Annotated in this window: 210 protein-coding genes, 5 tRNA genes, 4 pseudogenes and 2 riboswitches (2 of these 221 only partly in view); of the genes and pseudogenes, 96 read left to right on the top strand and 123 right to left on the bottom strand. The window is 58.0% G+C overall.

What is annotated here, in order from left to right; all coding sequences use genetic code 11:
* The 6 genes from H7850_RS12900 to H7850_RS12875 all read right to left on the bottom strand — a co-directional run.
* Window positions 1-554, bottom strand: partial view of a glycosyltransferase family 2 protein gene (locus tag H7850_RS12900; protein WP_227369940.1) — the 5' portion only. Its footprint begins 211 nt before the window's first position; the window shows 554 of its 765 coding nt (coding positions 1-554); it begins with the start codon at window positions 552-554; the stop codon falls past the left edge of the window.
* Window positions 554-2,341, bottom strand: a complete 1,788-nt coding sequence (locus H7850_RS12895) for an AMP-binding protein (RefSeq protein WP_227369939.1) — start codon at window positions 2,339-2,341, stop codon at window positions 554-556. Before H7850_RS12895 ends, H7850_RS12900 begins: the two co-directional genes overlap by 1 nt.
* The gene (locus tag H7850_RS12890) at window positions 2,334-2,912 is read right to left on the bottom strand and encodes a hypothetical protein (RefSeq protein WP_227369938.1); all 579 of its coding nucleotides are present in this window, start codon (window positions 2,910-2,912) and stop codon (window positions 2,334-2,336) included. Before H7850_RS12890 ends, H7850_RS12895 begins: the two co-directional genes overlap by 8 nt.
* A 20-nt stretch (window positions 2,913-2,932) precedes the next feature.
* Window positions 2,933-3,196, bottom strand: a complete 264-nt coding sequence (locus tag H7850_RS12885; protein WP_227369937.1) for a phosphopantetheine-binding protein — start codon at window positions 3,194-3,196, stop codon at window positions 2,933-2,935.
* A gap of 169 nt (window positions 3,197-3,365) precedes the next feature.
* Window positions 3,366-4,067, bottom strand: a complete 702-nt coding sequence (locus H7850_RS12880; protein ID WP_227369936.1) for a beta-ketoacyl synthase chain length factor — start codon at window positions 4,065-4,067, stop codon at window positions 3,366-3,368.
* 133 nt (window positions 4,068-4,200) lie between these two features.
* A complete protein-coding gene (locus tag H7850_RS12875) occupies window positions 4,201-5,058 on the bottom strand; it encodes a MurR/RpiR family transcriptional regulator (protein ID WP_227369935.1) in 858 nt (285 codons plus the stop codon).
* A gap of 213 nt (window positions 5,059-5,271) precedes the next feature.
* Between H7850_RS12875 and zwf the strand changes: the two genes are divergently transcribed.
* From zwf to H7850_RS12845, 6 genes are all read left to right on the top strand, one after another.
* Window positions 5,272-6,762, top strand: a complete 1,491-nt coding sequence (gene zwf, locus H7850_RS12870) for a glucose-6-phosphate dehydrogenase (RefSeq protein WP_227369934.1) — start codon at window positions 5,272-5,274, stop codon at window positions 6,760-6,762.
* Window positions 6,762-7,451 carry a 6-phosphogluconolactonase gene (gene pgl, locus H7850_RS12865; RefSeq protein ID WP_227369933.1) on the top strand — a complete coding sequence of 230 codons (690 nt, stop codon included), beginning with the start codon at window positions 6,762-6,764 and terminating at the stop codon, window positions 7,449-7,451. The genes zwf and pgl overlap by 1 nt, the downstream gene beginning before the upstream one ends.
* A 24-nt stretch (window positions 7,452-7,475) precedes the next feature.
* Window positions 7,476-8,138 (top strand): bifunctional 4-hydroxy-2-oxoglutarate aldolase/2-dehydro-3-deoxy-phosphogluconate aldolase, encoded by a 663-nt coding sequence (locus H7850_RS12860; protein WP_227369932.1) that lies wholly within the window; start codon window positions 7,476-7,478, stop codon window positions 8,136-8,138.
* 26 nt (window positions 8,139-8,164) lie between these two features.
* A complete protein-coding gene (locus H7850_RS12855) occupies window positions 8,165-8,776 on the top strand; it encodes a DUF938 domain-containing protein (RefSeq protein WP_227369931.1) in 612 nt (203 codons plus the stop codon).
* 107 nt (window positions 8,777-8,883) lie between these two features.
* Window positions 8,884-9,165: a hypothetical protein gene (locus tag H7850_RS12850; protein WP_227369930.1), complete on the top strand. Its 282-nt coding sequence runs from the start codon at window positions 8,884-8,886 to the stop codon at window positions 9,163-9,165.
* 230 nt (window positions 9,166-9,395) lie between these two features.
* Complete coding sequence (locus H7850_RS12845; protein ID WP_227369929.1) at window positions 9,396-10,451, top strand: patatin-like phospholipase family protein; 1,056 nt, start codon at window positions 9,396-9,398, stop codon at window positions 10,449-10,451.
* 26 nt (window positions 10,452-10,477) lie between these two features.
* Here the strand turns inward: H7850_RS12845 and H7850_RS12840 are convergent, their stop codons facing one another.
* Window positions 10,478-11,890 (bottom strand): PhoH family protein, encoded by a 1,413-nt coding sequence (locus tag H7850_RS12840; RefSeq protein WP_227369928.1) that lies wholly within the window; start codon window positions 11,888-11,890, stop codon window positions 10,478-10,480.
* 186 nt (window positions 11,891-12,076) lie between these two features.
* Window positions 12,077-13,093, bottom strand: a complete 1,017-nt coding sequence (locus H7850_RS12835; RefSeq protein ID WP_227369927.1) for a patatin-like phospholipase family protein — start codon at window positions 13,091-13,093, stop codon at window positions 12,077-12,079.
* A 281-nt stretch (window positions 13,094-13,374) separates the two neighbouring features.
* Between H7850_RS12835 and H7850_RS12830 the strand changes: the two genes are divergently transcribed.
* Entirely contained in the window at window positions 13,375-15,342 is a 1,968-nt protein-coding gene (locus H7850_RS12830; protein ID WP_227369926.1) for a hypothetical protein, read from the top strand.
* Window positions 15,343-15,453: 111 nt separating this feature from the next.
* On the opposite strand, the gene H7850_RS12825 is transcribed toward H7850_RS12830, so the two are convergent.
* The 5 genes from H7850_RS12825 to H7850_RS12805 all read right to left on the bottom strand — a co-directional run bounded on the left by H7850_RS12825 (window position 15,454) and on the right by H7850_RS12805 (window position 21,278).
* Window positions 15,454-15,762 (bottom strand): hypothetical protein, encoded by a 309-nt coding sequence (locus tag H7850_RS12825; protein WP_227369925.1) that lies wholly within the window; start codon window positions 15,760-15,762, stop codon window positions 15,454-15,456.
* Window positions 15,763-15,877: 115 nt separating this feature from the next.
* Window positions 15,878-16,939 (bottom strand): histone deacetylase family protein, encoded by a 1,062-nt coding sequence (locus H7850_RS12820; RefSeq protein ID WP_227369924.1) that lies wholly within the window; start codon window positions 16,937-16,939, stop codon window positions 15,878-15,880.
* Window positions 16,940-16,983: 44 nt separating this feature from the next.
* The gene (locus H7850_RS12815) at window positions 16,984-18,393 is read right to left on the bottom strand and encodes an NAD(P)/FAD-dependent oxidoreductase (RefSeq protein WP_227369923.1); all 1,410 of its coding nucleotides are present in this window, start codon (window positions 18,391-18,393) and stop codon (window positions 16,984-16,986) included.
* A gap of 24 nt (window positions 18,394-18,417) precedes the next feature.
* Entirely contained in the window at window positions 18,418-19,785 is a 1,368-nt protein-coding gene (locus H7850_RS12810; protein ID WP_227369922.1) for a Na+/H+ antiporter NhaC family protein, read from the bottom strand.
* 203 nt (window positions 19,786-19,988) lie between these two features.
* Entirely contained in the window at window positions 19,989-21,278 is a 1,290-nt protein-coding gene (locus tag H7850_RS12805) for an NAD(P)/FAD-dependent oxidoreductase (RefSeq protein ID WP_227369921.1), read from the bottom strand.
* Window positions 21,279-21,446: 168 nt separating this feature from the next.
* On the opposite strand from H7850_RS12805, the gene H7850_RS12800 reads away from it, so the two are divergent.
* Entirely contained in the window at window positions 21,447-22,106 is a 660-nt protein-coding gene (locus H7850_RS12800; RefSeq protein ID WP_227369920.1) for a GntR family transcriptional regulator, read from the top strand.
* Here the strand turns inward: H7850_RS12800 and H7850_RS12795 are convergent, their stop codons facing one another.
* Window positions 22,107-22,454 carry a hypothetical protein gene (locus H7850_RS12795; RefSeq protein ID WP_227369919.1) on the bottom strand — a complete coding sequence of 116 codons (348 nt, stop codon included), beginning with the start codon at window positions 22,452-22,454 and terminating at the stop codon, window positions 22,107-22,109.
* A 164-nt stretch (window positions 22,455-22,618) separates the two neighbouring features.
* Here H7850_RS12795 and H7850_RS12790 point away from each other — a divergent pair, with 164 nt between their 5' ends.
* Both H7850_RS12790 and H7850_RS12785 read left to right on the top strand, forming a co-directional pair.
* Window positions 22,619-23,521 carry a LysR substrate-binding domain-containing protein gene (locus H7850_RS12790; protein WP_227369918.1) on the top strand — a complete coding sequence of 301 codons (903 nt, stop codon included), beginning with the start codon at window positions 22,619-22,621 and terminating at the stop codon, window positions 23,519-23,521.
* Window positions 23,522-23,563: 42 nt separating this feature from the next.
* Window positions 23,564-24,460, top strand: coding sequence for a dihydrodipicolinate synthase family protein (locus H7850_RS12785; RefSeq protein ID WP_227369917.1), 897 nt, complete (start codon window positions 23,564-23,566; stop codon window positions 24,458-24,460).
* Window positions 24,461-24,510: 50 nt separating this feature from the next.
* Here the strand turns inward: H7850_RS12785 and H7850_RS12780 are convergent, their stop codons facing one another.
* The gene (locus tag H7850_RS12780; protein WP_227369916.1) at window positions 24,511-24,804 is read right to left on the bottom strand and encodes a cupin domain-containing protein; all 294 of its coding nucleotides are present in this window, start codon (window positions 24,802-24,804) and stop codon (window positions 24,511-24,513) included.
* Window positions 24,805-24,958: 154 nt separating this feature from the next.
* Here H7850_RS12780 and H7850_RS12775 point away from each other — a divergent pair, with 154 nt between their 5' ends.
* The 6 genes and pseudogenes from H7850_RS12775 (at window position 24,959) to H7850_RS12750 (ending at window position 31,193) form a co-directional block, all read left to right on the top strand.
* Complete coding sequence (locus H7850_RS12775) at window positions 24,959-26,341, top strand: bifunctional enoyl-CoA hydratase/phosphate acetyltransferase (protein ID WP_227369915.1); 1,383 nt, start codon at window positions 24,959-24,961, stop codon at window positions 26,339-26,341.
* Between the two features lie 311 nt (window positions 26,342-26,652).
* Complete coding sequence (locus H7850_RS12770) at window positions 26,653-27,495, top strand: alpha/beta fold hydrolase (protein WP_227369914.1); 843 nt, start codon at window positions 26,653-26,655, stop codon at window positions 27,493-27,495.
* 548 nt (window positions 27,496-28,043) lie between these two features.
* Window positions 28,044-29,186 carry a patatin-like phospholipase family protein gene (locus H7850_RS12765; protein ID WP_227369913.1) on the top strand — a complete coding sequence of 381 codons (1,143 nt, stop codon included), beginning with the start codon at window positions 28,044-28,046 and terminating at the stop codon, window positions 29,184-29,186.
* A gap of 125 nt (window positions 29,187-29,311) precedes the next feature.
* Window positions 29,312-30,014 (top strand): annotated as a pseudogene (locus H7850_RS12760) (VIT family protein).
* 125 nt (window positions 30,015-30,139) lie between these two features.
* A complete protein-coding gene (locus H7850_RS12755) occupies window positions 30,140-30,817 on the top strand; it encodes a DUF899 domain-containing protein (RefSeq protein ID WP_227369912.1) in 678 nt (225 codons plus the stop codon).
* Between the two features lie 31 nt (window positions 30,818-30,848).
* Window positions 30,849-31,193 (top strand): YciI family protein, encoded by a 345-nt coding sequence (locus H7850_RS12750; protein ID WP_227369911.1) that lies wholly within the window; start codon window positions 30,849-30,851, stop codon window positions 31,191-31,193.
* A gap of 24 nt (window positions 31,194-31,217) precedes the next feature.
* On the opposite strand, the gene H7850_RS12745 is transcribed toward H7850_RS12750, so the two are convergent.
* Complete coding sequence (locus H7850_RS12745) at window positions 31,218-31,658, bottom strand: VOC family protein (RefSeq protein ID WP_227369910.1); 441 nt, start codon at window positions 31,656-31,658, stop codon at window positions 31,218-31,220.
* A gap of 237 nt (window positions 31,659-31,895) precedes the next feature.
* Here H7850_RS12745 and H7850_RS12740 point away from each other — a divergent pair, with 237 nt between their 5' ends.
* The 5 genes from H7850_RS12740 to H7850_RS12720 all read left to right on the top strand — a co-directional run bounded on the left by H7850_RS12740 (window position 31,896) and on the right by H7850_RS12720 (window position 35,482).
* Complete coding sequence (locus H7850_RS12740; RefSeq protein WP_227369909.1) at window positions 31,896-32,258, top strand: DUF1428 domain-containing protein; 363 nt, start codon at window positions 31,896-31,898, stop codon at window positions 32,256-32,258.
* Window positions 32,259-32,335: 77 nt separating this feature from the next.
* Window positions 32,336-33,634 (top strand): RNA polymerase sigma factor, encoded by a 1,299-nt coding sequence (locus tag H7850_RS12735; protein WP_227369908.1) that lies wholly within the window; start codon window positions 32,336-32,338, stop codon window positions 33,632-33,634.
* A 34-nt stretch (window positions 33,635-33,668) separates the two neighbouring features.
* Window positions 33,669-34,076 carry a DoxX family membrane protein gene (locus tag H7850_RS12730; protein WP_227369907.1) on the top strand — a complete coding sequence of 136 codons (408 nt, stop codon included), beginning with the start codon at window positions 33,669-33,671 and terminating at the stop codon, window positions 34,074-34,076.
* A gap of 628 nt (window positions 34,077-34,704) precedes the next feature.
* Window positions 34,705-35,070: a hypothetical protein gene (locus tag H7850_RS12725; protein WP_227369906.1), complete on the top strand. Its 366-nt coding sequence runs from the start codon at window positions 34,705-34,707 to the stop codon at window positions 35,068-35,070.
* A gap of 46 nt (window positions 35,071-35,116) precedes the next feature.
* Window positions 35,117-35,482, top strand: coding sequence for a VOC family protein (locus tag H7850_RS12720; RefSeq protein WP_227369905.1), 366 nt, complete (start codon window positions 35,117-35,119; stop codon window positions 35,480-35,482).
* A gap of 42 nt (window positions 35,483-35,524) precedes the next feature.
* On the opposite strand, the gene H7850_RS12715 is transcribed toward H7850_RS12720, so the two are convergent.
* The 4 genes from H7850_RS12715 to H7850_RS12700 form a co-directional block, all read right to left on the bottom strand.
* Window positions 35,525-36,370, bottom strand: coding sequence for a DMT family transporter (locus tag H7850_RS12715; RefSeq protein ID WP_227369904.1), 846 nt, complete (start codon window positions 36,368-36,370; stop codon window positions 35,525-35,527).
* 68 nt (window positions 36,371-36,438) lie between these two features.
* Window positions 36,439-36,915 (bottom strand): peroxiredoxin, encoded by a 477-nt coding sequence (locus tag H7850_RS12710; RefSeq protein ID WP_227369903.1) that lies wholly within the window; start codon window positions 36,913-36,915, stop codon window positions 36,439-36,441.
* A 111-nt stretch (window positions 36,916-37,026) separates the two neighbouring features.
* A complete protein-coding gene (locus tag H7850_RS12705) occupies window positions 37,027-37,455 on the bottom strand; it encodes a GFA family protein (RefSeq protein WP_227369902.1) in 429 nt (142 codons plus the stop codon).
* Between the two features lie 96 nt (window positions 37,456-37,551).
* Complete coding sequence (locus tag H7850_RS12700) at window positions 37,552-39,414, bottom strand: ABC transporter ATP-binding protein (RefSeq protein ID WP_227369901.1); 1,863 nt, start codon at window positions 39,412-39,414, stop codon at window positions 37,552-37,554.
* 244 nt (window positions 39,415-39,658) lie between these two features.
* Here H7850_RS12700 and H7850_RS12695 point away from each other — a divergent pair, with 244 nt between their 5' ends.
* The gene (locus tag H7850_RS12695) at window positions 39,659-39,919 is read left to right on the top strand and encodes a helix-turn-helix transcriptional regulator (RefSeq protein ID WP_227369900.1); all 261 of its coding nucleotides are present in this window, start codon (window positions 39,659-39,661) and stop codon (window positions 39,917-39,919) included.
* 69 nt (window positions 39,920-39,988) lie between these two features.
* Here the strand turns inward: H7850_RS12695 and H7850_RS12690 are convergent, their stop codons facing one another.
* On the bottom strand, window positions 39,989-41,638 hold the full coding sequence (locus H7850_RS12690; RefSeq protein ID WP_227369899.1) for a peptidoglycan DD-metalloendopeptidase family protein: 1,650 nt from the start codon (window positions 41,636-41,638) through the stop codon (window positions 39,989-39,991).
* Between the two features lie 839 nt (window positions 41,639-42,477).
* Between H7850_RS12690 and H7850_RS12685 the strand changes: the two genes are divergently transcribed.
* On the top strand, window positions 42,478-44,184 hold the full coding sequence (locus tag H7850_RS12685) for a DEAD/DEAH box helicase (protein ID WP_227369898.1): 1,707 nt from the start codon (window positions 42,478-42,480) through the stop codon (window positions 44,182-44,184).
* A 110-nt stretch (window positions 44,185-44,294) separates the two neighbouring features.
* Window positions 44,295-45,329: a DMT family transporter gene (locus tag H7850_RS12680; protein ID WP_227369897.1), complete on the top strand. Its 1,035-nt coding sequence runs from the start codon at window positions 44,295-44,297 to the stop codon at window positions 45,327-45,329.
* On the opposite strand, the gene argE is transcribed toward H7850_RS12680, so the two are convergent.
* Window positions 45,292-46,449 carry an acetylornithine deacetylase gene (gene argE / locus H7850_RS12675; RefSeq protein WP_227369896.1) on the bottom strand — a complete coding sequence of 386 codons (1,158 nt, stop codon included), beginning with the start codon at window positions 46,447-46,449 and terminating at the stop codon, window positions 45,292-45,294. The two genes, H7850_RS12680 and argE, sit on opposite strands and share 38 nt — an antisense overlap.
* 109 nt (window positions 46,450-46,558) lie before the next feature.
* On the opposite strand from argE, the gene H7850_RS12670 reads away from it, so the two are divergent.
* Window positions 46,559-46,837, top strand: coding sequence for a type II toxin-antitoxin system RelE/ParE family toxin (locus H7850_RS12670; protein ID WP_048307205.1), 279 nt, complete (start codon window positions 46,559-46,561; stop codon window positions 46,835-46,837).
* The gene (locus H7850_RS12665) at window positions 46,837-47,130 is read left to right on the top strand and encodes a HigA family addiction module antitoxin (protein WP_227369895.1); all 294 of its coding nucleotides are present in this window, start codon (window positions 46,837-46,839) and stop codon (window positions 47,128-47,130) included. The genes H7850_RS12670 and H7850_RS12665 overlap by 1 nt, the downstream gene beginning before the upstream one ends.
* Before the next feature lie 202 nt (window positions 47,131-47,332).
* Here the strand turns inward: H7850_RS12665 and H7850_RS12660 are convergent, their stop codons facing one another.
* Window positions 47,333-47,569: an addiction module protein gene (locus H7850_RS12660; RefSeq protein WP_227369894.1), complete on the bottom strand. Its 237-nt coding sequence runs from the start codon at window positions 47,567-47,569 to the stop codon at window positions 47,333-47,335.
* A 217-nt stretch (window positions 47,570-47,786) separates the two neighbouring features.
* Here H7850_RS12660 and rhuM point away from each other — a divergent pair, with 217 nt between their 5' ends.
* The 3 genes from rhuM (at window position 47,787) to H7850_RS12645 (ending at window position 53,472) form a co-directional block, all read left to right on the top strand.
* Window positions 47,787-48,797 carry a RhuM family protein gene (gene rhuM / locus H7850_RS12655; RefSeq protein ID WP_227369893.1) on the top strand — a complete coding sequence of 337 codons (1,011 nt, stop codon included), beginning with the start codon at window positions 47,787-47,789 and terminating at the stop codon, window positions 48,795-48,797.
* A 751-nt stretch (window positions 48,798-49,548) separates the two neighbouring features.
* The gene (locus H7850_RS12650; protein ID WP_227369892.1) at window positions 49,549-52,815 is read left to right on the top strand and encodes a hypothetical protein; all 3,267 of its coding nucleotides are present in this window, start codon (window positions 49,549-49,551) and stop codon (window positions 52,813-52,815) included.
* A 117-nt stretch (window positions 52,816-52,932) separates the two neighbouring features.
* Complete coding sequence (locus H7850_RS12645; protein WP_227369891.1) at window positions 52,933-53,472, top strand: hypothetical protein; 540 nt, start codon at window positions 52,933-52,935, stop codon at window positions 53,470-53,472.
* Between the two features lie 199 nt (window positions 53,473-53,671).
* Here H7850_RS12645 and H7850_RS12640 read toward each other — a convergent pair whose 3' ends face one another.
* Complete coding sequence (locus H7850_RS12640; RefSeq protein WP_227369890.1) at window positions 53,672-56,962, bottom strand: AAA family ATPase; 3,291 nt, start codon at window positions 56,960-56,962, stop codon at window positions 53,672-53,674.
* Window positions 56,959-58,182 (bottom strand): exonuclease SbcCD subunit D C-terminal domain-containing protein, encoded by a 1,224-nt coding sequence (locus tag H7850_RS12635; RefSeq protein ID WP_227369889.1) that lies wholly within the window; start codon window positions 58,180-58,182, stop codon window positions 56,959-56,961. The genes H7850_RS12640 and H7850_RS12635 overlap by 4 nt, the downstream gene beginning before the upstream one ends.
* A gap of 88 nt (window positions 58,183-58,270) precedes the next feature.
* Here H7850_RS12635 and H7850_RS12630 point away from each other — a divergent pair, with 88 nt between their 5' ends.
* Together H7850_RS12630 and nfi are read left to right on the top strand one after the other, a co-directional pair.
* Window positions 58,271-58,678 (top strand): DUF1499 domain-containing protein, encoded by a 408-nt coding sequence (locus tag H7850_RS12630; protein WP_227369888.1) that lies wholly within the window; start codon window positions 58,271-58,273, stop codon window positions 58,676-58,678.
* Window positions 58,679-58,706: 28 nt separating this feature from the next.
* Complete coding sequence (gene nfi, locus H7850_RS12625; RefSeq protein ID WP_227369887.1) at window positions 58,707-59,468, top strand: deoxyribonuclease V; 762 nt, start codon at window positions 58,707-58,709, stop codon at window positions 59,466-59,468.
* Between the two features lie 162 nt (window positions 59,469-59,630).
* Here nfi and H7850_RS12620 read toward each other — a convergent pair whose 3' ends face one another.
* Window positions 59,631-60,101: a phasin family protein gene (locus tag H7850_RS12620; RefSeq protein WP_227369886.1), complete on the bottom strand. Its 471-nt coding sequence runs from the start codon at window positions 60,099-60,101 to the stop codon at window positions 59,631-59,633.
* Between the two features lie 313 nt (window positions 60,102-60,414).
* Window positions 60,415-61,305 (bottom strand): aldo/keto reductase, encoded by an 891-nt coding sequence (locus H7850_RS12615; RefSeq protein WP_227369885.1) that lies wholly within the window; start codon window positions 61,303-61,305, stop codon window positions 60,415-60,417.
* Between the two features lie 169 nt (window positions 61,306-61,474).
* Between H7850_RS12615 and H7850_RS12610 the strand changes: the two genes are divergently transcribed.
* Both H7850_RS12610 and H7850_RS12605 read left to right on the top strand, forming a co-directional pair.
* Window positions 61,475-62,044 (top strand): DUF1415 domain-containing protein, encoded by a 570-nt coding sequence (locus H7850_RS12610; protein ID WP_227369884.1) that lies wholly within the window; start codon window positions 61,475-61,477, stop codon window positions 62,042-62,044.
* Between the two features lie 129 nt (window positions 62,045-62,173).
* A complete protein-coding gene (locus tag H7850_RS12605; protein WP_227369883.1) occupies window positions 62,174-62,605 on the top strand; it encodes an OsmC family protein in 432 nt (143 codons plus the stop codon).
* 58 nt (window positions 62,606-62,663) lie between these two features.
* Here H7850_RS12605 and H7850_RS12600 read toward each other — a convergent pair whose 3' ends face one another.
* From H7850_RS12600 to H7850_RS12590, 3 genes are all read right to left on the bottom strand, one after another.
* Window positions 62,664-63,362, bottom strand: a complete 699-nt coding sequence (locus H7850_RS12600; protein ID WP_227369882.1) for a gamma-glutamyl-gamma-aminobutyrate hydrolase family protein — start codon at window positions 63,360-63,362, stop codon at window positions 62,664-62,666.
* A gap of 2 nt (window positions 63,363-63,364) precedes the next feature.
* Window positions 63,365-64,357: an amidoligase family protein gene (locus tag H7850_RS12595; RefSeq protein WP_227369881.1), complete on the bottom strand. Its 993-nt coding sequence runs from the start codon at window positions 64,355-64,357 to the stop codon at window positions 63,365-63,367.
* 76 nt (window positions 64,358-64,433) lie between these two features.
* Window positions 64,434-65,993: a cation:proton antiporter family protein gene (locus H7850_RS12590; protein ID WP_227369880.1), complete on the bottom strand. Its 1,560-nt coding sequence runs from the start codon at window positions 65,991-65,993 to the stop codon at window positions 64,434-64,436.
* A gap of 218 nt (window positions 65,994-66,211) precedes the next feature.
* Here H7850_RS12590 and H7850_RS12585 point away from each other — a divergent pair, with 218 nt between their 5' ends.
* A complete protein-coding gene (locus H7850_RS12585; RefSeq protein WP_227369879.1) occupies window positions 66,212-67,060 on the top strand; it encodes a creatininase family protein in 849 nt (282 codons plus the stop codon).
* Here the strand turns inward: H7850_RS12585 and ribA are convergent.
* A complete protein-coding gene (gene ribA, locus H7850_RS12580; protein WP_227369878.1) occupies window positions 67,036-68,151 on the bottom strand; it encodes a GTP cyclohydrolase II RibA in 1,116 nt (371 codons plus the stop codon). The genes H7850_RS12585 and ribA overlap by 25 nt on opposite strands.
* Before the next feature lie 71 nt (window positions 68,152-68,222).
* On the opposite strand from ribA, the gene H7850_RS12575 reads away from it, so the two are divergent.
* Complete coding sequence (locus tag H7850_RS12575) at window positions 68,223-69,110, top strand: RibD family protein (RefSeq protein WP_319799282.1); 888 nt, start codon at window positions 68,223-68,225, stop codon at window positions 69,108-69,110.
* A 33-nt stretch (window positions 69,111-69,143) separates the two neighbouring features.
* Here H7850_RS12575 and H7850_RS12570 read toward each other — a convergent pair.
* The 5 genes and pseudogenes from H7850_RS12570 to H7850_RS12550 all read right to left on the bottom strand — a co-directional run.
* Window positions 69,144-70,031: pseudogene (locus H7850_RS12570) on the bottom strand (lysylphosphatidylglycerol synthase transmembrane domain-containing protein); the annotation flags it as partial.
* Window positions 70,028-70,927, bottom strand: coding sequence for a class I SAM-dependent methyltransferase (locus H7850_RS12565; RefSeq protein WP_227369877.1), 900 nt, complete (start codon window positions 70,925-70,927; stop codon window positions 70,028-70,030). The pseudogene H7850_RS12570 and the gene H7850_RS12565, both read right to left, overlap by 4 nt.
* Window positions 70,924-71,988 (bottom strand): glycosyltransferase family 4 protein, encoded by a 1,065-nt coding sequence (locus H7850_RS12560; RefSeq protein ID WP_227369876.1) that lies wholly within the window; start codon window positions 71,986-71,988, stop codon window positions 70,924-70,926. Before H7850_RS12560 ends, H7850_RS12565 begins: the two co-directional genes overlap by 4 nt.
* On the bottom strand, window positions 71,985-72,383 hold the full coding sequence (locus tag H7850_RS12555) for a 6-pyruvoyl trahydropterin synthase family protein (protein ID WP_227369875.1): 399 nt from the start codon (window positions 72,381-72,383) through the stop codon (window positions 71,985-71,987). The genes H7850_RS12560 and H7850_RS12555 overlap by 4 nt, the downstream gene beginning before the upstream one ends.
* 4 nt (window positions 72,384-72,387) lie before the next feature.
* Window positions 72,388-73,392: a zinc-dependent alcohol dehydrogenase gene (locus H7850_RS12550; protein ID WP_227369874.1), complete on the bottom strand. Its 1,005-nt coding sequence runs from the start codon at window positions 73,390-73,392 to the stop codon at window positions 72,388-72,390.
* 167 nt (window positions 73,393-73,559) lie between these two features.
* Here H7850_RS12550 and H7850_RS12545 point away from each other — a divergent pair, with 167 nt between their 5' ends.
* From H7850_RS12545 to H7850_RS12535, 3 genes are all read left to right on the top strand, one after another.
* Entirely contained in the window at window positions 73,560-74,327 is a 768-nt protein-coding gene (locus H7850_RS12545; RefSeq protein WP_227369873.1) for a CDP-alcohol phosphatidyltransferase family protein, read from the top strand.
* 21 nt (window positions 74,328-74,348) lie between these two features.
* Window positions 74,349-74,951 (top strand): YceI family protein, encoded by a 603-nt coding sequence (locus H7850_RS12540; protein WP_227369872.1) that lies wholly within the window; start codon window positions 74,349-74,351, stop codon window positions 74,949-74,951.
* A 106-nt stretch (window positions 74,952-75,057) separates the two neighbouring features.
* Window positions 75,058-76,086, top strand: a complete 1,029-nt coding sequence (locus tag H7850_RS12535; protein WP_227369871.1) for a succinylglutamate desuccinylase/aspartoacylase family protein — start codon at window positions 75,058-75,060, stop codon at window positions 76,084-76,086.
* A 35-nt stretch (window positions 76,087-76,121) separates the two neighbouring features.
* Here H7850_RS12535 and dusA read toward each other — a convergent pair whose 3' ends face one another.
* Window positions 76,122-77,162, bottom strand: a complete 1,041-nt coding sequence (gene dusA / locus H7850_RS12530) for a tRNA dihydrouridine(20/20a) synthase DusA (protein ID WP_227369870.1) — start codon at window positions 77,160-77,162, stop codon at window positions 76,122-76,124.
* Between the two features lie 131 nt (window positions 77,163-77,293).
* Here dusA and H7850_RS12525 point away from each other — a divergent pair, with 131 nt between their 5' ends.
* Window positions 77,294-78,364 carry a site-specific integrase gene (locus tag H7850_RS12525; RefSeq protein WP_227369869.1) on the top strand — a complete coding sequence of 357 codons (1,071 nt, stop codon included), beginning with the start codon at window positions 77,294-77,296 and terminating at the stop codon, window positions 78,362-78,364.
* Between the two features lie 17 nt (window positions 78,365-78,381).
* On the opposite strand, the gene H7850_RS12520 is transcribed toward H7850_RS12525, so the two are convergent.
* From H7850_RS12520 to H7850_RS12450, 15 genes are all read right to left on the bottom strand, one after another.
* Window positions 78,382-79,971: a DNA cytosine methyltransferase gene (locus H7850_RS12520; RefSeq protein ID WP_227369868.1), complete on the bottom strand. Its 1,590-nt coding sequence runs from the start codon at window positions 79,969-79,971 to the stop codon at window positions 78,382-78,384.
* 31 nt (window positions 79,972-80,002) lie between these two features.
* On the bottom strand, window positions 80,003-80,260 hold the full coding sequence (locus H7850_RS12515) for a pyocin activator PrtN family protein (protein WP_227369867.1): 258 nt from the start codon (window positions 80,258-80,260) through the stop codon (window positions 80,003-80,005).
* Window positions 80,257-80,544, bottom strand: a complete 288-nt coding sequence (locus H7850_RS12510; RefSeq protein WP_227369866.1) for a hypothetical protein — start codon at window positions 80,542-80,544, stop codon at window positions 80,257-80,259. Before H7850_RS12510 ends, H7850_RS12515 begins: the two co-directional genes overlap by 4 nt.
* The gene (locus H7850_RS12505) at window positions 80,541-81,221 is read right to left on the bottom strand and encodes a hypothetical protein (protein WP_227369865.1); all 681 of its coding nucleotides are present in this window, start codon (window positions 81,219-81,221) and stop codon (window positions 80,541-80,543) included. Before H7850_RS12505 ends, H7850_RS12510 begins: the two co-directional genes overlap by 4 nt.
* Window positions 81,221-81,541, bottom strand: a complete 321-nt coding sequence (locus H7850_RS12500) for a hypothetical protein (RefSeq protein WP_227369864.1) — start codon at window positions 81,539-81,541, stop codon at window positions 81,221-81,223. Before H7850_RS12500 ends, H7850_RS12505 begins: the two co-directional genes overlap by 1 nt.
* Window positions 81,538-81,831 carry a hypothetical protein gene (locus tag H7850_RS12495; RefSeq protein ID WP_227369863.1) on the bottom strand — a complete coding sequence of 98 codons (294 nt, stop codon included), beginning with the start codon at window positions 81,829-81,831 and terminating at the stop codon, window positions 81,538-81,540. Before H7850_RS12495 ends, H7850_RS12500 begins: the two co-directional genes overlap by 4 nt.
* A 49-nt stretch (window positions 81,832-81,880) precedes the next feature.
* Complete coding sequence (locus H7850_RS12490; RefSeq protein ID WP_227369862.1) at window positions 81,881-82,774, bottom strand: YadA C-terminal domain-containing protein; 894 nt, start codon at window positions 82,772-82,774, stop codon at window positions 81,881-81,883.
* 105 nt (window positions 82,775-82,879) lie between these two features.
* Window positions 82,880-83,095 carry a TraR/DksA C4-type zinc finger protein gene (locus tag H7850_RS12485; RefSeq protein ID WP_227369861.1) on the bottom strand — a complete coding sequence of 72 codons (216 nt, stop codon included), beginning with the start codon at window positions 83,093-83,095 and terminating at the stop codon, window positions 82,880-82,882.
* Window positions 83,088-83,324 (bottom strand): hypothetical protein, encoded by a 237-nt coding sequence (locus H7850_RS12480; protein ID WP_227369860.1) that lies wholly within the window; start codon window positions 83,322-83,324, stop codon window positions 83,088-83,090. The genes H7850_RS12485 and H7850_RS12480 overlap by 8 nt, the downstream gene beginning before the upstream one ends.
* Entirely contained in the window at window positions 83,317-83,550 is a 234-nt protein-coding gene (locus tag H7850_RS12475) for a hypothetical protein (RefSeq protein WP_227369859.1), read from the bottom strand. The genes H7850_RS12480 and H7850_RS12475 overlap by 8 nt, the downstream gene beginning before the upstream one ends.
* A gap of 135 nt (window positions 83,551-83,685) precedes the next feature.
* Window positions 83,686-84,060 carry a phage antirepressor KilAC domain-containing protein gene (locus tag H7850_RS12470; protein WP_227369858.1) on the bottom strand — a complete coding sequence of 125 codons (375 nt, stop codon included), beginning with the start codon at window positions 84,058-84,060 and terminating at the stop codon, window positions 83,686-83,688.
* Between the two features lie 11 nt (window positions 84,061-84,071).
* Window positions 84,072-86,753 (bottom strand): toprim domain-containing protein, encoded by a 2,682-nt coding sequence (locus tag H7850_RS12465; protein WP_227369857.1) that lies wholly within the window; start codon window positions 86,751-86,753, stop codon window positions 84,072-84,074.
* 33 nt (window positions 86,754-86,786) lie between these two features.
* A complete protein-coding gene (locus H7850_RS12460; protein WP_227369856.1) occupies window positions 86,787-87,161 on the bottom strand; it encodes a hypothetical protein in 375 nt (124 codons plus the stop codon).
* 59 nt (window positions 87,162-87,220) lie between these two features.
* Window positions 87,221-87,466 carry an ogr/Delta-like zinc finger family protein gene (locus H7850_RS12455; protein WP_227369855.1) on the bottom strand — a complete coding sequence of 82 codons (246 nt, stop codon included), beginning with the start codon at window positions 87,464-87,466 and terminating at the stop codon, window positions 87,221-87,223.
* Between the two features lie 10 nt (window positions 87,467-87,476).
* Window positions 87,477-87,734 (bottom strand): hypothetical protein, encoded by a 258-nt coding sequence (locus H7850_RS12450; protein ID WP_227369854.1) that lies wholly within the window; start codon window positions 87,732-87,734, stop codon window positions 87,477-87,479.
* Window positions 87,735-87,835: 101 nt separating this feature from the next.
* Between H7850_RS12450 and H7850_RS12445 the strand changes: the two genes are divergently transcribed.
* From H7850_RS12445 to H7850_RS12435, 3 genes are all read left to right on the top strand, one after another.
* Window positions 87,836-88,537, top strand: coding sequence for a S24 family peptidase (locus H7850_RS12445; protein WP_227369853.1), 702 nt, complete (start codon window positions 87,836-87,838; stop codon window positions 88,535-88,537).
* A 37-nt stretch (window positions 88,538-88,574) separates the two neighbouring features.
* Window positions 88,575-89,168, top strand: a complete 594-nt coding sequence (locus H7850_RS12440) for a BRCT domain-containing protein (RefSeq protein ID WP_227369852.1) — start codon at window positions 88,575-88,577, stop codon at window positions 89,166-89,168.
* 70 nt (window positions 89,169-89,238) lie between these two features.
* Entirely contained in the window at window positions 89,239-89,592 is a 354-nt protein-coding gene (locus tag H7850_RS12435; protein WP_227369851.1) for a LexA family protein, read from the top strand.
* 85 nt (window positions 89,593-89,677) lie between these two features.
* On the opposite strand, the gene H7850_RS12430 is transcribed toward H7850_RS12435, so the two are convergent.
* The 26 genes and pseudogenes from H7850_RS12430 to H7850_RS12305 form a co-directional block, all read right to left on the bottom strand.
* The gene (locus tag H7850_RS12430) at window positions 89,678-90,091 is read right to left on the bottom strand and encodes a type II toxin-antitoxin system HicB family antitoxin (RefSeq protein WP_227369850.1); all 414 of its coding nucleotides are present in this window, start codon (window positions 90,089-90,091) and stop codon (window positions 89,678-89,680) included.
* Window positions 90,092-90,134: 43 nt separating this feature from the next.
* Window positions 90,135-90,317 carry a type II toxin-antitoxin system HicA family toxin gene (locus tag H7850_RS12425; protein WP_227369849.1) on the bottom strand — a complete coding sequence of 61 codons (183 nt, stop codon included), beginning with the start codon at window positions 90,315-90,317 and terminating at the stop codon, window positions 90,135-90,137.
* Between the two features lie 145 nt (window positions 90,318-90,462).
* On the bottom strand, window positions 90,463-91,494 hold the full coding sequence (locus H7850_RS12420) for a phage late control D family protein (protein ID WP_227369848.1): 1,032 nt from the start codon (window positions 91,492-91,494) through the stop codon (window positions 90,463-90,465).
* Window positions 91,491-91,934 (bottom strand): phage tail protein, encoded by a 444-nt coding sequence (locus H7850_RS12415; RefSeq protein WP_227369847.1) that lies wholly within the window; start codon window positions 91,932-91,934, stop codon window positions 91,491-91,493. Before H7850_RS12415 ends, H7850_RS12420 begins: the two co-directional genes overlap by 4 nt.
* Window positions 91,935-91,938: 4 nt before the next feature.
* Window positions 91,939-92,124, bottom strand: coding sequence for a hypothetical protein (locus tag H7850_RS12410; protein WP_227369846.1), 186 nt, complete (start codon window positions 92,122-92,124; stop codon window positions 91,939-91,941).
* 11 nt (window positions 92,125-92,135) lie between these two features.
* Window positions 92,136-94,424: a phage tail tape measure protein gene (locus H7850_RS12405; RefSeq protein ID WP_227369845.1), complete on the bottom strand. Its 2,289-nt coding sequence runs from the start codon at window positions 94,422-94,424 to the stop codon at window positions 92,136-92,138.
* Between the two features lie 8 nt (window positions 94,425-94,432).
* On the bottom strand, window positions 94,433-94,558 hold the full coding sequence (locus H7850_RS12400) for a GpE family phage tail protein (protein ID WP_227369844.1): 126 nt from the start codon (window positions 94,556-94,558) through the stop codon (window positions 94,433-94,435).
* 8 nt (window positions 94,559-94,566) lie between these two features.
* Window positions 94,567-94,908 carry a phage tail assembly protein gene (locus H7850_RS12395; protein ID WP_227369843.1) on the bottom strand — a complete coding sequence of 114 codons (342 nt, stop codon included), beginning with the start codon at window positions 94,906-94,908 and terminating at the stop codon, window positions 94,567-94,569.
* Between the two features lie 78 nt (window positions 94,909-94,986).
* Complete coding sequence (locus tag H7850_RS12390; RefSeq protein ID WP_227369842.1) at window positions 94,987-95,496, bottom strand: phage major tail tube protein; 510 nt, start codon at window positions 95,494-95,496, stop codon at window positions 94,987-94,989.
* Window positions 95,497-95,510: 14 nt separating this feature from the next.
* Window positions 95,511-96,569: pseudogene (locus H7850_RS12385) on the bottom strand (phage tail sheath protein); the annotation flags it as partial.
* Window positions 96,570-97,186: 617 nt separating this feature from the next.
* Window positions 97,187-97,720: a hypothetical protein gene (locus H7850_RS12380; RefSeq protein WP_227369841.1), complete on the bottom strand. Its 534-nt coding sequence runs from the start codon at window positions 97,718-97,720 to the stop codon at window positions 97,187-97,189.
* 1 nt (window position 97,721) lies between these two features.
* The gene (locus tag H7850_RS12375) at window positions 97,722-98,915 is read right to left on the bottom strand and encodes a phage tail protein (RefSeq protein WP_227369840.1); all 1,194 of its coding nucleotides are present in this window, start codon (window positions 98,913-98,915) and stop codon (window positions 97,722-97,724) included.
* Window positions 98,916-98,923: 8 nt separating this feature from the next.
* A complete protein-coding gene (locus H7850_RS12370) occupies window positions 98,924-99,544 on the bottom strand; it encodes a phage tail protein I (RefSeq protein WP_227369839.1) in 621 nt (206 codons plus the stop codon).
* Window positions 99,537-100,448, bottom strand: coding sequence for a baseplate J/gp47 family protein (locus H7850_RS12365; protein WP_227369838.1), 912 nt, complete (start codon window positions 100,446-100,448; stop codon window positions 99,537-99,539). Before H7850_RS12365 ends, H7850_RS12370 begins: the two co-directional genes overlap by 8 nt.
* Entirely contained in the window at window positions 100,445-100,795 is a 351-nt protein-coding gene (locus H7850_RS12360) for a GPW/gp25 family protein (RefSeq protein ID WP_227369837.1), read from the bottom strand. The genes H7850_RS12365 and H7850_RS12360 overlap by 4 nt, the downstream gene beginning before the upstream one ends.
* Window positions 100,795-101,451 (bottom strand): phage baseplate assembly protein V, encoded by a 657-nt coding sequence (locus H7850_RS12355; protein WP_227369836.1) that lies wholly within the window; start codon window positions 101,449-101,451, stop codon window positions 100,795-100,797. The genes H7850_RS12360 and H7850_RS12355 overlap by 1 nt, the downstream gene beginning before the upstream one ends.
* 60 nt (window positions 101,452-101,511) lie before the next feature.
* The gene (locus H7850_RS12350) at window positions 101,512-101,964 is read right to left on the bottom strand and encodes a phage virion morphogenesis protein (protein WP_227369835.1); all 453 of its coding nucleotides are present in this window, start codon (window positions 101,962-101,964) and stop codon (window positions 101,512-101,514) included.
* Window positions 101,964-102,446 (bottom strand): phage tail protein, encoded by a 483-nt coding sequence (locus H7850_RS12345; protein WP_227369834.1) that lies wholly within the window; start codon window positions 102,444-102,446, stop codon window positions 101,964-101,966. Before H7850_RS12345 ends, H7850_RS12350 begins: the two co-directional genes overlap by 1 nt.
* Window positions 102,443-102,952, bottom strand: coding sequence for a hypothetical protein (locus H7850_RS12340; RefSeq protein ID WP_227369833.1), 510 nt, complete (start codon window positions 102,950-102,952; stop codon window positions 102,443-102,445). Before H7850_RS12340 ends, H7850_RS12345 begins: the two co-directional genes overlap by 4 nt.
* Before the next feature lie 12 nt (window positions 102,953-102,964).
* Complete coding sequence (locus H7850_RS12335) at window positions 102,965-103,762, bottom strand: N-acetylmuramidase domain-containing protein (protein WP_227369832.1); 798 nt, start codon at window positions 103,760-103,762, stop codon at window positions 102,965-102,967.
* Window positions 103,752-104,090: a hypothetical protein gene (locus H7850_RS12330; protein ID WP_227369831.1), complete on the bottom strand. Its 339-nt coding sequence runs from the start codon at window positions 104,088-104,090 to the stop codon at window positions 103,752-103,754. The genes H7850_RS12335 and H7850_RS12330 overlap by 11 nt, the downstream gene beginning before the upstream one ends.
* A 78-nt stretch (window positions 104,091-104,168) precedes the next feature.
* The gene (locus H7850_RS12325; RefSeq protein WP_227369830.1) at window positions 104,169-104,384 is read right to left on the bottom strand and encodes a tail protein X; all 216 of its coding nucleotides are present in this window, start codon (window positions 104,382-104,384) and stop codon (window positions 104,169-104,171) included.
* On the bottom strand, window positions 104,384-104,851 hold the full coding sequence (locus tag H7850_RS12320) for a head completion/stabilization protein (RefSeq protein ID WP_227369829.1): 468 nt from the start codon (window positions 104,849-104,851) through the stop codon (window positions 104,384-104,386). Before H7850_RS12320 ends, H7850_RS12325 begins: the two co-directional genes overlap by 1 nt.
* Before the next feature lie 120 nt (window positions 104,852-104,971).
* Window positions 104,972-105,652 (bottom strand): phage terminase small subunit, encoded by a 681-nt coding sequence (gene gpM, locus H7850_RS12315; protein WP_227369828.1) that lies wholly within the window; start codon window positions 105,650-105,652, stop codon window positions 104,972-104,974.
* Window positions 105,653-105,661: 9 nt separating this feature from the next.
* Complete coding sequence (locus tag H7850_RS12310) at window positions 105,662-106,672, bottom strand: phage major capsid protein, P2 family (RefSeq protein ID WP_227369827.1); 1,011 nt, start codon at window positions 106,670-106,672, stop codon at window positions 105,662-105,664.
* A gap of 12 nt (window positions 106,673-106,684) precedes the next feature.
* On the bottom strand, window positions 106,685-107,506 hold the full coding sequence (locus tag H7850_RS12305; RefSeq protein ID WP_227369826.1) for a GPO family capsid scaffolding protein: 822 nt from the start codon (window positions 107,504-107,506) through the stop codon (window positions 106,685-106,687).
* Window positions 107,507-107,659: 153 nt separating this feature from the next.
* Here H7850_RS12305 and H7850_RS12300 point away from each other — a divergent pair, with 153 nt between their 5' ends.
* Together H7850_RS12300 and H7850_RS12295 are read left to right on the top strand one after the other, a co-directional pair.
* Complete coding sequence (locus H7850_RS12300; protein ID WP_227369825.1) at window positions 107,660-109,438, top strand: terminase large subunit domain-containing protein; 1,779 nt, start codon at window positions 107,660-107,662, stop codon at window positions 109,436-109,438.
* Window positions 109,435-110,523 carry a phage portal protein gene (locus H7850_RS12295; protein ID WP_227369824.1) on the top strand — a complete coding sequence of 363 codons (1,089 nt, stop codon included), beginning with the start codon at window positions 109,435-109,437 and terminating at the stop codon, window positions 110,521-110,523. The genes H7850_RS12300 and H7850_RS12295 overlap by 4 nt, the downstream gene beginning before the upstream one ends.
* A 1,642-nt stretch (window positions 110,524-112,165) precedes the next feature.
* Here the strand turns inward: H7850_RS12295 and H7850_RS12290 are convergent.
* Both H7850_RS12290 and H7850_RS12285 read right to left on the bottom strand, forming a co-directional pair.
* Window positions 112,166-112,801 carry a helix-turn-helix domain-containing protein gene (locus tag H7850_RS12290; RefSeq protein ID WP_227370025.1) on the bottom strand — a complete coding sequence of 212 codons (636 nt, stop codon included), beginning with the start codon at window positions 112,799-112,801 and terminating at the stop codon, window positions 112,166-112,168.
* Between the two features lie 175 nt (window positions 112,802-112,976).
* The gene (locus H7850_RS12285) at window positions 112,977-113,717 is read right to left on the bottom strand and encodes an SDR family NAD(P)-dependent oxidoreductase (RefSeq protein WP_227369823.1); all 741 of its coding nucleotides are present in this window, start codon (window positions 113,715-113,717) and stop codon (window positions 112,977-112,979) included.
* 166 nt (window positions 113,718-113,883) lie between these two features.
* Here H7850_RS12285 and gltX point away from each other — a divergent pair, with 166 nt between their 5' ends.
* From gltX to H7850_RS12270, 3 genes are all read left to right on the top strand, one after another.
* On the top strand, window positions 113,884-115,368 hold the full coding sequence (gene gltX, locus H7850_RS12280) for a glutamate--tRNA ligase (RefSeq protein WP_227369822.1): 1,485 nt from the start codon (window positions 113,884-113,886) through the stop codon (window positions 115,366-115,368).
* Window positions 115,369-115,446: 78 nt separating this feature from the next.
* Window positions 115,447-115,522, top strand: a tRNA-Ala gene (locus H7850_RS12275).
* A 12-nt stretch (window positions 115,523-115,534) separates the two neighbouring features.
* Window positions 115,535-115,610: transfer RNA gene (locus H7850_RS12270), tRNA-Glu, on the top strand.
* Between the two features lie 568 nt (window positions 115,611-116,178).
* Here the strand turns inward: H7850_RS12270 and gltA are convergent.
* Complete coding sequence (gene gltA, locus H7850_RS12265) at window positions 116,179-117,465, bottom strand: citrate synthase (protein WP_227369821.1); 1,287 nt, start codon at window positions 117,463-117,465, stop codon at window positions 116,179-116,181.
* A gap of 555 nt (window positions 117,466-118,020) precedes the next feature.
* Between gltA and sdhC the strand changes: the two genes are divergently transcribed.
* The 9 genes from sdhC to sucD all read left to right on the top strand — a co-directional run bounded on the left by sdhC (window position 118,021) and on the right by sucD (window position 129,673).
* Complete coding sequence (sdhC, locus tag H7850_RS12260; RefSeq protein ID WP_227369820.1) at window positions 118,021-118,398, top strand: succinate dehydrogenase, cytochrome b556 subunit; 378 nt, start codon at window positions 118,021-118,023, stop codon at window positions 118,396-118,398.
* Window positions 118,392-118,739, top strand: coding sequence for a succinate dehydrogenase, hydrophobic membrane anchor protein (sdhD, locus tag H7850_RS12255; RefSeq protein ID WP_227369819.1), 348 nt, complete (start codon window positions 118,392-118,394; stop codon window positions 118,737-118,739). The genes sdhC and sdhD overlap by 7 nt, the downstream gene beginning before the upstream one ends.
* A gap of 3 nt (window positions 118,740-118,742) precedes the next feature.
* Window positions 118,743-120,515 carry a succinate dehydrogenase flavoprotein subunit gene (gene sdhA, locus H7850_RS12250; RefSeq protein ID WP_227369818.1) on the top strand — a complete coding sequence of 591 codons (1,773 nt, stop codon included), beginning with the start codon at window positions 118,743-118,745 and terminating at the stop codon, window positions 120,513-120,515.
* 11 nt (window positions 120,516-120,526) lie between these two features.
* Complete coding sequence (locus tag H7850_RS12245) at window positions 120,527-121,231, top strand: succinate dehydrogenase iron-sulfur subunit (RefSeq protein WP_227369817.1); 705 nt, start codon at window positions 120,527-120,529, stop codon at window positions 121,229-121,231.
* 225 nt (window positions 121,232-121,456) lie between these two features.
* Window positions 121,457-124,291, top strand: coding sequence for a 2-oxoglutarate dehydrogenase E1 component (locus H7850_RS12240; RefSeq protein WP_227369816.1), 2,835 nt, complete (start codon window positions 121,457-121,459; stop codon window positions 124,289-124,291).
* A gap of 41 nt (window positions 124,292-124,332) precedes the next feature.
* Window positions 124,333-126,000, top strand: coding sequence for a 2-oxoglutarate dehydrogenase complex dihydrolipoyllysine-residue succinyltransferase (odhB, locus tag H7850_RS12235; RefSeq protein WP_227369815.1), 1,668 nt, complete (start codon window positions 124,333-124,335; stop codon window positions 125,998-126,000).
* A gap of 39 nt (window positions 126,001-126,039) precedes the next feature.
* Window positions 126,040-127,482 (top strand): dihydrolipoyl dehydrogenase, encoded by a 1,443-nt coding sequence (gene lpdA, locus H7850_RS12230; protein WP_227369814.1) that lies wholly within the window; start codon window positions 126,040-126,042, stop codon window positions 127,480-127,482.
* Between the two features lie 152 nt (window positions 127,483-127,634).
* Window positions 127,635-128,801 (top strand): ADP-forming succinate--CoA ligase subunit beta, encoded by a 1,167-nt coding sequence (sucC, locus tag H7850_RS12225; RefSeq protein ID WP_227369813.1) that lies wholly within the window; start codon window positions 127,635-127,637, stop codon window positions 128,799-128,801.
* A complete protein-coding gene (gene sucD, locus H7850_RS12220; protein WP_227369812.1) occupies window positions 128,801-129,673 on the top strand; it encodes a succinate--CoA ligase subunit alpha in 873 nt (290 codons plus the stop codon). The genes sucC and sucD overlap by 1 nt, the downstream gene beginning before the upstream one ends.
* Before the next feature lie 97 nt (window positions 129,674-129,770).
* Here sucD and H7850_RS12215 read toward each other — a convergent pair whose 3' ends face one another.
* From H7850_RS12215 to H7850_RS12205, 3 genes are all read right to left on the bottom strand, one after another.
* On the bottom strand, window positions 129,771-131,933 hold the full coding sequence (locus tag H7850_RS12215; RefSeq protein ID WP_227369811.1) for a cellulose binding domain-containing protein: 2,163 nt from the start codon (window positions 131,931-131,933) through the stop codon (window positions 129,771-129,773).
* Between the two features lie 500 nt (window positions 131,934-132,433).
* Entirely contained in the window at window positions 132,434-134,374 is a 1,941-nt protein-coding gene (locus H7850_RS12210) for an exoribonuclease II (protein WP_227369810.1), read from the bottom strand.
* A gap of 147 nt (window positions 134,375-134,521) precedes the next feature.
* The gene (locus H7850_RS12205) at window positions 134,522-135,151 is read right to left on the bottom strand and encodes an NAD(P)H-binding protein (RefSeq protein ID WP_227369809.1); all 630 of its coding nucleotides are present in this window, start codon (window positions 135,149-135,151) and stop codon (window positions 134,522-134,524) included.
* 274 nt (window positions 135,152-135,425) lie between these two features.
* Here H7850_RS12205 and H7850_RS12200 point away from each other — a divergent pair, with 274 nt between their 5' ends.
* Window positions 135,426-136,526, top strand: a complete 1,101-nt coding sequence (locus H7850_RS12200; RefSeq protein ID WP_227369808.1) for an AI-2E family transporter — start codon at window positions 135,426-135,428, stop codon at window positions 136,524-136,526.
* Between the two features lie 58 nt (window positions 136,527-136,584).
* On the opposite strand, the gene H7850_RS12195 is transcribed toward H7850_RS12200, so the two are convergent.
* The 6 genes from H7850_RS12195 to H7850_RS12170 form a co-directional block, all read right to left on the bottom strand.
* On the bottom strand, window positions 136,585-137,025 hold the full coding sequence (locus H7850_RS12195; RefSeq protein WP_227369807.1) for a universal stress protein: 441 nt from the start codon (window positions 137,023-137,025) through the stop codon (window positions 136,585-136,587).
* A gap of 90 nt (window positions 137,026-137,115) precedes the next feature.
* Window positions 137,116-138,165: a YcjF family protein gene (locus tag H7850_RS12190; RefSeq protein WP_227369806.1), complete on the bottom strand. Its 1,050-nt coding sequence runs from the start codon at window positions 138,163-138,165 to the stop codon at window positions 137,116-137,118.
* Window positions 138,162-139,568, bottom strand: a complete 1,407-nt coding sequence (locus H7850_RS12185) for a YcjX family protein (protein ID WP_227369805.1) — start codon at window positions 139,566-139,568, stop codon at window positions 138,162-138,164. Before H7850_RS12185 ends, H7850_RS12190 begins: the two co-directional genes overlap by 4 nt.
* A 25-nt stretch (window positions 139,569-139,593) precedes the next feature.
* Complete coding sequence (locus H7850_RS12180; protein ID WP_227369804.1) at window positions 139,594-140,772, bottom strand: MFS transporter; 1,179 nt, start codon at window positions 140,770-140,772, stop codon at window positions 139,594-139,596.
* Between the two features lie 16 nt (window positions 140,773-140,788).
* Window positions 140,789-142,384 carry a solute:sodium symporter family transporter gene (locus H7850_RS12175; protein WP_227369803.1) on the bottom strand — a complete coding sequence of 532 codons (1,596 nt, stop codon included), beginning with the start codon at window positions 142,382-142,384 and terminating at the stop codon, window positions 140,789-140,791.
* A 91-nt stretch (window positions 142,385-142,475) separates the two neighbouring features.
* Window positions 142,476-142,697 (bottom strand): hypothetical protein, encoded by a 222-nt coding sequence (locus H7850_RS12170; protein WP_227369802.1) that lies wholly within the window; start codon window positions 142,695-142,697, stop codon window positions 142,476-142,478.
* A 107-nt stretch (window positions 142,698-142,804) separates the two neighbouring features.
* Here H7850_RS12170 and H7850_RS12165 point away from each other — a divergent pair, with 107 nt between their 5' ends.
* From H7850_RS12165 to katE, 3 genes are all read left to right on the top strand, one after another.
* Entirely contained in the window at window positions 142,805-143,353 is a 549-nt protein-coding gene (locus tag H7850_RS12165) for a DUF924 family protein (protein WP_227369801.1), read from the top strand.
* 94 nt (window positions 143,354-143,447) lie between these two features.
* Entirely contained in the window at window positions 143,448-143,690 is a 243-nt protein-coding gene (locus H7850_RS12160; protein WP_227370023.1) for a GlsB/YeaQ/YmgE family stress response membrane protein, read from the top strand.
* A 204-nt stretch (window positions 143,691-143,894) separates the two neighbouring features.
* Entirely contained in the window at window positions 143,895-146,051 is a 2,157-nt protein-coding gene (katE, locus tag H7850_RS12155; RefSeq protein ID WP_227369800.1) for a catalase HPII, read from the top strand.
* Window positions 146,052-146,164: 113 nt separating this feature from the next.
* Here katE and gabT read toward each other — a convergent pair whose 3' ends face one another.
* A complete protein-coding gene (gene gabT / locus H7850_RS12150) occupies window positions 146,165-147,463 on the bottom strand; it encodes a 4-aminobutyrate--2-oxoglutarate transaminase (RefSeq protein ID WP_227369799.1) in 1,299 nt (432 codons plus the stop codon).
* A gap of 248 nt (window positions 147,464-147,711) precedes the next feature.
* Between gabT and H7850_RS12145 the strand changes: the two genes are divergently transcribed.
* Both H7850_RS12145 and H7850_RS12140 read left to right on the top strand, forming a co-directional pair.
* Window positions 147,712-150,183, top strand: coding sequence for a DUF1266 domain-containing protein (locus tag H7850_RS12145; RefSeq protein ID WP_227369798.1), 2,472 nt, complete (start codon window positions 147,712-147,714; stop codon window positions 150,181-150,183).
* A gap of 5 nt (window positions 150,184-150,188) precedes the next feature.
* Window positions 150,189-151,367, top strand: a complete 1,179-nt coding sequence (locus H7850_RS12140; protein ID WP_227369797.1) for an MFS transporter — start codon at window positions 150,189-150,191, stop codon at window positions 151,365-151,367.
* 32 nt (window positions 151,368-151,399) lie between these two features.
* On the opposite strand, the gene msrA is transcribed toward H7850_RS12140, so the two are convergent.
* Window positions 151,400-152,008 (bottom strand): peptide-methionine (S)-S-oxide reductase MsrA, encoded by a 609-nt coding sequence (gene msrA, locus H7850_RS12135; RefSeq protein WP_413614159.1) that lies wholly within the window; start codon window positions 152,006-152,008, stop codon window positions 151,400-151,402.
* A gap of 226 nt (window positions 152,009-152,234) precedes the next feature.
* On the opposite strand from msrA, the gene H7850_RS12130 reads away from it, so the two are divergent.
* The 3 genes from H7850_RS12130 to H7850_RS12120 are packed head-to-tail and all read left to right on the top strand — an operon-like array spanning window position 152,235 to window position 155,755.
* Window positions 152,235-154,403: an FAD-dependent oxidoreductase gene (locus H7850_RS12130; RefSeq protein ID WP_227369796.1), complete on the top strand. Its 2,169-nt coding sequence runs from the start codon at window positions 152,235-152,237 to the stop codon at window positions 154,401-154,403.
* Window positions 154,404-154,451: 48 nt separating this feature from the next.
* Window positions 154,452-155,087: a CDP-alcohol phosphatidyltransferase family protein gene (locus H7850_RS12125; protein ID WP_227369795.1), complete on the top strand. Its 636-nt coding sequence runs from the start codon at window positions 154,452-154,454 to the stop codon at window positions 155,085-155,087.
* Window positions 155,084-155,755, top strand: a complete 672-nt coding sequence (locus H7850_RS12120; protein ID WP_227369794.1) for a DUF3047 domain-containing protein — start codon at window positions 155,084-155,086, stop codon at window positions 155,753-155,755. Before H7850_RS12125 ends, H7850_RS12120 begins: the two co-directional genes overlap by 4 nt.
* 122 nt (window positions 155,756-155,877) lie before the next feature.
* On the opposite strand, the gene H7850_RS12115 is transcribed toward H7850_RS12120, so the two are convergent.
* Window positions 155,878-156,360: an FKBP-type peptidyl-prolyl cis-trans isomerase gene (locus H7850_RS12115; protein ID WP_227369793.1), complete on the bottom strand. Its 483-nt coding sequence runs from the start codon at window positions 156,358-156,360 to the stop codon at window positions 155,878-155,880.
* 239 nt (window positions 156,361-156,599) lie between these two features.
* Between H7850_RS12115 and H7850_RS12110 the strand changes: the two genes are divergently transcribed.
* Window positions 156,600-156,878, top strand: coding sequence for a hypothetical protein (locus tag H7850_RS12110; RefSeq protein ID WP_227369792.1), 279 nt, complete (start codon window positions 156,600-156,602; stop codon window positions 156,876-156,878).
* A 133-nt stretch (window positions 156,879-157,011) separates the two neighbouring features.
* Here H7850_RS12110 and H7850_RS12105 read toward each other — a convergent pair whose 3' ends face one another.
* The 9 genes from H7850_RS12105 to H7850_RS12065 all read right to left on the bottom strand — a co-directional run bounded on the left by H7850_RS12105 (window position 157,012) and on the right by H7850_RS12065 (window position 165,737).
* Window positions 157,012-157,485 (bottom strand): glycine zipper 2TM domain-containing protein, encoded by a 474-nt coding sequence (locus H7850_RS12105; protein WP_227369791.1) that lies wholly within the window; start codon window positions 157,483-157,485, stop codon window positions 157,012-157,014.
* Window positions 157,486-157,728: 243 nt separating this feature from the next.
* Window positions 157,729-159,327 (bottom strand): isocitrate lyase, encoded by a 1,599-nt coding sequence (locus H7850_RS12100; RefSeq protein WP_227369790.1) that lies wholly within the window; start codon window positions 159,325-159,327, stop codon window positions 157,729-157,731.
* A gap of 412 nt (window positions 159,328-159,739) precedes the next feature.
* Window positions 159,740-160,177 carry a GNAT family N-acetyltransferase gene (locus H7850_RS12095; RefSeq protein ID WP_227369789.1) on the bottom strand — a complete coding sequence of 146 codons (438 nt, stop codon included), beginning with the start codon at window positions 160,175-160,177 and terminating at the stop codon, window positions 159,740-159,742.
* Window positions 160,174-161,385, bottom strand: coding sequence for a cupin domain-containing protein (locus H7850_RS12090; RefSeq protein WP_227369788.1), 1,212 nt, complete (start codon window positions 161,383-161,385; stop codon window positions 160,174-160,176). The genes H7850_RS12095 and H7850_RS12090 overlap by 4 nt, the downstream gene beginning before the upstream one ends.
* On the bottom strand, window positions 161,382-162,746 hold the full coding sequence (gene purB / locus H7850_RS12085) for an adenylosuccinate lyase (protein WP_227369787.1): 1,365 nt from the start codon (window positions 162,744-162,746) through the stop codon (window positions 161,382-161,384). Before purB ends, H7850_RS12090 begins: the two co-directional genes overlap by 4 nt.
* A gap of 66 nt (window positions 162,747-162,812) precedes the next feature.
* Window positions 162,813-163,454 carry a high frequency lysogenization protein HflD gene (gene hflD, locus H7850_RS12080; protein ID WP_227369786.1) on the bottom strand — a complete coding sequence of 214 codons (642 nt, stop codon included), beginning with the start codon at window positions 163,452-163,454 and terminating at the stop codon, window positions 162,813-162,815.
* Complete coding sequence (gene mnmA / locus H7850_RS12075; RefSeq protein ID WP_227369785.1) at window positions 163,451-164,599, bottom strand: tRNA 2-thiouridine(34) synthase MnmA; 1,149 nt, start codon at window positions 164,597-164,599, stop codon at window positions 163,451-163,453. The genes hflD and mnmA overlap by 4 nt, the downstream gene beginning before the upstream one ends.
* Window positions 164,600-164,697: 98 nt before the next feature.
* Window positions 164,698-165,147, bottom strand: a complete 450-nt coding sequence (locus H7850_RS12070) for an NUDIX domain-containing protein (RefSeq protein ID WP_227369784.1) — start codon at window positions 165,145-165,147, stop codon at window positions 164,698-164,700.
* Entirely contained in the window at window positions 165,144-165,737 is a 594-nt protein-coding gene (locus tag H7850_RS12065; RefSeq protein WP_227369783.1) for a pseudouridine synthase, read from the bottom strand. The genes H7850_RS12070 and H7850_RS12065 overlap by 4 nt, the downstream gene beginning before the upstream one ends.
* Before the next feature lie 117 nt (window positions 165,738-165,854).
* Between H7850_RS12065 and icd the strand changes: the two genes are divergently transcribed.
* The 3 genes from icd (at window position 165,855) to clpA (ending at window position 170,036) form a co-directional block, all read left to right on the top strand.
* Window positions 165,855-167,111 carry an NADP-dependent isocitrate dehydrogenase gene (icd, locus tag H7850_RS12060; protein WP_227369782.1) on the top strand — a complete coding sequence of 419 codons (1,257 nt, stop codon included), beginning with the start codon at window positions 165,855-165,857 and terminating at the stop codon, window positions 167,109-167,111.
* A 199-nt stretch (window positions 167,112-167,310) separates the two neighbouring features.
* On the top strand, window positions 167,311-167,673 hold the full coding sequence (gene clpS, locus H7850_RS12055) for an ATP-dependent Clp protease adapter ClpS (RefSeq protein WP_413614158.1): 363 nt from the start codon (window positions 167,311-167,313) through the stop codon (window positions 167,671-167,673).
* Window positions 167,674-167,771: 98 nt separating this feature from the next.
* Window positions 167,772-170,036 carry an ATP-dependent Clp protease ATP-binding subunit ClpA gene (clpA, locus tag H7850_RS12050; protein ID WP_227369781.1) on the top strand — a complete coding sequence of 755 codons (2,265 nt, stop codon included), beginning with the start codon at window positions 167,772-167,774 and terminating at the stop codon, window positions 170,034-170,036.
* Between the two features lie 387 nt (window positions 170,037-170,423).
* Here the strand turns inward: clpA and infA are convergent, their stop codons facing one another.
* The 3 genes from infA to aat all read right to left on the bottom strand — a co-directional run bounded on the left by infA (window position 170,424) and on the right by aat (window position 172,230).
* On the bottom strand, window positions 170,424-170,642 hold the full coding sequence (infA, locus tag H7850_RS12045) for a translation initiation factor IF-1 (RefSeq protein ID WP_013332816.1): 219 nt from the start codon (window positions 170,640-170,642) through the stop codon (window positions 170,424-170,426).
* A gap of 141 nt (window positions 170,643-170,783) precedes the next feature.
* Window positions 170,784-171,521, bottom strand: coding sequence for an arginyltransferase (locus H7850_RS12040; RefSeq protein WP_227369780.1), 738 nt, complete (start codon window positions 171,519-171,521; stop codon window positions 170,784-170,786).
* Entirely contained in the window at window positions 171,511-172,230 is a 720-nt protein-coding gene (gene aat, locus H7850_RS12035; RefSeq protein ID WP_227369779.1) for a leucyl/phenylalanyl-tRNA--protein transferase, read from the bottom strand. The genes H7850_RS12040 and aat overlap by 11 nt, the downstream gene beginning before the upstream one ends.
* 255 nt (window positions 172,231-172,485) lie before the next feature.
* Here aat and H7850_RS12030 point away from each other — a divergent pair, with 255 nt between their 5' ends.
* Together H7850_RS12030 and lolA are read left to right on the top strand one after the other, a co-directional pair.
* Entirely contained in the window at window positions 172,486-175,662 is a 3,177-nt protein-coding gene (locus H7850_RS12030) for a DNA translocase FtsK (protein WP_227369778.1), read from the top strand.
* A gap of 261 nt (window positions 175,663-175,923) precedes the next feature.
* A complete protein-coding gene (gene lolA, locus H7850_RS12025; RefSeq protein ID WP_227369777.1) occupies window positions 175,924-176,556 on the top strand; it encodes an outer membrane lipoprotein chaperone LolA in 633 nt (210 codons plus the stop codon).
* Window positions 176,557-176,574: 18 nt separating this feature from the next.
* Here the strand turns inward: lolA and H7850_RS12020 are convergent, their stop codons facing one another.
* Window positions 176,575-178,134, bottom strand: coding sequence for a phospholipase D family protein (locus H7850_RS12020; RefSeq protein WP_227369776.1), 1,560 nt, complete (start codon window positions 178,132-178,134; stop codon window positions 176,575-176,577).
* Between the two features lie 64 nt (window positions 178,135-178,198).
* The gene (locus H7850_RS12015) at window positions 178,199-179,536 is read right to left on the bottom strand and encodes a replication-associated recombination protein A (RefSeq protein ID WP_227369775.1); all 1,338 of its coding nucleotides are present in this window, start codon (window positions 179,534-179,536) and stop codon (window positions 178,199-178,201) included.
* 197 nt (window positions 179,537-179,733) lie between these two features.
* On the opposite strand from H7850_RS12015, the gene H7850_RS12010 reads away from it, so the two are divergent.
* Complete coding sequence (locus H7850_RS12010; protein WP_227370020.1) at window positions 179,734-180,285, top strand: hemerythrin domain-containing protein; 552 nt, start codon at window positions 179,734-179,736, stop codon at window positions 180,283-180,285.
* 29 nt (window positions 180,286-180,314) lie between these two features.
* Here H7850_RS12010 and H7850_RS12005 read toward each other — a convergent pair whose 3' ends face one another.
* The 4 genes from H7850_RS12005 to H7850_RS18255 all read right to left on the bottom strand — a co-directional run bounded on the left by H7850_RS12005 (window position 180,315) and on the right by H7850_RS18255 (window position 184,883).
* Window positions 180,315-181,577, bottom strand: a complete 1,263-nt coding sequence (locus H7850_RS12005; protein ID WP_227369774.1) for a Y-family DNA polymerase — start codon at window positions 181,575-181,577, stop codon at window positions 180,315-180,317.
* A gap of 2 nt (window positions 181,578-181,579) precedes the next feature.
* Entirely contained in the window at window positions 181,580-182,017 is a 438-nt protein-coding gene (locus H7850_RS12000; RefSeq protein WP_227369773.1) for a LexA family protein, read from the bottom strand.
* Window positions 182,018-182,126: 109 nt separating this feature from the next.
* Complete coding sequence (locus H7850_RS18260; RefSeq protein WP_227369772.1) at window positions 182,127-183,224, bottom strand: 2Fe-2S iron-sulfur cluster-binding protein; 1,098 nt, start codon at window positions 183,222-183,224, stop codon at window positions 182,127-182,129.
* 21 nt (window positions 183,225-183,245) lie between these two features.
* A complete protein-coding gene (locus tag H7850_RS18255) occupies window positions 183,246-184,883 on the bottom strand; it encodes an ethylbenzene dehydrogenase-related protein (protein ID WP_227369771.1) in 1,638 nt (545 codons plus the stop codon).
* A gap of 492 nt (window positions 184,884-185,375) precedes the next feature.
* On the opposite strand from H7850_RS18255, the gene murI reads away from it, so the two are divergent.
* From murI to H7850_RS11965, 5 genes are all read left to right on the top strand, one after another.
* Window positions 185,376-186,173 carry a glutamate racemase gene (gene murI, locus H7850_RS11985; protein ID WP_227369770.1) on the top strand — a complete coding sequence of 266 codons (798 nt, stop codon included), beginning with the start codon at window positions 185,376-185,378 and terminating at the stop codon, window positions 186,171-186,173.
* Window positions 186,174-186,222: 49 nt separating this feature from the next.
* On the top strand, window positions 186,223-187,368 hold the full coding sequence (gene trmA / locus H7850_RS11980; protein ID WP_227369769.1) for a tRNA (uridine(54)-C5)-methyltransferase TrmA: 1,146 nt from the start codon (window positions 186,223-186,225) through the stop codon (window positions 187,366-187,368).
* Window positions 187,369-187,570: 202 nt separating this feature from the next.
* Entirely contained in the window at window positions 187,571-192,418 is a 4,848-nt protein-coding gene (locus H7850_RS11975; RefSeq protein ID WP_227369768.1) for an NAD-glutamate dehydrogenase, read from the top strand.
* Between the two features lie 245 nt (window positions 192,419-192,663).
* Entirely contained in the window at window positions 192,664-193,827 is a 1,164-nt protein-coding gene (locus H7850_RS11970) for a hypothetical protein (protein ID WP_227369767.1), read from the top strand.
* Window positions 193,828-193,862: 35 nt separating this feature from the next.
* Window positions 193,863-194,885 carry a quinone-dependent dihydroorotate dehydrogenase gene (locus H7850_RS11965; protein ID WP_227369766.1) on the top strand — a complete coding sequence of 341 codons (1,023 nt, stop codon included), beginning with the start codon at window positions 193,863-193,865 and terminating at the stop codon, window positions 194,883-194,885.
* A gap of 143 nt (window positions 194,886-195,028) precedes the next feature.
* Here H7850_RS11965 and rmf read toward each other — a convergent pair whose 3' ends face one another.
* Window positions 195,029-195,235, bottom strand: a complete 207-nt coding sequence (gene rmf, locus H7850_RS11960; RefSeq protein ID WP_082140338.1) for a ribosome modulation factor — start codon at window positions 195,233-195,235, stop codon at window positions 195,029-195,031.
* Between the two features lie 238 nt (window positions 195,236-195,473).
* Here rmf and rlmKL point away from each other — a divergent pair, with 238 nt between their 5' ends.
* Window positions 195,474-197,714 (top strand): bifunctional 23S rRNA (guanine(2069)-N(7))-methyltransferase RlmK/23S rRNA (guanine(2445)-N(2))-methyltransferase RlmL, encoded by a 2,241-nt coding sequence (rlmKL, locus tag H7850_RS11955; protein ID WP_227369765.1) that lies wholly within the window; start codon window positions 195,474-195,476, stop codon window positions 197,712-197,714.
* Window positions 197,711-198,037, top strand: a complete 327-nt coding sequence (locus H7850_RS11950) for a glutaredoxin family protein (protein ID WP_227369764.1) — start codon at window positions 197,711-197,713, stop codon at window positions 198,035-198,037. The genes rlmKL and H7850_RS11950 overlap by 4 nt, the downstream gene beginning before the upstream one ends.
* A gap of 13 nt (window positions 198,038-198,050) precedes the next feature.
* Here H7850_RS11950 and H7850_RS11945 read toward each other — a convergent pair whose 3' ends face one another.
* A complete protein-coding gene (locus H7850_RS11945; protein WP_227369763.1) occupies window positions 198,051-198,329 on the bottom strand; it encodes a hypothetical protein in 279 nt (92 codons plus the stop codon).
* A 341-nt stretch (window positions 198,330-198,670) separates the two neighbouring features.
* On the opposite strand from H7850_RS11945, the gene pdxB reads away from it, so the two are divergent.
* Window positions 198,671-199,822 (top strand): 4-phosphoerythronate dehydrogenase PdxB, encoded by a 1,152-nt coding sequence (pdxB, locus tag H7850_RS11940; RefSeq protein ID WP_227369762.1) that lies wholly within the window; start codon window positions 198,671-198,673, stop codon window positions 199,820-199,822.
* Between the two features lie 49 nt (window positions 199,823-199,871).
* Complete coding sequence (locus H7850_RS11935) at window positions 199,872-200,675, top strand: MOSC domain-containing protein (protein WP_227369761.1); 804 nt, start codon at window positions 199,872-199,874, stop codon at window positions 200,673-200,675.
* Window positions 200,676-200,748: 73 nt separating this feature from the next.
* Here the strand turns inward: H7850_RS11935 and H7850_RS11930 are convergent, their stop codons facing one another.
* Entirely contained in the window at window positions 200,749-202,467 is a 1,719-nt protein-coding gene (locus tag H7850_RS11930; RefSeq protein WP_227369760.1) for a tetratricopeptide repeat protein, read from the bottom strand.
* Between the two features lie 52 nt (window positions 202,468-202,519).
* The gene (locus tag H7850_RS11925; RefSeq protein ID WP_227369759.1) at window positions 202,520-203,464 is read right to left on the bottom strand and encodes a homocysteine S-methyltransferase family protein; all 945 of its coding nucleotides are present in this window, start codon (window positions 203,462-203,464) and stop codon (window positions 202,520-202,522) included.
* A gap of 166 nt (window positions 203,465-203,630) precedes the next feature.
* Between H7850_RS11925 and H7850_RS11920 the strand changes: the two genes are divergently transcribed.
* A complete protein-coding gene (locus H7850_RS11920; RefSeq protein ID WP_227369758.1) occupies window positions 203,631-205,214 on the top strand; it encodes an alpha/beta hydrolase in 1,584 nt (527 codons plus the stop codon).
* A gap of 229 nt (window positions 205,215-205,443) precedes the next feature.
* On the opposite strand, the gene H7850_RS11915 is transcribed toward H7850_RS11920, so the two are convergent.
* Window positions 205,444-207,810, bottom strand: coding sequence for a hypothetical protein (locus H7850_RS11915; protein WP_227369757.1), 2,367 nt, complete (start codon window positions 207,808-207,810; stop codon window positions 205,444-205,446).
* 875 nt (window positions 207,811-208,685) lie between these two features.
* On the opposite strand from H7850_RS11915, the gene H7850_RS11910 reads away from it, so the two are divergent.
* From H7850_RS11910 to H7850_RS11895, 5 genes and pseudogenes are all read left to right on the top strand, one after another.
* Window positions 208,686-209,630 (top strand): LysR substrate-binding domain-containing protein, encoded by a 945-nt coding sequence (locus H7850_RS11910; RefSeq protein WP_227369756.1) that lies wholly within the window; start codon window positions 208,686-208,688, stop codon window positions 209,628-209,630.
* 145 nt (window positions 209,631-209,775) lie between these two features.
* Entirely contained in the window at window positions 209,776-210,063 is a 288-nt protein-coding gene (locus H7850_RS11905) for a hypothetical protein (RefSeq protein ID WP_227369755.1), read from the top strand.
* 254 nt (window positions 210,064-210,317) lie between these two features.
* Window positions 210,318-210,419, top strand: a pseudogene (locus tag H7850_RS18330) (hypothetical protein); the annotation flags it as partial.
* A 69-nt stretch (window positions 210,420-210,488) separates the two neighbouring features.
* Window positions 210,489-210,617 carry a hypothetical protein gene (locus H7850_RS18120; RefSeq protein ID WP_264477373.1) on the top strand — a complete coding sequence of 43 codons (129 nt, stop codon included), beginning with the start codon at window positions 210,489-210,491 and terminating at the stop codon, window positions 210,615-210,617.
* 30 nt (window positions 210,618-210,647) lie between these two features.
* Window positions 210,648-210,968, top strand: a complete 321-nt coding sequence (locus tag H7850_RS11895; protein ID WP_227369754.1) for a hypothetical protein — start codon at window positions 210,648-210,650, stop codon at window positions 210,966-210,968.
* 196 nt (window positions 210,969-211,164) lie between these two features.
* Here H7850_RS11895 and H7850_RS11890 read toward each other — a convergent pair whose 3' ends face one another.
* Window positions 211,165-212,232, bottom strand: a complete 1,068-nt coding sequence (locus tag H7850_RS11890) for a class I SAM-dependent methyltransferase (RefSeq protein WP_227369753.1) — start codon at window positions 212,230-212,232, stop codon at window positions 211,165-211,167.
* 153 nt (window positions 212,233-212,385) lie between these two features.
* Between H7850_RS11890 and H7850_RS11885 the strand changes: the two genes are divergently transcribed.
* The 4 genes from H7850_RS11885 to H7850_RS11870 all read left to right on the top strand — a co-directional run bounded on the left by H7850_RS11885 (window position 212,386) and on the right by H7850_RS11870 (window position 218,281).
* Window positions 212,386-213,411, top strand: coding sequence for a GlxA family transcriptional regulator (locus H7850_RS11885; protein WP_227369752.1), 1,026 nt, complete (start codon window positions 212,386-212,388; stop codon window positions 213,409-213,411).
* Between the two features lie 47 nt (window positions 213,412-213,458).
* Window positions 213,459-213,800, top strand: a complete 342-nt coding sequence (locus H7850_RS18325) for a DUF1428 family protein (RefSeq protein WP_413614157.1) — start codon at window positions 213,459-213,461, stop codon at window positions 213,798-213,800.
* Window positions 213,801-214,001: 201 nt separating this feature from the next.
* The gene (locus H7850_RS11875; RefSeq protein WP_227369750.1) at window positions 214,002-215,156 is read left to right on the top strand and encodes an efflux RND transporter periplasmic adaptor subunit; all 1,155 of its coding nucleotides are present in this window, start codon (window positions 214,002-214,004) and stop codon (window positions 215,154-215,156) included.
* A gap of 11 nt (window positions 215,157-215,167) precedes the next feature.
* Window positions 215,168-218,281: an efflux RND transporter permease subunit gene (locus H7850_RS11870; protein WP_227369749.1), complete on the top strand. Its 3,114-nt coding sequence runs from the start codon at window positions 215,168-215,170 to the stop codon at window positions 218,279-218,281.
* Between the two features lie 92 nt (window positions 218,282-218,373).
* Here H7850_RS11870 and H7850_RS11865 read toward each other — a convergent pair whose 3' ends face one another.
* The 5 genes from H7850_RS11865 to msrB all read right to left on the bottom strand — a co-directional run bounded on the left by H7850_RS11865 (window position 218,374) and on the right by msrB (window position 224,002).
* Window positions 218,374-219,984 (bottom strand): BCCT family transporter, encoded by a 1,611-nt coding sequence (locus H7850_RS11865; protein WP_227369748.1) that lies wholly within the window; start codon window positions 219,982-219,984, stop codon window positions 218,374-218,376.
* Window positions 219,985-220,177: 193 nt separating this feature from the next.
* The gene (gene htpX / locus H7850_RS11860; protein WP_227369747.1) at window positions 220,178-221,080 is read right to left on the bottom strand and encodes a protease HtpX; all 903 of its coding nucleotides are present in this window, start codon (window positions 221,078-221,080) and stop codon (window positions 220,178-220,180) included.
* Window positions 221,081-221,195: 115 nt separating this feature from the next.
* The gene (locus tag H7850_RS11855) at window positions 221,196-222,458 is read right to left on the bottom strand and encodes a pyridoxal phosphate-dependent aminotransferase (RefSeq protein ID WP_227369746.1); all 1,263 of its coding nucleotides are present in this window, start codon (window positions 222,456-222,458) and stop codon (window positions 221,196-221,198) included.
* A 97-nt stretch (window positions 222,459-222,555) separates the two neighbouring features.
* A complete protein-coding gene (gene ylqF / locus H7850_RS11850; protein ID WP_227369745.1) occupies window positions 222,556-223,494 on the bottom strand; it encodes a ribosome biogenesis GTPase YlqF in 939 nt (312 codons plus the stop codon).
* Between the two features lie 106 nt (window positions 223,495-223,600).
* Window positions 223,601-224,002: a peptide-methionine (R)-S-oxide reductase MsrB gene (gene msrB / locus H7850_RS11845; RefSeq protein ID WP_227369744.1), complete on the bottom strand. Its 402-nt coding sequence runs from the start codon at window positions 224,000-224,002 to the stop codon at window positions 223,601-223,603.
* Between the two features lie 147 nt (window positions 224,003-224,149).
* Here msrB and H7850_RS11840 point away from each other — a divergent pair.
* The 5 genes from H7850_RS11840 (at window position 224,150) to H7850_RS11820 (ending at window position 226,794) form a co-directional block, all read left to right on the top strand.
* Window positions 224,150-224,225 (top strand) — tRNA-Glu (locus H7850_RS11840).
* Between the two features lie 37 nt (window positions 224,226-224,262).
* Window positions 224,263-224,337, top strand: a tRNA-Gly gene (locus H7850_RS11835).
* A 24-nt stretch (window positions 224,338-224,361) separates the two neighbouring features.
* Window positions 224,362-224,437 (top strand) — tRNA-Glu (locus H7850_RS11830).
* Between the two features lie 147 nt (window positions 224,438-224,584).
* Window positions 224,585-224,678: riboswitch (TPP riboswitch) on the top strand.
* 35 nt (window positions 224,679-224,713) lie between these two features.
* Window positions 224,714-225,490, top strand: a complete 777-nt coding sequence (locus tag H7850_RS11825) for a 3-oxoacyl-ACP reductase (RefSeq protein ID WP_227369743.1) — start codon at window positions 224,714-224,716, stop codon at window positions 225,488-225,490.
* A complete protein-coding gene (locus H7850_RS11820) occupies window positions 225,490-226,794 on the top strand; it encodes an LLM class flavin-dependent oxidoreductase (protein WP_227369742.1) in 1,305 nt (434 codons plus the stop codon). Before H7850_RS11825 ends, H7850_RS11820 begins: the two co-directional genes overlap by 1 nt.
* Here the strand turns inward: H7850_RS11820 and H7850_RS11815 are convergent.
* Entirely contained in the window at window positions 226,791-228,233 is a 1,443-nt protein-coding gene (locus H7850_RS11815; protein ID WP_227369741.1) for a sodium:solute symporter family protein, read from the bottom strand. The two genes, H7850_RS11820 and H7850_RS11815, sit on opposite strands and share 4 nt — an antisense overlap.
* A gap of 81 nt (window positions 228,234-228,314) precedes the next feature.
* A riboswitch (TPP riboswitch) is annotated at window positions 228,315-228,396 on the bottom strand (it continues 40 nt past the right edge of the window).

The raw sequence follows: 228,396 nt of genomic DNA, 5'->3' as shown, positions 1-228,396 counted from the left end.
GTGTCGAACTGCATGCGCTCGCCACAGCCGTGGCGCGCCACCAGACGATTGACCGCGGCAACCGGGTACAGCTTGACCCCGCACATGGTGTCACGCAGGGTGAAGGAAAGCGTATTGAGCCATACCAGGGCATGGGTGGCGTAGCGGGCGTAGAAGCGATGCCGGGGCACACTTCGATCGAAGCGTGGATAGGCGATCCGTAGCTCCTGCAGATCGCCGGTCAATCCCTCCAGGAATACCGGGAAATCTCTGGCATCGTGCTGACTGTCCGCATCGATCTGAAGGGCATGGGTGAAGCCCTGGCGTTCCGCCTCGCGAAGCCCGGCTTTGATTGCCGCGCCCTTGCCGCGGTTTTTCGGCAGGCGCACAAGGTGAACGTCTTGTGCCTGGGCGAGGGTGTCGAGTACGTCGGCGCAGATCATGTCACTGCCATCATCCACCAGCAACAATGGAACTCCCAAATGGCGTGCCCCGTCGCAGGTTGCGGTAATCGCTGCGGCGTGATTGTAAACGGGAATTAGCACGCAGGGGCGAGCCGGCGGGACGCTCGACATCATCTATCTCCAATGCTTGAAAAGAGGGCCTTGCCGCTGGCATGGGTGGCTTGCCGACCCTTCAAGGTGAATACCAGCTTGACGTTCCGTTCGCCCCCGGGCGGAACCGGGGATAAAAAAAGAAGAAGTTCGACGCGGTCGCCAGGGCACAGCAATCGAGGAAACTTTATCCGCTCGAGACGGTGAAATTCGCCTTGCAAGCCCAGATGCTCCCGGGCAAGTTCGATGGCCCACTGCACAATGACGATGCCTGGCACCACCGGCTTTGCATCGAAGTGCCCCTGCACATAGATCAGCCGTTCGGGAACTTCCAGAGTCACACGGCAGCGCTCATCGCCTTCGAACTCCACCCCGAGCCAGCGCGGCAAGCGGCGACTCTGCAGGTCGCGGAAAAGATGCGCTACAACGGTGCCGGAGAGCTTGCCCTGGGAGTTGGAGGGCCAGGCCTCGACGAAGCGCCAGTAGCGCGGTATTACCGTCGACTCGAACGTTTCGAGCAGATGGTGACGCAGAGCTTCTGTCAGCGCGCGCCGGGCGGTGTGATCCTGGGGTATCGACTGCGGCTCCAGTTGGACGATGGCGCCCAGGCGGGTGTCACGCTCTGGCAGGGCGATCGTGCGTGCTTGAAGTACATCGGGGTAAGTACCAAGGGTGCGATCCATGCTCGTCAAGGACAGGCGCTTGCCCCCCACCTTGAGAATACGATCGACGCGGCCCAGCAGGCGAAAACCCGACGTCTCGAGAGAAATACGATCAGCCTGACGCTGCCAGTCCGCAGTATCCAGAAAAGGTGAGCGCAGCCATAGCGTGCCCTGGTCATCGTCACGAATCTCGATGCCGGAAAAAGGCGTCCAGCATGCATTGTGCTGTTGAATACGCCAGGCGATGCCGCCGGTCTCGGAGCTGCCATAGATCTCGCTGACCGGTACTCCCAGGATCCTCAAGGCGTGTTCACTGGCGGCTTGGGACAGCGGCGCGCCGGAGGAGTGTATGCGCGACAGCATCTGGGGCGCGGCTCGCCAGTCCAGCTCTTCGGGTAAACGTTCGAGCGGGGGCGGCGCGGTGATGAGTACCACGCCGGAAGGCACGTTCGGTGTATCAGACGATAAGCCTGTAGAGGTTGAATGACGCAGCTTGCTTAGACGCGCCAACCAGTCGCTCAGGGTTTCCGGGTAGCGGCACAGGCTCATGGCCATGAGAGCCCGTTCGCAAAGCGGCCGCAAGATGGCAAACAGCAGGCCGTAGATATGCTGATGACTCACCTGGCTGATCACCAGTCGTCCTTTCAAGGGCCAGAGGCGTGCCTGCACGGAAAGTTCCGCGTCCAGCTGGGCAAAGCATTTATCGAGACGCTGAGGGTCACCGCTGGAGCCGGAGGTGTATAAAGAGAGCGCGAGCGCATCCGTGTCGAGTGTTCCCCAACGCGGCGTTCCGGCATCAGGGCCGGCACGGTGCCCCCTCGGCGCATCCCCAAGGCGCCCCTCAGTCACACGATCCACGCCGGCCAGGGTTTCCGGCCGGTCATCCGCGGGCAGCATGACGCTATCGCCGCGCTCCCAGCAGGCGATCAGGGCAGCGGCAAATTCCAGGGGCGCGCGCAAGTGCAGGAGCCAACGCTGACCTGGCGGCGCTAGAGAATCCAGCAGTGCCTGCCAGGCACCAATACGGCCATGCAGAATCGACCAGGGCACCGCGGCCTGGGATGGCGGCGCTGCACAGTACCAGCCAATCGGTCGATCCGATGGTGCATTGCGCCAGGGGGCGCTGAGAAGAGAGACGTCAGTCATGGGCTACCTTGCTGCGCACACGCTGGCGAATGCACCACTCACCGGCAAACAGGGCGCCGCTCAACCCATAAGCAATGCCGCCGTTGTACAGGGTCCAAAGCCCTATATCCGCATCGAGCGCGGTCCATAGAGCAATGCTGCCGTTGACCAGGAAGAAGCCGCACCACAGCACGGTCACGTTACGAGTATAGCGCACGCCGCTGGGTGGAAGGTCGGGTTCCTGCCGCCGGGCCAGCTGCTCGATCAGACTCGGTGGATGGCGCAGGCTCCAGGCGAATAGAATGAAGAGCGAAGCATTGATCAGCACTGGCCAGGCGCGTACTCCGATATCCACGTGGCCCGCCAGCGCCAGGGCTACTACGACGAACGCCAACAAAAGGCCCCAGCGTTTGTATCCTTGAGGGAGTCGCCAGCTGATCAGGGCCACTGCCAATGCCAGCAGCAGCAAACCGCCATTTCTTGGCAGCAGGAAGAACACCAGCAGCGGCCAGGCCAGCAGCATCAGCCCGAGCAACAACGAGGCAGGGACAGGGCGGTGGGCACGATGTGGGGCGTTCATCGGAGTGGTCATGCGCTACGTCTTCTTTCGCATTAGTCGACGCGTCTCTCCTCCACCAGAGCGGCGAGGCTTTTCAGATTGGCAAAGTGCCGACGGGACTCTTCGCTATCCGCTTCGAGCTTGATGCCGTAGGTCTTTTGCAGCGCCAGTCCCAGCTCCAGAGCGTCGATGGAATCCAGGCCCAGCCCTTCGACGAACAAGGGTTCATCACGGCCGATATCTTCCGGAGTGACGTCCTCGAGTTCCAGGGTGTCGATGATCAAGTGTTTGAGTTCAAGTTCCAGAGCGTTCGCCATGGGCGATGTCCTTGTCCATCAAGGTTGAAATAGAGGCCGAATGAGCGTTCATTTTCCGGGCCTTTGCGGGCATGTGCAATTATTGGGGCATGAAGATGACCAAAGCCGCGAGCAACATCGCGACCGAGAGTGCTCCAACAAAGCGAAGTATGACCTAGTTGGTCAGAGATTATGATGCCATTTTCCATACTCTGCGGCGAATCGGGCAAACTAACGGTGTTTCACCGAGTAGCCAAGCGATCACGTCATCGGGTTGGAGCGGTCGGTACCCATGACACGTCGCTTCATCGGCACTGTGAGCGGTAAGGGACTGCCCTCCGGAAACCGCTGCGCTCATTCCGAGACGCATGGCGACCGCCGTCGCGTTCGAGGGTCCTTGAGTATGGTCGGCAAACCGAGGCGGCACGGGGGCATCGCTGAACACCGCGACCACCTGTTTCTCTCCCTCCATGAGATAGCCCAGCGCCTCGCTGAATAGCGCCGAGACTTCGGCGCCCGAGGCGGCGATGGCCTGGAGGGAGCGACGATTGCCGCTGGCGATGGAGTGAACGCCGATCATCGCATTGTGCACCGCCATGCCAAAGCGAGCCGGTGAAAGCGGTATATCCTCGTTGAGGGCATAGAGCATCTCCAGGGTGCGCTCCGAGTCGCCGTGGCGTGAGGCATGAAGAAGCACACACTCCGCCGCTGGGTCGAGCTCCGCCAGCATGTCACAGACGGCACGTCCTGAATTGTTGAGTCGGCGGCGCAGCATGGGCGCCACTCGGGAAGCGGCGGGGCGCTCTTCAACGGATAGACGTGGATCACGGGCCGGGGTGCGCCCCGGGTACCAAGCGCGCCAGTCCTCGAGGATAAGCGGGGCGTCATTCATCGAGCATCTTGTTCCCTGGTTTCAGGCGCCGTCAGCGCAACGCGCATACCCTACGCGACTCTACCGGGATAGGCTACCGGGAGGGCGGCATGGCGAACAGGGGTGTCGGTAAAGCCGGGCGCTAGTTGCCGGCTCACGTTTCATGGGGGTAACGGGTCGCTCGCAGGCTTTCCTTGATCTTCTTGAGATGCGGCAGGAATCCCTCGCCCCGGCGCAAGGTCACGCCGGTAGCCAGCACGTCGATCAGGGCCAGATGAATCATGCGGGAGGTCATGGGCATGTAGACATCGGTATCTTCCGGGGTGACGACTTCCAGGGTTTCAGTGCATTGAGCGGCTAGAGGCGATGCCGGCGCGGTGATGCCAAGCACTACCGCACCGTTGTTACGCCCTAGCTCGGCGATGTCCACCAGTTCCCGGGTGCGTCCGGTATAGGAAATGATCACGATGACATCGCCGGTATGGCTGGCCGCGGCCACCATGCGCTGCATCAGTACGTCTTCGTAGGCCATCACAGGCAAGTTGAAGCGAAAGAACTTGTGCTGGGCATCCTGGGCCACGGGGCCAGAGGCACCCAGCCCGAAGAAGCTGATCTGCTTGGCTTGGATGAGATAATCCACGGCCTGTTCGATGCTGCGGGGATCGAGAGCACGTCGGGCGTCATCCAAGGCCACGATACTGGCACCGAATATCTTGTCCGCATAGCTGGCCGCATTGTCTTCGGGCTCCACGTTGCGGCTGATATAGGGGGTGCCACCCGCCAGGCTCTGGGCCAGTTTTATCTTGAAATCGGGATAGCCCTTGGTTTCGAAGCTGCGGCAAAAACGATTCACGGTGGGTTCGCTGACTAACGCGCGCTGAGCAAGAGTAGCGATGCTCAACCCTGTGGCGGTCAGTGGATCCGCAAGAATGACTTCCGCCACCTTGCGCTCGGAACGATTCAGCGTCTCCAGGCGCTGGCGAATGCGATCCAGAAGATCATGGCTGGACATCAGGCGGCGTTCTTTACCATGGAATGATTCCTACCATACTGTGATGTAGTGGTTTGACGAGGAACTCGTTACTCTAACTTGACACTATCCTGATAAAAAGATCAAAACGTTAATTATCGGCATATTTTTGTCAAAGTTACCAAACTATTTGCGATATGAAGCATCCGTGACGTACTTTATTGGTAATTTAACCAGAATTTTGAGGGGTGATTCATGGTTCAAGACTCCACATCCGATGTCGATCTTGCCTTGTTCGGTGGCTTGGGCGATCTATCGCTGCGTAAGCTGTATCCGGCACTTTATCACTTGGATCGAGACAATCTGCTGGCCAGCGGTACGCGCATTCTGGGACTTGCACGCCAGGAAATGGATACGGACGCCTTCCGCAAACAGGTACACAAGACGCTGAAGACCTACGTCAAGCCAGAATCACTGGAGCAGGAGTGTATTCAGCGCTTTCTCGAACGTCTCGATTATCTACAGCTCGACTTCAAGGATGTAGAAGGCTTTAAGGCTATTCGACAGTGGCGAGAGAGTGCTTCGAAAGAAAAAGATAGTCGTCCCATGACGGTGTATATGGCGGTACCGGCAAGCATCTTCGGCGATATCTGTCGTAACCTGCACAAAAGCGGCAGCCTTGACGACGAGACTCGAGTGGTAGTGGAAAAACCCATTGGCTACGATCTCGAGTCCTCTCAGGAAATCAACGATGCCATCGGCGCAGTATTTCCCGAATCGCGCATCTATCGCATCGATCACTACCTGGGTAAGGAAACCGTTCAGAATCTGATCGCGATGCGTTTCGCCAATCCGCTGTTCGGCACCCAGTGGAATCAGAATCATATTTCCCACGTCGAGATCACCGTTGCCGAACAAGTCGGCATCGAAGGGCGCTGGGGCTATTTCGACAAGGCCGGCCAGCTGCGGGACATGGTGCAGAACCATCTGCTGCAGCTCTTGTGTCTGATTGCCATGGATCCGCCGTCCAATCTCGATGCGGATGCCATTCGCGACGAAAAGGTCAAGGTGCTCAAGGCGCTCAAACCGTTCAGTCGCGAATCGATCCCGCGGGATGTGGTGCGCGGTCAGTACATTGCCGGCTCGATCGAGGGTACCAGCGTGCCGGGCTATCTGGAGGAAGAGGGGGCCAACGCGGATAGCCATACCGAAACCTTCGTCGCCATGCGCACCGAAGTGGCCAACTGGCGCTGGGCGGGCGTACCGTTCTATCTACGCACCGGCAAGCGCATGCCAGAGAAGCTCTCCCAGATCGTCATTCATTTTCGTCAGCAGGCGCACTACATCTTCGACCCGGATCAGCGCAGCCTGGCTTCCAACAAGCTGATCATTCGTCTACAGCCGGAAGAGGGCATCGCTCTACAGGTGCTGACCAAGGATGGCGGGCTCGATAAGGGCATGCGCCTGCGTCCGGGGCCCCTGCATCTCGATTTCAATAGTGCTTTTCCCAAATCGCGTATTCCCGATGCCTACGAACGCCTCCTGCTGGAGGTCATGAAAGGCCAGCAGTACCTGTTCGTGCGCCGGGACGAGGTCGAATACGCCTGGCGTTGGGCGGATCGTCTGGTAGCCGCCTGGGATGAAATCGAGTTGCCGCCGCGCCGGTATCCCGCGGGTTCCTGGGGGCCGGTAGCATCGATTGCCATGATCACTCAGGATGGCCGTTCCTGGTACGAGGATTACTGATGAGTGCATCCGCCTCTGAAAAAGTCTCACCGCCGCGTGAACACCTGGCGATGCAACTGGCGGAGTCCGTTGCCAGTGCGCTGGCGATCGATCTGTCCAACCAGGAGCGGGTGTTGCTGCTGGTCTCCGGTGGTTCGACGCCGGTACCGTTCTTTACCCGGCTTGCCGCGGTGGATTTGCCCTGGGAGCGGGTCGATGTGGCCCTTGTCGACGAGCGTTGGGTCGGTGAGGCGCATCAGGACAGCAATGCCCGGTTGGTACGGGAGCATCTGCTTCAAGGGCCTGCCGCCAAGGCGCATTTTCATCCCCTGACCACGGCCCACGGTACCCCGGAAGAAGGCGCGATAGAAGTTGCCGAGCGTCTTGCCGGGCTTTCCTGGCCGGCGAGTGCTGTCGTGTTGGGCATGGGTGGGGATGGCCATACTGCCTCGCTGTTTCCCGACAGCGGCGAACTGGGCCTGGCGCTGAGTACCGATGAAGCAACGGTCGCGGTGCGCGCTCCCAGTGTGCCGCAGCCGCGCATTACCGTGAGCGCGGGCTGGCTGCATCGGGCAAGACGCCATATGCTGCACATCGTCGGCGACGACAAGCGGGCGGTATTGGCCCGGGCCATGGGAGGCGATGACGTGCGGGAATTGCCCATCCGTGTTTTCTTGAGTTGTCCGATTGCTATTTACTGGGCGCCCTGAGCCGAATTTCTAGTGGAGTAAACCATGAGTACCGAAAAGCAACTACCTTCGACCCGCACCACGGAGCTCGATAGCATCTGCCTTAGAGCCGAAGTCATCCCGGTGGTGACGATTGAGCGACTGGAAGATGCGATACCCCTGGGCCGTGCCCTGGTAGAAGGTGGTCTAGCGGTGATCGAATTGACCCTGCGTACCGACTGCGCCCTGGAGGCGCTCAAACGCATGAACGAGGCACTGCCTCGCGCCTGTGTCGGTGCAGGCACCGTGCTGACCCCGGCGCAATATCGTCAGGCTGAACAGGCAGGGGCTGACTTCGTGGTTACCCCCGGGGCGACGGATACCCTCTATCGGTATGGCGTGAGCAGCCCTGTGCCGATGTTACCGGGAGTCGCCACCGTTTCCGAGCTGATGGCCGGCTGGCAGTATGGCTATCGGCGCTTCAAGTTCTTCCCGGCGGAGGCCAGCGGCGGGGTAGCGGCGCTTAAATCCTTCGCTGCACCGATTCCCGAGGCACGTTTTTGTCCTACCGGTGGCATCACCATGGATAACGCCGAGAGTTATCTCGCACTGCCCAACGTCATGTGTGTAGGTGGCTCCTGGATCACTCCCAAGAAATTGATCGATGCAGAAGATTGGGATGGGATCAGAGAGTTGGCAAGGCAGGTAGCGGATCGCTTCCATCATTGAGAACATGTTCTAAAGGTGCTGTATTCGTGTCTCAAAACGTGCCCGATCAACGTCTTTCCAGCCCCGCCGTGGCGCGCAATCGCGATGCGATCCTGGCGGTGCTGCGCGATGTGCTGCCACAGCGGGGCAAAGTGCTGGAGATCGCCAGCGGCAGCGGCGAACATGCGCTGCACCTTGCCCGCCAACTGCCTGCTATTTCGTGGCAGCCCAGCGATCCGAACCCTCAGGCGCTGGCTTCCATTGCCGCCTGGCGCAGGACAGAGGCTCTCGACAACCTGCTTGAGCCGGTGCAGCTGGACGTTACCCTTCGCCCTTGGCCACTTGAGGATTTTGACGCCTTGGTATGTATCAACATGATTCATATCGCCCCCTGGGAAGCGGCGCAGGCGTTGCTCAAAGAGGCTGGGAAAAATCTGGAAGAGGGCGGCGTGCTGTATTTGTACGGACCGTTCAAGCGCGATGGGCAGCATACCGCCGAGAGCAATGCGGCCTTCGATGAGGATTTGCGCCGCCGCGACCCGCGCTGGGGGATTCGGGATCTGAACGATATAGAAGTCTTGGCTCATGAGAACCGCTTACGTATCGAGCGTATTGTCGAGATGCCTGCCAACAACCTTAGTTTGGTATTGCGAAAGTAGTGTTGTAGAAAAGCAGGTAAGCGGTATTTACTTGATTAATTTGGCGTTGATCCGAACACTAGATAAGCTGATAACCGATTCCGACCGGCCAAGAAAGGAGGCTATCCATGTCCGTGTCCGATTTTGCAGAAGAGTTTCGTATGGACAAACCTTGTCCCAGTTGCGACAGCCATCTCATGCGCGTCTCTCAGGAGAAGAACCCGGATGACAAGGTGTTCTGCGCTTCCTGCAATACCTACGTGTGTCTTTATCGAGAAGCCGAAGAGCGTCTCGAGAACGATTCCAAGAGTGAAAAGGAAAACCTGCTCGAGCGGGTAACCAACAAGGATTTCGATAAGGGCTTAGGTAAGGGCTCTGACAAAGATTCCGACAAGAAATCGGAAAGCTGATCCATCGCGTCTAGAAACGCGTCTTGCGCCACGGCCTGCATCTACGGCCGTGGCGCACTCGTTATGTTATCGCGTATTCCTCGTTTCTCAGCCGTAGTGCTGTCTCTTTCTTTTCATAATTCGACTTTGGTCGTATGCACTTGATGCCTGTATTGTGCGTTGCAGCAGATTGTTCGGTGTGACAGTGCTTACCCTGAGCAAATACGTTGCAATCGACGCGGAGTCTCGCAATGTGGCAGAAACTCGCAGGTTTGGTGAGCGGTTCGTCCGTTCCCGAGGTCAATCTTGCCTTGCAGGGCGGCGGTGCTCACGGCGCTTACACCTGGGGTGTGCTGGATCGCTTGCTCGAGGAAGGTTGGCGCATCGAGGGCGTCAGTGGTACCAGTGCAGGGGCGATGAATGCTGTCGCTCTGGCTCAAGGATGGATGGACGGCGGTGCGGAATGTGCCCGGCAATCCTTGGCAGATTTCTGGCAAGCAGTTGCTAATAGCGCCCCGTTTCATATGAATTTTCTACAGCGAATCGATCCCAATGGCGACGCTGCCATGCCCGCATCGATGCACATGATGCAGGCATTCACGAAGATGCTCTCGCCGTATCAGTTCAATCCGCTAGATATCAATCCTCTACGGGACATCCTGCAGGAGCAGTTTGATTTTGAGCGCCTGCAACAGGAGTGTCCGCTCAAGCTTTTCATCGCCGCTACTCATGTTGGTACGGGCAAGGTAAAGCTGTTCCGCAACCAGGAAATCAGCGAGAAGGCACTGCTGGCCTCCGCTTGTCTCCCAAGTGTGCATCAGGCGGTAGAGATCGAGGGTGAGTACTACTGGGATGGGGGATACACCGCCAATCCTGCGATTTATCCGTTGATTTACAATTGCAAGACGCAGGATATCCTATTGATCTTGCTGAATTCTCTCGAGCCCGAGGCGCTTCCCCGCAGTGCCAAGGGAATTGCCAGTCGTAGCATGGATCTAGGGTTTTCTTCCAGCTTTCTGCGGGAGATGCGCACTATCTGTCAGGCTCGCCACTACATCGGTGCCTCGTCGGCCCGTGCCTGGCTGCCTCGAGGGCGCCTCGAACGTCTGCTGGAGCGGCTGCGATTTCATCTCGTCGAGGCCGACGATCTTGCCGATATGAATGGCATCAGCAAGCTCAATGCGTCCGATGGTTTCATCAATCATTTGCATGATCTCGGCCGAAATAGGGCTGAACGCTGGCTTGCCGACAAGGGTCCTTCGGTCGGGCGCCAGGCCTCGGTGCAAATAGAGCGGCTCTTTACGTGAATAGCTTCACTTGAGCCGCTCATAGGCTACAACAACTCTTCTGCTGTCAGCGCTAGGCGGGAGCGCTCCACGCTCTTCAAGGTGACATGACCGGCATGGGGCCAGTCGCGAAAACGTTCGACGACCGCGGCCATGCCACAGGTGTTGGTAGTGAGATAGGGCGTGTCGATCTGGCCGACATTCCCCAGGCAGACGATCTTGGTATTGCGCCCGGCCCGAGTGATCAATGACTTGAGCTGTTTCGGAGTGAAGTTCTGGGCCTCGTCGATGATCAAAAAGGTATCGTTGAGGGTGCGTCCTCGCATGAAGGTGGGGGAGCGTATCTGTACCCGAGCGCCAATCAATTGACGCGTGGCGCCTTCGCTCCAGCTGGAGGTGCCGTCCTTTTCGTCCCGCAGCAGATTGTCCATGTTGTCGTGGAACGCCCCCATCCAGGGCGACATCTTCTCCTCTTCGGTGCCCGGCAGAAAGCCGATATCTTCTCCCATGGGGATCGGCGCCCGAGTGAACACGATACGTTCGAACAGTTTGGTATCCAGACTCTGCTGGAAAGCGGCGGCCAGGGTCATGAAGGTCTTGCCTGTGCCGGCGCTGCCCGCAATGGTGACCAGATCGATCTCCGGGTCCATCAGCAGGTTGAGGGTGAAATTCTGGCGGCTGTCGTGAGCATGCACTCCCCATACACCCCCATGATGGCGGTAGTTGGTCAACAGCTGCAGCCTGGCACTCGTCGGTGTGAGATCCCGCACGATGGCTTCGAAATCTGCACCGTTGTCGCTATCCGAAACCAGCATGCCGATGTGCCAATCAGGGGGCATCTCGCCACTGAGATGGTAGAAGAGGTGGTGATCGACGCGCTCGACATTGACCTCGACATTGAGGGATTCCCATAGGCCCGCACCGTCCTTGCCGGCCACGGTGTAGACCTTGACCCCCCCGATCATTACATCGCTGTCACTGAATACCCGATCGTTACGATAATCCTCCACTGGTACGTTCAAGGCCGCTGCCTTGACCCGTAGATTGATATCCTTGGTGATCAGAATGACGGAAGCGTCCGGACGTTCATCTCGCAGGCGACAGGTCTCCGCCAGAATGCGATTGTCAGGGTTGTCTTCCAGGTGATCGAGAGGTTGCAGATCGCTATAGCACAGAAAGCGCAGGCGCCCCCCTTGGCTAACCGCGTTGACCAGGGGAATGCCTTGCTGGATTTCATCGAAGCAGACGGCATTGGTGAGTTCCGACAGGGTGCGACTGACCTGGCGGGCGGTACGCGCGATGTCGCGCACGCCATTCTTGAGTTTGTCGAGCTCCTCCAGCACGGTCATGGGGATGACCACATCGTGTTCTTCGAAATGATAAAGCGCAGCGGGGTCGTGGATTAGAACGTTGGTATCGAGTACGTAAAGGCGGGTGACTTTCTTGTCGATTCGAACCATCGGCGTAGGCACTCCTGAAAGTAACGGCGATGAACGACGCCAACCACAATGACTATCACATTGATGTCGCTTGCTTTTCGGCGTCGTTTTCCTGACTACAAGATCGATGGGCTCCTTGAGTGGCTTTTTACATAGATTTCAACATGGACGTTTGACAACGGGAATGCCAATAGTGTCATTCCACGTTTACATATATACCGAATCGGTATCCAGCGTCGAGCGCTCGCCAAGGGCTGAAAAATTCTCCTCGAGCCAACGGGCAGCGGTACGTCGGCCCTGATTTCGCAAATGAGTCAGAAATGCCCACTCCGCATTGAGCTTGCTCGAGACGGACAGTCGTTGCAGGGAGTCGTCAGCATCGATGCGATGAAAATGCGTGTCGCGATAGCAGGTCATATCGACGCCGCTGGCCTCGATCTGACGCTTGAGCATGGCGATGGTACGCACTTCCTTGATCAAGGAGGCGTTGAAGGTGATCTCGTTCATGCGATTGAGGATTGCCGCTGCGCTGCGCGGTATCTTGTCACGATAGATCGGGTTGATCTGCACGATGGCGATATCCCTTGAATCGCACTCCTCCATCAACGGGAACAGCGCCGGATTGCCCATGTAGCCTCCGTCCCAGTAAGCTTCGCCATCGATTTCCACCGCCTTGTACAAAAAAGGCAGGCAGGCGGAGGCCATCACCATATCTGGCGTCATTTCCTCTCGGCGAAAGACCTGCTGCTTGCCGGAACGGACGTTGGTGGCGCAGACGAAGAGCTTGAGATACTGACACGCCCGTACTCGCTCGAAATTTACCCGCTCGGCAATGATGTCCCGCAGCGGATTGATACCCAGAGGATTGAACTGATAGGGCGAAATCACGCGACTGAAAAGGTCGAAGGCAAGATAGCCTGGGGAGTAGTTCAGGCTCCAGTTGCCCATCCACATATCCAACGGCGTACGTCGAATGGGGCTGAGTACGGCAGCCTTGCTTACCGCGGACCAGAAGTTTTCGAGCTCCTGGCGAGCATGATCCTCATCGCCTTCCAGCAATCCATCGGCAGCGATGACGGCATTCATGGCCCCGGCGCTGGTGCCGCTGATACCCTCGATTCTTACCCGAGGGCTCTCCAATAGATAATCGAGTACCCCCCAGGTAAAGGCGCCATGAGCGCCGCCACCCTGCAGGGCCAAATTGATCGCCTTGACCTGACTCATCGTTCTCCTATAGGCGGTAACTCGCCCGATAATTGTGCGTTGCAATAAGTCGCAGCATAACGCCGATTGCTGGTGATCGCGACAAGGGGCGTCGTTGGTCGAGGCAAGAAAAGCAATAAAATATTTGCCCTGGTAAATCTATCCCCGAGGCCATTTTCAAGTGTGGAGCAATAATAACGTGCATGAATGTCATCGAGCATGCCACGCTTCACGGTCATGCTTTCGCGCGCTAGTGAACCCAGCGAAAGCATATTTTCGCTATAGCAGATAGGGAGTTCGCTATGAGTCTCGACGCTACCAATGAAACGCTGGATTCATCGATTCATGTTTTTGACGCCACACTGGAGCGTTTGGCGCAGCGCCGGCAAACCGATTCAAAGGCGCCCACTGATGAAGTGCTGTCCTCGGCCAGAACCGTGATAGCTTTTCCGGGTGGGCTCGATGCGCTGTATGCGCGGGTGATGACGATAGAGGCGGCGGGTGTGTTCAGCGGCAGGGATTGGGCGCGTCCTGCTATTTTGCAACCTGCTTTGGCGGTACGTTCCCTACGGGAAGGAAAGCCGGATATCACCACTATCGAAGCGCTCAGCGAGATTCGTCTGCTGGCCGTGACTGCGGGCGACTATTTTCATTCGGGCATTTCTGCGGAGCAGGCGCGCAATTTTCTGACTCAGGTCATGGCGCTGAATCTTGATCTTCTTGCAGGGCCCATGAGCGAGGCCGATCGGGAGCGCCCTGAGAATCTGGGTCAGATCGTGCAGACCCTGTATCAATATCTGCTTGCACACCTGGGCTACGAGAGCATTCTCGAAAGTCTCGTTGATGAGATTCAGCGTCTGCTGGCTCAGCGTCCACTACAGACAGATAGCATCAAGCAGATGATCAGTCAGATCGCCAAGTGTCTTTATGATCCTGCAATCGAGACTACGGGAACGGTTGGCGCGGCGCGTCTGGTACGTGCGCTGTTCGGCCCGACGCCGGGTTGTCGCGAAGATCCAGGGCTGGATATCTATAAACAGCGCCTGACGACAATGGATGAGAATACACTCGTGGAAGAAGCCACCGGGTTCGCCCGAGCAATGCATGATACAGGGCTAGTATCGCCTTATCATCCCGTGCTTCTGCGTCATCTACAGGATTGTCGAGACGATCTGATACCACAGGCGCTGGGACTGAGCATGACCGGTAACGATGCGCTGCAATGCTATCGACAGCTGGTGCATACGTTGATCAATGAAGCTGTCTTCCCGGAAACCAGTCAAGCAGTCTATGGACTCGCTATGTTGCTCGAGCGCGGTGCGCTTTTCTCAGCACCCATCGCTTCCGGTCTTTGGCGTCAGATCCGCCTTACGCTATCAAACGACACCGCTGAGACGCTGCGGCGTATCTTTGGTGAAACGCAGGAGCCAAGGGTATTCCTGCTCGCCGGTGTGCTGAGTCTGTTGGGACAGCCTTTGGGTGTCGGGCAGGGCAATAACCCGACCTGTCAGTCGGTGATCGGTCTTTCCATGTGGGCGGACAACGTCGGAGATTATCTTCTGCAGCTGGTGGCCTGGGCGGCTCGGGATGACGAGGTGCTGAGCCGTTTCGAGGGGGAGCGCATCTCGTCAAGGGATCTAGAGCCTGGCCTTGCCAAGGAACCGCCTCTGGACGTGGATCCGGTTTCCGTGGTGTTGATACCGCACCTCGACCGTCTCTACATGGAAATGGGACGGTTGTGCGGTGAGCGCGACGATGACCTGCATCGCTGGATCAATCCTGAGTTCTACGGCTGGTGGGTGGGCCAGGGCTTTCGTGTGATAGCGGACATACACACCGGGGAGATCGAGGACTACGATGGGTTCATTCGTCATTTCTACGCCTGCTATCACCCTTTCTACAACGGCAACATGCCGCTGATTCATCCGCAGCCCGCCGGCATCGTTGTTACAGACAGCGCGGCGCGCCTGGTAGGCCGGCACGCCATTACCCTGCTGCGGGTAGCGCTGGATGCCAACAACGAAATGCGGGTCTACTTCTTCAATCCCAACAATGATAGCGGTCAGGACTGGGGCCAAGGCATTGTCTGTGCCACTCAGGGTAACGCTGAGCGCCACGGCGAAGCTTCACTCCCTTTTGCCGAGTTCGCTTCACGACTTTTCGTGTTCCATTACGATCCGCTGGAATTCGATGATTCAGCCGCAGTGCCGGATGACGATGTGGCGCGTGTCGTTGAACTGGGGCGGGGGAGCTGGGCAGCAGATTATTGAGAAGTTAACCACTGGTTGCATGAATGCAAGAAAATGAATCTTAAAAAGTAGAAAACGGCCTCATCGAGGCCGTTTGTCGTAGCTGTGGGTTCAGCTCTTGGGTTGACCGGTTTATGCGGTCTTTTCGTGAGTCACATTGCCTTGCTTGTCTACCTGACAGGTCACATTGTAAAAACTGTTGCCATGACCCACGAAGTTGATCTTCAGCTGGAACTCTTCGCCTGATTCGTAATCGGAGGCGTTGGTTTCACTCATCGGATTGTTGCGTAGTTCCTCGCCCTCACGTGCTTTCAATGCTTTCTGATGGCACTGCTCGACCAGCTTCTGGCCCTGATCCTGTGAGTCCTGAGCTAGAGCCGCAGACGCAGCGAACAGCGCAACACCCAACGTACCGATAAAAAGAGTACTACGTAATTGCATAATGCCCATCCTCCATGTCGGGTCTTTACCGCGACTTCCATGTAACACCTTGAGACCAATGGCACAGCCAAAGATGTTCAGTAAAAAGCGGAACCCGTTGGCAGCTATTGGCCAATTAAATTGAGGTCGCTGCATCGCCGCTAGTTTGGGCATTTTCGAAGCCGGTCAATACGTTCACGACATTGATACCGATCTCTTCCACCGCATAGCCTCCTTCGAGCAGAAAGAGGGTAGGAAGCCCCAACGCTTTCAAACGCCGCCCGCAGTCGAGATAGTCGCCGCTCTTCAGCTTGAATGAGCTGATCGGATCGTTCTCGAACGTATCGACGCCAAGCGAAACGATCAGCAGTTCCGGCTGGTAGTCTTTCATGCGGGCAATGGCGTCATCCAGTGCGCTTGCCCAAGTGGCGTAGTCGGTGCCGCTGGGTAGAGGATAGTTGACGTTGAAGCCTTCTCCTTTACCGCGCCCGATCTCGTCGTCGAAACCAAGAAAATAAGGAAATTCCTGGCGCGGATCGCCGTGCAGCGAAAGGAATAGCACATCGTCGCGTTCGTAGAAGATGTCCTGGGTGCCATTGCCGTGATGGAAATCCACATCCAGGATCGCGACCTTGCGCATGCCACCGTTCAAGGCGTGTTGCGCGGTGATAGCCGCGTTGTTGAAGAAACAGTAACCGCCGTATTGGTCGATAGCGGCATGATGCCCCGGCGGGCGGCACAGACCAAAGGCGGGCTCGCTGGTAGTGATGACGTAATCCAACGCCGAGAGGGCAATGTCCTTGCTGGTCTGGGCGGCGGCAAAGGTGTTGGGGCAGAGAGATGTATCCGTGGTCAGCGCGTAGTAGCCGATCTTGCCTTCGATATTGTCCGGAATCCTGCCGCTATCCATGCGCCGGGTAGGCCAAGCCAAGGGAAGGGGTTCGCCGGTATGACCCGCCGCGACCCATTCTTCCCAGGCACGTTCGAGGAACGCGATATAGCCGCGATCATGAACCGCAAGTACCGGGTCGAGCCCGTAAGCCTCGGGCGCGCGGATCTCGCCCAGACCAACCTTTCGCACACGATCGATGACGATATCGACTCGCTCCGGGCATTCGTAAGGCGTCACGAGCCTGCCGCCATCGAGTTCGGTCTTGGCACGGCGCTTCTTGGTATCTTCCGAGTGAAATGTCAGCACGATCTTTCCTTTTTATTCAGAGATTTATCAATTAAGCCAGCTATTCACTCAATAATCGACGCGAAAAAGTCGTTCATTCTCGTCAGCACTGGCTTGATCAGTGGTGCCGGTTTGTTGCGCTTCATCAGCACTTCCTCTCCGGCATAGCTATAGGTGATCGCCTGAGCAGCGAGCCAGCGCAGCGGTTCCGGTTCCCAGCGTTTGATCAAATGGCGGTGGTTAGCGTTGGCAAAGGCCCAAGGCATACTTGCCAGCTGAGAGTCACGCTCGAGAATCAGGTCGGCCAGGGTTCTGCCGAACAGGTGTGCCGCAGCGACACCTTCACCGGCATAGCCGCCGGCGGTGGCGATACCACTTTCGCGATCGAGAATCCCATGGGGGCGAAAATTACGCGATAACCCCAGGGAGCCGCCCCAGCCATGGCTTATTGCTACGCCCTCTAGAACGGGAAATAGGTCTACCAAAAGGTCGCGGCGCAGATGAATATCTTCCTGGGACATGGCCATGCCGTGCTTGGATTTGCCACCGAAGGCATAGCTGCCCCGGGCGCCGAAGATGAGTCGCCCATCGGCGCTGCGATGACCGTAGTTGATCAGCCGGCTGGCATCGGCGAAGGCGGGGCGCTCGGCCATGCCGATCTCCTGCCACAAGTCGTCCGTCAGCGGTTCCGTGGCGATCACCAGGCTCTGCACCGGGATCACATGTTTCCTGAAGTCGTGAAAATCTTCGGCATAGCCTTCGGTAGCGCAGACGATGGTCGTTGCTTCGATGGTACCTTGATCTGTGGCCGCTTCATGCTGACCCAGGCGAGTAACACGGCTATTTTCGTGAATCGTCACGCCTAGGCGCTCAACTCTCTCGGCCAAACCATCAACTAGTTTGGCGGGGTTCACCGTGGCGACCTGGCGATGATAGATGCCGCCATAGCCATTGCGAAAACGCGCCTTCTCGGCGAGTTGGTCCGCGTCCAACCAGGAGCAATTCGTCTCGGCGTGGCCAAGTTCATGCAAATGCGCCAGGTAGTCCTTCTGGATGGCGATCTGGTCCGGGTAGCGGGCCGCCGCATAGAGTGCACCGCCTTTATTGAAATCGGCGGCGATACCCTCGCGTTCCAGTACCTTGCCGATCTCGTCGACGTTGTCCGCTACCACCTGGCAGCACTCACGCCTTCGCACCATCGGCAGTTCGTTAACGTAGCGCTCCAGACCGGCCAGATTGCCCACCACCCAGCCGCCATTGCGCCCAGAGGCACCATGGCCGACGCGTCCAGCCTCCAACACGACGATAGATAAATGTGGTGCCTGCGTCTTCAAATAGTAGGCGGTCCACAGTCCGGTGAAACCAGCGCCGACGATGGCCACATCGGCCTGAATGTTCGCCTCCAAACGCGGACGCGGCTCGGGCCGTTCGGGGATAGTAGAGGTCCAGAGGTTGCTATTCGTATCCAGTTGCATAAAGCGTCTACCGCGAATAGATGATTACATATATCCCAGCACTAGATACCCTGCCGCCGCAAGACAACCCGCTACTGCAGCGTAGGGTAATTGGGTGAAAGCGTGCTGGAAAGGCGTGCAACCACTGGCCTGGGCGGTCAGTACCGTGGCATCCGAGTAGAAACAGGCATGACTGCCGAAGGTGCTGGCGGAGAGAGTGGCGCCGATCACCAGAATCATGTCGGCCCCAAGGTTCTGACCCAGCACGCTGACAATTGGCAGGATGATCACGAACACGCCCCAGTTGGAACCGGTGGCAAAGGAGACGAAGCCCATGATGGTGAAGATGATGAAGGGCAGCATCTCGGCGTTGATCAGCGGCTGAACGGTGTTGATGACGTAGTCGGCGAGCCCCAGTTCGGTGTTGACCTCATTGAACAGGAACGCCGCCACCAGCACCGCCAGGGCATCGATCATCGACTTGAAACCTTCCAGGATGTTGTCGAAGGTTTGACGGGGAGAAAGCTTTTTCAGGGCGATAAAGGCCACGATCATGCCCGCCAGGGTGACGAAGATGCCCATCAGGAAGTCCAGATCGAACCACCAGGTGAAGAAGGCCAGGGACGCCATGGGCAGCAGAAACGTCCAGATGGTGCCTTTTGTCTGATCGCTATCCGCCTCGAGATGGCCGATTTCGGCGTCGATGTGCTCTGCACCCGGGGGAACGCACTGCCCGGTGTCCTCGGCGCGTTGCTCCGCCTTCTTCATGGGGCCGAAGGCGGGAATCCAGCGGTAGATGAAAAGCGGCACCAGAATGACGGCAATCCAGGGGTAGAACATGTAGGGAATGGCCTGGATGTAAGTCCAGATGCCCTGACCATCTTCTGCGATGCCGTTTTTTTCGATCAGTGCACCGAAGAATACCGCCCAGGTCGAGATCGGGATCAATACGCTGATCGGCGCCGCCGTGGAATCGATTACGTAGGCCAGCATCTCGCGGGAGGTCTTGAAGCGATCGGTCACCTTACGCATCGAAGTGCCGACGGCCAGGGAGTTCAGGTAGTCGTCCACGAACAATATGATGCCCATGAACCAGCATCCCATCAGTGCGCGAGGCTTGTTGACGGTGTAGCGCATCAGTGATGTGGCGAAGGCCTTGGAGGAGCCGGACTTGAGTAGAAGGGCGATGATGCTGCCCATCAGCCCACAGACGATGATGACCCAGGCGACGTCTTCATCGGTCATTACATCCAGCAAATTCCCGGAGAGGCTGCTCAAGGCGTTGCCGGGGTCGATCATCAGGGTGCCGACGAAAGCACCGAAGACGAGTGGTTCAAGTGCGCGCCGTGTCCATAGGGCGAGTACCAGAACGATTGCGGTGGGGAGTAGCACCAGGGGGCCGTTGATGTCCATCGTGTATCACCTCGAGCATCTTGTTGTTGTGCATTCGGGTTGAGATTGATCAGTAATTCCTTCGAGGGTGTTTACAAAAGTCACGAGCGACGATCAGGCAAGGCGGAAGCAGTCGAAAAAGCGGAGTTTACGTGTTGTAAGTGAGCATTTTGAGACTGATTTCAACGCAGCATGGTCGAGCGCAGTAATTTGTAGACGCCCTCTTAACGCAGTTTTTCGAGCAACTGGTAGTACCACATGCCGGCGGCCAGCAAGGTATTGCCAAGCCGGTCGTTGAACGGGATGCGCATATGCTTCACCTTGGCGAAGGTGTCGAACTCCTCGAGGCTACCGCTGACCGCATTGGCCATGATCTCACCGACGATATGCGAGGTGGCGAAGCCGTGACCGGAGTAGCCCTGGGCGTAGTAGACGTTGTCGGAGAGCTTGCCCAACTGCGGAATGCGATTGATGACGATGCCCGCCATGCCTTGCCATTGGAAATCGATATCGACGTCCTTGAGCTGAGGAAAGGTATGCTCCAGGCGTGGACGCAACTCCCCGGCAATGTTCTGGGAATCGCGGCCGGAGTAGTTGGCCCCGCCACCGAACAGCAGGCGTTTATCGGCGGTGAGGCGATAATAGTCGAGCACGAAGCGGGTATCGTAGACGGCTAGATCATCCGGATTGATCGCCATTGCGGTGTCTTGATCCAGTGGCGCTGTAGCAACGATGCCCAAGGCTGCCGGGAACAGCTTGCCGCTGAGCTTTTTGCGTTCGAGCCGATGATAGGCGTTACCCGCGAGAATTACGCTATTCGCCGTGACACGGCCCTGCTTGCCGACCACGACCGGGGTGTCGCCGTGCTGAATATCGATTACCGGCGAGTCCTCGAAGATCAGTGCGCCCAGGCCCGCTGCGGCGCGAGCCTCGCCCAGGCACAGATTGAGCGGGTGCAGGTGCATGTTGTAGTCGTTGCGAATGGCGCCGTGATAAAGCTCGGTGCCGACGACCTGGCGTACCTCGTTGGTTTCCAGCCAGTGAACGTATTCACCGATCGCGTGACGCTGCGACTCCTCGAAATCCTGCTTCAGCTCTTTCACGTGGCTTGGCTTGTAGGCTGCCTGCAAATGGCCCTGCTTGAGATCGCAGGCAATGGCGTACTTCTCGACGCGCTGCTTGATGATTTGGTGACCACGCCAACGCAGGTTCCAGACGAAATCGACGGCCTCGTTGCCCAGGGTATTGCGCATCTGCTTGGTCATGGCGTCCTGCCCGGACAGGCTGCCGGTGACCTGGCCGCCATTGCGTCCGCTGGCGCCCCAGCCGATCTTGTGCGCCTCGGTGATGGCCACCCGATAACCTCGTTCGGCAAGTTCCACCGCCGTGGCCACTCCGGTGAAACCGCCACCGACGATGGCGACGTCCACGCGATGATCGCCTTCCAATCGAGGATAATTGGATTCCTCGGTGATCGAGGCGGTGTAGTAAGAAGCGCTGCGGGGCTGGGACATGACGTCTCCCGGCGTGGTTTCAGATAGTATGATTGGGTGCTGTGATCACATATGTGTGATCACACTAGCAGAGGCTTACAACAGCGACAAGTTAGGATTGTCGTCCATGAGCCGCGCAGAGATATGCTTTAACTCAAATAGGAATAACAGAGAGGCCGACAGCGCAACATGGTCACGCAACCGACTGGCAGACGAGACGCTTTCTCGCCGGATACCGCCTCGACGCGCTTGCATCAAGCACTACGCACGCGGATGTGCGAAGGAGACTTCACCCCGGGAGAGGTGATTTCGATTCGGCGTATCGCTGCGGAATACGGCACCAGTGCCATGCCGGCACGAGAAGCGTTGCGCTGGCTAGTCACTGAAGGTGCGCTGGTGTTTTCCGATAGCCGCAAGATCATTGTGCCCGAGTTGAGTCGCGAACGCTTTGCAGAGGTGTTGTACGCCCGCAAGAACCTGGAAACCGAGGTTTCGCGCCAGGCCTTTGCCTATATCACCGCTGCTGATATCGACGAGCTGAAACGCATCGACGAACAGATCAATGGCGCCATTGCGCAGAGCGATATTGTTCGTTACATGCGCGGCAACTACCAGTTTCATTTCCTTATCTACCGGCTCAGTCAATCCCAGGTGCTTCTGCCGCTGATCGAGATTCTGTGGCTGCAATACGGGCCGAGCATGCGCTATATCTGCACCCGCTGGGGAGCCTCCAGTATTGCCGACGATCATCACCGCGAGGTTACCCAAGCATTGTCCCGCGGTGATTGTGAAGCGTTCTGTCAAGCGATTGGCGCGGACGTCGAGCAGGGCATGTTGCTACTGAGTTGATTAGCGTACGCAGCGCGGGGGTGTGCTATTTCGCTGTGCTCGGCGGCGTTGCAGCGCCTTGAAGGCATTCTTTCGCAAGGGTAGACGCGATGCCCATTCGATATCTTCTCGGTTATGGCCCATGTCATCGAGGATGGAATCGTCGTAAGCGAGCAGGTGCAAGAAACGCTGGCGAAAGCGGCGGCGGCAAAGCACGGCGCGAACCCAGTTCTCCAAGGCATTGATCAAGACCATCGGCGGCATGCCGGGCATATAGAAATCCGGCATCGGTGGCCTGGGGGTCGATGGCTCGTGAAGTGGTGTTTTCACTTCGCTTTGCACGGAATGGAGTTGCTTTAGGTTGGACATGGCGACACCTTCGGTTAGCGGCCATTCAACGGCGCTGGCCACCTGTTTGGGGTTGTGGAATCGATGAGGGTCGCGACCTCGGGTATCAGCATGGTCCAGTCTTATTGTTCAAACAAACGAAAAGAACTACATTTACCTTTAAGAAAAACTGAAAGGTGAGTGGTATGACACTTCCTACTGCAGCACCGACTCGTAACAGTGCCTTGCCGTTATTGGATACGGAGGTGTTGAGAACATTCGTCGTGATTGCCGAGAGCGGCAGCTTTACTCGCGCTGCCGAACAAGTCTTCCGCACGCCCTCCGCCTTGAGCATGCAGATCAAGCGACTGGAAGAAACGCTAGGGCAGCGCCTGTTTCTACGCGAGGCGCGGCGAGTGAGGCTTACGCCGGAAGGGGAGGTGCTGCTGAGTTACGGGCGGCGCCTGCTCAAGCTCAATGAAGAAGCAGTCACCCAATTCCTCGCCCCCTCCCTGGAAGGCGCCGTGCGTTTCGGCACACCCGACGATGTGGGATCGCGCATCTTGCCCGGGGTGTTGGCGAAATTCGCCCGCTCCCATCCGGCGGTGCAGGTGGATGTAGTGGTTGGGCGCAGTATCGATATGCTGAGACGGCTGAATGAAGGAGAGCTCGATCTGGTGCTGGCGACCTCCGGTAATCAAGGCGTGGACGCCGAGCGCGGCGAGATCGTGCATACCGAGCCGCTGGTCTGGGCCTGCCTCGAGGGCGGTGTCGCGGCGCAGCGTTCACCGTTGCCCTTGGCACTGGCCAACCAAGGCTGTGCCTGGCGCACCATGGCGCTCACCGCGCTAGATCGTAGCGGCTTGGCATACCGTATTGCCTATACCAGTGAAAACTGCGCTGGTCAGGAGGCAGCACTGCTGGCGGATCTGGCGATAGCCCCTCTGCCTCAGAGTATGGTTCGTGGGCCGTTGCGAGAACTGAAAAATGAGGCTGGGTTACCTTCGCTTGGCGAGTATCAGGTGCTGTTGATTCATGACGCCAATACCGGCTCGGCCAGTGAAGTGCTGGCCGGTCATGTAATGGATGCATTTCGTGGCTTGCGCTAGTGATGGCCGACGCTAACCTTAAAAACATAGACGAGGCCAAAGATGGCACTTTTCGAGGGGCTTTCCGCTTTTCCAATCACGCCCGCTGATAAGAATGGACATGTCGACACGGACGGACTCTGCCGCTTGTTGATGAGACTCGAGCGTGCAGAAGTTCACTCTGTTGGTCTCTTGGGAAGCACGGGAACATATGCCTACCTGACAAGAGTGGAACGGCAGCGGGCTACCGAAGCGGCAGCGGCGTGTCTCGGTGGCAAGATCCCGTTGATCGTTGGCGTAGGCGCATTGCGGACGGACGACGCAGAAGTGCTGGCGAGGGACGCTGCAAGGTCAGGTGCCGATGCACTATTGCTGGCACCCGTTTCCTATACGCCGCTGACTGAGGAAGAGGTCTATCAGCATTACCTTGCCGTTGCCGGAGCAACCGACCTCCCGCTATGCATTTACAACAACCCAGGCACGACACATTTTACCTTTAGCGTCTCCCTTCTGGCACGACTTGCCAGGATACCTAACATCTCGGCAGTAAAGATGCCGTTGCCGACGGCGTCAGGCTTCTCTGCCGATCTTCGGCATCTTCGAGATGCGCTACCGGACGACTTTCTGATCGGGTATAGCGGAGATTGGGGGTGTGCTCAGGCGCTGCTTTCTGGCGCTGATGCGTGGTATAGCGTTGTAGGTGGCCTGCTTCCGGTGCCTGCATTGAAGCTCGTACGAGCCGTGCAGGTGGGCGACACAAACGAAACGCAAAAAATCGATAGCCATTTCCAACCGCTTTGGCACCTCTTCAAGGAGCTTGGAAGTCTGCGGGTCGTTTATGCCGCTGCCCATATACTTTCATTGATAGATACTGCGCCGCCTCGTCCAATTCTCCCGCTGTCTGCCCGGGATCAACAGCGTGTCGAAGTGGCGCTCGATAAATTGAGTCCGCTGTCTTAAGTGCCTTCAGTATAAGGTCTTAAGGTATCTAAGAAACTATGGGTGATTCACTACGCTTTCAGTTCGATCTCCACAAACGCAAATGCCTCTTCTCCTCCATTGATGACGTTGTGCTCGGTGCCCGCCGAGCGGGTGTAGGACACGCCTGCTGACAGGATCGCTTCCTTGAGCCCCTCCGGAGTTTCGAGGTTCAGGACGCCATCCGACATAGGTACCACGACATAGTCGTATTCATGGCGATGCCAGCCGGTTTCCCCGCCAGGTGGAAAGTCCCAGCGCGTCACGATCACGCGGTCGTTGTCCAGTTGCACCGTGGGGGTGGCGTTCGGTCGTTGTGTCGTCATGTCGTACTCCTTGTATTCCTGGCTTGTGAAGCGCTTCAGTGGCACATAAGACGTTATCTCTTTTTGTTACGCTGGTCTAAAGCGGTAACCTTGAGGATACGGCCATTCACCGGGCTGACCGACAGGGGCACGGTGGAAACGACAGGGAGCCAGCATGCACTATATCGAGAACACGACCTTCGATGAGCTCCAGATCGGTCAGTCGGCGCAGCTAGTACGCACCCTCAGACGCGAAGACATCGAACTCTTTGCGATCATGTCCGGGGATGTGAATCCTGCTCACCTGGATGAAGAGTTCGCGCAATCCGGTCGTTTTCACCGGGTGATTGGGCAAGGCATGTGGGGTGGCGCGCTGATCTCTGCCGTGCTCGGCACCGAGTTGCCGGGCCCTGGTACTATCTATCTCAATCAGTCACTGAGTTTTCGTCATCCGGTGGGGGTTGGCGACACATTGACAGTGCGCGTTACCGTGCGCGAAAAGGAACCCGAGAAGAAACGTGTGATTCTAGAGTGTGCCTGCATCAATCAGGCCGGCGAAACGGTGATTCAAGGCGAGGCGGAGGTAATCGCGCCTACCAAAAAGATACGCCGGCCGAAAATGTCCTTGCCACAGGTCTATCTGCACGAGCCAGGTGCCAGCTACAAGGCGCTCATCGATGCCACCCGGGATCTTGAGCCGGTGCGTACCGCCATCGTGCATCCCTGTGATGCGCTGTCGCTATCCGGCGCAATCGAGGCGGCAAGCCAAGGGCTGATCATTCCGGTGCTCGTTGGGCCGCGTGCCAAGATCGAAGCCACCGCGGTCGAGGCAGGCTTCGATCTTGGCGAGATCGAGATCGTCGATACACCCCATAGTCACGCTGCTGCGGAGATGGCGGTCAGCCTGGTCCGTCAGGCCAAGGTCGACGCCTTGATGAAGGGCAAGCTGCATACCGATGAATTGATGGCCGCCGTCGTTGATGGCACTCATGGTATTCGTACCGAGCGGCGCTTGAGTCATATCTATGCGTTCGACGTTCCTCATTACCCCAAGCCGCTATTTATCACCGATGCGGCGATCAACATCTATCCGACCCTCGATGACAAGCGCGATATCGTGCAGAACGCCATCGATCTTGCCCATGCGCTCGGCATCGACCTGCCCAAGGTGGCGGTGCTTTCCGCAGTGGAGACGGTAACGCCCAGGATCAACTCGACGGTCGAGGCGGCGGCACTGTGCAAGATGGCGGACCGGGGCCAGATCAGCGGCGGCATTATCGATGGGCCACTCGCCTTCGACAATGCGGTCTCCCCAGAGGCAGTCAAGACCAAGGGCCTCAGCTCTCCGGTGGCGGGGGACGCGGACATCCTCGTCGCGCCGGATCTCGAAGCGGGCAACATGATTGCCAAGCAGCTCATCTATCTTGCGGGTGCAGATGCGGCAGGGGTAGTGCTGGGTGCGCGGGTGCCCATCATGCTGACCAGTCGCGCCGACAATACGCTTAGCCGTCTGGCTTCTGCAGCTCTCGTTCAGCTCTTCGTGCGTTGTTCCTCGTAGAGGCCAACTAATCGGCTCACCCTCATCGGCCGGTGTCCGTCGAATATGACGTGTGCCGTAGATTCCCCGGCTCTTTGCATGGTAATCCCATATCCTTCAGTTGTGCCTGACCAGGATTCAGGTTGATGGTCAGGTAAAGCAGGTCGAGTAAATTTTGGTTGATGACGAGAGTATTAAACCCAGCTTTGAGCAGTTGCTCAAAATTGTTGTTGAGTGATCGATCAAGAATAGATAGGGTGAAGACTCTTTAAGACCACAATCTGCAGAGTGGCTTGCTGGAAACCAATTTTCATGTAAAGGACAAGGACGATATGAGCAACGTAGCAACCAGGATGGAAACCGTCGAAACACGTTATGTGATGGTTGAAGGCCATCGTATTGCGTACCAGGAAATGGGCGAAGGGAGTCCGCTTCTCCTGATCCACGGTATCCCGACCAACAAGCTGATGTGGCGTAAGATCATGCCCAAGCTTGCTGAAAATTATCGTGTCATTGCTCCGGACATGCTCAACTATGGCGAGTCCGACATGCCAAAGGATGCCGATGTATCCATCAATGCTCAGGCACGCATTTTCGTCAAGCTGATGGACGCGCTAGGTATATCGAGCGCCGACATGGTGTCACACGATATCGGCGGTGGTATCGGTCAGCTGATCAGCGTCAACGATCCCGAGCGAGTGCGCCGCCAGGTGCTAATCGACAGCGTATGCTTCGATTCCTGGCCAATTCCGGAATTCGAGAGCCTGCTGGAGCCGGGGGTTGAAGAAGCTACCAGTGTCGAGGAATTCATCGGCATCATGCATGACTTCATGCCCAAAGGCGTGCACAACCCTGAGGTGATAACCGAAGAGTTGAAAGAGATCTACATCAAGCCGTGGAACAGCGCCGAAGGCAAGGCAGCATTCTTTCGCAACATGCGTCGTCTCAACAAGGAATATACTCAGGCTATCGCGGATGATCTCAAGAATATTGAGATCGATACTCTGGTGCTTTGGGGCGATAAGGATAACTTCCAGAAGCCGGTCTACGCTCCAATGTTGGCGGATGCCATTCCGGGCGCTGAGCTGGTCTGGGTGAAGGATGCTGGACACTGGGTGATCGATGAACAACCTGAAGAGATCACGCGTCATATCCTGGAATTCCTTGCCCGATAAAAGCATATCTTCCGAGGTGGGTGGCAAGATAGTAGCCGTAACTCATGGCTGGCATATGGCGTATCTCTAGCGTGTGATACATAACAGATCCGCTTATCCGCCCATTATTTGAAAACACAGCAAACGGACTGATCAATGGCCGCTCTCGGCGAGAGCCAGACGGATGTTCGAGTCTCTTGGACGTGCACTGGAAGCCCCTGCCTAGCACTATTCAATGCACTGGCTGCCTGGGGGGTGGAGCATTGCGACGGCCAATCTGTTGGCCAGCACCTGATGCCTTATCGACAAGAACGACCTAGATCCAGCGCTAGCAGCGACCTATCGGCAGAAACGGGGAAGGCGCTCGATAAAGGCGTAGAGTCGTGTAATTCACTCAGGTAGAGCGAGTCGAGACATCGGCGACTTGAAGGTTGCCTTGTCATGGATCACTTCATTGCAGTGTACTGCGTTAAGGCGTATCCATTGGTACCAGGAAGATCACTCGTCGGCTGGGGCGGGGTAGCGCTCATCTTAGCCGGTGCCCTGGTGGTGGCTGAGTGGGGTCTGAAATGGGCGTTGTCGCAGCGGTGGCTGGCACAAAGGGTCTGGTTCTGACGGGGGGTGGGGCGAGAGGCGCGTACCAGGCTGGCGCGCTCAAAGCGCTGGCAGAAATATGCGGCTCGGGCCCTGTCCCTTTTCCCGTGATCACCGGTATTTCGGTTGGTGCGCTGAATGCGGTGGGCCTTGCATCGCATTTTGGAGATTTCGCTGGGTCAGCCTCGCTTGTGGAGGCATTCTGGAAACGCTTGCGCACCGATAGAGTCTTCAAAACCGGCCCGATTCGGGACATAGCAACTCTATCTGGGTTAGTGGCAAGTTCAGTATTCCCGCGTATGGAGCACTGGCTGCCGAACGCATTACTGGATAGCGATCCACTACGACAATCGCTCGCTCGTGCCTTTGATTTTCAATCCATCCAACGATCTATAGAACGCCAAGGGCTCAGGGCCATCGGATTGACAGCCTCCTGCTACGCGACGGGGAGCGCCGTGACGTTCTTCGATGGCGACTCAGAGAGGTGCGAGTGGTCTAGGGTACGGCGGAAAGGCCGTAAAACGTCGCTTACTCTCAACCATGCACTTGCGTCGTCGGCGCTTCCATTCTTGTTTGAAGCTATCGAAATCGATGGGCAGTATTACGGTGACGGGATGCTCCGGATGACATCGCCGCTGGCGCCCGCCATCCATCTCGGTGCTTCGCGGCTCATGGTAATCGCGACCCACGAGCGCCCGTCCAAACAGGATCAATGCACATTGCTTCCGGGCCATTATCCAACGTTTGGCGATCTTGGCGGATACGCTCTGGAGACAGTGTTTCGCGACAGCATCGATGCCGATGTCGAGCGATTGAGCAGGATCAACACGACATTGAATGAATTGTCTGAAACCGCAAGGCGCCACTCCAGCCTGAAACACATAGACGTCATGATACTGGCGCCTTCGTGCCCCTTGAACGACTCTGCAACAGCAGCACGCTCGCATCACATGTCTAGGACCTTGAAATGGTTGTTGTTCAAGCGTCAATCGAAGCCAAGCGCTGGCCGGCTCGAAAGCTACCTTTCGTTCGAGCCGGATTATGTTTCGGCTATTTTCGAGCTTGGTTATAAAGATACGATGTCGAGAAGGTCGGAAGTGGAAGCGTTTCTCCAATAGGCAGGCTCAGAACATTCTTACCCGAATTAGTGTTGCTAGGCCATGCTGATGAAAGGAAAAGACAGCATGGCGAAACGCGAAACGAGAGGGTTCGATGCTTCTCGATAACCGGTTAGCGAGGAGTCATGGGGGTGGCGAGATCTCATAGCGAAAAACACTTTTCGAAGAGAAGCGGCTGGCTACGAGCAGCGGTGCTGGGAGCCAACGATGGCATCGTCTCCACGGCGAGTCTGGTCATGGGGGTCGCCGCTTCGGGAGCCACGCAGGGAAACGTGCTGATAGCGGGGGTGGCGGGGCTGGTGGCCGGCGCCATGTCGATGGCAGCCGGTGAGTATGTCTCGGTCAGCTCGCAAGCCGACACGGAGAAGGCGGACTTGCACCGTGAGCGACTCGAGATCGAAGCTCACCCCGAGTTCGAACGTCGGGAACTGGCGGAAATATACGTCGAGCGAGGGTTGGACGCCCCCCTTGCCGACCAGGTCGCCGAGCAGTTGATGAGGGATGACCCGCTGGCGGCGCACGCTCGCGACGAGTTGGGTCTATCGGAGGTGCATACTGCACGCCCACTTCAAGCGGCATTGGCATCGGCCGCTGCCTTCGCGGTGGGGGCTGCCTTGCCGCTATTGACGACACTGTTGGCGCCATCGGCATTCATCATGATCTCCATCGCGGGATGCTCGCTGGTGTTTCTAGCCTTATTGGGAAGCTTGGCGGCACGGGCGGGGGGGCGCTAGCATCCTGGTCGGCGCCACTCGCGTGACCTTTTGGGGAGCGCTCGCTATGGCTCTCACCGCTGGAGTGGGAAAGCTGTTCGGGGCCATAGTATGAAAGCCAGTGTACTTGCACACCTGTCTGGGCAAAAAGCTAGGAAGTTTGTTGCTCCCTAGTGTCGATTTCGTCTTTTGCCAAGCGACTAGTCAGTACAAAGTCAGACAATGAGGGGAGGTGTGATCATGGACAACATCGAGAAAAACCTACCGCGCGTGGTGTCGCGAGAAGAGTGGCTAGAGGAACGCAGGGCCTTACTGGTAAAAGAAAAAGAGCTCACCCGCCAATATGATCGAGTGAGTGCTGAGCGGCGTGAACTGCCGTGGGTCAAGGTCGAGAAAAACTATGTGTTCGACACGCCGGATGGCAAACGGACGCTGGTCGAACTGTTCGATGGACGTAGCCAGTTGATCGTTTATCACTTCATGTTCGGCCCTGGATGGAAAGAGGGCTGCAGCGGCTGTTCGTTCGTGGCCGATCATATTGATGGTGCTAACCTGCATTTGGCGCATCATGACGTGACGGTGCTGGCGGTGTCGCGCGCGCCTTTGGCAGAGTTCCTACCGTTCAAGCAGCGCATGGGCTGGTATTTCACTTGGGTGTCGTCCCACGGCAGCGACTTCAACTACGACTACCAGGTCTCGACCGCCTCGGGCGAAGAGACCCACGGTCTGAGTGTGTTCTTCAAGAACGTGAGTGGCGAGGTATTTCATACCTATTCCACCTACGCGAGAGGCGTGGACATCTTGCTCGGGGCGCATCATTACCTCGACCTGACGCCCAAGGGCCGTAACGAGCAAGGCACCATGAGCTGGATGCGTCACCACGATCGCTATGACGAGGATCTGCGTGACGTCTCTTGACGACACATCTAGCAATGAACAGGGGTCAGCCATGAAATATCTATGCCTGGTGTATAGCGACGAAGACACGCTGCATAGCCTGTCCGACAGTCCGCGTGACGAGGAGTGCCTGGCCTATGCCGAAAGCGTTCAGAGGAGTGGTCGTATGATCGCCGCGGAGGCACTGCATCCGGTGCGGACTGCTACCACTGTACGGGTCCGTGGCGGTAAGACCAACATTACCGACGGCCCTTTCGCCGAGACCAAGGAGCAATTGGCGGGGTTTTATCTGGTCGATGCGCGGGATCTGAACGAGGCTCTACAGATCGCTGAAAACATACCTGCAGCCCGAGTGGGTAGCGTCGAGGTGCGTCCGGTCAGAGAGTTGGGGCTGTGATTGCCTACCGCTTTACGACGAGAGTCAGGCCTTCATCATCTCCACGACGATCATCCACGAGACACCGAACTTGTCGGCGACCATGCCAAAGCGTGGCGAAAAGAATGTCTCCGCCAGAGGCATCTGCACCTGTCCACCTTCGCCCAGGGCAGTGAACAGCCGCTCGGCCTCGTCCTTTTCGGACACCGTAATTGCCAGCGAGAAACCCTGAAAGTTCGGCTGCCCCCGGCACTGCCCATCCGCGACCATTACGGTGGTATCGCCGAGGTGAAAACTCGCGTGCATCACTTTGTCGTCGGAATACTGCGGGCCCATGCAGCCTTCGGTAGGCGCTGAGCCGTCCTTGAAATCCGGGTTGTCCTTGAAATGCATAAGTGCCGTTATCTCGGCGCCCAGCGTGTTGCGATAGAACTCGAGGGCCTCTTCACAGCGACCGTCGAAGAATAGATAAGGTTGAACGTGCATCGCGATACCTCCTTCCGTTTTTGTTAGGTCTGAGCGTCCAGGCGTCGTTGTATGGAGCGACCTCTGTACTCTTGATTAATCGAATGGCGGTCCGCGAATTCGACACCACGGCCATAGTTTTTCTTGAGGCTGTCGAATTCACTCTTCGCCAAACGACCATCCTGTGTCAGCGATCAAGCGCTCCGCTTGGAGCCGCGCAATTATGGCGTTTTCGGTCGATACTGCAGGAGAGCGAACATGAGCAAATATGTGGATGGTTTCGTAGTCCCCGTTCCCAAGCATAACCTTGAGGCCTATCGGCAGATGGCGGAGGAGGCGGGCAAGGTGTGGCGAGAGTACGGCGCTTTGGAATTCATCGAGTGCCTCGCTGATGACGTGAAGCCTGGCGAGATCACCTCGTTTCCCCAGAGCGTCAAGCTCGAATCCGACGAGATAGTGGTGCTTTCCTGGATACTGTATGAGTCGCGTGAGCAGCGTGATCACGTCAACGAGCAGGTCATGAAAGATTCACGAATAACCGACATGATGAAGCCTGGGGCGATGCCCTTCGACGGCAAGCGCATGATCTGGGGTGGATTCGAGATCATGGTCAAATTATGAGCATACGGCACTAATTATGGCGTTGCGTCGAAGTCGGAGCGAGACTGTTTCGGAACATCTCTTGAGGTGGGTATGAGATGAACGAACATGAGGCCAGGCAGATTCGTCAGACGGTGGACATGGTCTATCGTGGAGAGTCGCGTCGCGTCCTCGCTACCCTGATTCGCTTGCTCGGCGATTTCCAACTCGCCGAGGAGGCAATGCACGACGCCTTCGCCGCCGCGGTGGAGCAATGGCAGCGCGTGGGTGTGCCTGCCAACCCTCGTGCCTGGCTGGTCTCGGCCGGTCGCTTCAAGGCCATCGACAGCTTGCGCCGTCGTGCGTGTTTCGACGCCTCCCAGGCGGAAATCGCCCGGCAACTCGAAGACGAGAACGATGCATTCATGCCCGACGAAGACACGGCCGTGGAAGATGATTGCCTACGGTTGATCTTTACCTGCTGCCATCCGGCGCTGCCACCCCCTGCACAGGTGGCATTGACCCTGCGCGAGGTCTGCGGCCTAGCTACCGAGGAGGTCGCGCGAGCCTTTCTTACCACACCATCCACGGTGGCTCAGCGCATTGTGCGCGCCAAGGCGAAGATCCGAGATGCGCGGATACCCTATCAGGTGCCGTCGCGGGATGAGCTGCCAATGCGGATGGATAGCGTACTACGAGTGATCTATCTGGTGTTCAACGAGGGCTATTCGACTCCTTCGAGTGATATATCGATACGCAATGACCTAAGCGAAGAAGCGATCCGTCTGGGACGGCTGTTGATGACGCTGCTTCCCGAGCCTGAAGCGATGGGACTGCTGGCGTTGATGCTGTTGCACGAATCGCGGCGCGCAGCGCGTGCGACCACGACAGGCGAGTTAATCCTGCTCAATGACCAGGATCGCGCGCTATGGAATCAAGAGCGCATCATCGAGGGCGGGGCGCTGGTCGAGCGCGCCCTGGCGACGCATCGTTTCGGCCCCTATACGCTTCAGGCCGCCATTGCCGCAGTGCATGCCGAGGCGCCCAGCGCTGCCGAGACGGATTGGGCGCAGATCGTGGGGCTTTATGATGTGTTGTTCCGGATGGAGCCGTCGCCGGTGGTAGAGCTTAATCGCGCCGTTGCCGTGGCCATGCGCGACGGCCTCGAGGCCGGCCTGAGGCTCATCGACATTATTCTCGAGCGCGGTGATCTACAGGACTACCATCTGGCGCATGCCGCCCGGGCCGATCTCTGCCGTCAGCTAGGGAGACAGGAGGAGGCGCGGGTCGCCTATCAGAGGGCGTTGTGCCTGGCGCCGCAACAACAAGAGCAGTGGTTCCTTGAGCGGCGGCTAGCCGAGCTGGATGAAGAACCGACGCTCGAGCTGAAAGGTCGTGGTGTGTTGAGCGACCAATAGCCATTGATATCCAATTGTCATGGGGGAGGTGTTCATGAGAGACGAGCAAACGTTATCGCGAGCGTTGTTGGTGCTGCGCATCACCCTCGGTGTATTTCTGCTGCAATGGGGGGTCGAGAAATTCGTCGTTCCCCAGAATACGGTGGCCATCTGGGGATATTTCTACGGCCTGAACGTATCGGAGTCGCTTGGCTATCTATTTGGTGCGGTCGAGATCGCGCTGGCGATCTGCCTGTTCATCGGTCGCTTCAAGACGATTGCCTACGGCGCGGCGCTAGGGTTGCACGCTATTAGCGTGATCGTCTCCTGGCGGCTGTTGCTCGATCCCTGGGGCAACTCGGCGAACCATCTATTCATCGCCGGTGTGCCGGTGCTGGGTGCCTTCATCGCCTTGTTCCTGTTGCGTCATTGGGATCGAGGGTTGGCGAGAAAGGGAGTGTGATGGTGTATGGCCAGTCAAATAGGCAGAAATGTCGTTGGGGCACCGTTATATCGAGTGTGGTCAGCTACAGTTCTTGGATAGCTGGCTAGTCACCAGCACTCGACGGCTTTCAAGAAGTGATCGGTCGCATGAGTTTGGCAAGGCTCATGATCATCGTCAGAGACCCCGACGCCGGGGACAGAAGCAACTCGGTTAACTCGATAGCCGCACCTACAATGTGTTGCCTGTCAGGGGGAAGTAGCCATGAGCTGGAGTCCGTGTCCCGATCCAATCCCCGGCGACGAGGGAGAGTTCATCCCGCTGTCGGAGAATCAAGGGAGACCAAAGCGTGCCGAAGGTGGTGTTCACTATCCATGAGTACCTCCCGTTGCAGAGCTGGTTATGGGGCAGTCGCATCCACTTCTTCGATCTACAAGCGCCAGACGATCCAGGGCGACGGCTCCGCAAGAGGAAGAGAGTCGATAGGCGTGACGAGCTTGGCAAGATTCAACTGGGTCAGTTAGTGATGACATGGATTTTTCTGTTTATAAGCTTTGTGGGCTGCAAAGTGCTTTTCACCATAGCTGATAGGGTAACGACATAAGGATCGATATAGAATGTAACGAAATCGATCTGACTGGTACCACATATGTATAAGCGCTATCTTCATGGACTGATACTGCCCGCACTTTCTCTTACCCTAAGTAATTCAGTGCTAGCGCAGGACGAATGCACCCCCGTTGATTTCGAGCCGGAAACAGACTCCACCGTTATTGCCGATAGGATCCTGCCAGAGCAAACGCTTTGTTATAGATTGATTACCGCCGCTGAACAAGAGGTCTCTCTTGAGGTGATCGAGGATAACAACATCAGTGCTTTGCTCCAGAACCCGATGGATCCTCAGAAATTCCCACGTGTCCCTTCCGATCAGCATGTCTACGAGATACTGGTGAAACAAATAAAACGTACGGTAACGCCTCAGTATTTCCGGATCGCAGTTAAAGCGAAGCCCTAAATCGATTTAAGGGCTGCCTTGTCCTGACCTTGGATAGAGAACTCTTATGTTCGAAATAAAAACAACTCAGCACGTTCTGGCGGTCAATGACCTGAAGAAGATTGAGGCTTATTTCATCGACAGGCTCGGCTTTTCCATCCGGTTTCGCGTAGACGGGTGGTCGTTCGCCAGTCTCGGGAGTTTTCATGTGATGCTGGGCCATTGCCCCGATGAAATGCCCGCGCGGGATACCAACGACCACTCTTACTTCGCCTATGTCAATTGCGAAGGAATAGATGATCTCTACCGCACCTACCAAGCGCGTGGCGTTGACATATTTCAATTACTGTCGGATAAACCCTGGGGAATGCGTGAATTTGGAGTGGCAACACCCGAAGGACATCGAATCATGTTTGGGGAAGAAATCGAGTAAATAAAAGCATGTGAGCCAATGCTTTCCCGCTTGCATGGTCGGCTATTTGAAATAGCGCAGCAATATCACACCCGTAAGCGTTGTCATGGTTGAGAAGACCTTGCCCAGGTCAAGCCGCTCCTTCAAGAAGAACACACCAATCAACAGTGCAAACACGATACTCGTCTCGCGCAACGCCGTGACCAGCGCGATAGGGGCCTGAGTAAACGCCCAGGTCACCAACGCATAGGCGACAAATGCTGCACTACCGCCGATCACAAAGGTTTTTCGGCCTTTTCCCGTGATGTCCCGCAGCGCACCAGGCGCGGTGATCATCAGATAGAGTGCCATGACGATGCCGTTGCCAACCGCCAGCCAGCAGTAATAACCCAGCGAGGTGCCGGCGTGTCGCGCCCCCATGCCATCCACTATCGAATAGGATGCAATGAATCCACCCGTGATCAAGGCCAGCAGGGCCGCGTGGCCATTGCGCATTCCGTCTGCACGACGAACCAGCGAGAGACTCAAGATTCCCGCACCGATCACGACGATCGCCATGAGCTCAATCGGGGTCAGATAAACTCCTAGAACCACTACGGAAAACAGCGCAACGATCAGGGGCGCGGAACCTCGGGCGATAGGGTAGACCTGGGTGAGATCGCCTAACCGGTAGGAGTGCAGCAGAAACAGCTGATAACCCATATGCAGAACGAGCCCTGCGACTAGGAAAGGAATGCTTTCCGGCGCGGGCAGCGGCACGAAAGGCATGATCACCAAAGCAAGAGGGACGTTGCCAAGAATGACAGCGCCCATGCTCACCCGCACATCGGCGCCGCCTTTGACCAATGCATTCCATACCGCATGCAATAGTGCTGCACCAATAACAGCGAAAAAGACAGTGGTAGTCATGGCGATTTAATTGATTTAGGAACCCAGCCGGCTAGGCCGGCCGGCTGGGTTCTCGTTGATGGGCGTCCTCAGAGCTTTTCCAGCACCGTCTCGGCACTGCTTTCCTGCACGCCTTTGCTGTCTACGCCGAGATATTCCACCACACCGTCGTTGGCGATCAGTGCGAAGCGTTTGCTGCGAATTCCCATGCCGCCGCCGGTGGCGTCCAGTTCCAGGCCCAGCGCCTGGGTGAATTCGGCATTGCCATCGGCGAGCATGGTGATCTGCTGGGCGTTCTGATCCTTCTGCCAAGCGTCCAGTACGAAGGCGTCATTGACCGCCATGCAGGCGATGGTGTCGATGCCCTTGGCGAGGATGTCGTCCGCCTTGATCACGAAGCCCGGCATGTGGGTGTTCGAGCAGCCCGGTGTGAAGGCACCGGGGACCGCGAACAGCACTACCCGCTTGCCGGCAAAGAGCTCACCGGTGGAAATATCTTCCGGACCATTGGCACCGTTGGTCTTGATGGTGACGTCAGGAATCTTGTCGCCTACGGAAATCGTCATGAGTGCGTCCTTTCAGTAAGAGTGCAAAAGTGCCTGTCGATGATGGGCGTGCAAACTGCGCGGGGCAAGGGGCTGGCGGAAGAATCTAAGGAGTGAAATATTCGTCTGGCGTTATTCCGGCGGGGTTCCGAAAACCTCAAATACTTCCTGACCGGTCATGTTCTGGGTCGAATTGGCGAAGTCATAGAAATCGGGTTTTTCGTCGATGAATATCTGCTGCTCGAAGACCCAGAGCTGGCCGTTGTCGATCAGTCCTGCCGGGATGGCGTAGTGGTCACCTTGCTTTAGGCGGAAGAAGAGGTGGGTGCCGCACTGGCGGCAGAAACCGCGTTCCGCCCAGTCGGAAGATGAGTAAATGGTGACACTCTCCTCGCCATCGATGCGTACTTGCTCGTTTGCCTGAGCAGAAAGAAACGGGCCGCCGCCCCATTTACGGCACATATTGCAATGACAGGCATCTACCTTATGGTCGGCGAGCGTAACGGTCAGATTAACCGCGCCACATAGACAACTGCCTCGGCATTCTTGAGTCGTGGACATTTCTTTTCCTCAAAGTGTATTTCGAGGGCTTAAGTGTAGTGGCTTTCAGGTAGCCTGATATGCGCGGGCTAGCTGTTTTAATCAACGATGCCATTGTCACCGATATCCCGCTGCCTGCATCCTGAACAGTTGCGCATAGCGCCCCTTTTGAGCAAGCAGCGTTTCATGAGAGCCGTGCTCGATGATGCGGCCATCGTCGATGACCACGATCTGATCTGCGGCGCGCACCGTGGAAAAACGATGCGAGATCAAAAGCGTCATGCGCTCCCGGGCGTGGCGGCGGAACTGTTCGAATACCTGGGCCTCGGCGGCGGCGTCCATGGCGGCGGTGGGTTCATCCAGCACCAGAATGTCCGCCTCTTCGCGCATGTAGGCCCTGGCCAGGGCGATCTTCTGCCACTGGCCGCCAGAAAGCTCCTGCCCGTCCTTGAACCAGCGCCCAAGCTGGGTGTGGTAGCCGCGATCCATACGTTCGATGAAATCGTTCGCCATGCCTTGGCGGGCGGCGCGCTCCCAGCGCTGGGTATCGCTGAAGGCGGCAACATCGCCCACGCCGAGGTTTTCGCCAACCTGTAGTTGATAGCGTTCGAAATCCTGAAAGATCACGCCAATTCGTTGACGCAGGGTAGTCGCGTCCCACGCTTTCAGATCGCTGCCATCAAGCAGGATTCGCCCCTCGCTGGGATCGTAGAGCCGCGTCAGCAGTTTGATCAGCGTGGTCTTGCCGGAGCCGTTTTGCCCCACCAGCGCCAGGCTCTCGCCGGGGCGCAGATGCAGATCGATATTTTGCAGCACTGGTGTCTGAGTGCCCGGATAGGTAAAGCTGACGCGCTCGAAACGAATGCCGTCGCCAGGATTCGCACCCTCGATAAGACTGCCCGTGGAGGGCGCCACCGGCTGCTCCAGATATTCATACAGATTGGACAGGTACAGATTGTCCTCGTACATTCCGCTGATCGCGGTAAGGCTGGCTGAAAGCGCGGATTGACCCTGCTTGAATACCATCAGGTACATAGTCATATCCCCCAGGGTCAGGCGCCCGCCGACGGTCTCGATCACCACCCAGCCATAGGCGCCATAGAAGGCCAGCGTACCCAGCAGGCCGAGCAGAAACCCCCAGCTGTCGCGCCGAATCGTCAGGCGGCGATCCTCGGCATAGAGGCCCTCGAAAATGTCCCGATAGCGCTTCAGGAACAGCGGCTCCAGGCCGAACAGCTTGACCTCCTTGATGCTGTCTTCCCGGGCGAGTACGGTCTCCAGGTACATCTGCATGCGGGTTTGTGGCGAGCGCCAGCGGAACAGGCGAAAGGCATCGCCGGAGAACTTGGCCTCGGAGACGAACACCGGCAGGGCGCCGATCAGCAGGATCAGCAGCGCCCAAGGCGAAAACTGCACCAGCAATACCGCGAAGCTGACCAGCGAGATGGCATTCTGCAGCAGGCCGAAGGTCTTGGTGACCAGTGCCAGCGGTCGGGTCGAGGCCTCGCGCCGAGCGCGAGTCAGCTTGTCATAGAACTCCGAATCCTCGAACTGGGCAAGAGACAGGGTGCCGGCCTTCTCGAGGATCATTACATTGACTTTCTGCCCGAGCAGCGCCCGCAACAGGGATTGCTGTGCCGAGAGGCCGCGTTGGGCGAGGGCGATTAGCGCAATGACCAGGGCTTCCAGAGCCACGTAGCGCAGCACCGGCCAGAGCGTGGCAAATTCTAGTGGGCCATCCACCTGACTGTGCAGCGCCATGGCCGCCACCACCGCATCGACGATCAGCTTGCCGATCCAGGCCGCCACCGCCGGTAGTACACCCGCGACGAGCGTACAGATCGCCAGCCCCAGGGTCAGGCCGCGGGAAGTATCCCACACCAGCCCGAGGGCGCGGCGGCTGTAGCGAAAGACGCTGAAAAAACCGGTCAGGGAGCCAGTGCCGGTAGAGGCATAGGATTGAGCGTGGGGCGAGGACAAGAGGCGTTCCCGAAGCAGGTTAAGCTCATTAGTATAAGCACCTTCCAATCTAGGATTTCAATACTGACTCGTCAGGGCTTCCTCAAAAAATAGATCGTGAAATCGAGCAGTCTGAAAGATCAAACGGGCGCCAGTGAGGTCTTGCATGAATCTCTTATAAGAAATTCTTTCTGGTAATGTTTTTCACGTTTTGTGTGCAGCATTGGAGAATGAGATGGAGATGAGCGGGGGAAGTGGCTGGACAATGTTCAGTAATCACGCACATGTACTGATATGTCTGGTTGAGGACCCCACTCGCACGCTACGAGAGGTCGCCATTCAGGTGGGCATTACCGAGCGTGCAGTGCAGCGTATCGTGAGTGATCTCGAGAATGCCGAAATCATCGCGCGGGAGCGGGTGGGACGGCGCAATGTGTATCAGTTGTTCCTGGATAAACCGCTACGCCACCCACTCGAATGCCACAAGACGATATCGGAAGTGGTGTCGTTGATTACCAAGCGCTGACGTATCCAGCCCCTCAAAACAAAAACACCCCGCAGGAGCGGGGTGTTGGAACGGCTTGTCATCTGACGATCAGCTTCCGTCGTCGAGACGTGTGCGCTGGGTTGAGCGACTGGCGACCACAGCCGCATTGCTATCGCTTTCGAGCTTGGCCAGCAGTTGCTTGGAATCCTGCTTGAAAGCAGCCAGTGCTTGTCCGGCAAGGTTCTGACTTTCCGGTAGCTTGACGCGCATGGCATCCACTTGCCGATTGTTGACCATGACTTCGTAGTGAAGGTGTGGGCCGGTACTGCCTCCAGTGTTACCTGAAAGGGCAATTTTCTGACCCATTTTCACCCGCTCACCCTCACGCACCAGCCGCTTGGAGAGGTGCATGTAGCGTGTCTTGTAGCCGTTGTCGTGACGAATCACGAGATAATTGCCTGCGCCACCTTTTTGATAGGCGGCTTTTACGACACGGCCGTTTGCCGGAGATGTTACGGAACTGCCGGTACGCATGGCGAAATCCGTACCGCGGTGCGGGCTGATGCGACCGGAGATCGGATGTTTGCGACGCAGGTTGAAAGATGAGCTGATCCGATAATCGCCGCTAAACGGATGGCGATCAAAGGCCGGATCAAGGCTATTACCTTCCGGCGTATAAAAGCGATCGTCCGCGGTATTACGTACCACGGTCAGGTTCATTTTCTTGCCTTCGTACTGGGCGGCCAGAATACGCGAACCTGCAGACTGCCCTTCAATCATGTCACTTTCGACCAGCACCTGGAACTTATCCCCATGCCGCGCTTTCCTGCGGAAATCCAGCTTTTTCGATAGCAACGCTGACAGCTCTGCAATCTCGGCATTGGACAAACCAGTCGCACTGGCGGATTTCGCAAAGCTACCGCTCAGCGTACCGCTGAATAGACGTTCAGTCGCTTGTGAGGTCTTGTCGAAGGGGGCGACTTCGAAGCTATTGGCATTGATATCGTGTTCGATCAGATAGCCGCTGCGTGTATTTTTCATTACACGCAACGCCATTAGCTCACCAGTTTCATCGAGCTTGAAATCGAAACTATTGCCGACACGCCAACGGGTAAGTACATTCTTGTCCGGCATTTTATCAAGCAGCGCCATAACTTCACTGAATCCCATACCCAGAGTGCGCTCTGCCATTACCGCAAAGGTATCACCCTTCTGCACGGTATAGGTTTCCCAGGTAGGAACGAAGTTTTCCTTGGCAGCCAGCTCATTTTCGAGTTGTACACCTTCCTCATCGAGGGAGATGGAATCGGTAGAGAGATCCGCATAGGATGTGCCACCAGGTTCTAGCTCGACGAGAGGCAATTGCAGGGCAGCATGGATTGCCGTAGCACTCAATGTGAGTTTGACCGGCATGCCTTGAATGCTGGGATCGATATCGAGCGAGCTTGCCTTGGCAGTTTGAATACCTAGCAAGTTGCTGATGTCGACCACATCAAGAGATGTAAGGTTAGCCAGTGGGATTGCGCCACGCGTAGGATCTTGATCCGTAGTGCCGTTGGAAGTGCCAAAAGAGAACACACTTCTTATTTGAGCTTTGAAGTCTGTAGATGGCGCAACCTGAACGAGCGACACGTCGCCTTTATCGGCGCTGTCGACAGTGGCGATAATTTTATGAACGCCTAGCACGGTAACCATTGTGGCAACGGGAAGAAGAATCAATTTGTGCGTGCGAGGCAGTGAATGAAGAATTCGCAGCATATAGGCCCGGTAACATATCAAGTGAATAGAAAATGGCAAGGGAACCTTAACCCAAGCGCCTTAGTGTTCCTACCCTGTACGCGAGTACAGTGATCAAACTTACAAACAATGTAACGTTTTGTTACACGGTACGATCCTATAACTGATCCATCATGTCAAGTGGCCGAGACTCGTTAATGATGCTCTAAGCTACTAATACTGAGAATATTTACTGGCAAATTGATCGTTGGTTCCAGAAGAATACCATTCGTCATCAGCCTGCTCAGTCATCGGATTGCTGTTATCCTCTCATTCATAAAACTGTTTTTTAACCGAGAATAAGCGCTTTTTTACTACACAATTCATCCTTGTTACATCCTGAACGACCACATCATCCTTGAAGAATTCATTTTTGATCTTGCAGGCGTTCATCGACGCAAGCGGCTGCTAGGATGGGTTCACCAACTCGATTCAGCGCTAGCCAAAGCACTACAACGATGGTAGTATGCGTCCTCCTCGCATGTGTTGACCCCACCATCCCTTGATTCGGCCCTTAATGACATTGCCTGACGGCATAGGGACGACTCTCTCGCAAGGCGCGCAGCCAAGCTCACTGTGAGCAGCTGATCAAACGCCAGGTGCGTAGATGGAACGCCAGATTCGCCAAATTGGCGCGGCGTAGACGGTCGCCACGCTGTTCGTCTTCCATTGCGTTGCGCGATGGCAGTCATGAAACGAACAGGATGCAGGCGCGACCCGGTGCCATGTCACGTTGCCAGCGTTTAGACGGTGTGCAATTGAAAGCGACAAGGCGCCACGACAATTTTCGCCGGCGATTGCCGGCCATCCAAGGTGTGATAATGACCTCGACTTCTGTCGCCTCGCCGAGCTTCGGCGAACTGGCACTGCTGCCTGCCGTGCTTTCTGCTCTTGAAACCCTGGGTTATGAAACCCCGTCGCCGATTCAGGCACAAACCATTCCAGCGCTACTGGAAGGCCGTGACATGCTAGGCCAGGCCCAGACCGGCACCGGTAAGACCGCCGCCTTCGCGCTGCCGATCTTGTCAAAAATTGAACTGACTCGTCGCGAGCCTCAAGTGCTGGTGCTTGCGCCCACCCGCGAGCTGGCGCAGCAGGTGGCGGTATCCTTTACCAAGTACGGCCAGAATCTCAAAGGGTTGGAAGTCGCCAGCCTGTGCGGTGGCCAGGAATATCGCGAGCAGCTCAGCGCATTGCGCCGTGGCGCTCAGGTCATCGTGGGTACGCCAGGTCGCGTGATCGATCACCTCGATCGCGGCAGCTTGAAGCTCGACGGCCTTTCATCGCTGGTGCTCGACGAAGCCGATGAAATGCTGCGCATGGGCTTCATCGACGACGTTAAGCGTGTGGTCTCCGATACACCGACCGATGCCCAACGCGTGTTCTTCTCCGCGACGCTGCCGGCGGAAATCGAACGCATCGTCAATCGTTACCTGGTCGATCCGGTCAAGGTAGCCATCGAGTCCAAGGCAGATACCGCTGCCAGCATCGAACAGCGTATGGTGCGCGTCGATGGGGGCGCCAAGATCGAAGCGCTGTCGCGCATTCTCGAAGTCGAGCCGGTAGATGCGGCGATCGTATTCGTACGCACCCGCGCTGCCTGCACCACCCTGGTCGAGCAGCTCACGGCCCGGGGTATCAACGCTGCGGCCTTGTCCGGTGATCTGGATCAGAGCCTGCGGGAGCGCACCGTGGCACGCCTGAAGCGTGGCAAGATCGACGTATTGATTGCCACCGACGTTGCCGCTCGCGGTCTCGATGTGCCGCGTATCACTCACGTGATCAATTATGACCTGCCCCAGGACAGCGAGGCTTATACCCACCGTATTGGTCGTACTGGTCGCGCGGGTCGCTCCGGCATCGCCATTACCTTTGCCGGCGCGCGCGAAACCCGCAAAGTGCGTTGGCTGGAGCAGGCCACGGGTCAGACACTGACTGACACCGAGCTGCCCAACGAAGCCGCGATACGCGCCCACCGCGACGAGCGCTTCCGTGAAAGAGTCGTAGGTACGTTGACGGCAGGTGCCGAAGAGCAGCGTGCTGTGATCGAGCGTCTGGTTGCCGAAGGCCATGATCCTGTCGAGCTGGCCTGCGCCTTTGCCGCGATGGCTCGCGCCGATGAAGCACCGATCGGGCGTCTACCCAAGCCGGGTGCACGTAACGATCGTGAGCGTGCCCCCCGGGATGGCAAGCCGCCCCGTCGTCGCGACAGCGGCCCATCCGAGGGCATGATTCGCTATCGAGTGGGCGTCGGTCACAAGGACGGCATCAAGCCGGGTCAGCTGGTTGGCGCACTGGCCAACGAAGGCGGCATCGAAGGGTCGCGTATCGGCCGCATCGATATTCGCAATGCCTTCTCGGTCGTCGAACTGCCCAACAGTCTGCCGACCAGCATTCTGGCCAAGATGGCCCGCGCCCGCGTAGCCGGTCGTCCGCTGGATATCGCTGAGGATCGGGGAGCGCCGGAACGCGCACCGCGGCGTCGCAGCGACGGGGATGCGCCGATTCGGCGTCGCTCCCAGGCTTAAGCCTCACCCGCAATAAAAGCAACAGCAAAAATCACAGGCCGGGGCGTTTCGCTCCGGCCTGTGTCGTTTCATAACCCTCATCAGGGTTCTCATCAGGAGTAATAGAAGCTATGTGGCGGTCTTTGCCGTGGCGTTTGCGCGGCTATTTGATTACCGGAGCAGGGGTGTTGCTGCTTTCACCGGATGCTTTGTTCGTCAAGGCCACCCAGGTGGATGTGGAAACCTTCATGTTCTGGCGAGCGCTATTGCTGGGCATGGTGTTGTCGCTGGTGGCCTATTTACGTTATGGCCGCCGTTTACCGGAAGTCGTGCGCTCCTGCGGGCAAGCGGCCCTGTGGTGTCCGCTGGCGTTTGCCACCAGCGCTTGGGCCTTCGTCGCTGCCGCGCGTTTGACCGCCGCTGGCAACGTGCTGGTCATGCAGAATCTGGCGCCCTTGATGGCTGGGCTCATCGGAATGATTTTTTTCAGCCAGCGCCTGCGGGTTCAGACCTGGGTAGTCATCTGCCTTTGTGTCGCTGGCGCCAGTCTGATGGCCGCCGGTGAAATCGGCAAGGGGAGTGTGCTTGGGCTGGTCGTGGCCCTAGCGATCCCCTTGGCGATTGCCGTCAACACCACTGTAGCCAGCGCCCAGCGAGGGCAGTCCCGGCGCGGTGCGGATACCACGGTCATTTTGCCGCTAGGCTGCATCGTGATGATTATTCCCGCCATCCTGATGGGGGGTATGCAGCTGCCACCGACAGAGGATCTGGTAACTCTGCTATTGATGGGGGTGGTATTCCTGCCCGGCGCCTACTTCCTTATTCAGACGGGCGCGCGCTATCTACCCGGTGCCGAGGTCAGTCTGGTCATGCTGCTCGAGACTCTGGTCGGTACACTGCTGGTGTGGTGGTGGGTTAGTGAGGTGCCGGCGCCCCTGGCGTTTGTTGGCGGCGGTGTCATTCTTGCTGCCATGCTCGGCAGTACCGCTCGGGATCTACATCGCCAGCGGCGTAAAGTGGCTGCCGGTGCACCGGACCCTCGAGCTGCAATCGATAAAGCGTTGGAAAAGGAGCAGGCGAGGGCGGACGTTCGGACTAGAAGAACCCGAGACATTACACGGGTGAGATTCATCCGGCCGTCAGGTAATCGCCGAGGCGGCGCATGAAGTCGCTCCCGGCTTCAAGCTGATCGACCTCGATGTATTCGTCCGGTTGGTGAGCCTGACTGATGCTGCCGGGGCCGCAAATCACCGTGGATAGCCCGGCGCGCTGGAACTGTCCGCCTTCGGTGGCGTAGGCCACGGCTTCATTGCCACGCTCGCCGAGTAACGCATGGCATAGGCTCAGCGCCTCGCGGTTGTCGCGATCCGCCAGCGCCGGCACGGTCTCGATCAGCTTCTCGGTACGTATGCTGACCTGGGGCGCACGCTGCTTGAGTTCGTGCTCCAGGCGACTGGCGTATTCGTCGAAGCTCACCATCACTTCGTCGAAGCCGTCCTGAGGTAAATGACGGATCTCCCAATCGAACTGACACTCCCGGGCCATGATGTTGATCGCTGTGCCGCCTTGAATCTTGCCCACGTGCAGGCTGGAGTGGGCGACGTTGAAGGCATCGTCGACGCGGCCGGCCTCGCATAGCTCCCCCATGATGTCCTCGATCTTCGTCACCAGGCGGGCGGCGACATGGATCGCCGAGACGCCCTGATTGACCTGGCTGGAGTGCGACTCGCGGCCGGTAACCGTAGTGCGCAGGGTAGTGATGCCCTTTTGCGCGACTACAGGCGCCATCAGCGTGGGTTCGCCGATGATCACCGCCCCTGGGCGCGGATAGTCCGCCATCAGGCGTTCGATCAGACGCGGCGCCCCCAGGCAGCCGACTTCCTCGTCGTAGGAGAAGGCCAGGATGATTGGCCGCTCAAGACTTTGCTCGATCCAGCGCGGCACCTGGGCGAGAGCACAGGCGATGAAGCCCTTCATGTCGCAGGTACCGCGACCATAAAGCCGACCATCATCCCTGTCCGTCAATGTGAAGGGATCGCTCGTCCAGGGTTGGCCATCCACTGGCACCACGTCCGTATGCCCCGATAGCACTACGCCACCGGCCACATCTGGGCCGATACGCGCCAGCAGATTGGCCTTGCTGCCATCGTCATTCTCGACGCGGGTATGGGGCACGCCGTAGTCGTCGAGATACGCTTCGATGAACTGAATCAGCTTGAGGTTGGAATCCCGCGAGACGGTGGCATGACTGACTAGTGTTTCGAGCAATTGCTGTGCAGATGGCATGGAGGCTCCCTATCCAGATGCGGTATTGCCCAAGCCTAACATGTTGGCGTTCGGTGGGCGTGCCAAAGTAGCTATTGATGCGTGATGCGCAACACGCTAAAATCTCCCAATGATTAAATCATTCCGGCACAAGGGATTGAAACGGTTCTACTCGACTGGCAGTACGGCAGGGATACGGGCTGACCATGCCAAGAAATTGCGCATGCAACTCGCGGCTCTCGATACTGCTACGTCAGTAGATGACATGGATATTCCGGGTTTTCGCCTCCATTCCCTGAAAGGAAAAGACAGTGGACGTTGGTCAATTTGGGTTAACGGCAACTGGCGCATGACGTTCGAGTTTCGGGAAGGAAACGCCTATGTGCTTGATTACGAGGATTACCACTGATGACTATGCATAATCCACCTCATCCTGGCGAGTTCATTCGGGACGTTTATCTGGAGCCTTTCGGCATTAGTTCTCGTCAACTTGCTTCAAGTCTAGGGGTTTCGCCCTCCACCTTGTCTCGATTGCTCAAAGGGGATAGTGGCATGAGCCCTGAAATGTCCTTGCGGCTGGCAAAGGTTCTTGGGCGCTCTCCGGAAAGCTGGCTGACGATGCAGGACATGTACGATCTTTGGATGGCTCGTAAAACGGTCAACCTGGATGATATTCATCCATTGGACTTCGAAGTGGCTTAGGTGGGTTGAGCGTCGGTTCATGGTCGTCCAGAGCCAGCGCCAAGGATTGCGGGCCGAGGCTGCCAAAGCCTTCGCCGATCAACAATAAGGTTTAACGCGGCCTCGAACGCTTCGAAAAAGTCCTCTCCGAGTCCTGGGCGTTCTTGCTCGTACCATGCTGCCTTTTCCGCAGCGCTTTCGAGTATCCGTAGCGATTGCACTATTAGGTTCCAATCCTGCTCCGCATTTTCTGGCGAAATTCATCGCGTGTCAGGAAGTTAGCTTGGCCGGCCTCAACTTGGACAATACGACGCATGATCTCGTCATCCCACGCTTGTTCGATGGCATCATCTTGTAAGCCATCGAGGCTCATGATCAGTTCTTGGGCAAGTGCGGCGCGCTCTGATTTGGAAAGCGTCGGAATCTGGGAGCGTAGCTGATCTAGGGCCTCTATGGTCATACCGCCTCCGCGGCTTATGCTATCCGGATATATTATCCCGTGCAGGTAACCCCAACAAGGCGATAGCTATACTGCTCAATCCCACATGTTGGCGGCCGTGTCGTGATACCCATGGGGGAGAGTGCAGCCTAGCTGAACGTTTGGTGCCTTCGAGAGCCTTGGCGTAGATTAAGCCCATGATTTTATACGCCGAGATGGCGGTGGAGGAGATAATGGCATGAGCACCGAGGGCCAGGCGCCTATCGTCATCTATCAGGATGCAGATCAAGCGGTGGAAGTGTGGCTGGACGCCGAGCGGGATACGGTCTGGTTAAACCTACAGCAGCTATCGGAGGTGTTCGGTCGCGACAAGTCCGTGATCTCTCGCCACTTGCGCAACATCTACAAGGAGGGAGAGTTAGAGCGGGAGGCAACGGTTGCAAAAAATGCAACAGTTCAATCTGAGGGTTCCCGGCAGGTACGCCGACAAATCGAGCTCTACAACCTCGATGCCATCATCTCGGTGGGTTATCGCGTCAACTCACGACGTGCGGTGCAGTTCCGCCAGTGGGCCACCCGAGTGCTGCGCGAGCATCTCACGCAGGGCTGGACACTGAATCGCCAGCGCTTCGAGGACAATGCCCGGGAGCTCGAAGCGGCCATGGCCCTGATACGTCAGACGGCCCAGAGCCCGGCACTGGATGCCACCAGCGGCCGTGGCCTCATCGATATCGTTACCCGCTACGCCCAAACCTTTTTGCTGCTGCAGCGTTATGACGAGGGACTGCTGGCCGAGCCCAATGCCCGGCCGGGCGGTCGGCTACCCAGCCTGGATGAGGCCCGTGTGGCCCTTGCCACGCTCAAGGCCGAGTTGATCACACGAGGAGAGGCCTCCGAGTTATTCGCCCGGGAACGCGGCGAGGGCTTGGAAGCGCTACTGGGCAACCTGGACCAGACAATCTTCGGCGAGCCCGCCTACCCCTCGGTGGAAGCCAAGGCGGCGCATTTGCTCTACTTCGTGATCAAGAACCATCCCTTCGCCGACGGCAACAAGCGCAGCGCGGCCTACCTCTTCGTCGACTTTCTCTATCGCAACGATCGCCTGCTTAACGCTGACGGCGAAGCGGTGGTGAACGACGTAGGGCTGGCGGCTCTGACGCTGCTGGTCGCCGAGTCCGACCCGGCCAACAAGGACATCATGATCCGGCTGATCATGAACATGCTGGCCAGCCCGGAGGAGGATTCCTGAGTTTTCCTGTAGTCCTCAGGCGTGATGAAGGTAGTAGGCACCGCTCGGATGAGGGCGCAGACGTTTGAAGCCCTTCAGGAATTTATGAAATACCTGTTTTTCGACATTCAGTCAGGCATATCTAAAAAGAGGGCTTTTTCGACCCGTTTTCGTGATATGCCGATGGCGTCACTTTCTCGATCATAAAGGCATGCGTCGTTAAAAGCATTTCATGCATCCCTAGCTGGACAAACTGATGACCGAGGGCGGCTATGAGACTACTCACTAGCGGGCTGACTGATGTCCTTGGACATGGAATAGATGATGAATGATCATCGCAAAAAGGGATGTTTTGCTCGGGGCTGCTGAAGTGACCACTGCAGTAGCAGGGCTGAAGAGCTGGGATAGAGAACCCCGTAGAAAATGAGGTTCGAGACCGCGCGGAATCTGATGCGCGTAACCGAAACGGCTCCCGGGCATGAGCCAGGCTTCTATGAATCTATATTTTTGTACAGTATTATTTTTTGCACAGATCACAGAAGTCAAATGATTACATGGCAGTCAGTAAGTGACCAGCTAAGCTGTTGTTTATAAATCTTTAAGTAAGCGCTTTTGGAAATTGGAAACCGTAATTATGAAGCGGTCAGATTTCCGCAATATCGAAGCGGTCTGTCTAATTGCTGTTATAGGGCTTTTTGATGGTTTAAAGGCCTACTAAACGTTAAACCTTTAAAAGAATGGCTTTAAATATTCACAGTAAAAAGGGTGAAAAATGGAAGCAGAGATAGCAAGTACCTCAAGTATTTCACCAAAATCATTTCTAAAAGCTAGAAGACCAGAGCGTTTTTCTGATTCAATAACAAAGGATGTAGGTAAACTAGATCGTTCTGTTTTGGAATTTCAGTTGTCTACGCTTAATAGAAGAAATATGGAGTTGGCATTCGAAGATTTCGCTAAAAAACTCTGTGAAAAAGTCATTTGCCCAAATCTGCTAGAGCAAACAGGTCCGGTAGCTGGTGGTGATGGAAAGGTAGATACACAAACCTTTCCCGTATCAGAGCAGTCTAAAGTTCTTTGGTATATTGGAGTTGATGAAAATTCCAACAACGAACGATGGGCTTTTGCAGTAAGCACACAAGAGGATTGGAAAGCTAAGTGCAGGAAAGATGTTCGAAAAATAAAGGCCACTGACCGAGATTACAAAAAAGCATTTTGTGTAACAAATATGTATGCAAAAGCTAATCAGCGAAGTGAGTTGGAAGACTCGTTAAGGAAAGAAACTGGAATTGATGTAAGAATTTTAGATATCTCTTGGATACTAGATCAAATATTTTCCAATGGCTACGAACAATTAGCGATTGATTGCTTGTCGATTGATATAGACTGGCGCCGAGAAATAGAAATCGGAGTTAATGACTACGCTAGAAATGTAAGGCTAAATGAGCTCGAAAAATTAATAAAAAATGAAATAGACACTAGTAAAGTACTCCCTCACCAATTGGATTGGTTATTAGAGGTCGCGGTATTGTCAAAGGAGCTCGAAAAGCCCTCAATTGAAACACAGGGGCTTTTTCTAAGAGCTATTAAAGCGGCTGAAAAATTTGGCACTAATTTCCATCGATTTAATGCTCATTATCAGTATGCTTGGGCTGCCTATTGGTGGTTTGAAGACATTGCTATATTTGGCGAGCAGCTATTGTTATGTTTGCAGATAGCGAAAGGAATTGAGCAATCGGGTCAATGGGGAGATACAGTATCGCTTCTTGGTCTCTATTCGAGCTACTATCGAGGTAGTGAAGGTGAAAGTGATTTGGATATCGAATCGCTTCTGTTAGAGGCAAAAGGCGAACTGAATAAGCTTGCAAAAAAGGATGAACGACCCAGTAATTCTCTGATGTCTCGGATCTATATTGAATTGCTAAATTTGCATTCCATCAAGAATATAGACCAAGCTTCAGCCATATTTTCATCAATGCACGAAATTATGAAAGAAGGTGAGAAGTTAGTAGGTTTCTCATTTAATGAAGTATCCGATTTGGTTACCGAGTTGGATAGTTTTTTTGGTGAATTAGAAAGTTATGAAAATTTACTTGACTATATCACAGAGTACACTTCACGTCGTGAGGGCGAGGTTAGGGGAGCTGTTCTCTGGCTAAAAAGGGGCGCAAGGCGCCTAGAATCTAACGAACCATATCAATCAATAAAGTTAATTGGTAAATCTCTTGCGGCGCTATACAAAAAGGAGTCCAAGAAAGACCTTTATGCTGCATTAAATATTCTTTCAGCGGCTTACAGGAAAGTTGGTTTGCTTTGGGCATCGCGTGCGAATTTATTGCTCGCTGCATCAATAGTTACAGATGAATTTTGGCGTAGCGGTGACATTCTATCTGCCCAAGTATATGCATATATACGGCTTGCTAAAGTTGAACTTCAGTTAGGCCGCGTAAATTACGCTCTCGCATGGTGGGAGCTGGCATCTGTTGTCTCGTCTCAAGTTGAAGAAGAAACCATATCAGAAACGGAATACCTTTCTTTCGATGCATATTTGTCTCAATGCATACTCAATACCCCTATCGATGGGCTAAGTTCTATTCAACGATTACCCGATCTTTTGGATAAGGCGCAACTATTCACTAGTAGATCTATGTTGTTATATTCACTGGGTCATGAAGATCTTGTAAAAAAAGAGTATGAATTGAATATAGACAACGAGTATATAGATTATCTAAAAATGGTTAGAGATACAGATTTAGGTGCGCCTGTTCCAGAAATAATTGATTGTGAAGAAAGATATGGTCACTTGAAAAGTTATGTTATGGGTTGTGAAATTGGAGTTTCTTTTCCGTTTAGAAGTCCTTTGGTGGAACTAGCGGAAACACTACTTTCTGTCATAGAAGGTTTTTTATCAACAGGAATGGTTGATCAAGTATTTGTATATGAGTCTCGCCTTGAAATTGAAATTACAGCCGATGACGATGACGAAATTGAGATATCACATGAAGTAGATGATGCAAGTGGAGCTCTGAAAATGAATATTCTGTGTTCATCATTCACCTCTGATATGTTGAATGTTTCTGGGCAAAGAATTATTCAAGAATGGCTTCATGATTTTGTAATTGACGTATTCTCACGCATGGTTAGGCCCAAAAATCCAGAGAGGACTCTGGAATCTATGCTTGGCGAAGACAGGGCTCTAGAGCGTTCTGTATCATTTGGGTCATGCTTTGTTGGTTTACAAAACATAATGGGTAATGATGCCGTTAGTCGTATTAAGTCGCTTCTGCGTGATTCTGAACACAAACAATACGACATGCTCCGTTCGTTGCCATGGGATTCTAGCTTTCCAAAGTCTAAACCGGCGAGCAAACCATTGAGCAATTTGAAGCCTGGCAAGGGAAAGCCACCCAAAGGGTTGATTGATGGTGAAAGCTTGTCCCATAAAGATATGAAGGTACAGGATCTTATCAAAATAAGGTTGTGGGATAGAACTGTATGGTGTGGGACTGGATATGCAATTTATCCCAATGGAGATATTGAATTAACTTTACTTTTTGAAGATGAACAAGCAGCAGAAGTTATTTTTGCAGATTTAGAAAATGAAATAGGTAGTGAAGACAGAGAAGATCGGTTAAAAATATCAATTATTAGAAATATTGACCGAAAAAATCCTGCACATTACAGAGTTTGTATTAGTGAAAACTTCACTTTTGACTCGAATAAAACTGTTCAGATGATTGCCAGAAAAAACACAATGACCCCTTCGACATCCGAAAACCTTAATGGATTTCTATCCGCATTTGATGAGCGAAAAAGCTATATTTTGAGCTATGCAGTAGTTAGGAATGAACGGATTATTGAGAGCTCATTAGCGAAGAAAAAATCAATCCGAAAATTTGACATTAATGTTTTAGAAGCATGGAAGATAGGGCCAAATGATATAGAAGTGATGGCCATTCATTCAGACGATGACCCTCTAATTCCAGAAGGGGTAAGTAATGCCCCCATAATTGAGTCTCTAAAAAGGAAGTTTAATCAGTGAAGCCCTATAACAAGTCAAAGCACACGGACTTGGCAAAGTTGTTACCTTTTTTGTTCCAAAAAAGCCGCCATCTCCACCAAGCCGGTGTTTGAGGCGTTAGCGCTCTGGAGGCGACTATTGATTGAGTTCGAAGAAGCAGTCTCAACACCCGAGAATTGGCTCCGGCAAGCTTGGCAGCTGCTCGAGGCAGCCAAAGCTCTCTATCAGAGCATGGATGGTATGCGCTTGCCAAAGACTGAAACAGAGACATACAGGGAAGTAGGCTCGATGAAGGGAATTATGTTGCTATTGGGCCTTGCGATCGAGAATGCTCTTAAAGGGGCGCTGGTTTATAAATTTCCTCCTGATACCTCAGGAGGGCGCTTGAAAAGTTCACACTTTCAGGATAACGGCCGCCAGCATGACCTAGTAGCAATTGCACAGAGGATGAAGTTCCCGATTTCTGACGAGTATAGGCCGCTCCTCGAGCGTTTAACTATATTTGTTCAGTGGGCTTCTAAATATCAAGCTCCGCTTCGAAAATCTGAACAGGAAAAGGCTTCGGGCAACTTGTACCTGCGCCCACCGACGGACATTGAACTTGTCGAAGCTCTTATCACGGACCTACAATCTTATGCTGGTTACGATAACGACGCTGGTTGGCCGATACCACGCTAACAATGCAAAGCAGTTCGGCCTGGACTTTCCTTCCGGATATAGGCTTCGCCTGCGCTACAAAGCAGCGTGTTAGGTCGGCACCTGCTAACTGTCCGCTTTTGGCCGAAAGCGGCACTCTCAAGCTATTACTGAGTTTATCCCCACGTTGAAACCAGCCAACTTGGTCAATTCCAACGTGGAGATTTATCTATTCAGGCCATCAATTACTCACCAACCTCGCCCGGCTGGCGCCATTACCTAGCGGTTCGATACGCACCTGCACCGGAATCCGTTCGTGCATTTCCTGCACGTGGGAGATCACGCCGACGCGCCGCCCTTGGGCCTGCAGGCCGTCGAGAGCGTCCATGGCCAGGGCCAGGGATTGCGGGTCGAGGCTGCCGAAGCCTTCGTCGATGAATAGCGATTCGATGCGTAGCTGTCCCGAGGCCATCGAGGCAAGGCCCAAGGCCAGTGCCAGTGACACTAAAAAGGTCTCGCCCCCGGAGAGCGAATGCACGGAGCGGCGTTCGTCGCCCATGTCGCCGTCGATCACCAGAATGCCGAGTTCGCTGCCGCCGCGGGTCAGGCGGTAGCGCCGTGACAGCGAGGCAAGGTGGGCATTGGCGTGATCGAGTAGCTGTTCCAGATTATAGGCCTGGGCGATGCGCCGGAATGCCTTGCCATCTGCGGAGCCGATGAGTTCGCTGATGCTGCCCCAGCGATGCTGCTCGCGGCGTGCATGCTCCAATTCATCGAGCACTTCGCGCTGGCGTTCGCGGCGACGGTCGTCGTCGCGCAGGGCGTGCTGAGCCGCGTCACGGCGCTGCTGGGTGGCCGTTTGACGCTCGGCGAGGCTGGCTTCCTCTGCAGCGAGGCGTTCGCCCATTGCCGCGATTCGGCCCTCGGTATCCTCTCCAAGCAGCGACTCGGGGGAGACATCGGCAAAACGCTCGCAGCGATGATTCGCCAGCATCTGGCGGCGCTCGGTCAGGCTGATCTCGGCGGCATGATGCTCGCGCTCGGCTTTTTGCAGGCGCTCGCGCAGGGCCTGGCGGTCCGCGTCGTCGATGGCGAGCAGAGTTGCCAGGGTGGCGTCATCGAACTGCGGGTGCTGTTCGCGCCAGACATTCAGTTCCTGGTCGAGTTGCGTATGCTCTTCCTTGAGGGCATCCAGTCGTTGTTGCTGATGTTCAAGCGCCTGGCGCTGGCGCTGCACCTCGCTGGCGGCGTGCTGTTCGCGCTCCCGGGCCTGTTCGGCGTGCTTGCGGGCATCCTCCAGGGCGCTGTCGACACTCGTTTGCCATTCGTTGGGGGCGGCGTGATCGCCCAGGGCTTCGCGCAGTTCCCGCGCCAACCGCTGACACTGCTCGGCGAGCGGGGCCAGTTCGTTGTCGAGGGTGGCGAGGCTCTGTTCCTGCTGTTCGCAGCGACTGGCCAGCTTGCCGAGTTCGATTTCCTGGCGTTGCAGGGCGTCGCGCAGCGGGGTGAGGCGTTGCTGGGTCGTGTCGAGGGCTTCGAGAGCCTGGCGGGAGTCGCGCCAGTGCCGTTCGGCGTGCTCCTGGTTGTTGCCTAGCCAGCTAGCGGCATCCGTCTGTTCGAGCAATGCCTGGCTGTCGGGTTGATCGAGCAGGGTGGTGCGGTGGGCGGCGGTTTCCTCGGCCAGTTTGGCGATGTGGGTGGCGCTCTGGGTCAGTTGCGCCTGCAATGCGCGGTATTGTCCCTGTAACCCATGGTGTCTTTCTCGAGCGGCCTCGACGGCTTTCGCCGCTTCGTCGAGTTGGCGCCGCTCTTCGCGTTCGGTAGCCTCGAGCTGTGCCTGGCCGGGTTCGCGTGGCGGCGCATCGCGGTAGGGATGGGCCTGGCTGCCGCATACCGGGCAGGGTTGGTCGTCGCTCAGTTGCTGGCGCAGCAAGACCACACTCTCGCTACGAGCGGCACGCAGTCCGTCGATGCTGGCCTGTAGTTGGCGCTGCTGGTTTTCCGCTCCTTCTAGTTGGGTCTTGGCCGCCTGGCCCTGTTCCAGCACCTGTGCCTGTCCTTGGGTGTCGCTATCCTGTTGCCGGCGCAGCGCATCGAGGCGTTGTTGGCTGTCATGCCACTGGCGCCAGTGCCGCTCGAGGGTCTGCAGGGTCTGACGGCGTTGATTGGCCTGTTCCTGATCGGTGAGCAGGGCGCGTCGGGCGGTCAAGGCATCGGCGTGTTCGCCCAACTGCAGGCGTTGCGTGGCCTGCAGGTCGTCGAACTCCTGGTGTTGTTCGCGGTAACCCCTTTGCAGGGTGTCGTGTCGCTGACGATCCCCCGTCAGCGCGTCGGCGATTCGCTGACGGCTGGCCTGTTTGTCGCGGCGCTGATGCTCGAAGCGGTCGCGTTCGGCGGCCAGTTCCCGGGCCGCCTCGATCAAGGGCAGCGTCGCCTGGCGGGCCTGGGTGGCCTCGGCCAAAGCGCTATCGGCCTGGCGCTTGTCCCCGGCGGCATGGCTATGGTGTTGTTCGGCCTCGCTCAGTGCCTGGCGGGTGGAGGCGCACTGCTGTTCCTGCTCACGGGATTGTCTCGTCAGCGTCTCGCGGCGCTGGAAACGGTGGCGCTGCGGGGCGAGCCGTTCGAGCTTGCGCTCCTGTTCACGCTGCTCCGATAAGGCCTCGTCGTCGCGGCGTGCCAGCTCCATGTGTTGACGAGCATCCTGCATGCCCTGGACTAGATGCCTATCCTGCTGCAGCCACCGGCGTTCCCCTTGCAAATGCGTGGCCTGAAGCTGAGTCGCATTCAGCACGCGTTCGCTCTCGGCGGCCTCGCTTTCGAGTCGAACGCGGGCCTCGGCCTCGGCAGGGGGCTCGCCGGCTAGACGTTGTTCGAGTTCCCCCACCACCTGCTGGGCCTGTCGGGCGCGACGATAGGCGGCAATCGAGATTCTTGAGTACTCGCCGGTATCGGTGAGTTTTTCAAGCAACTCGCTGCGGGCGTTGTCGTCCGCCTTGAGGAAGGCGGAAAACTCGCTCTGAGCCAGCAGTACCGCGCGGGTGAACTGCTCGAAGGAGAGGCCCAGGCGTTCCGGGAGCAGAGCATCGAATTCGCGCTTCTGAGCGGTCAGCAGGCGGTTGTCGTCGATATCGAAAAGCGACTGTTCGACCGCCTGCAGGCGGCCATCCTGACGTTCCCGAGCGCGGCGAACGGCCCAGCGTGCCCGGTAGCGGCGTTGGTCGCGGCCCAGGAAATCGACCTCGGCGAAGCCACTGGCGCAACCACGGCGCAGCAGGGTGCGCGGATCGAAGCTGGTGACATCCGTGGCGCCGGGGTCGGGGATGCGCGCCTGGTCCTGGCGGGCACCGCGCAGGCGTGGGGTACTGCCATAGAGCGCCAGGCAAAGGGCGTCGAGCAGGGTACTCTTGCCCGCCCCGGTGGGGCCGATAATAGCGAACAGGCCCTGCTCGGCCAGTGGAGCGCAAGTGAAGTCGAGTTCGTGTTTACCTGCCAGGGAGGCGAGGTTCTCCAGGCGAATGGCGAGGATCTTCATGCGTTCTCCTCGTCGTCGTGAACCGTCTGCAGTAGATGATCGAAATCCTCGAGTATCTGGGGTGTCGGTTCGCTGGCGTAGCGCTTGTGCCAGGTGCGCTCGAAGAGTTCACGCGGGCCGAGGCTGTCGAGGGTCACTCGGGATTCCCGAGCATCGCCCAAGCTATCAGGAAAGCGCGTATGGATGCGCAGCAGTCGCAGCGGCTTGCCGTCCAGGGCGGCTTCCACCCGGGCGCGCAGGTCCGGACAGGGCGCGGCGAGCTCCACGCGCACCTCCAGCCAGGGCCAGCGCTCCCGAGGCAGATTGTCGTCGCCGGTCAAGGCGTCGAGTTCGCTCAAGGTCTGTTCCAGCGGCAAGGGGCCCACCCGACGCAGTTCCACGGAACGCGGGATCGGCAGTGCTTCGATGCCACTCAGTGTTTCGCCCTCGAGGGTGATCTCGACGATCTGATGCGGGTAGTGGGCTTCGGAGAAGTCCATGGGTAGCGGCGTGCCACTGTAGCGAATGCGTGCCTCGACAACCTGCTGAGGACGATGCAAGTGGCCCAGGGCCACGTAGGCGATGTCCTCGGGAAACAGGCTCGCCGGCAGGGCTTCTTCGCCGCCAATGACGATGGGGCGCTCGCTGTGTTCGGAGACGCTGGCGCCCTGCAGGTGGGCATGGCTCATGGCCACCAACGCCTGGCCGGGTTGACGGCGTTCGCGAGCGTCGTCGATCAGCTCACGATGCACCCGAGCGATGCCCGCTGCATAGTCGCCGATATCGCCGCCGGTCACTTCCGCCGGGCGCAGAAAGGGCAGGGCCAGGCACCAGGCACGAATTTCTCCGCTAGTGTCGTGCAGCGGAATCAGCAGGCGTTCGCTATCCAGCTCGCCGTCGTCGCGCCATTGCACCCGGCCGCGGGCATGGGCATTCAGCCGCTGCATCAAGGGGGCCGGCAGTTCGATGCGGTTGCCGCTATCGTGGTTGCCGGCAATCATTACGATCTCGAGCTGTGGCAGGCGTTCGTGAGCACCAACGATGAAGTCGTAAAGCAGCTCTTGGGCGCGTAGGGAAGGGTTGACCACATCGAAGACATCCCCGGCGATCAGCAGTGCATCCGGTTGTCGAGTGGCTAGCGTCTCGAGCATCCAGTCAAGAAAAGCGCGGTGTTCCTCATGGCGTTCCTGGCCATGAAAGGTCTGGCCGAGATGCCAGTCGGCGGTATGGAAAAACTTCACATGATGCTCCTGCAGCGAGGCGCTAGTGTAAAACGTGGAGGCTCAGTGCGCTAACCTAGAGCCGACTGAAAACAGCGAGGAGAAACCGATGTCAGGAGGTTTTTTTGCGGGCAGGCGCCCGACGGACCTTGGGGTGCATCAAGGGCGCTTGAAAGCATGCCCAAAAACACCCAACTGCGTATGCAGTCAGTCAGGTGATGACAAGCATCATATTGCGCCTCTGAAGTCGTCGCGCTTAAAGGGCGCGGCCTTGATCGAACGGATAGCCGAGGTGTTAGCCTCTTGGGAGCGTACCGAAATCGTGACTCGGCGTGAGGATTACCTGCATGCGGAATGTCGCTCCAGGATGATGGGGTTCACCGATGACCTGGAGTGTTTCTGGAGTGAAGATGAGCAGGTATGTCATGTGCGCAGTGCCTCGCGGTTGGGCAAGAGTGATTTTGACAAGAATCGTAATCGGGTGGAGCAATTGCGCAGCGCCTTGAAGACTGGCTGAATTTACGATCCACATTGCAAGGAATGACATGGCTGAACTACACGAATGGAATCTGGAGCCGCAAGCGGCTATCGAGTTGCAGAAATCCCTGGCGCCCCGGGTCGAGCGGCATGACCGGCTGGGGCCAGCGGATGAAATCAAGCGCATCGCCGGTGTGGATATCGGTTTCGAGGATGATGGTGAAACGACCCGGGCCGCGGTAGTGCTGCTCGACTGGCCGAGCCTTGAGCCCATCGAAGAGATCGTGCATCGCGAGCCTACCCGCATGCCCTATATTCCTGGCCTGCTGTCGTTTCGCGAGATTCCCGCCGCGCTGAATGCCTTCAAGCGTTTGAGCCAGCGCCCGGATCTGGTCATGGTCGATGGTCAGGGCATTGCCCATCCGCGCCGTTTGGGTGTGGCTTCCCATTTGGGCCTATGGCTCGATCTTCCAACCCTGGGTGTGGCAAAGAAGCGTCTTTGTGGCAAGCATGGCGAGGTGCCTGCCGGTCGAGGTGACTGGACGCCCTTGACCGATCGGCGCCGAAAAGAGGACCCGGAAGATGCGCTGGTGGACGACGCTGGCCGGGTGATCATCGGTGCCATGTTGCGCAGCCGTGAGGGTGTCAAGCCCGTAATCGTGTCTACGGGCCATCGGGTGAGTCAAGCCACGGCGCTGGAGTGGGCCATTGCCTGTCTGGGGCGTACCAAACTGCCAGAACCGACCCGATTGGCGGACCGTCTGGCTTCGCGCCGTGGCAAGGCGTTTGAGAGCGAAAGACGCCAGGGTGAGCTGGGCATCGACGGCTGAGCACGTGTTTTATTGCGCTTGAACAAACCCTTATATACAGTTTTCTTATCGCCGATTTTTTAATTTAACGTTTAACGCTCATACAAAAAGCCGCCACTCGGAATGAGTCGCGGCTCTTGAATTACCCCAATATGTTGGCTGCGTTAGCCGACGAGGGGCGTTTTACTTCTTGGAAGTAGACTTGGCATCTTGAGCTGCTTTATCGACTTCCTTTTCACCTTCTTTTGCTACTTCTTGCAATTTCTGCTGACCACGCTCCATATTCTGCTGAGCAGCTTCCTGGCCGCGCTGCATGGCATCTTGGGTAACTTCCTGACTCTGCTGCATGAATTCCTGGTTGATGGAGCTGACTTTTTCCATGTCAGACTTCATCTGCTCACCGACTTTCTTGGCGGCATCCTGCTGCTCTTCCATGTAGCTGCGCAGGTCTTCGGAATTCCTTATATCAAGCGCCGAGCGCATCTGACGGAATCCAATCTCGGAATAGGTGTCAAATGCTTCACGCTGAACATTGGTCAATTTCTGCGTGTAATCGAGCATTTTACCGGCGATAGAGCGAGCCGGACCAGCGAAGACAGAGGCAAACTGCTGCTGGGCTTGTTCAACATTCTGATTTACGTTCGTGTTAGCCATGTAACGCTCCTTAAAAGATTGTCAAGCAACCGTATTGATTAAGAATTGCTCTTTTGATGCAGTGCATCATAAGCACAGCATAGTCACGTTCGGGACGGTATGTCTACTAAATAGACACAAGTTTGCCTCCACTTTTAAAAACTCATTCTTGTTGGATGAGACGTGTAATCCATACTGGTTGAATAGTACTTTTTACATGGCCCTTTGTTGCGGTCATCCATAGCAAAAACGTCGCTTGTTCAAGCAGCGGCTACATAAGGTAAGTGAACTGCAGTTGTGCGTCTTGGGAGCGTAGGTACTTTTCGGACAACGTCTAGACAATATCAAGGGATGTCTTGTGCTTGGGCGCAGGGAAGGCCGCGTCGAGGCGTGCAAGCGCATTGTCGCTCAGCGTGAGTGACAGCGCGGCGGCGTTCTGTTCCACGTGCTCCGGCTGTACCGCCTTGGGAATAGCGATGACATCGCGCTTGCCATCGATCGGGCGAATCGCCCAGGCTAGCAGCACTTGCGCGGTGCTGGCGTTCAACTCCTCGGCAACGGCCTCGACGGTCGCATTGCCAAGCAGTTCGCGGCGCAGGCTTCCGCCCTGAGCGATGGGGCAGTAGGCCATGGTGGGAATGCCGTGCTCGCGCTGCCAGGGCAGCAGACTGTGCTCGATGCCGCGAGAGCCGAGATGATAGAGCACCTGATTGACGGCGCAGCGCTGACCGTTGGGCAGCTCGTTCAAGGCCTGCATGTCGGCGATATCGAAGTTTGAGACGCCAAAGCGCTTGATCTTGCCTTGTTCACTTAAACGCTCAAAGGCTTCCAGAGTTTCTTCCAGCGGAATGCTGCCGGGCCAGTGCAGCAGATACAGATCGAGATGATCGGTCTTGAGACGCTTGAGGCTTTTCTCGCAGGCGGCGATGGCGCTGTCGCGTCCCGCATTCCAGGGGTAGACCTTGGAGACCAGAAACGCCTGATCGCGCCGGTCCTTGAGCGCCTGGCCCACGACCTTCTCGGCGCCGCCATCGCCATACATCTCGGCGGTGTCGATCAGCGTCAGGCCGAGTTCGAGGCCCTGTTGCAGGGCGCGAACCTCTTCCTCAGAGGTTGCCAGCCCTTCACCCATGTACCAGGTGCCTTGTCCGATGGCAGGGAGTTCGACGGTTGCCTGGCCGCCGTCGGCTGCGAGAGTGACAACAGGAACATTGTGGTGAGACATGAACGGCTCCAGTCAAAAGAGAAGGCTTCAACGAACATGATTGCTCAAGAGTGAATGTTCAATGCCGTCCTCCGCTATACTCTTTTTTACTTGCTTTCTCGTTCTTTCACTTGGCTCTTATCGCCTCTTCGTACCTGCACCTATTTATTTACACCTTACGGGACATCCCATGACCGATGACGCTGTTTGCCTGGATCAGACCCAAGCCTGGGTCGAGAGCTTTGTGGTAGCTCACGACATCTGCCCTTTTGCCCGGCGCGAGATGGAGCGTGGCAGCATCCGCTATGAGGCAACGAGCGCTCGGTCCTTTGAAGCCGCTTTGCTGGCGCTGATCGAGGAGTGTCGGCGCCTCGACGAGGATTCGGGTATCCAGACTACCGTGCTGGTGCTGACTGATGGGGCCGAGGATTTCGATGACTACCTGGATTTGCTGGGGTTGGCGGAAGCGCTACTCGAGGATCAGGGCTATGAAGGCGTTTATCAGCTGGCAAGCTTTCATCCGAATTACTGCTTTCATGGCGTAGAGGAGAGCGACCCTGCCAATTACACCAACCGTTCGCCTTGGCCCATGCTGCATCTGCTGCGGGAAGAAAGCATCGAGCGCGCTCTGGCGGGCTTTGCCCATCCAGAGCGAATCCCTGAGCGTAATGTCACGCTGTTGCGGGAAATGGGCAATGAGCGCCTTGCCGCTCAGATTGCTGATGCCCAGCCCTTGAAGTCTGGAAATCGAGAGCCATAAAGAGTAATAGGCAGATAGCAAATACGCGCTGCCCAAGGTTGCAAGGATGAAAGATCCATTATCGTCTACAGTGTTTAATCAGTGGGATGACTGTTTGATCATCCACTTTATTTCGCGAAAGGAGACGTCATGAGCATCAAGAAGCAAGGATCCGCCGAGTGGCAGGGTAGCTTGAAACAGGGTAAAGGCACGGTATCCACCGAAAGCGGTGCCTTGAAACAGAACCCTTACGGTTTCAACACGCGTTTTGAGGGAGAGGCTGGCACCAATCCTGAAGAGCTGATCGGGGCAGCGCATGCTAGCTGCTACTCCATGGCGTTGTCGATGATTCTGGGCGAGGACAATCTCGAACCGGAAAGCATCAAGACCAGCGCCACCGTGACCCTGGAGCAGGACGACAGTGGCTTTACCATCTCTGCGATCCATCTCGAGACCAAGGCGAAAATTCCCGGCGCGGACCAGTCCAAATTCGACGAAGCGGCCAACAAGGCAAAAGAGGGCTGCCCAGTCTCCAAGCTGTTCAATGCCAAAATTACCCTGGATGCCAGCCTGGAAAATTGATCCTTTCGATCAAGCAATAGTCGACGCCGACCTTGGGTCGGCGTCGTCGTTTTTGGCGTCAACTTTCTTCGCCAAGGGGCCTGCGGCTTTCGGCATGATCGCTGGCCGCGTCGACTAGCCCACGAATCAAGCGCTGCTGGGGGCGATTGAAGATCAGGAATTCCGGGTGCCATTGCACGCCAATCAAGAAGCGATGATTGCGGCTTTCGATTCCCTGAACCAGCCCATCTCGATCCTTGGCCACGATGTCGATGCCACGGCCTGCACGATTGATGGCTTGATGATGCAGGCTATTCACCTGACACCAGCTGACCTCGAGCAGGTCGTGCAGACGGCTACCAATGGTGATGTCGACAGTCTTGCGCGGCAGTACCGTGCGCTGCTTCTTGATGTGGGTGTAGGACGTGTAGATGTCGCTGACCAGTGAGCCGCCCAGATGTACATTGATGATCTGAGCGCCCCGGCAGATTCCCAATACCGGGCAGTCATCGGGCAGCAGTCGTTTCAACAGCGATAGCTCCAGGGTATCTCGCTGCGGATCGACCCGCACATCGAGCTGTACTTCGCCGCCATAAAGATGGGCGCCGATATCATCACCGCCACCAATCACCAGCCCATCGAGATCGTCAGGGATGGGGCGCGAGGGAGATAGACGTACCGGCTTGCCGCCGGCGCGCCAGACTGCCAGCCAGTCGCACCACCAGGCTAGCAGGCTTTTATGATCCGAGGTGGTAATGCCGATCCTTGGGCGTACCATGACTACTCCTTCATCCACTCCTTGAGACGGTCCAGCCACTGAGGCATGTGGGAGCGCCGGTAGTGGTCGACATAGGTTGCGCTGCGTTCGGCCAGGAGCTCGGTATCCGCCGCCAGGCGTTCCACCTCGACCCAGCGATTCCATTCGCACACCGCGCTCCAGTCCGGTTGGGATAGCTGCGCATTGGGCAGACGATAATGAAAGGTGGGGCGGGGGCTGACCAACTCACCTGCAAGCAGCGGGTTGGGGTGGTCGGGGCGCAGATAGGCAAACAATGGCAGCAGGTCGAGCTCACGGTTGCGTGACGGGTTGGCGGTAAGATAGTCCTCGATCAACGTGTCGAGATCCGGGGCGTAGGCGGCATCCAGCACTTTCAGCGCATACTCCTTGGTGAAGGGATTGGCATGGGGCAGTATCTGACGGGTGATGTCGATATCGATCTCTTCGCGCAGCCAGGCCGCCAGAATCATGTAGGCGCGCAGGTGCGCCAGTAGACTATCGGCCTCGAGGGAAGGTACCTCGGGATTGAGATGCAGGCCGAAGCCGTACAGCAGGCTGTCTCGGGTATCCCGAGCGCCTTCCAGACGCAGCGCATCGAACAAGCTGTCGAGTTCGTTGAGCGCAAGCCAAGGAATGGGCGGACACACGATTTCCGTAGGCACGATGCCTGCCACCGCGTCACCCAGCAGCCGGCGCGAACGCTGATGAATCTCCCGGCGCAGATGATGCCACTCGCTATCATCGGGAGTATTCTCTTCGAGCACCTGGTGATCCGGATGGACGTACTTCGAATCGAGCTCGATGGTGAAATTGCCCCAGCGACTGTCGAGGATCTTGAAGCGATGCGGATCGAATTGCTCAAGACTGCCGCCAAAATGCTCCTGCACCAGTTGTGCCGCTCTCAATGGCGCAATGGCGGCAAACTCGATCTCGACTCCGACACGACGTAGATGCTCTTCGTCGCAGCGTGGAACTGGCGGTGCTTCGGGATTCAATCTGCGCTCCTCAATCCATTCTCCTGGCAACGGGCCTTCACCTTCACGGCGAGGGTGGATAGACCCTGAAATATCATCAGGAGATGTGCCGTTTAATGTTCTCATCCTGTCTCACATGTTCTGCAAGGCCCAGGCCTGCCTCGTGCATGGTCAGATAGGTCTGATCGGCCCCAGCAAGACGGATCGATTGCGCCTCGTCCTGATAGAGGCTATGCGCAACGATGGCCCCCGTAAAGCCATGGCTGCGCAATTGTTGCGTTGCAAAGATCTTGGATTGCGCATCCGGCAGGGTCAGAACCACCGCCTTGATGCCGTCGAGATTGAGCGCGTTCCAGAAACTGATGTCCTCTCCATCCGCATAGACGATATGCCGCCCTTCGGCAGTATGGCTCTCGACGCGGCTGGGATCCGCGTCGAGACCGATCACGGCGATGGCGTCTGTGCGCAGGCGATCGTAAGTCGCGGTACCGGTGCGCCCCATACCGATGACCAATACCTGGGCGTCCCCCAGTGAGGCGGGCTGTTCGTCCGGATGCCAGTTGTGGGTCTCGAAGCGGGTAAGCCAGGGTTCGATTTGACCGAACAGGGTGTGCGCCTTGCGCTGCAGGGGTGACACCACAAGAAATGACAGGGCCACCGCCATGGCAAGCCCTACCAGCGCATCCGGCACCAGCGCAGCAGCAACGATTAGGCCGAATTCGCTGTAACTGCTGAGATTGACCGAGGCCTCGAAGGCATTACGTGCCCGCAGGCGGAACAGCAAGAGTAGAAAAAAGAATAGCACTGCTTTCAGCGGCAGCAAGACGACGAAGGCAAGAGCAAAACCGAAGGATTGCCAATCCGGCAAGCCGGACATGCCGATCTCGAGAAAGAAGCCGACCAGGAACAGCTCCTTGAGCGCCCACAGGGATTTGCCGATTTCCTGAGCGCGGGGGTGCTGTGAGATCAGCGTTCCCAGCACCAGAGCGCCTACTTCGCTGGATAGCCCCAGGGTCGTGAAGCCGGCGCCACCAATGACAAGTGCCAGCACCAGACCCATCATCATCAGCAGTTCGTCGTGACCGCAGGCATCGATCAGGCGATGGAGTACCGGACGCAGCAAGGGCAATCCGAGCAGTAGAAGGGCCCAGGGTGAGGGGGCCTGGCCAATGGAAAACACCAGCACGCCCAGGGCGATCAGGTCTTGAATGACCAGAATGCCTATCGCCACCCGCCCATGGAAGGAGCGCAGCTCCCGGCGCTCCTCAAGGCTTTTGGCGGCGAGCACTGTACTGGAAAAGGCCAGAGCGATGGCCAGAATCAGCGCGTTGGTCCAGTCGATATCCGCAATCCAGTGAAGCCCCATCGCGAACACGCTCACTGTCACCACGAAGTGCGCCAGCCCCCCGCCGATGACCTCGGGCTGAACGAGGCTCTTGAGCTTGAGCTTGAGGCCGACGCTGAACAGCAACAGCAGCACACCCAGATGGGCCATGTAGTGGAGTACCTCTGGCGTCGAGGGAGGCAGAGCCACAAGGTCGCCGAGAGAATTGATTGCAAAGCCCGCGCCGAGAAAGCCGATCAAAGGCGGTAGGCCGAAACCGCGGGCAATCAAGCCCAATACCAGGGCAAAGGTAAGACAAATGACTTCCAGCATCCGATCGAACTCCAGGAATTTCGCAGCAATTCTGCCAAGGCATGGGACTGGAAAAGAACAGGTAAAAAAACATTCTACAAAGGCGTTGTTTTTACTTTATTACAAAGTAGGTTGCCAGCCTTGAGATGGGTCAATCTCATATAAACAAGACTGATGGTGGGCATGTTGTCTAATATTCAGGTAAGTCTGCCGACAAGTACCCATCAACTGGAGTTATCATGCCAGACCCCACGAAGCTTTCCCGCGATTGGTCTCGCGAATGGCAAGCGCTGAGTTCGCCGGAACTCGAACGAACCCTCCGCCAGGATAGCGTTGCGGTATTGCCCCTGGCGGCCATCGAGCAGCACGGCGCGCACTTGCCGCTCTCTACGGATTTGGATATCGGCCTGGGGCTTCTACAGGCGGCCATGAGCAAGCTGCCCGGTACTTTTCCTCTACTTGCATTGCCGGCCCTGGCGGTGGGCGCAAGCCAGGAACACGCAAGCTACCCCGGCACGTTGAGCTTGCCTCCGGAAACCGCCATTGCGGTGATCGAAGCCTACGGCGATTCCATTGCTCGTGCCGGCGTTCGCCGTCTGGTGCTGCTCAACAGCCACGGCGGCAACAAGGCGATGGCGGACATTGCCGCTCTCAACCTGCGTAAGCGCTGGGGCATGCTAGTGGTCAAGGCGCATTACATGCGCTTTTCGATACCGTCCGAAGCGCTCCCCTTAGAGGAGCTACGTCATGGGTTGCATGGGGGCGCGCTTGAAACCGCGATGATGCTTCATCTGGCGCCGCACAAGGTGCGTCGGGAACATGTCGATCACCCGCCTTCCCGGGGTGAAGCAATGGCGGCTCGGGGAGATCGGCTGGGGCCGGAGGGAGAGGCAGCCTTTGCCTGGTTGGCGGAGGATCTGCATCCGGGTGGGGTAGTAGGCAATGCCCGACTCGCCGACGCCGAACTCGGCGCCCGGCTGGTCGAGCATTATGCCACGCATTTGGCCGCGCTTTTCGAGGAGGCCCGTGTTATGGACATCGCGGATTTTCACATGGCTCGCTCTCATTCACCCCCAAGCCGCTCGTAGTTTTCCAGCACCCCATCGAGCATATGGCCGGCACGTTTGGCCTTGGCATTCAGATAGCGGTAGTTCTGCTCCGTCAGGCTTCCGTAAAGTGCCTGGCGCTCGGTAACTTCGATGCCGCCCGCAGTCAACGCCGCGATCTTGATGGGGTTGTTGGTCAGAAGTTGTACCTGGCGAATATCCAGGGCCGCCAGCATATCTACTGCCACGCTGTAACGACGTTCGTCCTCACCAAAGCCCAGGTGCTGATCCGCGTCCAGGGTATCGAGCCCCACATCTTGCATGGCATAGGCGCGCAGCTTGTTGGCAAGGCCGATGCCGCGTCCTTCCTGGGCCAGGTAGAGCAATACGCCGCCACCCATGTCATCGATATCCGCTACTGCGTTCCGTAGCTGTTCACCGCAGTCGCAGCGCAGGCTGGCAAACAGATCGCCAGTCAGGCAGGCAGAGTGCATACGTAGAGGTACCGCGTTCTGCCAGGCGGCGGTGTCGCCGATGACGATAGCGACGTGCTCCCGCAGGCCATCTGGTTCGCGGAACAGGATGAAACGACTTTCGATGGCTTCTGCCAGCGGAACCTGTGCTTCACTGACGCGCTTGAGCAGTCCATTGGCCGCTTCGAAACAGCGCTCGGCATCCGATACCGTTACTGAGAGCAATTCTCCTTGGCCGATCAATGCCTCGACGGTTTCACGAGACGCCTTGGCTACTCGGGCGGTAAGCGCGGCGGGTATCAGCAGTGCCCGACGCATCAGGGTCAATGCGGCATGATCGGCACGACTGGCCGACACGATATCCTGTGAAACGCTCTCTGGATCGACGCTAAAGGCGAGTTCGTTTAGCCGTTCGGTTGCAAGCATCGCCGGAGACAACGGCAAACGGGCGGTCTCATGCTCGATCGATTTGCCAAGCAGTGCCAGACGATGGCGGCTTAATACCAGCCCCGGGGCTTCTCCCGCGGTTGCGATAAGATGCTCCAGAATACCGTCGTCGAGACTCTCGATGGGCTGGACAAGAACATCCTGTTCATCGTCGCGCAATATTACCGGGAGCCCGCGACGAAGATCGAAAATGGCTCGTTCAACCTGATGCATGACATCTCCTTGTATTGCTAGGTTGTGCTGGCGCATGGGGCTAAGCATCATAGTCGTTCATCCCCGTTCAAATGATAAGCGAGAGCAGTTTGATGAGCGTTCCCAGCCTCGACATTGACGCAGCCTGGCATCTGACATGTCTTGCCCGCGATCATGACTGGTCATTGTCTCGGCCTTTTGTCGACGAGCGACTGGGCGTACAGATCATCAGGGGCGGTGACTGGACCTGCAATACGGGCATCATCGACGAGGGGCGTCGCCTGTTCGACAATCTGTTGCCATTGGTGGCGCGAACCGAGCCCCTGGCGATCGCTCAGCTGGGTCAGAGTCTGGACGGTCGAATCGCCACGGTGACCGGCGCATCTCATTACATCAACGGGCTTGAAAGCCGCATTCACCTGCACCGCCTGCGCGCCCTGATGGACGCAGTCATGGTCGGCGCCGGCACCGTCGAGGCGGACAACCCCCAGCTCAACGTGCGCCATGTCTCGGGCCGGCATCCGGTGCGGGTGGTGCTCGATCCGCGAGGGCGACTCGACAGCGCCTGTCATGTTTTCCAGTCCAGTGATGCGCCGACATTGCATGTGATCGGTGAGGGCGCTTCTGTGGCCGGCGTCTTCGGTAGTCATGTGGAGCGTATCGTGCTGCCCCTGGGCGCACAGGGATTCGATCCGGGCAGCGTGCTCGACATGCTGAGCGCGCGAGGGCTCGAGCGCGTATTGATCGAAGGCGGCGGGGTGACCATCTCGCGCTTTCTCGAAGCCGGCGTACTGCATCGCCTGCATATGCTGATCGCACCGCTGTTGATTGGCTCCGGGCGTCCCGGTCTCGACCTGACACCCATTGCGACTCTCGATCAGGCGCTGCGCCCCCGGTGCAGAACCTTTCCCTGCGGTGAGGACACCCTGTTCGATCTGATGCTCACCGCCAGCGAACCGCCGCGAACGACGGCGTATTAGAAACAGCGCACCGGGCAGGCTCGAGATCAGCACCAGTAGGCCATAGGCCACGGATATTGCCACGCCCTGAGCCGGCGACAGGCCGGCACCGACCCATACCAACGCAGCCGCGCTTTCCCGCAGACCCCAGCCCGCCACGGAGAGCGGAATGGCCATGGCCAGCAGCACCAGAGGAATCAGCGCCAATAGCGTGGTTAGCGGTAACTCGCTGCCAATGGCTTGGGCGGCGCAGACGAACACCGCTACATAACTGCACACCACCAGCGCCGAGCCCAAGAGCTGCCGGGGCCATGCCTGCTGGCTCAACAGGGAGCGATGCAGATCGCGGCCTAAACCGGTAAAAAATCCTGCAAATACGCGCTTGAACAAAGAGAGGGGCCGTCGGAGGATGCGCTTGAATAGCAGTCCAAACATCAACAGCAAAAAGAGGCCTCCGAGCAGAACGCCAGCACCCCACAGCGATTCGCGCGAGAATGCACTCAACGGCGCCTGCCAGATCGGCGAGAACAATGTGGCGCAAGCCATGGCCGCTAACACCAGCTGCCCGGAGGTGCGCTCGATGATGACCGCCCGCAGCGCCGCCGCCCGTTGACCGCTGGCGCGAGCATGACGCCAGGCGCGGGCGGCATCCCCCATGACGCCGCCGGGCAGTACCTGGTTGAGAAAGGTCGCCAGATAGTAGTCGCCCAAGGCAGCCTGCCAGGGCAGGCGGATATCCAGCAGGCGAGCGGTAAGGCGCCAGCGCCAGGCGGAGATTGCTACCTGGGGCAGGGTCAATATCAGTCCCAATAGAACCCAGTAGAGCGATAGCCCTCGAATTTCCGCAATGATGGCGGAGGTGTCCAGCCATAGTGCGAGTACACCCAACAGCACCAGGCTTGCCAGCAGGCGAAGCCATAGATGGGCGCGGGGCAATCTCATAGGTTATCACCCGTTGAATCTGATGCCGGCGGATACGCGAAAAAATCCATATGACCCACTTCCAGCCCCAATGCGCCAGCATTGAGTTGCGACAGGCGGTGTATCAGCCAGCGTTCCAGTCGCTGCTGCTCGTTGGGCGACTGCTCATGGACAGCGCCGGCCCAGCCTTCGATCAGGCTGTGGCCCAGTGCCTGGGTGTCAGCATGGCCGGGAGACAACCGCCAAGGACTCGGAGCGCTTTCTACCTGATAGCCGCGCTGAGCGAACGCTTGGACCAAGGCCTGGGGGGCGTGGCTGCCCAGGGCGATGCCAAAGCCCTTGTCTCGCTGCTGATGGGCGATGAGCTGATCCCGCACCCAGCGATCGCTGGGGTGGTCTTGAGCTTGTCCGTCACCGTCGAGAAAGCCCCAGTCGCCGTTCACGCTCAGGGTAAACAGCACTGCGGTTTTCGACGCCGCGCAGGCTGCTGCCAGCCGTTCCAGCCAGTCACTGGACACCAGGTCGAAAAGCGCCGAGGCGCAGACCAGATCGCACCCCGTAAACCAGTCGGCTTCAACATCCACAAGACTCTTGCACGCCGATTGAACCGCAATGGGCTCACCGCTGACATCGCGAAGATGCGTTGCCGTGGCGAGGGCCTCATCGAGCAGGCCGGCATCGTGATCGATCAAGTGCCAGGATTGGGGGCCGGGCAGCCGTGGCGCAAGAAAACGCAGATTGCTGCCGCCACCACAGCCTAGATCGACAAGCGATAGACAGCGCTCACCCCGTTGCCGCTGGACTAGGTAGCGCCTGGCCCGTTCGGGCAATGCCGTACTCCGGGCAGCGGCGTCGGCGCTCTCGCGAAGGCGCAGCCAGCCGGTATCGAAGATGCTGCCCGGCGCCGGTTGGGTCATGAGATCCCGCCCCGCATTAGCGCCTTGGCGAAGGCGTCGCCGGCGGTTTGCCAGTCGGTGAGATTTTCTCGCGCTTGCCGGGCACCCTGGCGCAGACCCTCGCGCAGCTCGGGCTCATCGAGCCAGCGCTTGAGTGCCTGGGCCAGTGCCTGGGTGTCCCTGGGCGGCACGCTCAACCCCGCGGTTTCCGGCAGGGTATGCGCCAGGGCGCCCCCGGTGGTTGTGATGACAGGTAAACCCCGGGCTAGAGCTTCGCTGATCACCATGCCGTAACCCTCGTAAAAAGAGGGCAAAACGAAGAGATCCGCGTTGCGATAGGCCTGTCCCAGTGCTTCCGATGACTGTTCGCCAAGCAGCCGGATACGATCCTTGAGGCCGTGATTCTGGATGAGGTCGGTAAGCTTTTCGACAAAACCCGGATCGCGATCCAGAGCGCCGATCAGATCGCACTGCCAGTCGTATTCAGAGAGACGGGCCAGGGCCTCGATCAATACGTCCTGCCCCTTGCGCGGAATGAGCGTGGCCACGCATAGCAGGTGTTGGCCTGTCAATGCGCTCCTGTCATCGCGTTCCGCCAGTGGCGCCGGCTCGACGCCGGGCTCGATGACGGCGATGCGCTCCGCATCGACGTTGAAATCCGCAAGGCGATGGGCGGTAAACACGCTGGTGGCGATGACGTTGTCGACGGCGGTCAACGCCCGAGTCTCGCTTAGCGTGAAGCGAGAGCGCTGAGCCGGGTCGAGTCCGGTTTCGTCCGCAAGCGGGTGGTGAATCAAAGCCGTCAATTCGAGGCGCTTGGCGTGCCTGGCAATCACCTCGGGCAAGCCGCCCATGGCCAGACCGTCGATGACGATCCGGGCGCCGTCGGGCTGTTTGGCCAGTGCTTCTTCCATGGCTTCGGCGGCGGTTGCATCCGGCTCCGGGAATCGCCCCTCGAGCCCGATGACCTCGACGCGCCACCCCTGCTGACGCAACGCTTCAATTATTCGAGCGTCATAGAGATAGCCGCCGGTCAGCTGTTCAGGGTCGCCGGCCACTATGAACGTCAGGTGATGACTCATAGCGTTCCCTCGTAGCTTGCCCAGGCAATGTGCGATTCATGCAGGGTCACGCTCATATTGCTCAGTCCGCTGGCGGCAGGCCCCAAGCGGCCTTCCTGAATGGCTCGGGCAAGACGATCGAACACGACCTTGGCCATGAACTCCGTGGTGGTATTGCGGCCCTTGAACTCTTCGATGTCATCCAGGTTGCGCAGGTTGAACTCATCGAGTATGGCGTGAAGGGTGGTGCTGGCTAGACCGATGTCGATGACCAGGTCGTCATCATCCAGGTTCGGGCGCTTGAAGGTGACGTCCACCACATAGGTAGCGCCGTGCTGGCGCTGGGCCGGGCCGAAGACCTCGCCGTTGAAACTGTGAGCGATCATGAAATGATCGCGAACGGTCAAGCTGAACATGACACTATCTTCCTTGTGCAAAGTTATCCGTTTGTGGGTAAGCCACACGATGGCAGAGTACATCGTTGGCATGCTCGAACAAGCGGGGCATCGATTCCGGGAGATCCTTGAAATCGCTTTCCCCGCTGATGAGTGCGTCCAGGCGTGCGTCCTGCAGCAGGTCGAGAGCTAGGCTCAGGCGGCGCCGATAGTCCCAGCGGGCGCTGCGTGCCGGTGCCACGGTACCCACCTGGCTTGCGCGCAGCGTCAGGCGGCGGGAGTGAAACGCTTCTCCCAGCGGCAGACTCACTTCCTTCTGGCCGAACCAGCTCATTTCAATCAAGGTGGCTTCTTTACCGGCCAATTCAAGCCCGGTGCGAAGCCCATCCGGTGAGCCACTGGCATGGATCACCAGGTCGTTGTCGCCTTCTGCCTGATGAGGGAGACAGAAAGGAACCTCCAGCGCATCCGCGAGTGTCTGACGCTGGGGTGCGATATCGATCAGCTGCACTCGAGTGCCGGGAATCCGCGCACATAGGTAGGCGATCAGCGCACCGACGACGCCGGCGCCGATGACGCTGATGCGATCGCCCACCCGTGGGCCTGCATCCCAAAGGCCGTTGATGGCGGTTTCCATGTTGGCAGCGAGCACCGCGCGCTCGAAGGGTAAGCCGGATGGAAGTACCAGCACTGCGTCCTGGGGTACGACATAGCGATCCTGATGGGGGTACAGACAAAAGACGGCGCGGTTCAGCAAATGTTCCGGGCCCTGTTCCACGATGCCGACGTTGGCATAGCCATATTTGACCGGGCCAGGGAAGTCGCCCTGTTGAAAAGGGGCGCGCATGCGTGAACGTTCACTTGCCGGCACCTGTCCATTGAAGACAAGGCTTTCAGTGCCGCGACTGATCGCACTGTAGCGACTATGAACCAACACTTCCTCGGGACCAGGAGGCGAGAGACTCTCATCGCGCAGGGCACCATGCCCCGGGGCCAGCGTCCAGAAGGCTTGAGCGGTAATGGAGGACATGGCGTTTTCCTTCGTAACACACTAATAGAGCAGTAGAGTAGAACAATGCTCTACAGGTATCGACCTTCGCATAAACTTGTTGTTCAATGATTGTACAAAAGTTATATAGCAAAATCGCCATTCAGCGCGAACGTGAATGAAACGTCAACAGACCCTAGGGGTGCCGCATGCAGCATGGTAATCGACAGCCGGTGATGAATGCCCCGCAGGATAGTCGTTTCAGTACATCGACCTTGATCGAATGCTTTGTCGCATCGCTTCTGTTCGTGGGGTTGCTGGAAGGGCTGTTGCTGTGGCTGGCTGCACCGGTGGGGCTGCGTCTTAGCGCTGGTGCGGTTTATCTGATCATGGTCGTAATGGTGCTCAAGTCCTGGCCTGCCACGCGCCGCTGGCTGGGTTGGGCCAACCGCGTCACGCTGTTGCGGGGCATGCTCGTTGCGATTCTGGCGGGTGCAATCCTTTTCCCGGATTTCATGGCACAACACGCCGTCGTCATGACGACCCTGGCATTGGGCGCCTTGATCCTCGATGGGCTGGATGGCTGGATCGCGCGGCTGACGCGCTCCGCGACCGCTTTCGGGGCCCGTTTCGACATGGAGCTGGATGCCTTCTTCATTCTGGTGCTGTGTCTGGCCCTTGTCGTGCTTGGCAAGGCAGGGCCCTGGGTATTGTCGATCGGTTTGATGCGATACGGTTTCGTTCTGACCGGGAAAGTCTGGCCTTGGCTCAACCGGGCGCTACCCGAGAGTCGCCGACGCAAAATCATCTGCGTGTGGCAGGCACTGACGCTACTATGTGGATTACACCCATGGGTATCGAGCGGCATGGCATCCAGCCTTGCCGCGTTGTCGCTATTGGTGCTGTCCGTGTCGTTCTTGGTGGATATACGCTGGCTATCCACCAAGAAGAAAAGAGCGCTTTCAAGCGGTTCATAGCCGTTTATGAGGAGACTCGAAATGATTACCGCACTACGCAGTTCTCTATCGATAGTGGCCGTGGCAGGCGGCCTTCTGCTAGGGGCGTTACCGGCCCAGGCAGAGCCGCAGACCTATCGCATCGATCCCGAGCACTTTTCCATCGGCTTTTTGATCGATCACCTTGGCTATCAGAAGCAGCTGGGCATGTTCCTGGAAGGGGAAGGGGAGTTCGTTTACGACGAGCAGACCCAGGCACTCTCTTCGGGCCGGGTGGAAATACCGGCTGCAAGTCTTTTCACCAACCATGAAAAACGCGATGAACATGTGCTGAGCGACGACTTTCTGAATGCCAAGGAGTACCCGTCAATCGTTTTCGAGGCCACGGATTTCAACGCCGAAAGCGATACCCAAGGGTCGCTGACCGGGGATCTCACCCTGCTGGGCGAGACCCATCCAGTGACTCTTGATGTCACGCTCAACAAGGCGGAAAAATACCCTTTTGGCCACAAGCAGTACACGCTCGGGCTCTCGGCGCGCACCACGCTGTCTCGCAGTGAATGGGGCATGACCTACGGCGTCGATAACGGCATGGTGGGTGATGAGGTGGAATTGATCTTCGAGTTCGAGGGAATTCGACAGTAACTAACTAATGGCTTCGGTCGAATTGGGCAAGAAAGTAGGATAAAGGGTCGTCATATAGGCTATCAAGGCGTATAAAGAAAACGCTGTTTTCTTCAAGGAAGCCGTGATGGCCCGAAGCTCTTTCGAACTCGCCGGTGTGCATGTGGCCCCCGGTACCCGCGCTCAAATCGATGTCCCTATTGCCAAGCTCTACACGCATGCGCCACTGCATATACCCGTGGAGGTCGTGCACGGACGTCAGCCCGGCCCGGTGCTGCTGGTGTGTAGTGCCATCCACGGGGATGAAATCAATGGTGTTGAGATCGTGCGTCGTCTGCTGCGCGCATCCGCGCTACGCCGATTGCGTGGCACCCTGATTGCGGTGCCTGTCGTCAACGTCTTCGGGTTCGTTCAGCATACGCGGTATCTACCGGATCGGCGTGATCTCAATCGTTGTTTTCCCGGCATCGAGACGGGCTCGCTGGGCTCTCGGGTGGCGGCACTCTTTCGGGAGCAGATCGTCGATCTGGCCACTCATATCATCGATCTGCACACCGGCGCCATCCATCGCACCAACCTGCCTCAGATTCGCGCTCAACTAGGTTCGAGCAGCGAGACGGCGCGCATGGCGGATGCCTTCGGGGCACCGGTGATCCTCAATGCGGAGCTCCGCGAAGGAAGCTTGCGTGCCTATGCCCAGAACCGCGGCGTGCCGGTTCTGACCTACGAAGCGGGGGAGGCGCTGCGTTTCGATGAATGGTCGATTGCGCCTGGGGTGCGCGGCATTCTGCGGGTGATGCGCACGTTAGCCATGTTGCCGACTAGTCGGCAACGTGCGATATCAAGACCCGCGGAGATCGCCAATGGCTCGAGTTGGGCGAGGGCGACTGGAGATGGCATTCTGCGACCTCGGGTGCGGCTCGGGGCGCGGGTCGCTAAAGGACAACTGCTGGGGCTGGTGGCTGACCCGTTTGGCAACGCCGAGGGGGAAGTCATCGCCAATGCCGATGGCATCGTCATCGGCATGAGCAATTTGCCGTTGGTCAATGAAGGGGAAGCGTTATTTCACGTGGCCCGCTTCGATGCCATCGAAGAGGCAGAAAACGCCGTAGAGTCTTTCCAGCAAGATTATGAACCGACCCTCGAGACGATGTAGCGCTATGTTCCGATACGCCTGCTGGCGTATCGGTGTCATGCCACGACCCGGCCGTTCTTACTCTTTTCGGAACTCTCGCTGACACGTTGGTCGACCAAGCCCAATGCATCGTCGAAAACCTGCAGGCCGACTCCTTCGCGGTGCGCGTTCTCGGACAGATGGCGGCGGAAACGCCGGCCCCCGGAGCAACCTTGGAACAGCCCCAGAAGATGACGAGTCACATGGTTGAGTTTCGCCCCTTCGCTCAAGCGCTTTGCAATATAGGGGCGCAATGCCAGTGCCGCTTCGTGTCGGGTACGCACCGGCCCCGGCTGGCCATAGAAGGTGTCATCCACCGCCGCAAGTACCCAGGGGTTCTGATAGGCCTCCCGGCCCACCATGACACTATCCACATGCTCGAGCTGGGATTGACAGTCGGCCAGGGTTTTCAAGCCGCCATTGATACCGATATGCAATTCGGGATGGGCCGCCTTGAGACGTTGTACCCGGGCATAGTTCAGCGGCGGAATATCACGGTTCTCCTTGGGAGACAGCCCTTCAAGCCAGGCCTTGCGAGCGTGGACGATGAAGGTGTCGCAACCGGCCCCAGCGACTTCGTTAATGAAGCGCTCGAGATCCGCATCCTCGTCTTGGGCATCGATACCGATACGGCATTTCACCGTCACGGGAATATTCACTGCAGCGGTCATTGCTTTGACGGCAGCGGCTACCTTGTCCGGATGCGCCATGAGGCAGGCGCCGATCAGGTTGTTCTGAACCCGGTCGCTGGGACAGCCCACATTGAGATTGACCTCGTCGTAGCCCCAGGCTTGTGCAATGGCGGCACACTCCGCCAGTTCGCCGGCATCGCTGCCGCCAAGCTGTAACGCAAGGGGGTGCTCGACATCGTCATGGCCCAGAAAGCGCTCCCTGGGGCTTCCATGCAGAATGGCCCCGGTGGTGACCATCTCCGTATACAACAAGGCCTGGCGTGTCAGCGTACGGGCGAAGACGCGATAGTCCCGGGTCGTCCAATCCATCATCGGCGCGACGGAGAATGTCCTATCTGGTGAAACCCGCTTATTCTCAGTGTTCATAGTGGGTTAGGCTCTTGCGTTGCTTTCCATATCTGTCCATATTTACAGTGGTTTTGATGCGTTTTGCCTGATTGGTTGGTACATATTTGGTACATGGCGCCGAATGAATTTGGTACATCGGAGAGGATGGTATGGCAACAATCCGCAAGCGCCGTCGAAAGGATGGCAGTTTCGCATACATGGTGCAGATCCGCATCGCTCGCAAGGGGCAGCCGGATTATGCAGAGTCGAGGACATTTCCGAAAAAGGCGATGGCCGAAGAGTGGGCCCGCCGGCGCGAGACCGAGCTACTCGCTCCTGGTGGTCTTCTTGTGGCCAAATGGCGGAATGTGACGCTGAACGATGCCATTGAGCGATACATTCATGAGTTCGCCCAAGGCGCTGGCCGCAGCAAGAGGGCCACAATTCAGCAGATGCAGCGCTTCCCGATCGCGCGGGTGCACATAGCCCGACTGAGCAGCGAGGATATCATCGGGCATGCCGTGATGCGCCGCGATAGCGGTATCAAGCCGCAAACGGTTGCTCAGGATATTACTTGGCTGGGTATCATCCTGCGCACGGCGTCCGCCGCCTGGAAAATGCCGGTGGACCTCAACGAATTCGAGTCGGCGAAGCTGCTGATGCGCAGCAAGGGATTGATTGCACGCCCCGAAAAGCGCGACCGTCGACCCTCGGCAGCCGAGATCGAGGCGGTGCGAGCCTACTTTCGCCGATCGCAGAAGATCCGGCCCAGCGCTGTCATCCCCATGGAAGACATCATGGACTTTGCGATAGCGTCATCCCGACGCCTGGGCGAAATCACGCGCCTGGTGTGGGCAGACCTGGATGAAAAGGCCAGCACCTGCTGGGTACGCGATGCCAAGCATCCACGGCGGAAAGAGGGCAATCACAAGCGCTTCAAGCTAACCCGGGAAGGGCTCGATATAATTCGCCGGCAGCCTCGCGCCCAGCGTCAGGAAAGGATATTCGCCTACAATGAAAAATCGATTGGCACACGCTGGCAAGCGGCCTGCGCGGCCTGTGGTATCGAGGATCTGCGGTTCCATGATCTACGTCATGAGGCGACGTCGCGGCTATTCGAAGCAGGGTACGAGATAGTGGAAGTGCAGCAATTCACGCTGCATGAGAGCTGGGACGTGCTCAAGCGCTACACACACTTGCGCCCGGAAAACCTCGTGCTGCGAGAGGCTCCGGGCGCGTAGGTATCGGTTTTCAATCTTTATGCAACGGCCTCTGCCGGTGCCGGCATGAACTTTCTTTCGTGGGAAAAGTTGGCATCGACAATGGCACGGGCCAGCGGCGGGCAGACACTGTTTCCGATCAGCCGAACCTGCTGATACTTAGGTACTGGCTTGCCATCGACTCGATCGAATACGTAGTGATCAGGGAAACCCTGGGCAGCAGCCAGCTCGTGGGGCTGGAGCATGCGCATGCCGATATCGATGATAGCGTACTGCTCGCCCTTGATTGTCACTGTGACCAGCCCGAAGCGGTCACGGGTCGGCATTGTATGAAGCGGCTCGCCGCAATCCTGGCCAACTCCTTGCCCGTAGTACTTCACTAGGAAAGCGGATACCGCCGCGGCGTGGGTTCCGCCCGCGCAGACGGTGGGCATCGCCTTGCGCAGATCCCGTCCACCACGATCGGCGCCCTTGAGGTTGACCAGGTTGGCTGCGACCAGAGCGTTATGATCGGTGGCGGTGATCGTCGGTACCGGATTTCTCAGGTCATCACCGACCACGCCAGTGAAATGCTTCGCGAGGAATGCCGACACGACTCCAATCGGAGCGCACCCTCCCGGGTTCACGCCTGGCCGGGTGACATTGGCGTTGGCCGTGATGGTGTGCATCGGCTCGTCCATCCGGTGGCCGACGGCACCGCTTCTGAACTTGGTGATGTGCGGCGCGACCAGCGCGAACGATCCGCCCTTGGGCCAGGCGGTGACCGTGCGCAAAGGCTCGTCGATGGCGTTGACCAGCGTCGTGCCGTTGCCGTAGTTGGCGATCGGCACAATGAACGGGTCTCCGCTTTCAACTACATACCGCATCACACCCTTGGCGATCCGCTTGAGTGTGTTTTCTGCCAGCGGCCGGTCGCGATCAAAGATAGAGGGGCAGGGGATCGACCAATCAATGCACTCGGCAGCGGTGTGGTAGGCCTGCATCTTTCCTCGCCTTACGGCAGGCGCAGCGGGGTCGGCATGTGTTGGCTTGGGCCAGCTTATCGGCAGGCCATCACGACGGGCGATCAGGAACAGTCGTCGGCGTATTGTGGGTGTGCCGTAGTCACAGGCGCGGAGCAGTCGCCAATCAACCTGGTACCCATGTCGGTTGAGTGCCCTAATGAAACCACGGAAGGTTTGCCCCTTGCGCGCCGGGTCAGGTACCAATTGGCCCTTGGTATTCTTGATCAACGGCCCCCAGTCCTGGAACTCTTCTACGTTCTCAAGGATGATCACCCTGGGCTTCACCTTAGCCGCCCAGCGAGCCGCAACCCACGCGAGACCGCGCACGCTCTTGCTGACCGGCCGGCCACCCTTGGCCTTGGAATGGTGCCGACAATCCGGAGAAAACCACGCGAGGCCAACAGGCATGCCCCGCGTCGCTTGCTCGGGTTCGATGTCCCACACGTCGGCGACAGCATGCTCGCTGCCCGGGTGATTGGCGGTGTGCACGGCGATGGCCGCGGCGTCGTGGTTGATGGCGAGATCTACAGGGCGTCCCAGGGCCTGTTCGATGCCCTCGGATGCGCCGCCACCGCCGGCGAAATTATCGACGACCAGCTCGTGGCCGAATAGGTTTAAATTCATTCCCTGCGTTCCTTTTTCTTTTTGTGGGTGCCTACCCGTTCACCATCTGCCACTGGCTGCGCGCCTGCTCGCGGCGCTCGTCCAGGTAGCGGGCCAGATCCACGGCGCTGACCAGCCACGGCGACTTCTGGCTATCCATCGCCCGATAGGCGGGCACCGGCAGAGCCTGGGCAATCGCCCGGGCGCCGGCGGTCTTGGGGCTGATGCCGAAGTAGCGGGGCGCGATCTCCTCGAGCGGGATCTCGGCGCGGCCGTTGAACTCGGCGAGTAGTCCGAAGTAGGTGTTCATGATTTTTCCCTTGCGTTCCAACGGTTGAAGCGGTGGCGAATGGTGCGAAACATGCCGGCGGCGTCGGTGTTGTGGTCTAGTTCGGCGCGACTTTCGATGCCGCAGGCCTGGCACAGCCAGTCCCGGGCGTCCTGCTGATCGTGAGTACCGTCAGGTAGTTGATCCGGTGACAGGCCGAACTTGTGACGCTTGCGACGATCAAGATAGAGCTGGAAGCGGCGATCCTGGCAGAGCATGGCCGCCTGGCGGGCCATCGGCCCGCCTTTGGTGGTTTGGTCGGTCATTCGGCACCTTCCTTTCCTGCCCGCTTCCGATCAATCCGCTCGATCTCCGCCAGTATCAATGCAGCGGCCTTGACCAGGTTGCGGCGCGGGTTGCGGCTTGGCTTCCACCACTCTTCTTCAAACGGCCAGAAAGCAGGTGGCCACCCATCTAGCAGAGGACGATCTTGCTGCAGGTCTTCTGCATAGGCTGAATAAGAAGCGGCGGCAGCTGCCAGTTCGCCTTGCGTGTAGTGGTCGTCATGCGCCGCATCGAACTGGTGAGCATCTTCCTGGTGGCGGCGCTCGTCGATAAGGTCAGCGATCTGACGGGTGATCCCAGCATCAGCCAGTGAGCGGGCTTCGACTTCCGCATCATGCCTTTCAAGGCTTGCCTCGGGGGTTTCATTGAGGCGCTGCTTTACCCAGTCCCGGTTGAACTCGCCTTCTTTCTTGCACTCGTCGCACTGGTAGATGCAGAGCAGGATTTCAGCCAGGTCACGCATGACCTCGACATGCGCCGCCAGTGCATTTCGATCGTCGATAAGATGCGTGACCATATTGCGCAGCTCATCTTTCTTGGTCAGTGCTATTCCCATCATTGAGCCGTCGTCCGATGCCCCCCCGGCCAACGACCAGTGCGCCCTGTAGGAATCGACCTTTTCTATTATCTCGGTGACGGTGTGGTGGTTGTTACTCATCAAAGGGTCTCCGGCGCCTTGTAAACCTTGATCGTGTCGTCCTCTGTGCCGTACCAACGCCCGGCAAAACGCGCCCGAAGCATCCGGTTCTTGGCCTGATCGGCAGTGAATATTGCCGGGCCGTCGTCGTCGAGGATGTCACTCTTGTCCACGGCACGAATCCCGATCAGCTTCCGCTTGGCGGCACGATCGGAAGCCATGCGCTCGAAGCTGCCCGGGCGCTTTGTTACCTGTAGCGGTGCGGTCTCGTGCTGCTGGGACAGCATGGCGTCGGCGATACGGACGGGATCGAAACGGTATAACTGTTTGACGTTGCTCATTGCGTGCCCCCCGCGGCGAGTTTCAGCCAGCGAACCTGGAAGTAGACCGTGTCGCCTGGCTCGCAGATGGCGCCGAGTTCGCTGTTGTGCACCTTGGGGTCGAAGGCTTCGGGAACCAGCAAGCCGAGCTTTTCACCGTGTTCCTGAATGGCCGCGCCGTCCCAGTCCAGGCCGTCGAAGCAGCTGTCGAATGCCTCCTGGGCGAACTTGGCCAGTGCGTTGCGCTGATCGAGGGTGTCTTTCAGCAAGCGCCGTAGACGGAAGATCTCTTTTTCCATTACTCCGCTCATGATGTTCTCTCCTGCGATATGGCCTTCCCTGGCCGTTATGTTTAGTTGGTTAGAATTGGATGTTGACGCCGGCGCCGTAGCCCGCATTGCCGCGACTATCGTGAGAGGCGTTGATGTTCATGAAGGTGCGCTCGCCGAGGGGTGCGCCGATGGCTAGAGAGGCGGCGTTCTCGCTCTCGTAGTAGCCACCGGCGACGGACATCTGGAAGCCCGAGCCGCTGCCCAGGTTGAACTGGTGAGAGGCGGCAGCGATGGCCGCCGCCACGCCGGCTTTCAGATCGGTGACGTCGCCCCGCAACTCGCTGATATCGCCTTGCATCTGGCCGATCGCGGCGCTGTTGCGGTTGATGGCGTCCGCCTGGGCCGCAAACGATGCATTGGTGCGTCGCTGGAAGTCGCGCATCTGGGCATTGGTGATGCCGATTCGCTCGCGGTTGCCGGCAATGGCCGCATCCTGCTGCGTGTTGGTCTTCGCATTGGCATAGACGCCGCCGGTATTGGCTGCGATGCGCTCGTCGTGATTGGCGAGAGTGTCATCCTGGCGAGCGTTTGCCTCGGTGTTGGCATCGATGCGGCGCTCCTGGCCGCTGTTGGTGTTCAGCGCTGAGTCGACGCGGCGGTCGAGCCTGTCAAGGCTTTGGTCCTGGGACTGGTTCTGTTCCAGCGCTTCTTCAGACTTCACGTTCACACGGCTGATGAAGCCCTTGTTCGATTGAGTGCGGTCGATCATGGTCTCGCGGTCTTTCCGCCGCGCGTTGTACTCATGCTCGACAACTTCATTCAAAGCAGTAGAGCCATTGGCACCGGGATCGACGTCCGGAGTTGCCCAGTCAACCTCGGTATCGTTTTGCAACCACTTGATATGGGTCTCGTTCGTTCCCGCCTGGGCCGCAGTGGTTGCGAGTGCGATGGCGGCAGCGATTGAGGTAAGTGCGATTTTCATTGATAATGCTCCTGCTAGTGTCTAGCTAGTAAGTGATCAGCCGTTACAGCGGCTGGTTACGGGGGCGGCCTTCGGGCCGCCTTTTTCATGCCTGGTTGCTTTCTATCAGCGCCATTGGCGCGCTTTGTTTTCTCTGATTCTCTGGCACTCGATACAGGTCGTGACCCAGGGGGCTGCCAGTCGGCGGGCTTGCGGTATCTCGTTTCCGCAGTCTTCGCAGTCCGGGTTCGTGGCCACGGTGTTGGGAACGCGGATGTTGCCGATGGCACCTTCCAGCCGGTTCTCGATGATCTCGCCGGCGAGGTCTGCTTTGTCAGCCATGAACCGCCTCCGTGTTCTGCATCTCCTGCATGGTCAGGTCGGCAATGCTGACGACGCGGTAGCCCTGCCACCACCAGGGAATCCATCGGAATCCTGCTTCGACATAGCTCAAGTCCCGGCCCTGAATCACGCTCATGAATGTCTGAACGGTGCGGGCCTTGCTGGGCTCGGCGATGCGGGCGATGACAGCGCCGCCCCAGATATTGCGAATCACGTAGCGCTTAACCATTACTCTGATCCTCCTCGTGCATGCGCTCCTGGGCGGTGATGCCGACGCGATAATCGAGGCGGCGATGCCCCAGCGCCTCGCGCAGCTGATCATCGCTTTCGAACGAGATGACCATGGCGTATCGATGGCGAGTCGGCTCTGCATTCTCGGTCAGCACCGCCAGTTCGCCGGCATCCTGCAGAATGCCTTGCGGCGCTGAGTGAGAGACGAGGCGTTCGCGTGTCATTTGTTTCTCCTGTCGTACCTGTGTTTCGGTATGAGTTTCTTAATTACTGTGCCGCTTCGCGGTCTGGTTTTTGTCTTGCACAAACTCATAATGAACTCAAAACAGAATCTATGCAATACAAAATGAGTTTGATGTTTATATCGAATGGCTATATTTGACTGCTTTTTGATTCATATTGCGTTTTTCGTCGCCGCTGATGGACGCGCAATGCGTTTCGCTAGACATCGATCGGTGGATAGGAAGGCGCTCGATATCCGCTCCCAGCAGGTCCGCGATGAGGTCCAGCCCGGCGTCGGTGAGCTCCGTGCGGCCGTAGTGGGTCCATCCCAGGATGGGGTGGTGATAGGTGCCCGTGGCCACCACCACCAGCCGGGTGTTGTTGCGATAGCGGCCCAAGGGAAGGTTCTTTCGGTCCAGGATGCCGGCGTGGCGCAGCAGCCGGGCCAGGGTGTTGCGGCCCAGGTTGAGCAGCACTGCTGCCTCGCCAATGGTGTAGGTTTGGGGTTTCATTGTGGTCTCCTTCATTCGCCCTGGAATATCCAGCACTTCACGCTGCCGTTGCCGATACGGACTTGGCTGCGCACGGTGCGGTTGGTGTCGAGGAACTTGCGCGATTTGCTGGTCTTCAAGTGGCGCTTGAGCTCACGGATATCCGGCACTCGCAACTTGTGCTCGCCACACATGCGTTCGAAGTCCTTGAGATTGACGGCGATCTGGCCGGTGCCTTCGCCGTAGTGGTTCAGGGTCGAGTCGGCGCGCAGCCCCTCGATGTAATCGAAGGCCTCCCAGAACTCCGCCACCATCGGATGATCCGCGTTGATTGCCTGCTGACGCTCCCGGGCCATGTGCCAGACGTGGCCTGCCGCCTGGTCGATGATCTGCTCGCTGAACAGGTTCAGTCCCTGGGGCCCCAGGCAGTCCAGAAGGCCCAGCAGCTGGGCGTGGCACTTGGCGATGCGCAGGTTGTGCACGTCGTCGTCGTCCATCAGATTCACTTCGTAGTCGTCGATGGCCTGTTCCATCAGTTCCAGCAGGGCCTTTTCCTTGAGCGTGGCCTCGAGCAGAAAACCGCTGACTTCTTCCATGGGAACCCGCTCCAAGGCTTCCGCCATCTTCTTCGTCTGCGGGTTCTGGCCCTCCCGGGTGAAGTGCAGGTGCGTGATACGGGTCTGGATCGCCTCGCCGGCCTGCACCGCCGCGTTCTGGCTGATCAGGATCGCGCCGCGAAAGGGCGGCTCGTAGGTGTCGTTGCCGGAGTTCTTCACGCCCCGGGCGCGAATCGAGCGGCCGTTGTACGCGGTCTTGAGCTCGTCCCAATCGAACTGGCGCTGCTTGGCGCCGCCTTCCTGTTCGCGGTCGGACTCGATCAGAACCACCGGCAGGTTGGAGACCTGGGCGAAGTTTCGCGCTCGGGCCGGCATGGTGGCCTTGGCCGGGTCGAAGCCCTCGTAGTCCTGACGCCCGCATAGCTTCCAGAAGAACTCGATCAGCGTGGACTTGCCCGCGCTGGCCTCACCGATCACTTCCAGAAACGGATAGCTCTTCTGACGTTTACGGATCTGCTCGGCGAACAGCGAGCCCAGCCACCAGGCCATGGCCACCACGCCCCGGGCACCGAAGGCGCCGTAGAGATTGTGCGTCCAGTCGCGGCGGTATTCGTCGCGCTTGGCGTTGATGTTGAGCGTCACGGACTGGCTCAGGGTCTTGAGCTGTAGTTGCTTGAGCTCGAAGTAGTCCTCGCTGTTGATCGGGTAGAGCTTGCCGTTGCTCACCGCCAGATCGCCGAACACGTAGGCGCTGTGCTCCCGGCTGTAGCCGATGTAGTCGATGGTTTCGACGGTCTTGATGTTGCTGATCTGATCCTGCAGCAGGCCGTCCAGCTGCTGGCTGGTACCGGTCCAGAGTGCGCCGGCGGCCACGCCCATCAGGCGCTTCTTGAACTCCGAGGCGCTGGCCAGTTGGCCGCCGGAAAAGGTGTTCTTGATCGAGGCCTTGCCGCTGGGGAAGTCCACCCGGGCGTAGTACCAGCTCTCGTCCGTGACCGCGTTCGCCTGGTAGTAGAGAAATTCCGGCAGGCAGGTGCAGATACGGTTGACGGTACCGGCCTGCTGCAGGGCGGCGTCGCGCTGCTCATCGTTCAGCAGCTGCATGTCCTCCGGGTCGGCGCTGCCGCCGGTGGCGGACTTTAGCGCACGCTCGAACGCCTCCTGGCTGAGCTTGAACCACCACACCTGATGCTTGTACTCGAACCAGAACTCCCGACGCTCGGTGCGCTTGTATATCAAAAGCGCCTTGGCGGTGGGGGATTCGGCCAGCAGCAGGGCACCGTGATAGCGGTAGGTGTCCAGGTGCTTATGGGTCAGCGCCGTGGCCTGGTGGGCATCGTTCCAGTCCTGCTTGCCGGGTATCTGTGCTGCCTTGCAGTCCCAGCCCGCGGCCCGGGCACGCTCGACGTGCTTGAGGGTGCCGTTCTGTCCGGCCCGGTTGCTGTCCAATGCCCATACCAGCATCGGGCGACCGTGGCCGGCAGCGTGGGCGGCGTCGGACAGGCGCGTGAGCGCCGCGTCCGGGTAGTTCGCGCAACTCATGGCGGAGACGGCGGCGATGCCGTGATGCAACAGGGCAATGGCGTCGAAGATGCCTTCGACGATCCATATCTCGTCGCTGTCGGCGAGATCCGCATCGGTCAGGGTCGGTGGCTGCCACCACTCGCCCTTGTAGCGTCCGACAAAATTCGCCTTCTGCTTGCCGAAGCGCTCCGGCTTGTCGAGGATGCGCTCCCAGTAGGCACCGCCGGGCAGGGTAAAGCGCACCGTGGTGGAGCCTGCGTTGTGCTTGTGGCTGAAAAACGTCTCTTCGGTATACCAGCCCCTGATGCGCTCGAGTTCGAAACCGCGACCATCCGCCAGATAGCCGTCCGCCACTGGCGTGGTGCTTTTCGGCTTGTCCGGGTGGGGCGGCAGGTTGGCGTAGCGTTCTGTCCAACTTTCGAACAGATCTGGAAACAGATCCTTGACGTGGCGCTGGTCGCCGCAGTTGTTCTCGCGACCGCATTTCAGCATCCAGGGCTGATCCGCCGAGATGTACGCCTCGCGCTTGCCGCAGCCCGGGCAGGTGACCCGCTGAAGGTACGGGCCACGCTCGATGGCATCCATATCCCGAACCAGACGGCCGATAATGTCTGCGCGCAGCGATGAATTCATGCTGTGCCTCTTCTTCCGGATTAGATGAACGAGTTACTGGGAAACGACGACAGGCGTACGTGACTCGCTGTTCACTACGCGCGCGTTGCCATTTCGGCGAGCGTTATCGAGCATCTTCATCAGGTCATCGGCGGTGAACATCACCGGGCGGCCATCGGCGGTACGCAGCACGACCAGGTATGAGGTGGTCGCTTCGGCATCGATGGTGGCGACCTGGTTGAGGCAATTGAGCTCGGCATAGGCCTGCATGGCATGCAATTCGGCGTCGCGCTCGCTCAGCTCGTTTTGGCTCATCAAATGTACGATGCAGCCCTCTAGGGCATCGACGCGCGGCAGGTGCATGGCATTGCGCATTAGCCAGCTGGTAGCGGCATTGTTGGGGTCGAGAAGGTGGGTGTGGGTGTTCATGATGTTCTCTCCTGGTACCTAATTCGCCCGTTGTCGGGCTTTTTCTGGTGTTTTGGTTTTCAGTTTTTCTGGGCTTGCAGTTGGGCGAGTAGCGCGATGCGGGCCTCTGGCGACACAAAGAGGCGAACATCGGGATTGGGTTGGCGAGACGGGTTGAAGGTCTCGGCGATCTCCACCCGGGCCTTGCCGGACCAACCGCACTCCGGCGCCGTGCACTGCACGTAGGCTTCGCGGTAGATGGGCGACAGGGTCTTGGTGGTGCGGATGCGGGTCTTGTCACCGCAGTGGGGGCAAATGAGTCTCATCGTCGGCTCCTCAGATGCGATCGTCGTGTTCGCGGTGGTAGTCCTCATCGTTGGCCCGTTGCAGCGCATCCACGCCGGAACGGCGGTACTCTTGTAGCCCGATGAGTATCAGCAGCCGCGAGGTCCCGCCGATGGAGTAGCGCAGCTGATCGGCGATACTCTCTATCTCGTCGCGCTCCGCGGGGCGCAACTTCAAATAAATTGGCTTGGCGTTGCAGCCGTTCGGTGAGCGCGAAATGCGTTTTGTTGAGGATTCTGATGAAGTCATCTAGTAATATTCCTAGTAATTGTCTTGCACAATACAATGTTGAACTCAAAACAGAATATGTGCAATGCAAATTGCAATCCTCTCTTATATCGAGTTGTTATATGAACTCAAAACAGAACGCAGACGAGGTAATAACTCGTTTGAAATTGATAGCGAATGTAAGAAGCGATAAAGAGCTGGCGGGGTATTTCGGAATGGGTTCCACCACCATCACCAGCAAACGCCAGCGCGGCAGCGTGCCTTTCGAGGAATGCGTGCAGCTGGCCCTAGAGCACGACATCAGCCTGGACTGGTTGATACTGGGAAAAGGCGATGCTCCCGAGGGCATTTCAGCGCCTGCAAGCGATTCGACACTGCGTACACTAGTGCCTAGTGGAAGGCCTGACGGACCCGGCTACACCTCGGTGCCGATGTACGACATCGAGGCGGCCGCCGGCCCGGGGCGCCTGTTCGATGCGGAGAACATCGAGTCAACTGTATATCTGGAAACCGAGCAGCTTACGCACGAGGGGCTCGATCCCGCCCAGGTGGTAGGGGCCAAGGTGCGCGGCGACTCGATGGGGGAGACTCTCCGTGATGGCGACAAGGTGTTGATCGACCGTTCGCAGCGCAAGCCTGACGGAGTGTTCCTGCTGAGAATCGGAGAGGAACTGCGCATCAAGAGGCTGCAGCGGGTCGCCGGCGGCGCGCTGATGCTGATCAGTGATAACCCGCACTACGAGCGCGAGATGATTCGGCCCGAGGATATGAGCGACGTAGAGATCATCGGACGCTGCCAGATCCGTATTGGGCGAATAGCGTGAGCTGGATTCTAGCTCACCATATCTATCGGGGGAGTATATGGAAGGGCTAGTTTTCTGGGTAATTGCAGGTGCCGTACTGATCTTCATGGTGCGAAGAACCAAGCGAAAGGCCAGAGAGGTCGAAGCTCAATACTCGCAAAGCGCTACACCGAGAAATTCCGCACAATTTATACCCGCCGCTCGGCTTTGTTTTATTTATGAAGACGCCGAAGGCAACATTACCAAGCGCGAGGTTTCCCATTTCCAAGAGGATGGCGCTTACATAAAAGGCTTCTGCCAGCGCGCAAATGACGTTCGAACCTTTAGGCGTGACCGGATCGTTGATTTTCTCGAAGGTGAAGAGCTCTTGGGGGGAGTCCTCGATAAGGTCGATGCTCCCGCCTTCAGTAACGGCTCAGCCATGGAGATTTTGTTTACCGGTTTTTCGAATGATGTTCGCGAAAATCTGGAAACGGAGGCCAAGGACGCCGGGTTATTGGTTCGCAAAACAGTGACCAAGAACCTAACGTTCTTATGCGCAGGGCCAAAGCCAGGTGGCACCAAGACCTCTCAGGCCCGAGCACAGGGATGCACAATTCTCAATGAGGATGAATTTGCTGCCATGTTGGCGACAGGTGAATTGCCGTCATAGTCACTTCCTGTCCAAGGTTCTAATCCTTTAATATAGCTGTATTCCCATACAGTAATAACGGAAAAGTACCATGCGTGTGAACTATGTCGGGCCGATCTGTGTCGGCGCCCAGCATCCTGCCCTCGAAGGCTATGACGCAGCGCGTTTCGGCTCAAGCTGCTACCTGGTGGAAGTGAGCGAAGAGGCGGGGATCAACGGACCGCTGATCGAGGGCGATGTGCTTATCGTGGATGAAGGCAGGGTGCCGCAGCACAACGATCTGACGGTGGCCATGGTGGAAGGGGAGCCGCGCCTGTTCAATACGGTACGCATCGGCAATAGCCTGCTGTTGGTTCCGCCGCTGGACAAGAGCGGCTCGGTACCGGCGCGCTGGTCGGATCTTCGCGGGGTGGTGATACGTCAGGCCCGTCGCTATGCGTTTTGACCGGTCCTGTTTTTAAAATCTTTTCGACTCACAGGGCCTCGGCCCACTGCTTTTCAAGAATAGCGCCCTCGATGGGGCGCTATTGTCATCGGGCGCTGCGTTCCAACTCATGGAGTGCGGCGCGAGCAAGGAATCCAGAGCGACTCTGATAATCGCCTTGCTTGGATACCGTGCTGTCGATGCGCTTGATCAGCAGATCGGGCAGAGTGACGTTGATCTTGTGGCTCTTGCCTAGATATGGAGTCATATCGATCTCGACCGCTGCCCAAACCCAGCCGGCATAGTCGGGATCGGCAAGATGTTGCTCGATGGATGTCGCGCTGGGAATTGGGTCGCCGTGCTCGGCCAGGCTTTCCAAGTGCCCCTCGATGGCCTCCCGCGCATTGGCGATTGCCTCGTCGAAGGTATCACCGGCGGAGAAACAGCCCGGAAGATCGGGCACCGCCACGCCATAGGCGTATTGCTCGTCGCCGACTTCGATGGCAATGGGATAGTACATGTCATCTCTCCTATCGTATGAGTGAGCCAAGGTGTTGCCGGTCTTACTTGAGACCGGCTTGCTTTCTGATGCCTTTTACCAAACCCTTTTTCAGATCTTTCTTGGGATGAGGCACGGTCACGGTGCCGGGTTTGCGTGGATGTCTGAAGTGATGGTGGCTGCCCTTGATGCGATCGAGTGACCATCCATCCGCCTCGAGTTCCTTTATCAGATCGCTACTCTTCACCTCCTGGCTCCCTCTCTTATACATGGGGTTATAATAACCCCGCGACAGGTTAATTTCAATACAAAATAACCCTGATAACCCTAAAAATAACCCTAGTTTGTTTCCTTGCTGGGCTATTACCGCACGCTATTGCGTTAAAAGGCTATCAATAGGGCGCTTGCCTGTCGGTATTGCGGATCTCGAATTGCAGGCTGGCGGTGTAGGCGCTGTCACTCAGCTCGTGGGTGATCTCCACCAGCAGCCAAGGGGTCTGCTCGATCTCCGGCTTGAAGCCGATCATCCAGGCGGGCGTTTCCGGGTAGAGATCCGGCCTGCCTTCGGCCAGCGATAGGGTGAACTCCGCGTGACCGCGCTGCAGGCGCTGCCATTCCGCCTGGGCTGCGGCGAGGGCGTCGTCCTCGCTTGCATAGGTGGGGCGCAGACGCTTGGGGTTGTCGTCGTCGCCGGCGATCACTTCCTGGCGCTTGGCACCGGAGACATCGTTCCAGTAGGCGATCACGCCGGTGTAGCTGTCCCGATCCGTGACTACATAGCGGTGCTGGTCGCCGTCCTGGCGGCGCAACTGGATGGGTGTGATTTCCAGTCCGCCGGCGGTGGTGGCCTGGCCGGCGTGAATGAACAGCAGGTTACCGGCCTTGACCGTGGCCACCGCGTCGAAGCGCTCGGCGAGGCGGGTGAGGAAATTCATGTCGCTCTCGTCGGTCTGGTCGATGTGCCCGACACGGATCCCGGCCAGGGAAGTGCCGATCTTGGGGGTGAGGTCGTGACGTTTGGCGATAGTGGTGACGATGTCGTCGAGGGTCAGTTTGTGCCAGCTCTGGGAGCGCTTGCCCGGCAGACTGCCGCGCATGTCCGCGCTGCGGGCGCGAATGCTGAGCTTGTCCGGTGCCCCGGAATGCTCCACCTCGTCGACGATGAACACGCCACGCTCTATCAACGGCTCGCCTTTCCAGCCGATGGCCAGGGTGAGTTCCGCGCCGCGCGGCGGCAATGCCAGGGCGGCGTCGTCGTCGGTCAGTACCAGGTCGAGCTGGTCCGCCTCGAGGCCGCGTCGATCCGTCAGGCGCAGACTCTCGACCCGACCCCGAAAGCGCGGGGTGATCACCTGCCCCTGCAGGCTGATGCGATAGTCCGGCGTGCGTGCCGGGCGGGCCATCTGCTGGGTAAGCCAGCTCATGCCAGGGCCCCGGTGATACCGCGCAATGCCTGGTTGGTCAGCGTGCCGAGCAGGTCGGTGCGCTGGTCGTCGATGCGTTGCAGGGTGATGTCGAACTCGATTTGCTGGGCAGCGCCGTCCTTGAAATAGCGGCTCTTGCGCTCGTTGAGCGATTCGATCACGTAGACGCCGTACAGGGTGCCGGTGCCCTCTATCAGCGGCCAGGCCGCCCCTTCGTCCGCCATTTGGCGAAGTTGATCAAGGTTCGATTGCCCGCCGGTGAACTCGGGCAGCAGGGTGCCGGTGAGGGTAATTGTGTCGTCGCCCACGCCCAGGAACTGCCTTGCCGGTCGGGCGCCGATGCGCGACTGGCTGGCATGACGCCATTGTGTCTGGCGTTGGAATTCCTGATAGGCGGCGGTGCCAAGCGAAAACACGAACATGCCGTAGACCATCATCATTGCCTTAATCCTTATGCTTTTTTAACCATGCTTGCATTTCTTCCTTGCTTCCCCAGTCATCAGGGAATATCGCGTACATCGTGCAGTTGTTGTGCATGTTCTGAATGTTTTTCTTATCTTGATCGGTAAGGATTATCGCTATCGGTTTTTCGGTAGCGTCGTAACTGCGATTGCCTATCTTTACTTTCATCTCAAGCATCCTCAGTCGGTATCGTAAAGCGCGGAGCGGCGGCGCACGCCGGCATCGCGTTCGGCCTGGGCGAGGGCGCGTTGCACCTCGATGCCCACGTAACGGGCGAGCGCCTGCTCGTCCATGCCGGGGGAGGGGTGCACATTGATATCGCCAAACGTGAACGTCACGTTGCCACCGGATGCGGCGGACATCGGTGCCCGGGTATCCAGCGGGATGTCCGCCACCGCCGGCAGACTAGCCGCGCCGATCGCCAGGCCCGCGCCGGCTTGCTTCATGCGCTTGCCGAAAGCGCCAATCTGTTTCAGCGGGGCACCTTCATTGGCGGCCAGGCCCTTCTGATAGCCCGCCAAGGTGTCGGCGCCATGGCTCATGAAAACGCGAGAGGGCGATTTGATGCCCAGGGTGTCCTTGAACCAGCCGGAGACGTTTCCGGCGATGCCGGTAATCTTGTTCTTGAGTTCGCCGAACTTGTCGCCGATGCCACCGATCAGGCCATCGATGATGGCGTTGCCCAGGTTCTTGAACTTGTCCGGGATCTCGACCCCCAGCGCTTCGAGCGCGGCGGTGATGCCCTTGTAGAGCAGGCCAAGGGGCGACCAGTTGAGCAGCAGCTTGCCGACAGCCCCAATACCGTCATTGAAGGCGTCCTTGACCTGCTGCCAGCGCTCGCCGAACCAGGAACTGATGCCGTCCCAGTGCTTGTAGACGTAGTAGGCACCGGCGGCCAGCAATGTCACGGCGGCAACGATTCCCATGATGGTCAGCGATACCGGATTCAGCGACAGTAGGGTGAGGGCGTAGCGCACTGCGGCAATCGGCCCGAGGATCGAGCCCAGCAACACCAGCAGGCCACCGCCCACCGCTACGGTGGTGGCCAGTCCAGCGGCGACGGTGGCCAGCGTCCCGGCCAATTCGGGGTTCTCCTTCATCCAGTTTCCCACGCCCCGGGTGATTTCGGTCACGTTCTGGATCAGCTCGCGGAGCGGGCCCTGGTTGGTGTCGGTGATGGTGATGCCGATCTCCTGCCAGGCGCTGTTGAGGCCCAGCAGATCGCCCTGGATGTTGTCCGCCATCACCTTGGCCACCCGGGCATTCTCGCCGGCGGCATTGGTGAGGATCTCGACGAACTGCTCGACCCCGGCGGCGCCCTGTTGGGCGATCAGTTCCGCCATGCCGGCGCCGGGTTCCTCGCCGAAGATGTTCTTCAGGTATTCGGCGCGATCGGCGTTACCCATTCGTTCAGTGGCCCGGGCCACGTCGGCGAGGATCTTCGGCACGTTGCGCAGGTTACCTTCGGCGTCCTTGCCGTTGACCCCCAGCGCCTCGAGCGCTCCGGCGGCCTTGCCGGTGGGCGCGGCAAGGCGCGTCATCATGGCCCGCAGCGTCGTACCCGCCTGACTGCCCTGAATACCCACGTTGCCCAGCAAGCCGGCCATGGCGGCGGCTTCCTCAAGTGACAGTCCCATGGCTCGGGCCTGGGGCGCGACGTACTTCATCGACTCGCCGAGCATTTCCAGATCGACGTTGGCCCGGGTGGTTGTGGCAGTGATCACGTCCGCCAAGCGTCCCATCTCCTGGGGAGCCAGTCCGAAGCCGGAGAGTAGATTCGAGGCAATGTCCGCCGTCCTGCCAAGCTCCGCGTTGCTGGCCTTGGCCAGGGCCAGCATGTCCGGCATGGCGGCAAGTATCGCCTCCGGGTCGAAGCCCGCCATACCCAGAAAGCCCTGTGCTCCGGCGGCCTCGGTGGCACTGAAAGACGTGGTCGAGCCCAGTTCCCGGGCTTGATCCATCAGCGCCTGCAGGCGCGGGTCGTCCTTGTCCAATCGGGTCAGGGCCTGCACGCGGGACATTGCCGCACCGTAGTCCACTCCGGGGGCGAGCAGCCGGGCACCGCCATAGAGGGCAGCTCCGCCGGTTGCCAGACCAGCAGCCCCGGTGCCGGCCATGGCCTGGGCGCGGTTGAGATCGCGAGAATAGCGTCGGCTGGCGTCCCGGGCCGCCTTCTGCTTCTGGGCGAGCTTGGAAAGCCGCTCCTGCTGGGTCTTGATATGGGCGTTGACGTCTTTTATCCGTGCGGCAAGCGCACGCTGCTCGTCCGCGTAGCGATCCGTGGCGCCGCCGGCCTGATCCATGCGGGTCTTGGCGTCGCGCTGCTGTTGATTGAGTCGCTTGAGTTCTTCCCGGCTGGCCTTCAATGCCTCGGCGGTCTTGCCGCTGCCGCGGGTGATGTTCTTGAGCGGACCGGTGACCCGGTCGACTGCGTCGAGGATGACTTGCAGCTTGAGATCGCGGGCCATGTCGGTCCTTAGCGTTTCGGTTGATCGGTCTGGCTGCGGATTCTGGCGCGCTCACGCCACTCCATCAGCTCGGTGAGGGGCATGGCGGCCATGTCCTCCGGCCGCCAGTGGAACACCATGGCAAGGTCCGCCATGGCATCGTCTACGCTTCGAGGTAATCCGGGTTCTCCCCCTTGGCCCGCTTCGGTAGCAAAAAACCCGCCACCACGCCGCCCAGCTGCACCATGTCCGCCGGGTCCAGGTTGCGCAGCTCCGCATCGGTCAATGCCGGGTCGGTGATACGCGGCAGCACCTTGCATAGCGCCGATACGTCCATCTGCAGCACGTCCGTCAGGCTGACGCCGCGCAGGGCGCCGGCCAGCGGCTTGCGCACGGTGATGGTGGCGACGCTTTTCGAGCCACGCTGGATGGGTGTGTCGAGCTCGACGGTTTCGGTGGTGACGCTTGACGCTGCCGGGGCTTGCTTCTGTTCCTGCTCGCTCATGGGTTTCTCCTGGGGGTTGATGATGGCTTGTATTGCTGGGCCGGCCTGCTGGCCGGCGCTGGATGGATCGATGGGCGCTTATACGCCGAGATTCCGGCGGCGTTGGGCGTAGCGGTCTACGCCGCGCACCTTGAACACCATGCCGGGCACGTCGCGCTCGATAAGATCCTCGCCGTCGACGGTCAGTTTGTAGTAACTGACGGTGGTGGTGACCGAGATAGTGTTGTTGTCGCCCTTTGATGCTTCGCCCATGGCGATGGTCTTGTGGCGTCCGCGCACGACGATCTCCACCGGGAACGTCTCGCCGGTCTCGTCGCTTTCGTAGCTGCCGGTCATGCGTAGCAGGGCGGCGTCGTGGATCGGTGAGCCGTAGCTGTCGAAGATCTCGGCGATCATGCCACCGGCGGTCCACTCGAACTCCTGCAGCTGGGCGCCCTGGTCGACTTCGATGGGGCCTTCCATGCCGCCGCCCTCGTACTCGACCATGCGCCGGGCGAGTTCCGGCAGCGTGAGGGACGGAATCTGGCCCTGCCAGTTGTCGCCGTCGCCGAACAGGTTGAAATCTTTCAGAATCTTGGGAAGTGCCATGGTCTATCTCCTGTTTAAGCGGCGGCGACACGGTCGGCGAAGTCGACCAGGTAGCGGTCGGTGATGCGCTGCTGCAGCATCAGGTTCTCCAGCGGCGGCACCGGGGTGTAGTCGTAGTCGATGTAGAGCTTGCCCGCCTTGAGCACCTCGGGGCTGTTGATCTCTTCGTCGAACCAGGCTTCGCCACCGAGCAGGTAGCCGAGCCGAATCAGTTCGCGGAACTTGGCGTTGATGCCTTCGACGATGTCCTTGACCAGGCTCGGATGCATCGGCTTGTCCACGGCCCAGAGGTGCGCCTCGGCGATGGTGTCGGCGAGTACCTGGGCGGTGCGGGTGTAGTTCTCGAAGGCGAACAGCGGATCGATTGAGCAGGTGCGCGAGCCCCAGAAGCGGTAGCCGCCGCGATTGATCAGCGTGGTCACCTCGTGGCTGTTGAGATAGCCCGCATCGGTGGCCGGATCCTGTAAATCCCAGAACACGTCTTGGCTGATGCCGCTGACGCCGTTGACCGCGATGTTGGAGAGCGTCTTGTGCCAGCCGATTTCGTTGTCGAGCTTGGCGCGCAGACCCAGCGCCCGGGCTACGGCGCTGTGCGTGCGGGTGGACTGGGTAACGGTGTCGAAGCCGGTGAAGTCCGGCCAGATCACCATGACCTCGCGAGCGCCGAAGTTCTCGCGGTACATGGCCGCTTCTTCCTTGGTCTTGCTGTCGCCGGCGGAGGCGTAGACGAAGGCGCGCAGCTTCTGGCCGATGGCGATCAGCTCGCTGGTCACGTCCGCGTCGTCGAGCTCCGGCACGCCGAGAATGCGCGGCTTGACGCCGAAGCGCTGCTCGGCGGCCAGCAGCGCCTGCATGCCGGTCTTCTTGCCGGTGAGTGGGTCGACACCGCCTATGACGTTGGCCTTGGTCTCGGCGTCGTCGACACCCTCCGCGACCCGAACCGCTACCACCAGGGTCTTGGTCTGCTTGACGATGGCATCCAGCGAGCGGGCCAGCGTTCCCTCTTCGCCGGCATTGGCGATGGCGGCGTAGATATCCGTGACCAGCACCGGTGTATCCAGCGGCAGGGGTTCGTCCTGGCCGCCTGTCAGGTTCTGGTAACCGATGGCGGAGACCACGCCCGCACCACTACCGTCCTCGGTGGCGGTGACCAGGGCCGCGGCTTCCGGCGCGCCGTTGATGGCCGTAGCCACCTCGGCGGCGGTGCTGGTAATGGCGCCCTCGATGTCGGTGGCAAGGCGGACGGTGATGTCCTTGCCGCTGACGCTGACCGCCAGCGCCTGGGAGACGTCGTCGGGATCGAGATAGCGAACGCGGATGGCGTTACCGTCGGTGCCTGCCGAAGCGGCGGTGTAGGTGATGCCGGTATAGGCTGCGGCGAAATTTAGAGTCAAGGCGGCGGCCACGCCGGCGGCGGCTTCGGGAGCGGTACAGATCACACCGACCACGGCGGTGCTGACGGTGCGTATCGGTCGGGTGCCTTCGTTGACTTCGACGACGCGAACGCCGTGATGGTAATCCTGGGCCATGATGGGCTCCTGCGCAGGGTGAGCGATTGGCAATGCATTGCGTGTTGCCATGCTTGCCCGCGCGGGCGCGAGGCTCTAGTGATTGGGGTTGTAGATGGTCGGTTTACAACCTGTAAGGCAGGAAAAGCCCGCCGGGCGGCGGGCTAGGGTGAGGGCAGCGGTTACCAGTCGATTTTTTCCAGCGCGGCGCGGTCCTCGGCAAGCTGCGCGGCTTTGACGTCGTCTTCGAGCCGGTGACGCCGGCCCGTGGCGCTGCCGTGCGCCGTAACGTAGGCGTCGGCCTTGGCGATGATGCGACCGACCAGCTCGGCTTTGCCGATGGGACGCTCGGCGAGCATCGCATCGAGGTAGGGCGTTGGCGGCTCGGTGCCGGGGTCGGCGCCAGCAGCATGCCATTCCTGCCAGCCTCGGGCTTCGCGCTCCTGTTTATCGAACGATGGCGTTTCGGCGGCGGGGTACTCGTCGAGAATGCCCCCCAGGGCCCGGGTATAGCCGTCGTTTATGCGGCCCATGGCGGCGGCAGCCAAGTCGCCGAGCGACGCGGCGGGCGGTGCTGCGAAAGTTGCGCCATCGAAGGACCAGCCCGGCACGACCTGGGCGTGACAGACGACCCACTCGATGGACGGATGAAACCGCCCTTCGGGGTCTTTGTCCGTGATTTCGGCCACGGTGCCATCATGAATTCGTGCCCACATATCACCACCTCACTATTACAATGCCGTCACCACCGTCTGGCACAGAGCCCGCGATGTATTTTGATCCACCACCAGCACCGGTCCCAGGAGTAGAAAATGCATTGGACCCACCCCTTCCGCCGCCGCCTAAAATCGAATCGCCACCCTGACCGCCCCAATAGTTCGCGGCGCTGTTGACAGTAGATGTCGCTGGATAACCGTTTCCCCCGTTGACGTTGATAAGACCGCCTGTACCAATGCCGCCCTCTGCTCCAAACCCGAGAGATGCGGTACTGACGCCGTCCCCTCCCGAGGCCGACAAATATGCACCAAACGAGGAACTCCCGCCATTCGTGCCAGGATTACCAGCATTAGCGGCACCAGCGCCACCCGCTCCAACGGTCACTGTGACCGTGCTAACACCAGTGAGATCCAGCAGCGATATGGATGCACCACCTGCGCCAGCACCACCATACGACGACTGAGCGTCGCTAGACAGCGCCCCACCACCACCTCCACCAAGTACGGTTACATTCGCCTTGCGGATGCCATCTTTCAGCATTTGAGGCACAGGCCACGCAGTAACGCCTGGGGCGTCGAACACGGCGATGTTTTGATAGCCATCAGCTGCAAAATCACCCAGGGCCGCCAGGGCGGCGCCGACGTTGGTAGCTCCCGGGGCCTGCGGTATATCGGCGCTAAGCGCGATCTGGTCGTCGGTATGGGCTTGAGGATCTTGCTCGTGCGCCGCGACGCCATCGTCGGCATACTTGCGCGTGGCCAGCACGACGGACGGATCCACTTTAAGGGTGACCGTCGCCGTGTCCGAAACCTGCATCACGAAGCGGATCGTTTGCGTCCTTCCCGACCCCTCAGATAATTGCGGCTTGTAGGTCTCGGGGTAGTTGCCATAGGCGATGAGATCGCCGTCGGCGTCATAGAGCCCGATCTCGCGTATGGTCCAGCCACCGACGTCAGGGGGTAACACTTGCTCGACAACGATCCAGTTAGGGTTGTCCGGGTCCACCACGCTGGTGTTTATCGGGGCGCGGCGCACCTCGTTGACCAGCATAGTGCGGTCGCTGTCGGGCACCGGCGTGACCCCGCCACCATCGCCGATGGCGAGGTCGGTGATGGTGATGCTCGTGCCCAAGGCGATGGCGTTGGCGATCTTCGCTTCGCCGATTGCCGTGGGCAGTGTGTAGAACTGGGCCATGGGCGCTCCTACGGTTGAGGGTAAACGGTGGTTGTGTCGATGACATCGAGCGCGCCGCCGATGTAGAGCGGGCCGCTGCTCTGGGTGTCGGGGGCGGTGTACGGGTAGACGGTGGTTTCGTGGCCGTCGTAGACGGCCGAGCCGAGATACAGCGGGCCGCGCGACTCGCCGAGAAGGTCCAGCCCGGTGATGTGCCGGGTGAGCGGCTTGGCATCATCGACGAGCCGGGTGAGCTCGGTGTACATGCTGTCGGTGATGCCGGTGTCGAGCACGCCGATGCGCAGGGCAAAGGTGCCGGGCTCGCCCTCTGGCACCTGTTCCCACCATTCATCGACTTCCAGCAGATAACCCAAGGGCTCGACGACCCGGCGCAGCGCCGAGATCGTGCCTTTCTTCTGGTGGACGTAGAACGCGGCGCGCACGACGCCGCGCTTGGTGGCTTCCGACCAGGTGGTGTCCCAGCGATCGACGCTGAATGCCCAAGCAAGGTAGGGCAGCAGATGCGCCGGGCAGGTGTCCGGGTTCCACAATTGACGCAACGGCACCGGTACGCGCTGAATCTCGGCCAGGGCCTCGGCGACATGACGTTCCAGCGGCGTGGCATTGGGTGGCAGCAACGAATTACTCATCGATGCCTCCGATCACGACACTCGTGCCGGTGCAATGCGCGGCCTGGGTCTCGTCGAGTACCACATCGACCAGCGGCGCGGTGAGTTCGACGCGCTGCACGCCCTCGACGTGCAATACGGCATAGAGGGCGCTCAGGCGAATGTCGCGTCCGATGCGTCGCTGGGCGCTCACATACGCATCCAGGGCAGCCTCGGCAGCGGCGAGGATCGGCTCTTGCTCGGGACCGGGGTAGACGTAGAGGGTGGCATCGACGCTGTAGTTGACGATGGCGGCAGATTGCACCGTGAGCCGGTCCCCGACCGGGCGCACGTCTTCCGCCGATAGCGCGGCCGTGACAACATCGAGCAGATCTTGCGTTGCGGTGCCATCGCCCAGCCGCGAAAGCACCGTCACTAGCGCGGCGGCTGGCGATGGGCTGATGGCGGTGGCATCGGCGACACGACCATCGGCGCTCAGTGCATGGAATATGTAGGCGCCCCGCGGGCCGGCGACGCTGAGCCCTTCGAAGGCCCTTTGAGCGCGCAGGCGCAGATCGTCGTTGCTTTCATAAGTCGGCGGCACCGGCGGCACGGCATCCGGGTCGCCGGGGTCGATGGTGAGACGCTCAACGTTGTAATTCGCGGCGAGTTGGTCGAGGTCGCCGTTCTTCGAGAACGCCAGCATCACCGCCTTGGCCGCTTCGTTGACGCGCTGCCGCCAGTGCAATTCGCGGTAGGCGTTTTCCTGGCAGAGCTTGGCGAGCGGCTCGGATTCGAGCTCGAGCAAGGCGGCGATGGCAGCCTGCTCGTCGCTGGGGTACAGAGCGACCAGGGCGGCCTTGCGTTCGTCGAGTATGGTCTCGTAATCCAGCGTTTCGACGACCGTGGGGGCCGGCAAGCGTGATAGATCGATGGGGTTGCTCATGCGCTGGCTCCTGTTACCGGTATTGCCAGCGTGATCTCGTCACCCTCGGCGGTGATGGCGTCGAGTTCGAGCGTCGCGGTGCCGGGCTGGGTGGTGCTGACGCTCTTGCGAATGGCCTGCACGCGGATACGCGGCTCCCAGCGCAGCAGGGCCATGATGGCGGCGCTATAGGCTTGCAGCAGGGTGGCGTCGTGCAGCGGCTGGTCGATGAGATCGGGCAGCAGGCTGCCGTAGTCGCGGCGCATGACCCGGGAACCGATAGGCGTGGTGAGAATATCGCGCACGGACTGGCGGATATGATCGAGGCCGTCGATGCGGCGGCCGGTTTGGGCGTTCATGCCGGGCATTAAACGACACCTCCCGAGTTGCTTGAGCCGGACTGGACGCCTTTGTGCTTGTGGTTCGCGCTGATGTCCTTGCCGTTGCTGGTGACAGCGCCGGTGAAGGCGACATCGCCGGCCATGGTGGCGGTCTGGCCGCTGGGCTGGCTGAAATTACCGTTCAGCGTCAGGTTGCCGTTGATGATGGTGTTGGCGTTGAGCGTCGCGCCGCCGCTGGCGGTGGCGGTTAGGGTCGCGGCGGTGGTAATTTCAACCGCGCCCTGGGCGTTGATACCAGCAGACCCCGGGAGGGTGGCTTGCAGGTGGCTTGCCGCGTGATCGTATTCGATCACCGCGCCGTCCGGGAATTTCCTCAGCCATTTATCCGGGCTGCTCGAGGGCGCCGGATGAGCGGCGCTGTTGATGCCGGAGAGCGCCACGGCGGCAGCAATATCGCCGCCCGGCGAGAATACGATGGCCTGCTCGCCGATGGTCGGCGGGTTCCAGTCGCGGGTGGTGCCGGCGCGCTGCTCGATCCAGGGCAGCCAGTCGGTTAGCAGCTCGCCGATGGCGACGCGCACGCGCACGGCCTTGTGATCCACCTCGGCGATGGTGCCCAGGCGGATCAGGTTGTGGATGAGGCGCAGTAGTTCGGCGGCGCTATGCGAGGGGTTCGGTGTCATGCCGCCATGCTTGCCCGCGCGGGGCTGCAGCTCTAGTAAAACGGGTTGTATGGCGGGGTTTTACAACTCGGTGAGGTGCTTGAGTAGGGCGTCCTGTATCAGTTCGCGATCGGCGGCGCTGAATCCGATCAGGATACGTTCTGGGTACTTGTAGCGAGGGCCGTCCTTGTCGACCTTGTCCCGCAAGCCTTTCTGGTGGATGCGGGCGATATGCGCCACGCGACCGACGAAACCGACCTCGGCGCTTTCCAGGCTGCCCTTGGCCTTGAGGTATTTGGCGGTGCGGATCTTCGAGAACATCGCTTTGCGCCGAATGGCACCCTGCTTGGCCCGGTGCTGCGGCTTGCGGGGGGCGTAGGCGGTGCCGTCCGGGTTCTGCTGGGCTTTGATGCGTTCGCGCTGGCTACGCCGAAGGTCGCGGGCGACCTTGCGGGCCAAGGCCCGGCGCTGCTTGGGCTCCACCTTGGCGAGTAGCGGCGCGACCCAATCCGCCAGGGCGTCGAGATCGTCCATCAGGGCGATTGCCATTCGCTGGTGAGAGTGTAATCGGCGTCACTCGGCCCCTGGGTGTACAGCTGCCAGTCGGTGGCAGGGCAGGCGTCGATCGGGAACTCCGGCATGCGATGTTCGCTTTTGATGCTGCCGGCAGCGCAGTCCACCAGGGCAACGACCCGCTCAGTGAGGGTGACGCTCAGGGCGAGATCCCAACGGTCGTTGGCGAGGATCTCGGCTTCGAAGCGCACCGCCTCGTCCGGGTCGAGATCCGGCTGGTAGTGTGACAGCCACTGCAGCAGCGGGATGATCACCGCATCGAGCTCGCCGCTGTAGTCGGTGAGTACGATCTGGGCGGGCACCAGGTACTGGTGAGACAGGTGTTGGCCGCGGTGGAACTGGATGCTGCCGTCCTGGACGAAGGTCAGCAGCCGGTCCGGGTCGTTGGCCAGGCCAGGGACGCTGGCGAGCAGATGGTTGCGCAGGGCGGTGAGCTTTTTCATCGGTTCACCCTCATTTGTCGGGTCTTTTCCTTGGATCCAAGACTAGAGCCGAACCAGAACTGCAGAATGCTGTTGATGGCTGCAGTGAGCACACCGAGGATGATGTTGAATGCGTCGCGCAAAGAGTCATCGACCGTCACGTTTTTCGACATGAAAATATACAGCACGCAAAAGTAGCCGACGCCGAACACTGAAGAGAGAAGGATTTGCGGCCAGATATTGACCGAGAATAGATCGCGGGCGCTCTTACGGTCCTCGACTTCTAGCTTTTCGAGGTCGATATCAAGTTCGCGCATGCGTACCCTGAACTCCGCATCGAGCTTGCGTAGCTCGGATAGCTGCTCTGGTGAGGCATTGAGCACTGCCTGTTCCACCTGGACACGATCGGCATCTGGATTACCCAGCCAGCGATCCCCCATCTCGCGAATGGCCGCGCCGGCAAGCGGACCCCCCAAAGCGGTGCCAAGTGCCGGTGCTACGGTTTTTACAATGCCTTTCCAGTCCATTGTTTTCTCCTGTCAGGCGGCCATGGCCTGGCTGTGACGCCGATAGGCGGCAGCCAGTCGAGTGTCGTAGTCGTTGCGGGCGTAGGCCGGGCCGTTGTAGCGGCGGGCGAAGTCTCGCCAGTCCAGGCGCTTCAAGGCCGCGTGCATGGGCCCGTTGAACTCAATGAAGCGTATGAAGGCATCCAGTTGGGCCGATTCATCCTGGCCCATGGCGATAACGAAGGCGCTGGCGGAGTCATAACCCAAATCCTGCCAATGAAACCCCATGATCTGAAAAAGCCCCCAACTCGCAGACTCCAATGCCGCCGGGGCGTGGATTTCGTAGGCCTTCGCTAGCCGATTTTGCTCACGAATACCGCCGAAATAGCCGCCGGGCTTGTGGTTGACGATATCGGGCTGTTGATGCTGATAGGGCACTGGATTGATGCCGTGAGTGATCAGGCGGCGACGCATGATGTGCCGCTCGAACAGGATGACCGGCTCGCCGGTGGGGTGGAAGCCTGTGCCACGGGACTCGATCTCATTGACCGCCATGATGGTGGCCACATCGACGCCGAGGTATTCGGCAGCCAGCACCAGGTCGATCTGGCGCAGGTGTTTACTATTCGCGCGACCCTGCTGCAGGGCCTGGCGGGTCTTGGGGCCGGCAAGGCCATCCAGCACCAGGCCGTGATCGAACTGCACCTGGCGCACGGCGGCTTCGGTCTCGTCGCCGAACCATCCGTCCACTTCAATGGTATAGCCGGCACGCACCAGATCCCGCTGCAGGGATTCGACCCGATAGCCGGTATCGCCGAATTCAAGAATCATTGGCTTTACCCTCGATGACGGTGATGCGGTCGCGCAGGCCGGACACCGAGGATTTGATGCTCTCCACGGAAGACTTCAGGCTGCCGATCTCTCGGTCCGCGTCGCTCTTGGTGTAGTAGACGTTGCTCCAGTCGCGCAGGTCGCGGCGCAGGCGCTCGATCTGCTCGCCCTGGTACAGCAGCCGTTCCCGCAGTACGGCGCTGCTCTCGCCGATGGTGACCAGCTTCATGCCGGCCCAGCCCACCAGCAGCACGAGAATGACCTGAATGGCGGTTTGCATGTGTCGCTCGAATACAGAGGGTTTCACGTCGGTTGTGTCCTCGATCATCCGTCTAGTCCCCATGACGGTCGGCTTGTGGTGTCGTGCATGGTTTCCTCTGCGTACTCGCGCTCGGTCGGCGCGTTGTTAATCCCATAGCTGCACGGTTCGCGTGCGGCTAGGTTGTTGTGTGGCCACGTCGGGTAACGTGACCAGGGTGCCCTGGGGCAATACCGGGCCGAGATCGGCCAGCCCGGGATTCATGTCGATGACCTGCTCGGTGATGCCGGCGGTGCGCCCGAACACCCGCTGGCAGATCGCATCGACGGTGTCGTATTGATGGGCGCGAACGCTACGTTGCATCAAATGAGTTCCACGGTTGTGTGGTTACGCCCGACAATCTCCGCCACCGCCCAGCGGGCGTCCCGGCGGTAATCCTCGGCGGCGTCCGCCTTGGCCTCGCCCCGCTCGTCGCCTACATCCGTCGCGCTATAGTCCCGATAGCGTTCCAGCAGCTGGGCATGGGCCTCGGCGAAAACGGCCCGCACATACAGCAGGGCGTGATGGCCGGGAATCTGCCAGGGTTCGATGGGGATGAGATCGGCGGTGCCGCGCTGGGCGTCCATCTGCTCGGCCTGGAAGTCGCTAAGTTGCCGGTTGACGCTGGCCATGGCGATGCTCAACGCCGTCACCAGGCGCGGCGCGGTGACGGTGGTGTCGAGTCGGTGCTGCTCGCGGAAGTCGTCTGGATCGAGGGGCGGCCAAAAGCCGTTGTTGGCAAGCTCCGGGGCATCCGTGGCGGTGGCGGTGCCGTAGGCGACCAGTGACATGACGGACCTCCGGTGGTGTAAGGAAGGGGGTGGGCGACGGTTCGAGCAGGGAGAGGGTCTGCTCTAGCGTCGCGCCCCCTTGACGTCGGCGTGCGACTCGGTGGATGCGATCAGGCCGGGTTAGCCCTGGTCGCGCTCGTTTTGTTGCTTGATGAAGCGTTCGAGCTTCTCGATGTCCTTCTTGACCCCGATGCGCTCGTTGAGCGAAAGGGCCTGCTTTAGGTGATCCAGCGCCCTCTCACCGGCGCCGGATTCCCGCAGCGCATAGCCCAGGGCCTTGTGCAGCTTGGCGCGGATCGGATCGTGCATGTCCATGTCCGCGGTCAGTGTGTTCAGGTGCTCGAGCAGCGGCGCCAGGCGGTAGGCTTGCGCATCGTCGCTTTCGATCTCGCTGAGGGCTTCCTCGGCGATCTGCTCGGTGACCAGCGAGGCGGTATCGCGCTCGTAGCGGTCCGGGGTGTCCAGGCCGTTGTGCAAGGCGTACTCGGCAATGGCCAGGGCGCCTTCGATGTCGCCGGTATCGATGCGCCACACCATGATGGTCATCAGCACATCGTCCTGGGCGCCGTTGCCGGCCTCGATCACGCCGGCAACGTAGCTGTCGAACTCCGGCAGCAGTTCGCGCTTCTTGTCTATCTTGGCGGCCACGGACTTGATGTTCTTCAGGGTGCGCCGGGCTTCCCACAGGGCGGCGGCATGCAGTTCGTACTGTTCGCCGGTTTGCGGCTGGCCACTCTGGGCATCACCCGCCGCTTTCGCGGCGGTGATGCGCTGGTAGTGGCGACGGGCGGGGCTCGTCATGGGCGTTCCTTATACGAAGGTGATGTTCTCGACCAGGCAGCCGAAGCCGTAGTCCTCGACCACGTAGGTGTCGTTGCTGGACTCGTAGTTCTCGACACGCTTGCGCTCCGGCTTGTCCTTGATGTAGCGACGACGGCTGCCGAGCTGGTAGTACATCGAGAGGTTTTCGAGGCTGGTGATGAAGATGGCACCGTCCGGTACGAAGGGGGCGCGGATCGCTTGCAGTCCGCCGACCCGCTTCTGGCTGACGATAAGGTCCAGGGCGCGGGCTTCCGTGGGGGTATCGGCATGCTGGCTGATCAGCGGGAAATACTTATCCGCGAGCAGCTTGCGACCCATGATGGCGACCAGGTCGGTGGACTCCCGGAACCAGGGCTCGATCATCTCGTTGACCGCGTCGAACACCAGGGCGTCCAGGTTGGCGTAGTCGCCGCTGGAACCAACATTGACCTTGCCTGAGGCGCTGACCACCTCGCTGAGCACCCGGGCCGGGGCGTCGTTGCGATACTTCTGCAGCCAGCCGACGTTGACGTCCTGCAGCAGCGGGTTGGCGACGCGATCCGTCTCGACGGCTGCGGCGGTACCATTGAAACCGACCATGATGCGATCCAGCGCCTGCTGGCGAATGATGGCGTTGCGCACGCGGGTCTGGAAGTCCGGGAACTTGGCCCAGGCGTCGAGCTTCGACCAAGGCAGATAGGTGTCGAACTCCGTGGAGACGCACTCGTAGCTGTTGGCGTCCAGCCCGGTGATGTCGCGGGGCTGGCGATCCTTGGCGCTGACGTCGGTGCGCGCGGCGATGGGTCCGGTAACACCGAGGCCGAGCTTTTCACCCTTGAGTTCGTCGACGCCGACGATGTTGATGCGACCCAGGAACTCGCTGGATTCCTGAATCTTGGATTCCAGGGTCTGCTGGACGCTGGGCTCCACCGCGAAGCTCTCGGTGGCGGAGGTGACGCCGGAAAGCTGCGCGATGCGCTCTTTCAGGCGGTTGAAGGCGATGCGGGTATCGTTGCGCATGTGCGGCGGTCCTTAGCAGTCGGTGAGTTCGGTGCCGCCGTTGCCGCCGGTGGCGGTGGGGCGATTGGGGGTGTCCGGGGTGTCGTCGAGCTTGGTGTACAGCTCATCGAAGCGGGCCTTCAACTCGTCGTGCGCGGTGCGCTGCGCGTTGAAGTCGTTCTCGTCGGGCAAGGCGTCGATCTTGGCGGCCTGATCGGCGTGCTTCTGCACGAACAGCTCGAGCGTGGTTTCGAGTTCGGCGCGGAAGTCGGCGAAGCCCTGGTTGGTCTTGGCGTCGTGCTTCTTGAACAGCGCCTTGACGCGATCGGCGAGGCTCGGGCCTTGTTCAGTTGCCGGAGCTGGCTCGCTGAAGTCGAGATCGGTCTCGACCGCTTCCGAGAAGACGTTATCCGGGTGTTGCTTCTTATGGGCCAGCGGTGAGGCAGTGCCCGCACTCCGCGAAAACTTGAGCATCTCGGTGCCCAGCGATGCCGGGGAGTCAGTAACCGCAAGACCTTCGAGGTAGGCTTCGCCGGTGTCGGCAAAATTGGGATTTACCTCGATGCTGGTGTAGACCTTCTGGCGTTTTCCATTGATCTCCTTGAGCTGGTCGGTCGGGTCGATATCGGCAAACAGGGCCATCTTGCCTTCTTCAACCTCTTCTGCCTTGACGGCTTTGACGTCACCCAGCGCAGGGAAGGGGCCATCGGCGAACAGACCACGCATGTGTTCCATCCACACACGGGCGCCGTATTTCTTGGGATCGTAGTTGCCGGCCATCTGCGTGATCCAGTCACGCGAGATTTCTCGACCGTCGGTGGTAGCGCCTTGGGTGGCGACTCGGAACCAGGGCATGGAGTGTCCTCGGGTTACATGGGCGGTTCATGGGCGATTGCTGCCGTCAGGTTCCGCGCCCGGGGGCAGGGGCTCAACAAAATGCGGTTGTATATCCAGCGCTTACAACTTGCGGTGCGTTAGGCAAGCCACGCGCACGGGTACGCTGGCGACATGACGACGATGCCCCCCGACACTCTCGACTCCCCCCGGGTAACCGCCCGCCACCTCTACTGGCAGGGGTGGCGAATTGCGCGTATCGCCGAATTTCTCGACGAGAAGCCGGCGACGGTGCACACCTGGAAGGCCCGGGACGGCTGGGCGGAGGCGAGCCCGACCCAGCGCGTGGAAGGGGCGCTCGAAGCGCGCCTGGTGCAGTTGATCGGCAAGGAGGAAAAGGAAGGTCGCGACTTCAAGGAGATCGACCTGCTGGGCCGCCAGATCGAACGGCTTGCCCGAGTGCACAAGTACGAGGGCAGCGGAAAGGAATCGGACCTCAATCCGAACATCGAGGCGCGCAACGCGGGGCCGAAGAAGAAGCCACGCCGCAATGCCCTGGACGATGAGCAGATCGCGGCGCTGAAAACGGCGTTCCTGGAAACGGCCTTCGCCTACCAACGGCAGTGGTATGACGCCGGCCAGAAGCACCGCATCCGCAACATCCTCAAGAGCCGCCAGATCGGCGCAACGTTCTTCTTCGCTCGCGAGGCGATCGTCGATGCTTTCGAGCATGGGCGTAACAAGATTTTCCTCTCGGCGTCCAAGGCCCAGGCGCATATCTTCCGCAACTATATCGTCCAGTTCGTCAAGGAGATCACCGACGTCGATCTCAAGGGCGACCCGATCGTGTTGGACAACGGCGCGGAGCTGCACTTTCTGGGCACCAACTCGAAGACCGCCCAGGGCTATCACGGTGACGTCTACCTGGACGAGTATTTCTGGATCCACCGCTTCCAGGAATTCCGCAAGGTCACCAGCGGCATGGCCATGCACAAGAAGTGGCGGCAGACCTATTTTTCCACGCCCTCTAGCATCGGCCATGAGGCCTATCCGTTCTGGACCGGGGATCTGTTCAACAAGCGTCGCACCAAGGCCGACCGCAAGGAGTTCGACGTCAGCCATGCGGCCCTGGCGGCGGGGGCGCTATGCCCGGATGGGCACTGGCGGCAGATCGTCACGGTGGAGGATGCCATCGCCGGCGGCTGTGACCTGTTCGACATCGAGCAGCTACGCCTGGAATACAGTCCGGATGAGTTCGATAACCTACTGATGTGTCAGTTCGTCGACGACAGCCAGAGCGCCTTCCCGCTGTCGGCACTGCAGAACTGCATGGTCGATAGCTGGGAGGTGTGGGACGACTACCGACCCTTTGCCCCGCGACCGGTGGGGGATCGTGGCGTGTGGATCGGCTACGACCCCACCGGTACCGGCGAGGATGGCGACGGCGCGGGTCTGGTGGTCATTCTCCCGGCCCGCTCCGTCGGCGAGAAACACCGAATCCTGGAACGCCACCGGCTCAAGGGCGACGACTACGAAGCCCAGGCGGACTTCATCAAGTCGTTCCGCGAGCGCTATCGCATCGAGCATATCGGTATCGATACCACCGGGCTCGGCGGCGCCGTGGCAGAGTACGTGGCCAAGTGGTTCCCGTTGGTCGAGCGCTACCGCTACACGCCGGAGCTCAAGTCCACCATGGTCATGCAGGCCCAGCAGATCGTGCGCAAGAACCGCCTGGAATTCGACGCGGGCTGGGCGGATCTGGCCCAGTCCTTCATGGCGATCAAGAAGGAACTCACCGCCAGCGGTCGCCAGTTCACCTATACCTCGGGGCGTAACAAGCAGACCGGCCATGCGGATCTCGCCTGGGCCACGATGCACGCCCTGCACAAAGAACCGATCGAGGGCCCGGATGATTCCGGTACCGGTCAATCAATGATGGAGATCTTCGAATGAGCGATAACATCGCCGACAAGCCCCGGATTCGAGTGCCGGCGTACAGTAAGCAGGGCGAAGCCGCGCCGGAACCAACGCCTGGCAAGGCGAGAGCCGAGGCGTTCTCGTTCGGCGATCCCGAGCCGGTGACAAGCCTGCGCGATGTGTTCTACGAGGGCGTGTGGTTGAGCCCGGATGAGTGGTACGAGCCACCGGTGCCGTTCAGCGTGCTGGCTCAATCCTATCGGTCGACCGCGCATCATGGCAGCGCGCTGCAGGTGAAGCGCAACATTCTTTTGCGCACCTTCCAGCCGCATCCACTGCTTAGCCGCCAGGCGTTCAGCGCTTTGGCCCTCGATCATCTGGTGTTCGGCAACTGCTACCTGGAAGAGGTGAAAGGGCGACTCGGCAAGCGCCTGCCGTTCCGCCATCTACCGGCCAAGTACATGCGGCGCGGCGGCAAGCAGGCGAACCGCTACTGGTGGGTGCCCAACTATCTGGATAAGACCGAGCTGCCCAAGGGCAGGGTGGTGCATCTGCTCGAGCCGGATATCGATCAGACCGTCTATGGGCTGCCGGACTATCTGGGCTCGCTGCAGTCGGCCTGGCTCAACGAGAGCGCGACGCTGTTCCGGCGCCGCTACTACCTCAACGGCAGCCATGCCGGCTTCATCATGTACGTCAACGACGAGGCCCACGATCAGAAGGACATCGACGCCATGCGTCAGGCGCTGCGCGAAAGCAAGGGCCCGGGCAACTTTCGCAACCTGTTCCTCTATTCGCCGAAGGGAAAGAAGGACGGGGTGCAGATCATCCCGGTGTCCGAGGTGGCGGCCAAGGACGAGTTCTGGAACATCAAGAACATCACCCGGGACGATCAGCTCGCCGGCCACCGCATCCCGCCGCAGCTGATGGGCATCATTCCGCAGAACACTGGCGGCTTCGGCGATGTCGAGAAGGCCGCCCGGGTCTTCGTCGCCAATGAGCTCGAACCGCTGCAGGCCACCTTCATGGAGATCAACGAGCGGATGGGCGAAGAGATCATCCGCTTCAATCCCTACTCCCTCGACGCTCCCGGCGGCGCCGGCCTCGATCCCTCGCGCTGATCACCACGCCCCCAAGTTCTCCCTGGCTTGCCGCTCATCTGAGCGGCTTTTTTGTGCCTGCCGCTCAGGTCCTACCAGCCACCCCTACTAAAGTCCCTGGCGCCCCACCGCGCGCCGTCGACACCCCGCCCCGCCTGCGCGCTTTGTAGGTCAGTTTTTATTCACTTCCTCAATGCCCGCTAGAGCGCTCACACAGAGCGGCTGACGGACAGCGATAAGATGCTGTTTTTGCTTCGGAATCCTTCGTTTTAAATGGCTATGAGAGCAGCCACAGCGGCCAAAGGGCAGTTTATAAGCCAGGGGGGTCCTCGGAAAAAGGTAATGCAGGTAACGCGCCATGTTTTTAGGTATTAAGTTAATGATATTAAAGGATAAAAAAATTACCCTAAAAAGGTAACGTTTGGTACTGCAAAAGGTAATGCTTTCCTAAGATATTGATATATATAGATTTATAAAAATACGATAATTACCATTTAAAAAGGTAACGCATCACCTTTACATCACCTTTATGTTACCTTTTGAACGACCGTTTTAAATACATACAAAACAATAAGATATGACGATATTTGAGAAAGCATTACCTTTGTTACCTTTTTCCGAGCCCCCCAAACATTCTGATAGCCCCCTTCAACGCGCCCGCGCACACGCAAGTCATACATGCTTCTTCTCTCGTCACTCTCGCGACTATTCCCGCTCAGCTTCTTCAAGGACAAAAAAATGCCAGCAGCTGGATACTGTTGGCACATATTTGGTACTTGAGCGCTGCGAAGCCTACCACTACGGCATTAGAGTCCGATCCATCATCGGCGCGACGGAGAAGGTTCTGTCAAATTCTGGAAGATTCATTTCAAGGGGTATGCTAAAGACGGCATCGGATAGATGGCAGTTTCGCATATATAGTCTGGCCTCGCATGCCCTTCCCGGGTAACTGAGCCTTGCAGAGGTGAAGATAGCCATGGAGCGGTCTTTATACTTCGACGAGCATTTCGGATGCGTTCCGGGCACGCCATGCAGAGCTCGAGATCGTATGATGCATACACCATGGCCGTGTATGGCGATTCAGTGGCCTTGTCACTAAGAGATATTAGCTTTTGTGCATGTTTTGTAAGAAATAACCTACACAATATGCCGCTCTTTGCTTACACGATCGATGGTCATCAATTAATATAGATTAAGTAAAAAATAGTTCAAATAAGACATAATGCTCTCCATCGAGCAAGGAGTCGTTCGATTTGCCTGCAGGACGCATGGCACTAGAAAGCAGCCAATAAGCTGGTTTCGCTCCAAGTTGCATCAAAAAATACCAAGGAAGGTATGCAGTATCATTAGATATCTGCTGTGCATGGAGCCGTGATCATCATCAAGGCGATTGGAGTATTCAAGCGAAGAGCAGTGGCCAATGAGTGGCTGCAAGCACAGGATGTGCGTGATCAGGACGATCAGTGTAAGGGAAGGAGGCAATCCAGGCAGGAAGCCCTTGATGCCAAGGAACCAGAGGACTCTTCGTTCAGCAGAGTACGTTTCTCTGCAAGGCCCGGCCAGAAATGGCTGGGCCTACTTTTATGTACGTCATTATTTACACCACCGGTTGAATCAACTACCTATCGCCGTGTCGCGTGGACACGCGATCGCATCACACTCTCTAATCGTAAAACGTCTCCTTATGTATTTCGGTGAGTTGCCATAGAGTGCGAATCTGACCAAGCAATTTATAGGGTAGATCGCTCATCGGAGCTTGTTCCATATGCTTGGATTCGTCGCTGATGTCGATATCGCCGTTATCGGTATGAGACAGATAGCGTACGATCAACCTGCCGAAGCGCTCGAGTATGTACAACCCATCTTGCACAAACGTATTGGTCGGCAGCACTGCGGCCAAATCACCGGTGTCGATGAAGTCGAATCTTTCACCAGGGGCCGGCGTGACCAAATGACAGTCATCGTCCAGATTGGGCACGGGAATGTCACCGAGGATGGAGATCGGGGCGGCTTGCTGAAGCCAGGGAGGCGGTTGATGTACCTGGATATAGAGTACTCGCTGAGGCTGAGGCTGAGGCTGAGGTTGAGGTTGAGAAATAGGCGTCTTGAGTAAGTCTTCAAGACTGCATCCCAGCGCGTCAGCCAGGGCTACAAGACGTTCGTGACCAACCTGGCGGATGGTGCCGGACTCCCAATAGGAGATCGACACATCGGATACGCCTACTTTGCGTGCCAAAGCCGCTTTGCTGAGCTTGGCCTGTTGGCGTAATTGTTTTATTCGAGCACCCAAGGCTTCCATCAAGATATCTCACGATTTCATTCGTGCCAGCATAGAGAAAATGAGTCGAAGTTTGTTTAGGATTATCAGGCTTCTATGAGGAACTTCGAGAACTTTCCGCGGATTGAATCACTTTTGAAGAGCACTGCTTCTATTAACATAGGTTAATAGTTAGTAAAACAAAAAGTTTCTCTTTTTACCAGACAATAGGCTCGCCGGCCCAATCCCAGAAACTGCCGCTATCATCCGGTGTACGACGGTCCATGACGTCCAATAGATGTTCGGCGACAAAGCTCGCGGTAAAAAGTTTGCCTTCTGGTACCCGGGCCTGAAAAGGTTGCGACAAGTCGGTATCGGTAGTTCCTGGATGCAGGCATAGAACGATGGCTTGCCGATTGAGACGTTTAAGCTCTATGGCGGCCGTCTTCAAGAACATGTTGTGAGCCGCCTTGCTGGCGCGGTAGGCATACCAGCCTCCCAAGCCATTGTCTTCGATGGAGCCCACTCGGGCGGAAAGACTGGCAAAGATGATCGGGTGCTTGCCCAGCAACGAGCCTTTGAGTGTCTTGAATAGCATGACGGGAGTGGCAGCGTTGACGTGAAAGAGACGCGCCAGCGCATCAAAGTCTAGATCTTCGAAGCGCTTCTCCGGCGCGATGCCCGCGTTGCCGTCATGGAGCATCCCGATGGCATTGAAGATTAGATGAAGTGGGGCGTCTTTCAAATGCGCGGCGAGAGTGTCTTGTCCTTCCTGAGTCGTGATATCCAGGGCCAGACATTCCAGTCTAGAATCCTCCAGTCCCGGCGCGTGGCGGCTGACTGCAATGATGCGCTTTGGTTTTCGACTGTCCAGCAAAGCCTTGAGTACTGCATGGCCAATGCCTCCTGAGGCGCCCAGTACGAGAGCGCTGAAATCATCGGGTAGTTGCCTGAGCATGACGACTCCTTGATTAATAGATGCTGATAAAAAGAAATATAGATGACTGTCGCCAAGGCATTGGCCTGTTGAGTCAATTGGCCAAGCCAAGCCGCTGAGTCGGACTGTCGAGTACGCGCCAGGTGCGTATAATGCGGCCATCCTTCAAGCCAACGGAACGGATGCCATGACTACCGTACGTACCCGCATCGCCCCATCGCCGACCGGGGACCCTCACGTGGGGACCGCCTATGTGGCCTTGTTCAATCTGTGTTTTGCTCGTCAGCATGGCGGCCAATTCATTCTGCGCATCGAGGACACGGATCGAGAGCGCTCGACGCCTGAATCCGAGCAGATGATTCTCGATTCGCTGCGCTGGCTGGGGCTTGAGTGGGATGAAGGACCAGATATCGGCGGGCCTCATGGCCCTTATCGCCAGAGCGAGCGCGGCGATGTCTATGCGCGCTACGCCCAGCAATTGCTCGACGCAGGACACGCTTTCAAGTGTTATCGCACCAGCGACGAACTGAACGAATTACGTGAGCACCGCAAGGCCGAAGGGCTGCATGGGGCATTCAAGCCAGGCGATTTGGCGCTGCCGCAAGATGAGGTCGAGCGGCGTGAATCCGAAAACTGGCCCTATGTAGTACGCATGAATGTGCCGGAAAAGGGCGTCTGTGTCATCGAAGACATGCTGCGCGGTAGCATTGAAGTCGACTGGACCCAGGTCGATGCGCAGGTTCTGCTCAAGTCCGATGGCATGCCCACCTATCATCTGGCCAATGTGATCGACGATCATCTGATGGGCATCACTCATGTCCTGAGGGGCGAAGAGTGGATCAATTCCGCTCCCAAGCATCAACTGCTCTATGAATATTTTGACTGGCAGATGCCAGTGCTGTGTCATTTGCCGCTGCTCCGTAACCCGGATAAAAGCAAACTTTCCAAGCGCAAGAATCCAACGTCGATCAACTACTATCGACGCATGGGGTTTCTGCCCCAGGCGTTAACCAACTATTTGGGGCGCATGGGCTGGTCGATGCCTGACGAACGCGAGAAGTTCAGCCTCGATGAGATGATGGCGCAGTTCGATATCCAGCGCGTCTCCTTGGGTGGGCCGGTGTTCGATCTGGAAAAACTGACCTGGTTGAACGGCCTTTACATACGCGAGGATCTGGACGATCAGAGTCTGCTGATTGCGCTGCGTGAATGGGCATTCAATGAAGAATACGTCAGCCAGATACTGCCCCAGGTACGCCCGCGGATCGAAACACTGTCCGATGTCGCACCGTTGGCGGGGCACTTCTTTTCAGGCATGCCATCTATTGACGAAGATAGCTTTGCCAATGTTCCGCTCGAGCGAGGCGAGTTGCTCAAGCTGCTGCAGTTCCTGGTTTGGCGTCTGGAGCGGGTATCGCCCTGGGAAAAGGAGAGTCTCTTGCCGGAGGTAAAACGGCTAAGCGATTACTTCGAACTCAAGATGAAGGCATTCCTAGCGCCTGTTTTCATTGCCATTACGGGGTCGACGACTTCGACTTCCGTCATGGATGCGATGGCCATTCTGGGATCCGATATGACGCGAGCACGACTTCGCCATGCCATCATGGTGCTAGGCGGTATTTCCAAGAAGCAGACCAAGGCATTCGAGAAGGCGTTTCGCGAGTTCGAATGAATAAAAAATCGTTGACCGATCAGGGGCGTATGAGTAGCATATGCCCCGTTCTTGAAGCATAGAATTGCTTTTTGGAAAGGGGCCTTAGCTCAGCTGGGAGAGCGCGACGCTGGCAGCGTCGAGGTCACCGGTTCGATCCCGGTAGGCTCCACCACCACACTGCAACGTCCCATTCGTCTAGTGGTCCAGGACACCGCCCTTTCACGGCGGTAACAGGGGTTCGAACCCCCTATGGGACGCCACCCTCTTTATATGCCTTAATCTGCTTTCTCATCATCCGCGTCACCAGCCCGAATCCCGATCGGCGCTTTCGCGTATGTGTATTATTAATCTAGTATTTGCAAGACTATTTATCTAGTCAATAAGTGCTTTATTTTTTCTGAACAGGGTTGACAGAAAGAAATTTTTCCCCTGCCTTCGCTTTATCCATCGGCACCCTGTGTATAGAGCGCGGTAAGGCCTCATGGTTGTTGGGTTTTATATAAATATCTTTAAAATCAAAAACTTACTTGTGGTTAAAAATTAGTCAATTTGTAGCCAGGCCGCTAAACATGGCGATTATGTGACGTTCTCTAAAGGTTGTGAACAGCCTTATCCACAGAAAGTGTGGAAAAGGTAGCGCGGGTTAAAAAAGCGCCAGAGAATATGGATGTTACGTCTTGTACAAGAGCACGGAAGCACGAAAGAGGCGATTAAAAGTGCTCTTTTCAGCCCATGAGAAATAACGATCGAGTGTATGCAGGGGAGGCGGAGCTTGCTGTTGTCATCGAACGACAAGCCGCCCTGTGGGCGGCCTCCTGCGGAGCAGAATTACTTGGTTGGGTAGTCGCGTTTGGTATGTCCAGTGTAAAGCTGGCGCGGACGACCGATACGATAATCGTTGCTGAGCATCTCATTCCAGTGGGAAATCCAGCCGATGGTACGTGCCACGGCAAATATGACCGTAAACATGTTGGTTGGAATGCCAATTGCATTGAGAATGATGCCGGAATAGAAATCGACGTTGGGATAAAGCTTGCGCTCGATGAAGTAGTCGTCTTCCAGAGCGATCTGTTCAAGACGCTTGGCAATTTTTAGCTTGGGATCATCAGCCCGCCCCAGCTCTTCGAGAACTTCGTCGCAGGTCTCTTTCATGACCTTGGCGCGCGGGTCGAAATTCTTGTAAACCCGGTGGCCAAAGCCCATGAGCTTGAATGAATCGTCCTTGTCCTTGGCTTTGTCGATGAAGCGCTGAATATTCTCTTCGGATTCGTCGCCGATCTCGTCGAGCATATTGAGCACTGCTTCGTTGGCACCGCCATGTGCAGGGCCCCAGAGGGCAGCAATGCCGGCACTGATACAGGCGAAAGGGTTGGCGCCGGTGGAGCCCGCCAGACGCACCGTCGAGGTAGAGGCGTTCTGTTCGTGGTCCGCATGCAACATGAAAATACGATCCATGGCTTTGGCATATACCGGGTTGATCTTGAACTCTTCACACGGGTTGCTGAACATCATGTAAAGGAAGTTCTCGGCATAGTTCAGATCGTTGCGCGGGTAGTTGAAAGGCTGGCCGATGTTGTACTTGTAGCTCATTGCCGCGATGGTCGGCATCTTGGCGATCAGTCGAATAGCGCTTACCCGGCGCTGTCTTTCGTCGGAAATATCCAGATTGTCGTGATAGAAAGCAGCCAAGCCGCCTACCACGCCGCAGACGATGGCCATCGGGTGGGCATCGCGACGGAACCCCTTGAAGAAATTGACGATCTGTTCGTGCACCATCGTGTGTTTGCTGATGGTGCCTTCGAATTTTGCATACTGCTCATCGTTGGGCAGATCGCCAAACAGCAGCAAGTAGCACAGCTCGACGAAATTGGAATTCTGTGCCAGCTGGTCGATAGGGTAGCCGCGATGCAGCAGCACGCCTTCGGCACCGTCGATGTAAGTGATGCCAGACTCACAGGCTGCGGTAGCCACGAAACCAGGATCGAAGGTGAAATGACCCATTTCAGTCAGTTCGCGTACATCGATGACATCTGGGCCGAGCGTGCCTGAGTAGATTGGAAATTCAATGGCTTCATCTACGCCGTCAATGGTCAAATGCGCTTTTTTATCAGCCATGCTAGGTCTCCTGCGGTTTCGATTACTGGTAAGAACCTGTTCACGATTCGGTGCGTGTTTACCAGGCGTTGGTCAGGTCACGCCCGTAAATGTCGCTTCATTGTCAGGTGTTAGCCTTTTCCTGCGTAATAGGCGGGGCTCGAACAAGTCTTGAAATACCAACTCGGAATTGCTGCGAAGCAGCAATTGCTCTCTCACTATAAAAGTGTCGTTGGTTTTGTCAATTCATCGTTGGTGGTTGCAAGGTTACGATATCGCGATTGCGACCTTGTCGATAGAACCCAGGTAACACGATGATAGCCGCTCTGATACCTTTCAACGACCTTTTTGCGGCTACCTGTAGCGACGTTACCCAGAGTAACACCATGGTCGTGTTAGGCCGGTAACGATTTGTCAGACTTCGCTTCCATCCCTTATAATCTTCATCACGCGACTGACCAGCCATCGAAAATCGGTCGCGCCATCTGGCGTATTACTGGAAACCTTCCTCAAAATCACTACCCACTCTAATCGACCGTGATTAAACAAGTGGGCCAATAGGGTGTGTGACGAGCCGTGAATAGCAAAAGACCCGTAAACCTCGATCTCTCCACTATAAAGTTTCCTCTTCCTGCCCTGACTTCCATCACTCATCGTGTTACCGGCGTCATTCTCTTTGTCGGTCTGATTTTTGCCTTCTGGGCACTCGATGCATCGCTCTCTTCGCCACAGGGGTTCGAGGCAGTACGGGAGGCCCTGGAATACAACTTCCTGGCAAAGCTCATTGCCTGGGGGTTGTTGTCGGCGTTGTCGTTTCATTTTGTCGCAGGTGTACGGCATCTGCTGATGGATTTTGATATCGGCATCGATCTGGAAGGGGGTGTGCAAACATCAAAGATTACCTTCATTGCCGCCGCGGTACTGGTGATTCTGGCAGGAGTCTGGGTATGGTAACCAACGTAACGAACTTCAGTCGTAGTGGATTGTCTGATTGGCTGATCCAGCAGGTGTCGGCAGCCATCCTCGCGCTCTATACGCTTTTCATGGTGGGGTATTTTCTACTTCATCCCGAACTGGATTATATAACCTGGCATGGGCTCTTTTCTCAGACCTGGATGCGCATTTTCTCATTACTGGCTTTCATCGCACTATCGGCGCATGCCTGGGTCGGCCTATGGACCGTCATCACCGATTATATAAAGCCCACTAGAATACGCTTTGGTGCACAAGTTGTATTGATTGTCGCCATCTTCGTGTTCCTGGTATGGGCCATACAAATCCTCTGGGGAGCCTGATCCATGTCCGCTATGCGTAATTTATCCTTCGATGCCATTATCATCGGTGGGGGTGGCTCCGGTTTGCGGGCTGCACTCGAGCTTGCCAAGTCCGGCAAGAAGACCGCCGTACTCTCCAAGGTATTCCCAACTCGTTCCCATACGGTCTCGGCTCAGGGGGGTATCACCTGCGCCATCGGTTCTGCCGACCCCAATGACGACTGGCGCTGGCACATGTACGACACGGTCAAGGGCAGCGACTATATCGCTGACCAGGACGCTGCGGAATACATGTGTACCGAGGGTCCTAAGGCGGTGTTCGAACTCGAACACATGGGCTTGCCGTTTTCTCGCTTCGACAATGGACGCATCTACCAGCGTCCCTTCGGCGGACAGTCCAAGAATTTTGGCGAAGGCGGTCAGGCAGCACGTACCTGCGCAGCTGCGGACCGTACAGGCCATGCGCTTCTACATACGCTTTATCAGAACAACCTGAAGAATGACACCGTCTTTCTCAACGAGTGGTATGCCGTCGATCTGGTCAAGAATACGAAGGGTGATGTGGTTGGCTGTATTGCCTTGTGCATCGAGACCGGCGAAGTCGTTCATGTGAAGTCCAAGGCGACGGTTCTCGCGACCGGTGGCGCAGGCCGTATTTTCTCCTCGACTACCAATGCCTTAATTAATACCGGCGATGGTATCGGCATGGCGCTACGCGCCGGCTTCCCCATGCAGGATATGGAGATGTGGCAGTTCCATCCGACGGGCATTTATGGCGCGGGGACCCTGGTTACCGAAGGGTGCCGCGGCGAAGGCGGCTACCTGATCAACAAGGATGGCGAGCGCTTCATGGAGCGTTATGCGCCTAATGCGAAAGATCTTGCCAGTCGCGATGTCGTTGCACGCTCCATGGTCATGGAGATGCTCGAAGGGCGTGGCTGTGGCGAGAACGGCGATCATGTCATGCTCAAGCTCGATCACCTGGGCGAAGAGGTTCTGCAGAAGCGTCTGCCTGGCATCGTCGAGTTGGCCAGAACTTTTGCCCACGTGAACCCGGCTCAGGATCCGATTCCGGTTGTGCCAACCTGTCACTACATGATGGGCGGCATACCGACCAATGTACACGGTCAGGCCATCATGCCAGATGCTGAAGGCAACGATCATATCGTCAATGGCCTGTTTGCCTGCGGCGAAGTTGCCTGTGTTTCCGTACATGGCGCCAATCGTTTGGGCGGCAATTCGCTGCTTGACCTTGTGGTGTTCGGCCGGGCGGCTGGCATGTTCATCGAAGGTGCGCTCAATGAAGGCATCGATTACATGGATGCTTCTCAGTCGGATATCGATGCTTCCATGGCTCGCATGAATCGCTGGAACGAATCGAATGACGGCGAAGCCGTGGCGACGCTCAAGACAGATCTGCAGGCAGTCATGCAAAACGACTTCGGGGTTTTCCGCAAAGAGGAAAACATGCAGAGCGGCGTCAAGAAACTCGCTGAACTGCGCGAACGAATCGCGAATGCACAGCTGGGTGACAAGTCCGATACGTTCAACACGGCACGTATTGAAGCCCTCGAGCTCGATAACCTGCTCGAGGTCGCCGAGGCTACCGCTATTTCCGCATTCGAGCGTAGAGAAAGCCGCGGCGCGCACTCGCGCTATGATTACCCGGATCGCGACGATGTCAACTGGTTGAAGCATTCCGTCTACTTCCCCACTGAAAAGAAGCTGGGCAAGCGCGATGTGAACTTCACACCCAAGACCGTCGATACCTTCGAGCCTAAAATCCGGACTTACTGAGGGAGGCTGTCATGCTTCAAGTATCCATATATCGTTACAATCCGGAGACCGACTCCGCCCCCTACATGCAAGAGTTCCAGGTTGACACTCAGGGCCGTGACGTAATGGTTCTCAATGTCCTCGAGCTCATCAAGCAGCAGGACAGCTCCATGGCCTATCGGCGCAGCTGCCGCGAAGGGGTGTGCGGCTCTGATGGCATGAATATCAACGGCACCAACGGCCTGGCGTGTATCACGCCGCTTTCTGCCGTGGTCAAGGACAACAAGCTGACATTGCGTCCTTTGCCTGGCCTGCCGGTCGTGCGCGATCTGGTGGTCGACATGGGTATTTTCTACAAGCAGTACGAGCGTATCCAGCCATATCTGCAGAACGACACGACCCCGCCGGCCATCGAACGACTGCAGTCACCGGAAGAGCGCGATAAACTCGATGGGCTCTATGAGTGCATCCTGTGCGCCTGCTGTTCCACTTCCTGTCCGTCGTTCTGGTGGAATCCGGACAAGTTCGTGGGGCCTGCCGGTTTGCTTCAAGCATATCGCTTTCTGGCCGATAGTCGTGATACCGCCGCACGAGAGCGATTGGCCGAACTTGAAGATCCGTTCAGTGTCTTTCGCTGCCGTGGCATCATGAATTGCGTGGCCGTATGTCCCAAGGGGCTCAATCCGACTCGCGCAATAGGCAAGATTCGCGAGCTGCTGATGGAGAATGCCACTTAAATCGTGGCTCGTAGCTTGCTATCATGGTGACAGCTTCCTTTTCAGCGATGACTCGCCAAGGAACAGGCCTACGCGCCAAGAGCCGGTGCCCGGGTGCACCGGCTTTTAGCCATTACTGCCGTGATACTAACGTCGAGGCCAGGTTTCAACGGCAGGGCAAGGGTGTCGCCGATGCGTGCTCGTACCGGGCGACGACAATGCCTCATCAGTGCAGGTGATCGAGTGATGCAAGAAGGCATAATGGAGTTGATGTGGCGTACCTCCCACATGAGCGGTGGCAACGCCCACTACGTAGAAGCACTTTACGAGCAGTATCTGACTGATCCCAATGAGATTCCGGATGAGTGGCGCAATTACTTCGATAAATTGCCACGTCCCGAGGGAAGTCCCTCCCACGACATACCCCTAAGTCCGATTCGCGAGCAGTTCTATCAATTGGCACGCAGCCGTCGCAACGGCCACGCCAGCGATAGCGACGGCGGTGGCGAGAATCGAAAGCAGGTCAAAGTTCTACAGCTGATCAATGCCTACCGATTCCGGGGGCATCAAAAAGCGGATATCGATCCTCTGGATTTGCGCAATCCGGCGCCTGTACCCGATCTTGATCTGTCCTTCCATCAGCTGTCCCAAGCTGACATGGATACCGAATTCCAGACTGGCTCATTCTTTCTAGGCAAAGACAAGGCGCCTTTGAAGGAAATCTATGATGCGCTGAATCAGACCTATTGCCGCAGCATCGGCTGCGAGTTCATGCATATCGTTGACACTGAAGAGAAGCGCTGGCTCCAGCAGCGTTTCGAATCGGTACGTTCTCAGCCGAAGTTCAGTGATGATGTGCGTAAGCACACCATGGAGCGATTGTCCGCGGCGGAAGGTCTGGAGAGTTATCTGGCCTCCAAGTATCCCGGAACCAAGCGATTTGGTCTTGAAGGCGGTGAAAACTTCATCCCGATGATGGATGAAATCATTCAGCGTACCGGCGGGTATGGAGCCAAGGAAATCGTCATTGGCATGGCTCACCGAGGTCGTCTTAACCTGCTGGTCAACATTCTTGGCAAGAGCCCGTCAGAACTGATAGAGGAGTTCGATGGCAAGAAGATCATCGAGAAAGGCTCCGGGGACGTCAAGTACCACCAGGGCTTCAGTTCAAACGTCATGACGCCAGGCGGTGAAGTTCATCTTGCGCTGGCCTTCAACCCGTCTCACCTGGAAATTTCCGCACCGGTCGTCGAAGGGTCCGTTCGGGCACGCCAGGATCGCCGCGAAGATTTCGAAGGCGACAAGGTGTTGCCGATCAATGTGCATGGCGACGCCGCCTTTGCAGGCCAGGGCGTCGTCATGGAAACCTTCCAGATGTCCCAGACCCGGGGCTATCGTACTGGCGGCACCTTGCACATCGTCATCAATAATCAGGTTGGTTTCACCACATCACACCCGGAGGACACCCGTTCCACAGAGTATTGCACCGACATTGCCAAGATGGTTCAGGCCCCGATCTTTCACGTCAACGGCGATGATGCGGATGCGGTACTACATGCCACCCAGGTGGCGGTCGACTATCGTCAGCAGTTTCACAAGGATGTCGTCATTGACATGGTGTGCTACCGCCGGCGTGGGCATAACGAAGCCGATGAACCCTCTGGCACTCAACCTATGATGTACAGCAAGATCAAGAAGCATAAGAGTGCCCGGGAAATCTACGCGTCTCGCCTGATCAAGGAAGGCGTCGTGGATGAAGAGACCGTCAAGGCCATGACCGAGAAGTATCGGGACGATCTTCAGGCGGGGAATCACGTGGCGGACGCGTTGGTGAAGAAGCCCAATACGGAGCTATTCGTCGACTGGACGCCTTATATCGGCCATGAGTGGACAGGGGATGCGGACACCAGCATCGACATGAAGCGCATGCAAAAGCTAGCTGCACGCATGTGTGAAATTCCGGATGGCATTCAGGTCCAACGCCAGGTTGCCAAGATCTATGAAGATCGGCGCAAGATGCATGCCGGAGGCATGGCGCTCAACTGGGGCTTTGCCGAAACCCTGGCTTATGCAACGCTGCTCGATAAAGGGCACCCGATACGTCTCACCGGCCAGGATACCGGACGTGGTACTTTTTCTCACCGCCACGCGGTGATTCATAACCAGAAAGATGGAACGACCTACGTACCGCTTCAGCATATCCGCGAAGGGCAGCCAAGGTTCTCCATCTACGACTCTTTCCTTTCGGAAGAAGCCGTACTGGCCTTCGAGTACGGTTACGCCACCACCATGCCTAGTGCGCTCAACATCTGGGAAGCCCAGTTTGGCGATTTCGCCAATGGCGCCCAGGTGGTGATCGATCAGTTCATCTCCTCGGGTGAATCCAAGTGGGCGCGCCTTTGCGGCTTGACTCTGTTGCTGCCCCATGGCTATGAAGGGCAAGGGCCCGAGCACTCTTCGGCACGCCTCGAACGCTTCCTGCAACTTTGCGCTGAGCACAACATGCAGGTGTGTGTGCCGACTACGCCAGCACAGATATTCCATTTGCTGCGCCGCCAAGTGATTCGACCCTTGCGCAAGCCTCTGATTGTGATGTCACCCAAGAGTCTGTTGCGTCACAAGGAAGCGGTTTCCAGTCTTGAAGAACTCGCCAACGGCCGTTTTGAAATGGTGCTGGAAGACCAGGGCAAGCTCGATGCCCAGAAAGTTACGCGGGCAGTGCTGTGTTCAGGCAAGGTATATTACGACCTTGCGGCATATCGCAGCGACAAGGAGCGTGATGATACGGCCGTCATTCGTGTCGAGCAGCTTTATCCTTTCCCCAAGGACGAGCTTCACGAAACGCTCAAGATGTACCCGAATCTGGAACAAGTGGTGTGGTGTCAGGAAGAGCCACTGAACCAGGGGGCCTGGTATCAAAGTCAGCACCACCTGCGCGTGGTAGCCGACATGCTGTCCAATGGTCTGGGTCGAGACTTGAAGTTCGCAGGCCGACCTGCCTCAGCAGCACCCGCCGCCGGCTATATGTCTGTACATATCGAACAGCAGCGTCAATTGGTCGAAGACGCCTTCAATGCCTGAGGCACTTTCACCGGGACGAAAGAATATTTTAAGGAAAGCAAATGGCTACTGAGATCAAAGCGCCCAGTTTCCCTGAGTCCATCAACGAAGGGACAGTGGCTACCTGGCACAAGAAACCTGGTGACAGCGTTGAGCGAGACGAGCTGATTGTCGAGATCGAAACCGACAAGGTGGTTCTCGAGGTGGTGGCTCAGGACGCGGGGACCCTCTCCGAGATCAAGGTCGAAGAGGGCGATACCTGTGAATCGGAACAGGTGTTGGGCATGATCGGCGACGCTCAGGAAAGCAAGGAGAGTGGCGACAAGCAGGAAGATGAGGAATCGTCCAAGCAGGAAGAGGATGATTCTGCCAATGCCGAGTCCGAGGATAATTCCGACGAAGCCGACGAACAGGAGGCTTCCGAAAAGAGCGAGAAAGCCGCTTCCTCAGGCAAGAAGCACGATGTCAAGGCGCCTTCCTTCCCTGAGTCGATCCAGGAAGGTACGGTATCGACCTGGCACAAGAAAGTGGGTGAATCCGTCAAGCGCGATGAAGTGCTGGCGGATATCGAAACCGATAAGGTAGTGCTGGAAGTTGTCGCTCCCGCCGATGGCGCCCTCGCGGAAATCAAGGCCGAAGAAGGCGAGCAGGTCGAATCTGAAGCGGTACTGGCCATCTTCGCCGAAGGCGGCGGTAGCGAAGGTGGTTCCGCCGAGAGCGGTAAAAGCAAGCAGAAGGATGAGTCCAGCGGCAAGGACAAGCAGGATGATAGTGCTCAAGAAGAAGATGATGCCAAGGTCGGCGACAAGATAGTCGCGCCGGCTGCGCGCAAGATGATTGCCGAGCATGACCTGGATGCCAACAAGATCGAAGGCACCGGCAAAGGCGGGCGCATTCTCAAGGAGGATGTGCAAAAGGCGGTTTCCGAAGGCAACGCCAAGAAGTCTTCCTCCAATGCCAAGTCGACTTCAGCTTCATCGGAGGCGACCACGAAGGCAGCGGCTCAGGCGGCACCGGATGTAGAGGGCGAACGTCCCGAGAAGCGCGTGCCCATGAGTCGTCTGCGCCAGACCATCGCCAAGCGGCTGGTGCAAGCCCAGCAGACTGCTGCCATGCTGACCACGTACAACGAAGTGGACATGACCGCGGTCATGCAGCTGCGTGCCCAGTACAAGGAAACGTTCCAGAAAACGCATGATACCAAACTTGGTTTCATGGGATTTTTCGTCAAGGCGGCCTGCGAGGCACTCAAGCGTTTCCCGGATGTCAACGCCTCCATCGACGGCACCGACATCGTCTATCATGGTTACCAGGATATCGGGGTGGCGGTTTCTACTCCCCGCGGTCTGGTCGTTCCCGTGCTGCGCGATACCGATAGCATGAAGATTGCCGACGTGGAAAAAACCATCGTCGACTTCGGCAAGCGTGCTCGAGATGGCAAGCTGGGTATCGAGGAGATGCAAGGCGGTACCTTCACCATCACCAATGGCGGTATCTTCGGTTCATTGATGTCCACACCGATCATCAATCCGCCGCAGACCGCCATTCTGGGTATGCACAAGATTCAGGAACGCCCGATGGCGGTGAATGGTCAGGTCGAGATACGCCCGATGATGTACCTGGCCGTGTCTTATGATCATCGTCAGATCGACGGCAAGGATGCGGTGCAGTTTCTGGTCGCGATCAAGGAATTGCTCGAAGATCCGGCACGCCTGATCCTGGACGTGTAATGCGCCGCCAAGCCAAATTTGACCAAACAGGAAGAGTTCATGGCCGATAAATATGATGTGATCGTCATTGGAGCGGGCCCTGGGGGCTACGTTGCCGCAATTCGCGCAGCCCAGATGGGGCTCAAGACCGCGTGTGTCGAGAAATGGGTCAACAAGAAAGGCAAGGTCGTACATGGCGGTACCTGCCTGAATGTTGGCTGCATTCCGTCGAAATCATTGCTCGAGGCTTCCCATAAGTATGTCGAAGCCAAGCACGATTTTGGGGATATCGGTATCGATACCGGTGACGTCTCAATGGACGTCAAGAAAATGATGGCGCGTAAGGATAAAGTCGTCGCCAACCTGACCGGTGGTATCTCCAGCCTGTTCCAGGCTAATGGCGTTACCGCGCTGGAAGGCACCGGCAAGGTGCTGAGCAAGGGTAAGGTCGAAGTGACCCACCAGGATGGTGAAAAAGCGACTTACGACGCTGACAACATCATCATCGCTACCGGATCCGTGCCGGTGGAAATCCCCCCCGCACCGTTGACCGACGAGTTGATCGTCAGTTCTACCGGCGCGTTGGAATTTCAGGAAACACCCAAGCGTCTTGGGGTCATCGGCGCCGGCGTCATCGGTCTCGAACTTGGCAGCGTATGGAATCGTCTGGGCAGTGAAGTCACCATGCTTGAAGCCATGGAGTCCTTTCTGCCGATGGTCGACAAGGACATCGCCAAGGAAACCCAGAAGCTGTTGACCAAGCAGGGTCTTGATATCAAGCTCGGCGCTCGCGTGACCGGTACCGAGATCAAGGATAACGAAGTTGTCGTTCAATACACCGACGACAAGGGTGAACAGGAGCAGACCTTCGACAAAGTCATCGTTTGTGTCGGTCGTCGCCCTTATACCCAGGGTGTTCTCGATGACGACGCCGGCGTCAAGCTCGATGAGCGCGGCTTCATCTTCGTAGACGATCACTGCCGCACCAGTGTGCCGGACGTTTATGCCATCGGCGATTCGGTGCGTGGCCAGATGCTGGCTCACAAGGCGTCGGAAGAAGGCATCATGGTGGCGGATATCGTTGCCGGCCATAAAGCCGAGATGAATTACGATGCCATTCCTTGCGTTATCTACACCGCGCCGGAAGTTGCCTGGGTCGGTATGAACGAGCAGGAGGCCAAGACGGCGGGTATCGAAGTCAAAACCGGCTCTTTCCCTTTTGCCGCCAGCGGCCGCGCCATGGCCAACAATGCGACAGAAGGGGTGGCCAAAGTTATCGCCGATGCCGAGACCGATCGTATCCTGGGGGTACATATCGTGGGGCAGCACGCTGGCGAGCTGATCGCCCAGGGTGTTATCGCCATGGAGTTCGGCTCCAGCGCCGAAGATCTGGCGCTGACATGCTATGCCCATCCCACCGTTTCCGAGGTCGTGCATGAAGCGGCCCTGGCGGTGGAAGGCCATGCGATTCACATGGCCAATCGTAAGAAGCGCAAGAAATAAAAGGCCTAAAACTAAAAGGGATCATACTCGAAAGGATTGATCCTTCATTGAATATCGTCCGCATTTGCGGGCGAAGGGGACGGTCAAGACAAGCCTGAAAAGTGCTTGCCCCTGGCCGTCATTCGAGCACATGCAACCAATGGCATGACACGATGAACCTTCACGAATATCAGGGCAAACAGCTGTTTGCCGACTACGGCTTGCCAGTATCCAAAGGCTTCGCCGTAGACACTCCTAGCGAAGCGGCGGAAGCGTGCAAGAAGATCGGCGGCGACATGTGGGTCGTCAAAGCCCAGGTCCATGCCGGAGGCCGAGGCAAGGCAGGTGGCGTCAAGCTGGTCAAGAGCGCCGATGAAGCCAAGGCTTTTGCCGAACAGTGGCTGGGCAAGAATCTCGTTACTTTCCAGACCGATGAAAAAGGTCAGCCGGTCTCCAAGATCCTGGTCGAAACTTGCACCGATATTGCCAACGAGCTGTATCTGGGTGCCGTTGTCGATCGTGGCACGCGTCGCGTAGTCTTCATGGCCTCCACGGAAGGCGGTGTCGAGATCGAGAAGGTTGCCGAAGAAACGCCCGAAAAGATTCTTAAGGCAGAGATCGACCCGCTGGTAGGCGCACAACCCTATCAAGCGCGTGAACTGGCCTTTGCGCTTGGGCTGAAGGGCGATCAGATCAAGCAGTTCACCAAGATATTTCTGGGGCTGTCCAAGATGTTCCAGGACAAGGATCTTGCGCTGCTCGAGATCAACCCATTGGTGATTAACGAGCAGGGCAATCTGCACTGCCTGGACGCCAAGATTGGTCTCGACGGCAATGCGCTCTATCGTCATCCGGATCTGCAGGCCATGCGCGATCCTTCCCAGGAAGACGAACGTGAAGCCGATGCCCAGAAGTGGGAGCTCAATTACGTCGCGCTCGACGGCAACATCGGGTGCATGGTCAATGGCGCCGGTTTGGCCATGGGTACCATGGACATCATCAAGCTTAATGGCGGCCAGCCGGCGAACTTTCTCGATGTCGGCGGCGGTGCTACCAAGGAGCGCGTTGCCGAGGCCTTCAAGATCATCCTCTCGGACACGTCGGTAAAAGCGGTTCTGGTCAATATTTTCGGTGGCATCGTGCGCTGCGACATGATTGCCGAGGGCATCATCGGGGCGGTCGAGCAGGTCGGCGTCAATGTGCCGGTCGTGGTTCGTCTGGAAGGCAACAATGCCGAGTTGGGTGCCGACAAGCTGGCGTCCAGTGGTTTGAATATCATCGCGGCTACCAGCCTGTCTGACGCTGCACAGCAGGTGGTTAAAGCGGCGGAGGGCAAGTAATGAGTATCCTGATCGATAAAAACACCAAGGTCATTTGCCAAGGGTTTACCGGTGGCCAAGGTACTTTCCACTCTGAGCAGGCGATCGACTACGGCACTCAGATGGTGGGCGGTGTGACCCCGGGCAAGGGTGGCCAGGAACACCTGGGCCTGCCGGTGTTCAATACTGTCAGAGAAGCAGTCGAGAAGACCGGCGCCGAAGCGTCGGTCATCTATGTACCGGCCGCGTTCTGCAAGGATTCGATCCTCGAGGCTGCCAATGGCGGCATCAAGCTGATCGTATGCATCACCGAAGGTATCCCGACCCTTGATATGCTCGAAGCCAAGATCAAGTGCGACGAGTTGGGCGTGCGCCTGATCGGACCGAACTGCCCGGGCGTGATCACGCCGGGTGAAACCAAGATCGGCATCATGCCAGGGCATATTCACAAGCCAGGTCGTGTGGGCATCGTGTCACGCTCTGGCACCTTGACCTATGAAGCGGTCAAGCAGACCACCGATCATGGCTTTGGACAGTCCAGCTGCGTGGGTATTGGTGGCGATCCGATCCCGGGTTCCACCTTCATCGATATTCTTGAGCTGTTCGAGAAGGATCCCAAGACCGAAGCGATCGTCATGATCGGTGAGATCGGTGGTACTGCTGAGGAAGAAGCGGCTGACTATATCAAGGAGCATGTCTCCAAGCCGGTAGTCGCCTATATTGCCGGTGTCACCGCACCCCCCGGCAAGCGTATGGGCCACGCTGGCGCTATCATTGCCGGCGGCAAGGGCACCGCAGACGAGAAGTTTGCCGCTCTCGAATCGGCTGGCGTCAAGACCGTGCGCTCTCTGGCCGAGATCGGCGATGCGCTCAAGCAGGTCACTGGCTGGTAAAAGACATTATTGACAGTCGATAAAAAAGGGCGCCCGCGGGCGCCCTTTCTTTTTGTAGAACTCTTGGTTTAGTTTGAGCGCTTGCTTGATTCGCGGTTCAGGCGGCGTCAACGATCATTGCGGTGTTCATGCCCACCAGTTCGACGCCCAGACTGTCGCCGTTGGCATCTTGCGCGGTGACGTTCTCGAGCAGGTCGCCTTCATCACCGTAGGCCTTATAGGCAAAGCGCCATACCTCGCCAGGGGCTAGTGTGATCGCGTCATCGTCGGTGACGCTGTAGCGGCCGTCGCTGCCTTCGAACTCGCCGTTCCATACCGTGTGCAGGTTGGCATCGAGATCGAACTGAAGCTCGGGAACGACAATAGCGTCCTCTGAGATATTCTCGACGAAAATCTCCGCGACGTAACCGTTGGACCAGTCGCTGGTGATCTGGCCACTGAGTGCAAGGGCGGGCTCGACGCTTGCGGTTTCCTCTTCGCTGCCCTGCACACTGGCGCTCTTGGGTAGCGTTTTTTCGTCACCGTAGGCCTTGTAGGCGAAACGCCAGGTTTCTCCGGGGGCCAGGGTGATCGCGTCGTCGTCATTGACCCGGTAGCGGCCATCGCTACCCTCGAATTCGCCGTTCCATACCGTGTGCAACTCGGCGCCTAGCTCGAAGCTTATTACCGGGTTGACGAGATCGCTGTGGGAGGTATTGGTGACGAAGACTTCGGCGACGTAGCCGGTTGACCATTCACTGGTGATATTGCCGGTGATTTCGAAGCCGGGATCGTCGGCTTCCCGGCTCGGTTCGCTGCTTTCCTGACTTACTGGCTCAGAGACGGCGGCGGAAACCTCCTCCTCGTCACCGCTGCTCAGGCGCAGTTCCTTGCCATCGCCGAATTTCGCCTTCTCCATGTTCTTGAGCTCGTCGCGACCATCGTCGCCTTCGATGATCACGCGACCATCGTCCTTGAAGTCGATGTCGTAGTCGTCGTAGTCACCGGAGTAAATAGCGGTGTCATTGCCATCACCGCCGTTCAATTCATCGTCACCTTGACCGCCTTCCAGCTTGTCGTCACCGTCGCCACCATGGATGGTGTCATTGCCACGCTCACCGGCGAGATAGTTGTCTTCGTCACACCCCTGAAGGGTGTCATCGCGACGCGAGCCTACGACATGTTCGAAAGTCACTTCATTGGCGTCGGCATCGGTAATGGCGCCGAAGCTCTCGCCGCCGGAATTGATCCATAGCGTGGTGGACATCTTGTCCGCATCCGCATCGCGTACCGAACGCTCGACATGCACGGTATTGCCATGATCGCGCCCGCCGTGGAAGTTGATGTCGCGGTCCGTGGAGTCGACCTGGATATCGTTGTCCACTGAAGAGCGCCAGGAAGCGAAGATGACACTATGGCGCATGCCGCTGTCGGACAGGTTGGTAAAGTCCCCGTCGTAGCTTTCGTGCAGCTCGTAGGCATAGCCGTTGCCACCACCGCCCTTGTTGAAGGCGCCATGAGCTTCGATATTGTCTACATCGAGATCCAGTGCTTTAGAGAAGCGGAATGCGGTGGAAGGCCCATCATGAACCTCGATATCCTTCACTTCGGCGTTTACCGTGCCTTCGAGGAATATTGCCCGATAGTCGTCATAGGCAGAACGAGTATTCGAGAACTTGGCATCGTCTGGCGAGCCCAGTTCGTATTCGACATTGAACCCTTCGAGGGTAACGTTATCGACGGTGTCCAAGCGCTGAATCTGGGTGTCATTGTCGTCGAAGTCGAACTTGACGCCACGATCCAGTGTGATTTTATCGCCATTCACCTCGGTGACCTTGGCCATGCTGGTACGCAGTTCGGCGTACTTGGTCTTCTGCCAAGAGTCGTCACCAATCTCCTTGAAGAAGTCCGAGTCGTTTTCCTGCCAGATGCGAATGGTGTCGCCTTCTTCGAAATCGTGATCGCGATCAATCTTTAACGTGCGATCGCCTTCATCGATATCACCTTCCAGACGACCCATGTCTTTCTTGTTATATCCGTCGAGATGAATGGCGTATTCATTGTTGTTCTGGAGCGCCTTGTCAGTAAAGGTAAGCGTAGTCTTGTCCGAACCGGCACCAATCAAGGAGACATCGGAACGGGTAATATTGATGGCATCGTCGAAACTGTAATTGCCCGACGAGAGTTCGATGGTGGCGCCTTTCGGTGCTTCGTTGATGAGTTCTTCGAGTTCTTGTGCGCTGATTTTGGTACCAGCTTTGATGATCTTGCTACCGCTCATGCGGAATCTCCAACAGACGAGTGAAGGCACAAAAAAACAGGTAGTTGTGCCAGGTTCATTTCCGTACTAATGCGCCTCCAAATAGCGCTTGGTACGAGACACGGCATAAAGCTCGTGTCGAACCTGTCTTCTATACCTGTTCCTTAGGCCCAGTCCGTGGAGTGAAGACGAGTTGCTGTGGATGCTACGTCCGGTGTGTGTGTGATGCAAATTTGTTAAAAAATTAACATAAGATAATGTTAAAAAACTAATTTTTTGTAACTAGCTGTTTTTCATGTTTTATGATTTTTTATAACTATTAAACTAATGAAAAAATATTAATTTATAATAATACCAAAATACAGAATAATAGTAATAAAACACACTATGTAACATAAATGCTGACTTTTCTGGATGCTCGGCGTTGATAAATTTTGTCGATGAAGGCGCGAACATAAAAAATGGATACCGAAAATTCGATATCCATCAGAGAAAGAGCAACAAGAAATGTTATAAAAAAGTCAAAAATCCGGACGTGCTACCAGGGAACGAGTGTCTTCCCGGGCCTCGGTGAGTATTACCTGAATATCATCACCCAATTTGAAGCGTTCTTCGCCCTCGATGTGTACACGGCCTTCCTTATCGTCGATCGCTACCTTGTCGCGGTCGGAATGCATCAATGGTGCGGGAACGAAGGCAGTGGCGCCATTGGCGGCAAGCCGTACGCGCATACCGCCGCGATTGACATTGATGATCTCCGCCTCGAAGGTCTGTTGTGCCTTTGCTGCTGGGGTAAGATAGCGCACATAGAGCCAGTCCTTGACGTCCCGCTCCGCCATACGATTGAGCTTGCGCCGTTCGGTGAGTTGCTCGGTCAGCACTTCACTGGCCTCGGCGGGTGCCCGCTCGTTCTTGAGTACACGCTTGATGAGTCGATGGTTGACCATGTCACCGTATTTACGGATCGGGGAGGTCCAGGTTGCATAGGAGGCGAGACCCAGGCCAAAGTGAGGCCCAGGGCGGGCTGCCATGCTGGTAAACCCCTGGAATCGACGCAGGCGCGCATCCAGCCAGGCGTCGTTGCGCTCTTCCAGAGCGCGCTTTAATTCACGATAGCGAGGCAGCTCGAGCAAGGCTTCCCGGGCAACCTCAATCTGCTGAGCGGTAAGGAATTCCAGCGCCGCATCGGCTTTTTCAGGTTCGAAGGCGCGATGCACGTTGAAGATACCATGCCCCACCTTATCGGCCAGCAAATCGGCGCAGCAGGCATTGGCGGCGATCATCGATTCCTCGATCATGCGATTGGCGATGCGCCGCTCTTCGATGCGCACATCGAGCACGTTGCCGGCGGCATCGAGATCGAAGGCGTAATCCGGCCGGTCCTTGAAAACCAACGCATGTTGAGTCCGCCAGCCGGTACGTGCCTCGGTCATGGCTGCCAGAGCCTGAAGCTGACTACCAATCGCTTTCTCCGGTGCCCAATCTCCCTGGTTTTCCAACCAGTCCGAGACCTTGTCGTAAACCAGGCGCGCGTGAGAGCGCATGGTGGCGGCGAAGAAGCGATAGTCGCCCAGACTGCCGTCTGCGGCGATGTTCAACTCGCAGACCAGCACGGGGCGTTCCTCTCCTTCCTTGAGTGAGCAGAGGTCGTCCGCCAGTACTTCCGGCAGCATCGTCACGTTCTGGCCTGGTAAATAAACCGTGAAAGCGCGGGTCTGCGCTTCCAGGTCCACGGCGTGCCCTTCGGCGACATAGCCGGTGGGGTCGGCAATCGCCACGCTCAATCGCCAGCCACCGTTGGAACGCGATTCGATATACAGTGCATCGTCCATGTCCCGGGTATTTTCACCGTCGATAGTGAAGAAGGGCGTGTCGGTCAGATCCTTACGCTCGAGGCCTTCGTCGGCCAGCGCCCAGTCCTCATCGGATTGAGGCGAGGATTGTTCTAGCGCGTGCCGTGCCAAAGTGACACGCCAAGGCACTGCCGGATCATCGTGTTTGGCAATCAGTTCATCGATTTGACTGAAGAAGGCACGGTCATCGGGTTTGAGGGGATGACGTACCAGGCGGGCCACGATCCAGTCCCCATCTTCGATGCTGTCTTCATCCAGGCTACGCTTGATGCGCGCCTTGAGTACATTGTTGATCGAAGGATGATCCGGAACTACCGCCAGGCGACCATCCCGCTTCTGTACTCGGGCGATAAAACGATCCAGCCCGGTCTCGATCAGTTTTTCGGGTTCGACGGACTTCTTGTCGCCTTCCTCCTTGAGGACCGCTTCGACGCGATCGCCATGAAGAACCTGCTTCATGGCAGGGGGCGGCACGAAATAGGATTCGCCGTTATCGGTTTCTAAAAAGCCGAAACCACGATCGGTGCCTTTGATGACACCTTCCACGCGAGGAGTGGTTTCACGAATCTGTTGCTTGAGCTGCGCCAGCAGCGCGTTGTTCTGCAGCATGAGGACGTCGTTACGGTTGGCGGGAGTAGGGCGCCACTATACGGATTTGGGCGGTCGTCGCCAATCCTGCCTCTGTAACTATAACCCTGCAGTCATTGCAAGACGGCAACCCAGCAAACCCAAAGCAGGCGAATTTGGCAATTACCATCAGACGATTGCATCGGCGATTGCTCGATCGCCGTCAAGCAACGTGAATTCACGATTGAACAGCTGCCGATTCTGGACCAGGTGCAGCAGGACATGGGCGACATTGGCCCGGGAAACATGATTGTCACCGGCCTCTTCCAGAGAGGTCGCGACAAGTTGGGTGGCCTGCTCGTCTGTCAGCCGTCCCGGTTTCAGGATTACATGAGGGATCTGGGCGGCGCGCAGATGAGCATCCGCTGCATTCTTGGCGGCCATGTAGGGGCGCATATTGTCCGGGGCTTTTAGGGGCTCTTCGGCGCGTATTGCGCTGACCTGAATCACTCGCGACAAGCCCAACTCGCTGGCCAGATCCGCAGTGCGCACCGCGCCATTGAGATCGATCATCAGTGTCTTGTCGGGGCCGGTGTGCGGCCCGGAGCCCGCAGCGAACACCACCTGATCACAGCCGTAAAAGGCATGGCGAAGACTGCCCTCGAGATCGGCGATGACGGTCTCGATGCTGCGCTCCTGGAACCAGCGCTGCTGGTTGCTGTCGCGAATCATGGCTCTCACCGGTACGCCGGTAGCCTTGGCCAGTTCACAGAATTGACGGCCGATCTGACCGTTGGCACCAATGACCAGTGTTTTCATTGTGACCTCTCTATCGATAGACAACGTTCTTCATTCATGCGGGCCAATTTGATCGAATCAAGGGCCGGCAAGAATTCAAAGCGTTCACCTCTTCAAGCAATCGATCCTGGATATCAGTGAATGTTGCTAACAGTTGGGGTCGAAATGCCGGCTCCTCAATTGTTGAAATTGCAGGCTTAGATCCAGTTTAGCAATCAGGGGCGATTTGAAAGAGCATGAAAGGCTATGATTGATTGACCAGGCAAGGGAAAGCCAAAAGACAAGGAGTGTCATCGTGTCAGAATTGAAAGGCTCGAATATGAGCGACTACACGCGCCGGGTATGGATCGCTGTCGGTATCGTGACCTTGATGGCGGGGCTTGTAACACTGCTATGGCTTAGTCTCACCACGCTTTTGATGGTGTTTGCGGGGTTGCTGCTAACCTTGCTGCTATCGCTACCGACCAACTGGCTGTACAAGCACACTTTCCTGCCTCGGGGGTTGTCTCTGCTTGTGGTGTTGCTTGTTATCATCGGGGCAGCGGTAATTTTTAGCATGAATTTTGCCGCGAATCTGAGTCGAGAATTCGAACGACTGATCGATCTGCTGCCTGACTCCTTGGAGGCCTTCAAGGACTGGTCGAGTCAGTTTCCCTTTGCCGAGGAGCTGGCCGAACAGGTCGATCGGCTACCTGAACCCGAAAAGGTGCTCACAGGCTGGTCCTCCGGTTTATCCTCGGTGTTCTCGAGCACCCTGAGTATGCTGCTCAACACCATAGCGGTGATACTGGTCGGGCTGTTCGTGGCCATCGAGCCGGATTTCTACAGGAAGGGGGTGTTGGCGCTGGCGCCCAAAGGCAAGCGGGAAAATCTCAAGTCGTTCCTGAACCTGGTGGAAAAGAAGATGACCTGGTGGCTGTTTGGTCGGCTCATTTCAATGGCCATTATCGGTCTATTGTTCGGTGTCGGCCTTTGGGTCCTTAGTGTGCCAATGGCCTTGTCCTTGGGGATACTGGCGGGGGTATTGTCTTTCATTCCCTACCTTGGGCCCGTGCTTGCCATCATTCCTGCGCTTCTGGTGGCCTTTACGCAGTCCCCGGATACCATGCTGTACGTGTTCATCCTCTATCTGGTCATCCAGTTTCTGGAAAGCAATGTCGTTACTCCGTTGGTGCAACGTCAGGCCGTCAGCATCCCCCCCGCGCTGCTGTTGATCGTGCAGCTGTGGCTGAGCTTCTATGCGGGACTATTGGGGCTACTGCTTTCGGAGCCTCTGATCGTATTGACCATGCTCTGTGTGCAGCGATTCTACATTCAAGGATTTCTTGGGAAGGAAGAAGACAACGCCCAGGGCTCGGAGGATTCGGGGAAAGCGCAACTCGGGAAGAGAGGGTGATCCCCTCTCTTCAAGAAAGCATCAAGAACGTATCAAGAAACTATTAAGTTATCTATGCTCAGCGCACGGTGATCACGTTGCATTTCGCCGTGTGCGCAACACGGTGCGAAACGCTACCGACAATCAAGCCGGTGATGTTGCTCAGACCACGGCTGCCCATCACGATCGTATCTGCATTGACGTTCTTGGACTCTTCGATGATGACTCGAGCAGGGTCACCTTGGCCAAGCGATCCTTGGACATCCGTCATGCCGCGCTCTTCGGCGGCTTGCTTGGCTGCCTCGAGCGATTTGCGCCCGGCATGTTCGAGTTCCTCCCCAGAGGCTTCCATGGCCACCGCGCTCATGCCCCAGACCAGCATGGTTTCACGGGAAAGACGCTCGGGAATGTGAAGGATGTGCAGGGAGGCGTTATCCACCTTCGCTAGCTTGCAGGCCACGTCCAGCGCTTTCTTGGCACCTTCGGACCCGTCCACGGGAACTAGAATCTTCTTGAACATGCACACCTCCATCAGCGTCAGAATGCGTAACTCACAGATTCAGTCTACTGCCTCAGAGTGCCTATCAACATGATTCCAATCAAGAGCGGGTCATGTGGATGGTGTGTTTTTACCCGTGGAGGACGGGGTTTCCAAGCGTCTGAGTCGATGCCAGAGTTCGCTGCGCAAATCCGCCATGCGCGGCGCCTCGCCTTCATCGAAGGGCAAGGGCCGCGTCACTCTCAAAGCGCGCAGGCCAAGCCTTGCTGACAGAAGTCCGACACCAAGCCCTTGGCCGGCCCGGGTCGACAGCTTGCCGGCAACATTCATCGAAAGCAGGTCCATGCTGGCATCCGCGGCCATTTCGCTGGCACCGGCAAAAGCCATGTTGGACAACACATTGCGAAACAAGCGAAGGCGACTGGCGTAGCCGAGTTCGAGTCCGTAGAGCGCGGCAATGCGGTCGAGCATTGCCAAATTGCGCCAGGACACCAGCAGCATGTCGATTAGCGTCAATGGGCTGATGGCGACCAGCACCGCGGTTTCGCTGGCCATGCGAGAGATCAGTCGACGTGCCTCACGGTCTCGTGGAGCAAGCAGGTGATGCGCCAGCAATTGACGTGTCTCCCGGGCATCGTGATGGGATTCATGGGCCTGCAGAAAGGCTTGCCAGTGCGGGTCGTCCTTGTCGATGTGCATCTGTTCGCGCAGATGATTCGCCAGCTTGCGCCCGTCGCGCCCCGGGCTTCCTTCCAGGGTTTCCAGATCCCGGCGTAGTGCCGCGTGGCGTCGCAGCCGACGTAGCCGCCATAATTCCCGCATCAACGCCATGCCCCCAAGCCCCAGAGCTAGAATGCCAAGCAGACTCCAGGCGCCGCTCAAGAGATCGCCGCTCATCGACGACGTATAAAGCGTTTCGCCCAGTTCCACGACGCCGAGGGTCACAGTGCCGGTCAACAGGGCCAGCAACCCCCAGCGACGCTTGCGCGGGCGTGCAAGGCTGCGGGCCAGCGCCGTATCGGTATCCTCGGGAACATATTCGTCTTCCAGGGGCGTTGAACTCAGCTCGACGGCATAGTGCTCGGCAGGGCGGGGGTCCCGTAGGGTCGCCGAGCCAGGCTCATCCAGAGTGAAGCGCTGTTGGGGCCGGGGATCGTTCATGTCAGTTTGTCTCCGATGAGCCAGTCGAGAGCGGCATCCATGCGAATGTGGGGCAAGCCTTCTCCCCGGGTATCTCGGGAAAGCGGGCGAAAGCCATGGAAAGCGAAACCCTGACGGGCCCAGAAATCATGTTGGGGCAGGTGAGGGGGTACCTCACCGGGAAATATCAGCGTTTCTTCCCCTTCCAGCGTTACGCCGCGCAGTGCTTGAATCCGCTTACCCTGTTGCTCCACTTCATGGGCCTGGGTCGCCCGAATCGACGCCAGGGACAGCGCCTTGACCGGCACGTCGGCGAAGCGCAGATCCTTGATCGGCTCGGCGAGCAATGCTTCGAGCAGGGCAACCAGATTAGGGTGCTGATCCGGGGTGACATGATCCGCCTTGGTTGCCGCAATCGCCAGGCGATCGATGCGGGGCGAAAACATGCGCGTGAACAGGCTGCGCTGGCCGTAGTCGAAGCTTTGCATCAGCGTGGCCAGCGCACGGGACAGATCCTCGAAGCGTTCCGGCCCTGCGTTGAGGGCGCCGAGTACATCCACTAGCACGATCTGACGATCGAAGCGGCGAAAATGCTCCCGGTAGAAGGGTTTGACCACATGCTGCTGATAATAGGCAAAACGCCGCGCCAGGGTGCGGTAAACGCTTTGTTGAGGCAGCGCCTCGAGACGTCTTCTGTCGTCCCGAGTCAGATCCAGCAGGGGAAAGAATTGCAATACCGGAGCGCCCTCGAGATCGCCGGGCAGAAGAAATCGCCCTGGCTGCAAATCGGCGAAACCGGCTTCCCGGGCCGAGCGCAAGGACTGCGCATAGTGTTCCGCAATGGTGGCAAGCTCCGCTTCGTCCGCCTCCGCGGCCGGGTCGAGGGTTTCCATGGCGCTCAGCCACTCCTTTGCCATGGCGCGGCGCTCGGGAGTCAAGGTCATCTGTTGCCGCTGGCTCCAGCTCAGATAGTCGTGCTCCAGCAGCGGCAGGTCGAGTAGCCATTCCCCGGGGTAATCGAACAGATCAAGCGTCAGGGTGGCGTTGCTGCTCCCCAAGGCGCCAAGTACGCCGCTGCGCTGAGGGCGATAGCGGATATGCAGGCGCAGTTCACTGATCCCCCGGGTCGGCTCCGGCCATCGGGGCGGCGTGCCATCGAGGCTGGCCATGGCGTTATCGTAGGGGAAGCGGGGCACGCCAAGGTCCTTCTGGGCGATGCGCTGAGCGCCCATCAGGCGTCCTTCCCGAGCCGCCGGGAACAAGTCCAGGCGGGCTTCCAGCCCGGCGTGGCGCAGTTGATAGACCAGGGAGGTGAGAAAAGCCGTTTTGCCGGCTCGGGACAAACCGGTGACTGCCAAGCGTAGCTGACGGTCCCAGCCACGTTCGATGAGATTGCTGAATTCGCGGGCCAGGGTCTGGCGCATGGCGCTAATGTTCCGAATCGAAAATTTAGTGTTTAATCTGGGGGCTATCGGCGCTATTGGCAAGTCGCTGCCAGAGCAGGGCAACGATGGGTATCAGCGCCAGAGGCAACAACACCGCATTGAGACCGGCCCAGCCGAGGCTGGCCTCCAGCGGTCCTGCCAGCAGCGAAGTCAATCCAACGGTAGTGAACACCAAGAATTCATTGGTTGCCTGGGTGCGCGCCTTTTCCGATGTGCGATAGGTCACGGTCAGAAGCCCCGTGGCGGGTAGGAAGGTCAGGTTCCAGCCGAGGCCAAGCAGCATCAAGGCCGAGTAGTAGCCGTAAAGGGTGACGGATAATTGCGCCAGCAAACCGCAGGCGGCCAATAACAGGCAACCCACTACGATCATGGGTCGCGCACCGAAGTACGCCGTCAAGCGCCCGGTGAAAAAGGCAGGCACGAACATGGCCAGTACATGCCATTGAATGGTGGTGGCCACGTGATCGAAATGAAAGCCGGCCCGATGCATGGCAAGAGGCGTTGCGGTCATGGCCAGGTTCATCACGCCATAGCCGATCAGACCGGTCAGCGCCGCGACGATGAATGTCGGCTGACGCACTATCTCGGACAGCGGTCGGGCGGGGCCGTCGTCATGGGTCGTTTGCGGCGGCGGTAGCCGGGTGAAGGCCAGCACGATCAATGCTATGACGTAGAGTAATCCCAGCCCCAGGAAGCTGCCGAGAAAGGGTGTCTCGAACAAACCTTGGCTGGAGCGGGCGAGCCAGGGGCCAAGCACGGCTGCCAGTACGCCGCCGCCCATGACGAGTCCGATGGCGCGATCCTTCAGCTCAGGAGTTGCGGCTTCCACCGCGGCAAAGCGATAGAGCATGCCAAATCCGATACCGATACCGATCAGCCAGGTACCCAGCATGAAGGTGCCGAATTGCTCGCCTACCAATGCCAGGCCGGCGACCAGAACCCCGCCCAGGCCGATCAGGTTGCCCAGCATGAAGCCCCGCTTGCGCCCCAGCCGACCCATTATCAGCGACGCCGGAATGGTGGCGCACATCAGGCCCAGCCACTGCATGGCTACCGGCGCGGTAGCCCAGTTGGGACCGGGGGCCAGCTCGGCGCCAATCAGGGGTGACACTGCGATCAGAAGGATGTTGCCGCTGACCAGCAGTGCCTGACATAGAGACAATAGAGTGACGGTCAACGGCATGTCTTGGCCCCGACATTCATCCTGCGAAGGCAACGTATATCGCGATCACCAGGATTACCAGCAGGATGCCCGCCGGAACCGCGCCCTTCCAGGGGGTGAGATCGACTTTACCGCTATCTTCATGGACCCAGGCCGTCTGGCGGGGGCGCAGCTTGCCGAACAGCAGCATCATGATCACCAGTGCCAGGAAAACCAGCGCCACGAAATGGAAGTCGTGAACGACCTCCAGCAGACCGGTGAAGGGCGGCACGAAATAGACGAGGCCGATGATCGCACAGCCAGCGACAAGGGCGATCTTGGCGGCGATCGCCGGCACCCGCTTAGTCAAGAGCCCGACCAGCACCACCGCAAGAATGGGGATGAAGTACATGGCATTCATTTTCTGAAGATAACCGAACAGGCTTTCCTGGCCGGCCAGAAGCGGGGCAATGATCATGGCCGCAACGGCCATGATCCAACCAAAAATCTTGCCCACCCGCACGATCTGTTCTTCGCTGGCCTGCCTGTTGAAGACCTCCTTGTACAAACCCAGGCTGAAGAGTGTGGTGGTACTGTTGAGTGCCGAGTTGAAGGAGGAAAGAATGGCACCGACCATGACCGCTGCAAAGAAGCCCGTCAGATAGGGCGGCAGCACGTTGAACACCAGATGGCCGTAGGCTTCGTCGGCGCGAATGCCATCGCCCGCATAGAGTTGATAGGCGATGATGCCGGGCAGTACCAGATATAGCGGCCCCAGAAGTTTGAACAGGCCTGTCAGCAGTACGCCTTTCTGACCTTCCGCAAGATTCTTGGCGGCCAGGGTGCGCTGAATGATCTGCTGGTTGGTGGTCCAGTAGAACAGGTTGATCAGAAGAACGCCGGTGAAAAGAGTGGCGAAGGGCACCTGCTGATCCTCGGCGCCAATGGACTTCAGCTTCTCGGGATTGCTCTGCTTGAGCGCTTCCCAGCCTGCCATGATTCCACCATCATCGCTCACAGCCTGCAGGCCAAAATAGACGATCACGAAGCCGCCGATCAGCAGGCCCACGCCATTGAGGGTGTCCGAGACGGCAACGGTGCGCAAGCCGCCGAACAGGGCATAGATCGAGCCGATGATGCCGACGATCCATACCGTTGACCATAGCAGAACGCTGCTCGATTCGATTCCTGTCAGGCCTTTGAGATCGAGCATGCCCTGCAGCCCAACGGCGCCGGAGTAGAGAATGATCGGCAGCAGGATCACCGCATAGGCAATCAGGAAAATGATGTTGCAGATCAGCTGTGTCGTGCCATCGAAACGAATCCTCAACAGCTGAGGTACCGTGGCAATGCCGCTACGCAAAAAACGAGGCAGAAAGAACAGCGCCAATGCCACCAGAGCGATGACCGCCACGACTTCCCAGGCCATGACGCTCAAGCCGTCGGTGAATGCTGCGCCGTTGAGTCCCACCATCTGTTCCGTGGAAAGATTGGTCATCAAGAGCGAGCCGGCAATCAGCGGGAAGGTCAGGCTACGTCCGGCCAGGAAGTAGCCGCGGGTGCTGCTATGATCGTCCCGGTGAGTAATGAACCAGGTAATGAGGGCGACCAGCCCGGTAAAGAACAGAAACGACAAAAGGGTCAGGGTGTGCATTTTTTACATCCTTGTGTGTTTTTGTTGATACATGGTATCAGGCCTACAGCATACCGGGGTCGCAGCAGGCGCGCGAATGCGGCTTTTTACCTCATCCCGGTGGCAAGGTCGAGGCTGGCATTGGTGGCGGTATCAATCCAAACAGCTGCGCGAAAAGTGGACTGGCAGCGATGAGAAATCCTAGACCCGCAAGGCAATACCCCAGGGTGCGACGGGAAGGGCGTCGTGCCAGAGACAAGCCCACTAGACAGACCACAATGCCGATGACGTTCAATAGGTAACCGGCCATTGCCATGAATTGGGCGAAAGACATCGTGACTCCAGAGTAGAGTGATTGTGGTGAAACGAAAGTTGGGTCCAGGACGCGCTTCGACTAACCTGATGCTACTGCCCATAGCAAACTGATGGAGTTCCAATCCTATGCCCGACACCCCTGCACAAGCGATACTGCACTTCTGGTTCGACGAGACGGCTTCTCGTCAGTGGTTTAGCAAGGATGAGGCTTTCGATCGTCAAGTATCCGAACGCTTTTCCTCGACGCTCGAGGCTGCCATCGCGGGGGAATTATGGATGTGGCGCTGCTCCCCGCAAGGACGTCTGGCAGAGATTCTGGTACTCGATCAGTTTTCACGCAACATTCATCGTAATCGTGCAGCGGCGTTTGCTCAGGACCCCCAGGCGCTGACATTGGCCCAGGAGGCCGTCGCCGCCCGGGCCGATCGTCATCTCAAGATGGTGCAGCGAGCGTTTCTCTATATGCCTTACATGCACAGTGAATCCTTGCGCATTCATGATGAGGCGCTGCGGCTTTTCGACCAGGCAGGTTTGGAAAACAATCTAAAGCATGAGCGACGCCATCGGGAAATCCTCGAGCGTTTCGGGCGCTATCCGCATCGCAACGAGATACTCGGACGAGAATCCAGCGCTGAGGAAAAGGGGTTTCTACAGCAACCCGGTTCGTCTTTCTAATCGATGTACGGTTGATTAATCGATGTATGGCTGAATCCGTTTGTGGCAGGCTAGGCAGGCAGTTTTCATGGAAGATATTTAAAGGAGAAGTATGATGGGTTTAATCTTGTGGTTGATCATCGGCGGACTGGCAGGCTGGATTGCCGGCAATATCATGCGCGGTGGCGGTTTCGGCATCCTGGGTAATATTGGTGTCGGTATCGTTGGCGCGGTACTAGGCGGCTTGGTGTTTCGCCTGCTGGGTATCGCCTCCTACAGTATCATCGGTTCGCTGGTAACGGCCATCGTGGGTGCGGTATTGCTGCTCTGGATCGTGTCCATGGTGCGCAAGCCTTAGGTCGACGGCAAGGCCTGCGGTGCAATGCCCCAGGCCATTTGCCTACTCTGATGAATAGGCTTAAATTGAAGATTGGTAGTCACTTACCTAGGTAAATCGTACTCGCTGAGTTTCCGAGTACTTCAAGGAAGACGTCAAATATGCTTGCGAAAGGATAACCGTATTGCGGTCTTCCCTTCGTTTCAGGAATGAGGAGAAACCAGCATGGCCACCAGTAACAGCCCCTATACCCAACCCAATAGCGATGGCCCTCACGATACGAAATTCAAGACCACCGAGCACAGCAAATCGGAGAGTCTGGAGCAGTTTCGTAGCGATGCCGAAGGGCATGACCTGCGCACCAATCAGGGTGTACGCATTGCCGACAACCACAATTCGCTGAAGGCTGGCGAGCGTGGGCCGACTCTGATGGAGGATTTCATTCTCCGTGAGAAGCTCAATCACTTCGACCATGAGCGCATTCCCGAGCGTATTGTCCACGCCCGGGGCGCTGCGGCTCACGGCTATTTCGAGGCTTACGACGGCGCTTCCCAATACTCCAAGGCGGCGCTGTTCAGCAAAGCCGGCAAGAAGACGCCGGTATTTACCCGTTTTTCCACGGTGCAGGGCGGGCGTGGTTCCAACGACACCGTTCGTGACGTGCGCGGTTTCGCTGTCAAGTTCTACACCGAGGAAGGCAACTGGGATCTGGTCGGCAACGACATGCCGGTGTTCTTCATGCAGGATGCCACCAAGTTCCCCGATTTCGTCCACGCGGTGAAGCCCGAACCCCACAACGAGATCCCCCAGGGGCAGTCTGCCCACGATACCTTCTGGGACTTCGTCTCGCTGTTCCCCGAATCCGCCCATATGGTGCTGTGGACCATGTCGGATCGCGCCTTCCCGCGCCATTACCGCAACATGGAAGGCTTTGGTGTGCATACCTTCCGCATGATCGACAGACAGGGCAAGGCACGCTTCGTCAAGTTCCACTGGAAGCCGCTGGCGGGCACCTGCTCATTGATTTGGGATGAAGCCCAGAAGCTCTGGGGCCGCGATCCGGACTTCAACCGTCGTGGTATGTGGGAAGACATCGAGAACGGCGATTTCCTTGAATTCGAGCTGGGCATCCAGGTCGTCGAGGAACAGGACGAGCACAACTTCGACTTCGATATTCTCGACGCCACCAAGCTGATTCCTGAAGAGCAGGTGCCGGTCACGCCGATTGGCAAGATGGTGCTCAACCGCAACCCGGACAACTACTTCGCCGAGACCGAGCAGGTGGCCTTCAGCCCCGGCCATGTGGTGCCGGGCATTGATTTCAGCAACGATCCGCTGCTGCAAGGGCGTCTGTTCTCTTATCTGGATACCCAGATGCTGCGCCTGAGCGGGCCGAACTTCCACGAGATTCCCATCAACCGCCCGGTGTGCCCGTTCCACAACAATCAGCGTGATGCGCCGCACCGCCAGACCATCAATAAGGGTCAGGCCTCCTACGAGCCCAACTCCATCGATGGCGGCTGGCCCAAGCAGACCCCAGCGGCGGAAGAAAACGGCGGGTACGAGAGCCATTACGAACGGGTCGATGCTCACAAGGTGCGGGCGCGCAGCGACTCCTTCGGCGATCACTACTCCCAGGCACGACTGTTCTGGAACAGCCAGACCGAGGTGGAGAAGGAGCACATCATCGCCGCCTACACCTTCGAGCTTTCCAAGGTGGCGCGACCCTACATCCGAGAGCGACAGATCAAGGAGATTCTGCCCAATATCGATCTGGAACTGGCACGTCGTGTCGGCGAGAACCACGGAATAGAAGCCCCTGGGGAGCCGACTGCACCGGAAGGCGAACTGGGCAAGAGTTCCCAAGAGGCGTCCGAGGCGCTGAGCCTGATGGCGCGGTTACCGGGCAATATCAAGTACCGCAAGATCGCCATCCTGGTGGCAGATGGTGTCGATGGCGAACAGGTGGAAGCGCTCAAGGTGAAGCTGTCCGAGCAGGGGGCTCAAGGTATGGTCATTGCACCGAGCATGGCTCCGGTCAAGGCCAGCAACGGCCAGGCCGTCACCCCGGACGGCATGGTCAATGGTCTGCCCTCCGTGACCGTGGATGCGGTCATCGTCGCCGGTGGCGAAGGCAGTGCCCAGGCATTGGCGGGCTCCGGTTTGGGACGCTATTACGTCCAGGAGGCTTACAAGCACCTCAAGGCAATTGCCGCCCTCGGGGAAGGCAGAGCGCTACTCGATGCCGCGGGAGTGCCTATCGGTGAAGACGGGATATTCGTCGAGGATGGGGTAGAGTCGGTATTCGAACCCTTTGCCCAGGCCGTGGGGGAGCATCGCGTGTGGTCTCGGGACTCGAAGGCCAACGACATGCCGGCCTAAACGGTTCGCGTTCAAACGTCTCTTGTTAGAACTCTTTGATAAAAGCAATCAGAAGCCCCTGCTATCGGTGACGGTAGCAGGGGTTTTTTTTCATCGATTCACGTTGGCGTTGATCAGGCGCTGGCGGTCTGCTTGCTGCCCACCAACTCCTTCAGAGCCTGTTCGATGATATCGAGACCCTCTTCCAGCACCTTGTCCTCGATGGTGACGGGCATCAATAGGCGAACCGTGTTGCCGTACATGCCGCAGGAGAGCAGGATCAGTCCGTTCTCCCGGACTTTCTTGCACAGGGCGGCAGTCAGCTCCGCATCCGGGGTATGGTTGGCCTTGTCGGAGACGACATCGAAGGCCGCCATGGCGCCCATGTTGCGCGCGTTGTCGATACAGTCGAAATCCTGCTGCCATTGGCCGAAGCGTTTGGCCAGCTTGTCGCCAAGCGCCTGGCTCTTCTCGAGGATGTTTTCCTGCTCGAAGACGTCAAATACTGCCAATACCGCCGCACAGGAGACCGGGCTACCGCTGTAGGTGCCGCCCAGGGAGTTGGCGCCGGAGGCGTCCATGTGCTTGTCGGTACCCACGACGGCAGAGATCGGCATGCCGTCACCCATGCTCTTGGCCATGGTCATGATGTCCGGTTCCACGCCGCTATGCTCGATGGCGAACATCTTGCCGGTGCGCCCGAAGCCGCTTTGCACCTCATCGATGATCATCAGCATGCCGTGTTCGTCGCAGATCTCGCGAATCGCCTTCAGAAAGCTCGTCGGCGCCGGATAGAAGCCGCCTTCGCCGAGCACCGGTTCCAGGATGATCGCGGCGGTATCCTTGGGGTTGGCATCGGTTCTCAAGGCCATCTTGAGTCCGCGTAGCGCTTCGTCCTCACTGACACCGTGATAGGGCACCGGGTAGGGGGCGCGGAAGACCGTACCCGGCATGGGGCCGAAATCCGTTTGATAGGGATTGACCTTGCCATTCATCGCCATGGTCATGAAGGTACGGCCGTGATAGCCGCCGTCGAAACAGATCACATTGGTCTTGCCGGTGGCGGCGCGAGCCACCTTGACGGCATTTTCCAGTGCCTCGGCGCCGGAGTTGGCCAGCATGACCTTGGCATGGCCACGCACGGGCGTGATCTGGCTGAGCTTTTCCGCGACCTTGACGTAGCCTTCATAGGGCATGACGGTCTGGCAGGTGTGCATCACCTTGTCGAGCTGTGCCTTGACCGCTTCAACGACCTTGGGATGGCGATGGCCGATATTGAGAACGCCGATACCGCCGGCGAAATCGATGAAACGCTTACCGTCCGCATCCCAGATTTCCGCATTTTCGGCACGCTCGGCGAAGTGTGGAGCGGGGCTTGCGGCGCCATTGGCTACGTAGCGCTGCTTGAGTTCGTTGAGTTCAGCATTGTTCATGGTAAAACCTCCCGGGTTAAATCAACGAGCGCATTGAGGATGGATGAACGATCATCATCTAAAACGCAGTGTGTATTATTTTGAACACAGCGCCAAGCGTTTCATGATGCCGTTCCTGCACTTCTCTACTGTCGATGCACAATGCACCAAGTGCAAGTGCAAGTGCAGGGGCATCGGCGGTCGTGCCGCTTTCCGTTACACTATGTCATTTCTTCCATTGTCAGCGGCGTAAGCATCTGAGGTGTAATTTGGTAGACCCACTGAATGCATGGTGGTCGCAGCAGTTGGTGCTGTGTGGCTGGGCCTTCGAGCCCGATCCGGTTGCCGTAGAGCAATCCCAAGCGCTGGCGCGACTGACCGTCTTTGGTATTACCGAGCGCGGCGAACTCGGATGGCGATTGCTCGAGGCTTTTCCTGCCGAAAAGCCCGACCCTCAGCGCCAACTGGCGGTCATCGAGTTGCTGGCGCTGGCTGTGGCAGCCGGCTGGTTGAGCGCCGAGCGTGCCGAGGCCTGGGTATTGCGCCTTGCAAAGGATCTTCAGGCGCGTTATGCCAGCCTGGATGAATGGCTGGCAGCATTGCGTGACGCCCGTCTCGATCGGGGCTGGGCTCAGGGGGATGAGGCCTTTGTCAGGTACAGCGAAGTGCTGGCGACTCTGGAACATGAAGGGCAGGGCGTTACCTGGCAATTGCTGGGTGATCACCTGGCCACGCGCAATGACGAACCCTTGTGGCCGGATACTCCGGCTGCAAGGGTCTGGCTCCCCAGGGCGCTATTCGCGCCGCTTTTGATGGAGTCTTCGGACCAGTTGCATGACTGGCCCGATGCCGCTGCCTGGCTCGAGCAGGTATGGCAGGTACGGGGGCGTGAGGACATGATCCGCACACTGCTGTGGCTGGCGGCCCAGGGCCATCGCTATGGCTGGGATCTCGACGTGGCGAGGCTGTTGGAGCAGGAGGGGGCCGAGCGTCAGGCCTGGTTGGCCGGACTCGTTGATCAACGTCGTTACGGTGAAGCATTGCTGGCGTTCATCGACCAGGGGGAGCCATTGGAATGGGCGGCCTGGGACTGGCTACGGGTGATCGACCTGGCCTATGCCGGCTGGGTTCTGGGGTGGCTGGATAGCAGCGAAGCCGAGCATTTTGCGCTGCATGGCATCGATCTGCTGACCACGCGTTATAGCGACTGGACGGCGCTCATGCGAGCCTATCAGCGCGGGCGTGCCCTGTTCGAAGGTCAGCCGTCTGTTCGTAAGCTATTCGATGAAGAGACGGCTCTGTTGCTTCATTCACCGGTATCTCCCTGGCGCTTGCCGCTCTCGGAGCTGATCAGCGATGCGCAGCGTGAGGCCTCTCGCAACGCCATGCTGGACTGGCGGCGCGATGCCTGGCACTGGGTATTGGCATTGGCATCGGTACGAGAGCCCGAACTGCTTTACAGGCAGGGAATCCCCGGTGCGATACCCCATGAGAAAGACGAGTCGCGACGCCAGGACGCCCAGCATTATCTCACCGAGACCCTGGGACTGTTCGCGGATGAAGGCGTACAGGGGCTGGCGCGTTACTGGCTGCCGGCCCAGTCTCACCACCTCAATCAGCTGGCCGCAGACGCAGCACACAACATGCTGCCGCCAAGCAAAACCGTATTTGGACAGCCCTCCCTGGAGGCTCAGTATGCCCGAAATTCACTGGCATCCTGCTCACGGCATGCCGCCACCATTCACATGGCGGAGAAATATGCGTTTTATGTACTGATGGCGGATGACAGCGGTGATTTCGATGGCCGAGAGACCAGGACGCTCGCCCAATCCTTGCGCAGTGTGTTGTGTCATCTTTATGAAAATCCCAAGAAGCTTCTCGAAGCCTGGATTGCCTGGGAAACCGTATTGCCGGAAATGTCCGACGATACGCTGGTGCATGAAATACGCTGGCATCGGGACGACCCTGGAAGCTGTTTTCACTGGCTCGACTGGCAGTGTACGTACTGGCAGGAGCCCGGCCCCCGACCTACGCTGCATCAATTTACCGCCCTGGCGTTGACTGGGCCGCTCAATCCGGGAATATGGAACAAGCCTCAATGCGAGAGTGCGCTGGAAAACGAGGCGGCCCGCCAATGGTTGTCCAGCCATTATGGCTTGCATGGCGCGAGTGAGCTGCAGGAATTCCTGACGTTCCTGCTCGAGGCCGGGGATCGCCAGGAGTACCAGATCAACTACGCCCCTTACACCTTGAACCGGGCCCGCTTGATAGAAGAAATAGCCATCCTCGAATCCGGGGAGTGCTCCCAGGAAGAGCGTCATCATCTCTTGCGGCTGCAGCGAGTGCGCGATAACGATACTCGCTGTAACGACACCGATATGACCGCCTGGGATCTGGCCCAGGCCGTCGATCTGGCAGTCACCGGGCGCATTGTCGGCTGGCTGAATGCAGGGGCCCTGGAACGGGTGCTCGATAAGGCGATGGCCAAGGCTCAACAGCATTACGCAAGTTGGCAGACCTATGCGGAAGGGCTCTATGCGGGTTTTGCCTTCTTCATGGGCGAAACCGAAGAGCGTGAAACCTTTCTGCGGGATTTTCGCGAGGGACTGGTTGCCTGGTTATGCGGAGCGCCGCCCTTGGCTGGACCCTGGTCAAGTCTGGATTTTCCCGGTTCCAGGCCGCGCCATTGGGCGCTTACCCATATCGATACGCTCAGCGGCGATAGCCGCACGCTGCATTGAATCCCATGATCGAAGCCTATAGCCGAGATTGGTGGCGAGCGACCCTGGCCTTGTGCCTGGGCTCCTTCATCGTCTTCGTCAATCTCTATGCCGTTCAACCGCTGCTGCCTGAATTGCGTCTCGAGTTCGGCGTATCTACCCTCGAGGCCTCTCTGGTGATGTCGGCGGCATTGGTGACGCTTGCCTGTTCGCTGCTTATATTCGGTCCGCTGTCCGATGCCATCGGGCGCGATCGCATCATGCGCTTTACCTTGCTGGCGACAGCGCTCTGTTCGCTGTCCTTGATGTTCGTCGATGATTTCACGCTGCTGCTCATCGTACGAGCGCTTCAAGGTATGGTGCTGGGAGGGCTGCCGGCGGTGGCGATTGCCTGGATGGGGGACGAGTTCGATCACCGCGCCTTGATGCTGGCAGTGGGGTTTTATATCAGCGCCAATACCCTGGGGGGTATCGGCGGGCGTGTCCTGGGCGGCTTTGCCGGCGAGTACGGCGGATGGCACGCAAGCTTCATGGCCGTAGGGCTGCTCAGCGTGGCCTGTGTCGCCATCTTCTGGTGGCTATTGCCGCGGGCAGGTCATTTCGAGTCGCGCCCGTTTCGTTTGAAGATTGCCCTCCAGGCACTGGCCGATCATCTTCGCAACCCGCTGCTGCTATCGGCTTATTTGATTGGCGGATTGAATTTCTTCATTTTCATCAATCAATACAGCTATATCACCTTTCGCCTGCATGAAGCGCCTTACTCCCTGTCGATGCAGTGGCTAGGCATGATCTTCGTGACCTATCTAGGGGGGACGTTCGGGTCGGCGCTGTCTGGCAGGCTGTCCCAGCGTCTACCTCAGCCGATGTGCATGATGCTGGGTATCCTGATCCTGATGGGCGGCACTCTGGTGACTCTGAGCGCATCGCTGCCGATCATTCTGCTGGGACTCGTGATCAACGCCTTCGGCTTCTTTGTATGCCACTCCATGGCCTCGAGCTGGGTAGGGCGCCAGGCGACCCACTCCCGGGGCAGTGCGACGGCACTTTATCTCGTGTTCTATTACCTGGGGGCGAGTCTGGGTGGTTTCTATCTCGAGCCATTCTGGGCCATGGCCGGCTGGCAAGGAGTAGCGCTGGCTTCCTGGCTGGTGCTATTGGGAACATTGAGCCTGACCCTGTGGCTATGGCGCCACACTGCGCCATAGCCAAGGCACCGTTACGTGAACCGCAGAAGCCGCTACTTGTTGCCGGGCAGGCCGGCCTGATCGCCCCAGACTTCTTTTAGCCGGTCGGTACGGCCACAGCCCGCCTTGTAGAAACGATAGCGCACCGGGTTTTTCTTGTAATAATCCTGATGGTAGCCCTCCGCTTCCCAAAATTGATTGGCGGGAACGATCTCGGTAGCGATCGTTTGATCGAAGCGCTCTTCGAGTTCAGCCTTGGTTTTCTCGGCCAGCCGTTTCTGCTCGTCGTTCTGATAGAAGATGGCGCTGCGATACTGGGGGCCGCTATCACAGAACTGGCGATTCTCGACGAAGGGATCAATGTTGTGCCAGAAGGCTTCCAGCAGGGTGGCATAGTCCACGGTCTGGGGGTCGTATTCGACCTCGACAGCTTCGGTATGCCGGGTCTCGCCTCGTGAAACCTGCTGATAGCTAGGGTTTGACTTTTCACCACCGATATAGCCCGACGTGGTAGCCTTGACTCCCTCGATTTCATCGTAGGCCTCTTCCATGCACCAGAAACAGCCACCGGCGAAGATCGCCTTGGCATTCTCGGCCTGGGTAAGGGTGGAAAAGGCAGACGCTGCCAGTGTCAACGCCAAAGGAAGCAGTAACTTGCGCACATTTTTCTCCAGGAATGGGTGTTGTAGGGTACTGATTGGAAACGTTTTGCCGCGTCTAGTTCCTTGATGCAATTTTTCTTTGGCGTTGACGATGATACGTAAGGTTTGATCGCTGTCTGCGACTGTATTAAAGCCTGACATAACAACGGCACATTCAATCGGTGTCTTTTGATAAATATTCTTTCGATCACTGCCATCTTAATCAACATCCTAGGAAGACTATAAATTGAACCGAAAGCGTCTAATTATTCTCGCCGTCATCATCCTGGCAATCGTTCTGTTCTTTGCCAGTGGCGCCAATGAGGCGCTGACCTTGGACAACATCAAGAACCAGCAGGCGCGTTTTCAAGGCTGGTTCGCTACGGATCCGTGGCTGGTCGCCGGTGGCTTCTTTGCCATTTATGTGGCCATGGCGGCGCTGTCGTTACCCGGCGCGGCCTTGCTGACATTGCTTGCCGGGGCGCTGTTCGGGCTGGGCTGGGGGCTTCTGATCGTCTCCTTCGCCAGTGCCATCGGTGCGACTCTGGCTTTCCTGATTGCGCGACTCCTGGCTCAGAAGCCGCTTGAACGCCGCTTTTCCCGGCAGCTTGCCAGCATCAATCGAGGTATCGAGCGGGAAGGCGCTTTCTATCTGTTTACCCTGCGTCTGGTACCGATCTTCCCGTTCTTCATCATCAACCTGGTGATGGGCTTGACCCGCATGCGTACCCTGACATTCTACTGGGTCAGTCAGGTGGGCATGCTGCCGGGCACTCTTGTCTATGTGAACGCAGGCCGAGAACTGGGGGAGCTGCAAAGCCTTGGCGGCATTCTCTCACCAGGGCTGATTGCCTCCTTCGTGTTGATCGGCATCTTCCCCTTGCTGGCGCGCTGGATCGTGGATCTCGTCAAGCGCCGCCGCATGGCGCAGCGCTATGGCAAGCCCCAGGGGTTCGATTACGACATCGTGGTTATCGGCGCCGGCTCCGCGGGACTGGTAGCAAGCTACATTGCTGCCGCCGTCAAGTCCCGGGTGGCCTTGATCGAACGGGATCGCATGGGGGGCGACTGTCTCAATACCGGCTGTGTGCCCTCCAAAGCGCTGATCCGCGCCTCCCGTATTGCCCACACGGTACGTGACGGCGGGCGCTTCGGTATTCACTCCGAGGCGCCGCGGATCGATTTCAAACAGGTCATGACTCACGTGCACCGGGCGATAGACGAGATTGCACCCCACGATAGCCCGGAGCGCTATGAGTCCTTGGGCGTCGAGGTGATAAAGGGGGAGGCCCATCTTCAGACTCCCTGGGAAGTGCGGGTCGACGACCGGGTGTTGAACACTCGGCATGTGATCATTGCCAGCGGTGCGCGCCCCAAGGTGCCTGAACTACCCGGTCTTGATTCGATCGAGGTGCTGACCTCGGAAAATCTCTGGCAGATCGAGTCATTGCCCGGACGCCTGGCGGTGCTGGGGGGCGGGCCCATCGGCTGTGAGCTGGGGCAAGCCTTTGCCCGACTCGGCAGCCGGGTCACCATCGTACAACAGGCCGACCAGCTGCTGCCGCGAGAAGACGCGGATGTTGCAGAAGTATTGTTACAGCAGATGCGCGGCGAAGGCATCGGGGTGCATCTTGGCACCAGGGCGACAGCAATCGAACCAGGGCCAAGTCACGGCGATGACGGCAAGGTGCTGGTCATGGAGTGCGATGGCAAGATGGACCGGCTCGTCTTCGATCGACTGCTGGTGGCCGTTGGCCGAGAAGCCAATGTAACCGGGCTGGGCCTGGAAGGATTGGGTATCGCTACCACCCCCCGGGGCACGCTGGATGTGGATGACACCCTGCGCAGCCTGCATCCCAATATCTGGGCCTGTGGCGACGTGGCGGGGCCTTATCAATTGACCCATGCCAGCGCCCACCAGGCCTGGCACGCAACGGTCAATGCACTGTTCGGCGAGCTCAAGCGCTTTCGCGTCAATTATCGCAATATGCCGGCGGTAACCTTCACCCAGCCCGAGGTGGCCAGGGTCGGGCTCAATGAGCGCGACGCCACGGCTCAGAATATTGCCTTCGAAATCACCCGCTACGAGTTTGCCGAACTCGATCGCGCCATTGCCGAAGGCGAAACAGGAGGGTTCATCAAAGTGCTTACGGTGCCGGGCAAGGATCGTATTCTGGGGGCAAGTATCGTTGGCGATCATGGCGGGGAGTTGTTGGCTGAATTCACCCTGGCCATGACTCAGGGGATCGGTCTCAATAAGCTGCTTGGGACGATTCATCCCTACCCGACCTTCTCGGAAGCTGCCAAGGCAAGCGCCGGCTTGTGGAAGAATGCCCACAAGCCGGAGCGGGTGCTGGGCTGGCTTGAGCGCTACTTTGTCTGGCGCCGGCGCGGTCGCAGCAATGGCCGCAAATAGCCATTAGGCGTGAATGGAATGGCGATAAAAAGAGAAGTGGAGTAGCGCATGCTTGATCGCTGGACGATGCGCTGGGTACAGCCGCCGCTGACGCGGCTTGCGATGGCGTTGGCCAAGCGGCGCATCACGCCGAATCAGGTGACTCTGGCAGGCTTCGTCATCGGCCTGCTGGCATTGCCGTTATTGTCCATGCAGGCCTACGGTGCCGCGTTGGTTGTCATCCTGATCAATCGGCTGATGGATGGATTGGATGGCGCTCTGGCGCGACACACTCGGTCCAAGAGCGACGCGGGTGGCTTTCTCGATATTGGGCTGGATTTCGTCTTTTATGCGGCGGTAGTGCTGGGCTTTGCGCTGGCGAACCCTGAAGCCAATGCGCTCGCGGCAACGCTGTTACTGTTTGCCTTCGTCGGCACCGGTAGCTCGTTTCTGGCTTTTGCGATCATGGCGGCCAAGCATGCTATCGAGCGGCCCCATTTCACGCACAAGGCCTTTTTCTATCTCGACGGGCTGACCGAAGGTACCGAAACGATTCTGGCCTTTGTCGCCTTTTGTCTTTGGCCTCGGCATTTTGCGCTACTGGCGATCATCTTTGCCGCGGCCTGCATCATTACGACGATAACCCGACTATGGGGAGGCTACCGTACACTCAACCAACGTGAATCAAGGCAAGACCACACATGATGACCATGAATTACGCCGGGTGTTGCTGGGCGGGCGGTCTGATGTTGATGATTTCTTCAGCGGCCGAAGCACAATCGCTGGAATTCAGTGCGGCAGATATCGCCGGTTGGCCGACACGCTCCTTTGAGGGTGAAACTCGCTACTCCTTGGTCACCCAGGCGGGGCAGCAGGTGCTTCAGGCGGAGGCCAATGGCCGGGCGTCCGCCAAATATCTTGAGCAGGAAATCGACCTGACCAGAACGCCATATCTAAGCTGGTGCTGGAAGGTAGGACATATTTACCCGGGGCTCGACGAGACCACCAAGGCAGGCGACGATTATCCGGCCCGGGTCTATGTGGCCCACAAGACCGGGATCTTGCCCTGGCAGGTTCAGGCGGTGAACTACGTCTGGTCGAATAATCAGCCCCTCGATACGCACTGGGTCAATGCCTTCACCGACCGGGCTCAGCTTTTGGCTCTGCAAAGCGGCAGACAGGATGTAGGGCAATGGATCGCCGAGGTGCGTGATGTGCGCGAGGATTTCAATAGATTGTTCGGTAGCCGCCTCGACGAGGTGGATGGCGTCGCGCTAATGAGCGACGGTGACAATGCCGGCGGCGATGCTACCGCCTGGTTTAGTGGCCTGCGCTTTTCCGCATCGGCGGAACCACCTACCTGTCCCAAGTAGTGGAGGCGAATGAAAAAACGCAAAAAGGGCGGCCTAAGCCGCCCCCTTCAGCCAATCATCAATCGATGATCTGTAACCGGCTGTGTGCCCTACACTGCAAGTAAATAAGGTAAAGCAGGAAATCAGTGCTGATGTTCACTTCCATCGTGCACATGGCCATGTTCGACTTCTTCTTCGGTCGCATCGCGTACTTCAGAAATTTCAACGTCGAAATTCAGCTTCTGGCCTGCCAAGGGATGGTTACCATCGACGGTGACGGTATCGCCTTCCACCTTGGTCACGGTAACCATCAGTGGGCCCCCTTGAGTCTGGGCCTGGAACTGCATACCCGGCTCGATGGACTCTACCCCCTGGAAGGAATCGCGCGGCACTTCCTGGACGAGTGCGGGCTGATTTTCACCATAGCCTTCTTCAGGCGTAACGGTTACTTGCAACTTGTCGCCATCCTGATGCCCTTCCAGCTCCTTCTCCAGACCCGGAATGATGTTACCGGAACCATGAAGATAGGTAAGCGGTTCACGGCCTTCCGAACTGTCTAGTACTTCACCAGTATCGTTGGTCAGCGTGTAGTGAAATGCGACAACTGAGTTTTGCGCAATCTGCATGTTAAGGAGAACCTTTCGACAAGATATGTGCCGTCAATGGTAACGTGCCATTTCCAGCCTGTCAGGGGGTGCAAATAATTTTCATGTGTGATGGGTTCTAAATGACAATGATTCAAGAATGATTCCCTCGATCGATAAATGGCAATGCATCGGTCGCTATTGCGCGGACAAGAAGGCCTGGAGTACCCTGCCGTCATCTTTTGAGTACCCTTTATCCTTTTCCTGCCAGGAGTTATGCCATGACCGTAACCTTGATTTGGTTGATCGCGTTCGCCCTCATTCTGACATTGGTAATCAAAGGGTGGGACGGGGGCTTGGGAAAGTTCTTCGAGCGTAACATGCCAGCCGCGTTCAAGAGCAGTCGAGAGGATCGCTGGATCTGGGGGATTGCATTGGCGGTGCTGGGCGCCACCTTCATCGTGAAGCCGATTTCGATGTTGATGACGCTGCTACTGCTGGCGCTCATCGTTTGGGTCGTGAGCAAGCTGGTACGCTGGGGCCTTTCCAAGGCCCACTGACTGTTTGGGTCGTGAGCAGGCGCTTGGACAACATCTGTCTCATCACCAATCGCTTAAAATGAAAAGCCTCGCCCAGATTGGGCGAGGCTTTTCATTATTCGACGCATCATGATTCAACGGGTCATGTCATGGCTCAATAAGGTGCCACGCTCATGTTGGAACCGCTGCCAATCAAGCGCACGCGTTGACCTATTTGCCAGTTACGATCGGCTTTTTGCACTACGATTACCGAACCACCGCTATCCCGGCGTATTTCCATTTCCACGGCATTGACGCGGTTCGCACTGTCTTCGACTTTCTTGCCAGCGATACTGCCACCGATGGCGCCTGCGGCGGTGGCAATTGTACGACCTGACCCGCCACCAATCTGGTTGCCCAACAAGCCGCCCATCACTGCGCCGCCCAGTCCTCCGAGTACGCCCTGATTTGGGCCGTCTGCCTGAATATTGACCGGACGCAAGGCCTCGATGGTGCCGTAAGTTACCGATTGGCCGGTCTTGGCCTGGCTACCCCGATAGGTATCGCCAGAGTAAAGATCGCTATTGGCGCAGCCACCGAGCGTCAACAGTCCCAACGCGATTACTGGGAGATAATGAGTCAACTTCATGGATTGATCTCCAAAGCAGGTTTGTTTAGAAACAGTGTTTTGTTAAAAGTCTAACGCGAACAGGCTGGATTTGCTACTTATTAATAGACCACGCAGTTAAGCAATGGTGCGAGGCGAAGTCGTCGTTTGGAAGAGACTGTCAGTCCAAGCGCTATAGGCCGTAAAAAAAGAACAGCTAAATAATGACAAAGGGGAGGCATTTGCCTCCCCTTACATCAAGTCGTGCTCATATCGGGATGGCGTTTACCCGAATTGCCCCATGGTGTTGTCTTTACCTCCCGCCTTGAGTGCGCCCTCGCCGGAGAAGAACTCCTTATGGTCGTCACCCAGGTTGGAGCCCGCCATGTCCTGATGCTTGACCGTGGCGATGCCTTCGCGGATTTCCTTGCGCTGTACACCGGCCACGTAAGCCAGCATGCCTTCGTCACCGAAGTAGCCCTTGGACAGGTTGTCCGTGGACAGGGCGGCGGTGTGATAGGTCGGCAAGGTGATCAGGTGATGGAAGATACCCGCTTCGCGAGCGGCGTCGCGCTGGAAGTTCTGCGTCCAACGATCCGCTTCCTTGCCCAGCTCGGTATCGTCATATTCGACGCTCATCAGGCCGGCACGGTCGTAGCTTGAAACATCCTTGCCTTCCTCTTCCCAGGCGTCGAACACCTGCTGGCGGAAGTTCAGGGTCCAGTTGAAGGACGGGCTGTTGTTGTAGACGAGCTTGGCATTGGGTACCGCGTCACGAATGCGGTTGACCATGCTGGCGATCTGCCCGACATGCGGCTTTTCGGTCTCGATCCACAGAAGATCGGCGCCGTGCTGCAGGCTGGTGATGCAGTCCAGCACGACCCGGTCTTCACCGCTGCCTTTCTTGAACTGGTACAGGCCGCTGGCCAGGCGCTTGGGCTTGATCAGCTTGCCGTTCTGCTTGAGTACCACGTCGCCGTTGTTGATGTCGTCGGCACTGGCGATCTCATCACCATCCAGGAAGCTGTTGTACTGATCGCCCAGGTCGCCGGGTTCGTTGGTCACGGCGATCTGCTGGGTCAGGCCGGCACCCAGGGAATCGGTACGCGCCACGATCACACCGTCATCGACGCCCAGTTCCAAAAAGGCGTAGCGTACGGCGTTGATCTTGGCCAGGAACTCGGCATGGGGCACAGTGACCTTGCCATCCTGGTGGCCGCACTGCTTGACATCCGAGACCTGGTTTTCGAGCTGGATGGCGCAGGCGCCGGCCTCGATCATCTTCTTCGCCAGCAGGTAGGTGGCTTCCTCGTTGCCGAAGCCCGCATCGATATCAGCGATGATCGGCACCACATGGGTTTCGAAACCGTCGATCTTGCGCTCGATTTCCTTGACCTTGGCATCGTCACCCGCTTGCTGAGCCTCTTCCAGACTGCGGAAAAGATGATTGAGTTCCCAAGCATCGGCCTGCTTCAAGAAGGTGTAAAGCTCTTCGATCAGAGCCGGTACGGCGGTCTTCTCGTGCATCGACTGGTCCGGCAGGGGGCCGAACTCCGAACGCAGGGCGGCGACCATCCAGCCGGACAGGTACAGGTAACGACGCTTGGTGGTACCGAAATGCTTCTTGATTGAAATCAGCTTCTGCTGACCGATGAATCCATGCCAGCAGCCCAGGGATTGGGTGTACTGAGCGCTGTCTGCGTCGTAGGCCGCCATGTCGTCGCGCATGATCTGCGCGGTGTATTTGGCGATATCCAGTCCGGTCTTGAACCGGTTCTGCAAGCGCATACGAGCGGCATGCTGTGGGTTGATGCCATCCCATTTGCCAGCCTGGGCTTCTCGCAATTGGGCAATAGCCTTGATCTCGTCTTGAAATGCTGACATGGAACCATCCTTCATTAGTTGGAAAAGTACTCGAGCGATTCGGGACACTAAACACTTCGATATGGAAACGTTGCGATAATCGACCGGTGCAAGATGACGCCTGATTTCATGCTGCACTAGCGAAAACGTAATTTTTTGGTTACTGCCGATCGACGGATCAGCCGCAACGAAAACACAAGAAACAAGTCGATATCAGGGCAGCCGAAGAGAGCTGTCGATAGTGACTACTTATCTGACGTGCTGACGTTCCAATCCTGTCCTGGTTATCACTATCCCCCATAGGAACGGGCATTAACAACTATTACTTAGGGGTAGATGGGGTTGTAGTTTGACTACAGAACGAGGACGCTGGTACGGCTCTTGTAGTCAAATTTCGGGGGAATGAATGAGAGCTACAGCTGGGTAGAAAGTGTTAATCCTTCAAGATCAGTCGCATGCTGCGATGCGGTATGCCGGCGTCGAGAAATTCGTTCCCGAATGCTTGGAATCCGAGTTTGCGGTAAAAGCTCAAGGCGTGTAGCTGAGCATCCAGCAGAATTTCACGATCACCGCGTTTCGATGCAGCCGCGACGATTCTGCGCATTAGCTGCTCACCGACGCCCTGGCCGCGCTCTTCCTTGATCACGGCAACGCGGCCGATATGGCCATCCGGAAGCAGTCGCGCCGTGGCAATGGCATGGTCGTTGCGATAGACCAGAAAATGCAGGCACTGCGGGTCGCGACCGTCCCATTCTTCTTCCTGAGGTACCGCTTGCTCTTCGATGAAGACGCGTCGGCGAATGTCGCTGGCCTGATCGCCCAGGTGCGTCCAATTGCCTTGATGGATCTTGATAGGGGGTTCAATGTTCATGCATCCTCATCCTCGTTCTCATCCGCATAGGGCCAGCCCAGGCTGCCGTGATCGAGCAGCTGAGCGAGTATCTCGGCACTACCCGGATGATCCAGGGTATCGGCATCGATCGGCCGGTTACCGGCCAGCAGAAAGGCGAGCCCGGTATCGCAGGCCAGTCCATCGCCATCGACGAAGAGCGTAGCCCTTGAGTTGCCATGGTCGCGATAGGCGAACCGCGACCCCAGGGTGCGTTCGAGCACGCTGCCTCCCTGTAGCTCGGCTACAAGCTGGGCGATGTCCGTGGGTGACTCGCTGGGCACGAGTTGATCAGTGTACTTGGGTTGCGTCATGGCGCGCCCGAACCACTCGAGCATCTGCGCGGGATCGTCCAGGGTATTCAGAATCAAGGCGCGCATGCGCGCGATGGCGGCATCGTCGATTTCCCCTGGATGGGTCGGGGGAGCGAGATTAGGGTCGGTATAGCGATGCGATGCCGGAAGCTGCTCACCCAGGTAGTCGGCAAAGGAGGTGATCGATTCGTCCGCGGACAGGGCACGAAAACCCACCGAGAAGGTCATGCAGTCAGTAGATCGACTGACGCCGTGATGGGCCATGCCCGGTGGCAGATAAAGCATGTCGCCGGGTTCAAGCAGCCACTCCTGATCGGGCTGAACCTCGAAGTGCTCGAGGATGCGTAGATCGATGCCGGGGATGATCGGCACATCGTCGCTGACCTTGCCACCAAGCTGCCAGTGTCGCGTGCCGCTGGCTTGTAGTAGAAATACGTCGTATTGATCGACATGGGGGCCGACGCTGCCGCCGGGGGGCGCGTAGCTGACCATGATGTCGTCGAGTCGCCAGCGAGGCAGGAAATGAAAGTGTTCGAGCAGCGCGTTGACCTCCGGCACATAGTGATCGACGGCCTGAACCAACAGCGTCCAGTCGCGTTCCGGCAGGCGGGCAAAGGTAGCCTCATCGAAGGGGCCGTGGCTGACCTGCCAGGGCTTATCCCGGCCCTGTTCATCCTGGCCGTGCTCTTCCACTAACCGCGCTTCGATGCCGTCCTCGCAGGCCAAGCCGGCCAGCTCGTCCGGCGAAAGCGGTGAGACGAAATCCACAAAGGCGCCGCGGATCAATAGCGGTTTCTTCTGCCAGTACTTGGCCAGGAATTCTGCAGCGCTGAGACCACCTAGCAGCGTTTGGGGTTCGTGGGCAACGATGTTCATAGGGAGCGGGCCTGTTCTACGGCGTTGCCGATGTAAGTACCGGGTGTCAGGGCCTTGAGTTCACTCTTGACGTCATCCGGTAGTTCCAGCCCATCGATGAAGGCAGCGAAGCCGACCTGGTCGATGCGCTTGCCTCTCGTCAGCGCCTTGAGCTTTTCGTAGGGCTGTTCGATGCCGTAGCGGCGCATCACCGTCTGGATTGGCTCCGCAAGGACTTCCCAGCTGTTGTCGAGGTCATCGTTCAGGCGAGCCGGATTGGTTTCGAGCTTGCCGATGCCCTTGAGAGTGGCGTGGTAGGCAATCAAGCCATAGGCCAGCCCGACCCCTAGATTACGCAGCACCGTGGAGTCGGTGAGATCTCGCTGCCAGCGTGATATCGGAAGCTTCTGAGCCAGGTGGCCGAGCAGGGCGTTGGCCAGCCCTAGGTTGCCTTCGGCGTTCTCGAAGTCGATGGGGTTGACCTTATGGGGCATGGTCGAAGAGCCGATCTCGCCTTCCACGGTTTTCTGCTTGAAATAACCCAGGGAGATATAGCCCCAGACGTCCCGCTCGAAATCGATCAGTATGGTGTGGAAGCGGCACACGGCGTCGAACAGCTCGGCGATGTAGTCATGGGGTTCTATCTGGGTGGTATAGGGATTGAAGGTCAGCCCCAGGCTCTCGACGAACTGACGAGCGTTTTCCTGCCAGTCGATTTCCGGATAGGTGGTCAAATGGGCGTTGTAGTTGCCCACCGCGCCATTGATCTTGCCCATGATTTCCACAGCCTGGATCTGCTTGAGCTGTCGGCCCAGGCGATAGGCGACGTTGGCCATCTCCTTGCCCAAGGTGGTGGGGCTGGCGGTCTGGCCGTGGGTGCGGGAGAGCATCGGCTGTTTGGCGTGCTCATGGGCCAGGCGTTCGATGGCGGTAACGACCTCCTGCATGACCGGCAGCAGATCACCGAGCCCATCCTTGAGCATGAGAGCGTAGGAGAGGTTATTGATATCCTCGCTGGTACAGGCGAAATGGATGAATTCGGACACCGCCTGCAGTTCCGATTGTCCGAGGATCTTTTCCTTGAGGAAGTATTCCACCGCCTTGACGTCGTGATTGGTGGTGCGCTCGATATCCTTGATGCGCTGGGCGTCGTCTATCGAGAAATCGTCGATCATTCGATCGAGGAACGCTTTGGCACCGCTTGAAAGGGCGGGGACTTCCTGGATGCCGGCATGTGCCGCCAGGCACTCGAGCCAGCGCACTTCCACGATGACTCGGGCGCGAATCAGACCAAACTCGCTGAAGTGCTCGCGCAGGGTGTCGGTCTTGTTGCCGTAGCGGCCATCGACAGGGGAAAGGGCGGTAAGCGAAGAGAGCTGCATGGGGTTGTTCCGATAGGTCGAACGCCGCCGAAAGGCTGGCGTCTGGAGATCAGGTTTCGAATCGAATCAAAGCAGTCGATCCAGGGATTTCTTCATCGCGCCGCGTTGGAGCAGCAGTTTCCAGCGTCGTCCGCCTTGCTGGTGCCATAGCAGGGCAAAGCGAATCCCCGACAGCAGCAGGGCGCGCACCCGCTCGGGCATCATGCGTTGCTGCAACAGGGTGGGCTCGCCTTGCACAACGATGCGCTGACGAAAGGTGGAGATGGTATTCTGGTAAAGCTCCCCCAGGCTTGCGACGACGTTTTCATGGGTGCCTCCGAAATGTTCTGCCTGATCCTGAATGCGAACGAGCCGTTCCCCCAGGGTATCCAGCATGGCGGGCTGATTGCGCAGCTTCTGCATTAGCATCAATAGGGTGAAGCCATAGCGCAGCACGCTGGGGTCGATGCCCCGCTCCCGGCCTGCCACGGCGTTGAGTATCACAAGGCCCTGGCGCAGGTTGTTGTGGTGGCCGCCATAGATGGCTTCGAAGCTCTCGGGGTCGGTCTCCACCGTGGCATTGATCAACGTTTCCCAGGCGCGTTCATCGCATTGGCCGGTGCGCGCCAGTTGATCCACCAGGGTCGCCGCCTGGAAGACGCCGGCCAGGGCAATGGTCTGGCGAGTGGTGGGATCGTCCGGGGCCGTTTGAAAGGGAACTACGCTCATGCCGCCTGCGCCTCTTGTTGAGCTGTGCCGCGGATCACGCCGCCGCCCAGGCAAATATCGTCCTCGTAGAGCACCAGCGACTGGCCGGGTGTCACCGCCCATTGGGGGGCATCGAATACCACATCGACACCGCCATCGTCTCGCAGGCGCAGACGACAAGGCTCGTCCGCCTGGCGGTAGCGGGTCTTGGCGCTCAAGCTCAACACGCCTGTCGCCAGCATGTTTTTATCCGGGGGCGTGCCGGCAATCCAGTCCATCGCTTCGGTGGTCAGCGTGTTCGTGTAGAGCAGAGGATGATGCTTACCCTGCACTACCACCAGCACGTTGCGCTCGAGATCCTTGCCCGCCACGTACCAGGGGGCGTCGGGGTAATTGGCCAGGCCGCCGATGCCCAAGCCCTGACGCTGGCCCAGGGTGTAGTACATCAATCCAAGATGCTCGCCGATATCGTCGCCTTCCGGGGTTTGGATGCGCCCGGGTTGGGCGGGCAGGTACTGCTGGAGGAAATCCCGAAAGCGGCGTTCGCCGATAAAGCAGATACCCGTGGAATCCTTCTTGGTCGCCGTTGCAAGCCCATGCTGCTCCGCCAGCTCGCGTACCCTGGGTTTTTCCAGTTCGCCGACGGGAAACAGTGTACGGGCAATGGCGGCTTCCGGGACCGCATGCAGGAAATAGCTTTGATCCTTGTTGGTATCGAGCCCCTTGAGCAGTCGCGGGCGGCCATCACGTTCGCCGCGACGCACATAGTGGCCGGTAGCGATCATATCCGCGCCGAGCATTTCGGCGTACTCGAGAAAGACCTTGAACTTGATTTCCCGGTTGCACAGGATGTCCGGGTTTGGCGTTCGCCCGGCGCGGTACTCTTCAAGAAAATGCTCGAAGACATTGTCCCAGTACTCTGCGGCGAAGTTGGCGGTATGCAACTTGATGCCGAGCTTGTCGCAGACCGCTTGAGCATCCGTCAGATCCGCCTTGGCGGTGCAGTATTCGGTGCCGTCGTCCTCGTCCCAGTTCTTCATGAACAGGCCTTCGACTTGGTAGCCCTGTTCCAGCAGCAGCAGCGCGGACACGGAGGAGTCGACGCCGCCGGACATGCCGACGATGACTTTTCCCAACCTGTTACCAGACCCCGTGACTTCAGACATGGTCGCTCTCGAATGGCTCTCTAATGGTTCTCCATTGAGAGGTGTGAAGAATTTGATTGCGCGAAAGTATACCTGAAACCGGTCGTGCGCTTCGAGGGTCAGCGCTCGTGGATGATGTCGAGTGGATACACCTTCCCACCGCGCAGATCCCACAGGCGCCGCATGACCAGCGGACTGCGCAGACGCCCCGCGCGATTGAGATCGTCGATTTCATCCAGGGTCAGCCAATGTGCGGCAAGAATACCCGTATCCAGAGGGTTGTCGAGCCGGGCCAGGGGCAGCCCCACAAAACCATGGCTGTGAAATACCAGGCCTTCCTTGGTCGTATGAATATAAAGCCCCAGGTAATCCGTGATGGCTACCTGCCAGGCGGCTTCCTCGCAAGTTTCGCGAACCGCTGCTGCCGTCAGGCGTTCTCCTTGCTCAAGATGACCAGCGGGCTGGTTGAACAGGGTGAAGGGCCCGCCGCGGTCTTCTTCCACCATCAAGTAGCGCCCGCTGCGCTCGATCACGGAGGCGACGGCCACCCGGGGTGTCCAGCGTTTCATGAGCGTCTCCTCGTTGCCCTGGAAGGGGGATGTCGTCGCTTTACCGGCGCATGCAGCGTCTCGCTGCGCCATTGGCCCGGTGCCAACCCCGTCAGCTGCCAGGGGCCGACGGCTGTGCGGATCAGGCGCAAGGTGGGGTGGCCGATGTGCGCAGTCATGCGCCGTACCTGGCGATTGCGCCCTTCGCTGATGATTATTTCCAGCCAGCTTACCGCTGCGTCGGCCCGGTGGCGGATCGGCGGTTGGCGCGGTGCGACGTCGGGATCGATCAAACGCCCCACCCGGGCCGGCCGCGTCAATCCGTCTTTCAACGTTACTCCCTTGCGCAAGGCGTCGATGGCGCTGTCATCAGGCTTGCCCTCGACCTGAACCCAGTAGGTCTTGGGCTGCTTGTGTCTTGGGTCGCTGATGCGATGAATCAGCTCGCCGTCATCCGTGAGCAGCAACAGCCCTTCGGAGTCATGGTCGAGTCGGCCCGCGGCATAAATTCCCGGCACATCGATGACGTCCTTAAGCGTGGCTCGCCCTTGATCGTCGCTGAACTGGGAAAGCATTCGATAAGGTTTGTGAAGCAAATAGAGAGTGCTCACTGGTCTTGACGGTCTCCGGCTAAAGATTGTCGACATCTAGCAGGGCAAAGCCTACTCCGGGTCCCTGGGGCGATGCTATACTGCCGGCTCTACTGATTACAGCACAGGGAGTCATCAATGGGATTCCAGAAAATTGTCGTTCCTGAGGGCGGCAAAAAGATCACCGTCAATGCCGACGATACCTTGAGCGTGCCCAACGAGCCGGTCATTCCGTTCATCGAAGGGGACGGTATTGGGGCCGATGTCACGCCGGCCATGAAAATCGCCATCGATGCGGCCGTTCAGAAAGCCTACAACGGCGAGCGCAAGATTCACTGGATGGAAGTCTACGCCGGTGAAAAGGCGACTCAGGTCTACGATGCGGATACCTGGCTTCCCGAAGAAACTCTGGAAGCGGTCAAGGATTACGTGGTCTCCATCAAGGGCCCATTGACCACTCCGGTTGGCGGTGGCATTCGGTCGTTGAACGTGGCGCTGCGCCAGAAGCTCGATCTGTACGTCTGCCTGCGTCCGGTACGCTGGTTCGAGGGTGTGCCCAGTCCGGTCAAGGGGCCCAAGGACGTGGACATGGTCATCTTCCGCGAGAACTCCGAGGATATCTACGCCGGCATCGAGTGGAAGGCGGGTTCCGCGGAAGCCGAGAAGGTCATCAAGTTCCTGCGCGAGGAGATGGGCGTCACCAATATCCGCTTCCCGGAGCAGTGCGGTATTGGCGTCAAGCCAGTATCCGAGGAAGGCACCAAGCGCCTGGTGCGTCAGGCATTGCAGTACACCATCGATAACGATCGGGAATCCCTGACCTTCGTGCACAAAGGCAACATCATGAAGTTCACGGAAGGTGCCTTCAAGGATTGGGGTTACCAGCTGGCGAAAGAGGAGTTCGGTGCGGAGCTGCTCGACGGCGGCCCCTGGATGACCTTGAAGAACCCCAACACCGGTAAGGAAATCGTCGTCAAGGACGTCATCGCCGACGCCATGCTGCAGCAGATTCTGCTGCGTCCGGCGGAATACGACGTCATCGCCACCCTGAACCTGAATGGTGATTACCTTTCCGACGCGCTTGCGGCGGAAGTCGGCGGTATCGGTATTGCACCGGGCGCCAACCTGTCCGATTCGGTCGCCATGTTCGAGGCGACTCACGGTACGGCACCCAAGTATGCGGGTCAGGACAAGGTCAATCCCGGCTCGTTGATCCTCTCCGCGGAGATGATGCTACGTCACATGGGCTGGGTCGAAGCCGCGGATCTGGTGGTCAAGGGCATGGAGAAAGCCATCGCCAAGGGCGAGGTCACTTATGACTTCCATCGTGTGATGGAAAAGGCCGTTTTGCTCAAGTGCTCTGAATTTGGCCAGGCAGTTGCCGATAACATGTAGTAATCACGTTGAAACGCGGCCCCCGTTCGCATTGCGTGCGGGGGTTTTTTCATTCTTACCCTTGCAAGGTCGGCCTAACGGACGCATCTTTCAAGTGAACCCCGAGTGCTTCTCCACGTCTAATCAACGACGTTAATTGCACTTCGGCTTGTATTGATGGATTTAGCCTCTTATGTTCAATAGTGATGAGAGATTGTCGATGACTTCCGCGGCAATACCCTCCCGGGTAGGGATGACACGCCCTCCGGGTACGCAAGACGATACGGAAGGTCATGTATCGGTGAGCCCAGCGGATCCTGAGCTGGACAAGCCACCACGCTACAAGGTGATCTTGCATAACGACGATTTTACGCCCATGGAGTTCGTGGTAGAGGTATTGCAGACATTTTTCTACATGGATAGCGAAAAGGCCGTGCAGATCATGCTGGCGGTGCATACCCAGGGCAAGGCGACCTGCGGCATCTTCACGCGCGACATTGCCGAGACCAAGAGTCATCTGGTCAACGACTACGCGCGGGAATGCCAACACCCATTACTGTGTGATATCGACAGGGCCGACTGACACTTGGCAACGTGCCAGTCACAGGGGTTGCCAAATACCCCGATGTGCCCGATTGTGAAAGTGCCGACGATGCCCGACGCGGCGAAAAGGGGACTGCCATGCTGAGCAAAGAACTTGAATTAACCCTTAATACGGCCTTCACGGTGGCGCGCTCCAAGCGTCATGAGTTCATGACCGTTGAGCACCTGCTGCTGGCCTTATTGGATAACGCCTCCGCGGCGGATGTGCTGCGTGCCTGCGGAGCCAACCTGGACAAGTTGCGCTCGGATCTGCAGGACTTCATCAACTCTACCACGCCGCTGATTCCCGATGGTCAGGAGGATCGCGAGACTCAGCCGACCCTCGGTTTCCAGCGGGTTCTCCAGCGCGCGGTGTTTCATGTCCAATCTTCCGGCAAGAGTGAAGTAACCGGCGCCAACGTGCTGGTGGCGATCTTCTCCGAGCAGGAGAGTCAGGCCGTCTATTTCCTCAAGCAGCAGAACGTGGCCCGCGTGGATGCAGTCAACTACATCGCGCATGGCATCTCCAAGGTGGCGGGGCATGGTCAGCCTTCCTCGCCCTCCCAGGATGCCGAGGAGGGTGAGGAAGGTATGAGCGAAGGCAATACGCACCCACTGACCGGTTATGCGACTAATCTCAACGAGCAGGCCCGCCTGGGCAAGATCGATCCTTTGATTGGCCGCGACCATGAGCTCGAACGTACGGTGCAGATTCTGGCCCGTCGGCGCAAGAACAACCCCTTGCTGGTGGGTGAGGCCGGTGTCGGCAAGACCGCCATTGCCGAGGGCCTGGCCAAGCGCATCGTCGAGGAAGACGTTCCCGACGTCATCAGCGACGCAGTGGTCTACTCCCTGGACATGGGCGCTTTGCTTGCCGGCACCAAATATCGCGGCGACTTCGAGAAACGCCTGAAGAGCCTGCTGGCGGAACTCAAGAAGCAGCCCAATTCCATTCTGTTCATCGACGAGATCCACACGGTGATCGGCGCCGGGGCGGCTTCCGGCGGTGTAATGGACGCTTCCAACCTGCTCAAGCCGTTGCTCTCTTCCGGTGAGCTGCGCTGTATTGGCTCGACCACCTTCCAGGAGTTCCGTGGGATCTTCGAAAAGGATCGGGCGCTGGCGCGGCGCTTCCAGAAGGTCGATGTGGTGGAGCCGTCCGTCGAGGACACCATCCGCATTCTCAAAGGGCTGCGCGGGCGCTTCGAGGAGCATCACCAGCTCAAGTACACGGATTCCGCTCTGGACAGCGCCGTGCGCCTGGCGGATCGCTACATCAACGATCGCCATCTGCCGGACAAGGCCATCGACGTGATCGACGAGGCGGGTGCCCATCAGCGGCTATTGCCGATCGAGATGCGGGTGCCCACCATCGACGTGGAACAGGTCGAGGCGATCGTGGCATCCATCGCGCGAATTCCGCCGAAGAGCGTGTCCAGCTCCGACCGGAAACTGTTGGGTAATCTGGAGCGGGATCTCAAGATGCTGGTGTTCGGTCAGGACGAAGCCATCCAAGGCCTCTCTGCCGCCATCAAACTCTCTCGCGCGGGCCTCAAGGCGCCGGACAAGCCGGTGGGCAGCTTCCTGTTCGCAGGTCCGACCGGTGTCGGCAAGACCGAGGTGGCGCGTCAACTGGCGCTGTTGATGGGCATCGAGCTGGTGCGCTTCGACATGTCCGAGTACATGGAGCGTCATACGGTTTCACGCCTGATCGGTGCGCCCCCAGGCTATGTGGGCTACGACCAGGGTGGCCTGCTGACCGAGGCGATCACCAAGCAACCGCATTGTGTGCTGCTGCTCGATGAGATTGAAAAGGCGCACCCCGAGGTCTTCAACCTGCTGCTGCAAGTCATGGATCATGGCCGCTTGACGGACAACAACGGCCGCGAAGCGGATTTCCGTCACGTCATCGTGATCATGACCTCGAATGCCGGAGCGGAGCAGATTTCACGGCGCTCCATTGGCTTCCAGTCCCAGGACCACTCCAGCGATGGCATGGAGATCATCCGCAAGACCTTCACGCCGGAGTTCCGCAACCGCTTGGACGGCATCATTCAGTTCCATGCTCTGGCCCCAGCCGTCGTGCGCAACGTGGTCGATAAGTTCCTGGTCGAACTTCAGGCGCAGCTGGACGAAAAACGGGTTCAGCTCGATGTAGATGAGCAGGCTCGCGCCTGGCTGGCGGAGAAGGGCTATGATCCGGAAATGGGGGCACGTCCCATGGCACGGGTGCTTCAGGAGAAGCTGAAGAAGCCGCTGGCGGAGATGATCCTGTTCGGCGAGCTGGCGGAAAACGGCGGGGTGGTTCACGTCACGGTAGACGGTGACGAGCTGCATCTGGAAACGGAAGCAGAACTGGTCTGACCTGCCCGTAAAGCAATGATCGGCCAAGTGGCCTGTGCGGACAGAAATAGCCGTACAGGTCACGAAGGCGATGTAAAAACAGTGATACTGAAGCGCTCTATCGTTATCGATAGGGCGTTTTTTTATGATTTTACAGGCAGGTATCTCGATCGGGCGTGTTCATGAGCCGATTGCCGACGTCGAGAAGCGAGAGTATCCACTTGCCAGGCAAGGGCAAGGGTTTGTCTGAAAAGTCGGCGAGCGAAGTTCAGGCAAGGCTAAAATTGACGAAGACGGACCGGGCTCGCGCTCGAGTTTACGCGGTGTAAACGAGCATCTTGATCGGACTCGCGCACGAGCCAATTTTTGACGCCGCATGATCGAGCGCAGACACGTTTCAGACGGAGCCTAGCGAGAGCGATATACGATACGCCCCTTGGAGAGATCGTAGGGTGTCAGCTCGACCTTGACCTTGTCGCCGGTCAAGATACGGATGTAGTTCTTGCGCATCTTGCCCGAAATATGCGCCGTTACCACATGGCCATTCTCAAGCTCGACGCGAAACATGGTGTTGGGCAGGGTGTCGACCACGACACCTTCCATTTCAATATGGTCTTCTCTTGCCATCTAGGCCTTTCCTCAGGTAGTCGTTAATAAAAAGTCTTCATGCTGTAAATCTTCAAAGCGGCCCACGAGAATGCCGTCTTTGTCGATCAAGACAGCCCGATATTGTGCCGTATGCCGGGCGTCATGGCAAAAAAACACTGATTATACAGGAATGGTCCGCCGCCATTGGCGTCCGTTGAGAAATTCCAGCGGCTGGAAAGCGCGCTTGTAGTTCATCTTGGAGGCTTCACGAATCCAGTAGCCAAGATAGACATGAGGCAATCCACGTGACCGCGCAAGTTCGATCTGGCTGAGAACGGCAAAGGTGCCCAGGGAGCGTCGCTCGTGAATTTTGCCAGGATCAAAGAACGTATATATGGCGGAAATGCCATGGCTCAACTGGTCGATGGCCGCCACGGCCAATAGCTTTTCCTCAAGCCGGAATTCCAGCAGGCGTGCATAGGGGTGTTCGAGAGTTAAGAAGGTACGGTACTGCTCATGGCTCGGTGGATACATGTCCCCATCCGCATGGCGAGCACGAATATAGCGCGCGTAGAGCATGTAATGCTCCGGATCGAAGACCGCCGGACGCTCGTGAATGTCGAGGTCCGCGTTGCGATGCATCAATTTACGCTGAGTACGGTTGGGGGTGAAATCCTTCACGGGGATGCGTACCGAGATGCACGCATTGCAGTTTTCGCAACGAGGTCGATACAAGTGTCGGCCACTGCGCCTGAAACCAAGGAGTGCCAGTGCATCATATACTCCCTGGCCCGGTGACTCCTGGGGATCGAGAAACAGCGTGGTGGCCTCGCGCTCTGGCAAGTAGCTGCATTCATGCGGGACGGTCAGAAAGAAGCGCAGATCCCGCTTGGGCTGAGGCGGAGCGCTACTGCTCACGATAGTGTCCTCCTGTGATCTTCGGCGAAGCCGCCTGTCTCCAGGCGGTTGTTGGCTGACATGTATACTGCTCAAGATAGTCGATGAATTCATCTCGAGCGATGTCGCGTGCGCCTAGACTGACCAGGTGGGACGTATGCATCTGGCAGTCGATCAGACCGCCCCCGTTAGCTGATAGATGATGTGCCAGATGCACCAGGGCGACCTTGGAGGCGTCGCGCTCGGCGCTGAACATCGACTCACCGAAGAACATGCGCCCCAGGGCAACGCCATAGAGCCCGCCCGCCAGCCGTCGATCCTGCCAGACCTCGACGGAGTGGGCATGACCCAGGCGATGTAGCCGGCAATAGGCATCCCGCATGTTCGAGGTGATCCAGGTGCCTTCGACATCGGCTCGAGACTTCGCGCAGGCATCGATGACTGCATCGAAATTTCGGTCGAAAGTGACTTCAAAACCCGCATTGCGCAATCGTTTGGCCAGGCTGCGGCGAACACGGATTTCGCCAGGAAAGAGGACCAGGCGTGGGTCGGGGCTCCACCACAAGATGGGTTGATCCGGGGTATACCAGGGAAAAATGCCCTGGCGATAAGCGGTCATCAGCCATTCGGGCGACAACTCTCCTCCGGCGGCGAGCAAGCCGTTGGGTTCGTCAAGCGCATGACGCGGGTCTGGAAAACCCACACAATGAGGCATAAGCCAAGGCAGCATGAAAAATTCATTTTGTTGAACGATGCGTTAGTCTGCCGTGTGCAAACGGTGATCTCAACGCTATTGAAGGCTAACGAGAGACTAGCGGCGTTTTAGGGGCTGTTCTCCCCCTGTGCTGCACCGCTCAGGCTCGGTATGATATTGGCCTGGAAAAATTAATATCCCTTCGCGTTAGAGAGATGGTTCTTCCCTGGGAAGGCGAAAACGAGCGTGCAGGTTGAAGAGGGGCGTCATTTGAGTGTCAAGAAGAAACCCGTGAGTCGTCGACAATCCACGACACAGGCCAAGGAAAAGGCGCGCCGTTTCGGTTTGCGCCTGCAAGGATCCACTCGGGAAGGGGTCGTCATTGTGTTGCTGGCCGCCTGTGTTTTTCTGTTGCTGGCGCTGTTCAGCTACACGCCTCAGGATCCCGGCTGGTCCCAGAGTGGCCCAGAGCAGAACGTCGTCAATTGGATGGGTCGCATAGGCGCCTGGTTGTCGGATGTCCTATATTCCCTGTTCGGAGTCAGTGCCCTGTGGTGGCCGGGCATGCTCGGGTTTGCCGCCTGGCGGCTGATGCGTCGTCGGGAGGTGCGTCTGGAGTGGGATGCCACCGCGTTGGCGGTCAGGGCTGGGGGGTTCGTTTTGCTCCTGCTGGCCACCACCAGTTTGGGAGCGCTGCATTTTTATAGCCCCAATAGCGAACTTCCTTACTCCGCTGGCGGCATTCTGGGGGAGGGGTTGCGTGATGCCCTGGTACCGCTGGTCGGTCTACGCGGTGCGACGCTGCTTTCCATAGCCTCTTTCCTATGCGGATTCCCGCTTTTCAGTGGCTTGTCATGGCTAACGGTCATGGATGAACTGGGGATGCGTGCCCAACGGCTATTGCGGTGGCTGCGCAGCCAGTTTGGCGGTGCGCGGGAGCAACTGGTGCGTACTCGGGAAGCCCAGCAGGAGCGTCGCGAAGCTCGACAGGAAGAAAATCGCAGGGGAGGGGGCTCCCAGCTTTCGGGTGCTGGCGATGAATCCTCCTTCGACCCGGATGAAGCACTACCCTGGTGGAAGCGCTGGTTGCCTTGGGGGCAGGACAAAGAGTCGCGGCCGCATCTCGATCACTGGCAGACAGAGCCGGCGCTGGCTGGCGGCCAGCGGCTAGAGCCTCGCTTCAATGCTGACCAGCAGACTCAGCAGCGAGGGTCGTCGTTTGACGAACCAGGCATGCCATTACGAGCGGAGCGAGATACCAGCACGACGATTCCCTGGGAAGTGCCTGCGCAGACTCCTTCGGCCAAACAGCCGGGCGCTGCCTATACTGCGCAAGAAGCGAGCATTCAGTCGGCCTTCAGTGCCGCGCCCACTCAGCAAGATGCCAATTCTTCCAGCCCCAGCGCTAGCGTCAACGATAATGAGCTGAGAATTCCGGCCAGCTTGAGACGCCCTGTTCCCGCGGAACCTTCCGAGCTTTCTACCTCTGGTTCTACGGCGCCCGCTTCAGCTACGCCGTCATCGACCTCGACTTTGCAAACTCCGATATCGGATCAACCGGCTCAGGAAACGCCGCATCACCATGCCCAGGAGCAGCGGGCATTCGCATCATCCGCCTCATCTTCCCATTCCATGGCGCGGCAAGAGCCGCCGGATATCAATTGGAATGAGTGGAATGAGAAAGAGGAAGAGGATGATGCGCCTCACCTGACCTGGAGCGATGCAACGGCAGGGGCCACTCGAGAAACGGCTCTGGAAGACTCCCAGGTTAAGGGTGATATGAGCGTTCGGGAAGACATTCGGACGCATGAAGAAACCCATGAAGGGAAAAGCCCAGGCCCACAGATAGCCACTGCGGAACAAGCGCAAGCCGCAGCTGCCGACCCCCAGGGCCCAACCCTGTGGACGGTAGAGCATCTACAGAGTCAGCGCCCCAGTCTGGGCAATCTGTCCGATGAGCCGGATGGCGACTTGCCGCCAACGCGCCTGTTGACACCGCCGGATCCGGCAAAGCCGAACTACAGCCCCCAGCAGTTGGCGGATATGGCAGAGCTGCTGGAAACGCGACTACGGGAGTACGGTGTCAAGGCCGAAGTCGTTGAAACCTGGCCCGGGCCGGTCATTACGCGCTTCGAGATCAAGCCGGCGGCCGGGGTTAAGGTTTCCAAGATCAGCAATCTGGCCAAGGATCTGGCCCGCTCCCTGATGGTCAAGAGCGTACGGGTAGTGGAGGTGATTCCGGGTCGGCCCACGGTGGGTATCGAAATTCCCAATCCCAATCGAGCGATGATCCGCTTGAGCGAGGTCACGGATTCAGACGCCTTCCAGCAGCCCAGCTCGGCGCTGACCCTGGCCCTGGGGCATGACATCGGTGGCGGACCCGTGGTGGCCAATCTAGGCAAGATGCCGCATCTGCTGGTGGCCGGTACCACCGGTTCGGGGAAGTCGGTGGGCGTGAACGCCATGCTCATCTCGATGCTGCTGAAGGCGACCCCGGCCGAGGTGCGCATGATCATGGTGGACCCGAAGATGCTGGAGTTGTCGGTCTACGACGGCATTCCGCATCTGTTGGCGCCGGTGGTCACGGACATGAAAGAGGCGGCCAACAGCCTGCGCTGGTGCGTGGCAGAAATGGAGCGTCGCTACAAGCTGATGGCGGCCATGGGGGTGCGTAATATCGCCGGCTTCAATGCCAAGCTCAATGAAGCGGAGCAGGCCGGCGCTCAGGTTGCCGATCCTCTATGGGAGCCCCAGCCCTGGCAGATGCACGAGCAGCCGCCGGTGCTGGAAAAGTTGCCCTACATCGTCGTGGTGATCGACGAGTTTGCCGACATGTTCATGATCGTCGGCAAGAAGGTGGAGGAGCTGATCGCGCGACTGGCACAGAAGGCTCGGGCCGCAGGCATCCATCTTATCCTGGCCACTCAGCGGCCTTCCGTGGATGTGGTTACCGGCCTCATCAAGGCCAATGTCCCGACGCGTATGGCGTTCCAGGTCTCTTCCAAGGTCGATTCACGTACGATTCTCGACCAGGGCGGTGCCGAGGCGCTGCTAGGCCATGGCGACATGCTCTATCTGCCGGCAGGCTCCGGCATGCCGACTCGCGTCCATGGTGCCTTTGTCGACGATGACGAGGTTCACCGTATCGTCGAGGACTGGAAGCGCCGCGGCGAGCCGGAATACATCGAAGAGATCCTGACCGGTGGCGTTAATGCGGATGCATTGGCTGGGCTCGAAGCGGAAGGCGGCGATGGCGACGACGCAGAGCAGGACGCTCTTTATGACGAGGCGGTGATGTTCGTTACCGAAACGCGTCGCGCCTCGATCTCCGCAGTACAGCGTCGCTTCAAGATTGGTTACAACCGTGCCGCGCGTCTGGTCGAGTCGATGGAGTCCGCCGGCGTGGTCTCGTCCATGGGAAGCAATGGGAGTCGGGAGGTATTGGCACCCCCTCCCGTAGGCGATTGAATAAATGCCTGCGCGAGCGAATCACTTCGTTGCACGAAGCATAAAAAATTCGCCTAACACCCGGTTATGCCTCGTGTTTTATGCTTCGTGCGCCTTGCGCTTCATCTCGCTCGGCAATTTATTCGATGATTTCGGCGCGAGCGAAAACGTGCAATCAATGAGAAAACAGTGATTCGCGGCAGTAATCGGTCTGATTTCGCGGTCAATAAAGCGAGACGGCAATCAATAGCCGTAAATTAGATAGTGTACAAAGGAGCAGGCATGAAGGTGTCAAGCAGACTGGCGGCAATGGGAATGGCACTGATGGTGCCGCTGGCCGTAAGCGCCGACGAGCAGGCCGCTTCGCGGCTTACGAGCTTGCTCGAACCTCTCGAAACCTATTCCGCGGGTTTCGAGCAGCAGATTCTCGATAGTTCCGGCTCTCGTCTTCAGAGCGCGGAGGGTTCCATGCTGCTGGCACGCCCAGGCAAGTTCCGCTGGGAAGTCGATGAGCCCTACAAGCAGGTCGTGGTATCCGATGGTGAAGAGATCTATCTGTACGATCCCGATCTATCGCAAGTGACGGTACAGCCTCTGGATACCCGGGTAACCCATACGCCCGCGCTGCTGTTGTCCGGCAGTGCCGATGCGTTGGCGGACGATTATGAGGTGGCACGCCAGCAGCAGGGGGCTACCGAAACCTTCAGCCTGATACCTAAAAGCCCCGATACCCTGTTCGAGCAGCTGAAGCTCGTCTTTCATTCCGAGCAGTTGAAAGGGCTGCGCATGAACGACAGCACAGGGCAGCAGACGGCCATCAGCTTTCAGAATCCGCAGCACAATCAATCGATCGAGCCATCCACCTTCGAGTTCGAGATTCCGGAGGGCGTGGACGTGATTCGCGAATCCCGCTGAGAATCAGCGATCAACCCGTCACAGCAACCAGTCGATGGGTAGCAACGCGAAAAACTTGACGGACTGACGCTTCCACCAGGAGGTGTTGGGCTCGGTGTCGTAGCGTTTGTTCTGGCCATCTACTCTGGAGACCCAGTAGAGATCGTTCTCCTCGCTGAGCTTGACCTGATAGGCCCGGGCAGGAATTTTATCGTTGAAGGTGCGATGCAAGGCCTGGGCGAGGCCTACGTCCTCGATCAGAAACCCCAGTTCGGTATTGAGCGTCGCCGAACGGGGATCGAAGTTGAAAGATCCGATGAAAAGCGTTTCGCCATCCAGGGCGAAGGTCTTGGCGTGCAGGCTCGTGCTGGAGCTGCTCAAGGGCGCGGGGCTGGCCTTGGGAGAAGCGTTCTTTTCATCAGACGTCATCTCGAAGAGCGATATTCCTGCCGCGAGCAGTTGTTTACGCCATTTGGCGTAGCCTGCATGCACCATCGCCACATCCGTGGCCGACAGCGAGTTGGTGAGCACGTTGAGGTTCACGCCTCGGTTGGCCAGGCCAGTCAGCAATCGTGTGCCATGCTTGGTAGGCACGAAATAGGCGGACACGATATCAAGAGAGCGTTCGCTGCCTCCAATGATGCTGGATATCTGATCGATCAAGTGGCCCTTCTGCGGCGCCTCGCCAAGCCCTTTGGCGGGGTCGTCGCTCAATAGATGCGTAGGCGCCCAGACAAGATCGAGCTCGCCGCCGAGTAACTGCGTGACGGTACTGTTTTCCTCGAGTGCCTTGAGGTAGGTCTGCGCCTTGGGCTGCTGTTTGATATGCGCGGTGCGCGCCCACAGGTTCTCCAGCGTGTCAGGGGCGGCGTCAGCAAGTAGACCCCGGACAGGATAGGCCGAGCCGCTGGCCCAGTAGCGATCGAAGTCCCCAGATGTTTCCTGTACCACCGGCCCGATGGCCAGCACATCGAGATCGGAAAATAGCGTGCCGTCTGTGGCACCAAAATATTCATCGCCGACATTGCGGCCACCGACGATAGTGGCCTGGTTATCCGCGGTGAAGGACTTGTTGTGCATGCGCCGGTTTACTCTGGAAAAGTCCGTGACAAACCCCAGGTACTTGAACTTGCGATACTTGAAGGGGTTGAACAGGCGCACTTCAATGTTGGGATGTTCGCTCAAGGCCGCCAGCAGATTGTCCGGCAGGCTGTTGCCAAGGTCGTCCAGCAGAAGGCGTACTCGGACTCCGCGGCGAGCGGCATCAAGCAGCGCCTGTATCAACAAGGTTCCCGTCAGGTCGTTTTCCCAGATGTAGTATTGCACGTCCAGGGTGCGCTCGGCAGCTTGAGCCAGCAGCGCCCGGGCGGCAAAGGCACCACGCGGATCGTCGAGCAGATAGAGGCCGCTGACCCCGAGATGCCGGGCAGCACGTTCGCTGGCTGCCTGGCCGAGCCGCGTTTCTCGGGCTTCGTCGATGGGCAGAAAGGAGGAGGGCGACCGCTCTTCGAGTCCGGGTAACGAAGCGCACCCGCTCAATAGCGCTAAGCTGAGCAAGGAAGCTGCAACGCTGAAAGCCGGTGTGTACTTCAGGGGCATGAAAAATTCCTTTTCTTTTGAGTCCTGGCGGGAGCTTTTGAATCCTGGCAGGGCCTTGCAGCGTTCAGGAGTGCTTGTCGGCTTGCTCGTCCAGTTGCGCGCGGTATTCCTGCATCTGCTTGAAACGCTTTTCCTGGCCGTGTTCGCTGGGATCGAAGAAGCGGGTCTTGGCTAATCCCTCCGGCCAGCAATCGTGAGCGCTGCCCGCCGGATAGCCCTCGGGTTCCTTGTGGGCGTAGCGGTAGCCCTCGCCATGGCCCAGGGAGGCCATCAACTTGGTCGGCGCATTACGCAGATAGACAGGCACTTCCAGGTCTGGATGTTCCTTGGCGAATTTCTTGGCTCCCTGCCAGGCGCGTTCGATGGCATTGCTCTTAGGGGCGACCGCCAGATGAATGGCTGCGTGGGCGATGGCCCGCTGGCCCTCGTAATCCCCCAGGCGCAGATAGGCGTCCCAGGCGGCGATGACCAGGGGCAGGGCGCGAGGTTCGGCATTGCCCACATCCTCGGAAGCGATGGCCGTCAAGCGTCGCACCACATCCAGCGGGTCGCCACCGCCTTGCATGAACTGCGCCATGTACAGCAGTGCCGCATCTGGTCGGGAGGAACGGATCGATTTGTGGATTGCCGAGAGCAGATCGTAATAGTGATCGCCCTGCTTGTCGAAAGCGCTGGCCTGATACCCGATCACCTCTTCGAGGGCGTCGTTGGTGAGGTACTCTTTGCCGTTCTCGACCTTAGTGAAGTCGCAAGCGGTTTCCAATAGACCAAGGGCGCGCCTTGCATCGCCACCGCTGGCCCGGGAAAGGGTAGCCAGCACCTCTTCATCGGCCTGGATGCGGCGCTTGCCAAGTCCGTTTTCCTCATCGTCCAAGGCATGGCGCAGCACTTGGCGAAGTTCGTCGTCATCGAGTTTCTTGAGTACATAGACCCGAGCCCGGGACAGCAGGGCAGAGTTGACTTCGAAAGAAGGGTTTTCCGTGGTGGCCCCGATCAGCGTCAGCAAGCCGGATTCCACGTGTGGCAGCAAGGCGTCCTGCTGGCTCTTGTTGAGACGGTGAATTTCATCGAGAAACAACACCGTGGGGCGTTGCTGGCTCTGGGCGGCCCGGGCGCGCTCCACGGCGGCGCGGATCTCCTTGACCCCTGCCATGACGGCAGAGAGGTGCTCCAGCTGAGCCCCGGAGGCCTCGGCCAGAATCTCCGCCAGGGTGGTCTTGCCCACGCCTGGGGGGCCCCACAGAATCATCGAGCGCAATACGCCGCTTTCGGCCATGCGGCGCAAGGGTTTGTCGGGGCCGACCAGCGCCTGTTGCCCCGTGTAATCCTCGAGGCTGCGGGGGCGCATGCGAAAGGCCAGGGGAGCGCTGTCGCTCTGGGCATGTTGACTGAACAGATCCATGAAAATGACTCGTGCTGAAGTAATCTGAGTGATCGATTGCGTCTGAACTGGACGGACGATAAACGCTTGGCGACAATTTTGGCGAGCGTAATGAGCAAGTAACGACTAGGGTAAACATTCGAGTCGAGAAAGCGCATCTCAAATCGCATTTTTTTGACTCTGCTCAGCCCTCAGCAGAAGGAGGTATTGCCATGCCCATGCTGACTCAGTTGCGACGCGATCATGCCAACATGGCGCGATTGCTTCATGTACTGGCCCTCAAGCACAGAACGCTGGCCCATGGTAAGCGTCCCGATTTCCAACTGGTGCGGGAAGTCGTGGACTACATTCTCGACTATATGAATACCTTCACCATACCCCTGGAGCGGCTCTACAGTGAGCATCTGCTGGCCAAGGTGCCCGAAGCCGACGAACTGAGCGGCCGCCTGGCTACGGATTATCAGGCGCTGCACGAACGTCTCAAGCAGCTATCCGATAACATCGACATGATCCTGATGGACGCCGTCGTGCCCATGGATCGCTTTGCCGACGATCTCAAGGCCTATCTGGATGCGCATCGTACCTATCTGCGCGCCGAGCGCGAACAGCTATTTCCACTCTTCCGTGAGCATCTGACCGATGAGGATCAACAGCGCCTGCTCAAGATGCTTCCCGACGGTGCGGAGTCGAGTCTCTTGCAGCTACAAGAGGCCTACCCTCAACTGTATGCGGAGTTCAAGGAGGCGCCGTCTCCCTTCGACCGGGAATAGCAGTAATCAGGACGAGATAGCTTGCGATATCAGCCTGAGCGTACGTTGGGTAGTTCGTCCCACCGGGTAGTGTAGGACGCGGAGCGGTGGCGGCTGTTCATGCGCCATGCGCTCTGTCGCTGTTGTACGCCTAGGGTCAATGCCTCGCGCCCGTAGCGCTGACGAATGGCGTCCCAGGCTTGCATCAGGGCTTCCTGACGTCCTGGTTCGCAGCCATCGAGCAGAGACGGCTGACTATGGCGCCGCGGACTCAATTCACCGAGCATGACGCCCATTTTCTGATAGGCATATCCGGGTCGCCAGAGCCTTTGCAGCAGCAGTTGGGCCTGACGATTGAGTCGCACCGTGTCGGCACTCGGGAATGGCAATGTCGTCCATAGTGGATGCTGCTGTTGTGGCCCAGGATTATGCTGGCTGGTGCGCAAGAAGACGCCCACGGCGCCTGCAAGCATGTCGTCCCGGCGCAGCTTTTCGCCGGCGCGCTGGCAATGATGACGCAATGCCTCTCCGAGTTGCTCGGGATCGTTCAGTAGACGGCCGAAGGAGCGCGAACACAGGATGCTGCGGCGCGGAGACTCCAGATCCTGGGCTTCCATGCACGCTGTTCCCTTTAACTCCCGCGCCGTGCGCGCCACCACCACGCTGAAACGCTTGCGCAGCCAGGATTCGGGCGCGTCGCGCAGATCGGCGGCAGTGTCGATTTTCAGATCGCTGAGTTGCAGCGCAAGCCGCGCGCCGATGCCCCACACTTCCTTGACCGGCAGCTGGCGCAGATGCTGATCCAGCGCCGAGTCCGCTGCATCCGGCCAGATGCATACCTGGGGCCGGCTAGGCATGCGTTTGGCCTGATGATTGGCCAGCTTGGCCAGGGTGCGAGTCGGGGCGATACCCAGCGAGACGGGCAGCCCCACTTCGCGTTCCACCCGTCTTACCAGGTCACATCCCAGTTTCTCGAGATCGCCGTTCATGCCACGAAGATCGAGAAAGCACTCGTCGATGGAGTAGGGTTCCAGGGCGGGTACGCGTTGGGCCAGCACACGCTGCACGCGTCCCGAAAGATCGCCATAGAGTGCATAATTGGATGATTTGAGTACCAGCTTCTGGCGCTGGGCAACAGGAATCTTGTGGGCGGGCATTCCCATGGCGACGCCAAGCGCCTTGAGTTCCTCGGAGCGCGCAATCACGCAACCGTCGTTGTTCGACAATACCCCCACCGGAACACCTTCCAGGGCGGGATCGAACAAGCGCTCGCAGCTGACGAAGAAGTTGTTGCAATCGATAAGGACGTACATGCTCAGCCCGGTCTGCGACAGTCGTGAATGACATGGCAAACCAGCCCCCATAGGCGGCAGTCATCGTTGCCTTCCAGGGGTAAGCATGCCTGGCGTGAGTCGCCGCCGCGCAGCCACCAGCGCGCGCCTTGGCTTTCCAGCCGGTACAAGGCCAGTTCGCCATTGACGACGGCCACCAGCCATTGGCCTGGCATGGCCTTTTGAGAGCGATCAACGATCAGCAAGTCGCCGTCATGAAAGCCGTCATTGTTCAAGGTGCTCCCTGATACCCGCATGAAAAAGGTCGAAGCCGGACGGGGGATCAGGTACTGGTTGAGATCCAGCGGCGCTTCTAGGTAGTCATCCGCTGGGGAGGGAAAGCCACTGGCACCGCGTCGCTCTCCAACGCTAAAGGAACTTCTATCTCTAGAGGTCGTGGAGGCAAAGTGGCAGATGGACATGTAATCTCCAGGGGAAAGTGTCGGCAAATTGATACTGTAAAAATAAACAGTATTTGGTTTGCCGACAACCCCTGGACACGAATTCCTGCCCGGGCCATTCAACGCTTTTTTAGGATAAAAGGCTCATGAAGCGCTTGACCAGATTACCCTTGGAGCGGCTGACGGTGCCGGGTTCGGCACGAAAGACGTCTGCATGAATGTCGTCAGGTGAGACGCCTTTGACGATGCCCATCTCTCTGACCGCTTCCACCAGCCCCGGTGAACCGGCGATATACAGCGGAATGCCGGCCAAGGAGTCGAAATCTGCCGCGAAGACTTGATGCAGGGTGCCATGACGGTATGTTTCCGGGATATAAGAGCCCGTTGACGAGTCGTTCATCTGCCGGTTTCCCGTCTGGGCGAACCCCCTTAGAACGATATGCACTTGCAGGTTGGGATACGCCTCGGCCAGCCACCCAAGCTCTTCTTCGGCGTGGATATCGTCACGCTCTCTGACCCCGTAATAGAGATGAATGACCTGCTGCGGTCGCCTGGACAACGCACTGCGCAGGATCGCCAGAATGGGGGCAAGACCGGTGCCCCCCGCCACCGCTAGAAGCGGACCTTCATGCTCATCTCGCAGATAGGCAGTGCCGAAGGGGCCTTCCAGGTGCACGGCATCGCCTGGTTGCAGGTGCTGGGCAATGTGATCGCTGACCACACCCTCGGGCAGGTGCGCGATATGAAATTCCAGTAGGTCGGTGCCAGGCAGGTTAGCCATGGAGTAGGAGCGTGCCGGCAGGTCGCCAATCCGCAGGCGTGCGTACTGGCCCGCCATGAACTTCATCGGGGCGCCGTCGGGGGTCAACCAGAGCCGAACCACGGAGCGCGAAACCCGCTCTATCTCGTGAACTGTTGCTCGATGGCTGGCAGGGGCAAAGATGGGTAGCTGCACATCCGTCGCCTGCCAGCATACGACGATATCCGTCTTGGGTTGGCAGCGACAGGCGAGTACGAGCCCGTTCTTTCGCTCTTCGCTACTTAATGCATCGGCCAGGCAAGGGTCGTGGCGGACTTCGCCCTGCACTAGCTGCGTCTTGCACTGACCGCACTCGCCGGAGCGGCAATCGTGAGGATAGGGGACGCCAGCCTTGAGCGCTGCATCGAGTATCGTGCCCTTCGAAACCTCGACCGGGTGTGGCCACTGTTCTATTGTAATCTGTTTCACTATGTTTTCCTTCGCTTCGCGTTACCGCATGATCATGCGCACGGGATGCAGATGCTGGCTGTGGCGTGTCTGGGTGTGATCGAATACGGCAACCCACATATAGAGCGGGGTGTCTTGGCTCAAGGCCGCATCGAATTTCGAGCCGGTATCGAGTTTGCGCTCGGCCTCCAGGGTCCAGCGCCCATCATGCCACTTGGCCGCGGAGTGAACCTGGCCACGATCACCCTGGGTAGGGCCGTCATGTAGCACCGAGGGCATGATCGTACCCACCGGATAGGTATCCGCTTCCTTGCTGTAGGGAATGGTGTCGTCCATGGCCATCCAGAATTGGCCTTCATCGCTCGTTTCTGGATCGAGAGAGGCGCTCTGCAGACCCTCGATCAAGCCAGGGTCCTTGGGTAAGCGTTTGGGTGTGACGAATTCGGTGTCGAAACTTTCCCAGTTCGAGGTGTAGCCACCCCCGGTCTTGGGGTCCTGGGTATAGCCGCCGGTATAGCGATCCTTTTCCGGATTGGGTTCCATAGGGGGGCCGAAGTAGTTGTCGTCGATCTGACCTACGGCGCCAGTACGCACGGATTTCCAATGCCAGACATCGACCAGGGAGTCATCCGTGGTGTAGTGCAGGCCACGTCCATTGGCTGGCGCCGGTTTGTTGGCAAGCGGTTTGGGGCCGAGGTGCGAAGTTCCGGCACCGGCTATCGCCGAGGAGGTGGCAAACATGACGCCGAACTTGTCTTCGTAATAGTCGTTTTCATCATTGATACCGTATTGGGACTGCAGCACCTGCCAACCTTGCTCGGTTTTCTGCAGCGGTAGATGCTTGCGACTGCGCGTCGAATCCGGCCATTCGAACAACGTATAGAGCGTTTCATCGTCGTGAACCATGCGCACGGTGACGTCTTCCCCGGCAGGACTATTGACACCTCGGCCAGTAGCAATCGTGACTGCTGGAGCGCCGGCCCAGGCCTCATCATTGCCCTTGCCATCGATCACAGGGGCGGTTTGGGTCTGGGTGACAGGCAAATCTTCAATGACATTACGGTCGAGTGCATAAACGCCCGCAGCGGCGGCACCTGCTACTGCAATGGCACTAATTGCCGCCGCACCGTAAGCAGCCGTAGGGTTCAGGATTTTTAGAAGTTGAGGAACGCCACCAAGTGCCAGTTGAGCGATAACGTGCAGAAAAACATAAGCAATTATGATCCAGGCAAGTAATTGATGCGTATCCGTGATTAGCCAATAAGGGAGTAGCCCCGGTGCGATATAGAGCACTAGCCCGGTTATTGCTGCCAGGAAGAGCAAAATGAATGCCATCCAATAAATAAGTATGTTTATTTTCTTTAATCGAGAGTGACGTTTGTTAGACGTTGATCCATGCTGTTGCCCAGCACTTACCGAGACTCGATTGGTCAGCCGTGCTCTAATTAAGAAGATGATATAGGCAATCATGACGGCACCTAGGGCCAGGGCAGTCCAGCTGTGCCATTGGATCACGTCGCCCTGTAGAAGTATGCCGCTGAGTAATGGTGCCAAGGTGGCATCGGGTTTGTCCACGGCAATTCTGAAGCCAGTCAAGAGGCTAAATACTAGCGTTACAACCAGCGCCCAGTGCAAGCATATTGTAGTAATATCGGTTTTAGGGATTCGTTTTGTAGCCACTATATCTATCCTTTGTAGCGGGAGGGCAATGCAATTTAAAACGGCCGCGAGACATTAATATTTAATGTGGTTGTTGGCAACTTATTAAAATTAGAAACAGTGTTTTTGTTTATTGCAAAATATTGTCATGTCAATTTAAGTAGACGTAAAGTGTCTTTTGTTTTCCATGCTGCTGTAACGAGAGGTTCAATATTGAAGAGGATTGTTGACACATTAAGAAATTAAAGTTGTTTAATGTAAAATACTGTCTGTATCTTTAAGGCGACATTTGCAGTGAGGTTTATTTATTTAAGTTGCTTTTAATTTACATTGCTGCTGGCGTATGCTGCCAGTATGGTATTAATTGTTAACGTTTCTGACGTTTTAATAATAGCCAAATCGCGAACAGATTCGGCTGAATGCAAGGTGTCGCCATTTGACGAATCATCGATCTTGCAGACATTTGTGTAATGATTTTTTAAAATGCGCAAACATTCGCGGACGTGGAATCAGATGAGCGGACCGATCCTTGTTTTCGATTCGGGTGTTGGGGGCCTATCGGTCGTGGTGGCCATACGTCGCCACTTGCCTGAAGCTGCATTGGCCTATCTTTGTGACAATGCCATGCTGCCCTATGGCACCAAACCGGACGCTTGGCTGGTGGCACGTATTGCCGATGTCTGCTGTGCTGCAGTAGCTGCAAGTAATGCAAGCGCCTTGGTCATCGCCTGCAATACGGCCAGCACCCTGGCTCTGCGCGAACTGCGAATGCGCTTGAGTATCCCGGTAATCGGCACGGTACCCGCCATCAAGCCTGCAGCGATGGCGACCCGCAGTGATACCTTCGGTTTGCTGGCAACCTCGGCCACAGTGCGTCGTCCTTATACCGAGAGATTGATACAGGATTTTGCCGCCCACTGCCGTGTCATTCGAGTAGCGGCGGACTCCCTGGTCACTCAGGCCGAGCGCAAGCTTCGGGGGCTGGCGGTCGATAGGGGTGAAATGAACCGCGAGCTGACGCCTTTCTGGACCGCTGCCGAACTCGATACCGTGGTGCTGGGCTGTACCCATTTCCCGCTACTGCGTGACGAGCTGAATGCCTGCGCACCGCGCCCAGTCACCTGGATCGATTCCGGTGACGCTATCGCTCGGCGTGTGGCACAGGTCATCACCGGGATCGCGCCTGCAGGGGGCGTAGAATTCGCCTGGAGCAGCGCTCCGGACCCGGCGCTGGCCAAGGTGCTCGAAGCCTATGGCTTTGCCTCTTTACAGTCTTTGCGGGCATCCTCGCTGCCATTGTCACTGGATTGAGCCATTACGCGGACATCTTTATCATCCATCACTTTATCGAGGAGACTGCGTGGCCGTACCCGTCGTCGAACCCGAACGTTACTCGCAGCAACTAGAGGCCAAGCGCGACATCATCCTTCGCCGCTTTGCCCATCTCGATCCACCGTCGCTGGAGGTGTTTGCTTCGCCTCCCAGCTACTTTCGCCAACGCTGCGAATTTCGCTTGTGGCATGAAGGTGACGATCTATTTTATGCCATGTTCGAGGTTGATGCAGAGGATCCAAGCAGCAAGAAGATCGTTCGGCTCGATCAGTACTCGGTGGCAAGCCAACGTATCAACGAGCTGATGCCGCAATTGATCGAGGCGCTGCGTGACGATCCTGCGCTGCGCTACAAGCTGTTCCAGGTGGATTTTCTGACGACACTTGCCGGCGAAGCGCTCGTTACCCTGATCTATCATCGTGCTCTCGATGATGACTGGGAGCAAAAGGCGCGAGCACTGCAGGTGCGTTTGGATGTAATGATCATCGGCCGCGCTCGCAAGCAGCGGCGCGTGCTCGAACGGGATCATGTATGGGAGCGACTTGCGTTGGACGATGAGCGTGAGTTCGTTTATCAGCAGGTGGAAAACAGCTTTACCCAGCCCAATGCCCAGATCAACCGCAAGATGCTGACCTGGGCCAGGGACGTGACCCGAGGCAGTCAGCAAGGGGATCTGGTGGAGCTCTACTGTGGCAATGGCAATTTTACTGTGGCCCTGGCGGAGAACTTTCGCCGAGTGCTGGCCACTGAAATATCCCGTACCGCCGTTGCCTCGGCCCAGATCAACCTGACAGCCAACGGGATCGACAACGCAGTGGTGGCGCGTATGTCCGCCGAGGAGTTCGCTCAAGCTCTGGCCAATCAAAAGCTCGACGACAAGAGTGGCGAGACGCTGGGTGAAAGAAAAGGACGACGGGTAAGCGCCATGGCACTTGAAGAGTATGCCTTCACCACGGTGCTGGTCGATCCCCCCCGCGCAGGGCTTGATGAACATAGCTGTGAACAGCTGCGCGACTATTCCCGCATCGTTTATATCTCCTGTAACCCCCAGACGCTGCTGAACAACCTCGAACAGCTAAATAATACTCATGCTATCGCGCGTTTTGCGCTGTTCGACCAGTTTCCATGGACCGATCACTGCGAATGCGGTGTGCTGCTCGAACGGCGTGTATAAGCCTTGGCGGTTCTCTTTTCTGGTGGTGCTTCAGCAAAGAGTAATGCGCGTACGACATGCGCCATGAAGAAGCGGGCATGTCGATAGGGGCAACCAGGTAAGCTAGAGTAAACTCGTACCCACGTAAAGGCGCAGCCTACCAAGCTGCGCCGATGAATATTTACCGGCCGCAAATGGCGTCCGGAAGCAGCCGAGGTGATTGATGCAACACGTCGCAATCGATGACAAGAAAGAATTTCTGGCGCAGCTGAGGGAGCAGCTCAAGAAGCGCTTGCCCCAGGACAAGGTGAAGACGATCGCTGCTTTCGCCGAGGATTTCTACGCCAATGCGCCTCTCGAGGATCTAAATGAACGCCATCTTGACGACGTCTACGGCGCGACACTGTCGATCTGGCACTTCATTCAACAACATGACCCTTCCCAGCCCAAGGTCGGCGTCTACAATCCGGACTTCGAAAAACATGGCTGGCAGTCCACCCATACGGTAGTCGGCGTACTACACGAGGACATGCCGTTCCTGGTCGATTCTGTGCGAATCGAGCTCAACCGCCGCGGTATCACGGTGCACGCCATTCACAACGCAGTGTTGGCGGTAGAACGCGACAACCATCATCAACTGGTTCGAGCCACCTCAGTCAATGCCAAGAATGCCCCGGAAAACCGGGAATCGATCATCGTCGTCGAAGTCGATCGTCATTCCGATGAAGCGGTACTCGAGGAGCTTGAAACCAGCCTGGAAGACGTGCTGGTGGATGTACGTACCGCCGTCGAGGATTTCGAGCCGATGCGCGATCAGGCTCGGACCGCGCTCGATGAGCTAAAGAAAGCACGTCCCGAGCCGGTCGATGCCGCGGATTACAAGGAAACCCTCGCCTTTCTCGAATGGCTGATCGACGATAACTTCACGTTCCTTGGTTATGACGAATACGAGGTCAATGGCAATAAGAGAAAGGCCAAAAGCAGCAAAGGGCTTCACCATGTCGAGGGTAGCGATCTCGGTGTTTTCAAACTCGACCAGCCTCGCTATCGCGAACACCTTCGCAGTGAAAAGAATATCGTGGACGAACATGTCCACACGCCGGAATTGATCTCTTTTGCCAAGAGCGCTCATCATGCCAGGGTACACCGCCCCGCCTATCCGGATTACATCATCATCGATCGCTACGATGACAAGGGCAATATCGTGGGTGAGCGCCGTTTCATGGGGCTTTATGCGGCCACGGTGTACAACGATTCACCGCGCAACGTGCCGATGCTGCGCAAGAAGATCAATACGGTGTTGAAGGCCTCCGGGTTCAATCCCGGTGGCCACAACGGCAAGCAGTTGATGAACATCCTCGAGGTCTTTCCCAGAGACGATCTATTCCAGATCGATACCCAAGAGCTCACGGATACCGCCCTTGGCATTCTCAGTATTCGCGAGCGTCGCCGGGTTCGTCTGTTCGTGCGGGAGGATCGTTTCGGACGCTTTTATTCCTGTATGGTCTTCGTGCCTCGGGATGTATTTTCCACGGCTCTTCGGGTGCGCATACAAAAGCTATTGTGCGAAGAACTCGATGCAGAGTTCGGCGACTTCAACACCTACCTTTCCGAATCGGTACTGGCGCGGATTCAATACATTTTGCGCTTCAACGATGAGCAGCCAGTCGAGTACGATTTACGGCGACTCGAGAAGAAGATCGAGTCGATAGCGCGCAGCTGGAAGGACGATCTGCAGAGTGCCTTGGTCGAGGGTTTCGGCGAAGAGCAAGCCAATGTGCTGCTCAACCGCTATCGCGACGCCTTCCCGGGGAGCTATCAGGATGACTTCACAGCGCGTACGGCGGTTTACGATCTGCATCATATCGACGAACTCGAAGAGGGGGCCCCCATCTCCCTGAGCCTTTACCGTCTGGTGGAAGAGGACGTCGAAGGTATCAATCTCAAGCTGTTTCACAAGGAAAACCCGATTCCCTTGTCCGATGTGCTGCCGGTCATGGAGAACCTTGGATTGCGAGTGATGGAAGAGCGGCCCTACGGTATTCACGCCGAAGATCGCTCCTTCTGGATTCATGACTTTGCTCTGGAGCATCACGCTAGCGAGATCGTCAACTTGCAGGAGATGCGGGACGTCTTCGTCGATGCATTCCGGCGCATCTGGACCGGCGAAGCAGAGAACGACTCCTTCAACCGACTGATCATCGGCGCCAACCTGAACTGGCGCGAAGTGGCCATGCTGCGCGGCTATGCCCGCTATCTGAAGCAGATACGCTTCAGCCTGTCCCAGCGCTATATTGCCAATGCCCTGGCAAGCTATCCCGAGATTACTCGAGAGCTGGTCACCCTGTTCGAGCTACGCTTTGATCCGGAGCAGCAGCAGCGGGAAAAGGAAGCGGACGCCTGCCTTGAGCGGCTCAACGAACTGCTCGATACGGTGGCGAGTCTCAACGACGATCTACTGCTGCGCCGTTATATCGAGCTGATCCAGGCAACGCTGCGCACCAATTATTACCAGCGCGCTGATGGCGGTGAGTCCAAGAGCTACATCGCCTACAAGCTCGAACCGAGCCAGATTTCCGACATGCCCAAGCCGCGGCCGGTCTTCGAGATATTCGTCTACTCGCCACGGGTCGAAGGGGTGCATCTGCGCGGCGGCAAGGTAGCTCGAGGCGGGCTGCGCTGGTCGGATCGCCACGAAGATTTCCGTACCGAGATTCTCGGGCTGGTAAAGGCTCAACAGGTCAAGAATGCGGTCATTGTGCCGGTAGGCGCCAAGGGCGGTTTCGTGTGCAAGCGCATGCCGCCGAATGCCGATCGTGATGCTGTTCAAGAAGAGGGCATTGCCTGCTATCAGCTCTTCATCCGTGCCCTGCTGGATGTCACCGACAACCTCAAGGGCGGGGAAGTCGTGCCTCCAGAGGCGGTGGTGCGTCATGATGAAGCGGACTCGTACCTGGTAGTGGCGGCGGACAAGGGCACGGCCTCGTTTTCCGATATCGCCAACGAGATCTCCTTCGAGTACGGCCATTGGCTGGGTGATGCCTTCGCCTCTGGTGGTGCCAATGGTTACGATCACAAGAAGATGGCTATTACGGCCCGGGGCGCCTGGGAATCCGTAAAACGTCATTTCCGTGAGCTCGGTGTGAATACGCAGGAAGACGAGTTCACCGTGGTGGGTATCGGCGACATGGCCGGGGACGTGTTTGGTAATGGCATGCTGCTCTCCGACAAGATACGTCTGGTCGGTGCTTTCAACCATATGAACATATTCGTTGATCCGTCTCCGGATGCGGCCAAGTCCTTCAAGGAGCGCAAGCGCCTGTTCGAAAAGCCGCGCTCAAGCTGGGAAGATTACGATAGCGCCCTGATTTCGGAAGGCGGTGGGGTCTTCAAGCGCAGCGCCAAGTCGATCGACATTACCAAGCAGATGAAGGATGTGTTCGGCATCAAGCAGGACAAGCTTTCGCCCAACGATCTGATCAGTGCCATGCTCAAATCCAAGGTCGATCTGATCTGGAACGGCGGTATCGGGACCTATATCAAGTCGAGCGAGGAATCGAACGCGGACGTGGGAGACAAGGCCAACGATGGTCTGCGAATCGATGGCCGCGAAGTCAACTGCCGAGTAATCGGCGAGGGTGGCAACCTGGGCATGACCCAGCGGGGCCGCATGGAAGCGGCCTGGCGCGGGGTGCGGGTCAATACCGACTTCATCGACAATGCCGGTGGCGTGACCTGCTCGGACCAGGAGGTCAATATCAAGATCCTGCTCGACGACATCGTCAAGCAGGGCGACATGACCGACAAGCAGCGTAACAAGCTGCTGGCGGATATGACCGAGGATGTCGCCAAGCTGGTGCTCTCCAGCAACTATCGTCAGGCTCAGGCGCTCTCCTTGTCGGTAATTCTCGCCAAGCAGAACATGGGGCCTTATCGGCGCTTCATCAACGAACTCGAGGCCAGCGGTCAGCTCGATCGGGAACTCGAGTTCCTGCCGGAGGACGAAGCGCTCATCGAGCGCTCCAACGCGGACGAGGGCTTGACCCTGCCGGAACTGTCCGTGTTGATCTCCTATGCCAAGAGTACCTTGAAGGGCGATCTGATCGAATCCAATGTGCCGGATGATCCCTATGTCCAGACCTGCATGGAGTCAGCTTTCCCGGACGTGCTGGTCGAGCGCTTCAGCGAGCAGTTATACGAGCATCGCCTCAAGCGAGAGATCGTCGCCACCCAGATCGCCAACGATCTGGTCAACCACATGGGCATCGTCTTCGTCAGGCGCCTGATCGATACCACCGGGGCGGGGCGCGCCGAGATTGCGCGGGCCTATATCATGGCGCGGGACAGCTTCAACCTGAGCAGCCTGTGGAACCAGATCGAGGCGCTGGACAACAAAGTCGATTGTCAGGTGCAGTACCGCATGATGCTCGAACTGAGAAGCCTGATCTATCACATGGCTCGCTGGTTCCTGCGTCAGCGTTCCAGTCAGTCGGTGCAGGAGAACGTCGAGTACTTCGAGCCGCGCCTGAAGCAGCTTCAGGAAAGCATCGGCAAACGACTGAGTGGAGACGATCTCAAGGCCTGGAAAAAGCGTCGCGATGATCTCGAGAAGGCCGGCGTGCCCAAGGCCTTGGCGGATGTCGTCGCAGCGACCAATCAACTCTATGCAGGGCTTGGCATCATCGGCGCGGCGCGTCAGACCGATGAGAAGATTCAGCGGGTGGCGGATGTCTATTACGAACTGGGCCAGCGTCTGGACCTGCCCTGGATGACGGATCAGGTCAACGCCCTCGAAGTACACGACAGCTGGCAGGCCCAGGCCCGGGAAGCCTTCCGTGACGACCTTGATCGTCAGCAGCTGGCGCTCACGGTCAACGTGCTGAACCTGGAAGAGGCGCCGAAGGAAGCTGAACCCCGTGTGAAGGAGTGGGTCAAGCGCCATGCGGATCTATACGAGCGCTGGAGTAAACTGATCCATGAAATCAACACAGGTGCTCAGCCGAGCTTTGCCTTGTTTGCCGTGGCGATTCGCAAGCTGGTCGATCTTTCGGAAAGCAATAGCGAAATCTGAACGGTGCCGGAAGGCGAGTGAATAGGTGAAGTGAATAGGTGAATAGAAAAACTTGATCAGCGAGTAGCTGATGCAATGAAAGGCCTCTGTTCGGCATGGTTCGGGCAGAGGCCTTTTTTCTGCATTTTCTTCCGAGTGAACCGCATGAAACGCTTTTGTTACTAAAGGGATGCGTATACGGTTCTCTGGTATGCTGTGCCACAATTAGGTCAGCGATTTCCTTAATGTCATTGTAGAGAGGCTTCATGAAATATCGTGCACTTCCTGTCGCCGTGGCGCTGGGGTTAGCCAGTGTAACATTGCCCACGTTAGCGGACAGTCCGGCGCTACAGCGTGCTGAAAAAGCCGCGGCGAAGGTCGATATCAGCCGTTTCTTTACCGCGCGCACGGATGCCCGAAGCCAGAGCTTTGGTTTCGGTGGCACTCATGAGCACGCCTTCACCGTCGATAAGACAGGGCGCTACGTATTTACCAGCGAAACTTTCGTCGGTGATTCCAACGACTATCGCATTGACGCAACGCTGCTGGACGCGCAAGGCAACGAACTGGCGAGCGCAAAAGCGCTCGGTCAGAATGGCGGATTGCGACTGATAGAGGAACTCGAGCCAGGCGATTACGTATTACGCGTCTACGCGGACAAATTTGGCAGTGAAGCAGTAGATGGCAATAGCTACACCGTTTCGGTTGCGGGGCTCGATGCCCAAGGCAAACGCCTGGACACGAATGCCAGCGGTATCGATGGCGGTTCGAGCATCCAGTTCGCTGGGCCCGGAGAAGATGGGCGTACGACGGGATTCGTCAATAACGATGATGCAGTGGCCACTATCGCGGCCCCCAGAACGAGCCCCTCTGCAAATACGCCACAAAATGTGCCCAATGATGGAACTTCCAGGTCGGCAAGTGTGATGAGAAACGGGGCGCCACCGTCCTTGTCTTCTCAGCAACAGAGTGCACTTGACGTGCCGCCCCCCCAGGCGAGCGCCAACGGCGGTGTCGCTGTCCAAGATAGTTCCAGTCTCGGCAATGCCGGGAATGAGGAAGTCTCTTCATCGCAGCTAGAGGGCTCTTCACAGCAGCCCGAAGCTTTTGACGAGCTCGTGGCGGATATCGATATTCGTACCCAGGGCGAAGTGCTCAGCTTCAATGTGGCCGAGGCGGGTACCGTTTCCGTTACCAGCTCTACCTTCGTGGGTAGCGAAACGGACTATCGTCTTGAAGCCAAGGTGCTGGATTCGAATGGCAATGTGGTCGCCAGCGACAAGGCAGAAGGGTTCGAAGGCGATTTCGACATCGAGACACGGCTGGCGCCAGGTCGCTATACCGTATGGGTCAAGGGGCAGAAATTCGGAAGGGCTGGCAGCGGAGCCAACAACTACACCTTGCGAGTACAGCAGCTCGATAACCAGTAGGCATTTGTGACAGCTACTTGTAGCAGGAATCCTTGATGTATAGCCTTGCCCGCGCGTTGCTCTTTCGCCTCGATCCGGAGAGGGCGCATGAGCTCTCTCTCAAGAGCCTGAATTTTCTATACCGTGCGGGCGTCTTGAATGCTCGGCAACAGCGCCATGACAGCGACGAATTTGTGGAGCTGATGGGACTGCGCTTTGCCAATCGGGTAGGACTCGCGGCAGGACTGGACAAGAACGCGGATCATCTCGATGCTCTTGGGGCGTTGGGATTCAGCTTCGTCGAAGTCGGCACGGTGACCCCCAAGGCTCAGCCGGGGAATCCGCGTCCTCGCATGTTTCGTGTGCCCCAGCGTCAGGCCATCATCAATCGCATGGGATTCAACAATGCCGGTGTCGATCATCTCATCTCCAATATCCGCAAGAGCCGTTACGAGGGTGTGATCGGCATCAACATTGGCAAAAATTTGACCACCCCGGTGGAAAAGGCTGTCGATGACTATCTGGCCTGTCTGACCCAAGTACATCCTCACGCGCACTACATTACCGTCAATATCTCCTCACCCAATACACCGGGGCTGCGTAATCTGCAGTTTGGTGAGCATCTCGATGCACTGCTAGGCGCGCTGCGAGAGGAGTGTTCGCGCCTGGATCGGCAAAAAGGCAAACCGGTGCCCCTGGCGGTCAAGATCGCTCCGGACATGGATGCCGAAGAAGTAGGTCTCGTTGCCCAAGCGCTGTCCGCCAATGCCATCGATGCGGTGATTGCCACGAACACCACCGTCTCTCGCGAAGCGATCGCAGGGTTGCCTCATGCAGAAGAGCAGGGCGGTCTGTCTGGCGTGCCAGTGTTCGAGGCCTCCAACCGGGTGATCCGTGAACTGCGCCACCACTTGCCGAATATGCCCATCATCGGTGTAGGGGGTGTCGATAGCGGCGAGAAAGCAAAAGCAAAATGCGAGGCAGGGGCGGATCTGGTGCAGCTCTATACCGGGTTCATCTATCAGGGGCCCGGCTTGATCGGTGAATGTGTCCGAGCGCTGCAAGTGGACAAGAAATAGCGTCAGGAGATCAAGCTTTTCGATGTAGACTACCTTGAATCAGAAAGGCCCGTGATAGAAACACGGGCCTTAATGGGGCTCTTTAACCGATCCTTTCGCTGAACATTTGCGCTAAGCAATGAACCGGAAAAGCTGTTCCAGAATCAAGTCACCATGGGGTTTTTATGGATACCGGAAACGCCTGTCATTCCCGACCATTGATCCCCACGACCTTCACGCCAACCGCTCATCCAGTATTCGCGAATATTGATATCTTGGCTGGGACAATCATCTCGGGAGCGGCCCCCCATGCCAGCCTTGTAACCGTGGACATACGCACGCTGGAAGGGATCACGTTTCTGTCGTTTCATCGGATGACCTCACTACTAAAAGATCGAAATTTGGACTCAGGAAAAACTAATCAGGAATACAGGGAAAATTCCCTGCATCATTCCCGAGTCCGGACAAGAAACGCATGCGTTTTTTAGTAGCTACTAGACTCAATGTTTAGACTAATTTACTAAGCCTTGTCGAGACTAAATTTGTTACACCTCCGTTACTGGCAAGAAAACACAGGATCAAAGCGCATCATGCCGGGATTCATACGCCATGTCTGAGCATCAAGAAAATGCCACGATGACCTTCTTCGCTACCTGTCCCAAAGGCAATGAGGAGTTGCTCGCCGCTGAAATTTCGGGTTTGGGCGGGCAGGCAAGCAAAAGCACCGTGGCCGGGATCTATTTTCAGGGCACCCTCGAGGTGGCGTACCGCGCCTGTTTATGGTCCCGACTGGCCAATCGCATCGTGCTGTGCCTTGCACGAGAGGAAGGCATCGTGCGGCCGGAAGCCCTTCAGGAAGTAGCGAAGTGTATCGACTGGACCCGGCATCTGGCGTCGGGGGCGACCCTGGCGGTGGATTTCCACGGTCAGTCCGAGCACATTCGCCATACCCGTTTCGGTGCCCAGACGGTCAAGGATGGGGTGGTGGATGCGCTACGCGAAGCCGGTCAGGAGCGTCCACAGGTAGAGCTGCGTCAGCCGGATCTTCGCCTGTTCGTGCATCTGCATCGTGGCCGACTGACCCTGGGCATCGATCTGGCGGGTACCAGCCTGCATCAGCGCGGCTATCGTCGTGACCCGGGCCATGCGCCCCTCAAGGAGAATCTGGCCGCGGCGCTGCTGGTGCGGGCGGACTGGCCGGCCCGGGCCAAGCGTGGCGAGCCGCTCATCGATCCGCTCTGCGGCTCCGGCACCCTGGTCATCGAAGCAGGGATGATGGCGGCGGATATCGCACCGAATATCAATCGGGAGCGCTTCGGCTTGCATGGCTGGGTAGGGCACGATGACGCGCTGTGGCGAGAGCTCAAGCGCGAAGCCGAAGCCCGGGCAAGCCTTGGGCGACGGCGAATCAAGTCGGCGCTGTACGGCATCGATCAAAGCCCCCAGGCGCTATCCGCCGCCAAGAGTAACGCCATGCGCGCCGGCATTCCCGCGCTGATTGACTTTCGTGGCGGCGCCGTGGCCCAACTGAGCCGACCGGAGAATTGCGCTGGGCCAGGGTTGATGATTACCAATCCGCCCTATGGCGAGCGTATCGGCGAATTGCCGGAGTTGGTGCCTCTGTATGCAAGCTTAGGGGAAAGGGTTCGGCGTGAGTTTCCTGGCTGGGTCCTGGCGCTGTTCACCGGCAACCCGGAGCTTGGCCATCGTACCGGGCTACGCGCTCGCAAGCAGTACGCCTTCAAGAATGGCGCCCTAGACTGCAAACTGCTGATGATCGATATCCCCGTTGCCGACTCGGCGTCAATCGAGACCGATCCGGCTCACATTCGAAATGATGGCAAGTCCGCGTTCGAAGCCGAGTCCGGACCTAGGCACTCGGAAGGCGCGCAGATGTTTGCCAACCGCCTGGAGAAGAACCGCAAGCGCCTCAAGAAGTGGCTCAAGCAGAGCGGCGAGACCTGCTATCGGCTTTATGATGCGGACATGCCGGAGTATGCTCTGGCGGTAGATGTGTATGGCGACCGGGTACATGTCCAGGAGTACGCACCGCCGAAATCCGTCAACGCCGCCCAGGCCCAGCGCCGTTTGATGGATGCGCTGGGGGTGATTCCCGAGGTGCTCGGAGTGCGGTCTGATCATATTTATCTCAAGCAGCGCGAACGCCAGACCGGCAAGGCCCAGTACCAGAAGCGCGACAGCAGCGGCGAGCGTTTCCAGGTGCGGGAGGGCAATGCGGTGCTATGGGTCAATCTACGGGACTATCTGGATACGGGGCTTTTTCTCGATCATCGACCGGTGCGGCGTCGGATCGCCGAAATGGCCACCGGCAAGCGCTTTCTCAATCTGTTCTGCTATACCGGCACCGCTACGGTGCAGGCCGCTATCGGTACTGGAGAGCAGAGTAAAGGGGGCGGTGCCAGCGACAGCGTGAGCGTGGATCTTTCCAACACCTACCTAGAGTGGGCCCGGGACAATCTGGCGCTCAACAACATTGATCCCAGCCGCCACCGGGTGGTGCGAGAGGACTGCTTTCACTGGCTGCAAACCGCCGGCAGCGAGTTCGATCTGATCTTTCTCGATCCGCCGACCTTCTCCAACTCCAAGAAGATGGAAGAGAGCCTGGATATCCAGCGCGATCATGGCCGGCTACTGGACCTGGCCATGGCCCGCCTGGCGTCGGAAGGCACGCTGATATTCTCCAACAACCAGCGGCGTTTCAAATTGGATGATGCCCTGCTCGAACGCTACGCGGTAGAAGACATTTCGGCTCAGACCTTCGATCCGGATTTCCAACGCCGCCCCAATCTGCATCACTGTTTTCTGATGCGTCATCGCGAGGCCTCATGAGACAACTGACGCTTTATACCACCCTGGGCTGCCATTTATGTGAGCAGCTCGAGGCGGAGCTTTCACGTATCGGGACGGACAACATCGTTCTCGAGCGGGTCGAGATCGCGGATAGCAATGCGCTGATCGAGCGCTACGGCACGCGGATACCGGTGCTGGCGGACGAACAAGGCGATGAGCTGGAGCGGGGGTTCGAGCGGGATCGACTGGCGGCCTGGCTCGATATTCGGGGTCTGCTGGCGTTCGTCGATGAGTCGCCGCAGCCCATGGACGAGAGACCTGTAGGCGCGCGAAGAGTCAACGGGCGGCGTTTCTTGGGTTAGCGCTTTCAAGCAATCAGAAGTCGAGCAGCGACAGCTGTTGAACCGCATCGCGGCCCTCGGGACTTTCGTCGCTCGCCTCGAGCACCTTGTGAAAGCCTCGTGCCCCTTGGATATTGGCAACGTCTTCGAGCCACATCATCGCCTGATCGTGACTGCCGGCTACCTGATGCTTGAGCCCGCCGAACTGGGTGCCGATCTGGCCCCAGGCGCGACTGAATATCCAGTCGCCGAGCATGTCCTGGTGGACATGCACAAGCACGTAGTCATGATTACTTTCCCAGCGGACGATCACGGAGTCTCCTTGGCAGGCGGCTTTATCCTTGTGGCGCTTGAAAGCGCGGCCTAATATGGCGGCAATATTGTAACTGCCCCCAAAGGGTGTTTACAAAACAGGCGAACGAAGGCAAAACAAGTCGAAATTGGACGACAAATCGGCAGGATTGCCGATTTGGACAGCGCTAGCTGCTCGAAGAGCGAGCAACATGGACGTTGCGAGTCAAAAAGCGCAGTTTACGCGGGGTAAATGAGCATTTTGACCGGGCTGGCGCACCAGGACAATTTCAACGCTGTGTTGCCGAGTGCAGGCATTTTGCAAAGACCCTTTCAGGCTGCGAACAAGGAGCAAGTTATCCCATGCGCCTACTAGTGGATCAGAACGTGCCCTTAGCGGAGGAGTTCTTCGGTGAACTGGGTGAGATCACCCGCATGCCGGGCCGCGAGATCGATAATGATGCCGTACGCGACCAGGATATTCTGGTGGTACGTTCCATCACCCAGGTCGATGCCGCGCTGCTGGAAGGCTCCAGCGTGCGCTTTGTGGGTACCTGTACCATTGGCACCGATCATGTGGATATGGATTATCTTCGGAAAAGACAGATCGGCTTTGCCAGTGCCCCAGGCTGCAATGCCGAATCCGTGGTGGACTATGTGCTGTCCAGCCTGTTGATGCTGGCGGAGGAGCAGGACTTCGTGCTGGCGGAGCGTACCGTCGGCATCGTCGGTGCCGGCAATGTGGGTGATCGTTTGCGCCAGCGTCTCGAAGAACTCGACGTCACCTGTCTGATCTGCGATCCCCCTCGGGCGAAGCAGGAAAATCGCGACGATTTCCTCGATATCGACACCGTGATCAAGCGTGCCGACATCGTCAGCCTGCACACGCCCTTGACCAACGAAGGGGAGCATCCCACTCGTCATCTGCTGGACGCGACGCGCATAGCCGCGCTGAAACCGGGAACGCTTCTGATCAATACCGGGCGGGGCACCTGCATCGATACCATGGCATTGCGTCAGCGTCTCGAGGAACGAGCGGATCTGAGTACCGTGCTCGATGTGTGGAAAAACGAGCCTGCCATTGATCAAGTGCTTTGTGATCTGGTGGATATCGCCACCCCCCATATTGCCGGTTATAGCCTGGATGGCAAGATGCGCGGCACCGAACTGGTCTATCAGGCCATGATGAGGCATTTCGGGTTGCCCGCGCGGCGCAAGCTCGGTCAGATCAAACCGGACAACTGGCTGCGCAAGATCGTACTGTCAGGATCGGCACCGCCCATGGAGGCGCTGTCGCTATGCGTGCGAGCCTGCTACGACGTGCGACGCGACATGCTCGGCTTCGATCGTTATCGCCAGCGGCTGGGCCTGACCCAAGCGTTTGACCGCTATCGCGCTGAATATCCGGTACGCCGAGAGTTTTCGACCTTGAGGGTGGAGTTGAAGAAGAATAGCGGCGACCTGCGCGACGCCATTGAAGGTTTTGGCTTCAAGCTCAAGCTTGCCGGCAAGTGACAGCGTATTGTCATCATGAGAGATGCATCCATGACTAGAGAATTGACCAATGCCCTCCGATACCTTGCACCTGTCAGCACTCTATCGCTATCCGATCAAATCCACCGCAGGTGAGTCGTTGGATCGTGCCGTCGTAGGCGAAGAGGGGATCGCAGGTGATCGACGCTTCATGCTGGCAAGACCCGACGGCGTCTTTCTTACTGCACGTTCTCATCCCCAGTTGGTGACCATCCGCGCAGAGCTGAGCGATACAGGGGTGGTGTTGCACCACCCCGCACTTGAGCCTTTGGCACTTGAGTTCGACTCGTTCGAAAAAGAGCCCTTTACGACTCAAGTGTGGAATGACAGTTTTCGGGCGTTGACCACCACGCTGGAGGCGGACTGCTGGTGCGAACAGGCGCTTGGCGAACCGGCTCGCTTCTTGTGGCTCGGCGAGCGCTCGCCGCGCTATAGCCAGGCCATCGGCAAACGGCTTAGTTTTGCTGATGGCTTCCCCTTGATGCTGATTGGTGAAGCGTCTCTCGAAGATCTCAATCAGCGTGCCTCGGGCGCGCATGTCATGGCTCAGTTTCGCCCTAATCTGGTGATGTCTGGCGGCTTACCCTTTGCTGAAGACAAATGGCATTTGCTGCGCATCGGTGAAACGGAACTCGCGGTGCGCAAACCCTGTACCCGTTGCGCCATGATTACCGTCGACCCAGACACCGGTACCTTCATCGATAAACGCGAACCCCTGCGCACTCTGGCGGATTATCGTCGGGGGTTAACCGGACAGGTCGAGTTCGGCCAGAATCTGGTGGTGCTGACCGGGGGTGAACTGGAGGTAGGGATGCCAATTGAGGTGCTGGGCTAAACTAAAATCTGTTAGCCATCCACTCATTACCCAGACCGGCCAGCGATATCGCTGGCCGGTCATGAAATAGGCATCACAGCCGATCCAAGGCCAACAGGGAGCGGTCACCAAGCCATACCCGGCCAAACTCACGCTCGGTCTGCTTGACCGAGGCATCCCCGGCCTGTTGCTGCGCCTGCATTAGCCCCCATAGCGCCCAGCCATTTTTCGGCTGCTTCGCCAGCGCCTGATGGAAAGTCATGATCGCCTCCTGTACTCGGCCATCCTGGAGCTGTACCGCAGCCAGGGTCTGTCGGATCGGGTAGTACCAGTAGGGCGGTTCCATATAGGCGATGGCATCCTCCAGGGTAATCGCTTCCTGCAAATGATGCTCGGCAGCCGAGTAGTTCTGCCGAGATTGTTCGACCCGCGCTTCGACAACGTGCTTGGCGATCTCGAGCAGGGTACGCGCCGGGACGTATTGAGCCTCGAGCCCTTCCAGGTCGGCGTTGGTGTAAAGCGCGTTCAAGGCTGAAACTTCCGTTAACGCATCATCAATACGGCCCAGTCGGGCGAAGGCCACACCCCGGGCATAGTGCCAATAGCCCTTGACGAAGGGGAAGCGGTTGCCGGGGTCAGCCAGCGCCAGGATGGCCTCGGGCTCCGCGAACTGAGCGTGGGCAGAATAGGGCGCTGTCTTGATCGCCTGCACCCAGCCGAACTCCGCGGATACCTCGTTCGAGGTGATGGCGCCGAGTTTCTCGGCGGATATCAAAACATCGTCCTTGGCCCCGGACAGCTGGGCGGCCACCATCAAAAAGTGCACGTTGTGCGGGTAGTAGCCGAAGCGATAGAGCGGACTGGCGGCACCGCCCATCGCTTCCAGCATCCGCTCGTCCGCGGCGATGGCGTCGCGGTTGACCGCCAGCGAATCCTGATAGCGCCCGACCCGGCTGTAGATATGCGCCGGCATGTGCGTTAGATGACCGGCTCCCGGCATCGCGCCGCGCAGGGTGTCCGCGTGAGGTTCCGCGCGTTCCGGGGTCGCGGAAGCTTCCACCGCGTGGATATAGAGATGCGCTGCCGCGGGATGACCCGGCGCGACGACGAGCGCACGCTCCAGAGTGGCGACGATAGCCGCCGCATGGCCCTTGGGGGTAGTGCCATCCGCTTCCCAATAATCCCAGGGTTGCAGATTCATCAGTGCATCGGCATAGAGCACCTGGATATCCGAATCGCTTGGATAGCGCTGGGCGACCGCCTGGATGGCATCTGCCCAGGACTGATCCAGTGTCACACGATCCGTATCCGGATCTGGGGCATAGCGCACAGCCAGCGCCTCGATTAGCGCCTGTTCCCTGGGCGTCGCGGCATTCTTTAGTGTCATTGCTTGAGTGATGGCCTCAAATGCCGGCGTAATGGCCTCTGGGTGCATGGCGTCATTGATATTGGAGCCAAGGACGAAGGCTTCGCCCCAGAAACACATGGCGCAACTTGGGTCGAGCCGCTGAGCCTCCCGGAATGCGCGCCGCGCCTCGGCATGATTGAAGCCCCAGGCGAGCTTCAAGCCTTGATCGAAATACGCCTGGGCTTGTGAACTGCGAGTCGTGATCTTGTAACTGCGCTTACCGAGCCCTTCGTAGAGAGGCACTCGGGCAGCGAAGTCAGCTGTCGGCTCGGTACGCTCGCCGGCGAAGCCAACGCCGGGCTTGAAGAGTTCCGTCTTGCGCGCGTCCTCATGAGCGAGGGATGCAGTACTGATCGCGGTGGCGAGAAGCGCCGCAGAAGTCAGAGTGAATGTCGTTGCTTTCATGATAGGTATCCTATTGTCGGGGCGTTATCGGCGCCCCGGTTCATTGATCGACTCAGCTCGCCATGGCGTCGCCGGAGGTGAAAGCCGCAGCGATCGCATGGACATGGCGCAGATCCGTGCCGCAGCAGCCACCGAGTACGTTGACCCAAGGCATTCTTGCGACCAGCGAGCCATACTGCGCTGCCAGCTCCAGAGGATTACCCGCATCGAGCTCCTCGGCGGCGTCCAATTCGGCATGGCTGCAGCGCGAGGCGTTACAGCGCAGCCCCTTGATGCGGCGCGTCCATTCGTCGTCAGTGAGGGCGTCAATAAAATGCTCTGGATGCGCACAGTTGACCATGAAGTAGGCCGCCGCCTGGCGGGTCGCTGCGTCCACCTCTTGAATGGCTTCGCCCAGGGGCTGGCCGGTGGGTAGCCGACCATCGGTCTCCACGGTGAAGGAGACGACAATGGGCAGGCCGGCCTTATCCGCCGCCCGAACGATGCCTGTGGCTTCCTCGGCCTGGGTGAAGGTGAGCGCCGAGACCATCTCAACCTCGCTGTCCGTAAGCCAGTGGAGCTGCTGGGCGTGATACTCCTCGGCCTCGGAAGCACTCAGCAGGGTTTCCGGCGCATAGGCGTCACCCTTGGGGCCGATGACGGCGTTGAGCACGGTGGGGCCTTGGTTACCGGCGAATTCGTCGCGTAGCGTAGCGATGAAGTTCACGGCTTCAAGGTTCGCCGTGCGCAGCTCGGCTTCCGTGGCGCCCAGATCCTGTGCCCAGTGGCTATGGGCCTTCCAGGTCGGGGCATCAAGGATGAAGCCGGTCCCGCACTCTCGAGCGAGAGACAAAAAGCCGCGAAAATACTCGGCCAGGGCATGGCGGCCCGCTGCGCTGGAAAGCAGGGTGTGCGCCGCGAACTCGCGAATTTCGATACCGTGGTTAAAGATCAGATCCGTCTCCAGACCGCCATCGGTTAGAAACAATTCGCCGGAGGATTGGGGTAGAGTTTTCATGTGACGATTCATGATGGTGTATCTCGTTCTTGAGTCCGGCCCCGTGCCGAGCTCGCAACACAGAATTTATGCGCCAATCGTTGTACTCAGCGTTGTAACCAGCGTGGAATTTTGATCAAAAGCCGACGAGACTGTAGGTAATAAGGCCATCCTGTGAGTACGAACGATGTCTGAGCTCACGATTCGAACCCTGGGCGAACTGGCGGTGAACCGAGATGGCGAATACGTGCCCTTGCCGGCGTCGAAGAAAACCCGTGCCTTACTGGTGTATCTTGTGCTGACTGCTCGACCTCAGCGGCGCGACCGACTGTGTGAGATGTTCTGGGAAGTGCCGGACGATCCGCGTGGTGCGTTAAGATGGTCGCTGTGCAAGCTGCGTTTAGTGGTCAATGACGCCACTATCGAACGATTGGTCGCGGATCGAGAACGCGTCACCTTCCTGGAACTTCAGATCGAGATCGATATTCACCGTCTGGCAGCTCGGCTTAAACAACCTGATCTACAAGCTGCGGAGCTGATCGAAATGGCGGCGCGTTTACAACAACCGCTACTCGACGGCATCGATCTGCCGAACCAGGAACTCTTTCAGCGCTGGCTGACTGCTGAGCGTCAAGAGAAAGATCGTCTTCAAACCCGTATGACACAACGGCTGGCTACCCACGTGGATTTGTCACCGGATCACGCCTTACCCTGGAACAGGGAATGGCTCAGTGCGGATCCATACAATCCTGTAGCGGGCGCCGAACTCCTGTTTCGCCTTCGTCAGCTAAGGTTCGATCAAGAGGCCGACGCCTTGTCTGGGGAGCTGGATCGACGCTTTCGCAGCGCCGGAATTCAGTGGCCAGTGAAATCCAATACCACGCCAAGCGTCGCCTTTCAGGAATCGGCGGCACCTCTTGCCCGACAGCTGCTGGCCCATCAGAAAATTCGCTTCTGCACTGCCAAGGATGGAGTGCGTATCGCCTATGCCTGTGTCGGCAAGGGCACGCCATTGGTCAAGGCTGCGAACTGGTTGACGCATCTGGAACTTGACTGGGATGCACCAATCTGGAGTCCGCTATTTCGTGAACTCGCCAGCGAACATCTGCTGCTACGCTACGATGAACGCGGTAACGGCTTATCGGATTGGGACGTAGGTGAGATTTCCTTTGAGGTCTTCGTGGCGGATCTCGAGACGGTGATCGACAATCTCGGCCTTGAGCGCTTTGCGCTATTGGGTATCTCCCAAGGCGCCGCGGTATCGATCGAGTATGCGGTGCGCCATCCTGAGCGAGTCTCGCACCTGATCCTGTTCGGCGCCTATGCCGCCGGATGGCGTATCCACGCGTCGCCTCAGACCATCAAGGAACGCGAGGCCTTATTGACCTTGACGGAAAGCGGTTGGGGGCAGGACAACCCGGCCTATCGCCAGATCTTTTCCTCGACCTTTATGCCCAGTGCCACTTTCGATGAGTTGCAATGGTTCAATGAATTTCAGCGGCGCACCACCTCGCCGGAGAACGCGGCGCGTTTCCTCTCGGCCTTCGGCGACGTTGACGTGCGCCATCGCCTGGCCAATGTGCGCGTACCCACCTTGGTCATTCACTCGCAACGAGACGGGCGCATCCCGGTCAGCTCGGGCCGCGAGATCGCAGCCTCTATTCCCAACGCGCAGTTCATGAGCTTGGAAAGCGATGGTCATCTGCTGTTGGGTCGTGAGCCGGCGGCCCAGCAGTTTGTCGAAGCGGTGAGAGGGTTCATTACGAAGTAGGGCTAAGCAGCGCGATTCCACAAGCTAGCGTTATAATTTTTTATAAATGCTTATTTTCTTACCACGACTAAAACGGATCATATCGGTTGGATCCATCTGACCGACGAACAGAGTGCGGTTTGATACGAAGATTGCCGAAAAGAGACAGGTTCGTTTTACATTGCTTCGACAAGTCGTTGAGCACGGCGCGAACCGTGCTCAACTGGGTCGATTGCTTACACTAGATGACTTACTTGGTGGCTGCGGTACCGCCGGCTGCCACCCGGACGATGGAGAGGGCATCGACGACTTCGTTCGCCATGCCATTGGCCCCGCTGTCGAACAAGAGAGCGCACTCACTCACCGTGGTGTTTTCGCCGGTACCTGTAAGCTCACAGTTGACGAGGTCATCGGCATCACCGCTTAAGCCATCAATCTTGAATGACCCTAGGGTCGTGAACGCCATACTACCGCTGGCGTCCACCGAGGCGCCCTTGACGTCTTCCGTACTCAACTCAAGACCGATATCCGATCCGTCGAACAGCAGTTCCCAGACATTGCCATTGTGCACCAATAGATCCTCGTCCTGGGCAGAGAGCGCGCCATTACGGCCTGGCACGTTGGCCTTACCCAAGGTGCTGATCACCAACCGACCCTCAGTGTCAGAAGTAATCGCGTCGATATCCTCACCGTTTGTGGTCAATCCGGCATCGGCCCCGCGCAAAAACATTCGTAGGGTGCCAGTGGTTACTTTACCCAATTGCTCCGGCGTGAAAAGCAGTATGTCCGAGTCGTCAACCTCGCCGACCCTAGGTAGTGAAACAGGCTTGTCGACGCTCAACAGCATGGTGCCATCCGAGCGGCCGTGGAAGGCATCGATATCCACCGACCCAAGGCCGATGTCCGAGCCGTCGATGAGCATTGTCCAGCGCTGCCGCTGAGGACTGAACGCCAACACATCCTCGTCTCGGAAATCGATACCATCGACATTGCCGCTCGAGCTCGAGCTGAGATGAAAGATGGATGCCTCACTGCCTTCATCCGTTGCCGGGACGAAGTGCGCGACAGCCATTGCGGATTGACCGCTAGGTGACGGTAATTCGATCTTGCGAGCACCCTCGCCAAAAGCGACCGCGGTGCTGAATCGACCGGGGAAGAACAGGTTCTCGCCACCGTCGTCCACCGTAAGATTTCGTGACACGAACTCTCCCTCCACCGCCTGGCCGAACGACGGCTGAATTTGGTCGTTGTCGACAGATAAGCCGGCGAGGAAGGTGGCATCCTTGAGCGGGTTATCGTTAGGATCCTTTATAACAACGGTGGCGGAATCCTTACCAATAACCATCGATTGACTGAAAAATTCACCGCCAATGAAAATCGCGCCACCCACTTTTTTACTGGTATCGGCGTCCAGGTTATGGATGAAATCCTTTTTCCTACCGCCTGCTTGAGTAACCGTCTGAACCAGTCCGTTAAAACGATTTATCTGTGCGATAAAAATGTCGGTTTCGCCGCGGCTTGTAAGTGCAGTTTCTCCAATACTGGCCTCGTCTCTGAAATTACCCGCTGCGTAGACGTGGAAACCTTTATTGACCACTTGGCGAACGCTATCCGATTGCGTACCGCCAAACTGGGTCACAAACCGTTCCTGACCCGAGGTAGTGTAGCTCACCACGAAGCCGTCGGTTTTTCCGCTGCTGGTCAGCTCTGTGGGCTGTTGTCCGGTTCGATCCGGAAATTGTATCGTGCCCAGAAAATCACCCCCAACGTGAATTGTACCCGGTCCAAAGTCGACGCTTGTTCCCTCTGCCTCATCGCCGCCAGCTTGGAGAACGAAGTCGACAGAACCATCGAAGGCGTAGATGGCCGTGTACATATCCGAGTCGTTCGGGGAAAGTGCTAGCAGGGACTTCCCGGAATTAGACTGTCCTTGGAAATCGGCGATGCCGTTGAACGCACCCGTCACTGCAAGATTGCCGTTGGTACTGAGATCGCTTACGGTGACCAACCTGTCGCTGGCGATCTGATTTGCCCATTTTGCCTCGCCTGTTTCTGGATCAAGCTGGGCCACGAAACCGTTGGCATTGATATCGGAAACCAGACTCTGCGAGCCAATCACCAGGCGACCTCCAAAAACGCCGACGATAAAGATGTTGCCAAACTTGTCGTCAAATTTGATACCGGTGGGTTGTGTAAAAAGCTGAGTTTGGCTGACGAACACATCAAACTTCTGTACCCAGATCAGGTTGTCATCCGTGTCGTATTTCGCGACGAAGAAGTCACCGTTTGTGCCTTCAAGCTCCTGCGCGCTTCGGCCTTCACCGAATAGCACGGTGCCGGTGAAGTTTCCCAGGACATAGCGATTGCCGGCCGGGTCAAGGGCGACATCTTGTGCCCTGACTTGCCCGCTTTCGCTTTCTTCCACCAGTACGTCGCTGATATCGAAGCGATCTGCATTCGTTTGCGCATGGGCCAGATTGGCATCAGTGTCCCAAAGTACTGCAGTGCCCAATGTAGCAAGCATTGAGAGCGTGATGGCGCCAGTTGTGAATAGATGTCTGGCCTTGATAATAGAAGAAATCGAGGCAATCTCTGTCGTGATTAAATTGCGTTTCATGATTAATAACTCCCTTGAGTTAGTTGTTGTTTGCATGTGTCAACAACACCAACAGATTTATAGTGCTGTTGAACGTCGCAGAGTTATTCTTTGCCCTGAGCGTGGGAACGAGCGTGGTGACTAGCGTGGTAAATCGGAGAGATGTCGTGGTAAATCGGAGAGATGTTGTAGGAATTCATCGTCGTGACGTCGGCATTCCGCCATTCGATGGTCGTGTATGAATTTACCGAAGCTGTATAGTCGTCAGTGGCAAACCCTTCAGAGAGTAGAATATCGCTGGAGGGGGGTTACAGATTGCTTTTTGATGGCCTATAGCTTCTGTTTACCAAGCACTGTCGGCGCGACAATGGAAGCACCGGTGTCGGAAAAGAAAGGGGTTTTTTCTGAGTCACCGTTAAGGCTTGATTTCAGGGCGGTGCATCCCGCGTGCCGGGCACGCCAATCGTCTTCGGTTTAGAATCGCCCTTAGCATGAGGGGTAAAGACGTGCATACACCGCAGGCAAGCGCCAACAAATCAGCCTGGTTCCGGTATTTTGCTACCTCATCACCTTCGATACGGCCGGCGGATTCGGCTTACTCGACGGACTCGTACACGTTCACGCCTATCGGTCAGCACTTTCGAGGCGTGCTTCCGTGCGCAATGCCGTATCCAAAGCACTTGTACGACTTCCTTCTGCGCCGGGACAGCTACCTCGCGGAGCTGCTTCGTAAGGTGGCATAGCTATAGATGCCATTTTAAGGTAACCGGTCCCGGTTTGTATCACCGTCCGAATAGGTACCGGTCCAGGCAAAGTTTGCTAAATTTATAATATAAAGCTGCGTTGTAGAGCCTTTGTTGATATTGCCCGTTGCGCCGACCTTGGAGAACCCTTCGATGAATCGCAATGACCTGCGGCGTATCGATTTCAATCTTCTGATCGTGTTCGAAACTCTGATGCACGAGCGAAGCGTGACCCGGACCGCCGAAAAACTGTTTCTGGGTCAACCTGCCATCAGTGCGGCACTCTCGCGCCTCCGCGTTTTGTTTGGCGATCAGCTGTTCATTCGTGTTGGTTGCAACATGGAACCCACAACACGCGCAAGGGAGATATTCACTCAACTTCAGCCTGCGCTGGACGCTATTTCCTGCGCCTTGGGTAGCACTAGTCATTTCATCCCCACCCGCAGCGGTACCATTTTTCACATTGGTTTATCGGATGATGTCGAGTTGTCGTTGTTTCCTCTACTGCTACGTCGCTTACGTTTCGAGGCTCCTAATATTGCGTTGGTCATGCATCGTACCAACTATCTCAACTTGCCCACATTACTGAACTCCGATGAAATTTCAGTCGGTGTCGGCTGTACTCGCAAATTGCTTCCTAACGCCAAACGTAAAAGACTGCGATGCAGCAAGCTGTGCGTTCTATGCACCGCTAGCCATCCGCAAGTATTGTCCTTGGATGACTATTGCAAGCGTCCGCATGCGCTAGTGGCCTGTGCGGGCGAGATGAATAGCGTCGTCGACGAACGGTTGGCCGAATGGGGACGCACGCGTCATGTCACGCTGAATCTACCCGAATTCAGTGGATTAAGTGCCCAACTGGTGGATACGGATATTATCGCCACGGTGCCGGATTATGTGGCCGCCCCCCTAACCGCCAATGCACGGCTACGCGAGAATACTTTGCCGTTCGATAGTCCAACTTTCGAGCTGTCGATGATTTGGAACGCGCTTCACGACAATGATCCTGCCGATCGCTGGTTGCGTTCGCACATTCAAACCTCCATGACGGATCAACAAAATCGAATTCAAGCTAATGAAGCGTTTTCTAACGGATAGGTACAAGTTCTGCACGACAAGTATTAACAATTGCTTTGATACAGGACTTTAATCGGATCGATTCGTGCCCCGTTTGGCGGCGCTGCATAATTTAGATGCCAGGTAGGGTGATCCTTACCCTTCCTCCACATAGGAGGTTATTGACATGAGCATCAAGCCGCTTATTCTCACCACCGTTTTCGCATTATTTCTACCGACAGCTTTGGTCGCTAGCGAGATAACTGAGCGTGCTGAGGTAAGATTTACCCAAGCGCTTTCCCAACGGGTATCAATGGACGAACCTTTGAATATCAGGTTCGCCAATAGTGAGGGGCAAAGTGATGCGATGACTCAAACAATCGCTCGTCTTTCGGCAAGAAGCACAGCATTGGAAAAAGGCTCATCAACGAATAAAAGGACAACCTCCCGCGCAATGAAGCCATTGGATTGGTGAGCATGATGCTGAGTAAAAAAACTTATGGCCTTAGGGTATTCGGAATCAATATTTTGAATCATGAGTATTCAAAGGCCACTCCCATTCGGTGAACACGGCTACCTGAGCCGCTGCCACGGTCTGACCATCGATAACCTGCTGATAATGACGATATGAGAACATCGTAATGGTTAGCCTGTCGACTGGGCACACACTCTGATCTTCGACACGTCATCGTTATGCTATTGGATTCTGCTTAAACCTACCGTCGTGCACTTGCCGTCAAATGGGTCAAGGACGGCATGAGTCAGCAAAAGGCTGCCGACCGTCTAGAGGTGACTCAAGGCGCTGTCAGCCAATGGGTCGCTCGGGACTAAGAATGCGGTGAAAAAGCGCTCAAGATACAGCCGCGATCCGGTCGGCCACCTTGTCTTCCTCCCGAGAAGATGGCCAAGGTGCTGGTGGCGCTCGAAGCCTTGGGGCCGAAAGGCTTCGGCTATGAAGACCAGCGCTGGACGACGCAGCGTATTGTCGATGCCATCGTACGGCTGACTGACGTTCACTACTGTACCTAGTCGACTAGCGATCTATCTAGGCAATGGTGCTTGTCCTGGCAAGTGCCCAAGCACCAGGATAGCCGGCGTGACGAAGCCGCCATCGACCACTGGCGAGAACAGCTCCGGCCAGAATTAAAAAAAGACGCTAAGGTGCAGAATGAAACGCTGATCTTAGTCGATGAGTCGAGCTTTCATCTCTGCTCGCATCCTCTGAAGACCTTTGCCTCCGTGCGGCAGACGCCGGTGATCAAGGGCAAGCGAGGGCAGTCGCTGCGTCATATAGTCATCGATGCCGTCTCGAGCGAAGGCTGTAGCTATTTTCACTGGACCTCGGGCACGGCACCGGCGCAAGCATCGTGGCATTCCTAAAGACGTTGCTATGCTATTGGCCGGGCAAGCTGCGTATCGTCTGGGACAATGCCCCGGTCCGCCGGCCTGGCTAGAATCGGTCTAACCAGGTTGCAGACTAGCGCCAGAGCCGTGCCGGCGATCACCACCTCGATCGTATTTATCTTCTTTCATGTAAGCGACCATAGCCCCGACCATCGTGCTCGGGGCTATGGGGTCAGCGCCTGGCCTCGAGGATGAGGTTGAACGGCGTCTCGGCCGCGCGGCGGAAACGGGTGAACCCCGCCTGGCGAAAGACCTCGGCGAGCCGGGTTTCTCCCGCCTGGGCACCCAGCACCAGTCGCCCGCCCTCGGAGATCGAGTGCGCGCAGCAAAGCGTCGTGGAGGCGGCGTAGTAGAGGCGTGCGACCGGCGAGACGTTGTCCTCCAGACGGTCGTTGGCGAATGGCTCGACCAACATCACCGTGCCATCGGGGTCGAGCGATTCGGCGGCATGCCGGGCCGCCGCCAGCGGGTCGCCCATGTCGTGCAGGCAATCGAAGAAGCAAATGAGGTCGTATGGTCCGCCGGGATAGTCGGTGGCGCTAGCCGTTTCGAAGACGACGCGATCGTCGACGCCAGCCTGCCTGGCATGTCCTTTCGCCGCGATGATCGATGCCTGATGCACGTCGAAGCCACGAAACTCCGATGCCGGGAAGGCCTCCGCCATCAGCACCGACGAGTGGCCGTAACCGCAGCCGACATCGGCCACGCGGCTCCCCGCCGCGAGTCTATCGACCACACCCTCGAGAGCCGGCAGCCAGTCGGGCACCAGACTGCCGCGATAGGCATTGCGGTAGAAGGCCGCGACGCCGCAATAGAGCCGCCCATCATGATCGCCCCAGGCGACGCCCTCGCCGCTGCGGAAGGCCGCGACCGCCTTGTCCTCGTCGAACCACATGGAGGCCGGCACCTGCCAGGCGTTCGGAATGAAGACGGGGCTTTCCGCGTCGGCCAGCACCACCGCCTGTTCGGGGGAGAGTTCGTAGCTATCGTCGTCCGGCTGGTAGTTGGCATAACCGCCGGCGACCTGGGCATTCAGCCATTCCCGCACGTAGCGCTCGGCACAATGCGTGCGTGTGGCAAGATCCCGGGCACCGACCGGGCCTGCCTCGGCCATCGCCTGGTAGAGACCAAGCTTGTGGCCGATACTGATCATTACTCCGCCATAGCCAGCAGAGAGATCGCCGACGGCCCGCGCCAGGAAGGCGTCCAGTTTCTGCTGATCGATTGCCTGAGCATTCATGATGTCGTGTCCTCTGTACCTTGGCGGGCGGGACCATCCCGTCGCTGACGAAATGATCGCAACCGCGAGGGTCCAGAGGCAGAGCCAGATTTCTCACAATCGGTTCGTTTGTGCCATTTCGGCCATTTTTCGCACATGCGAGGGCTTCCCGCGATGATCCCCGAACTCGCAACGCCAAGATCCGGGCCCTTTCGCGTCAGCCTCGTCGCGATTCCCGATGCGGTGGTCTCGACGCTGAGCGGCATCTACGACGTGATGAACGCCTTCGACATGATGGCGTCCGATGGACCTGCGCCCTTTCGCATCGAGATCGTCGGCGAAGTGACCGGGCCGCTTGGTCTGGCCAGTGGGGTACCGATCGAGGTCCAGCGGCCTATCGACGATATCGCGGCGACCGATATCGTCATCGTGCCTTCGATCCTGCTGCAGCTAGATGGTTGGCAGCGAGGTCGTTACCCACGGCTGGTCGAGTGGCTGTCTGCCATGCACCGAGACGGCGCGGTACTCTGCTCTGCCTGCTCGGGCCTGTTCCTGCTCGCCGAAACGGGGCTCTTCAATGGCAGGGACGCGACGGTCCATTACGGTTATGCCCGTGAATTCGCGGCGACCTATCCCACCATTCCCATTCACCCTGAGCGAGTGCTGGTGATCACCGGCCGACGCGAGGAGCTGATCAGTTCCGGCGCTTCGATGACCTGGCACGACTTGGTTCTTTATCTGATCGCTCGTTACACCGGCGCGGCGGCGGCCCAGGCCATCGCCCGATTCTTCGCCTTGCAATGGCACCAGGACGGTCTCGCTCCCTATATCGTCTTTGAGGGTCGGGACGATCACGGCGACAGCGAGATTCTCAGGGCACAGCGCTGGCTAAGAGACCATTTCTCGGTCGCCTGCCCCGTCGAGGAGATGATCAAGCGCTCACACCTAGCCGAACGCACCTTCAAGCGCCGCTTCACCCTCGCTACCGGCCTGGCACCGCTCGCCTATGTGCAACGACTTAGGATCGAAGAGGCCAAACGGCGGTTAGAACGCGCCCAGGACCCAATCGACGAGATCGGCTGGCGAGTCGGCTACGAGGACCCGGCTTTCTTCAGGCGTCTGTTCAAGCGCACTACAGGCCTGACCCCCGGCGCGTACCGGCGCCACTTCCGGGTGCCGGATTTCGCATCCCCTCGGTGAGCGACGGTTCGGTACGTGGCGCTCACCGCACGAGAAATAGTATCGCGATGTCGAAAATGTCTCTTGCCATTCGTCTACCGAGTACGAGGCTGGAACCTGCACCTACGTGGCTCCACCGCGGAGCTATTCTGGTACCACGACCTGGAACCCATCGAAAAAAGAGCGGAATAACGACTTACATCGACGGACTCGTAGTTGGCTGTCCGGAAGACAAGCGGCAGGCGTTTATTGCTCATGCCAACAAAGCCGGTCATGTGTTCCTGAATCTGGGCGCCCCCCGTATTCTTGGATGCTGGGGCGATGACGTGCCCGATGGCAAGACGATCGATTTCCTTTGGGCGGTACAGATGCGGCAAGGTGGAGCGGGGCTTTTTTCTTGGATCGAATAACCGAAGAAGGCGACACGTGATGCTGCCATGACGCGCTTCGACGAGCTGATTCTATGGAGGGTTCACGTCGGTCATCGAGCTTTTTCGAGCCACGGCACAGCCTTGGCTGAACTATACTCCAGATATTTGAACGCTCATTGATGCCGTAAGCACCGCGCATCGGCGTCTACTTTGCAGGCCATCGCTGGTGGACAGTGGCCCTTGGGGTCCTTGGATGAAGCCTTCATGCTGAAAAAGCTGTTCTTTGCCGCTATTGGCGTGGCTATCGTGGTCGGTGCCATCGTCTATACCAAGTTCGGTCAGTTCGGGACAATGGGCGAGGCTTCCAGGAACATGGTGCAACCCCCCGAGACCGTCACCGCCATGACCCTTGATAAGGGAGCCTGGGAGCAGACCATCGCCGCCACCGCCACCGTGACGGCCGTTCAGGGTGTGACGGTAAGCGCTGAAGTTGGTGGTCGCGTGGTACGGATCGCCTTCGAGTCCGGCGCGGTCGTCGAGAAGGGCAACATGTTGGTGAAGCTCGATACTGCCAGCGAGGATGCTCAACTCGCCTCGGCCGAGGCAGCTGCCGCGTTGGCCAAGGCCGACTTCGAGCGTGTACGCCAACTGGGCGAGCGTGATCTGGCCTCCAAGGACGCGGTCGATCGCGCCAAAGCCCAGTTCAAAGAGACGGTTGCCCAGGTCGGCAACATACGCGCGCTGACCGCTAAGAAGGCGGTGCGCGCTCCGTTTGCTGGCCGCCTGGGACTGCGACTAATCAATCTCGGCCAGATTCTGCGTGAGGGAGATCCGATCGTATCACTGCAGACACTCGACCCGATCTATGTCGACTTTTCGGTCCCGCAACAACAGGTCCTGCGTTTGAATCCGGGCATGGCAATGCGTGTGACCACGGATGCGGCACCGAAGGACATCTTTTCCGGCGAGGTCATTGCGGTGAATCCGGAAGTCGACCCCGTGACACGCAACGTGCGAGTGCGTGCACTGGTTGTTAATCCCGAGGAGAAGCTGCGCCCAGGCATGTTCGCTCATGTCGAGGTGGTGCTGCCTGACAGGCAAACAGTGTTGCCGATCGTCGAGACCGCGGTGCTTTACGCACCTTACGGCGACTCGGTGTTCGTGATCGAAAAACACCAGGATGAGAAGCTCGGGAAAAGTGAACAACGGCTGCGTCAGCAGTTCGTCCGACTGGGACGAGCGCGCGGTGATTTCGTCGATGTGGTCGATGGTCTTGAGGCGGGGGAGGTCGTAGTGACCAGCGGCGTGTTCAAACTGCGTAGCGGTATGAAGGTGGTCGTCGACAATACGCTGGCGCCCAAGGCCGAGCTCGACCCGCGCCCGCCGGAATCCTGAGGCGCAGCGCCATGCAAAACTTCACCGACATCTTCATCCGCCGCCCAGTGCTGGCGATAGTGGTCAACCTCATCATCCTCATCGCCGGCTTCAATGCCTGGAATTCGCTGAGTGTGCGCCAGTATCCGTTGAGTGAAAACGCTTCGGTGCAGATCTCGACAGTGTACGTTGGCGCCAGTGCGGAACTGGTGCGCGGGTTCATCACCACGCCGCTGGAGCGCGCCATCGCGGCGGCCGAAGGCATCGATTATGTCGAGTCGAAGAGCCTGCAGGGTATCTCGATCATCACCGCGCGGCTCAAGCTCAACTACGATTCGACCAAGGCGTTGGCCGATATTTCGTCGAAAGTCGATCAGGTGCGTAACGACCTGCCCGTGGAGGCTCAGGTGCCGACGATCAGTGTGCAATCGGCGGACTCGGAGTTTGCCGCGGCCTATCTGAGTTTTTCGTCCGATATCCTGTCCCAGGAGCAGATCACCGATTACCTGACCCGCGTGGTGCAGCCGCGGCTGTCAGCTGTCACCGGGGTACAACGCATCGAGATATTCGGTGCGCGCACTTTCGCCATGCGCATCTGGCTCAAGCCCGAGCGCATGGCGGCGCTGCACGTCAGCCCCTCCCAGGTGCGCGAGGCGCTGGCAGCCAACAATTATCTTGCCGCCATCGGCAGCACCAGGGGCGCGCTGGTGCAGACCCAGCTCGTGGCAAACACTGATCTACGCAGCGTCGAGGATTTTCGTCGCCTGGTCGTCTACCAGAAAGACGACACCATCGTACGCCTGCAGGACATCGCCGATGTGGAACTGGGCGCCGAGGACTACGACACCCTGGTGCGCTACTCCGGACAGACTGCGGTGTTCGCCGGTGTCTTTCCGCAGCCCAATGCGAACATCATCGAGGTGATCGATGACATGCGTGCCGAGCTGGGCCGGCTTGAACGTGACATGCCCGCGGGTCTGGAGGCGAGCATTGGCTATGACGCCTCGGAGTATGTCAGTAACGCCATCGACGAGGTGACAGGCACACTCACCGACACCCTGCTGATCGTGATCGCCGTGATCTTTCTGTTCCTTGGGTCGGTGCGCTCGGTGCTGGTACCAGTAATGGCGATCCCGGTATCGCTGGTCGGCGGCATTTTCCTGATGCAGCTGTTCGGCTTCACCCTCAACTTGCTGACGTTACTGGCCATCGTGCTCTCGGTCGGCCTGGTGGTCGACGATGCCATCGTGGTGGTCGAAAACGTCGAGCGGCATCTGCGCGAGGGCCGCACGCCACGTGACGCCGCTATGCTCGGTGCGCGGGAGCTCATTGCACCGATCATCGCCATGACTGTCACGTTGGTTGCGGTGTATATCCCTATCGGCCTGCAGGGCGGCTTGACCGGTGCGCTGTTCCGCGAGTTCGCCTTCACTTTGGCGGGCGCGGTAGCGATTTCCGGCGTGGTCGCGCTGACGCTTTCGCCTACCATGGCCGCGACGCTGCTACGCAGTGCCAAGGATGAAGAGCGCGGCTTGACCGGCTGGCTGAATCATCGTTTCGATTACTTGCGCGAGGCCTATGGTCACGCGCTCGGCGCTACGCTCAGGGCCCGACCTGCGGTCTATCTAGTGTGGATTCTGGTGAGTCTGTGCACCATCCCCATGTTCATGTTTTCCCCTAAGGAGCTGGCGCCCACCGAAGACCAGAGTGTGCTGTTCGGCATCATCAATACGGCCGCCAACGCGACCACCGACCAGAACGCGGTCTACGCCAAGGCAGCCGAACAGGTCATGCTTGACGTTCCGGAGTCCGCATTGACCTTTCAGCTGCTGTTTCCTCCTTCGATCGGCGCGACGATTGGCGCGGATGGCTTCAGTGGCGTGGTAGTGAAGCCCTGGGCTGAGCGCACCCGGACGGTGACCGAGATCCTGCCGGAGGTACAGACTGAGGTGTCGAAGATACCGGGGCTACAGATGTTCATGACCACACCGCCGGCGCTACCTGGCGGCAGTAACTTTCCGGTGGAGTTTCTTATCACCTCCACCGCCGACGCGGAGCGCCTATTCGAGCTTGCCCAGGAGCTGCAGGAAAGAGCGATGCAGAGCGGGCTTTTTTTCTTCCCCCCAGACATCGATATGAAGCTCGATCAGCCTCAGGCGACAGTGGTGTTTGACCGCGATAAGGTGGCGGCGCTGGAATTGCGTCTGTCTCAGGTCGGCGCCGATCTTGCCGTAGCCACCGGCGGCGACTTCATCAACCGTTTCAATATGGATGATCGCAGCTATAAGGTGATCCCGTTGATCCAGCGCAATGATCGCCTCAATAGCGAACAGCTGCGTAATATTCACGTCATTGGCCCGGATGGCCAGATGGTGCCGCTGTCCACGTTTGCCCATATCGAGCACTCGGTCGTGGCCCGCTCGCTCAATCGCTTTCAGCAGCTCAACGCGGTAAAGCTCTCGGGTGTGAGTGCCCGCACCCTGGACGAGGCCCTTGGCTTTCTCGAAGACACCGCTCGCGAGATTCTGCCACCGGGCTACAGCTTCGATTATACCGGCGAGTCGCGCCAGCTACGCACCGAAGGCAATAAGTTCCTGCCGGCGTTCTCTCTCGCTGTACTGATGATCTTTCTGGTGCTGGCTGTTCAGTTCAATTCGTTCCGCGACCCCTTCGTGATCCTGGCCGGCTCGGTACCGTTGGCGATGTTCGGCGCACTGATCTTTACCGTGCTGAAGATGCCCGACCCCAACATGCCATACTGGACCAGCGGCTGGACCACGACGATGAACATCTATGCCCAGGTCGGTATGGTCACCCTGGTCGGATTGATCGCCAAGAACGGCATCCTCATCGTCGAATTCGCCAATAAGTTACAGCAACAGGGCGCCAGTAAGCTCGACGCCGTACACGAGGCGGCGATGATCCGGCTGCGGCCGGTGTTGATGACCAGTGTCGCGACCATTGCCGGCCATTTCCCGCTGGTATTGGTAACCGGCGCCGGTGCCGCAGCGCGAAACTCCATCGGCTTGGTGCTGGTCGGCGGCATGGCAATCGGCACGCTGTTCACTCTGTTCGTGGTGCCATCCCTTTATGTGCTGATGGCGCAGGGCCGGCATGCGAAAGAGTCGGTACCCGCCCAAATATGACCATTCGCCAATAACACGGCGACGATTAAGCCCAAGGCGGAAACGAGCATGGCTGCCGAGTACCTTGGGCTAGGAGTAAGAGCGCTAGCGATCTACAAATCCTCCGTCCTTGGCGGCTCTCCTACTGTTACCTTACTGATATGCTCGCTGGTCAAACCGCGGTACAACGCGATCATCATGACGAATGCCAGAATGAAGATTGGCAAGCCAATGACGGTGATCACCTGCTGCAGGGCGAGCAAGCCGGTTTCGCCGGCGAGCACGATCAGCATTGCCGCCAGCACCCCTTCGGAAATCCCCCAGAACAGGCGTTGATGCACCGGGCCGGGTTCTGGCGTGCCGGTACATAGCATGTCGACTACCAAAGAGGCCGAATCCGAGGAGGTGGCAAAGAATATCGCCACGATGACCACCGCGAGCCCTTTGATGATGGTGGCGAAGGGGAAATGCTCGAAGAAGGCGAACATCGCCAGGGGCACGCTGTCCGCCACCGCTGCGGAGAGTGCGCCGGCCTGATCGCCAAGCGCGGCACGGGCCTCCGCGCCGATGCCGTCGATCTCCATGGCCGACCAGCCGAAGATCGAGAACCAGATCAGCGTGAAGATAGAAGGCGCAAAGAGAACGCCGAGAACGAACTCGCGAATGGTGCGACCCCGGGAGATGCGAGCGACGAAGATGCCGATGAAGGGCGACCATGTGACGGTCCAGGCCCAGTAGAAGACGGTCCAGTTGCCTTGCCAGCCCCAGCCGCCTTCCTCGTGGGTGTACTGGGCCAAGGTATCGTTCCAGAAGGCCATGGGTACGATGTTGTAGATATAAAGACCGAGGGTCTCGATGGTGGCCCGCAGTAGAAACACCGTGGACCCGGTAAACAGCACGAAAAACATCAGGCCAACCGCCATGCCGATGTTGATGTTGGATAGCAGCTTTACGCCGGAATCCAGCCCTGCAACGATGGAGCCTACGGCGACGGTGGTCAGGACGGCAATGATGATGACCTTGGGCATGACCGCATTGGGAATGTCGAACAGTTCACTCAAGCCGGCATTGATCTGCTGGGTGCCCAGCCCAACGGACACGGCGACGCCGAACAGGGTGCCGAGAACGGCAAAGACGTCCAATGTTTTTCCTAGCGGCCCGTAGATGCGATCGCCGATCAGTGGATAGAACACCGAGCTATAGCGCATGGGTAGATCGTAGCGATAGATGAAATAGGCGAAGGCCAGTCCTGGCAGGGTGAAGATTGCCCAGGTGTGCAGGCCGAGATGGTAGATCGCAAAGCCGATGGCATCGTCCGCGGCTGCCACGGTAAAGGGTTCTACGTCCGGGTGGGGCGGGTTGGAGAAGTGGGAAATCGGCTCCGCCACGCCCCAGAACATCAAGACGGTGCCGATACCCCCGGCAAAGAGCATGGTAAACCAGGAAATATTGCCGTAGTCCGGCTTCGCGTCGTTGCCTCCCAGGCGAATCATGCCATAGCGACTTATTGCCACCCAGAGTAGAAAAATTACCCAGGAAGTGACGCCAAAGATGAAAAACCAACCGAGGTTGGTGACGATCCAAGTGCGTCCGGCCCCAAAGGCTTGCTCGATGGTGTCGGGGATCAGAAGCAAGGTGACAAGAAACACCACCATGATCGCTGCCGAGACGAAGAAAATGACGGGGTCGGTCTGTAGTCGGAGTTTCCGAGCAAGCTTTTCCATCTATAAATTTCCTTTTGCTTATTATCTTATCTTTCTAGTAGTAACCGTAGAAGTAGATGCATAAAAGGTCGAATGGCATTGCAGCATTGAACACATGTCCGGGATCGTGTTTCGGTTATTTTGCGCCGTGTGTTTTTATTTTTTACAAAAAAAACTCCGGCACGAAGGCCGGAGCTGAGTGGCTAGAGTGTGCTTACTCCCGGTAAGCGGACTCCTTCAGCGCACGAATGCGCTCATCCAGCGGCGGATGGCTGGCGAACAGCTTCTCCATGATCTTGCGGGTCTGGCCGGTCGTGATGGCAAAGGCGGTCAGAGTCTCCGGCATTTGATCCGGCATCTCGCTTTCGGTCTTGAGCCGGGCGAGGGCGTTGATCATCGCGCCGCTGCCGGCAAACTTGGCACCGGCGGCGTCGGCGCGATACTCACGAAAGCGTGAGAACCAGGCAACGATCACCGAGGCGATCAGGCCAAAGACGATCTCGGCAACGATGACCACCGCAAAATAGCCCATGAAACCCAATCCGCCGCCGCTATCATCTCGGCGCAGGAAGCTATCCAGCAGTTGTGCAACGACCCGTGCGAAGAACATGACGAAGGTATTGAGCACGCCCTGGATCAGCGCCAGGGTCACCATGTCGCCATTGGCGACGTGGCCGATCTCATGAGCCAGAACGGCCCGTGTTTCTTCCGGGCGCATACGGTTGAGCAAGCCGGCGGAGACTGCGACCAAAGCATCGTTCTTGTTCCAACCGGTAGCGAAAGCGTTGGATTGCTGGGCCGGGAAGATACCGACTTCGGGCATCTTGATGCCGGCCTGCTGGGCCAGTTCGCCAACGGTATCGAGTAGCCACTTCTCCGTCTCATTGCTTGGTGTACCAATCACCTGAGTGCCAGTGCTCTTCTTGGCCATCCATTTGGAGATGAAGAGCGATACCAGGGAGCCCGCCATGCCGAATACAAAACAGAATATCAGCAGACTGTTCATGTTCAGTCCGTTGGCGTTCAGGTAGGGCTCTACGCCAAGCAGGCGCAGGGTGACACTGGCCACCAACACCACTGCAAGGTTGGTGGCCAGAAACAGAATGATGCGCATCATGGATTGTTGCCCTCGTTTATCAATAATTAGGTCGTGTAAAACATGACATTTTTTTCGTTATTAGGCTGTTTAGATGCGTCCTGCCGGTTCGAGTTTCAAGTATTGGCCGATGAACTCATTGACGATAGCGGGAAAGAAAGCGCGCGAAACGATCCAGCGCATCCTCGAGCTGATCCGCCCAAGGCAGGGTGACGATGCGCACATGATCCGGGCTCGGCCAGTTGAAGGCGGTACCTTGCACCAGCAGGATTTTCTCCTGCAATAGCAGGTCGAGCACCAGCTTTTCGTCGTCTTGAATGTTAAACACCTTGGGATCAAGCCTCGGAAAGGCGTATAGCGCCCCTTTGGCCTTGACACAGGACACCCCGGGAATGGCGTTGAGCTTTTCATGGGTGATGTCCCGTTGGGCGCGTAGACGGCCCCCGGGCAGGATCAAATCGTTGATGGACTGATAACCCCCAAGAGCTGTCTGGATGGCGTGCTGGGCCGGTACATTTGCACATAATCGCATGGAAGCCAGCATGTTGACTCCTTGGATGAAGTCCTGGGCCTGATGCTTGGCAGCGTTGCCCGAGAAGATCATCCAGCCGGAGCGAAAGCCGGCACAGCGGTAGCTCTTCGATAAACCATTGAGGGTAACCACCAGCTGATCTTCGTCCGCCAGTGCGCCGGTGGAAACGTGCTCCACGTCGTCATAGAGAATCTTGTCGTAGATCTCATCGGAAAACACCACCAGGTGATGCTCCCGGGCGATTGCCAGGAGTTCCTTGACCACCTCCGGCGGGTAGACGGCACCGGTGGGGTTGTTGGGGTTGATCAATACCAGGGCGCGAGTATGGCTGGTGACTTTGTCGCGAATATCGGCAATATCCGGCGCCCAGTCCGCCTGCTCATCGCATAGATAATGCACCGCGCGGCCGCCGGAGAGATTGGCAGCAGCGGTCCAGAGCGGGTAGTCCGGCGCCGGAATCAAGACTTCGTCGCCGTCGTTGAGCAGGGCCTGCATAGCCATCACGATCAGCTCCGAGACACCGTTGCCAACGTAGATATCCTCGACGGTGACCCCGGGAATACTCTTGCGCTGGCACTCCTGCATGATCGCTTTGCGCGCCGAGTAGAGGCCCTTGGAATCGCAATAGCCCTGTGCCGTCGACAAATTGCGCATCACATCCTGAAGAATCTCTTCCGGCGCTTCGAAGCCGAACGGCGCAGGGTTGCCGATGTTCAGCTTGAGAATGCGCTGACCCTCATCTTCGAGCTGCTTGGCATGTTCGAGTACCGGGCCGCGAATGTCGTAGCAGACGTTTTCGAGCTTGTGGGATTTTCTGAGAGGCGGATGCGTAGGAGGTGCGGGGCTGAGAGAGTCTTGAATGGACATGAGGGTTCCGTTGACGACGTGTACGTATGAGCAAGGCACGCTCAGCATACGCGATACGACGGTGCCGCCAAAGCCTCAATAGGCCGTGAGTGCGAGCCTATTCCGCCACCATGTCTTCCGGCGCGGATGCAGGAATATCTTCAGGGGTTTCCAGGGTCAGGCGCCCCAGCTTGCCGTCGCGCAGTTCGTGCAGTAGTACCTCGGCGCCGCGATGCAGATCGACTTCGCCGCCGGGACGCAGCCCGCCGCGCTTGCTGGCGATCTCCTTGACGATGGCCTGTCCATCGAAGCCCGCTAATGCCAGCAGATCAGGGTTGAGCGGGCCGTCGGCATCGACGTCGCGGGTCTGTGAAACAGGAACGTAAACCGGTAACTCGTTGAGCTTGAAGCGCGCAGTCAGCTCATCCGGGTAGCGTTTGGCAAGCTCCGCAGCGGTGATCATCGCCACATCGAGATAGTCGATGGCGGTGTCGCGAATCGCGCCGCTCGCCGCCAGGCGGTAGGCGCTGGCCTGATTCTCGATCTTCGGCCACAGCACGCCAGGGGTATCGGTCAGGGCAATGCGGCCTTCTATACGAATCTTCTGCTGACGCTTGGTGACCGCGGGTTCATTGCCGGTCTTGGCGATCTTGCGGCCCGCCAGGCCATTGATCAGGGTCGATTTACCCACGTTGGGTATGCCCATGACCATGACCCGCACATCCCGATCCGCACGCACCCTGCCGGCCAGTTCATGGCACAGTTTGGGAATGCGCTTGAGTTCCCGGGCGTTGGTGGTGGTGACCGCCAGGGCGCGAGTGGCTTCCTGGGCGTCGAAGTGAGCGACCCATTGCTCGGTACGCGCAGGATCGGCCAGATCCGCCCTGGATAGAATCTTCAATACCGGCTTGTGCTCGGTGAGTTCGGCGAGCATGGGATTGGCGCTGGAGTAGGGCAGGCGGGCATCAAGCACCTCAAGCACCACATCGATTTCCGGCAGCGCCTCCTTGATTTGGCGGCGCGCCTTGTTCATGTGTCCTGGGTACCAGCCGAGCATCGTCGAACCCTTCTACTGCCTGCGAAATGGGCGCCATTCTAGCAGACTGACGCCCGAACTCGATTGCCGATTTTACCTATCTATTCGTCAGAACTATTCATCGGAGCTATTCGCCAGGATGAAAGTCCAGGGAGACGGAGTTGATGCAGTAGCGCAGCCCGGTAGTCTCTTTAGGGCCATCCGGAAAGACATGACCCAGGTGAGCATCGCAGCGCGAACACACCACCTCGATGCGGCGCATGGCATGCGAGTCGTCGTAATGTTCGTCTACCGCAGCCTCGGCCAAGGGGCGATCGAAACTCGGCCAGCCGCAGCCCGCTTCGAACTTGCGCTCGTTCTCGAATAGCGCCGCACCACAGCACACGCAGTGATAGATGCCATGTTCGTCACCTATCTGATGATCGCCGCTGAAAGGGGGCTCGGTGCCTTTCTCGCGAGTCACGTGATACTGCTCCGGGGTGAGTTGTTCACGCCACTGCTCATCGCTCTTTTGAATCTTGTTGCTCATGGAAGCTCCAATTTCCTGTTTGCCTGCATGCCATGAGACAACGAGAAGCGGGTAACTTTCCACTCTCATTTTTTGCAGTCGCGGATGCTTGACACCCATCACAGGGCTAATTAATATACGCGCCACCTCGACGAGGCAAGGCACTGCGTCCCATTCGTCTAGTGGTCCAGGACACCGCCCTTTCACGGCGGTAACAGGGGTTCGAACCCCCTATGGGACGCCACTTCCTTCTCGCAGGTGTTTGAAAAGCTGGAGTCAATGCGGGAATAGCTCAGTGGTAGAGCATCGCCTTGCCAAGGCGAGGGTCGCGAGTTCGAATCTCGTTTCCCGCTCCAAATATCCAACTTTCCTACCGTTACGTCCCATTCGTCTAGTGGTCCAGGACACCGCCCTTTCACGGCGGTAACAGGGGTTCGAACCCCCTATGGGACGCCACTTTTATCCCTCCAGTTTCCTTTTCTTGCGTCTATGCAGCAAACGCATGACTTGCCGCGTTCTTCGTTGCCTTTCAGCGTCATGGTTTTCCTCGAGCATTCCTGAAAGGTCGCGGCTGTTCTGGTTCGTGACAATGCGCTATGGTGTGGGTTCGACACGGGGTGCGGTCGTTGCCGCTGAGACAATACCCGTTGAACCTGATCCAGTTAATGCTGGCGAAGGGATGTCAGCTGGCTCCATGGCGGCACCCTTTTATTGCCGCGAGGAGCCTTTTTCATGTCCAATTTCTCTCCTGCAATCGATACTCAGATCGTTCTGATCACCGGTGGCGCCCGCGGGCTTGGCGCGCATCTGTCGCGTGCATTTCTTGGCCAGGGTGCGCGAGTAGTGATCAACTATCTGAACAGCGGCGAGGCTGCAAACGCGCTGGCCAGTGAAGCCCCTGAGCGTGCCCTGGCGGTTCAGGCGGATGTAACCGATCCAGAAGCAGTCAAGACGCTTTTCGATAGCGCCCACAGCCACTTCGGCGCGCCAATCACCACCGTGGTGAACAATGCGCTGCCGAGTTTCTCCTTCAATGGCGAGGCTAGACCCCAGGCGGATAGCCTCAGCTGGGCGCAGATGAGCCAGCAGCTCGAAGGCGTGAATCGCGGTGCGCTGAATACCGTTCAAGCAGCACTGCCCGGCATGCGGGAACAGGGCGGTGGGCGCATCCTCAATATCGGCACCAATCTGTTTCAGAACCCGGTCGTGCCTTATCACGATTATACCGCCGGCAAGGCGGCGCTGCTGTCCTTGACCCGCACGTTGTCCCAGGATCTGGGTCCGGACAACATCACCGTGAACATGATCTCCGGCGGACTTTTGCGTACCACGGATGCCTCCAGCGCCACGCCGGAATCGGTGTTCGATCTCATCGCGCAAAATACCCCGCTGCGTCGCGTCACCACGCCAGAAGAGTTCGCCGATGCGGCGCTGTTCTTCGCCTCGCCCTGGGCGCGAGCCGTTACCGGCCAGAATCTGATCGTGGACGGCGGACTGGTGAAGGGCTGATGAAAAAGCGCGACGAGACCGAAAAACTGCACATCAACCTGTTCATCATGGGCTGCGGCCATCATCGGGCGGCCTGGCGGCACCCGGATTCCGCAGCGGAGCGGCTGACGGATATCGCCTATTACGAATCCCTCGCCCAGATCGCCGAGCGAGGCAAGCTGGACGCGGTGTTCTTCGCCGATGGCATGAGTGCCGGCAGCGTGGAGGATGGCTTTCACTGGCATCTCGAACCGCTGACGGCACTTTCTGCCATGAGTCGGGCGACCCAGCACATTGGTCTGATCAGTACCATTTCGAGCACCTTCTATACGCCGTTTCATGCCGCACGGCTGGTAGGATCGCTGGATCATATTTCCGGCGGCCGCGTGGGCTGGAACGTGGTGACCTCGATGTTCGACGTTGAGGCGCGCAATCATAACTACGTTTCCATGCCTTCTCACGCCGAGCGCTACGCCCGAGCCGAGGAGTTCGTGCAGGCGGTGCTGGCGCTCTGGGATAGCTGGGCGGACGACGCCATCGAGCGCGACCGCAAAGGACGCTATGCCGATCCGGGCAAGGTGCGCAAGATCCATCACCAGGGCGAGCACTTTCTCGTCGATGGGCCGCTGAATCTCTCGCGTCCGCCCCAGGGACATCCGGTATTGATACAGGCTGGCGCCTCGGAGCAGGGGCGCGATCTCGCCGCCCGCTATGCAGAAGCCATTTACGCCGTCGCCTACGATCTACCCACCGCCCAGGACTACTACCGGGACATCAAGGCTCGGGTGAAAGCAGCGGGGCGCAGTGCTCCGGTGCCCATCCTGCCCGGTCTCGTCACCTATGTGGGTTCCACTATGGAAGAGGCCAAGGCCAAGCAGCGCGCCCTGGATGAGTGCCTGCCGGTGGCGGCGTCACTGCGCCAATTGGGGCTGTTCATCGAACAGGACTGCAGCGGTTGGGAACTGGACGCGCCGGTGCCGGAACTGCCGCCGCTTGCCGAGTTCACCGGCCCTCAGGGGCGTTACTCCACGATCTTGCGCATCATCGAAACCGAGCAGCCGACGCTTCGGGAGCTTTTAGGTCGGCTGGCCGCAGGGGGCGGCCACTGCACCATGATCGGCACGCCGGAAAGCATCGCCGACGAGATGGAACGCTGGTTCGGGGAAGGGGGCGCGGATGGTTTCAACCTGATGCCGCCGTCGCTGCCTTCCGGCATCGAGGATTTCGTCGAACATGTCATCCCGGAACTACAGCGCCGCGGCCTGTTCCGGGAAGCGTACGACACCACCACGCTGCGAGGGCATTTCGGGCTCGAGCGCCCTTAACCCTCAAAGCGCCGCACGCCGGACTTCAAGATCGCGAAATCAAATCGCTCCTTGGCTGGCAGGAGGACGAGCATGGCCAAGGCCACGATCACCGGCACGAAAGTGGCGAGCAGGAAGGACTCCATCAGGGTGTTCAGGGCATCGCCTGGCGCGGGGAACATGAAGAGCCCTGCAACCAGGCCACCAGCGGTTGCCAGCACCGCAGCGCGACCATTGAAGCGGCGATTGAACAGCCCGAAGAAGACCGGGAACGCCGCCGCGCAGCAGAACAGATCCGCCAGCAGGAACAAGTAGAGCACGCTGTAGCCTTGAGCCGCCACGAAGATGACGGGAACCGCGATTGCCAGCATCAGCCAACGGGACAGGCGCATCAGATGAGCGTCGCTGGCACGGGGCATCAGCCGCCCGCCGTCCACGGCGATCATGCTGGACACCGCGCTGATGCTGGTGTCCGCGCTGCTCATCACCAGAGCAAGTCCCAGAAAGATCAGGCCGATGGCGAACCAGCCTGGCGCGTTATCGAGCAGTACGCTGAACAGGGCTACGGAGCCGTCTCCGGGCAACCCCAAACCAACAAAGGCTAGACCGAACAGCCCCATCATGAAGATCATCGGCGTGCTCAAGAGCCCACCAAGAAAGAAGCCCAATCGCACAGCCCGGTTATTCCGCGCGGCATATACCCGCTGCCAGTTGCCCTGATAGAAAAGCCCAGTCAAGAGCACTGCCAGAAAGAAGGTGATACCAGCCTTTAGCCCTCCCAGATCGGCGATGTTCAGAAGTTGCGGCGCATTGGTTGCAAGCCCTTCGAGGGTGGGTGTGATGCCGCCGGCGGCCTGCCAGCCGAAGACGATGAGTACAAACAGCAGCGGCAGGATCACGATCATCTGCACCTTGTCGGTGAAGATCGAGGCGCGCAGTCCGCCGTAGAGGGTATAAAGCAGGGTAGCGCTCATCACGATCACGCTGGTGGCCCATAGCGGCACCGGTGCGACCAGCTCCACCATCATGGCGATGGCGGTGATGCCGGCAGCCAGGGAAATGAACAGATAAAACAGCATGATGAGCAGGGTGAAAGCGTACATGGGACGGCCGTAGCGACTCATCACGAACTCGGTCAGCGAGTGTCCTTCGGGAGAAAACTCGCGTAGGCGTCGGCCTAGCGGAATCATCACCAAGCGCGGGGCCAGCGAGCCTAGCGCATAGCCGGTGATCGCTGCCAAGCCGCCCCAGGTAGCGGCCTGGGCCGGGCCGAATAGAATCCAGGTGCCCAGGGTGGACGCCATCAGGGTCAGTACCGTGGCAGTGGCACTCTGACTGTTGCGGGCGATGATGAAGTCTTCGAGGCTTTCGTGATGGCGCCTGGCGTAGAGCATGCCGGGCAGGGCGAACAGTGTCGCAAAGGCGATGAGCCACCAGAGCGCATGAGCAGTCGTTAGCATTACTCTCTCCATTACGTGAAAATGTCCGGCAGGATGCCGAACGCCGTGATGAAGGCGTAATCGCGTTGGGGTAGAAGCGTGACAGAGAGGCACTTCCTTCCCTTCGCCGGCATGATCCGGATCAGGTTCGAAGGGTTACCGCTGCCATGTTCATACGTCTGAC

The organism is Halomonas sp. M20, from assembly GCF_020622265.1.
Lineage (GTDB): Bacteria > Pseudomonadota > Gammaproteobacteria > Pseudomonadales > Halomonadaceae > Modicisalibacter.
The sequence above is the reverse complement of the archived record's forward strand: the minus strand, read 5'-3'. Positions and strand labels throughout refer to the sequence as shown.

What these genes read in the sequence shown, in the direction of transcription:
- H7850_RS12895 (WP_227369939.1), bottom strand. Translation starts at nt 2,341, where the DNA reads ATGACTGACGTCTCTCTTCTCAGCGCCCCCTGGCGCAATGCACCATCG.
- H7850_RS12890 (WP_227369938.1), bottom strand. Translation starts at nt 2,912, where the DNA reads ATGACCACTCCGATGAACGCCCCACATCGTGCCCACCGCCCTGTCCCT.
- H7850_RS12885 (WP_227369937.1), bottom strand. Translation starts at nt 3,196, where the DNA reads ATGGCGAACGCTCTGGAACTTGAACTCAAACACTTGATCATCGACACC.
- H7850_RS12880 (WP_227369936.1), bottom strand. Translation starts at nt 4,067, where the DNA reads ATGAATGACGCCCCGCTTATCCTCGAGGACTGGCGCGCTTGGTACCCG.
- H7850_RS12875 (WP_227369935.1), bottom strand. Translation starts at nt 5,058, where the DNA reads ATGTCCAGCCATGATCTTCTGGATCGCATTCGCCAGCGCCTGGAGACG.
- zwf (WP_227369934.1), top strand. Translation starts at nt 5,272, where the DNA reads ATGGTTCAAGACTCCACATCCGATGTCGATCTTGCCTTGTTCGGTGGC.
- pgl (WP_227369933.1), top strand. Translation starts at nt 6,762, where the DNA reads ATGAGTGCATCCGCCTCTGAAAAAGTCTCACCGCCGCGTGAACACCTG.
- H7850_RS12860 (WP_227369932.1), top strand. Translation starts at nt 7,476, where the DNA reads ATGAGTACCGAAAAGCAACTACCTTCGACCCGCACCACGGAGCTCGAT.
- H7850_RS12850 (WP_227369930.1), top strand. Translation starts at nt 8,884, where the DNA reads ATGTCCGTGTCCGATTTTGCAGAAGAGTTTCGTATGGACAAACCTTGT.
- H7850_RS12845 (WP_227369929.1), top strand. Translation starts at nt 9,396, where the DNA reads ATGTGGCAGAAACTCGCAGGTTTGGTGAGCGGTTCGTCCGTTCCCGAG.
- H7850_RS12840 (WP_227369928.1), bottom strand. Translation starts at nt 11,890, where the DNA reads ATGGTTCGAATCGACAAGAAAGTCACCCGCCTTTACGTACTCGATACC.
- H7850_RS12835 (WP_227369927.1), bottom strand. Translation starts at nt 13,093, where the DNA reads ATGAGTCAGGTCAAGGCGATCAATTTGGCCCTGCAGGGTGGCGGCGCT.
- H7850_RS12830 (WP_227369926.1), top strand. Translation starts at nt 13,375, where the DNA reads ATGAGTCTCGACGCTACCAATGAAACGCTGGATTCATCGATTCATGTT.
- H7850_RS12825 (WP_227369925.1), bottom strand. Translation starts at nt 15,762, where the DNA reads ATGCAATTACGTAGTACTCTTTTTATCGGTACGTTGGGTGTTGCGCTG.
- H7850_RS12815 (WP_227369923.1), bottom strand. Translation starts at nt 18,393, where the DNA reads ATGCAACTGGATACGAATAGCAACCTCTGGACCTCTACTATCCCCGAA.
- H7850_RS12810 (WP_227369922.1), bottom strand. Translation starts at nt 19,785, where the DNA reads ATGGACATCAACGGCCCCCTGGTGCTACTCCCCACCGCAATCGTTCTG.
- H7850_RS12805 (WP_227369921.1), bottom strand. Translation starts at nt 21,278, where the DNA reads ATGTCCCAGCCCCGCAGCGCTTCTTACTACACCGCCTCGATCACCGAG.
- H7850_RS12800 (WP_227369920.1), top strand. Translation starts at nt 21,447, where the DNA reads ATGGTCACGCAACCGACTGGCAGACGAGACGCTTTCTCGCCGGATACC.
- H7850_RS12795 (WP_227369919.1), bottom strand. Translation starts at nt 22,454, where the DNA reads ATGTCCAACCTAAAGCAACTCCATTCCGTGCAAAGCGAAGTGAAAACA.
- H7850_RS12790 (WP_227369918.1), top strand. Translation starts at nt 22,619, where the DNA reads ATGACACTTCCTACTGCAGCACCGACTCGTAACAGTGCCTTGCCGTTA.
- H7850_RS12785 (WP_227369917.1), top strand. Translation starts at nt 23,564, where the DNA reads ATGGCACTTTTCGAGGGGCTTTCCGCTTTTCCAATCACGCCCGCTGAT.
- H7850_RS12780 (WP_227369916.1), bottom strand. Translation starts at nt 24,804, where the DNA reads ATGACGACACAACGACCGAACGCCACCCCCACGGTGCAACTGGACAAC.
- H7850_RS12775 (WP_227369915.1), top strand. Translation starts at nt 24,959, where the DNA reads ATGCACTATATCGAGAACACGACCTTCGATGAGCTCCAGATCGGTCAG.
- H7850_RS12770 (WP_227369914.1), top strand. Translation starts at nt 26,653, where the DNA reads ATGAGCAACGTAGCAACCAGGATGGAAACCGTCGAAACACGTTATGTG.
- H7850_RS12765 (WP_227369913.1), top strand. Translation starts at nt 28,044, where the DNA reads ATGGGCGTTGTCGCAGCGGTGGCTGGCACAAAGGGTCTGGTTCTGACG.
- H7850_RS12755 (WP_227369912.1), top strand. Translation starts at nt 30,140, where the DNA reads ATGGACAACATCGAGAAAAACCTACCGCGCGTGGTGTCGCGAGAAGAG.
- H7850_RS12750 (WP_227369911.1), top strand. Translation starts at nt 30,849, where the DNA reads ATGAAATATCTATGCCTGGTGTATAGCGACGAAGACACGCTGCATAGC.
- H7850_RS12745 (WP_227369910.1), bottom strand. Translation starts at nt 31,658, where the DNA reads ATGCACGTTCAACCTTATCTATTCTTCGACGGTCGCTGTGAAGAGGCC.
- H7850_RS12740 (WP_227369909.1), top strand. Translation starts at nt 31,896, where the DNA reads ATGAGCAAATATGTGGATGGTTTCGTAGTCCCCGTTCCCAAGCATAAC.
- H7850_RS12735 (WP_227369908.1), top strand. Translation starts at nt 32,336, where the DNA reads ATGAACGAACATGAGGCCAGGCAGATTCGTCAGACGGTGGACATGGTC.
- H7850_RS12730 (WP_227369907.1), top strand. Translation starts at nt 33,669, where the DNA reads ATGAGAGACGAGCAAACGTTATCGCGAGCGTTGTTGGTGCTGCGCATC.
- H7850_RS12725 (WP_227369906.1), top strand. Translation starts at nt 34,705, where the DNA reads ATGTATAAGCGCTATCTTCATGGACTGATACTGCCCGCACTTTCTCTT.
- H7850_RS12720 (WP_227369905.1), top strand. Translation starts at nt 35,117, where the DNA reads ATGTTCGAAATAAAAACAACTCAGCACGTTCTGGCGGTCAATGACCTG.
- H7850_RS12715 (WP_227369904.1), bottom strand. Translation starts at nt 36,370, where the DNA reads ATGACTACCACTGTCTTTTTCGCTGTTATTGGTGCAGCACTATTGCAT.
- H7850_RS12710 (WP_227369903.1), bottom strand. Translation starts at nt 36,915, where the DNA reads ATGACGATTTCCGTAGGCGACAAGATTCCTGACGTCACCATCAAGACC.
- H7850_RS12705 (WP_227369902.1), bottom strand. Translation starts at nt 37,455, where the DNA reads ATGTCCACGACTCAAGAATGCCGAGGCAGTTGTCTATGTGGCGCGGTT.
- H7850_RS12695 (WP_227369900.1), top strand. Translation starts at nt 39,659, where the DNA reads ATGTTCAGTAATCACGCACATGTACTGATATGTCTGGTTGAGGACCCC.
- H7850_RS12690 (WP_227369899.1), bottom strand. Translation starts at nt 41,638, where the DNA reads ATGCTGCGAATTCTTCATTCACTGCCTCGCACGCACAAATTGATTCTT.
- H7850_RS12685 (WP_227369898.1), top strand. Translation starts at nt 42,478, where the DNA reads ATGACCTCGACTTCTGTCGCCTCGCCGAGCTTCGGCGAACTGGCACTG.
- H7850_RS12680 (WP_227369897.1), top strand. Translation starts at nt 44,295, where the DNA reads ATGTGGCGGTCTTTGCCGTGGCGTTTGCGCGGCTATTTGATTACCGGA.
- argE (WP_227369896.1), bottom strand. Translation starts at nt 46,449, where the DNA reads ATGCCATCTGCACAGCAATTGCTCGAAACACTAGTCAGTCATGCCACC.
- H7850_RS12670 (WP_048307205.1), top strand. Translation starts at nt 46,559, where the DNA reads ATGATTAAATCATTCCGGCACAAGGGATTGAAACGGTTCTACTCGACT.
- H7850_RS12665 (WP_227369895.1), top strand. Translation starts at nt 46,837, where the DNA reads ATGACTATGCATAATCCACCTCATCCTGGCGAGTTCATTCGGGACGTT.
- H7850_RS12660 (WP_227369894.1), bottom strand. Translation starts at nt 47,569, where the DNA reads ATGACCATAGAGGCCCTAGATCAGCTACGCTCCCAGATTCCGACGCTT.
- rhuM (WP_227369893.1), top strand. Translation starts at nt 47,787, where the DNA reads ATGAGCACCGAGGGCCAGGCGCCTATCGTCATCTATCAGGATGCAGAT.
- H7850_RS12650 (WP_227369892.1), top strand. Translation starts at nt 49,549, where the DNA reads ATGGAAGCAGAGATAGCAAGTACCTCAAGTATTTCACCAAAATCATTT.
- H7850_RS12640 (WP_227369890.1), bottom strand. Translation starts at nt 56,962, where the DNA reads ATGAAGATCCTCGCCATTCGCCTGGAGAACCTCGCCTCCCTGGCAGGT.
- H7850_RS12630 (WP_227369888.1), top strand. Translation starts at nt 58,271, where the DNA reads ATGTCAGGAGGTTTTTTTGCGGGCAGGCGCCCGACGGACCTTGGGGTG.
- nfi (WP_227369887.1), top strand. Translation starts at nt 58,707, where the DNA reads ATGGCTGAACTACACGAATGGAATCTGGAGCCGCAAGCGGCTATCGAG.
- H7850_RS12620 (WP_227369886.1), bottom strand. Translation starts at nt 60,101, where the DNA reads ATGGCTAACACGAACGTAAATCAGAATGTTGAACAAGCCCAGCAGCAG.
- H7850_RS12615 (WP_227369885.1), bottom strand. Translation starts at nt 61,305, where the DNA reads ATGTCTCACCACAATGTTCCTGTTGTCACTCTCGCAGCCGACGGCGGC.
- H7850_RS12610 (WP_227369884.1), top strand. Translation starts at nt 61,475, where the DNA reads ATGACCGATGACGCTGTTTGCCTGGATCAGACCCAAGCCTGGGTCGAG.
- H7850_RS12605 (WP_227369883.1), top strand. Translation starts at nt 62,174, where the DNA reads ATGAGCATCAAGAAGCAAGGATCCGCCGAGTGGCAGGGTAGCTTGAAA.
- H7850_RS12600 (WP_227369882.1), bottom strand. Translation starts at nt 63,362, where the DNA reads ATGGTACGCCCAAGGATCGGCATTACCACCTCGGATCATAAAAGCCTG.
- H7850_RS12590 (WP_227369880.1), bottom strand. Translation starts at nt 65,993, where the DNA reads ATGCTGGAAGTCATTTGTCTTACCTTTGCCCTGGTATTGGGCTTGATT.
- H7850_RS12585 (WP_227369879.1), top strand. Translation starts at nt 66,212, where the DNA reads ATGCCAGACCCCACGAAGCTTTCCCGCGATTGGTCTCGCGAATGGCAA.
- ribA (WP_227369878.1), bottom strand. Translation starts at nt 68,151, where the DNA reads ATGCATCAGGTTGAACGAGCCATTTTCGATCTTCGTCGCGGGCTCCCG.
- H7850_RS12575 (WP_319799282.1), top strand. Translation starts at nt 68,223, where the DNA reads ATGATAAGCGAGAGCAGTTTGATGAGCGTTCCCAGCCTCGACATTGAC.
- H7850_RS12565 (WP_227369877.1), bottom strand. Translation starts at nt 70,927, where the DNA reads ATGACCCAACCGGCGCCGGGCAGCATCTTCGATACCGGCTGGCTGCGC.
- H7850_RS12560 (WP_227369876.1), bottom strand. Translation starts at nt 71,988, where the DNA reads ATGAGTCATCACCTGACGTTCATAGTGGCCGGCGACCCTGAACAGCTG.
- H7850_RS12555 (WP_227369875.1), bottom strand. Translation starts at nt 72,383, where the DNA reads ATGTTCAGCTTGACCGTTCGCGATCATTTCATGATCGCTCACAGTTTC.
- H7850_RS12550 (WP_227369874.1), bottom strand. Translation starts at nt 73,392, where the DNA reads ATGTCCTCCATTACCGCTCAAGCCTTCTGGACGCTGGCCCCGGGGCAT.
- H7850_RS12545 (WP_227369873.1), top strand. Translation starts at nt 73,560, where the DNA reads ATGCAGCATGGTAATCGACAGCCGGTGATGAATGCCCCGCAGGATAGT.
- H7850_RS12540 (WP_227369872.1), top strand. Translation starts at nt 74,349, where the DNA reads ATGATTACCGCACTACGCAGTTCTCTATCGATAGTGGCCGTGGCAGGC.
- H7850_RS12535 (WP_227369871.1), top strand. Translation starts at nt 75,058, where the DNA reads ATGGCCCGAAGCTCTTTCGAACTCGCCGGTGTGCATGTGGCCCCCGGT.
- dusA (WP_227369870.1), bottom strand. Translation starts at nt 77,162, where the DNA reads ATGAACACTGAGAATAAGCGGGTTTCACCAGATAGGACATTCTCCGTC.
- H7850_RS12525 (WP_227369869.1), top strand. Translation starts at nt 77,294, where the DNA reads ATGGCAACAATCCGCAAGCGCCGTCGAAAGGATGGCAGTTTCGCATAC.
- H7850_RS12520 (WP_227369868.1), bottom strand. Translation starts at nt 79,971, where the DNA reads ATGAATTTAAACCTATTCGGCCACGAGCTGGTCGTCGATAATTTCGCC.
- H7850_RS12515 (WP_227369867.1), bottom strand. Translation starts at nt 80,260, where the DNA reads ATGAACACCTACTTCGGACTACTCGCCGAGTTCAACGGCCGCGCCGAG.
- H7850_RS12510 (WP_227369866.1), bottom strand. Translation starts at nt 80,544, where the DNA reads ATGACCGACCAAACCACCAAAGGCGGGCCGATGGCCCGCCAGGCGGCC.
- H7850_RS12505 (WP_227369865.1), bottom strand. Translation starts at nt 81,221, where the DNA reads ATGAGTAACAACCACCACACCGTCACCGAGATAATAGAAAAGGTCGAT.
- H7850_RS12500 (WP_227369864.1), bottom strand. Translation starts at nt 81,541, where the DNA reads ATGAGCAACGTCAAACAGTTATACCGTTTCGATCCCGTCCGTATCGCC.
- H7850_RS12495 (WP_227369863.1), bottom strand. Translation starts at nt 81,831, where the DNA reads ATGAGCGGAGTAATGGAAAAAGAGATCTTCCGTCTACGGCGCTTGCTG.
- H7850_RS12490 (WP_227369862.1), bottom strand. Translation starts at nt 82,774, where the DNA reads ATGAAAATCGCACTTACCTCAATCGCTGCCGCCATCGCACTCGCAACC.
- H7850_RS12485 (WP_227369861.1), bottom strand. Translation starts at nt 83,095, where the DNA reads ATGGCTGACAAAGCAGACCTCGCCGGCGAGATCATCGAGAACCGGCTG.
- H7850_RS12480 (WP_227369860.1), bottom strand. Translation starts at nt 83,324, where the DNA reads ATGGTTAAGCGCTACGTGATTCGCAATATCTGGGGCGGCGCTGTCATC.
- H7850_RS12475 (WP_227369859.1), bottom strand. Translation starts at nt 83,550, where the DNA reads ATGACACGCGAACGCCTCGTCTCTCACTCAGCGCCGCAAGGCATTCTG.
- H7850_RS12470 (WP_227369858.1), bottom strand. Translation starts at nt 84,060, where the DNA reads ATGAAACCCCAAACCTACACCATTGGCGAGGCAGCAGTGCTGCTCAAC.
- H7850_RS12465 (WP_227369857.1), bottom strand. Translation starts at nt 86,753, where the DNA reads ATGAATTCATCGCTGCGCGCAGACATTATCGGCCGTCTGGTTCGGGAT.
- H7850_RS12460 (WP_227369856.1), bottom strand. Translation starts at nt 87,161, where the DNA reads ATGAACACCCACACCCACCTTCTCGACCCCAACAATGCCGCTACCAGC.
- H7850_RS12455 (WP_227369855.1), bottom strand. Translation starts at nt 87,466, where the DNA reads ATGAGACTCATTTGCCCCCACTGCGGTGACAAGACCCGCATCCGCACC.
- H7850_RS12450 (WP_227369854.1), bottom strand. Translation starts at nt 87,734, where the DNA reads ATGACTTCATCAGAATCCTCAACAAAACGCATTTCGCGCTCACCGAAC.
- H7850_RS12445 (WP_227369853.1), top strand. Translation starts at nt 87,836, where the DNA reads ATGAACTCAAAACAGAACGCAGACGAGGTAATAACTCGTTTGAAATTG.
- H7850_RS12440 (WP_227369852.1), top strand. Translation starts at nt 88,575, where the DNA reads ATGGAAGGGCTAGTTTTCTGGGTAATTGCAGGTGCCGTACTGATCTTC.
- H7850_RS12435 (WP_227369851.1), top strand. Translation starts at nt 89,239, where the DNA reads ATGCGTGTGAACTATGTCGGGCCGATCTGTGTCGGCGCCCAGCATCCT.
- H7850_RS12430 (WP_227369850.1), bottom strand. Translation starts at nt 90,091, where the DNA reads ATGTACTATCCCATTGCCATCGAAGTCGGCGACGAGCAATACGCCTAT.
- H7850_RS12420 (WP_227369848.1), bottom strand. Translation starts at nt 91,494, where the DNA reads ATGAGCTGGCTTACCCAGCAGATGGCCCGCCCGGCACGCACGCCGGAC.
- H7850_RS12415 (WP_227369847.1), bottom strand. Translation starts at nt 91,934, where the DNA reads ATGATGATGGTCTACGGCATGTTCGTGTTTTCGCTTGGCACCGCCGCC.
- H7850_RS12410 (WP_227369846.1), bottom strand. Translation starts at nt 92,124, where the DNA reads ATGAAAGTAAAGATAGGCAATCGCAGTTACGACGCTACCGAAAAACCG.
- H7850_RS12405 (WP_227369845.1), bottom strand. Translation starts at nt 94,424, where the DNA reads ATGGCCCGCGATCTCAAGCTGCAAGTCATCCTCGACGCAGTCGACCGG.
- H7850_RS12400 (WP_227369844.1), bottom strand. Translation starts at nt 94,558, where the DNA reads ATGGCGGACCTTGCCATGGTGTTCCACTGGCGGCCGGAGGACATGGCC.
- H7850_RS12395 (WP_227369843.1), bottom strand. Translation starts at nt 94,908, where the DNA reads ATGAGCGAGCAGGAACAGAAGCAAGCCCCGGCAGCGTCAAGCGTCACC.
- H7850_RS12390 (WP_227369842.1), bottom strand. Translation starts at nt 95,496, where the DNA reads ATGGCACTTCCCAAGATTCTGAAAGATTTCAACCTGTTCGGCGACGGC.
- H7850_RS12380 (WP_227369841.1), bottom strand. Translation starts at nt 97,720, where the DNA reads ATGTGGGCACGAATTCATGATGGCACCGTGGCCGAAATCACGGACAAA.
- H7850_RS12375 (WP_227369840.1), bottom strand. Translation starts at nt 98,915, where the DNA reads ATGGCCCAGTTCTACACACTGCCCACGGCAATCGGCGAAGCGAAGATC.
- H7850_RS12370 (WP_227369839.1), bottom strand. Translation starts at nt 99,544, where the DNA reads ATGAGTAATTCGTTGCTGCCACCCAATGCCACGCCGCTGGAACGTCAT.
- H7850_RS12365 (WP_227369838.1), bottom strand. Translation starts at nt 100,448, where the DNA reads ATGAGCAACCCCATCGATCTATCACGCTTGCCGGCCCCCACGGTCGTC.
- H7850_RS12360 (WP_227369837.1), bottom strand. Translation starts at nt 100,795, where the DNA reads ATGCCCGGCATGAACGCCCAAACCGGCCGCCGCATCGACGGCCTCGAT.
- H7850_RS12355 (WP_227369836.1), bottom strand. Translation starts at nt 101,451, where the DNA reads ATGACACCGAACCCCTCGCATAGCGCCGCCGAACTACTGCGCCTCATC.
- H7850_RS12350 (WP_227369835.1), bottom strand. Translation starts at nt 101,964, where the DNA reads ATGGACGATCTCGACGCCCTGGCGGATTGGGTCGCGCCGCTACTCGCC.
- H7850_RS12345 (WP_227369834.1), bottom strand. Translation starts at nt 102,446, where the DNA reads ATGAAAAAGCTCACCGCCCTGCGCAACCATCTGCTCGCCAGCGTCCCT.
- H7850_RS12340 (WP_227369833.1), bottom strand. Translation starts at nt 102,952, where the DNA reads ATGGACTGGAAAGGCATTGTAAAAACCGTAGCACCGGCACTTGGCACC.
- H7850_RS12335 (WP_227369832.1), bottom strand. Translation starts at nt 103,762, where the DNA reads ATGATTCTTGAATTCGGCGATACCGGCTATCGGGTCGAATCCCTGCAG.
- H7850_RS12330 (WP_227369831.1), bottom strand. Translation starts at nt 104,090, where the DNA reads ATGATCGAGGACACAACCGACGTGAAACCCTCTGTATTCGAGCGACAC.
- H7850_RS12325 (WP_227369830.1), bottom strand. Translation starts at nt 104,384, where the DNA reads ATGCAACGTAGCGTTCGCGCCCATCAATACGACACCGTCGATGCGATC.
- H7850_RS12320 (WP_227369829.1), bottom strand. Translation starts at nt 104,851, where the DNA reads ATGTCACTGGTCGCCTACGGCACCGCCACCGCCACGGATGCCCCGGAG.
- gpM (WP_227369828.1), bottom strand. Translation starts at nt 105,652, where the DNA reads ATGACGAGCCCCGCCCGTCGCCACTACCAGCGCATCACCGCCGCGAAA.
- H7850_RS12310 (WP_227369827.1), bottom strand. Translation starts at nt 106,672, where the DNA reads ATGCGCAACGATACCCGCATCGCCTTCAACCGCCTGAAAGAGCGCATC.
- H7850_RS12305 (WP_227369826.1), bottom strand. Translation starts at nt 107,506, where the DNA reads ATGCCCTGGTTCCGAGTCGCCACCCAAGGCGCTACCACCGACGGTCGA.
- H7850_RS12300 (WP_227369825.1), top strand. Translation starts at nt 107,660, where the DNA reads ATGACGACGATGCCCCCCGACACTCTCGACTCCCCCCGGGTAACCGCC.
- H7850_RS12295 (WP_227369824.1), top strand. Translation starts at nt 109,435, where the DNA reads ATGAGCGATAACATCGCCGACAAGCCCCGGATTCGAGTGCCGGCGTAC.
- H7850_RS12290 (WP_227370025.1), bottom strand. Translation starts at nt 112,801, where the DNA reads ATGGAAGCCTTGGGTGCTCGAATAAAACAATTACGCCAACAGGCCAAG.
- H7850_RS12285 (WP_227369823.1), bottom strand. Translation starts at nt 113,717, where the DNA reads ATGCTCAGGCAACTACCCGATGATTTCAGCGCTCTCGTACTGGGCGCC.
- gltX (WP_227369822.1), top strand. Translation starts at nt 113,884, where the DNA reads ATGACTACCGTACGTACCCGCATCGCCCCATCGCCGACCGGGGACCCT.
- gltA (WP_227369821.1), bottom strand. Translation starts at nt 117,465, where the DNA reads ATGGCTGATAAAAAAGCGCATTTGACCATTGACGGCGTAGATGAAGCC.
- sdhD (WP_227369819.1), top strand. Translation starts at nt 118,392, where the DNA reads ATGGTAACCAACGTAACGAACTTCAGTCGTAGTGGATTGTCTGATTGG.
- sdhA (WP_227369818.1), top strand. Translation starts at nt 118,743, where the DNA reads ATGTCCGCTATGCGTAATTTATCCTTCGATGCCATTATCATCGGTGGG.
- H7850_RS12245 (WP_227369817.1), top strand. Translation starts at nt 120,527, where the DNA reads ATGCTTCAAGTATCCATATATCGTTACAATCCGGAGACCGACTCCGCC.
- H7850_RS12240 (WP_227369816.1), top strand. Translation starts at nt 121,457, where the DNA reads ATGCAAGAAGGCATAATGGAGTTGATGTGGCGTACCTCCCACATGAGC.
- odhB (WP_227369815.1), top strand. Translation starts at nt 124,333, where the DNA reads ATGGCTACTGAGATCAAAGCGCCCAGTTTCCCTGAGTCCATCAACGAA.
- lpdA (WP_227369814.1), top strand. Translation starts at nt 126,040, where the DNA reads ATGGCCGATAAATATGATGTGATCGTCATTGGAGCGGGCCCTGGGGGC.
- sucC (WP_227369813.1), top strand. Translation starts at nt 127,635, where the DNA reads ATGAACCTTCACGAATATCAGGGCAAACAGCTGTTTGCCGACTACGGC.
- sucD (WP_227369812.1), top strand. Translation starts at nt 128,801, where the DNA reads ATGAGTATCCTGATCGATAAAAACACCAAGGTCATTTGCCAAGGGTTT.
- H7850_RS12215 (WP_227369811.1), bottom strand. Translation starts at nt 131,933, where the DNA reads ATGAGCGGTAGCAAGATCATCAAAGCTGGTACCAAAATCAGCGCACAA.
- H7850_RS12210 (WP_227369810.1), bottom strand. Translation starts at nt 134,374, where the DNA reads ATGCTGCAGAACAACGCGCTGCTGGCGCAGCTCAAGCAACAGATTCGT.
- H7850_RS12205 (WP_227369809.1), bottom strand. Translation starts at nt 135,151, where the DNA reads ATGAAAACACTGGTCATTGGTGCCAACGGTCAGATCGGCCGTCAATTC.
- H7850_RS12195 (WP_227369807.1), bottom strand. Translation starts at nt 137,025, where the DNA reads ATGTTCAAGAAGATTCTAGTTCCCGTGGACGGGTCCGAAGGTGCCAAG.
- H7850_RS12190 (WP_227369806.1), bottom strand. Translation starts at nt 138,165, where the DNA reads ATGAACGATCCCCGGCCCCAACAGCGCTTCACTCTGGATGAGCCTGGC.
- H7850_RS12185 (WP_227369805.1), bottom strand. Translation starts at nt 139,568, where the DNA reads ATGCGCCAGACCCTGGCCCGCGAATTCAGCAATCTCATCGAACGTGGC.
- H7850_RS12180 (WP_227369804.1), bottom strand. Translation starts at nt 140,772, where the DNA reads ATGCCGTTGACCGTCACTCTATTGTCTCTATGTCAGGCACTGCTGGTC.
- H7850_RS12175 (WP_227369803.1), bottom strand. Translation starts at nt 142,384, where the DNA reads ATGCACACCCTGACCCTTTTGTCGTTTCTGTTCTTTACCGGGCTGGTC.
- H7850_RS12170 (WP_227369802.1), bottom strand. Translation starts at nt 142,697, where the DNA reads ATGTCTTTCGCCCAATTCATGGCAATGGCCGGTTACCTATTGAACGTC.
- H7850_RS12165 (WP_227369801.1), top strand. Translation starts at nt 142,805, where the DNA reads ATGCCCGACACCCCTGCACAAGCGATACTGCACTTCTGGTTCGACGAG.
- H7850_RS12160 (WP_227370023.1), top strand. Translation starts at nt 143,448, where the DNA reads ATGGGTTTAATCTTGTGGTTGATCATCGGCGGACTGGCAGGCTGGATT.
- katE (WP_227369800.1), top strand. Translation starts at nt 143,895, where the DNA reads ATGGCCACCAGTAACAGCCCCTATACCCAACCCAATAGCGATGGCCCT.
- gabT (WP_227369799.1), bottom strand. Translation starts at nt 147,463, where the DNA reads ATGAACAATGCTGAACTCAACGAACTCAAGCAGCGCTACGTAGCCAAT.
- H7850_RS12140 (WP_227369797.1), top strand. Translation starts at nt 150,189, where the DNA reads ATGATCGAAGCCTATAGCCGAGATTGGTGGCGAGCGACCCTGGCCTTG.
- H7850_RS12125 (WP_227369795.1), top strand. Translation starts at nt 154,452, where the DNA reads ATGCTTGATCGCTGGACGATGCGCTGGGTACAGCCGCCGCTGACGCGG.
- H7850_RS12120 (WP_227369794.1), top strand. Translation starts at nt 155,084, where the DNA reads ATGATGACCATGAATTACGCCGGGTGTTGCTGGGCGGGCGGTCTGATG.
- H7850_RS12115 (WP_227369793.1), bottom strand. Translation starts at nt 156,360, where the DNA reads ATGCAGATTGCGCAAAACTCAGTTGTCGCATTTCACTACACGCTGACC.
- H7850_RS12110 (WP_227369792.1), top strand. Translation starts at nt 156,600, where the DNA reads ATGACCGTAACCTTGATTTGGTTGATCGCGTTCGCCCTCATTCTGACA.
- H7850_RS12105 (WP_227369791.1), bottom strand. Translation starts at nt 157,485, where the DNA reads ATGAAGTTGACTCATTATCTCCCAGTAATCGCGTTGGGACTGTTGACG.
- H7850_RS12100 (WP_227369790.1), bottom strand. Translation starts at nt 159,327, where the DNA reads ATGTCAGCATTTCAAGACGAGATCAAGGCTATTGCCCAATTGCGAGAA.
- H7850_RS12095 (WP_227369789.1), bottom strand. Translation starts at nt 160,177, where the DNA reads ATGAACATTGAACCCCCTATCAAGATCCATCAAGGCAATTGGACGCAC.
- H7850_RS12090 (WP_227369788.1), bottom strand. Translation starts at nt 161,385, where the DNA reads ATGAACATCGTTGCCCACGAACCCCAAACGCTGCTAGGTGGTCTCAGC.
- purB (WP_227369787.1), bottom strand. Translation starts at nt 162,746, where the DNA reads ATGCAGCTCTCTTCGCTTACCGCCCTTTCCCCTGTCGATGGCCGCTAC.
- hflD (WP_227369786.1), bottom strand. Translation starts at nt 163,454, where the DNA reads ATGAGCGTAGTTCCCTTTCAAACGGCCCCGGACGATCCCACCACTCGC.
- mnmA (WP_227369785.1), bottom strand. Translation starts at nt 164,599, where the DNA reads ATGTCTGAAGTCACGGGGTCTGGTAACAGGTTGGGAAAAGTCATCGTC.
- H7850_RS12070 (WP_227369784.1), bottom strand. Translation starts at nt 165,147, where the DNA reads ATGAAACGCTGGACACCCCGGGTGGCCGTCGCCTCCGTGATCGAGCGC.
- icd (WP_227369782.1), top strand. Translation starts at nt 165,855, where the DNA reads ATGGGATTCCAGAAAATTGTCGTTCCTGAGGGCGGCAAAAAGATCACC.
- clpS (WP_413614158.1), top strand. Translation starts at nt 167,311, where the DNA reads ATGACTTCCGCGGCAATACCCTCCCGGGTAGGGATGACACGCCCTCCG.
- clpA (WP_227369781.1), top strand. Translation starts at nt 167,772, where the DNA reads ATGCTGAGCAAAGAACTTGAATTAACCCTTAATACGGCCTTCACGGTG.
- infA (WP_013332816.1), bottom strand. Translation starts at nt 170,642, where the DNA reads ATGGCAAGAGAAGACCATATTGAAATGGAAGGTGTCGTGGTCGACACC.
- aat (WP_227369779.1), bottom strand. Translation starts at nt 172,230, where the DNA reads ATGCTGCCTTGGCTTATGCCTCATTGTGTGGGTTTTCCAGACCCGCGT.
- lolA (WP_227369777.1), top strand. Translation starts at nt 175,924, where the DNA reads ATGAAGGTGTCAAGCAGACTGGCGGCAATGGGAATGGCACTGATGGTG.
- H7850_RS12020 (WP_227369776.1), bottom strand. Translation starts at nt 178,134, where the DNA reads ATGCCCCTGAAGTACACACCGGCTTTCAGCGTTGCAGCTTCCTTGCTC.
- H7850_RS12015 (WP_227369775.1), bottom strand. Translation starts at nt 179,536, where the DNA reads ATGGATCTGTTCAGTCAACATGCCCAGAGCGACAGCGCTCCCCTGGCC.
- H7850_RS12010 (WP_227370020.1), top strand. Translation starts at nt 179,734, where the DNA reads ATGCTGACTCAGTTGCGACGCGATCATGCCAACATGGCGCGATTGCTT.
- H7850_RS12005 (WP_227369774.1), bottom strand. Translation starts at nt 181,577, where the DNA reads ATGTACGTCCTTATCGATTGCAACAACTTCTTCGTCAGCTGCGAGCGC.
- H7850_RS12000 (WP_227369773.1), bottom strand. Translation starts at nt 182,017, where the DNA reads ATGTCCATCTGCCACTTTGCCTCCACGACCTCTAGAGATAGAAGTTCC.
- murI (WP_227369770.1), top strand. Translation starts at nt 185,376, where the DNA reads ATGAGCGGACCGATCCTTGTTTTCGATTCGGGTGTTGGGGGCCTATCG.
- H7850_RS11975 (WP_227369768.1), top strand. Translation starts at nt 187,571, where the DNA reads ATGCAACACGTCGCAATCGATGACAAGAAAGAATTTCTGGCGCAGCTG.
- H7850_RS11970 (WP_227369767.1), top strand. Translation starts at nt 192,664, where the DNA reads ATGAAATATCGTGCACTTCCTGTCGCCGTGGCGCTGGGGTTAGCCAGT.
- H7850_RS11965 (WP_227369766.1), top strand. Translation starts at nt 193,863, where the DNA reads ATGTATAGCCTTGCCCGCGCGTTGCTCTTTCGCCTCGATCCGGAGAGG.
- rmf (WP_082140338.1), bottom strand. Translation starts at nt 195,235, where the DNA reads ATGAAACGACAGAAACGTGATCCCTTCCAGCGTGCGTATGTCCACGGT.
- rlmKL (WP_227369765.1), top strand. Translation starts at nt 195,474, where the DNA reads ATGTCTGAGCATCAAGAAAATGCCACGATGACCTTCTTCGCTACCTGT.
- H7850_RS11950 (WP_227369764.1), top strand. Translation starts at nt 197,711, where the DNA reads ATGAGACAACTGACGCTTTATACCACCCTGGGCTGCCATTTATGTGAG.
- pdxB (WP_227369762.1), top strand. Translation starts at nt 198,671, where the DNA reads ATGCGCCTACTAGTGGATCAGAACGTGCCCTTAGCGGAGGAGTTCTTC.
- H7850_RS11935 (WP_227369761.1), top strand. Translation starts at nt 199,872, where the DNA reads ATGCCCTCCGATACCTTGCACCTGTCAGCACTCTATCGCTATCCGATC.
- H7850_RS11930 (WP_227369760.1), bottom strand. Translation starts at nt 202,467, where the DNA reads ATGAAAGCAACGACATTCACTCTGACTTCTGCGGCGCTTCTCGCCACC.
- H7850_RS11925 (WP_227369759.1), bottom strand. Translation starts at nt 203,464, where the DNA reads ATGAAAACTCTACCCCAATCCTCCGGCGAATTGTTTCTAACCGATGGC.
- H7850_RS11920 (WP_227369758.1), top strand. Translation starts at nt 203,631, where the DNA reads ATGTCTGAGCTCACGATTCGAACCCTGGGCGAACTGGCGGTGAACCGA.
- H7850_RS11915 (WP_227369757.1), bottom strand. Translation starts at nt 207,810, where the DNA reads ATGAAACGCAATTTAATCACGACAGAGATTGCCTCGATTTCTTCTATT.
- H7850_RS11910 (WP_227369756.1), top strand. Translation starts at nt 208,686, where the DNA reads ATGAATCGCAATGACCTGCGGCGTATCGATTTCAATCTTCTGATCGTG.
- H7850_RS11905 (WP_227369755.1), top strand. Translation starts at nt 209,776, where the DNA reads ATGAGCATCAAGCCGCTTATTCTCACCACCGTTTTCGCATTATTTCTA.
- H7850_RS18120 (WP_264477373.1), top strand. Translation starts at nt 210,489, where the DNA reads ATGGCCAAGGTGCTGGTGGCGCTCGAAGCCTTGGGGCCGAAAGGCTTC.
- H7850_RS11890 (WP_227369753.1), bottom strand. Translation starts at nt 212,232, where the DNA reads ATGAATGCTCAGGCAATCGATCAGCAGAAACTGGACGCCTTCCTGGCG.
- H7850_RS11885 (WP_227369752.1), top strand. Translation starts at nt 212,386, where the DNA reads ATGATCCCCGAACTCGCAACGCCAAGATCCGGGCCCTTTCGCGTCAGC.
- H7850_RS18325 (WP_413614157.1), top strand. Translation starts at nt 213,459, where the DNA reads ATGTCGAAAATGTCTCTTGCCATTCGTCTACCGAGTACGAGGCTGGAA.
- H7850_RS11870 (WP_227369749.1), top strand. Translation starts at nt 215,168, where the DNA reads ATGCAAAACTTCACCGACATCTTCATCCGCCGCCCAGTGCTGGCGATA.
- H7850_RS11865 (WP_227369748.1), bottom strand. Translation starts at nt 219,984, where the DNA reads ATGGAAAAGCTTGCTCGGAAACTCCGACTACAGACCGACCCCGTCATT.
- htpX (WP_227369747.1), bottom strand. Translation starts at nt 221,080, where the DNA reads ATGATGCGCATCATTCTGTTTCTGGCCACCAACCTTGCAGTGGTGTTG.
- H7850_RS11855 (WP_227369746.1), bottom strand. Translation starts at nt 222,458, where the DNA reads ATGTCCATTCAAGACTCTCTCAGCCCCGCACCTCCTACGCATCCGCCT.
- ylqF (WP_227369745.1), bottom strand. Translation starts at nt 223,494, where the DNA reads ATGCTCGGCTGGTACCCAGGACACATGAACAAGGCGCGCCGCCAAATC.
- msrB (WP_227369744.1), bottom strand. Translation starts at nt 224,002, where the DNA reads ATGAGCAACAAGATTCAAAAGAGCGATGAGCAGTGGCGTGAACAACTC.
- H7850_RS11825 (WP_227369743.1), top strand. Translation starts at nt 224,714, where the DNA reads ATGTCCAATTTCTCTCCTGCAATCGATACTCAGATCGTTCTGATCACC.
- H7850_RS11820 (WP_227369742.1), top strand. Translation starts at nt 225,490, where the DNA reads ATGAAAAAGCGCGACGAGACCGAAAAACTGCACATCAACCTGTTCATC.
- H7850_RS11815 (WP_227369741.1), bottom strand. Translation starts at nt 228,233, where the DNA reads ATGCTAACGACTGCTCATGCGCTCTGGTGGCTCATCGCCTTTGCGACA.